At 72.1% G+C, this 223,701-nt stretch carries 228 protein-coding genes, 6 tRNA genes, 1 other RNA gene and 2 pseudogenes (2 of these 237 cut by a window edge); 107 read left to right on the top strand and 130 right to left on the bottom strand.

Going from position 1 to position 223,701, the window contains the following annotated elements; translation table 11 throughout:
* The 3 genes from G7063_RS05850 to G7063_RS05840 all read left to right on the top strand — a co-directional run.
* A protein-coding gene (locus tag G7063_RS05850) for a putative F420-0 ABC transporter substrate-binding protein (RefSeq protein ID WP_240916202.1) crosses the window boundary here: on the top strand, positions 1-797 show its 3' portion. Its footprint begins 52 nt before the window's first position; only the last 797 of its 849 coding nucleotides appear in the window; the start codon falls outside the window, past its left edge; its stop codon occupies positions 795-797.
* A gap of 212 nt (positions 798-1,009) precedes the next feature.
* Entirely contained in the window at positions 1,010-2,092 is a 1,083-nt protein-coding gene (locus G7063_RS05845) for a putative F420-0 ABC transporter permease subunit (protein WP_240916201.1), read from the top strand.
* Positions 2,093-2,325: 233 nt separating this feature from the next.
* Complete coding sequence (locus G7063_RS05840; protein ID WP_166413563.1) at positions 2,326-3,081, top strand: ABC transporter ATP-binding protein; 756 nt, start codon at positions 2,326-2,328, stop codon at positions 3,079-3,081.
* A 297-nt stretch (positions 3,082-3,378) separates the two neighbouring features.
* On the opposite strand, the gene G7063_RS05835 is transcribed toward G7063_RS05840, so the two are convergent.
* Both G7063_RS05835 and G7063_RS05830 read right to left on the bottom strand, forming a co-directional pair.
* Entirely contained in the window at positions 3,379-4,407 is a 1,029-nt protein-coding gene (locus G7063_RS05835; protein ID WP_166413562.1) for a LacI family DNA-binding transcriptional regulator, read from the bottom strand.
* An 11-nt stretch (positions 4,408-4,418) separates the two neighbouring features.
* Positions 4,419-5,603, bottom strand: coding sequence for a glycosyl hydrolase 53 family protein (locus G7063_RS05830; protein ID WP_166413561.1), 1,185 nt, complete (start codon positions 5,601-5,603; stop codon positions 4,419-4,421).
* Between the two features lie 331 nt (positions 5,604-5,934).
* Here G7063_RS05830 and G7063_RS05825 point away from each other — a divergent pair, with 331 nt between their 5' ends.
* Positions 5,935-8,562: a glycosyl hydrolase family 18 protein gene (locus G7063_RS05825; protein ID WP_206188217.1), complete on the top strand. Its 2,628-nt coding sequence runs from the start codon at positions 5,935-5,937 to the stop codon at positions 8,560-8,562.
* Between the two features lie 73 nt (positions 8,563-8,635).
* Here G7063_RS05825 and G7063_RS05820 read toward each other — a convergent pair whose 3' ends face one another.
* The 3 genes from G7063_RS05820 to G7063_RS05810 form a co-directional block, all read right to left on the bottom strand.
* The gene (locus G7063_RS05820; protein WP_166413559.1) at positions 8,636-9,376 is read right to left on the bottom strand and encodes an alpha/beta fold hydrolase; all 741 of its coding nucleotides are present in this window, start codon (positions 9,374-9,376) and stop codon (positions 8,636-8,638) included.
* A gap of 162 nt (positions 9,377-9,538) precedes the next feature.
* A complete protein-coding gene (locus tag G7063_RS05815; RefSeq protein ID WP_166413558.1) occupies positions 9,539-10,297 on the bottom strand; it encodes a coenzyme F420-0:L-glutamate ligase in 759 nt (252 codons plus the stop codon).
* The gene (locus tag G7063_RS05810) at positions 10,294-11,292 is read right to left on the bottom strand and encodes a TIGR03557 family F420-dependent LLM class oxidoreductase (protein WP_166413557.1); all 999 of its coding nucleotides are present in this window, start codon (positions 11,290-11,292) and stop codon (positions 10,294-10,296) included. Before G7063_RS05810 ends, G7063_RS05815 begins: the two co-directional genes overlap by 4 nt.
* Positions 11,293-11,374: 82 nt before the next feature.
* On the opposite strand from G7063_RS05810, the gene valS reads away from it, so the two are divergent.
* The 5 genes from valS to G7063_RS05785 all read left to right on the top strand — a co-directional run bounded on the left by valS (position 11,375) and on the right by G7063_RS05785 (position 18,527).
* Positions 11,375-14,092 carry a valine--tRNA ligase gene (gene valS / locus G7063_RS05805; protein WP_166413556.1) on the top strand — a complete coding sequence of 906 codons (2,718 nt, stop codon included), beginning with the start codon at positions 11,375-11,377 and terminating at the stop codon, positions 14,090-14,092.
* Between the two features lie 2 nt (positions 14,093-14,094).
* On the top strand, positions 14,095-15,897 hold the full coding sequence (locus G7063_RS05800) for a long-chain fatty acid--CoA ligase (protein WP_166413555.1): 1,803 nt from the start codon (positions 14,095-14,097) through the stop codon (positions 15,895-15,897).
* Between the two features lie 214 nt (positions 15,898-16,111).
* Entirely contained in the window at positions 16,112-16,915 is an 804-nt protein-coding gene (locus tag G7063_RS05795) for a transporter substrate-binding domain-containing protein (RefSeq protein WP_166413554.1), read from the top strand.
* An 8-nt stretch (positions 16,916-16,923) separates the two neighbouring features.
* Positions 16,924-17,763: an amino acid ABC transporter permease gene (locus G7063_RS05790; protein ID WP_166413553.1), complete on the top strand. Its 840-nt coding sequence runs from the start codon at positions 16,924-16,926 to the stop codon at positions 17,761-17,763.
* Positions 17,760-18,527, top strand: a complete 768-nt coding sequence (locus G7063_RS05785) for an amino acid ABC transporter ATP-binding protein (protein WP_166413552.1) — start codon at positions 17,760-17,762, stop codon at positions 18,525-18,527. Before G7063_RS05790 ends, G7063_RS05785 begins: the two co-directional genes overlap by 4 nt.
* Positions 18,528-18,716: 189 nt before the next feature.
* On the opposite strand, the gene G7063_RS05780 is transcribed toward G7063_RS05785, so the two are convergent.
* On the bottom strand, positions 18,717-19,838 hold the full coding sequence (locus tag G7063_RS05780; protein ID WP_166413551.1) for a hypothetical protein: 1,122 nt from the start codon (positions 19,836-19,838) through the stop codon (positions 18,717-18,719).
* A 446-nt stretch (positions 19,839-20,284) separates the two neighbouring features.
* Here G7063_RS05780 and G7063_RS05775 point away from each other — a divergent pair, with 446 nt between their 5' ends.
* Entirely contained in the window at positions 20,285-21,367 is a 1,083-nt protein-coding gene (locus G7063_RS05775) for a YeiH family protein (RefSeq protein ID WP_166413550.1), read from the top strand.
* A gap of 14 nt (positions 21,368-21,381) precedes the next feature.
* On the opposite strand, the gene G7063_RS05770 is transcribed toward G7063_RS05775, so the two are convergent.
* The 5 genes from G7063_RS05770 to tig all read right to left on the bottom strand — a co-directional run bounded on the left by G7063_RS05770 (position 21,382) and on the right by tig (position 26,021).
* Positions 21,382-21,756: a chorismate mutase gene (locus G7063_RS05770; RefSeq protein ID WP_166413549.1), complete on the bottom strand. Its 375-nt coding sequence runs from the start codon at positions 21,754-21,756 to the stop codon at positions 21,382-21,384.
* Entirely contained in the window at positions 21,756-23,027 is a 1,272-nt protein-coding gene (clpX, locus tag G7063_RS05765) for an ATP-dependent Clp protease ATP-binding subunit ClpX (protein WP_166413548.1), read from the bottom strand. Before clpX ends, G7063_RS05770 begins: the two co-directional genes overlap by 1 nt.
* Positions 23,028-23,128: 101 nt before the next feature.
* A complete protein-coding gene (locus G7063_RS05760; RefSeq protein ID WP_166413547.1) occupies positions 23,129-23,839 on the bottom strand; it encodes an ATP-dependent Clp protease proteolytic subunit in 711 nt (236 codons plus the stop codon).
* A 44-nt stretch (positions 23,840-23,883) separates the two neighbouring features.
* The gene (locus tag G7063_RS05755; protein ID WP_166413546.1) at positions 23,884-24,504 is read right to left on the bottom strand and encodes an ATP-dependent Clp protease proteolytic subunit; all 621 of its coding nucleotides are present in this window, start codon (positions 24,502-24,504) and stop codon (positions 23,884-23,886) included.
* A 173-nt stretch (positions 24,505-24,677) separates the two neighbouring features.
* A complete protein-coding gene (tig, locus tag G7063_RS05750; RefSeq protein WP_166413545.1) occupies positions 24,678-26,021 on the bottom strand; it encodes a trigger factor in 1,344 nt (447 codons plus the stop codon).
* 204 nt (positions 26,022-26,225) lie between these two features.
* Between tig and G7063_RS05745 the strand changes: the two genes are divergently transcribed.
* From G7063_RS05745 to G7063_RS05735, 3 genes are all read left to right on the top strand, one after another.
* Positions 26,226-27,161: a haloacid dehalogenase-like hydrolase gene (locus G7063_RS05745; protein ID WP_166413544.1), complete on the top strand. Its 936-nt coding sequence runs from the start codon at positions 26,226-26,228 to the stop codon at positions 27,159-27,161.
* Positions 27,162-27,360: 199 nt separating this feature from the next.
* Positions 27,361-28,125, top strand: a complete 765-nt coding sequence (locus G7063_RS05740) for a phosphotransferase (protein WP_166413543.1) — start codon at positions 27,361-27,363, stop codon at positions 28,123-28,125.
* Positions 28,126-28,344: 219 nt separating this feature from the next.
* Positions 28,345-28,980 carry a hypothetical protein gene (locus G7063_RS05735; RefSeq protein WP_166413542.1) on the top strand — a complete coding sequence of 212 codons (636 nt, stop codon included), beginning with the start codon at positions 28,345-28,347 and terminating at the stop codon, positions 28,978-28,980.
* Positions 28,981-28,982: 2 nt separating this feature from the next.
* Here the strand turns inward: G7063_RS05735 and G7063_RS05730 are convergent, their stop codons facing one another.
* Positions 28,983-29,615, bottom strand: a complete 633-nt coding sequence (locus G7063_RS05730; protein ID WP_166413541.1) for a DUF4386 domain-containing protein — start codon at positions 29,613-29,615, stop codon at positions 28,983-28,985.
* 67 nt (positions 29,616-29,682) lie between these two features.
* Here G7063_RS05730 and G7063_RS05725 point away from each other — a divergent pair, with 67 nt between their 5' ends.
* From G7063_RS05725 to G7063_RS05710, 4 genes are all read left to right on the top strand, one after another.
* Positions 29,683-30,384, top strand: a complete 702-nt coding sequence (locus G7063_RS05725; protein ID WP_240916200.1) for a TetR/AcrR family transcriptional regulator — start codon at positions 29,683-29,685, stop codon at positions 30,382-30,384.
* Between the two features lie 488 nt (positions 30,385-30,872).
* A complete protein-coding gene (locus G7063_RS05720) occupies positions 30,873-31,508 on the top strand; it encodes a DUF2510 domain-containing protein (RefSeq protein ID WP_166413540.1) in 636 nt (211 codons plus the stop codon).
* A 448-nt stretch (positions 31,509-31,956) separates the two neighbouring features.
* The gene (locus G7063_RS05715; RefSeq protein ID WP_166413539.1) at positions 31,957-33,129 is read left to right on the top strand and encodes a protein kinase family protein; all 1,173 of its coding nucleotides are present in this window, start codon (positions 31,957-31,959) and stop codon (positions 33,127-33,129) included.
* 816 nt (positions 33,130-33,945) lie between these two features.
* The gene (locus G7063_RS05710; RefSeq protein ID WP_206188215.1) at positions 33,946-35,586 is read left to right on the top strand and encodes a hypothetical protein; all 1,641 of its coding nucleotides are present in this window, start codon (positions 33,946-33,948) and stop codon (positions 35,584-35,586) included.
* Between the two features lie 102 nt (positions 35,587-35,688).
* Here the strand turns inward: G7063_RS05710 and G7063_RS05705 are convergent.
* The 4 genes and pseudogenes from G7063_RS05705 to G7063_RS05690 form a co-directional block, all read right to left on the bottom strand.
* Positions 35,689-35,988: pseudogene (locus G7063_RS05705) on the bottom strand (IS1634 family transposase); the annotation flags it as partial.
* Between the two features lie 15 nt (positions 35,989-36,003).
* Positions 36,004-37,240 (bottom strand): annotated as a pseudogene (locus G7063_RS05700) (IS3 family transposase).
* A 2,120-nt stretch (positions 37,241-39,360) separates the two neighbouring features.
* On the bottom strand, positions 39,361-39,687 hold the full coding sequence (locus G7063_RS05695) for a hypothetical protein (RefSeq protein WP_166413538.1): 327 nt from the start codon (positions 39,685-39,687) through the stop codon (positions 39,361-39,363).
* A gap of 118 nt (positions 39,688-39,805) precedes the next feature.
* On the bottom strand, positions 39,806-40,102 hold the full coding sequence (locus G7063_RS05690) for a hypothetical protein (protein WP_166413537.1): 297 nt from the start codon (positions 40,100-40,102) through the stop codon (positions 39,806-39,808).
* Between the two features lie 170 nt (positions 40,103-40,272).
* Between G7063_RS05690 and G7063_RS05685 the strand changes: the two genes are divergently transcribed.
* Positions 40,273-41,997, top strand: a complete 1,725-nt coding sequence (locus G7063_RS05685; protein WP_166413536.1) for a hypothetical protein — start codon at positions 40,273-40,275, stop codon at positions 41,995-41,997.
* Positions 41,994-43,613: a hypothetical protein gene (locus G7063_RS05680; protein WP_166413535.1), complete on the top strand. Its 1,620-nt coding sequence runs from the start codon at positions 41,994-41,996 to the stop codon at positions 43,611-43,613. The genes G7063_RS05685 and G7063_RS05680 overlap by 4 nt, the downstream gene beginning before the upstream one ends.
* Positions 43,614-43,878: 265 nt before the next feature.
* Here G7063_RS05680 and G7063_RS05675 read toward each other — a convergent pair.
* Positions 43,879-43,952: transfer RNA gene (locus G7063_RS05675), tRNA-Pro, on the bottom strand.
* 115 nt (positions 43,953-44,067) lie between these two features.
* On the opposite strand from G7063_RS05675, the gene G7063_RS05670 reads away from it, so the two are divergent.
* Positions 44,068-44,138, top strand: a tRNA-Gly gene (locus G7063_RS05670).
* 101 nt (positions 44,139-44,239) lie between these two features.
* Here G7063_RS05670 and G7063_RS05665 read toward each other — a convergent pair.
* Positions 44,240-45,409 (bottom strand): tyrosine-type recombinase/integrase, encoded by a 1,170-nt coding sequence (locus G7063_RS05665; protein ID WP_166413534.1) that lies wholly within the window; start codon positions 45,407-45,409, stop codon positions 44,240-44,242.
* A 141-nt stretch (positions 45,410-45,550) separates the two neighbouring features.
* Between G7063_RS05665 and G7063_RS05660 the strand changes: the two genes are divergently transcribed.
* The 6 genes from G7063_RS05660 to G7063_RS05635 all read left to right on the top strand — a co-directional run bounded on the left by G7063_RS05660 (position 45,551) and on the right by G7063_RS05635 (position 49,530).
* Positions 45,551-45,757, top strand: coding sequence for a helix-turn-helix domain-containing protein (locus tag G7063_RS05660; protein ID WP_166413533.1), 207 nt, complete (start codon positions 45,551-45,553; stop codon positions 45,755-45,757).
* A gap of 1,189 nt (positions 45,758-46,946) precedes the next feature.
* Positions 46,947-47,303 carry a hypothetical protein gene (locus G7063_RS05655; protein WP_166413532.1) on the top strand — a complete coding sequence of 119 codons (357 nt, stop codon included), beginning with the start codon at positions 46,947-46,949 and terminating at the stop codon, positions 47,301-47,303.
* Complete coding sequence (locus G7063_RS05650; RefSeq protein WP_166413531.1) at positions 47,300-47,749, top strand: hypothetical protein; 450 nt, start codon at positions 47,300-47,302, stop codon at positions 47,747-47,749. The genes G7063_RS05655 and G7063_RS05650 overlap by 4 nt, the downstream gene beginning before the upstream one ends.
* A complete protein-coding gene (locus tag G7063_RS05645) occupies positions 47,746-48,168 on the top strand; it encodes a hypothetical protein (RefSeq protein ID WP_166413530.1) in 423 nt (140 codons plus the stop codon). The genes G7063_RS05650 and G7063_RS05645 overlap by 4 nt, the downstream gene beginning before the upstream one ends.
* Positions 48,165-48,401: a hypothetical protein gene (locus tag G7063_RS05640; RefSeq protein ID WP_166413529.1), complete on the top strand. Its 237-nt coding sequence runs from the start codon at positions 48,165-48,167 to the stop codon at positions 48,399-48,401. The genes G7063_RS05645 and G7063_RS05640 overlap by 4 nt, the downstream gene beginning before the upstream one ends.
* Before the next feature lie 397 nt (positions 48,402-48,798).
* Positions 48,799-49,530: a DUF6308 family protein gene (locus tag G7063_RS05635; RefSeq protein WP_166413528.1), complete on the top strand. Its 732-nt coding sequence runs from the start codon at positions 48,799-48,801 to the stop codon at positions 49,528-49,530.
* A 3-nt stretch (positions 49,531-49,533) separates the two neighbouring features.
* On the opposite strand, the gene G7063_RS05630 is transcribed toward G7063_RS05635, so the two are convergent.
* Positions 49,534-50,616 (bottom strand): winged helix DNA-binding domain-containing protein, encoded by a 1,083-nt coding sequence (locus G7063_RS05630; RefSeq protein ID WP_166413527.1) that lies wholly within the window; start codon positions 50,614-50,616, stop codon positions 49,534-49,536.
* Between the two features lie 57 nt (positions 50,617-50,673).
* On the opposite strand from G7063_RS05630, the gene G7063_RS05625 reads away from it, so the two are divergent.
* The 4 genes from G7063_RS05625 (at position 50,674) to G7063_RS05610 (ending at position 55,217) form a co-directional block, all read left to right on the top strand.
* Entirely contained in the window at positions 50,674-51,771 is a 1,098-nt protein-coding gene (locus G7063_RS05625; protein ID WP_166413526.1) for an FAD-dependent oxidoreductase, read from the top strand.
* 615 nt (positions 51,772-52,386) lie between these two features.
* Positions 52,387-53,322, top strand: a complete 936-nt coding sequence (gene cysK, locus G7063_RS05620) for a cysteine synthase A (protein ID WP_166413525.1) — start codon at positions 52,387-52,389, stop codon at positions 53,320-53,322.
* Between the two features lie 67 nt (positions 53,323-53,389).
* Entirely contained in the window at positions 53,390-53,995 is a 606-nt protein-coding gene (epsC, locus tag G7063_RS05615; protein WP_240916199.1) for a serine O-acetyltransferase EpsC, read from the top strand.
* Between the two features lie 118 nt (positions 53,996-54,113).
* Positions 54,114-55,217 (top strand): LLM class F420-dependent oxidoreductase, encoded by a 1,104-nt coding sequence (locus G7063_RS05610; protein WP_166413523.1) that lies wholly within the window; start codon positions 54,114-54,116, stop codon positions 55,215-55,217.
* 341 nt (positions 55,218-55,558) lie between these two features.
* Here G7063_RS05610 and G7063_RS05605 read toward each other — a convergent pair whose 3' ends face one another.
* Complete coding sequence (locus G7063_RS05605; RefSeq protein WP_166413522.1) at positions 55,559-55,942, bottom strand: MGMT family protein; 384 nt, start codon at positions 55,940-55,942, stop codon at positions 55,559-55,561.
* A gap of 92 nt (positions 55,943-56,034) precedes the next feature.
* On the opposite strand from G7063_RS05605, the gene G7063_RS05600 reads away from it, so the two are divergent.
* A complete protein-coding gene (locus G7063_RS05600; RefSeq protein ID WP_166413521.1) occupies positions 56,035-57,369 on the top strand; it encodes a GNAT family N-acetyltransferase in 1,335 nt (444 codons plus the stop codon).
* Positions 57,370-57,397: 28 nt separating this feature from the next.
* On the opposite strand, the gene G7063_RS05595 is transcribed toward G7063_RS05600, so the two are convergent.
* Positions 57,398-58,513: an Fpg/Nei family DNA glycosylase gene (locus tag G7063_RS05595; RefSeq protein WP_166413520.1), complete on the bottom strand. Its 1,116-nt coding sequence runs from the start codon at positions 58,511-58,513 to the stop codon at positions 57,398-57,400.
* 17 nt (positions 58,514-58,530) lie between these two features.
* Complete coding sequence (locus G7063_RS05590) at positions 58,531-58,980, bottom strand: ribose-5-phosphate isomerase (RefSeq protein WP_166413519.1); 450 nt, start codon at positions 58,978-58,980, stop codon at positions 58,531-58,533.
* A gap of 162 nt (positions 58,981-59,142) precedes the next feature.
* Between G7063_RS05590 and G7063_RS05585 the strand changes: the two genes are divergently transcribed.
* Positions 59,143-59,853: a hypothetical protein gene (locus G7063_RS05585; RefSeq protein ID WP_166413518.1), complete on the top strand. Its 711-nt coding sequence runs from the start codon at positions 59,143-59,145 to the stop codon at positions 59,851-59,853.
* Here the strand turns inward: G7063_RS05585 and G7063_RS05580 are convergent, their stop codons facing one another.
* The gene (locus G7063_RS05580) at positions 59,854-60,024 is read right to left on the bottom strand and encodes a hypothetical protein (protein ID WP_166413517.1); all 171 of its coding nucleotides are present in this window, start codon (positions 60,022-60,024) and stop codon (positions 59,854-59,856) included.
* Between the two features lie 111 nt (positions 60,025-60,135).
* Here G7063_RS05580 and G7063_RS05575 point away from each other — a divergent pair, with 111 nt between their 5' ends.
* A complete protein-coding gene (locus G7063_RS05575) occupies positions 60,136-62,136 on the top strand; it encodes a M13 family metallopeptidase (protein WP_166413516.1) in 2,001 nt (666 codons plus the stop codon).
* A 145-nt stretch (positions 62,137-62,281) separates the two neighbouring features.
* Here G7063_RS05575 and G7063_RS05570 read toward each other — a convergent pair whose 3' ends face one another.
* Both G7063_RS05570 and G7063_RS05565 read right to left on the bottom strand, forming a co-directional pair.
* Complete coding sequence (locus G7063_RS05570) at positions 62,282-62,863, bottom strand: hypothetical protein (RefSeq protein ID WP_166413515.1); 582 nt, start codon at positions 62,861-62,863, stop codon at positions 62,282-62,284.
* Entirely contained in the window at positions 62,860-63,504 is a 645-nt protein-coding gene (locus G7063_RS05565; protein ID WP_166413514.1) for a DsbA family protein, read from the bottom strand. The genes G7063_RS05570 and G7063_RS05565 overlap by 4 nt, the downstream gene beginning before the upstream one ends.
* Positions 63,505-63,700: 196 nt before the next feature.
* Here G7063_RS05565 and pepN point away from each other — a divergent pair, with 196 nt between their 5' ends.
* Together pepN and G7063_RS05555 are read left to right on the top strand one after the other, a co-directional pair.
* Complete coding sequence (gene pepN / locus G7063_RS05560) at positions 63,701-66,262, top strand: aminopeptidase N (RefSeq protein ID WP_166413513.1); 2,562 nt, start codon at positions 63,701-63,703, stop codon at positions 66,260-66,262.
* Between the two features lie 247 nt (positions 66,263-66,509).
* Positions 66,510-67,115 (top strand): toxin, encoded by a 606-nt coding sequence (locus tag G7063_RS05555; RefSeq protein ID WP_240916198.1) that lies wholly within the window; start codon positions 66,510-66,512, stop codon positions 67,113-67,115.
* Positions 67,116-67,770: 655 nt separating this feature from the next.
* Here the strand turns inward: G7063_RS05555 and malQ are convergent.
* A complete protein-coding gene (malQ, locus tag G7063_RS05550) occupies positions 67,771-69,897 on the bottom strand; it encodes a 4-alpha-glucanotransferase (protein ID WP_166413512.1) in 2,127 nt (708 codons plus the stop codon).
* A 151-nt stretch (positions 69,898-70,048) separates the two neighbouring features.
* Between malQ and G7063_RS05545 the strand changes: the two genes are divergently transcribed.
* A complete protein-coding gene (locus G7063_RS05545) occupies positions 70,049-71,023 on the top strand; it encodes a mechanosensitive ion channel family protein (protein ID WP_166413511.1) in 975 nt (324 codons plus the stop codon).
* Between the two features lie 71 nt (positions 71,024-71,094).
* Here the strand turns inward: G7063_RS05545 and G7063_RS05540 are convergent, their stop codons facing one another.
* The gene (locus tag G7063_RS05540; protein WP_166413510.1) at positions 71,095-71,325 is read right to left on the bottom strand and encodes a glucose PTS transporter subunit EIIB; all 231 of its coding nucleotides are present in this window, start codon (positions 71,323-71,325) and stop codon (positions 71,095-71,097) included.
* A gap of 161 nt (positions 71,326-71,486) precedes the next feature.
* On the opposite strand from G7063_RS05540, the gene G7063_RS05535 reads away from it, so the two are divergent.
* Together G7063_RS05535 and G7063_RS05530 are read left to right on the top strand one after the other, a co-directional pair.
* Positions 71,487-71,870 (top strand): globin, encoded by a 384-nt coding sequence (locus G7063_RS05535; protein ID WP_166413509.1) that lies wholly within the window; start codon positions 71,487-71,489, stop codon positions 71,868-71,870.
* Position 71,871: 1 nt separating this feature from the next.
* Positions 71,872-72,735, top strand: coding sequence for an acyl-CoA thioesterase II (locus G7063_RS05530; RefSeq protein ID WP_166413508.1), 864 nt, complete (start codon positions 71,872-71,874; stop codon positions 72,733-72,735).
* Between the two features lie 10 nt (positions 72,736-72,745).
* Here the strand turns inward: G7063_RS05530 and G7063_RS05525 are convergent, their stop codons facing one another.
* The 9 genes from G7063_RS05525 to G7063_RS05485 form a co-directional block, all read right to left on the bottom strand.
* A complete protein-coding gene (locus G7063_RS05525; RefSeq protein WP_166413507.1) occupies positions 72,746-73,303 on the bottom strand; it encodes a dihydrofolate reductase family protein in 558 nt (185 codons plus the stop codon).
* Positions 73,304-73,393: 90 nt separating this feature from the next.
* A complete protein-coding gene (locus G7063_RS05520; protein WP_166413506.1) occupies positions 73,394-74,392 on the bottom strand; it encodes a DUF4031 domain-containing protein in 999 nt (332 codons plus the stop codon).
* 5 nt (positions 74,393-74,397) lie between these two features.
* The gene (locus G7063_RS05515) at positions 74,398-74,868 is read right to left on the bottom strand and encodes a thioesterase family protein (RefSeq protein ID WP_206188214.1); all 471 of its coding nucleotides are present in this window, start codon (positions 74,866-74,868) and stop codon (positions 74,398-74,400) included.
* A gap of 101 nt (positions 74,869-74,969) precedes the next feature.
* Positions 74,970-76,760: a GTPase gene (locus G7063_RS05510; RefSeq protein WP_166413505.1), complete on the bottom strand. Its 1,791-nt coding sequence runs from the start codon at positions 76,758-76,760 to the stop codon at positions 74,970-74,972.
* Positions 76,761-76,771: 11 nt separating this feature from the next.
* Positions 76,772-78,736: an ABC transporter gene (locus G7063_RS05505; protein WP_166413504.1), complete on the bottom strand. Its 1,965-nt coding sequence runs from the start codon at positions 78,734-78,736 to the stop codon at positions 76,772-76,774.
* Positions 78,737-78,833: 97 nt separating this feature from the next.
* On the bottom strand, positions 78,834-80,510 hold the full coding sequence (ettA, locus tag G7063_RS05500; protein ID WP_166413503.1) for an energy-dependent translational throttle protein EttA: 1,677 nt from the start codon (positions 80,508-80,510) through the stop codon (positions 78,834-78,836).
* A gap of 112 nt (positions 80,511-80,622) precedes the next feature.
* Positions 80,623-81,162 (bottom strand): single-stranded DNA-binding protein, encoded by a 540-nt coding sequence (locus tag G7063_RS05495; RefSeq protein WP_166413502.1) that lies wholly within the window; start codon positions 81,160-81,162, stop codon positions 80,623-80,625.
* Between the two features lie 147 nt (positions 81,163-81,309).
* A complete protein-coding gene (locus tag G7063_RS05490; protein WP_166413501.1) occupies positions 81,310-82,821 on the bottom strand; it encodes a GTP-binding protein in 1,512 nt (503 codons plus the stop codon).
* 117 nt (positions 82,822-82,938) lie between these two features.
* Positions 82,939-84,567 carry a GTPase domain-containing protein gene (locus G7063_RS05485; protein ID WP_166413500.1) on the bottom strand — a complete coding sequence of 543 codons (1,629 nt, stop codon included), beginning with the start codon at positions 84,565-84,567 and terminating at the stop codon, positions 82,939-82,941.
* A gap of 139 nt (positions 84,568-84,706) precedes the next feature.
* Between G7063_RS05485 and G7063_RS05480 the strand changes: the two genes are divergently transcribed.
* The 3 genes from G7063_RS05480 to G7063_RS05470 all read left to right on the top strand — a co-directional run bounded on the left by G7063_RS05480 (position 84,707) and on the right by G7063_RS05470 (position 88,866).
* Entirely contained in the window at positions 84,707-85,777 is a 1,071-nt protein-coding gene (locus G7063_RS05480; protein ID WP_166413499.1) for an NADH:flavin oxidoreductase/NADH oxidase, read from the top strand.
* Between the two features lie 1,083 nt (positions 85,778-86,860).
* Positions 86,861-88,441 carry a HEPN domain-containing protein gene (locus G7063_RS05475; protein WP_166413498.1) on the top strand — a complete coding sequence of 527 codons (1,581 nt, stop codon included), beginning with the start codon at positions 86,861-86,863 and terminating at the stop codon, positions 88,439-88,441.
* An 86-nt stretch (positions 88,442-88,527) separates the two neighbouring features.
* Positions 88,528-88,866, top strand: coding sequence for a hypothetical protein (locus G7063_RS05470; protein WP_370520735.1), 339 nt, complete (start codon positions 88,528-88,530; stop codon positions 88,864-88,866).
* A 121-nt stretch (positions 88,867-88,987) separates the two neighbouring features.
* Here G7063_RS05470 and G7063_RS05465 read toward each other — a convergent pair.
* Together G7063_RS05465 and G7063_RS15240 are read right to left on the bottom strand one after the other, a co-directional pair.
* Positions 88,988-89,060 (bottom strand) — tRNA-Arg (locus G7063_RS05465).
* Entirely contained in the window at positions 89,023-89,616 is a 594-nt protein-coding gene (locus G7063_RS15240) for a phosphatase PAP2 family protein (RefSeq protein WP_255454251.1), read from the bottom strand. The genes G7063_RS05465 and G7063_RS15240 overlap by 38 nt, the downstream gene beginning before the upstream one ends.
* Positions 89,617-89,875: 259 nt before the next feature.
* Here G7063_RS15240 and orn point away from each other — a divergent pair, with 259 nt between their 5' ends.
* The 7 genes from orn (at position 89,876) to G7063_RS05425 (ending at position 96,652) form a co-directional block, all read left to right on the top strand.
* Entirely contained in the window at positions 89,876-90,523 is a 648-nt protein-coding gene (gene orn, locus G7063_RS05455) for an oligoribonuclease (protein ID WP_166413497.1), read from the top strand.
* A gap of 69 nt (positions 90,524-90,592) precedes the next feature.
* Positions 90,593-90,668 (top strand) — tRNA-His (locus tag G7063_RS05450).
* 197 nt (positions 90,669-90,865) lie between these two features.
* Positions 90,866-91,363, top strand: coding sequence for a hypothetical protein (locus G7063_RS05445; protein WP_166413496.1), 498 nt, complete (start codon positions 90,866-90,868; stop codon positions 91,361-91,363).
* A 101-nt stretch (positions 91,364-91,464) separates the two neighbouring features.
* A complete protein-coding gene (locus G7063_RS05440) occupies positions 91,465-91,722 on the top strand; it encodes a hypothetical protein (protein WP_166413495.1) in 258 nt (85 codons plus the stop codon).
* Positions 91,723-91,734: 12 nt separating this feature from the next.
* Positions 91,735-93,222 (top strand): carboxylesterase/lipase family protein, encoded by a 1,488-nt coding sequence (locus G7063_RS05435; protein ID WP_240916197.1) that lies wholly within the window; start codon positions 91,735-91,737, stop codon positions 93,220-93,222.
* Positions 93,223-93,291: 69 nt separating this feature from the next.
* Positions 93,292-95,541 (top strand): glycoside hydrolase family 3 C-terminal domain-containing protein, encoded by a 2,250-nt coding sequence (locus G7063_RS05430; RefSeq protein ID WP_166413493.1) that lies wholly within the window; start codon positions 93,292-93,294, stop codon positions 95,539-95,541.
* Positions 95,542-95,779: 238 nt separating this feature from the next.
* Positions 95,780-96,652, top strand: coding sequence for an aminoglycoside 3'-phosphotransferase (locus G7063_RS05425; RefSeq protein WP_166413492.1), 873 nt, complete (start codon positions 95,780-95,782; stop codon positions 96,650-96,652).
* A gap of 230 nt (positions 96,653-96,882) precedes the next feature.
* On the opposite strand, the gene G7063_RS05420 is transcribed toward G7063_RS05425, so the two are convergent.
* The 5 genes from G7063_RS05420 to G7063_RS05400 form a co-directional block, all read right to left on the bottom strand.
* Positions 96,883-98,184 (bottom strand): TrpB-like pyridoxal phosphate-dependent enzyme, encoded by a 1,302-nt coding sequence (locus tag G7063_RS05420; RefSeq protein ID WP_166413491.1) that lies wholly within the window; start codon positions 98,182-98,184, stop codon positions 96,883-96,885.
* 665 nt (positions 98,185-98,849) lie between these two features.
* On the bottom strand, positions 98,850-99,761 hold the full coding sequence (locus tag G7063_RS05415; protein ID WP_166413490.1) for a RimK family alpha-L-glutamate ligase: 912 nt from the start codon (positions 99,759-99,761) through the stop codon (positions 98,850-98,852).
* 32 nt (positions 99,762-99,793) lie between these two features.
* Complete coding sequence (gene trmB / locus G7063_RS05410; RefSeq protein WP_206188213.1) at positions 99,794-100,678, bottom strand: tRNA (guanosine(46)-N7)-methyltransferase TrmB; 885 nt, start codon at positions 100,676-100,678, stop codon at positions 99,794-99,796.
* A gap of 115 nt (positions 100,679-100,793) precedes the next feature.
* Complete coding sequence (pntB, locus tag G7063_RS05405; protein ID WP_166413489.1) at positions 100,794-102,185, bottom strand: Re/Si-specific NAD(P)(+) transhydrogenase subunit beta; 1,392 nt, start codon at positions 102,183-102,185, stop codon at positions 100,794-100,796.
* Positions 102,186-102,188: 3 nt separating this feature from the next.
* Complete coding sequence (locus G7063_RS05400) at positions 102,189-103,736, bottom strand: Re/Si-specific NAD(P)(+) transhydrogenase subunit alpha (protein WP_166413488.1); 1,548 nt, start codon at positions 103,734-103,736, stop codon at positions 102,189-102,191.
* Between the two features lie 258 nt (positions 103,737-103,994).
* Here G7063_RS05400 and G7063_RS05395 point away from each other — a divergent pair, with 258 nt between their 5' ends.
* The 6 genes from G7063_RS05395 to G7063_RS05370 all read left to right on the top strand — a co-directional run bounded on the left by G7063_RS05395 (position 103,995) and on the right by G7063_RS05370 (position 106,292).
* A complete protein-coding gene (locus G7063_RS05395; protein ID WP_166413487.1) occupies positions 103,995-104,138 on the top strand; it encodes a hypothetical protein in 144 nt (47 codons plus the stop codon).
* Positions 104,139-104,170: 32 nt separating this feature from the next.
* Positions 104,171-104,470 carry a hypothetical protein gene (locus G7063_RS05390; protein ID WP_166413486.1) on the top strand — a complete coding sequence of 100 codons (300 nt, stop codon included), beginning with the start codon at positions 104,171-104,173 and terminating at the stop codon, positions 104,468-104,470.
* Between the two features lie 70 nt (positions 104,471-104,540).
* Positions 104,541-104,693: a hypothetical protein gene (locus tag G7063_RS05385; protein ID WP_166413485.1), complete on the top strand. Its 153-nt coding sequence runs from the start codon at positions 104,541-104,543 to the stop codon at positions 104,691-104,693.
* The gene (locus tag G7063_RS05380; RefSeq protein WP_166413484.1) at positions 104,690-104,962 is read left to right on the top strand and encodes a hypothetical protein; all 273 of its coding nucleotides are present in this window, start codon (positions 104,690-104,692) and stop codon (positions 104,960-104,962) included. The genes G7063_RS05385 and G7063_RS05380 overlap by 4 nt, the downstream gene beginning before the upstream one ends.
* A 101-nt stretch (positions 104,963-105,063) precedes the next feature.
* A complete protein-coding gene (locus tag G7063_RS05375) occupies positions 105,064-105,885 on the top strand; it encodes a tyrosine-type recombinase/integrase (protein ID WP_166413483.1) in 822 nt (273 codons plus the stop codon).
* A gap of 23 nt (positions 105,886-105,908) precedes the next feature.
* Positions 105,909-106,292, top strand: a complete 384-nt coding sequence (locus G7063_RS05370; protein WP_166413482.1) for a hypothetical protein — start codon at positions 105,909-105,911, stop codon at positions 106,290-106,292.
* Positions 106,293-106,359: 67 nt separating this feature from the next.
* Here G7063_RS05370 and G7063_RS05365 read toward each other — a convergent pair whose 3' ends face one another.
* The 42 genes from G7063_RS05365 to G7063_RS05160 all read right to left on the bottom strand — a co-directional run bounded on the left by G7063_RS05365 (position 106,360) and on the right by G7063_RS05160 (position 136,740).
* Complete coding sequence (locus G7063_RS05365; RefSeq protein ID WP_166413481.1) at positions 106,360-106,833, bottom strand: hypothetical protein; 474 nt, start codon at positions 106,831-106,833, stop codon at positions 106,360-106,362.
* Between the two features lie 14 nt (positions 106,834-106,847).
* Complete coding sequence (locus G7063_RS05360; protein ID WP_166413480.1) at positions 106,848-107,693, bottom strand: M15 family metallopeptidase; 846 nt, start codon at positions 107,691-107,693, stop codon at positions 106,848-106,850.
* A 68-nt stretch (positions 107,694-107,761) separates the two neighbouring features.
* Positions 107,762-108,229: a hypothetical protein gene (locus tag G7063_RS05355; protein ID WP_166413479.1), complete on the bottom strand. Its 468-nt coding sequence runs from the start codon at positions 108,227-108,229 to the stop codon at positions 107,762-107,764.
* A 31-nt stretch (positions 108,230-108,260) separates the two neighbouring features.
* Complete coding sequence (locus G7063_RS05350; RefSeq protein WP_166413478.1) at positions 108,261-109,064, bottom strand: hypothetical protein; 804 nt, start codon at positions 109,062-109,064, stop codon at positions 108,261-108,263.
* Complete coding sequence (locus tag G7063_RS05345; RefSeq protein WP_166413477.1) at positions 109,064-110,197, bottom strand: hypothetical protein; 1,134 nt, start codon at positions 110,195-110,197, stop codon at positions 109,064-109,066. Before G7063_RS05345 ends, G7063_RS05350 begins: the two co-directional genes overlap by 1 nt.
* A 103-nt stretch (positions 110,198-110,300) precedes the next feature.
* A complete protein-coding gene (locus tag G7063_RS05340; RefSeq protein ID WP_166413476.1) occupies positions 110,301-111,284 on the bottom strand; it encodes a hypothetical protein in 984 nt (327 codons plus the stop codon).
* A gap of 10 nt (positions 111,285-111,294) precedes the next feature.
* Entirely contained in the window at positions 111,295-112,218 is a 924-nt protein-coding gene (locus G7063_RS05335; RefSeq protein ID WP_166413475.1) for a phage tail domain-containing protein, read from the bottom strand.
* A complete protein-coding gene (locus tag G7063_RS05330; RefSeq protein ID WP_166413474.1) occupies positions 112,215-114,356 on the bottom strand; it encodes a phage tail tape measure protein in 2,142 nt (713 codons plus the stop codon). Before G7063_RS05330 ends, G7063_RS05335 begins: the two co-directional genes overlap by 4 nt.
* A 15-nt stretch (positions 114,357-114,371) precedes the next feature.
* Positions 114,372-114,518, bottom strand: coding sequence for a hypothetical protein (locus G7063_RS05325; protein ID WP_166413473.1), 147 nt, complete (start codon positions 114,516-114,518; stop codon positions 114,372-114,374).
* 14 nt (positions 114,519-114,532) lie between these two features.
* Positions 114,533-114,976 carry a hypothetical protein gene (locus G7063_RS05320; protein WP_166413472.1) on the bottom strand — a complete coding sequence of 148 codons (444 nt, stop codon included), beginning with the start codon at positions 114,974-114,976 and terminating at the stop codon, positions 114,533-114,535.
* A complete protein-coding gene (locus G7063_RS05315) occupies positions 114,973-115,587 on the bottom strand; it encodes a hypothetical protein (protein ID WP_166413471.1) in 615 nt (204 codons plus the stop codon). Before G7063_RS05315 ends, G7063_RS05320 begins: the two co-directional genes overlap by 4 nt.
* 1 nt (position 115,588) lies before the next feature.
* Positions 115,589-116,623, bottom strand: coding sequence for a phage tail tube protein (locus G7063_RS05310; RefSeq protein WP_166413470.1), 1,035 nt, complete (start codon positions 116,621-116,623; stop codon positions 115,589-115,591).
* On the bottom strand, positions 116,620-116,847 hold the full coding sequence (locus G7063_RS05305; RefSeq protein ID WP_166413469.1) for a hypothetical protein: 228 nt from the start codon (positions 116,845-116,847) through the stop codon (positions 116,620-116,622). The genes G7063_RS05310 and G7063_RS05305 overlap by 4 nt, the downstream gene beginning before the upstream one ends.
* 5 nt (positions 116,848-116,852) lie before the next feature.
* On the bottom strand, positions 116,853-117,335 hold the full coding sequence (locus tag G7063_RS05300; protein WP_166413468.1) for a hypothetical protein: 483 nt from the start codon (positions 117,333-117,335) through the stop codon (positions 116,853-116,855).
* On the bottom strand, positions 117,332-117,874 hold the full coding sequence (locus G7063_RS05295) for a hypothetical protein (protein ID WP_166413467.1): 543 nt from the start codon (positions 117,872-117,874) through the stop codon (positions 117,332-117,334). The genes G7063_RS05300 and G7063_RS05295 overlap by 4 nt, the downstream gene beginning before the upstream one ends.
* Positions 117,875-117,876: 2 nt before the next feature.
* A complete protein-coding gene (locus G7063_RS05290; RefSeq protein ID WP_166413466.1) occupies positions 117,877-118,248 on the bottom strand; it encodes a hypothetical protein in 372 nt (123 codons plus the stop codon).
* Positions 118,249-118,325: 77 nt separating this feature from the next.
* Positions 118,326-119,753 (bottom strand): hypothetical protein, encoded by a 1,428-nt coding sequence (locus tag G7063_RS05285; RefSeq protein ID WP_166413465.1) that lies wholly within the window; start codon positions 119,751-119,753, stop codon positions 118,326-118,328.
* Positions 119,754-119,885: 132 nt separating this feature from the next.
* Complete coding sequence (locus G7063_RS05280; RefSeq protein ID WP_166413464.1) at positions 119,886-120,575, bottom strand: HK97 family phage prohead protease; 690 nt, start codon at positions 120,573-120,575, stop codon at positions 119,886-119,888.
* On the bottom strand, positions 120,575-121,750 hold the full coding sequence (locus tag G7063_RS05275) for a phage portal protein (protein ID WP_166413463.1): 1,176 nt from the start codon (positions 121,748-121,750) through the stop codon (positions 120,575-120,577). The genes G7063_RS05280 and G7063_RS05275 overlap by 1 nt, the downstream gene beginning before the upstream one ends.
* Entirely contained in the window at positions 121,747-121,917 is a 171-nt protein-coding gene (locus G7063_RS05270) for a hypothetical protein (RefSeq protein ID WP_166413462.1), read from the bottom strand. The genes G7063_RS05275 and G7063_RS05270 overlap by 4 nt, the downstream gene beginning before the upstream one ends.
* Positions 121,914-123,434 carry a hypothetical protein gene (locus G7063_RS05265; protein WP_166413461.1) on the bottom strand — a complete coding sequence of 507 codons (1,521 nt, stop codon included), beginning with the start codon at positions 123,432-123,434 and terminating at the stop codon, positions 121,914-121,916. The genes G7063_RS05270 and G7063_RS05265 overlap by 4 nt, the downstream gene beginning before the upstream one ends.
* Positions 123,421-123,912 carry a hypothetical protein gene (locus G7063_RS05260; protein WP_166413460.1) on the bottom strand — a complete coding sequence of 164 codons (492 nt, stop codon included), beginning with the start codon at positions 123,910-123,912 and terminating at the stop codon, positions 123,421-123,423. The genes G7063_RS05265 and G7063_RS05260 overlap by 14 nt, the downstream gene beginning before the upstream one ends.
* 154 nt (positions 123,913-124,066) lie before the next feature.
* Positions 124,067-124,426 carry an HNH endonuclease gene (locus G7063_RS05255; RefSeq protein ID WP_166413459.1) on the bottom strand — a complete coding sequence of 120 codons (360 nt, stop codon included), beginning with the start codon at positions 124,424-124,426 and terminating at the stop codon, positions 124,067-124,069.
* 179 nt (positions 124,427-124,605) lie between these two features.
* On the bottom strand, positions 124,606-125,448 hold the full coding sequence (locus G7063_RS05250) for a hypothetical protein (RefSeq protein ID WP_166413458.1): 843 nt from the start codon (positions 125,446-125,448) through the stop codon (positions 124,606-124,608).
* The gene (locus G7063_RS05245; RefSeq protein ID WP_166413457.1) at positions 125,448-126,494 is read right to left on the bottom strand and encodes an HNH endonuclease; all 1,047 of its coding nucleotides are present in this window, start codon (positions 126,492-126,494) and stop codon (positions 125,448-125,450) included. Before G7063_RS05245 ends, G7063_RS05250 begins: the two co-directional genes overlap by 1 nt.
* Complete coding sequence (locus G7063_RS05240; RefSeq protein ID WP_166413456.1) at positions 126,469-127,266, bottom strand: hypothetical protein; 798 nt, start codon at positions 127,264-127,266, stop codon at positions 126,469-126,471. The genes G7063_RS05245 and G7063_RS05240 overlap by 26 nt, the downstream gene beginning before the upstream one ends.
* Entirely contained in the window at positions 127,263-127,805 is a 543-nt protein-coding gene (locus G7063_RS05235) for a hypothetical protein (protein WP_166413455.1), read from the bottom strand. The genes G7063_RS05240 and G7063_RS05235 overlap by 4 nt, the downstream gene beginning before the upstream one ends.
* Positions 127,798-128,274, bottom strand: coding sequence for a hypothetical protein (locus G7063_RS05230; RefSeq protein ID WP_166413454.1), 477 nt, complete (start codon positions 128,272-128,274; stop codon positions 127,798-127,800). Before G7063_RS05230 ends, G7063_RS05235 begins: the two co-directional genes overlap by 8 nt.
* Positions 128,271-128,486: a hypothetical protein gene (locus G7063_RS05225; RefSeq protein ID WP_166413453.1), complete on the bottom strand. Its 216-nt coding sequence runs from the start codon at positions 128,484-128,486 to the stop codon at positions 128,271-128,273. The genes G7063_RS05230 and G7063_RS05225 overlap by 4 nt, the downstream gene beginning before the upstream one ends.
* Positions 128,479-129,369: a hypothetical protein gene (locus G7063_RS05220; protein ID WP_166413452.1), complete on the bottom strand. Its 891-nt coding sequence runs from the start codon at positions 129,367-129,369 to the stop codon at positions 128,479-128,481. Before G7063_RS05220 ends, G7063_RS05225 begins: the two co-directional genes overlap by 8 nt.
* Positions 129,366-129,764 carry a hypothetical protein gene (locus tag G7063_RS05215; protein ID WP_166413451.1) on the bottom strand — a complete coding sequence of 133 codons (399 nt, stop codon included), beginning with the start codon at positions 129,762-129,764 and terminating at the stop codon, positions 129,366-129,368. Before G7063_RS05215 ends, G7063_RS05220 begins: the two co-directional genes overlap by 4 nt.
* A complete protein-coding gene (locus tag G7063_RS05210) occupies positions 129,761-130,057 on the bottom strand; it encodes a hypothetical protein (protein WP_166413450.1) in 297 nt (98 codons plus the stop codon). The genes G7063_RS05215 and G7063_RS05210 overlap by 4 nt, the downstream gene beginning before the upstream one ends.
* Positions 130,057-131,055, bottom strand: a complete 999-nt coding sequence (locus G7063_RS15105; protein ID WP_206188212.1) for a DNA translocase FtsK — start codon at positions 131,053-131,055, stop codon at positions 130,057-130,059. The genes G7063_RS05210 and G7063_RS15105 overlap by 1 nt, the downstream gene beginning before the upstream one ends.
* Positions 131,052-131,264 (bottom strand): hypothetical protein, encoded by a 213-nt coding sequence (locus G7063_RS05200; protein ID WP_166413449.1) that lies wholly within the window; start codon positions 131,262-131,264, stop codon positions 131,052-131,054. Before G7063_RS05200 ends, G7063_RS15105 begins: the two co-directional genes overlap by 4 nt.
* Entirely contained in the window at positions 131,261-131,974 is a 714-nt protein-coding gene (locus tag G7063_RS05195) for a ParB/RepB/Spo0J family partition protein (RefSeq protein ID WP_166413448.1), read from the bottom strand. The genes G7063_RS05200 and G7063_RS05195 overlap by 4 nt, the downstream gene beginning before the upstream one ends.
* Positions 131,974-133,449 (bottom strand): ParB/RepB/Spo0J family partition protein, encoded by a 1,476-nt coding sequence (locus G7063_RS05190; protein ID WP_166413447.1) that lies wholly within the window; start codon positions 133,447-133,449, stop codon positions 131,974-131,976. Before G7063_RS05190 ends, G7063_RS05195 begins: the two co-directional genes overlap by 1 nt.
* Positions 133,446-133,754 carry a hypothetical protein gene (locus tag G7063_RS05185; RefSeq protein WP_166413446.1) on the bottom strand — a complete coding sequence of 103 codons (309 nt, stop codon included), beginning with the start codon at positions 133,752-133,754 and terminating at the stop codon, positions 133,446-133,448. Before G7063_RS05185 ends, G7063_RS05190 begins: the two co-directional genes overlap by 4 nt.
* Positions 133,751-134,095 carry a hypothetical protein gene (locus G7063_RS05180; protein ID WP_166413445.1) on the bottom strand — a complete coding sequence of 115 codons (345 nt, stop codon included), beginning with the start codon at positions 134,093-134,095 and terminating at the stop codon, positions 133,751-133,753. The genes G7063_RS05185 and G7063_RS05180 overlap by 4 nt, the downstream gene beginning before the upstream one ends.
* The gene (locus G7063_RS05175; RefSeq protein WP_166413444.1) at positions 134,092-134,511 is read right to left on the bottom strand and encodes a hypothetical protein; all 420 of its coding nucleotides are present in this window, start codon (positions 134,509-134,511) and stop codon (positions 134,092-134,094) included. The genes G7063_RS05180 and G7063_RS05175 overlap by 4 nt, the downstream gene beginning before the upstream one ends.
* Complete coding sequence (locus G7063_RS05170; protein ID WP_166413443.1) at positions 134,508-135,203, bottom strand: hypothetical protein; 696 nt, start codon at positions 135,201-135,203, stop codon at positions 134,508-134,510. The genes G7063_RS05175 and G7063_RS05170 overlap by 4 nt, the downstream gene beginning before the upstream one ends.
* Positions 135,200-136,522, bottom strand: coding sequence for a hypothetical protein (locus G7063_RS05165; protein ID WP_166413442.1), 1,323 nt, complete (start codon positions 136,520-136,522; stop codon positions 135,200-135,202). The genes G7063_RS05170 and G7063_RS05165 overlap by 4 nt, the downstream gene beginning before the upstream one ends.
* The gene (locus G7063_RS05160) at positions 136,519-136,740 is read right to left on the bottom strand and encodes a helix-turn-helix domain-containing protein (RefSeq protein WP_166413441.1); all 222 of its coding nucleotides are present in this window, start codon (positions 136,738-136,740) and stop codon (positions 136,519-136,521) included. The genes G7063_RS05165 and G7063_RS05160 overlap by 4 nt, the downstream gene beginning before the upstream one ends.
* A gap of 86 nt (positions 136,741-136,826) precedes the next feature.
* Here G7063_RS05160 and G7063_RS15495 point away from each other — a divergent pair, with 86 nt between their 5' ends.
* Positions 136,827-137,171: a helix-turn-helix transcriptional regulator gene (locus G7063_RS15495; RefSeq protein ID WP_166415209.1), complete on the top strand. Its 345-nt coding sequence runs from the start codon at positions 136,827-136,829 to the stop codon at positions 137,169-137,171.
* Here the strand turns inward: G7063_RS15495 and G7063_RS05150 are convergent.
* The 3 genes from G7063_RS05150 to G7063_RS05140 form a co-directional block, all read right to left on the bottom strand.
* A tRNA-Lys gene (locus G7063_RS05150) sits at positions 137,133-137,205 on the bottom strand. The genes G7063_RS15495 and G7063_RS05150 overlap by 39 nt on opposite strands.
* Positions 137,206-137,310: 105 nt before the next feature.
* Positions 137,311-137,625, bottom strand: coding sequence for a hypothetical protein (locus tag G7063_RS05145; protein ID WP_166413440.1), 315 nt, complete (start codon positions 137,623-137,625; stop codon positions 137,311-137,313).
* A 202-nt stretch (positions 137,626-137,827) separates the two neighbouring features.
* Positions 137,828-138,160, bottom strand: coding sequence for a co-chaperone GroES (locus G7063_RS05140; RefSeq protein WP_370520734.1), 333 nt, complete (start codon positions 138,158-138,160; stop codon positions 137,828-137,830).
* A gap of 86 nt (positions 138,161-138,246) precedes the next feature.
* Here G7063_RS05140 and bcp point away from each other — a divergent pair, with 86 nt between their 5' ends.
* Positions 138,247-138,717 (top strand): thioredoxin-dependent thiol peroxidase, encoded by a 471-nt coding sequence (gene bcp, locus G7063_RS05135; protein WP_166413439.1) that lies wholly within the window; start codon positions 138,247-138,249, stop codon positions 138,715-138,717.
* 46 nt (positions 138,718-138,763) lie between these two features.
* Positions 138,764-138,845: transfer RNA gene (locus tag G7063_RS05130), tRNA-Leu, on the top strand.
* 64 nt (positions 138,846-138,909) lie between these two features.
* On the opposite strand, the gene trxA is transcribed toward G7063_RS05130, so the two are convergent.
* Positions 138,910-139,281: a thioredoxin gene (gene trxA / locus G7063_RS05125; protein WP_166413438.1), complete on the bottom strand. Its 372-nt coding sequence runs from the start codon at positions 139,279-139,281 to the stop codon at positions 138,910-138,912.
* Between the two features lie 120 nt (positions 139,282-139,401).
* On the opposite strand from trxA, the gene G7063_RS05120 reads away from it, so the two are divergent.
* Positions 139,402-139,956 (top strand): NUDIX hydrolase family protein, encoded by a 555-nt coding sequence (locus G7063_RS05120; RefSeq protein WP_166413437.1) that lies wholly within the window; start codon positions 139,402-139,404, stop codon positions 139,954-139,956.
* Positions 139,957-140,028: 72 nt separating this feature from the next.
* Here the strand turns inward: G7063_RS05120 and G7063_RS05115 are convergent, their stop codons facing one another.
* The gene (locus tag G7063_RS05115; protein WP_166413436.1) at positions 140,029-141,690 is read right to left on the bottom strand and encodes an ABC-F family ATP-binding cassette domain-containing protein; all 1,662 of its coding nucleotides are present in this window, start codon (positions 141,688-141,690) and stop codon (positions 140,029-140,031) included.
* 69 nt (positions 141,691-141,759) lie between these two features.
* Between G7063_RS05115 and G7063_RS05110 the strand changes: the two genes are divergently transcribed.
* Positions 141,760-142,176: a DUF3054 domain-containing protein gene (locus G7063_RS05110; protein ID WP_240916196.1), complete on the top strand. Its 417-nt coding sequence runs from the start codon at positions 141,760-141,762 to the stop codon at positions 142,174-142,176.
* Positions 142,177-142,262: 86 nt separating this feature from the next.
* Here the strand turns inward: G7063_RS05110 and rdgB are convergent, their stop codons facing one another.
* The 8 genes from rdgB to G7063_RS05070 form a co-directional block, all read right to left on the bottom strand.
* The gene (rdgB, locus tag G7063_RS05105; RefSeq protein ID WP_166413435.1) at positions 142,263-142,892 is read right to left on the bottom strand and encodes an RdgB/HAM1 family non-canonical purine NTP pyrophosphatase; all 630 of its coding nucleotides are present in this window, start codon (positions 142,890-142,892) and stop codon (positions 142,263-142,265) included.
* A gap of 44 nt (positions 142,893-142,936) precedes the next feature.
* Positions 142,937-143,734: an MBL fold metallo-hydrolase gene (locus G7063_RS05100; RefSeq protein ID WP_166413434.1), complete on the bottom strand. Its 798-nt coding sequence runs from the start codon at positions 143,732-143,734 to the stop codon at positions 142,937-142,939.
* A complete protein-coding gene (murI, locus tag G7063_RS05095) occupies positions 143,731-144,555 on the bottom strand; it encodes a glutamate racemase (RefSeq protein WP_166413433.1) in 825 nt (274 codons plus the stop codon). The genes G7063_RS05100 and murI overlap by 4 nt, the downstream gene beginning before the upstream one ends.
* A gap of 163 nt (positions 144,556-144,718) precedes the next feature.
* Complete coding sequence (locus G7063_RS05090) at positions 144,719-144,871, bottom strand: hypothetical protein (RefSeq protein WP_166413432.1); 153 nt, start codon at positions 144,869-144,871, stop codon at positions 144,719-144,721.
* 111 nt (positions 144,872-144,982) lie between these two features.
* Positions 144,983-145,684, bottom strand: a complete 702-nt coding sequence (locus G7063_RS05085; protein ID WP_166413431.1) for a DUF2017 family protein — start codon at positions 145,682-145,684, stop codon at positions 144,983-144,985.
* A complete protein-coding gene (gene clpS, locus G7063_RS05080) occupies positions 145,681-145,959 on the bottom strand; it encodes an ATP-dependent Clp protease adapter ClpS (RefSeq protein ID WP_240916247.1) in 279 nt (92 codons plus the stop codon). Before clpS ends, G7063_RS05085 begins: the two co-directional genes overlap by 4 nt.
* A gap of 103 nt (positions 145,960-146,062) precedes the next feature.
* Positions 146,063-147,817 (bottom strand): DEAD/DEAH box helicase, encoded by a 1,755-nt coding sequence (locus G7063_RS05075; RefSeq protein ID WP_166415205.1) that lies wholly within the window; start codon positions 147,815-147,817, stop codon positions 146,063-146,065.
* Positions 147,818-147,942: 125 nt separating this feature from the next.
* Complete coding sequence (locus G7063_RS05070; RefSeq protein ID WP_166413430.1) at positions 147,943-148,275, bottom strand: DUF3039 domain-containing protein; 333 nt, start codon at positions 148,273-148,275, stop codon at positions 147,943-147,945.
* Between the two features lie 163 nt (positions 148,276-148,438).
* On the opposite strand from G7063_RS05070, the gene G7063_RS05065 reads away from it, so the two are divergent.
* A complete protein-coding gene (locus G7063_RS05065) occupies positions 148,439-148,837 on the top strand; it encodes an RNA-binding S4 domain-containing protein (RefSeq protein ID WP_166413429.1) in 399 nt (132 codons plus the stop codon).
* Positions 148,838-149,472: 635 nt separating this feature from the next.
* Here G7063_RS05065 and G7063_RS05060 read toward each other — a convergent pair.
* Positions 149,473-152,157, bottom strand: a complete 2,685-nt coding sequence (locus G7063_RS05060; RefSeq protein ID WP_166413428.1) for a LuxR family transcriptional regulator — start codon at positions 152,155-152,157, stop codon at positions 149,473-149,475.
* A gap of 226 nt (positions 152,158-152,383) precedes the next feature.
* Here G7063_RS05060 and G7063_RS05055 point away from each other — a divergent pair, with 226 nt between their 5' ends.
* Genes G7063_RS05055 through G7063_RS05000 form a run of 12 tightly spaced genes read left to right on the top strand, consistent with a single transcriptional unit; the run spans position 152,384 to position 164,435 of the window.
* Positions 152,384-153,952 (top strand): phage tail sheath subtilisin-like domain-containing protein, encoded by a 1,569-nt coding sequence (locus G7063_RS05055; protein ID WP_166413427.1) that lies wholly within the window; start codon positions 152,384-152,386, stop codon positions 153,950-153,952.
* 27 nt (positions 153,953-153,979) lie between these two features.
* Positions 153,980-154,459, top strand: coding sequence for a phage tail protein (locus tag G7063_RS05050; RefSeq protein WP_166413426.1), 480 nt, complete (start codon positions 153,980-153,982; stop codon positions 154,457-154,459).
* On the top strand, positions 154,456-154,950 hold the full coding sequence (locus G7063_RS05045; RefSeq protein ID WP_166413425.1) for a hypothetical protein: 495 nt from the start codon (positions 154,456-154,458) through the stop codon (positions 154,948-154,950). The genes G7063_RS05050 and G7063_RS05045 overlap by 4 nt, the downstream gene beginning before the upstream one ends.
* Positions 154,950-155,123, top strand: a complete 174-nt coding sequence (locus G7063_RS05040; RefSeq protein ID WP_166413424.1) for a DUF6760 family protein — start codon at positions 154,950-154,952, stop codon at positions 155,121-155,123. Before G7063_RS05045 ends, G7063_RS05040 begins: the two co-directional genes overlap by 1 nt.
* On the top strand, positions 155,110-155,583 hold the full coding sequence (locus tag G7063_RS05035; protein WP_166413423.1) for a phage tail protein: 474 nt from the start codon (positions 155,110-155,112) through the stop codon (positions 155,581-155,583). Before G7063_RS05040 ends, G7063_RS05035 begins: the two co-directional genes overlap by 14 nt.
* The gene (locus G7063_RS05030) at positions 155,580-158,507 is read left to right on the top strand and encodes a hypothetical protein (protein ID WP_166413422.1); all 2,928 of its coding nucleotides are present in this window, start codon (positions 155,580-155,582) and stop codon (positions 158,505-158,507) included. Before G7063_RS05035 ends, G7063_RS05030 begins: the two co-directional genes overlap by 4 nt.
* A complete protein-coding gene (locus G7063_RS05025) occupies positions 158,507-159,166 on the top strand; it encodes a LysM peptidoglycan-binding domain-containing protein (protein ID WP_166413421.1) in 660 nt (219 codons plus the stop codon). Before G7063_RS05030 ends, G7063_RS05025 begins: the two co-directional genes overlap by 1 nt.
* Positions 159,163-160,935, top strand: a complete 1,773-nt coding sequence (locus G7063_RS05020; RefSeq protein WP_166413420.1) for a phage baseplate assembly protein V — start codon at positions 159,163-159,165, stop codon at positions 160,933-160,935. Before G7063_RS05025 ends, G7063_RS05020 begins: the two co-directional genes overlap by 4 nt.
* A complete protein-coding gene (locus tag G7063_RS05015) occupies positions 160,935-161,351 on the top strand; it encodes a GPW/gp25 family protein (protein WP_166413419.1) in 417 nt (138 codons plus the stop codon). The genes G7063_RS05020 and G7063_RS05015 overlap by 1 nt, the downstream gene beginning before the upstream one ends.
* A complete protein-coding gene (locus G7063_RS05010; protein ID WP_166413418.1) occupies positions 161,351-163,327 on the top strand; it encodes a putative baseplate assembly protein in 1,977 nt (658 codons plus the stop codon). The genes G7063_RS05015 and G7063_RS05010 overlap by 1 nt, the downstream gene beginning before the upstream one ends.
* The gene (locus tag G7063_RS05005; protein WP_166413417.1) at positions 163,324-163,938 is read left to right on the top strand and encodes a phage tail protein; all 615 of its coding nucleotides are present in this window, start codon (positions 163,324-163,326) and stop codon (positions 163,936-163,938) included. Before G7063_RS05010 ends, G7063_RS05005 begins: the two co-directional genes overlap by 4 nt.
* Positions 163,935-164,435, top strand: a complete 501-nt coding sequence (locus G7063_RS05000) for a hypothetical protein (RefSeq protein WP_166413416.1) — start codon at positions 163,935-163,937, stop codon at positions 164,433-164,435. The genes G7063_RS05005 and G7063_RS05000 overlap by 4 nt, the downstream gene beginning before the upstream one ends.
* 138 nt (positions 164,436-164,573) lie before the next feature.
* Here the strand turns inward: G7063_RS05000 and G7063_RS04995 are convergent, their stop codons facing one another.
* The 11 genes from G7063_RS04995 to G7063_RS04945 all read right to left on the bottom strand — a co-directional run bounded on the left by G7063_RS04995 (position 164,574) and on the right by G7063_RS04945 (position 183,881).
* Positions 164,574-170,738, bottom strand: coding sequence for a carboxypeptidase regulatory-like domain-containing protein (locus G7063_RS04995; RefSeq protein WP_166413415.1), 6,165 nt, complete (start codon positions 170,736-170,738; stop codon positions 164,574-164,576).
* Positions 170,735-173,245, bottom strand: a complete 2,511-nt coding sequence (locus G7063_RS04990; RefSeq protein ID WP_166413414.1) for a carboxypeptidase-like regulatory domain-containing protein — start codon at positions 173,243-173,245, stop codon at positions 170,735-170,737. The genes G7063_RS04995 and G7063_RS04990 overlap by 4 nt, the downstream gene beginning before the upstream one ends.
* Positions 173,245-175,443, bottom strand: a complete 2,199-nt coding sequence (locus G7063_RS04985) for a carboxypeptidase-like regulatory domain-containing protein (protein ID WP_166413413.1) — start codon at positions 175,441-175,443, stop codon at positions 173,245-173,247. The genes G7063_RS04990 and G7063_RS04985 overlap by 1 nt, the downstream gene beginning before the upstream one ends.
* A complete protein-coding gene (locus tag G7063_RS04980) occupies positions 175,440-176,042 on the bottom strand; it encodes a DUF4255 domain-containing protein (protein WP_166413412.1) in 603 nt (200 codons plus the stop codon). Before G7063_RS04980 ends, G7063_RS04985 begins: the two co-directional genes overlap by 4 nt.
* Positions 176,043-176,259: 217 nt before the next feature.
* Positions 176,260-176,649, bottom strand: coding sequence for a DUF4280 domain-containing protein (locus G7063_RS04975; protein ID WP_166413411.1), 390 nt, complete (start codon positions 176,647-176,649; stop codon positions 176,260-176,262).
* Positions 176,649-177,113 carry a septum formation family protein gene (locus G7063_RS04970; RefSeq protein ID WP_166413410.1) on the bottom strand — a complete coding sequence of 155 codons (465 nt, stop codon included), beginning with the start codon at positions 177,111-177,113 and terminating at the stop codon, positions 176,649-176,651. Before G7063_RS04970 ends, G7063_RS04975 begins: the two co-directional genes overlap by 1 nt.
* Positions 177,110-177,586, bottom strand: coding sequence for a hypothetical protein (locus G7063_RS04965; RefSeq protein ID WP_166413409.1), 477 nt, complete (start codon positions 177,584-177,586; stop codon positions 177,110-177,112). Before G7063_RS04965 ends, G7063_RS04970 begins: the two co-directional genes overlap by 4 nt.
* Positions 177,583-180,564: a DUF4157 domain-containing protein gene (locus G7063_RS04960; RefSeq protein ID WP_166413408.1), complete on the bottom strand. Its 2,982-nt coding sequence runs from the start codon at positions 180,562-180,564 to the stop codon at positions 177,583-177,585. The genes G7063_RS04965 and G7063_RS04960 overlap by 4 nt, the downstream gene beginning before the upstream one ends.
* Positions 180,565-180,670: 106 nt before the next feature.
* Positions 180,671-182,581: an ATP-binding protein gene (locus tag G7063_RS04955; RefSeq protein WP_166413407.1), complete on the bottom strand. Its 1,911-nt coding sequence runs from the start codon at positions 182,579-182,581 to the stop codon at positions 180,671-180,673.
* Positions 182,578-183,222, bottom strand: a complete 645-nt coding sequence (locus G7063_RS04950) for a CYTH domain-containing protein (RefSeq protein ID WP_166413406.1) — start codon at positions 183,220-183,222, stop codon at positions 182,578-182,580. The genes G7063_RS04955 and G7063_RS04950 overlap by 4 nt, the downstream gene beginning before the upstream one ends.
* A gap of 152 nt (positions 183,223-183,374) precedes the next feature.
* Positions 183,375-183,881: a MarR family winged helix-turn-helix transcriptional regulator gene (locus G7063_RS04945; RefSeq protein ID WP_166413405.1), complete on the bottom strand. Its 507-nt coding sequence runs from the start codon at positions 183,879-183,881 to the stop codon at positions 183,375-183,377.
* Positions 183,882-183,993: 112 nt separating this feature from the next.
* Here G7063_RS04945 and G7063_RS04940 point away from each other — a divergent pair, with 112 nt between their 5' ends.
* The 5 genes from G7063_RS04940 (at position 183,994) to G7063_RS04920 (ending at position 187,618) form a co-directional block, all read left to right on the top strand.
* Entirely contained in the window at positions 183,994-184,566 is a 573-nt protein-coding gene (locus tag G7063_RS04940; protein ID WP_166413404.1) for an NADPH-dependent F420 reductase, read from the top strand.
* Positions 184,567-184,783: 217 nt separating this feature from the next.
* Entirely contained in the window at positions 184,784-185,302 is a 519-nt protein-coding gene (locus G7063_RS04935) for an RNA polymerase sigma factor (RefSeq protein ID WP_166413403.1), read from the top strand.
* The gene (locus G7063_RS04930; protein WP_166413402.1) at positions 185,299-185,907 is read left to right on the top strand and encodes a methylated-DNA--[protein]-cysteine S-methyltransferase; all 609 of its coding nucleotides are present in this window, start codon (positions 185,299-185,301) and stop codon (positions 185,905-185,907) included. The genes G7063_RS04935 and G7063_RS04930 overlap by 4 nt, the downstream gene beginning before the upstream one ends.
* On the top strand, positions 185,904-186,599 hold the full coding sequence (locus tag G7063_RS04925; protein ID WP_166413401.1) for a DNA-3-methyladenine glycosylase I: 696 nt from the start codon (positions 185,904-185,906) through the stop codon (positions 186,597-186,599). Before G7063_RS04930 ends, G7063_RS04925 begins: the two co-directional genes overlap by 4 nt.
* Positions 186,590-187,618 carry a DNA-3-methyladenine glycosylase 2 family protein gene (locus G7063_RS04920; protein ID WP_206188211.1) on the top strand — a complete coding sequence of 343 codons (1,029 nt, stop codon included), beginning with the start codon at positions 186,590-186,592 and terminating at the stop codon, positions 187,616-187,618. The genes G7063_RS04925 and G7063_RS04920 overlap by 10 nt, the downstream gene beginning before the upstream one ends.
* A 191-nt stretch (positions 187,619-187,809) precedes the next feature.
* Here G7063_RS04920 and G7063_RS04915 read toward each other — a convergent pair whose 3' ends face one another.
* The 3 genes from G7063_RS04915 to G7063_RS04905 all read right to left on the bottom strand — a co-directional run bounded on the left by G7063_RS04915 (position 187,810) and on the right by G7063_RS04905 (position 190,387).
* On the bottom strand, positions 187,810-188,238 hold the full coding sequence (locus G7063_RS04915; protein WP_166413400.1) for a VOC family protein: 429 nt from the start codon (positions 188,236-188,238) through the stop codon (positions 187,810-187,812).
* Positions 188,239-188,537: 299 nt separating this feature from the next.
* Positions 188,538-190,193: an FAD-dependent oxidoreductase gene (locus G7063_RS04910; protein ID WP_166413399.1), complete on the bottom strand. Its 1,656-nt coding sequence runs from the start codon at positions 190,191-190,193 to the stop codon at positions 188,538-188,540.
* Positions 190,194-190,207: 14 nt separating this feature from the next.
* Entirely contained in the window at positions 190,208-190,387 is a 180-nt protein-coding gene (locus G7063_RS04905) for a hypothetical protein (protein WP_166413398.1), read from the bottom strand.
* A 110-nt stretch (positions 190,388-190,497) separates the two neighbouring features.
* On the opposite strand from G7063_RS04905, the gene G7063_RS04900 reads away from it, so the two are divergent.
* On the top strand, positions 190,498-190,755 hold the full coding sequence (locus tag G7063_RS04900) for a metal-sensitive transcriptional regulator (RefSeq protein WP_166413397.1): 258 nt from the start codon (positions 190,498-190,500) through the stop codon (positions 190,753-190,755).
* A 13-nt stretch (positions 190,756-190,768) separates the two neighbouring features.
* On the opposite strand, the gene G7063_RS04895 is transcribed toward G7063_RS04900, so the two are convergent.
* Positions 190,769-191,152 carry a DUF1304 domain-containing protein gene (locus G7063_RS04895; protein ID WP_166413396.1) on the bottom strand — a complete coding sequence of 128 codons (384 nt, stop codon included), beginning with the start codon at positions 191,150-191,152 and terminating at the stop codon, positions 190,769-190,771.
* A 145-nt stretch (positions 191,153-191,297) separates the two neighbouring features.
* Between G7063_RS04895 and G7063_RS04890 the strand changes: the two genes are divergently transcribed.
* Positions 191,298-192,248, top strand: a complete 951-nt coding sequence (locus tag G7063_RS04890; RefSeq protein ID WP_166413395.1) for an SPFH domain-containing protein — start codon at positions 191,298-191,300, stop codon at positions 192,246-192,248.
* An 8-nt stretch (positions 192,249-192,256) separates the two neighbouring features.
* Positions 192,257-192,691, top strand: coding sequence for a hypothetical protein (locus G7063_RS15235; RefSeq protein ID WP_240916195.1), 435 nt, complete (start codon positions 192,257-192,259; stop codon positions 192,689-192,691).
* 563 nt (positions 192,692-193,254) lie between these two features.
* Here G7063_RS15235 and ssrA read toward each other — a convergent pair.
* From ssrA to prfB, 6 genes are all read right to left on the bottom strand, one after another.
* Positions 193,255-193,623, bottom strand: a transfer-messenger RNA (tmRNA) gene (gene ssrA, locus G7063_RS04880).
* 118 nt (positions 193,624-193,741) lie between these two features.
* Entirely contained in the window at positions 193,742-194,269 is a 528-nt protein-coding gene (smpB, locus tag G7063_RS04875) for an SsrA-binding protein SmpB (protein ID WP_166413394.1), read from the bottom strand.
* A gap of 154 nt (positions 194,270-194,423) precedes the next feature.
* Positions 194,424-195,812 carry a M23 family metallopeptidase gene (locus tag G7063_RS04870; RefSeq protein ID WP_166413393.1) on the bottom strand — a complete coding sequence of 463 codons (1,389 nt, stop codon included), beginning with the start codon at positions 195,810-195,812 and terminating at the stop codon, positions 194,424-194,426.
* A gap of 2 nt (positions 195,813-195,814) precedes the next feature.
* Complete coding sequence (ftsX, locus tag G7063_RS04865; protein WP_166413392.1) at positions 195,815-196,729, bottom strand: permease-like cell division protein FtsX; 915 nt, start codon at positions 196,727-196,729, stop codon at positions 195,815-195,817.
* 12 nt (positions 196,730-196,741) lie between these two features.
* Positions 196,742-197,431 carry a cell division ATP-binding protein FtsE gene (ftsE, locus tag G7063_RS04860; RefSeq protein ID WP_166413391.1) on the bottom strand — a complete coding sequence of 230 codons (690 nt, stop codon included), beginning with the start codon at positions 197,429-197,431 and terminating at the stop codon, positions 196,742-196,744.
* Between the two features lie 217 nt (positions 197,432-197,648).
* Positions 197,649-198,770 carry a peptide chain release factor 2 gene (gene prfB, locus G7063_RS04855; RefSeq protein ID WP_166413390.1) on the bottom strand — a complete coding sequence of 374 codons (1,122 nt, stop codon included), beginning with the start codon at positions 198,768-198,770 and terminating at the stop codon, positions 197,649-197,651.
* Between the two features lie 162 nt (positions 198,771-198,932).
* Between prfB and G7063_RS04850 the strand changes: the two genes are divergently transcribed.
* The 3 genes from G7063_RS04850 to G7063_RS04840 all read left to right on the top strand — a co-directional run bounded on the left by G7063_RS04850 (position 198,933) and on the right by G7063_RS04840 (position 202,723).
* On the top strand, positions 198,933-201,212 hold the full coding sequence (locus G7063_RS04850; RefSeq protein ID WP_166413389.1) for an LLM class flavin-dependent oxidoreductase: 2,280 nt from the start codon (positions 198,933-198,935) through the stop codon (positions 201,210-201,212).
* 41 nt (positions 201,213-201,253) lie between these two features.
* Positions 201,254-202,069, top strand: coding sequence for an aldo/keto reductase (locus G7063_RS04845; RefSeq protein WP_166413388.1), 816 nt, complete (start codon positions 201,254-201,256; stop codon positions 202,067-202,069).
* A gap of 213 nt (positions 202,070-202,282) precedes the next feature.
* Complete coding sequence (locus tag G7063_RS04840) at positions 202,283-202,723, top strand: hypothetical protein (RefSeq protein ID WP_166413387.1); 441 nt, start codon at positions 202,283-202,285, stop codon at positions 202,721-202,723.
* Positions 202,724-202,745: 22 nt separating this feature from the next.
* On the opposite strand, the gene G7063_RS04835 is transcribed toward G7063_RS04840, so the two are convergent.
* The 9 genes from G7063_RS04835 to G7063_RS04795 all read right to left on the bottom strand — a co-directional run bounded on the left by G7063_RS04835 (position 202,746) and on the right by G7063_RS04795 (position 210,107).
* The gene (locus tag G7063_RS04835; protein ID WP_240916194.1) at positions 202,746-203,897 is read right to left on the bottom strand and encodes an HAD-IA family hydrolase; all 1,152 of its coding nucleotides are present in this window, start codon (positions 203,895-203,897) and stop codon (positions 202,746-202,748) included.
* A 9-nt stretch (positions 203,898-203,906) separates the two neighbouring features.
* On the bottom strand, positions 203,907-205,127 hold the full coding sequence (locus G7063_RS04830) for a DUF1524 domain-containing protein (RefSeq protein WP_240916193.1): 1,221 nt from the start codon (positions 205,125-205,127) through the stop codon (positions 203,907-203,909).
* 263 nt (positions 205,128-205,390) lie between these two features.
* Positions 205,391-205,813, bottom strand: coding sequence for a hypothetical protein (locus G7063_RS04825; protein WP_166413386.1), 423 nt, complete (start codon positions 205,811-205,813; stop codon positions 205,391-205,393).
* 158 nt (positions 205,814-205,971) lie between these two features.
* Positions 205,972-206,403, bottom strand: a complete 432-nt coding sequence (locus G7063_RS04820; RefSeq protein WP_166413385.1) for a pilus assembly protein — start codon at positions 206,401-206,403, stop codon at positions 205,972-205,974.
* Complete coding sequence (locus G7063_RS04815; protein WP_166413384.1) at positions 206,403-206,858, bottom strand: TadE/TadG family type IV pilus assembly protein; 456 nt, start codon at positions 206,856-206,858, stop codon at positions 206,403-206,405. Before G7063_RS04815 ends, G7063_RS04820 begins: the two co-directional genes overlap by 1 nt.
* A gap of 84 nt (positions 206,859-206,942) precedes the next feature.
* Positions 206,943-208,406, bottom strand: coding sequence for a recombinase family protein (locus G7063_RS04810; RefSeq protein ID WP_166413383.1), 1,464 nt, complete (start codon positions 208,404-208,406; stop codon positions 206,943-206,945).
* Entirely contained in the window at positions 208,403-208,855 is a 453-nt protein-coding gene (locus G7063_RS04805; protein ID WP_166413382.1) for an ImmA/IrrE family metallo-endopeptidase, read from the bottom strand. The genes G7063_RS04810 and G7063_RS04805 overlap by 4 nt, the downstream gene beginning before the upstream one ends.
* 302 nt (positions 208,856-209,157) lie before the next feature.
* Entirely contained in the window at positions 209,158-209,544 is a 387-nt protein-coding gene (locus tag G7063_RS04800; protein ID WP_166413381.1) for a DUF2510 domain-containing protein, read from the bottom strand.
* Positions 209,541-210,107, bottom strand: coding sequence for a helix-turn-helix transcriptional regulator (locus G7063_RS04795; protein WP_166413380.1), 567 nt, complete (start codon positions 210,105-210,107; stop codon positions 209,541-209,543). Before G7063_RS04795 ends, G7063_RS04800 begins: the two co-directional genes overlap by 4 nt.
* 141 nt (positions 210,108-210,248) lie before the next feature.
* On the opposite strand from G7063_RS04795, the gene G7063_RS04790 reads away from it, so the two are divergent.
* From G7063_RS04790 to G7063_RS04685, 22 genes are all read left to right on the top strand, one after another.
* Complete coding sequence (locus tag G7063_RS04790; protein WP_166413379.1) at positions 210,249-210,479, top strand: helix-turn-helix domain-containing protein; 231 nt, start codon at positions 210,249-210,251, stop codon at positions 210,477-210,479.
* A 1-nt stretch (position 210,480) separates the two neighbouring features.
* On the top strand, positions 210,481-210,672 hold the full coding sequence (locus tag G7063_RS04785; RefSeq protein WP_166413378.1) for a hypothetical protein: 192 nt from the start codon (positions 210,481-210,483) through the stop codon (positions 210,670-210,672).
* Positions 210,673-210,746: 74 nt separating this feature from the next.
* Positions 210,747-211,007 (top strand): hypothetical protein, encoded by a 261-nt coding sequence (locus tag G7063_RS04780; RefSeq protein WP_166413377.1) that lies wholly within the window; start codon positions 210,747-210,749, stop codon positions 211,005-211,007.
* Complete coding sequence (locus G7063_RS04775) at positions 211,004-211,369, top strand: hypothetical protein (protein WP_166413376.1); 366 nt, start codon at positions 211,004-211,006, stop codon at positions 211,367-211,369. Before G7063_RS04780 ends, G7063_RS04775 begins: the two co-directional genes overlap by 4 nt.
* A complete protein-coding gene (locus tag G7063_RS04770; protein WP_166413375.1) occupies positions 211,366-211,674 on the top strand; it encodes a hypothetical protein in 309 nt (102 codons plus the stop codon). Before G7063_RS04775 ends, G7063_RS04770 begins: the two co-directional genes overlap by 4 nt.
* Entirely contained in the window at positions 211,671-212,072 is a 402-nt protein-coding gene (locus G7063_RS04765) for a hypothetical protein (RefSeq protein ID WP_166413374.1), read from the top strand. Before G7063_RS04770 ends, G7063_RS04765 begins: the two co-directional genes overlap by 4 nt.
* Positions 212,069-212,209 (top strand): hypothetical protein, encoded by a 141-nt coding sequence (locus tag G7063_RS04760; RefSeq protein ID WP_166413373.1) that lies wholly within the window; start codon positions 212,069-212,071, stop codon positions 212,207-212,209. The genes G7063_RS04765 and G7063_RS04760 overlap by 4 nt, the downstream gene beginning before the upstream one ends.
* Positions 212,206-212,580, top strand: coding sequence for a hypothetical protein (locus tag G7063_RS04755; RefSeq protein ID WP_166413372.1), 375 nt, complete (start codon positions 212,206-212,208; stop codon positions 212,578-212,580). The genes G7063_RS04760 and G7063_RS04755 overlap by 4 nt, the downstream gene beginning before the upstream one ends.
* Positions 212,580-213,308 (top strand): helix-turn-helix domain-containing protein, encoded by a 729-nt coding sequence (locus G7063_RS04750; RefSeq protein WP_166413371.1) that lies wholly within the window; start codon positions 212,580-212,582, stop codon positions 213,306-213,308. Before G7063_RS04755 ends, G7063_RS04750 begins: the two co-directional genes overlap by 1 nt.
* Positions 213,309-213,382: 74 nt before the next feature.
* The gene (locus G7063_RS04745) at positions 213,383-213,751 is read left to right on the top strand and encodes a hypothetical protein (RefSeq protein WP_166413370.1); all 369 of its coding nucleotides are present in this window, start codon (positions 213,383-213,385) and stop codon (positions 213,749-213,751) included.
* 1 nt (position 213,752) lies between these two features.
* Positions 213,753-214,013, top strand: coding sequence for a hypothetical protein (locus G7063_RS04740; RefSeq protein WP_166413369.1), 261 nt, complete (start codon positions 213,753-213,755; stop codon positions 214,011-214,013).
* Positions 214,010-214,441, top strand: coding sequence for an HNH endonuclease signature motif containing protein (locus tag G7063_RS04735; protein ID WP_206188209.1), 432 nt, complete (start codon positions 214,010-214,012; stop codon positions 214,439-214,441). Before G7063_RS04740 ends, G7063_RS04735 begins: the two co-directional genes overlap by 4 nt.
* A complete protein-coding gene (locus G7063_RS04730; protein WP_166413368.1) occupies positions 214,438-215,304 on the top strand; it encodes a hypothetical protein in 867 nt (288 codons plus the stop codon). The genes G7063_RS04735 and G7063_RS04730 overlap by 4 nt, the downstream gene beginning before the upstream one ends.
* A 26-nt stretch (positions 215,305-215,330) precedes the next feature.
* On the top strand, positions 215,331-216,074 hold the full coding sequence (locus G7063_RS04725; RefSeq protein WP_166412508.1) for a hypothetical protein: 744 nt from the start codon (positions 215,331-215,333) through the stop codon (positions 216,072-216,074).
* 97 nt (positions 216,075-216,171) lie between these two features.
* Positions 216,172-216,492 (top strand): hypothetical protein, encoded by a 321-nt coding sequence (locus G7063_RS04720; RefSeq protein WP_166413367.1) that lies wholly within the window; start codon positions 216,172-216,174, stop codon positions 216,490-216,492.
* On the top strand, positions 216,482-219,097 hold the full coding sequence (locus tag G7063_RS04715) for a phage/plasmid primase, P4 family (RefSeq protein WP_166413366.1): 2,616 nt from the start codon (positions 216,482-216,484) through the stop codon (positions 219,095-219,097). Before G7063_RS04720 ends, G7063_RS04715 begins: the two co-directional genes overlap by 11 nt.
* Positions 219,098-219,335: 238 nt before the next feature.
* A complete protein-coding gene (locus G7063_RS04710; RefSeq protein ID WP_166413365.1) occupies positions 219,336-219,776 on the top strand; it encodes a hypothetical protein in 441 nt (146 codons plus the stop codon).
* A gap of 14 nt (positions 219,777-219,790) precedes the next feature.
* Complete coding sequence (locus G7063_RS04705; RefSeq protein WP_206188208.1) at positions 219,791-220,321, top strand: hypothetical protein; 531 nt, start codon at positions 219,791-219,793, stop codon at positions 220,319-220,321.
* A gap of 280 nt (positions 220,322-220,601) precedes the next feature.
* Positions 220,602-220,799 carry a hypothetical protein gene (locus tag G7063_RS04700; RefSeq protein WP_166413364.1) on the top strand — a complete coding sequence of 66 codons (198 nt, stop codon included), beginning with the start codon at positions 220,602-220,604 and terminating at the stop codon, positions 220,797-220,799.
* Positions 220,796-221,179 carry a hypothetical protein gene (locus G7063_RS04695; protein WP_166413363.1) on the top strand — a complete coding sequence of 128 codons (384 nt, stop codon included), beginning with the start codon at positions 220,796-220,798 and terminating at the stop codon, positions 221,177-221,179. Before G7063_RS04700 ends, G7063_RS04695 begins: the two co-directional genes overlap by 4 nt.
* A complete protein-coding gene (locus G7063_RS04690) occupies positions 221,172-221,387 on the top strand; it encodes a hypothetical protein (protein ID WP_166413362.1) in 216 nt (71 codons plus the stop codon). The genes G7063_RS04695 and G7063_RS04690 overlap by 8 nt, the downstream gene beginning before the upstream one ends.
* Before the next feature lie 11 nt (positions 221,388-221,398).
* A complete protein-coding gene (locus tag G7063_RS04685) occupies positions 221,399-222,313 on the top strand; it encodes a hypothetical protein (RefSeq protein ID WP_166413361.1) in 915 nt (304 codons plus the stop codon).
* Here G7063_RS04685 and G7063_RS04680 read toward each other — a convergent pair.
* A complete protein-coding gene (locus G7063_RS04680; RefSeq protein WP_166413360.1) occupies positions 222,303-222,803 on the bottom strand; it encodes a hypothetical protein in 501 nt (166 codons plus the stop codon). The two genes, G7063_RS04685 and G7063_RS04680, sit on opposite strands and share 11 nt — an antisense overlap.
* A gap of 105 nt (positions 222,804-222,908) precedes the next feature.
* Between G7063_RS04680 and G7063_RS04675 the strand changes: the two genes are divergently transcribed.
* On the top strand, positions 222,909-223,544 hold the full coding sequence (locus tag G7063_RS04675; protein ID WP_166413359.1) for a hypothetical protein: 636 nt from the start codon (positions 222,909-222,911) through the stop codon (positions 223,542-223,544).
* A gap of 24 nt (positions 223,545-223,568) precedes the next feature.
* Positions 223,569-223,701, top strand: partial view of a hypothetical protein gene (locus tag G7063_RS04670; RefSeq protein ID WP_166413358.1) — the beginning only. It continues 398 nt past the right edge of the window; only the first 133 of its 531 coding nucleotides appear in the window; its start codon is at positions 223,569-223,571; the stop codon falls past the right edge of the window.

Here is a 223,701-nt window from a genome sequence, read left to right as displayed (position 1 = left end):
CCGAGATGCTCCTCGCCCTCGGCGTCGGCGACGCGATCATCGGCACCGCCTACCCGGACGGTCCCGCACCCGAGCCGTGGACGGCCCAGGCGGCCGCGATCCCCGTGCTCGCCGAGAAGGTCCCGAGCCACGAGGTCGTCCTCGAGGCCGAGCCCGACCTCGTGCTCGCGGGCTGGGAGTCGAACTTCTCTGCCGAGGGTGCCGGCGAGCGCGCCGACCTCGAAAAGCTCGGGGTCCGTACGCTCGTCGCTCCCTCAGCCTGCAAGACAGCGCCGTACGCACCGAAGCCGTTGACCTTCGACACGGTGTTCGACGAGATCGAGCTCGTCGGCTCGATCGTCGACCGCTCCCCCGAGGCCGCGACCCTCGTCGCGCAGCAGCGCGCGGCACTCGCCGCGATCACGCCCGACGACCGTGGGCTCACCGCCCTGTGGTTCTCGTCGGGCTCCGACACCCCGTACGTCGGAGGCGGCACCGGGGCGCCGCAGCTCATCATGTCGACCGCCGGACTCACGAACATCGGCGACTCGATCGACGACGCCTGGGGGCCCATGTCCTGGGAGGGCGTCGCGGAGGCCGACCCTGACGTCATCGTCCTCGTCGACTCCCCGTGGAACAGCGCCGAGAAGAAGAAGTCGCTCCTCGCCGACGGCGCCGTGACAAAGGAGTTGCGTGCGGTGCGCAGCGGCTCCTACGTCGTCGTTCCCTTCCCTGCGACCGAGGCCGGGGTCCGCACCGTCGCCGCGGCCGCACAGGTCGCGGCGGACCTCAGCGCGCTGGAGGTCGCACCCCGGTGACGACGGAGAAGCGGGCGACGGTGGAGCACGCGGGAGTCTGGCAGGCGGAAGCCCGCGACGCAGCAGCGCATCCGGCGGAGGCAACGCCTGCTCCGGCGGAGTCGCTGCAGGCTTCGGCTCGCGCATCAGAGCCCCTGCAGGCAGCAGGGCGCCCGGCAGAGTCCCCGCAGACTGAGCCCCGCACGACGGAGTCCCCCACGACCGGAGCCACCGTGGCTCAGCGCGATGTGGCCGGATCGCGGCGCGCGACGGCACCTCCTGCCTCGTCGGCCAGCGGACGCCGGAGTACGCCGCCGACCTCGGTACTCGTCGGCTCGGGTCTCGTCGTCCTCGTTCTCGTCCTGCTCGTCGCGGTCCTCGTCGGTCCAGCCGCCCTCACCCCGGCCGAGGTCTGGGCATCAGTCCGCCACCACCTTCTCGGCGGCGAGCCGACGCTCTCGACCCTGCGCGACGCGATCGTCTGGGAGGGCCGTCTGCCGCGCGCCCTCACTGCCGCCGCAGTGGGCGCGGGGCTCGCCGTGTGCGGCGTCGTCATGCAGGCCCTCACGCGCAACCCGCTCGCCGATCCCTACCTCCTGGGTCTCTCGTCGGGTGCGAGCCTCGGCGCGGTGAGCGTCCTCCTGCTCGGCATCTCGGTGCTGCTTCCGGTCGCAGCCTTCGCGGGCGCGGGGCTTGCACTGGTGGCGTCGCTCGCGCTCGCCGGGACGCTCGGGGCGCTCACCCCGACGCGGACCGTCCTCGCGGGGCTCGCCGTGAGCCAGCTGGCGGCGGCCGCGACGAGCCTCGTCATCTTCTGGTCGGCCGAGGGCGACTCCTACCGCGAGGTCCTCACGTGGCTCATGGGTTCGGTCGCCGGGGCCGGCTGGGGCTCGGTCGCGATCGCGGGCATCGCTCTGCTGGTCCTCGGTGTCCCGCTCGCGGCCGCGGGCAACGTCCTCGACGCGATGACGTTCGGCGACCACGCGGCCTCGGCCCTCGGGATCCCCGTCGAGCGGGTCCGGTGGACCCTGCTCGGCGCGGTCGCTCTGCTCACCGGGGCGCTCGTGTCCGTGTCGGGCGCGATCGGCTTCGTCGGCCTCGTCCTGCCCCACGCGGTACGCGCCGTCGTCGGCTCGCGGCACCGCGCGGTCCTGCCGGTCTCGGCCGTCGCCGGCGCGATCGTCCTCGTGCTCGCCGACACGCTCGCCCGCACCGCGTTCGAGCCGCGCGAGCTGCCGGTCGGCGTCGTCACTGCAGCGCTCGGCGCTCCCGCGTTCGCGTGGCTGCTCCACCGCACGAGGAGATCGCTCGCATGACGACGGAGAGGATTGCGGACGAGCCTCCCGTCGTGGCTACGGGCGACCAGGTCTCGACACCTCGCTTCCACGACGTCGTCACGTCGAACGCAAACGGCAGCGGAAGCGGGAGCGGCAACGGCAACGGAACCGGCAACGGCAGCGGCAACGGAAGCGACAGCTGCAGCACCACGAGACCCGAGCGCGCCACAGACGAAACGCACGACGACGCGGCCGCCCGCTCCTCAGGTCTCGTGACACACCTCCTCTCCTGGTCGGTCGCCGGTCGACGCATCGTCGACGACGTCTCCTTCCGCGCTCCGGCCGGGGCGATCACGGGGCTGCTCGGGCCGAACGGCTCGGGCAAGTCCTCGCTCCTGCGGCTCGTCGCGGGGGTGACGCGGGCGGAGGCCGGGACGACGACGTTCGACGAGGCTGACCTCGCGACGCTTGGTCGGCGCGAGCGTGCTCGCGTCGCGGCCTTCGTCGAGCAGGACGCGAGCGCCGACAGGAGCCTCACCGTCGCCGACGCCGTCGAGCTCGGACGCCTCCCCCACCGCGGCTGGTTCGCGGCGCCCTCCACCGAGGACGAGGCCGCGGTCTCGACCGCCCTCGCGCGCGCCGGTGCGCTGGACCTTGCTGACCGGGATCTCGGCACGCTCTCGGGCGGCGAGCGTCAGCGGGCCCACGTCGCGCGCGCGCTCGCGCAGGAGCCACGGCTCCTGCTGCTCGACGAGCCGACGAACCACCTCGACGTCGCCGCGCAGCGCGAGCTCCTCACGCTTCTCGCGGGCCTCGCCGACGACGGCACGACAGTCCTCACCGCGCTCCACGACCTCACGCTCGCCGCCGCGTGGTGCGACCACGTCGTCGTGCTCGACGGTGGGCGCGTCGTCGCCGAGGGGCCGGTCGAGGAGGTTCTCGTGCCCGACGTCGTCGAGGCGGTGTGGGGCGTGCGGCCCGACGTCCTCACGCACCCGCGCACGGGGCGTCCGCTCCTCGTGCTCTGACGCAGGACTCCGACTGCGCCCCGACGGCCGAGCCGCACGCTCCGGCTGCGGCTGCGGCTCACGCTCCGGCCGCGCCGCACGTTCGACCGCGGCTCACGCTCCGACCGCGGCTCACGCTCCGGCCGCGACTCAAGCTCCGACCGAGCGGGACACGCCGGCCGCGCAGGACGCTTCGACCGAGCCTTGCGCTCCATCCGAACCGGACGCTCCGACCGCGCCACAGGTTCCGACTGAGCCGCACGCTCCGTCCGAGCGGGACCCTCCGACCACGCCGCCGGCTCCGACAGCGCCTCCCTCTCAGGTCGACGCGCGTCGGACGAGCGCCGTCTGGAGCGTCACCGCGGCGGGCTCGGCCCCTTCGACTGTCTCGAGCAGGAGTCGGACCATCTCGGCGCTGATGCGTTCGAAGGGCTGGCGCATGGTCGTGAGCGCGGGGTGGAGCGCGGCTGCGACGCCCGAGTCGTCGAAGCCGCCGACGGCGACGTCGTCGGGCACGGATCGTCCCGCGGCCTGGAGCGCGACGAGCGCGCCGGCGGCCATGAGGTCGCTGGCGATGAAGACGGCGTCGAGGTCGGGGCGTCGCTCGAGGAGCTCTGCCATGGCGAGCCGGCCCGACTCGCGCGAGTAGTCGCCGTGCGCGACGAGCGTCTCGTCGAACGCGTCGCCGACGGCCTCGCGGTAGCCCTCGAGGCGGAGGGTGCCGCCCGGGGTGTCGAGGGGCCCCGTGACCATGGCGACCTTGGAGCGCCCGGTGTCGAGGAGGTGGCGGGTCATGGTGCGCGCGCCGGCGCGGTCGTCAGCCGCGACGTAGCCGACCGCACCCTCGAAGCCGAGGGGCACGCCGCACGCGACGACGGGCACCTGGTTCTTGAGGAGCTCGGCGACCATGGGGTTGTCGCGGTGGGAGGAGATGAGCAGGACGCCGTCGACGTGTCCTGCGGCGACGTACGCGGAGATGCGTTTCCGTTCGGCGGGCGTCGAGGCGAGCATGAGGAGCAGCGGGATCTCGCGGGCCGCGAGCGCCTCGGCGGCTCCGCGCAGGAGCACCGAGAAGTTGGGGTCCTCGAAGAGCAGGTGCTGCGGCTCGGTCAGGAGGAACGCGACCGAGTTCGCTCGGCCCGTGACGAGGGAGCGGGCATGCTGGTTGGCCTGGTAGCCGGTCGTTCGGATGGCCTCCTGCACGGAGGCGAGGGCGTCGGGCGACACCCAGTGGCCTCCGTTGAGCACGCGCGACACCGTGCCGCGGGAGACTCCGGCGGCCGCGGCGACGTCGCGGATCGTCGGTCGCCGGCGGGGCGTGTGGCTGGGACGGGCCTGGTCGCTCATGGTCGCCGAGCCTAGTTCGTCACGGTCGCCGCACGTAGTGCGACGCCTCGGACGGGGTCGGGGACGTGGGACGTCCAGGTGCGCCACGCGCTCTCCTCGCGCCCCGTCTCGTCGACGAGAGCGAGGTTGGACCACTGGACGCCCACCTGGTCGGCGTCGCCCTCCTCGGCGTAGGCCATGCCGGCAGGTGACGCCCACGACGAGCCGTCGACCGGGAGCCAGGCGGGCTCCCAGTAGATGACGCCGCGGCCGTGGTCGCCCGGGGTCGCGGCGACGACGTCGTCGAGGTCGGTGAGGAAGGCGGCCTGCGCGTCGCTCCCCGGCACGCGTCCCGTGCGGGCGATCTCGGCGTCGCGCACCATCGAGCCGTGCCCGGGCGGGGTCGTCGCGGACCGGGCGAAGGCGGTCTCGACGACGAGGAGGTCGAGGTCGTACGCCGTCGCGAGATGGTCGAGGTTGGCCCCGAGGTCGGCGAGCGACCCGTGCCAGAACGGGTAGTAGGAGAGCCCGAGGACGTCGAGGTCGACGCCGCGCGGCAGCATGCGGTCGAGCCACTGCCGGGCGACGACGTCGGAGCCTCCCTGGTCGAGGTGGAGGACGACCTCGGCGTCGGAGTGCTCACGGACGGCGGCGACGCCTGCGCGCAGGAGTCCTGCGAGGCGGTCGTCGGCCGCGGGGTCCGCCGGGCCGTAGGCACGGGCCTGGTCGTCGTAGCGGGTCGTCGCCGCGACGGGCCAGCACGTGCCGTTGGTGATCTCGTTGCCGACCTGGACGCTGGCGAGCCCGATCCCCGCGACTGTGAACGCGTCGAGGGTCGTCCGCGTGTACTCGCCGACGCTCTCCGCGAGCGCGGTCGCGCCGAGCCCGGCCCAGGCCTTGGGCGTGCGCTGCTTGGCGGGGTCGGCCCAGAAGTCGGAGTAGTGGAGGTCGAGCTGGACGGCCATCCCGGCCTCCCGGGCGCGGCGGGCGAGCCGGAGCGTCCTGGCCAGGTCGTTGGTGCCACCGAGGTAGGGGGTGCCGTCGGCGTCGTAGGGGTCGACCCAGAGTCGGAGCCGCACGAGGTTGCTGCCCGCACGGGCGGCGAGCGTCACGAGGTCGCACGGCGCGCCGTCGCGGTCGCGATAGGTGACGCCGAGCGCCTCCATCTCCTCGGTGATGGAGATGTCGACGCCGTGCGTCCACGTGGGTGCCGTCACTTCGGTCCTTCCGTCGCTCCGTCGCGGGGCAGGCGCTCGCGCTCGAGGCACGGGGAGGCATCTCGGGGGAGGACGCCTCCCCGTGCACGTTCCCAGTCTGGCACGGGTCGCGTCGGGTGTCGCCTTCCCCGTGACAGACACGCCGACCGTCCCAGTCGGCCTTCCACGTACGTGGAAAGCACACGCCCCCACCTGCGCAGACGCTGCAGGAGTAGGGATCTACCGCATCCCACGGCGTGTGCCACGTCACTACGGTCAGAGCCACCACGGAGCCGTGGTGCCGGACGCGCGTCACGGGCCAGGCTCCCCGTCCCCCCTGCGAGGCACCCCCATGCACCTCCTGCCAGCCCGCCGCAAGCGCGCCGTCGCCGCGGCCGCGACGGGAGCGCTCGTCGCATCCCTGCTCGCGGTCCCCGCGCTGACGATGTCCGCCTCTGCGGCTCCCGCCACCTGTCTGACGCCGTGGGCGAGCACCACGACGTACACGGGCGGCCAGACCGCCTCGTACGGCGGCACCAACTACCGCGCCAAGTGGTGGACGCTCGGCGAGACGCCCGGTACGAACGCCTGGGGCGCCTGGGAGGCGACCGGTGCGTGCGGCACGACGCCGACCGAGGAGCCCACCGAGGAGCCGACGGACGAGCCCACGGACATCCCGACCGACGAGCCCACGGACGAGCCCACGGACGTCCCGACCGACGAGCCCACGGACGAGCCGACCGACGAGCCGACGACCACGCCCGTCGAGGGTGACGAGGCGTGCCGCCCCGACGGCATGTACCGCACCCCGGGCGTGAAGACCCCGTACTGCGACGTCTACGACACCGATGGCGTCGAGAAGCTCCCCAACGGGCTCGACCGCCGCATCATCGGCTACTTCACAAGCTGGCGCACGGGTCAGAACGGCACGCCGACGTACCTCGCGAACAACATCCCGTGGGACAAGATCTCCCACATCAACTACGCGTTCGCGCACGTCGACAAGAACAACGAGGTCTCCGCGTACGAGGACCGCGCCGGCAACGAGGCGACGGACCGCACCTGGCCCGGCGTCCCCGGGGCCGAGATGGACCCGTCTCTCCCCTACACCGGTCACTTCAACCTTCTCCAGAAGTACAAGAAGGCCAACCCCGGCGTGAAGATCATCCCCGCCGTCGGCGGCTGGACCGAGACGGGCGGCTACCACGACGAAAACGGCAAGCGCGTCGCGACCGGCGGCTTCTACGAGATGACAAAGTCGCAGGCCAACATCGACAAGTTCGCCGACTCGGCGGTGCGTTTCATCCGTGAGTACGGCTTCGACGGCCTCGACATCGACTACGAGTACCCGACGTCGAACAACGCTGCCGGCAACCCCGACGACTTCTGGATCGCCGACAAGAACCGTGGCTCCCTGTTCAAGGGCTACGAGGCGCTCCTCAAGACGCTCCGCGAGAAGCTCGACAAGGCCGCGGCCGAGGACGGCCAGTACTACATGCTCACCGTCGCCGCTCCCTCCTCGGGCTGGCTCCTGCGCGGCATGGAGATGTACCAGGTGACGCAGTACCTCGACTACGTCAACCTCATGTCGTACGACCTCCACGGCGCGTGGAACGAGTACGTCGGCGGCAACAACCCGCTGTTCGACAACGGCAAGGACCCCGAGCTCACCGCGGGCAACATCTACGGCGCGTACAACGGCATCGGCTACCTCAACGGCGACTGGGCGGCGCGCTACTTCCGCTCGGCCGCGCAGGGCGGTCGCATCAACCTCGGCGTCGGCTTCTACACGCGAGGCTGGGACAACGTCCAGGGCGGCAACTACGGTGACGGCGGCCGCGCCCCTGCGCCGTCCGGCTACACGTGCGCTCCCGGAACCTCCGGCAAGTGCGGCCAGGGCGCGACGGGCGTCGCCAACCTGTGGCACGACTCCGACCCCCTGGGCGGCGAGGTTCCTGCCGGCGCCAACCCGATCTGGCACGCGCTCAACCTCGCTGAGGGTCGCGTCGGTGACTACGCAGCCTCCTATGGCGTGACCGGCCAGCTCAAGGGCTCGTTCAGCCACCACTTCGACGACGTGTCGAAGAACGAGTGGTGGTGGAACCCGGAGACGAAGACCTACATCTCGGGCGACACCGTCCAGGCGGTGCAGGCCAAGGCCGACTACGTGAAGAACACCGGTCTCGGCGGCATCATGATATGGGAGTTCGCGGGCGACTACGGCTTCAACAAGGCCAAGGGCCAGTACGAGATGGGCCAGACGATGGTCGACGCGATGCACAAGACGTTCTCGAGCGCCGGCACCTACTCGAAGAGCAAGGCCGAGGCTGACCGGCCGATGCCGAAGAAGGCCATCGACCTCTCGATCAAGTACACCGAGTTCGCGCTCGGCGACAACAACTACCCGATCAGCCCGAAGGTCGTCTTCACCAACAACTCGAAGACGGACATCCCCGCGGGCTCGACGATCTCGTTCCAGTACTCGACGTCCAACCCGGGCGGCATGAGCGACTGGTCCGGCATGAAGACCGTCGTGACGAAGGAGGGGCACACGGGCAACAACGTGGGCGGCCTCAAGGGGAACTACCACACGGCTGAGTTTGCGGTCCCGCTCGGTGGCATCCCTGCCGGCGGCTCCATCACGAACCAGCTGAAGTGGTCGATGCCGACGGCGGCGTTCTCGAACGTCATCGTCACGGTCGGCACCGAGAAGTACGCGACGACGTACGACTACCCGCGTGGCGTCACGGTCGTCGAGCCGACGAGCGGAGCCGGCAACGGCAACGGCGGCGGCGGTGGCACGGGCACGGGCACGGGCACGTGCACCGGCCTCGGCGCGTACTCCGCGACGACGGTCTACACGGGCGGCCAAAAGGTGTCGCACAACGGCAGCATCTTCTCCGCACGCTACTGGACGCAGGGCGCTGCGCCCGACGCCGCGAACCCCTGGGGTGCGTGGCAGCTCGTCGGCGCCTGCTGACGGGTCCGCACGGCAAGGGGGTCCGAGCGCTGCTGCGCTCGGGCCCCCTCGTGGCGCCCGCGGGCTGTCCGGGTCAGTGAGCTCCGAGGAACTCCTCGACGGCCGTGAAGAACTCCTCCGGGCGGTCGCGGCGCACGCAGTGCCCCGCCCCGGGGACGACGACGCGGCTCACCCGCGGGTTGCCGTGGTCCAGCGGCGCCATGGTCGACCCCGGTGGGACGACGAGGAGCGTCGGCACCGCGACGTCGCGCCACAGCGCGGGCCAGTCCCCTCCGGCGCCGATGCCGCGCCCCACGGCGGACCGGTCGACCAGTGGTTTCGAGTCGGCCCACGCATCGATCTCTGCGTGGCTCCACGTGGTCGCGCGTCGCATGCGTGCGACCTCGCCGTCGCGGTCCGCGAGCGAGTCGAGGAACTCGAGCGTCCCCGTGACGAATCCGGAGACGTCGTCGTCGGGTCCGAACGGCGACGACGGGTCCTCGAGCACGAGAGCGCGCACCCGATCAGGCAGTCGGCACGCTGCACGGAGCGCCAGGTTGCCCCCGAGCGAGTGCCCGAGCAGCACGACCGGCTCAGGCTGCTGCGCAAGGAGCTCGATCACGTCGTCGAGCATGACCTCCGACGCGTGCGCGACCTCGTCGGGCGCGAACCGCGGCGATCTGCCGTGCCCGCGGAGGTCGACCCCGACGATGTCCCACGCACCGTGCCAGCGTTCGACGAGGTCGGGCCACGTCGTGCCGTCCTCGGTGAAGCCATGGAGCAGCAGCATGCGCGGCCCCCCGGGGTTGCCGGAGCGATGCGTGAAGAGTTCCATGGGACGACGCTAGCGGCGACCACGGACATCGCCCGTGGGACGCTCGTCCCGCCGTCGAGCTCCGCGCCCCACCGAGCTCAGTGCCCCGTCGGGCTCAGGCCCTCGTCGGGTTCAGCACTCAGTCAGACCCAGCGCTCCGTCAGGCACACAGCTCCGTCGAGCTCAGCGCCCCGCGCGCCCGTCAGCGAGACCGCGCGCGTAGGCCTCGGCCGTCCCCTCGCTGAAGAGGTCGGCCTCGCCGAGGCGCGGCAGGACGCGCGCGCCGGGTCCGTCGTCGTCGGTCGTGAGGTGGCCGAGCCCACGGACGACGGCGACGGGCCGGCCCGTGACCTTGCCCTTGACGAGGTCGGCCGCTGCCGCGATCTCGTCGGCGACGGCGCGGACGGTCATGCCGAGCTCGCGCCCGGCCGAGTCGCGCCGGCCGCGCTCGTCCTCGACGACGTGGAGCCCGGCGGCTCCGATCGCGAGGTCGACGAGGCCGTCGCGCCAGACCCGCCCTGCCGTGTCGGTGACGACGACGCCGACGCGCACGCCGAGCCGCGCACGCAGTCCCGCTCGCAGGCGTCGCGCCGAGTCGTCGGGGTCGACGGGAAGCAGCAGCACCGTGCCCTCGGCGGTGTTCGATGCGTCGACCCCCGCAGCGGCCATGACGAGCCCGAGCCGGTTCTCGACGATGCGCAGGGGCGGCCCGCCTGGTCTGTCACGCGAGGCGACGACGCGCACCGTCTCCGCGGTGATCGCGGCCTCACGGTCGTCGGCGGCGACGATGCGTCCCTCGGACTTCGAGACGATCTTGCTCGCGACGACGACGACGTCGCCGTCGGCGAGGTCCGGGCACGCCGACGCGACGAGCGCGGCGAGGTCGTCGCCGGGGCGGACCTCTCCGAGTCCGTCGGGCGCCGTGACGGTGAACCCGCTCACCGGGTGAGCTTGGGCAGGACGTCGCGCGAGAAGACGTCGATCCACTCCCGCTGGTTGCGGCCGACGTTGTGGAGGTAGATGCGGTCGAAGCCGAGGTCGACGTACTTCTGGATGTTCGCGCGGTGGACGTCGGGGTCGGCGGAGATGACCATGCGGCCCTCGAAGTCCTCGGGGCGCACGAGGCGTGCGATCTGCTCGAACTCGAACGGCGAGCGGATGTCGGCCTTGGGGAACTTCATGCCGCCGTTGGGCCACTCGACCATGGCGTTCGCCATGGCTTCCTCATCCGTCGGCGCCCACGAGAGGTGGATCTGGAGGACCTTGGGCAAGGACTCGGGGTCGCGGCCCGACTCGCGCACGCCGTCGTCGAACTTGCCGAAGAGCATGGAGATCTTCTCGAGGGGCGCCCCGACGGTGATGAGACCGTCGGCGTGGCGCCCGGCGCGCTTCGCGGTGACGGGGCCGGCCGTCGCGACGAGGATCTCCGGTGCGACCTCGGGCATGGTCCACAGGCGCGTCGACTCGAGCTTGAAGAACTGCCCCGAGTGCTTCGTGTCCTTGCCGGCGAGCGAGGCGCTGAAGAGCTTCTTGATGATCTCGATGGCCTCGAACATGCGATTGATGCGCTCGGGGGCCTCGGGCCAGTACTGGCCCGTGATGTGCTCGTTGAGCGCCTCGCCCGAGCCGAGCCCGAGCCAGTGGCGTCCCGGGTACATCGCGGCGAGCGTCGCGCTCGCCTGCGCGACCATCGCGGGGTGCCAGCGGAACGTCGGCGCCGTGACCCCTGGTCCGATGTCGCCCTTGGTCCGCTCGCCGAGCGCCGCGAGGACGTTCCACACGAACGCGCTGTGCCCCTGCTGCGGCACCCACGGCTGGAAGTGGTCCGCGGCCATGACGCCGGAGAAGCCGTGCTCCTCGGCGTAGGCCGACAGCGCCACGACCTCGGTCGGGTGGAACTGCTCGAGCATCGCGGCGTAGCCGATCGTGAGGTCCATGACCCAACCCTAGGCCGGGCCGCCGACATCCGTCGCGGACCGAGGCGCGCACCACGTCGAGCATCTGGGAGAATCGGTGACCATGAGCGCAACCTCACCTCTCGAGCCGACCATCCCCGCCACGACCGCGAACGCCGACGGCGTCTTCACCGCCGTCGTGCGGGAGGTACCGGACAAGGTGAGCCTCGACGGTCTCGAGCAGCGCTTCGACGAGCGCTGGACCGCCGAGGAGACGTACGCGTTCGACCGCACGGCTGAGCGCGCCGACGTCTACTCGATCGACACGCCGCCCCCGACGGTCTCGGGCTCCCTCCACGTGGGCCACGTCTTCTCGTACACGCACACGGACGTCGTCGCGCGTTTCCAGCGCATGCTCGGCAAGCGCGTCTTCTACCCGATGGGCTGGGACGACAACGGCCTGCCCACCGAGCGCCGCGTGCAGAACTACTACGGCGTGCGCTGCGACCCGTCGCTGCCCTACGTCGAGGGCTACGAGCCGCCGCTGCAGGGCGCCGAGGGCAAGAGCGTCAAGGCCGCCGACCAGCAGCCGATCAGCCGCAAGAACTTCGTCGAGCTGTGCGAGCGGCTCACCGCGGAGGACGAGAAGCAGTTCGAGGCGCTGTGGCGCCACCTCGGCCTCTCCGTCGACTGGACGCGCACGTACCAGACGATCGGCTCCGGCGCGCAGGGCGTCGCGCAGACGGCGTTCCTCCGCAACCTCGCCCGCGGCGAGGCGTACACGGCCGAGGCTCCGGGCCTGTGGGACGTGACGTTCCAGACGGCCGTCGCGCAGGCCGAGCTCGAGGCGCGCGACTACCCGGGCCACTTCCACAAGGTGAACTTCCACGCGCCCGACGGCACGGCCGTCCAGATCGAGACGACGCGTCCCGAGCTTCTGCCGGCGTGCGTCGCCCTCATCGCTCACCCCGACGACGAGCGGTACAAGCACCTCTTCGGCACGACGGTCTCGTCGCCGCTGTTCGGCGTCGAGGTTCCCGTCCTCGCGCACACGGCGGCCGAGCCCGACAAGGGCGCCGGCATCGCGATGTGCTGCACCTTCGGCGACCTCACCGACGTCCAGTGGTGGCGCGAGCTCCAGCTGCCGACGCGCTCGGTCCTCAACCGGGACGGTCGGATCACGCGCGAGACCCCCGAGTGGATCTCGTCGGAGGCCGGGCGGGCGATGTTCGAGGAGATGGCCGGCAAGACGACGTTCTCCGCACGCACCGCGGTCGTCGACGCGCTCCGCGCGTCCGGCGACCTCGACGGCGAGCCCGTCGCGACGCAGCGCAAGACGAACTTCTTCGAGAAGGGCGACAAGCCCCTCGAGATCGTCACGAGCCGCCAGTGGTACATCCGCAACGGCGGCCGCGACGCGGACCTCAACGCCGCCCTGCTCGCGCGCGGCTCCGAGCTCGGCTTCCACCCCGACTTCATGCGCGTGCGCTACGAGAACTGGGTCGGCGGCCTCAACGGCGACTGGCTCATCTCGCGCCAGCGCTTCTTCGGCGTGCCGATCCCGGTCTGGTACCCGGTCGACGCCGAGGGCCAGCCCGTGTGGGAGTCGCCGATCGTCCCCGACGAGACCTCGCTGCCGATCGACCCGTCGTCCGACGTCCCGGCCGGCTACACGGCCGAGCAGCGCGGGCAGGCCGGCGGCTTCGTCGGCGACCCCGACATCATGGACACGTGGGCGACGAGCTCGCTCACCCCGCAGATCGCCGGCGGCTGGCTCTCCGACCCCGACCTCTTCGCCCGTGTCTTCCCGATGAACCTGCGCCCGCAGGGCCAGGACATCATCCGCACGTGGCTGTTCTCGACGGTCGTGCGCTCGCACCTCGAGCACGGCTCGCTGCCGTGGTCGGACGCTGCGATCTCGGGCTGGATCCTCGACCCGGACCGCAAGAAGATGTCGAAGTCGAAGGGCAACGTCGTCACGCCGATGGGTCTGCTCGAGGAGCACGGCTCGGACGCGGTCCGCTACTGGGCGGCCTCGGCGCGCCTCGGCACCGACGCTGCCTTCGAGGTCGGCCAGATGAAGATCGGCCGTCGCCTCGCGATCAAGATCCTCAACGCGTCGAAGTTCGCGCTGTCGTTCGCGGGCGAGGGCGAGATCCGTCTCGACCCGGCCGCCGTGACGGTGCCGCTCGACCGCGCGATGCTCGCGGGCCTCGCCGACGTCGTCGACGCGGCGACCGAGGCGCTCGCGGCCTACGACCACACGCGTGCGCTCGAGCTCTCCGAGACGTTCTTCTGGACGTTCTGCGACGACTACCTCGAGCTCGTCAAGGACCGCGCGTACGGCGGCGGCGACGCCGAGGTCTCCGCGGAGACGCTCTCGGCGCGCACCGCGCTCGCGCTCGCGCTCGACACGATGCTCCGCCTCTTCGCGCCGGTCCTGCCGTTCGCGACCGAGGAGGTCTGGTCGTGGTGGCGCGACGGCTCGGTCCACACCGCCCCGTGGCCTGTCGCGGCCCCGCTGCGCGCTGCCGCCGGTCCGGACGCGCGCCTCGCTGAGCTCACGGCGGCGGGCAACGCGCTCGCCGCGCTCCGCAAGATCAAGTCGGAGGCCAAGGTCTCGATGCGCACCCCGATCCTCCTCGCCGAGGTCGCCGTGCCGGCAGCGTCGCTGCCGGCGGTCGAGCAGGCAGCGGGCGACGTCCGCGGCGCCGGCCGCGTCACGGGCGAGCTCGTGCTCGTCGCGGCCGCGGAGGGCCAAGGCTCGGCGGACGTCCAGGGTGGCATCGTCGTCGTGCGTTCCGAGCTCGGGGAGCCCGAGGCCCGGAAGCCGAAGGCCTGACGATGACGCTCCTCGAGTCGGTCTCCCCCGACCTCAACGACGTCGCGCGCGACGCCTCGATCGCCGACCTGCTCGCGAAGCGGGTCGCCGAGTCGGGCGACGGCACGCTCATCGAGGTGAAGTCGCACGTCGCCGGCACGTGGCGTCCTGTCACGGCCCGCGCGTTCAGCGACGAGGTCATGGCGGTCGCCAAGGGCCTCATGGCTCTGGGCCTCGCTCTCGGCGACCGTGTCGCGATCATGTCGCGCACGCGCTACGAGTGGACGTTGCTGGACTTCGCCGCGTGGCAGGCGGGGCTCGTGCCCGTGCCCGTCTACGAGACGAGCTCGGTCGAGCAGGTCCGCTGGATCCTCGGCAACGCCGGCGTCCGCGCCGTCGTCGTCGAGACGGCGGCGCACGCCGCCCTCGTCGAGGAGGCGCGCTCGGAGGCCCCGTCCGTCGAGCACGTCCTCGTGCTCGACGACGACGCGATCGCGACGCTGCGTTCCGGCGGCGCCGACGTCTCCGACGCCGACCTCGCGGCGCGCACGGACGCGCTCGACGGCGACGCGGTGGCGACGATCATCTTCACGTCTGGCACGACGGGCCGCCCCAAGGGCGTCGAGCTCACGCACCGCAACTTCGTCCACCTCGCGCGCAACGGCGTGCGGTCGCTCAGCGAGATCTGCGCGGCGCCGGGATCCCGGACCCTGCTCTTCCTGCCGCTCGCGCACGTCTTCGCGCGGTACATCGAGGTCATGGCCGTGACGTCGGGCTCGGTGCTCGGGCATGCGCCCGACATCAAGAACCTCCTTCCGGACCTCGGCTCGTTCCGCCCGACGTACCTGCTCGCGGTGCCGCGCGTCTTCGAGAAGGTCTACAACTCGGCCGAGCAGAAGGCCGGGGCGGGCGCGAAGCTCAAGATCTTCCGCTGGGCGGCGAAGGTCGCGATCGAGACGTCGCGCGCGTGGGACACCCCGCACGGCCCCTCCCCCGCGCTCAAGGCGCAGCACGCCCTCGCGGGCCGGCTCGTCTACTCGAACCTGCGCTCGGCGCTCGGCGGCCGGTGCACGTACGCGATCTCGGGCGGCGCTCCGCTCGGCGAGCGCCTCACGCACTTCTACCGCGGCATCGGCCTGACGATCCTCGAGGGCTACGGGCTCACCGAGACGACGGCTCCGAGCGCCGTCAACCGTCCGGGTTCTGTCGCTCCGGGGACGGTCGGCCTGCCCTTCGCGGGGACGAGCGTGCGCATCGCCGAGGACGGCGAGGTGCTCCTCCAGGGCGACCACGTCTTCCGCGGGTATCACGACAACCCGGAGGCGACCGCCGAGGCGTTCGTCGACGGCTGGTTCCGCACGGGCGACCTCGGCTCGCTGGACGACGCGGGCCGGCTGCGCATCACGGGTCGCAAGAAGGAGATCATCGTCACCGCGGGCGGCAAGAACGTCGCACCTGCGGTGCTCGAGGACCGGTTCCGCGGGCACCCGCTCGTCAGCCAGTGCGTCGTCGTCGGTGACCAGCGGCCGTTCATCGCGGCGCTCGTCACGCTCGACCCTGAGATGCTGCCGGGCTGGCTCGCGGCGCGCGGACTGCCGTCGATGTCGGTCGCGGACGCCGCCGTGCACCCCGAGGTGCTCGCGGCGCTGCACCGCGCCGCCGAGCGCGCCAACGAGGCCGTCTCGCGCGCCGAGTCGATCCGCAAGATCCGCGTCCTGACGACGGACTTCACCGAGACGAACGGCTATCTCACGCCGTCGCTCAAGGTGAAGCGCGCACTCGTGCTCACGGACTTCGCGGGCGAGGTCGACGCGATCTACGCCTGACGTCGGCTCCTGACGGCCGGTCCTCGCTCGCGCGAGGGCCGGCCGTCGTCCGTCGCTGCGGTGCAACCGGTCGCGCGAACGGCCCGGGGAGCACGCAGACTTGCGGCATACCACCTGTGGATCGGCTCACACAGGACCTAGGGAGTTGTCTCACGAGGTGGGCGCATATGTATGATGTTCAGAGAATAATCATTCAGACTGACGGACGGACCTCATGAACGCCTCGCTCACCCGCATCCTCCCGGTCATTGCGATCGGCGCCCTCGCCCTCGCGGGCTGCTCCTCCGACACGGACGCCCCCGCGGCGACGGGCACGGGGACGGCCGCCTCGGGCGTCTCTCTCGTCAAGGATGGCGTCCTCACCGTCTGCACGAACCCGCCCTTCGCGCCGTTCGAGTTCGAGGAGGGCGGCGCGATCGTCGGCCTCGACATGGACATCACCGGCCAGGTCGCCAAGGACCTCGGCGTCACGCAGACCGTCCTCAACGTCCCGTTCGAGGCCATGGAGTCCGGCGCGGCCCTCGAGTCCGGCCAGTGCGACGTCATCGCCACCGGCCTGTCGATCACCGACGAGCGCAAGGCGAACCTCGAGTTCTCCGCGCCGTACTTCGACGCCGACCTCGGCATCCTCGTGAAGAAGGACTCGGGCATCACCTCCGAGGCCGACCTCGCGGGCAAGCGCATCGGCGTCCAGATCTCGACCGACGCCGAGGTGTGGGTCACCGAGAAGGAGCTCGGCGGCGTCCAGTTCCAGGACCTCGGCCTCCAGGTCCAGTCGCTCAACGCCGACCAGGTCGACGCCGTCATGAACGACTACGCCGTCCTCGGCTCCTACGTCGCCGACGGGTACGAGCTCCTCGCTCCCGTCCCGACGGGCGCGACCTACGGCCTCGCCGTGAAGAAGGGCAACACTGCTCTCCTCGAGAAGGTCAACGGCACCCTCGAGCGCATCAAGGCCGACGGCACGTGGGCCGAGATCTACACCGCGCGCATCGGCGTCGCCCCGAGCGAGGACTGAGCACTCTCATGACCACGCAGACTCCGGCCGCGGCCCGGACCGCCCGGGCCCGGGCCCGGCTGAGTCCGCGCCGACGACGCCTCCTCGTGCGCGTCGTCCAGTACGTCGTGCTCGTGGGAGCGCTCGTCGCTCTCGCGAGCCTCGTGAAGTGGGACTCCGTCCAGGAGAACATCTTCAACGTCGAGGCCGCCAAGGCCCTCCTGCCGAAGATCCCGCGCGCGTTCGGCAACACCCTGCTCTACATGGTGTGCTCGTTCGCCCTCTCGATCGTCCTCGGCACCCTCCTCGCTCTCATGCGCGTCTCCGAGGTGCGCCTCTACCGCATCGTCTCGACGATCTATGTCGAGTTCTTCCGCGGCATCCCGGCGCTGCTCTACGTCATCGCCGTCGGACTCGCGCTCCCCCTCGTGCTGAGCGTCTCGCTCAAGTCGACGCTGCTCAAGGTGACGATCGCGCTCGGCATGGTCTCGGCGGCCTACGTCGCCGAGACGATGCGCGCCGGCCTCCAGGCCGTCCCCAAGGGACAGGTCGAGGCCGCCCGCTCGCTCGGCATGAGCCAGGCACGCACGACGGTCACGGTCGTCGTGCCGCAGGCGTTCCGCATCGTCCTGCCGCCGCTGACCAACGAGATCATCCTCCTCACGAAGGACACCGCGCTCATCTCGTCGCTCGGCCTCATGATCCCCGAGTTCGAGCTCACGAAGATCGGCCAGAACGCTCTCGCCTCAGGCGCAGGCGGCGGCCTCACGCCGCTGTTCGTCGTCGGCGCGTGCTACCTCGTCATCACGATCCCGCTCGGCATCTTCGCGCGAAGGCTCGAGGCCAAGGGTGCAAGGAGCCGCTCATGACTGCCCAGCCCGTCGTGGAGATCCGCGACCTCCACAAGTCTTTCGGCCCGCGCGAGGTCCTCCAGGGCGTCGACCTCACGATCGCCCCCGGCGAGGTCGTGTGCGTCATCGGCCCGTCCGGCTCCGGCAAGTCGACGCTGCTGCGCTGCGTCAACCAGCTCGAGTCCGCGACGTCCGGCCGGATCGACGTGCTCGGCACCGAGATCACCGACCCCGACGTCGACATCGACCTGCTCCGCTCCCAGGTGGGCATGGTCTTCCAGAGCTTCAACCTCTTCGCGCACCTCACGGTGCTCGAGAACTGCACGGTCGCTCAGCGCAAGGTCCTCAAGCGCTCGAAGGACGAGGCCGAGCGGATCGCGCTCGCCAACCTCGAGCGGGTCGGCCTCGGCGACCGCGGCGACGCCCACCCCCACCAGCTCTCGGGCGGCCAGCAACAGCGCGTCGCGATCGCGCGCGCCCTGTCGATGGACCCGCAGCTCATGCTGTTCGACGAGCCGACGTCCGCGCTCGACCCCGAGCTCGTCGGCGACGTCCTCGCCGTCATGCGCGAGCTCGCCGAAGGTGGCATGACGATGATGGTCGTCACGCACGAGATGGCGTTCGCGCGCGACGTCGCCGACCGCGTCGTCTTCATCGACGGCGGCGTCATCGTCGAGCAGGGCGACCCGGCCGACGTCATCGGCAAACCGCAGCACCCGCGCACGCGACTCTTCCTCCAGCGCGTCCTCGACCCGACGCACACGCACGACGCGACGACCTGAGGTCGCACGAGGGCTGCGGCAGCTCTAGCAAGCGACGGCGAGGGCCGGGACACTCACCGTGTCCCGGCCCTCGCCGTCGTCGAGCCAGATGTTGTCGCCGCCGCGCCAGACGGCGCCACCCACCACATGCATTCCTGACGACCACGCGCCGGTCGACGCTACGCCCAGTCGCAGCCCCGTGCCGATGTCTCAGACGTGCGCCGTCGCCCAGGGGCGGCCACGTCCGCCGCCGGTCGCAGCGGGCGGCGGTGGCATCCCGGCGTCCCACCGGAGGATCGCACCGACGCCGTCGGCAAGAGGCGCCGTGCCCGGCTCGACGAAGGACACGCCTGCATCCTGCCCGATGGCCGCGCGCAGCACGGCGATGACGGCGTCCATCTCCCGCAGGTGCGGCTCGCCCTGCGCGACGAGGATGTCGGGCGTGAGGGCCAGCGCAGACCACTCGTCACCGGCCCAGACGAGGGGCCCCTCGCCGATGGTGCGCTGCACGGTCGTCTCGAGGACGAGCTCGGCGACGCGCCCCTCGCGCGAGGCCCGCACGACGGCGTCGAGCCCCGTGAGCGCGCCGCGCCCTCGGGCGAGTCCCTCGGTGAGGCGGGCGACGACGGCGCCGCGCCTGCGGACCCGGTGCGACTCGAGCGCCCCGCGCAGCCGGGCGTCGAACACCTCTTGCGTGGCGACGCCGCGCGCGCCGCCCGGTACCTCGACGACGAGCGACCTGGCGCGGGTCCCGAGCTCCCTCTCGACGAGGCCGACGGCGCGCGTGTCCCCCGTGAGGACGACGATCTCGGGACCGTCGGACGCGACGAGGCGGTCGATGACCGACGCGACCGCCTGGGCGTTGCGCACCCATGCGTCCTGCGTCCGACGGACCACGTGCCCCTCGGAGACCCCACCGGTGCGGGGCTGGTCGATGTCCGTGCGCTCGCCCTCGACGGTCGCCTGCCAGGCGACGTCGCTGCTCCCCCAGCCGCGACGGAGGAGGTCGGCGCCGGCCCTGTCGACCGTGACGACGACGTGGTCGACGGACTCGTCCGAGTAGACGGCCGCGGGCAGGAGGTCGGGCGTCGCCCCACGGGCGACGCGGGAGACGACGGGTGCGGCGACGAGCGGCCGGTCGACGAGGATGCCGTCAGAGTCGGTCGCGACGAGGAGCCGCCCGCCGACGAGCTCGTCACGCACCGGGATCGCTACAGCGTCGTCGAGCATGCCGAGCAGCTCCCCGGGCGTGCCGGCGAGCTCAAGGATGCGGCGCAGAGGACGCCACCGGTCGGCGAACTCGCGCTCGGGACGTCCGCCGGCCCGGGTCACGTCGATATGCACGCTGGTGAAGGGGCCTGGGCGACCGAGGAGTGGACGGATCCAGTCGACGAGCATCTGGGGCCTCGCTTCCCGAGTGGACCAGTCTGAGGAACCGGTCCCGTACGTTCAAGGGTGCGCCACGGCGCCCCACAATGCCAGTCTTGACGTGAGGCGGATCACACTGCACGCGACCCTCGCGAGGCGCTCACAGCGCGGGACACACACGCTCACGTCCTGGAATGCTGCTGAGAGCGGCCCCTGTGGGCGCCGTCCACGTCCCGTCGATTCGTCCGGAACGCCGAGACCATCACAGCCACATCGATCTACCTGCTCGCCTGTCGAGGCGCACAGACGCAGGTCACGCCTTCATCGACCCCTTGATTCACAAGCCCTGTTTGTGACCAGCCCGGCAGGTCACCGTTCCCGTTCGGCCTCCCCGCCCGGAGGATGGAACCATGCTCGGCACACCCACCGCGACCACCGCTCGTCCACGCACCACCCACCTGGACCAGCGCCCATCCCCCACGCCGCGCGTGCGCGAACTCATCCCCGGTCTCGCCCTGTGCGTCGCCGCCGCGGGCGTCGCGCTCGTCACGGGCTCGCTCCTGCCGAACGTCAGCCCCCTCATCGTGGCGATCCTCCTCGGGGCGATCACCGCCAACGTCGTCACGCTCCCGGCATCGTTCACGCCCGGGCTCGCGCTCGCCTCCAGGGGCTTCCTCCGCGTCGGCATCGTGCTCCTCGGCCTCCAGGTCGCCCTCACCGACATCCGTGGCCTCGGCGCCCCCACCCTGCTCGTCGTCGTGCTCATCGTCGCCGGCGGGCTCCTCGGCACCGTCCTCCTCGGCCGGCTGCTGCGCGTCACGCCCCACCTCTCGCTGCTCGTCGCGTGCGGGTTCTCCATCTGCGGGGCCGCAGCCGTCGCGGGTGCCGCCGGCGTCACCGACCCGGACGACGACGCCGAGGAGGCCACCGTCACGGCCGTCGCCCTCGTCGTCATCTTCGGGACGCTCATGATCCCGCTCGTACCCGCGCTCGCCCACCTCCTCGGGCTCGACGCACGCGTCGCAGGCATGTGGGCGGGCGGCTCCATCCACGAGATCGCGCAGGTCGTCGCCGTCGGCGGCGTCCTCGGCAGCGCCGGGCTCACGGCCGCAGTGCTCGTCAAGCTCGCGCGCGTCCTCATGCTCGCCCCCGTCATGGCCGCGCTCAGCGTGCGCGAACGCCGCCGAGGACGCGCAGCCGCCGAGGCGGGCACGCCCGGCACCGCACCGCGCCAGCCGGCCATCGTGCCGCTGTTCGTCGCCGGCTTCCTCGCGATGGTGCTCGTCCGCTCGTTCCTGCCCGTCCCGACGGGCGTGCTCGACGCGGGCAGGATCCTGCAGACGCTGCTCCTCGCCGCAGCGATGTTCGGCCTCGGCTGCGGCGTGCGCGTCCGCACCCTCGTGCAGGTCGGCCCCAGGCCGTTCGCCCTGGCCGGGCTCTCCACGCTGCTCGTCGCGGGCATCGCGCTCGCCGGGGTGCTGCTCGTCGCGTGAGCGCACCCGCTCGCTCAGGAGTAGATGTCGAGCGGCGGGACGTCCCCGTCACCGCGAGCGGCGATCAACGCATGATGGTGCTTGACCTGGGTGACGATGAAGCTGCGGAAGTCCTCCGCGAGAGCAGGGTCGAGCCCGGCGTCCGCGGCGATCTGACCGAGGCGCGCGATCTGCTCGTGCTCCCGCGTGAGGTCCTCGGGCGGGAGCCCGCCTGCGGCCTTGAGCTCGCCGACGCGCCGCGTGCACTTGAACCGCTCCGCGAGGAGGTACATGAGGGCGCCGTCGATGTTGTCGATCGAGTGGCGCAGCCGAAGGATCTCGGCAGGCACCACGGGCGCCGAGGGTACGCCGGGCGCGGCGCCGTCGGCGCCGTCCGTGGTCGCGCTCATCAGGCGGTCTTCTCGCGGCGGCCGCGCTCGCCGTTGAGCACGTAGACGGGCTCGCCCGTGCCGACGACCGCTGGGGTGTCGATGACGACGCGCTCGACGTCCTCACGGCTCGGGATCTCGAACATCACGGGCTGCAGGACCTCCTCGAGGATCGCGCGGAGGCCGCGGGCGCCGGTCTTGCGCTCGAGGGCCTTCTCGGCGACCGCGTGGAGGGCGTCGTCGGTGAACTCGAGCTCGACGCCGTCGAGCTCGAACATCTTCTGGTACTGCTTGACGAGCGCGTTGCGCGGCTCGGTGAGGATCGAGACGAGCGCCTCCGTGTCGAGCCGGTTCGCGGCCGTGACGACGGGGAGACGGCCGATGAACTCGGGGATGAGCCCGAACTTCACGAGGTCCTCGGGGCGCACCTCGGTGAAGAGGTCGCCCGGGTCGCCCGACTCCATGGGCGCGCCGAAGCCGACGCCGCGCTTGCGCGTGCGGTCCGCGATGATCTCCTCAAGACCAGCGAACGCGCCTGCGACGATGAAGAGCACGTTGGCCGTGTCGATCTGGATGAACTCCTGGTGCGGGTGCTTGCGCCCGCCCTGCGGCGGCACCGACGCGACGGTGCCCTCGATGATCTTCAGCAGCGCCTGCTGGACGCCCTCGCCCGAGACGTCACGCGTGATCGAGGCGTTCTCGCCCTTGCGGGCGATCTTGTCGACCTCGTCGATGTAGATGATGCCCGTCTCGGCCTTCTTGACGTCGAAGTCAGCGGCCTGGATGAGCTTGAGGAGGATGTTCTCGACGTCCTCGCCGACGTAGCCGGCCTCCGTGAGCGCGGTCGCGTCGGCGATGGCGAACGGGACGTTGAGGAGCTTGGCGAGCGTCTGGGCGAGGTAGGTCTTGCCCGTGCCTGTGGGGCCGATGAGCAGGATGTTCGACTTGGCGATCTCGACCTGGTCGGAGTCGTCCGCGGTCGGCTTGCCCGTCGCGCCCGCCTGGATGCGCTTGTAGTGGTTGTAGACGGCGACGGCGAGGGAACGCTTGGCGTGGTCCTGCCCGACGACGTACTGGCCGAGGAAGTCGAAGATCGCCGTCGGCTTGGGCAGCTCGACGAGCCCGAGCTCGGCGGCCTCGCCAAGCTCCTCCTCGATGATCTCGTTGCAGAGCTCGATGCACTCGTCGCAGATGTAGACGCTGGGTCCTGCGATGAGCTTCTTGACCTGCTTCTGCGTCTTCCCGCAGAAGGAGCACTTGAGCAGGTCGGCACCGTCTCCGATACGAGCCACGACCACTCCCCTTCCTCTGCCCGTCACGAGCGACGGGTCACCTCACCATGGAACACCACCGGAGCGTCGAAGTCGCGCCCGACGCTCCGGCGGCACCCGGGTCACTGCGCGGGCAGGACCGGGGTCTTGCGGCTCTCCAGGACCTGGTCGACCAGGCCGTACTCGAGCGCCTGCTTGGCCGTGAGGATCTTGTCGCGCTCGATGTCCTTGCGGACCTGGTCGAGCGCCGTGCCCGTGTGGTTCGCGAGCGTCTCCTCAAGCCACTCGCGCATGCGGATGAGCTCGTTCGCGTGGATCTCGATGTCCGACGCCTGGGCGTAGCCGCCACCCTCCATCGCGGGCTGGTGGATGAGCACGCGGGCGTTGGGCAGCGCGAGCCGCTTGCCAGGCTGGCCCGCCGCGAGCAGCACGGCAGCGGCCGAGGCCGCCTGCCCGAGGCACACGGTCTGGATCTGCGGCTTGACGTACTGCATCGTGTCGTACAGCGCCGTCATGGCCGTGAACGAGCCACCGGGCGAGTTGATGTAGAGGACGATGTCGCGGTCCGGGTCCTGGCTCTCGAGGACGAGGAGCTGGGCCATGACGTCGTCGGCGGACGCGTCGTCGACCTGCACGCCGAGGAAGATGATGCGGTCCTCGAACAGCTTCGTGTACGGGTCCTGGCGCTTGAAGCCGTAGGGGGTGCGCTCCTCGAAGTTCGGCAGGACGTAGCGGGCCGACGGGCCCTGCGGCGCGCTGCCACCGAAGACGGCACCGCCATACGGTCCGGCAAGACGCTGCGCGGTCGAGATGTACTGGGACTCGAAGCTCATCGAGCTCTCCTTCAGGTCTGGTGTCCGGTCGGGGCGGGAGGCGCTCAGGCGCCCGTGCCGCCGCCGCCCGGGACGGAGCCGGCGTGGGTGACGACGTGGTCGATGAAGCCGTACTCAAGGGCCTCGGTCGCGGTGAACCAGCGGTCGCGGTCGGCGTCCGAGCTGACCTGCTCGACCGTCTTGCCGGTCTGCTGCGCCGTGAGGTCCGCCAGAACACGCTTCATGTGGAGGATGAGCTCGGCGTTGATGCGGACGTCGGTCGCGGTGCCACCGATGCCACCCGAGGGCTGGTGCATCATGACGCGTGCGTGCGGGGTCGCGAAGCGCTTGCCGGTCGCACCCGAGGAGAGCAGGAACTGCCCCATCGATGCGGCGAGGCCCATCGCGACCGTGGCGACGTCGGGCTGGATGTACTGCATGGTGTCGTAGATCGCCATGCCGGCCGTGATCGAGCCGCCCGGGGAGTTGATGTAGAGGTAGATGTCCTTCTCGGGGTCCTCTGCCGCGAGGAGCATGAGCTGGGCGCAGATCGCGTTGGCGTTCTCGTCGCGCACCTCGGACCCGAGCCAGATGATCCGCTCCTTGAGGAGTCGGTTGTAGATGCTGTCGTTGAGGCCGAGTCCGGCTCCCTCACCGCGTGCTGCCACGGGCGTCTGCTCGATCACGTGGGTCTCCCTCAATGGTCCCGTTGGTGTATCCGTTGTCGACCCTAACGCCCGGGGTCCCTGGTTCCTGCCCGCGGGGACCCCTGTTTCGCTGACGGCGCACGGGCCGGGGAACGACACAGGCCGTACCCCCGCTCGCGGGAGTACGGCCTGTGTCACGTGCTGTGCGGGACTCAGTCCTCGTCGGTGTCCGCGGCGGCGGCCGCAGCGTCCTCGAGGACCTCGGTCGCGGCGTCGTCCTCGGCGGAGCCGATGAACTCGGTGAGGTCGACGACGTTGCCCGAGGCGTCCTTGACCTCGATGCCGCGCAGGGCGACGGCGAGCGACTTGGAGCGAGCGACCTCGGCGACGACCGACGGGATCTGACCGCCCTGGTCGATCTGCTTGATGAACTCGTTCGGGTCCATGCCGTACTGGCGCGCGGACTGCAGGAGGAACTCGAGGAGCTCGGCCTGGCCGACCTTGATCTCGAGGCTCTCGGCGAGCGTGTCGAGGAGGATCTGGTTGCGCAGGGCGACCGTGGCCTCCTCGCGGACCTCCTCGCGGTGCTCGTCGTCCTCGAGACGACCCTCGGACTCGAGGTGGCGGTGGATCTCCGCCTCGACGACGCCCTCGGGAACAGGGATCTCGACGGCGCCGAGGAGGGCCTCGAGGAGGTTGTCGCGGGCCTGGACGGCCTGCTGCGAGACCTTGGCGCGACCGACCTGGACGCGGAGGTCGTCCGTGAGCTCGGCGATCGTGTCGAACTCGGAGGCCATCTGCGCGAAGTCGTCGTCCGCGGCGGGGAGCTCGCGCTCCTTGACCGAGGTGACCTTCACCGTGATGGTCGCGTCCTTGCCGGCGTGCTCGCCGCCCGCGAGGGGGGACGTGAAGATCGCGTCCTCGTCGGCCGACAGGCCGATGAGCGCCTCGTCGAGGCCGTCGAGCATGGTGCCCGAGCCGATCTGGTAGGACGTGCCCGAGACCGTGTCGATCTCCTCGTCCTCGATCTTCGCGGACATGTCGATGACGACGTAGTCCTTGTCCGCGGCAGGGCGGTCGACGCCGACGAGCGAGCCGAAGCGCTCGCGCAGCGCGTCGAGGCGCTCGGCGACGTCCTCGTGGGACACGGCGACGTCGTCGACCGTGATCGTCAGCGAGGAGACGTCGGGGAGCTCGATCTCGGGGCGGACCTCGACCTCGGCCGTGAAGTGGAGCTCACCCTCGGTCTCGGAGGGGTCGGGGACCTGCGTGACCTCGACGGACGGCTGCGCGAGCGGGCGGAGCTTCTGCTCACGCACGGCCTCGCCGTAGAAGCCGGGCAGACCGTCGTTGATCGCGTGCTCGAGGACCGCACCGCGGCCGACACGCTGGTCGATGATGCGCGGCGGCACCTTGCCCTTGCGGAAGCCCGGGATCGTGACCTCCTTGGCGATGTGCTCGTACGCGTGGTCGATGCTCGGCTTGAGCTCGTCGTACGACACCTCCACCGTGAGCTTGACCTTCGTGGGCTCGAGGGTTTCGACAGCGCTCTTCACTTCGATGAACTCCAGCAAGTCGGGGGGCGACCCGGGGTGACCGTGATCGACCAGGTGGTGCCGGCGCAGCCGGCACGGCTGACGGGCGGCCACGCGCCGAGGCGCGCGGGTAACCCTGGAATCCTACTCCACGCGGGGCGGTGGCAGCCGCCCTGTGGACGTGAGGTGCACCGCGCCCCCGGAGGGCGCGCGGTACGGTCGAGCATGGCGACGACGAAGAGGCTGCTCGACGCGACGGCGCGCGAGCTCGCGACCTACACCCGGGCCCAGAAGCTCGCCGCGATCCGCGGCAACGAAGGGCGCACGCTCGCCTCGGAGATGATCGCGACCGCGGCCCCGCTCGTGCACGACGTGAGCAACCCCGAGCTCGCGGCGAGCCAGGGTGCCGACCTGCTCATCCTCAACGTGTTCGACGTCGACGCCCCAGCCGTCATGGGCCTGCCCGACGTCGCTCCCGACGGGGTCGTGCGCGAGGTACGGCGGCTCACGGGACGGCTCGTCGCCGTCAACCTCGAACCCGTCGACCCCGAGGCAGACCTCGGCGCCGCCGCCGACTTCGCCGGTGCGACCGCGCCGGGACGCCTCGCGACGCCCGCCAACGCGCGGCGGGCCGCCGCTCTCGGCGTCGACGCGATCGTCCTCACCGGCAACCCGGGTGCGGGCGTGACGAACGCGGCGCTCGCCCGCGCGACAGCGTCGGTGCGGGAGGCCGTCGGCGAGGACGTCATCCTCGTCGTCGGCAAGATGCACGCGTCCGGGAGCGTCGGCGAGGCAGGCGCGGGGATCGTCGACGACGCGATCATCGCCGAGTTCGTCGCGGCCGGCGCCGACGTCGTCCTGCTCCCAGCCCCCGGAACAGTGCCCGGCTGCCACGAGGCGCAGGTCCGCGACTGGGTCGCGGCCGCGCACCGCGCCGGCGCCCTGACGATGACCGCGGTCGGCACGTCGCAGGAGGGTGCCGACGTCGACACGATCCGCCGGATCGCCCTCATGGCGAAGATGACCGGCACCGACATCCACCACCTCGGCGACTGCGGGTACTACGGCATCACGCTCCCCGAGAACCTCGTCGCGTACTCGATGACGATCCGCGGCCGCCGCCACACCTACCGGCGGATGGCGATGTCGATCGCGCGCTGAGCAGCGAGTCCCGTCGTCGACACCCCCGGCGCGACTCCCACCGGCACCCCCTGGCCCAAACGAGACCCGGACCATCGCGAGCCTCACCCGCGCCTGCGGCCGGGATCGTGGGCCGAGCGGGGTTTCTCGGAGGCGCGTCGACGTGCCAGTCCGTAGGCTCGCGTCGGCAGGACGTACCCCACCGTGGCGAGGAGCGACGATGCACGACGACTCCCCCGGCACCGCCCTGACAGGCGGAAACATGGACCCCGTCGTGCGCGTCGGCGACACCGTGCGACGCGTCACGGGTCCGTGGACCCCGGCCGTCCACGCGCTCCTCGCGGCCTACGAGACCGCAGGGATCGACGAGACGCCGCGAGCGCTCGGCATCGACGTCGCGGGACGCGAGGTCCTCACGTACGTCGCCGGCGACATCCTCACCGAGCTGCCACCCGACGCGCAGTGGTCGCGGTCGGTCCTCGTCGCAGCCGCGGCGCTGCTGCGCCGCCTCCACGACGCGAGCGTCCCGTTCGTCGAGCTCGACCTTCCGTGGCGCACCACGTCGCACGAGCCCGTCGAGGTCATCTGCCACAACGACGCCGCGCCCTACAACCTCGTCGCCCGCGACGGGGCACTCGTCGGGATCATCGACGTCGACATGGCCTCCCCCGGCTCGCGCCTCTGGGACCTCGCGTACCTCGCCTACCGGATCGTGCCGTACGTCGAGGACGCTCACGGCTACGAGCCCGGGCGCGACGGCGCACGGTCCGCACGCCTGGCCGAGCTTGTCGAGGCGTACGGGATCCCCGTCCCGCACGACGAGGTGCTGCGTGTCGCCGTCCTACGGCTCGACGAGCTCGCAGAGTTCACGGACCATCGCGCCGCCGAGACGGGGCGAGCCGACCTCGTCGCGCATGCCGCGATGTACCGGCGGGACGCGGTACGGCTGCGGGACTTGGTGGGCCGGAGCACGTCCGACGGATGAGGCCACGCGCGCCCCGGGCCGAAGATCAGTCCGCGGTGACGGCGAGAACCTGAGCGACGAGCGTCCCGGGCGAGCCCGCAAGGTCGACACCCTCGGGTCCTCACACGGGTCAGCCCGGTGGTTGGTGAGAGTCGTTGCCTTGTTGCCCTGTTGTCCTGGCTCGTGGGCGTCGATACGGTGGCCTCGACACAAGGGGCGTCACGGACCTCAGGGGACTCCATGAGCAGAACTCACCTTCTCCGGCGAACGTCGACGGTGCTCGTCGCGATGTCGGTCGCCGCGTTCGGAGCGGCAGCCCTCGCCGACGGAGCGCTGTCCGGCGCGGCGAGCTCAGCGTTCGTCGAGGACGCGCAGTCGTTCGCCCGGACCAGCGGCGAGGACCGGGACGACGTCGTCGCACGTGCGCTCGTCCAGGCCGCGCAGGAACCGTACCTGGAGAGCTTCCTCGAGGCATACGCCTCGAGGTACGCGTCCTCGGAGATGACCGGCGACGGCCGGCTCGTCATCCAGGTGACCGGCGCTGTCGAGCCCGGGATGCAGGACCTCGTCGCCAGCAGGGACGACATCGAGCTCGAGGGTGGCGCGATGTACACCGCGGACGAGTCCGCAGCACTGGCGTTCGAGGTGTTCACGGCGATCACCGAGGCCGACGGATCGATCAAGGTCCTGCTCGGCCACGTCGAACCGTCGAACGGGGTGCTCGAGCTCCTGGTATCCGCAGGCAGCGATCCCGCACACGTACGCACCGTCGCGGAAGCCGTGCTGCGAGAGGTGGCCGGGCCTCGCGCGGCCACGACGGTCGTCAAGGTGATCGTCGGCCTGCCGGGTGACGGCATCACCTACGAGCACGCGTGACGTCACGGCAGTCTGACGCTCGCCCCCGCGCGGGCGTGTGAGCGGAGACCGCGGGCGATGAGATAGATCGCCAGCCAGATCTCGAAGGCGAACACCGGGAGCGCAGCCGCACCTGCCACGGCTCCGTTGAGAGGGATGACGCCCCACAGCTGTGAGAGGTTGCTCGCGAGCACGAGGCTCCCTCCCGCAAGACCGAGCACGGCGAGCGCACGCGGCACGGAGCGCGAGTCCCAGAGAAGCCAACCCAGCACGATGGTGTTGACGCTGATCACCAGTCCCTGCCCGAGCAGGAACGACGCCGTGTGCATCGACTTCGCCAGCTCCCAGGACGGCCCCGCGGCCGCGTGGACCCACATCGTGGCGAGCATCGGCAACGCACCTGCGACGATGACCGCCGCCTCCACGCCGCGCAGGGCGGCGAACGTCGCGGCGCGCACCTGACCGGACGTTCGCAGCAGGTGCCAGAGCAGCACTCCCGTTCCGACGCAGCCGAGCGCGAGGGCGAGCTCGAGCGTGACGCCCGCGGGAACGCGACCCGCGCCGTACGCGACGACCGCGGCGACGGAGGTGACGTGCGTGACGAGGTAGAGGATGCCTGCGGCCCGTGCGTGCTGCCGCGGCGCGTAGTGAGACACGGTCCGGTCCTCCGACTGGTATACAGCGTATGCTTGCATTCGCTCACCGTAGATATACGGTGTATACGTGTCAACCCCTCCAGCACCCTCCCCCCGCCCCCGGCTCGACCGCGACCGCGTCGTCGACACGGCGATCAACCTCGCGGACGAGCAAGGGCTGACCGCGGCCAGTATGCGCGGCGTCGCCGAGCGGCTGAACGTCACACCGATGGCGCTGTACAAGCACGTCGCCAGCCACTCCGAGCTCGTCGACCACATGCTCGATCGCGTCATCGACACCTTCCCGGACGCCCGCTCCGGCGAGGACTGGGTGCAGACGACACGGGCGCGGATCCTCGCCGCAAGAACGGCCTTCGCCGCACACCCCTGGGCCCGCGAAGCGATCGAGACCCGCACGCTGGCGACGCCACGAACACTGCACCACATGGACTCGCTCATGGCCGGGATGTTCGAGGGCGGTCTTTCCGCCGACCTCGTGCACCACACGATGCACGCCCTCTCCACACGCATGTGGGGCTTCACCCGAGACGTGCTTCCGACGCCCCAGGCGCCCGCGGACCCCGAGGAACGAGCCCTGGCCATGACAGCCTTCGCCGCCTCCTACCCCGCGATCGTGCAGATGGCCACGACCTCCGACCACGCAGGAGAGGCGTGCGACGACGACGCCGAGTTCAGCTTCGCCCTCGACCTCATCCTCGTCGGCGCCCAAAGGCTCCACGAACGCGGCTGGACACGCGCGACACCGGTGCAGCGCGGGCTCACGGACTGAGCGCGCCGCGGGCAGCCGGTCGCTGGTCCCTTCAGGAAGAACGACGGCGGACCTACGGTTTCGCAGGTCCGCCGTTGCGGATGTCCTGAGACATCACAGGGGTGGGGTGGTGACAGAACTATCTGACCTGCAGCGTTGCGGGGCCTCACGACTGGGTCTCACACCGATTCGGCGAAACGCTCACACCTCAGCGCTCGGGGCTGAGTACGCAGGTACCGTCGCTGCAGGTCAGAAGCCCGTTCAGCACGTCGTTGCCGACCGGCTTCACGAGGCTGCGAGAAGAGCAGGCGGGGCGAGCTGCGCATCGTCGCGATGCTGCTCAAGCACCGCCTTCAACGCGGCCGGTGGCATCGGGGCGCGCCGGCTTCGTCGCGCTCACGGCTATCGAAGACCTGAGGCCTTCAGCAGGCTCTCATGTCGGGCGTCCGACGTGCCGATGTTCGCTCAGAACACAGGGGCGCTTCACGCTACGACTCTTAGGGGGTCTCATGACCAACGGCAGCCTTCCGCCGGGGTGGTACGAGGACGAACAAGGCGCCTCGCGCTACTGGGACGGCACCATGTGGCTGAGGCCTGCTGCGCCTTCTGGCGCGCCCGAAGGCCCGCCACAGAAGGCTCCCAGAGGACGGCGATGGCTTCCGCTGTTCGTCGGGCTTGGCGTGGTCCTTGCTGCGTTCGGCACCGGCGGCTACTTCGTGGCCGCCGACAGGGCTGACCGCGAGGCACAAGCGGCTGCGAGCGCCGAGGCGCTCGATCGTGCCGAGCGCGAGGCTGAGGCTACTCGGCTGGCTGCAGCAGAGGAGGCCGCGGCGAAGCAGTGCGAGGAGTCCGCGCGCGCCGAAGCCGAACGTCTTGAGCTGGAGAACCGTCGCGAGTATGTCGACCAGTTGGAGGAGCACGTGCTCAAGACTGCTAAAGAGCGCCACAAGGACGGCCTCTACTCGGAACGAGTGCTGAGCGCTTCGTGCATGCCCGTGACCGGGTCCGCCATCGAAGCCCTCGACGAGACGTCCACGTCGTTCAGTTGCCTGGCGGTCACACGCGAGAACAAGGACGGCACCCACTCTGGGTACGAGATCGAGGGGCTCATCAACTGGAACACCGGCGAGATGACTTGGGGCTAACTCGCCCGCGACAGCACCTCGCTCGAATCGCCTTCAGCCTGATAGGCGGCTCGCTCCTCCCGAGACGATCATCCCCTCGGCTCCGATGTCCGGCAGGGCGGGGCAGTTCCTCCATCGCGTCCTCGCGGGCACCCTCGCTGCGCTAACCCACCAGTCACCGATACGCGCCGCAGCCCGTTCCCCGCCTCACCACCCACGGTCTCCGCTATCTCGCTGTCTGCCGCAGCGAGGCCCTGCTGAGCGTGTCCAACGCGATGGACCACGCGCGCCCGTCGATCACGCTTGACCACGGCGGACATCTCTCTCGCAAGAGCCTCGCGCCACTCACGACGAACATCGAAGAGGTCGAGTCGCCGGCCAGCTAAGGGCCCGCGCCGACCGGTAATCTTGCGGTATGGGCATGGACTCCAGAGACGACCGGCACTGCGGCGAGAGCCGGGTCTGACACGTGGCCACGCCAAACGAGATGAGGATTGCGGACCTAAGAGCCAAGTACGAGGAGCAGTCCAGCTCCGCCGCATTCGATCGGCTATACACGGACGAGGTCGAGTTCGGCCACATGTTCAGCGCGCTCCACGAGCAGCTGAACGAGCACTTCGAGGCGATCAACGGCAGGGCCCACACCACCCATCACTACTGGGCTGACAACAGCAGGACGCTCCTCGCACTGATCAAGGACATCAAAGACGACCTCTACAGCCTCAAGCGCGCAGGCATCGACGTCACACTCGACCAGCGCTACCAGGACGGGATCGAACGCTGCCAGCCGTGGCTCTCGTATGGGGGCGGGAGCACTGTCCCCGAGGACTTCACCGAGATCGAGATCATCAAGTACGAGCCGGCGTTCATGAGATCGTCTGCGACCGTCCTCCTCGCGAACCAGCGCGAGAGGGTCGACCTGAAGATGGTCGGCTCCGGCTCCTTCGCCAACGTCCACTCGTATATCGACCCCGAATACGGCATCCGGTTCGCGGTGAAGCGCGCGAAGAGCGGCATCGCAGAGCGCGACCTCGAGCGATTCAAGCGCGAGTTCGACATCATGAAGCGACTGAGCTTCCCGTACATCGTCGAGGTCTACCGCTACAACGAGGGTCGCGACGAGTACCGGATGGAGTTCTGCGACGACACCCTCCGAGCCTACATCCGCAAGCGCAATGCCACATTGAAGTTCTCCACGCGCAAACGCATCGCCCTGCAGTTCCTCTACGGCTTGAACTACATCCACGGCGAGAGGGTCCTGCACCGTGACGTCAGTCTGCAGAACGTGCTCGTGAAGACATACTCGAGCGGGGCCGTCATCGTGAAGCTCTCGGACTTCGGGCTGTCCAAAGAAGCCGACTCGGACTTCACTCTGACCAAGACCGAGCTCAAGGGCACGATCCGCGACCCGCAGCTCGAGAGCCTCAAGGAGTACAGCACCGTCAACGAGATCTATGCGATCGGGTGGGTGCTGCACTACATCTTCACCGGGAAGGAGTCGCTCTCGCACGGCACCGACCCGGTCGCCAACATCGTGAAGCGGTGCACCGACCGGGACCCTGCCAGCAGATATCAGACGGTCCTGGAACTCATCGCCGATGTCGAGACGCTCGCGCCCGGCCCGACGGATGCACCCGCGTAGAGCGGCACACCAATCGGTCCGCAGCGCCGGTGTGCCCCTGACGCACCCCGACCTGTCTCGAAGTCCACGCTGACCAGAAACGGTTCGTCCTCCCTGCCTACTTTGCAGCCACTTCGCCGATGCGGCGAGTGGGAGACAGGCGCCGTACGGACTCCTCCCGAGAGGATCATCGCCTCAACTTCAGGCGTCCAGAAGGCGGGGCAGGCTGCTTGCACCACGACAGTCGCTGGCTCGACGGTCCGCGACCGACCGCACTGCCGCTCCCCCGTCCTGGACAACTCTCTGGCCTTCCGGCAGCGCAGACGGGACTGCTGCACGAACGGCGGCCCGATGAACCCCGAAGACTCGTGCCAGCTTCTTCATCGAGACTCCCGGCCGGCACCCATCGCAAATGGCCCGCTGGACCTCAACAGGAAGTTCCTACGGCGTGCGGACGTTGGCTACGGTTGGCGCTCGATCCAGTCGTTCCGATCCTGCTCGCTCGACCAGATCCCGAAGTTGACAGGTTGCCTCCGTTGTTTTCGAGTAAGCCCCCAGGGCGCCCACCAACATGAATGGTGGCATCGTTCTCATTTAGACAACCGACAGATGCGAAGACGCCCCGATAGGCATCACTTCGCGTGCCCGGCTGGGTTTCCATTGCACGCCGTCCGCGCTATTCACGCGCCTCGCTACCTTTATTTCGGAGTTCGAGTCGCTTCAGAAGGCCATATCGGTACCCACATTTGGCGACGTTTGCACCAGGGGCGTTCATGTGCCGTTGACACAGTGCTCGTACTTGACACGCCCGAAGCCCCTGTCATAATCATGAGCACTATGGAGATCAAGCTGGGTCACGACGAAGCCGCCGACGCACTCCGGCAAGCCGACGAACGCATGGCGAGCCAGACCAACGGGAGCGGTCCGTGGACCGTGATCTACGACAGCTGGCATGACTCCGGCGATCGGAGCGGCGGACGCTTTGCCGCGTTTTCCGCGCCGAGCTATCACGATCGTGCGATGCAGAGTGCTGGATGGGACATGTCCGTCGGCGGTGGCTTCCCGGGATTCTCGCAGCATCACGAAGGCGGCGAGTGGGTCAGCACGTACCACCGCAACGTCGACGGTCCAGATCTCGAACCGCTCGTCCTCGTTCAGGAGATGCATGGCGCTGCCCCTGATGCCTACCTGATCTCTGAAGAGTTCCGGCTCCTCATGCATCTATGGGAAGACAAGGCCACGGGGAACTACTACAGCATCGGCGACGATGGATCCAAGGAGCTTGCCATCGAGTTCGCCGGACGCCAGATTCGTGTTCGGACACCGCTCTTGCGTCGATACCAGGCCGCCCGCCAGCTCGACCTACTGCTCTTCTCGGACACTCACGTGGCTGTAGACACAGATGAGAAGCCGGAAGCCTTCGCGAATCTGAACGAAGAGGACCACGTCGAAAAGGACTCGGTCATCTTCATAGGAGTGGGTGGTACTGGCCTTGGGCGTAACCAGATCCACTCTCGACTGCTTGCCAAAAGAGTCCTTCCACCGCCTCCGCAGGAGCAGTGCGGAATCTGGCCGTGGGAACGCGAGGATGAAGCGTATCCCGCATTCGTAATCGACGAGGACGAGAACGGGCGTCCAGTGAAGTTCACCTGCGAGGAGGACAAGCTCGCAAACTACTTCGGAAAGAACCCTGAAGCTCCGCACTATCTGACGCCCGTCTTCTTCAAGCCAGAGGTGCTCAAGCGCTACTACGACGACCCAACCCTCTATTCGGTAAGTGACGGCAGACTCAGCTGTGGGCATCTCTGGGGTGTCCAGATCGATAACGGAAACCCCGCGGCTGTCATGGTGTTCCTTGGTGATATCGGTCGGGACATTCCGAGCAGCCATCGCGACCACTGGCGTGCATACAACATCCCGCCTGTCTCGAAGATGAGCAAGTCTGCGTTTCGACGCTCTTTCCTTGCCCAGTTTGCCGAGACGGAGAACCCCGAACACCTCTTCAAGAACGCGTATCTTGCCATCCAGCGCGCGTGGACCGAGAACTGGGGATGGGGCCTTTACCGCGAGGCTGAAGGAGGCGACGCCGAATTGATCTCGCGCGTTCGAATCCCTCTCAACGACACTGATACCGAGTTCGAAGCACAGTTGCTCAGCCTCGCGAAGCTCCTCGTCGACCTGCTGAACGAGCCTGCGATCGCCGCAGGCCTCCCGTCAATCAAGGACGAAAAAGGCATCTCCAAACTCAAGCGCTTCCTCGAAGCTCACGGCTACGCGCACATCGATCGCGACATCGGATTGCTACGTCGTATTCAAAGCCTCCGGTCGCGCATAGCCGCGCACACGTCTGGTTCGAGCGGGCAGGCCTTCCTGGCTAAAGAGCTCGATGGCTTAAGCAAGCCCGACTTCATCGAAAAGCTAATGCGCGAAGCCACTCAGATGTTCGCCGACGTATCGGAACTGGATCCTGATGAGTAGCTCAGATTCACAGTCGAACGGCGAAGCTGCTGGCGATACACTCAGCCTCAAGAATCTCAGTAAAGAAGGTTACGACCTTATGACCTGAGTTGGGTCAGCGGCTTAGTGCCCTGACGACGGCATCCTGATCGCGTCGAAGAGAGCCTCTTTGTCAGCCGGGAGCGCTGGGGCGACGTCGGTGACGGCGCCGCCGGCCTCGATGGTCACCGAGCGTAAGGGCCGTAGATCGCGCAGAACCTTGGGGATCGATAGGCCCGTGCGGTCCTGGATCGCGCGGGAGACTGCCAGCGCAGTGAACACGATGGTCAGGTGAGCCTCGATGGCTTCACGGGTGCGCACGAAGAACGGACGAGCCCGCAGGTCCGTCTTGGACATCCGGAAGGACGCCTCCACGTGCCATAGTGAACCGCCCCGGGTTTAGTGGAGGCTCGGTTCTCTGGTCGCCACGAGCGTAGTGACCAGCTGCTGCCGGCAGGAATCGGCCTCACGCTCAGCCGGCGGGACATCGCCGAGCTCGGTGTGAAGACGTCGATTGCCCGACCAGTCGACCCACTCCAAGGTGGCGATCTCCACGTCGTCCAAGGTTCGCCATGGACCCCGCCGGCGGATGACCTCGGTCTTGTAGAGCCCGATCGTCGACTCCGCCAGAGCATTGTCATACGCGTCTCCGACCGTCCCGATCGAGGCCCGCATCCCCAAGGCCGCCAGGCGCTCGGTCAGCGCCAGCGAGACGTACTGAGACCCGGCATCGGTGTGATGGATCACGCCGCTCAGATCCGAGACTCCAGCACGCCCGCGGGCCCAGACGGCCATCTCCAAGGTGTCGGTGACAAGGTCCGCGCGCATGCTCGTATCGGCCCTCCAGCCCACGATCATCCGCGAGAACACATCGATGATGAACGCCACGTAGACGAACCCCGCCCACGTGCGCACGTAAGTGAAGTCCGCCACCCACAGCTCGTTCGGCGCCGACGCGCTAAAGGCCCGGTTGACCAGGTCCCCGGCCCGGCAGCCGTCCTTGGCCGGGATCGTGGTGCGCTTGACCCCGCCACGCACCACGCCCCGCAGGTCTTGGTCGCGCATGAGCCGCTCGACCGTGCACCGCGCCACCGGATGCCCCAGACGATTCACGTGCTTCCACATCTTCCGCGCCCCGTAGACGCCGTAGTTCGCCGCATGCTCGACCGCGATGACCTCGCTGAGCTCCGCGTCGGCCACAGCCCGCGCCGAAGGCAGGCGTGCCTTAGCGGCGTAGTAGGTGCTCGGGGCGACCTGCAGCTCACGGCAGATCGTCACAACCGGCAAAGTCTGACCTGTGCTTGTCGATGTACTCGACGATCACCGATGCGGGCGGCCCGGCTCCGCCGCGAAGAAAGCCGACGCCGACCGCAAGATCGCGTTCGCGCGGCGCAGCTCACGGTTCTCCCGCTCGAGCTCGGCCAACCGCGCGGCATCGGCGGTCGTGGCCCGGGCGGGTGCCGGCGTCGATCTCGGCCCGCTGAACCCAGCCGCGCAACGTCTCGGAAATGACCCCGAGCCGCTCACCGATACGCCAGCACGCGCCAGCCGCCGAGCCTGGGTCCTTCTTCGCCTCGAGCACGAGCCGGATCGCACGCTCGCGAAACTCCTCGGGGTACTTCCTGGGTGCTGCCATGACTCTCATCCGACGTTGGTTGAGAGCCTCTACAAAACCCGGGGCGGTTCACTATGCTTGGCCAATGATCAGGCCACCGGAGATGCGGTTCCCTCCGGCTATCTGGGTGCCCGTACGTGGCCGTGCGCAGGTGATCCTCCCGTACAACCCAACGAACACGCGGGCGAACCCACTCTGGCTGCGGGACGTTTTGGGCGCCCGCATCCAGATCCGACACGTCGGCGACGGAGTCTGGGAGATCGTCCGGGGTCACGCTGACACACTACTGGCCGCTTGCATCGAACGTTTCGGGCTGGGCGCCACCACCGTGATCACCGATGCCGCCCAACAGCAGAAGTGCGGGCCACGGTGCCAGGACGGCAACCCGAGAAACGCCCTCCACTGTCAGTGCCAGTGCGGCGGGGCGAACCACGGCGGGGTCGGCGGTTGGACGATGCGGGGAGAGTTCGCGATTCAGACTGACGTCACCCGTCGTGTCTTCCTCGTGTAACCTGACCTGATCGGCCTACTCGAGCGGCCTTGACACGAGCGACTTGTCATCGTCCCGTCTCATGGACGACTCGAGGCCACGAGGCACTCGACGACTTCCACGTCCTCGCGCACTTTGGCCCACTCCCGCAAGCAAGCCGAGTCCGCGGTCGCCTCGAAGCCCTCTCGATGGCGGTAGCAGTGGAGTCCGCGGGGCTCCTCGCCGACGAGGATCAATCCCTCTCACTCCCGGCCGAAGAACCATGTGCAGAGTGACCTGTTGGCCGGAGTTTTGCACCACCCCCGACTTGCACGCCGAGATCCAATGGCAGGCCGCCTCACTGCCGCGACCGATCCCGGCGCCTTGACAGGGCCAACTGACCAACGACAGCACCGAGCTTCGGGGTCTCACGCTGCCCCTGCGATTGCCGCTCCGGGAGAAGCCAACTCTCGCCCCCATCTCGCCGTGGCGCGGCGCGACGACCGCGAACCGCGCCCCGGGAGTTGGCTTCCAGTGCACCGATTTCCTCCACACGATGAGTCCGATGCATCGGTACGATGGTCGATACGATGCGATTGACTGGCTCCAGGAAGCCAGTCTCAGGTACGCGAGATCAGGGAAACATGTACAGCATTCATTCGAACGACGACGACAATGCCAGCTTTGAGCAAGCCCCCTGGACCGGCGGCGGAAGCTCCTCGAGTCCTGGCTGCTTTACATACATTGCAGCATTCGCGACCATAGGCATTATTTTCGGCATGCTCAACTCCTGCGGAGGTAGTGAAGGCAAGACGACCACCTCGACCGTGGTTCGTTCCACATCTCAGCCCGCGCCGCCTGCACGTCCCGGGATAGCAGTCTCTCGCGATCAACTATTCAGCAGCGATGTCGTTGATCTACTGAACAGGTTTGATGCAGCCGGCACCGCCGAACAGGTCCAACTGTGCAAGGGCGTTCGATCGGCACTGAACGGAATATCTGACGCGGAGATCACACAGCGCTCTTCCGCCATGTCTTCCTACGACTTCTCAACACTCAATTCTCTTACCGAGGATTGCCTTCGGCTACTTTCATAGAAATCGCCTCAGATCCAGGCGCACGTTTCCGGGGAGCCACGTGCCGAACTGGGACGAGAACTCAATGAGCAGGCGAGTCCGCGGCAAGCGCAGCACTCGTCGCTGCGCGGCTTAGCCATCGATTCCACGACGAGATCTCCACTAAGGTCAACTTCGCACGAGCGCACGCACACTGAACCTCAGTGGACATTCGTGCGGGACGCGTGTAGGCCATAAAGAAGTCTGACGGTTGGCGGCGACCAGCCGCTTGCACGGTCCGCAATTGGCGGGCAACCCCGCTTTGCGCCTTTGCAGCAGATCTATTCAGGAACGCGTCCACTATTTCTCGGACCATCGGCCACTACTTGGGTCACACCGTCGGCAGCATTATCGAGAGTCAGTTCGAAGGTGGAGTTTCCAGTCCGTTGTCACGCCCAACGTGTTGCGACCCTACGCGATGGGTGCGCAAGGAGTCAGGCAGGGCGATCGATCACCATCCGCGCGATTCCTAACGTCCCGACCGCAAATCCCGGTCGTACGATTCAACTTCCGCTACGCGTAGTCATCCATGACTGTCGCCGTGCAGCACTACGCGATCAAACCCTCAGGGACGGATTTTCGATCGCCCGCATTAACGGCGTCGTCGCCAGCCACTCCTCCGGGTCCAGGTCCGCGATGCTCACCCCGGTGAGCTCCATCGCGAGCAGCTCTCCGGCCGTGGTGCCGTCGGCGAAGCCCGCGAGCAGGTCTCCCATCGCCCACATGTGCAGCAGCATCGCCTTGCCACGCAGCATCTCCGCGACAGCCTGCAGGTGCTCGCCCGTCATCGCCGACAGCTCGAGCACCTGCGCCTCGCGCGTCACCCAGAACCGTCCTTGGCCCAGGACTCGCACGTCGAGCCGGCCCGGCTCGACCTCCCACATCCAGACAGGTACTTCCGCATCACATGACGTCATGCACCCCATCGTGCCCCTGCACCTCCCCTGGGCAGTGCGGACGGGGTGGGTCGGGACCTGACAGTCCCGACCCACCCCGGGGGTACTACTTCTGCGCCAACGCGCAGTATCCGCATCCAGGCATCTGCGCCTCCGGGCCGCCGTGGATCCGTCGCACATCAGCGATGATCCACTCCGAGACCCACCTCTCGCTCAGGTGCGGCCAGCCCTCCATGAGCGTCAGCTCCAACGTCGCCATCTCCTGGAGGAGACGACCCGAGGCAAAGCCGTGCGACATCCTGTCGGCCCACTGCGCACCGACAGCGGCACGCTTGGTCAAGAGCTCAGAACGACGACGAGCCTGAAGACGCTTGCCCCGACGGGGCATGGTCGTGGTGGACATGTGGTCCTCCTCGATTGGACACCCCTGCGACGGTGCGCCACAGGTGGTGCGGAGCGTCGCAACGCTCACTCCCTCACCGTCGCGGCGCCCCACCCGCACCCAAACCCGCACCGCGAACACCGCGCCGTCGCGGCATTGCCCGCCGGATCGTCCTCGCGACCGTCCCGGCCATGAACGCCAATCCACAGGTCCTCGCCGTCCTCGAGCACTACACCCCCACCGTGCTCGGCACCCACGCCTGGGCCCTGGCCCGCGCGGCCGTGCTCGACCTCGCCGCCCGCACCGAACCGTCCGATCCCCGGCGTGCTCGCGGCATGGCATGGGCCCTGTGCACGTTCCTCGCCGGCCCCTACGGCTGGGACCAGCAGGCCACCCCCGACCTGGCCCGGCTCCTGACGCCCACCGCGATCAACGTCCTGCTCGAACGTCACGCCGCACGCGGCGGCCGCTCCACCGGCCACCTCGCCGCCCGCCTGGACGCCGCCGGACGCACCGCCCGCGGCCTCGAGATCCCTACGCGCCGTCGCACCCGCCCCGCAGCGCGTGTGCGCACCTACACCCAGGACGCCAGCGTCCTGGTCCTCGCCGACGCCCTGGCCCAGGCAGGCCGTCCCGTCACCGCCTCCACGCTCACGGCACTGGCCGCCACGCTGCGCCAGGGCACTGCACGGGGACGCACAGCGCGCACCCTCGAGCTCACCTACACCGCCCGCATCCTGCAGGCGACCGATGAGCGAAGCACGGAGGCGGTCCAAGCCACACCCACCCCGAAGACTCCCCAGACCCCCAAGGCACTCTCCAAGCGTGCCCAGCTCGCCCTGGAGCGTGCCGAGCGCGCAGCCTCGCGTCGGGCCGCCTCCGGCCCCGTCCTGGCTCCCGAGCCCGACCCCGCTTCCCTGCCCGAGGACGTCGCCGCGGCCCTGCGCGACTACTTCCCTCGCGGCATGGCAGGCCGGCAGTGGGCCGAGCTGCGTCCCCTCACGCTGCGGCTGGTCACCGGGTCCGCCCCGACGACCGTCAACATCGCCCGTGCCCGCGCAACCGCGGCCGTGCAGTTCCTGGCCTGGGCCACCCGCCAGCCCACACGCCCCGACCCCGCCGCGCAGCTCTCGGCCACCGAGATCCTCGCCCCCGACCTCGTCGAGGCGTACATCAGTCACCGGCGCACCACCCACGCCCCCCACTCGGCCGCGTCCCTGGCCTCCACCCGCTCCGCGCTGCGCCGCATGGTCGGGGCTCTGGACGCCACCCCGCTGAGCATCCCGAGCACCTACACCCCTCTGCGCGGCCCCTACAGCCCCGAGGAGTGCATGTGGCTGACCGAGCTCGTCCAGGTCCAGCCGTCCACCGCCAGGTGCCGCGTCGGCGCACTCACCGTCGGTCTCGCCCTGGGTGCGGGCCTGGCCACGCGCGACCTGCGCTACGTGCGCGCCATCGACATCGTCGAGCACGACACCGACACGCTCTTCCCCTACCTCACTGTCACCGTCCCCGCCGGGCCGGCCCCGCGCACCGTCATCATCCGCGACACCTACGCGCCTCTCGTGCGCACCGGTCTCGCCCTGCACACCGGCGCCCCGGACGCCCTTCTCATCGGGCACCTCGAAGGCCGCCGCAACGTCACCACCCTGCGACTGACCACAGCATCCCGCACCGAGATCAAGCTCGACGTCGCCCGCATGCGCACCACGTGGCTGTTCGCGATGATCCACGTCGCCATCCCCCTGCCCCGCCTGCTCGCCGACGCCGGACTCACCACGGCCGCCACCCTCGCCGACCTCCTGCCCCACGCAACCCTCGCCCCCGCGCACGTCACCACCAGCCGCACCGCACCCGACGCACCCCACGCGTCCGCCACCACGGCCACTGCCGGCGGGAAGCAGGTGACCCGATGAGCGTCCGCACCCTGGAGACGGAGTTCGACCGCGCCCTGAACGTCGTGCGAACCTCCGGCATCGCCCACAAGATCGAGGCCGAGCTCGCCAGCCCCCGCGGAGGACGACCCCGCCCGCTGCGCGTGGAGACCCTTCTGGCCGCCACCGTCGTCGCCGCCAGCTCACGCTTCCGCGACGCCACGCACACCACGATCCACCGCATCCTCACCGAGGAGCTCTGCGGCTCGCGACTGCGCCGCGACGGACTCCTGTGGACCAAGAACGGCACCGAGCACCGCCTCACCATCCGCCAGTTCCGCTACCTGTTCAACGCGATCGTCAACGCCCTGGACTACTCCCCGCACAAGCGCCCCGACCTCACCGAGGACGAGCGCATCGCCCGCTACGAGTCCACGACCGCATGGCTCAACGCCCTCATCGGCGCATCCACACCCGCATGGCTTCCCGCGGCCACGACCTACGCGATCGACGCCTCCGCGGTCCCCACCTGGAGCCGTCCCGGCAGCGTGAAGACCCGCCCCGAGCCCGGGGAGGACTACCTCGCCGACGGCTCCGCCTGGACCCGTCAGCGCACCTTCGCCGCCGACCCCGACGCCCGCCACGGTCACCGCACCCGGACCACCGACTCAGCCTCGGAGATGTTCTTCGGCTACCACCTCAACGCCGTCACCACGAGCTACACCCCCGGCAGCATCTACCAGCCCCTCAAGACCTTCGCCGGCTTCAACCTCGTGCCCGCAGCCACGCCCCTGACCGACCCCACACTGGAGCTGCTCGACGACGTCGTCCTTCCCACGGCACCCAACCCGACGATCCTCACCGACCGCGGGTACAGCAACTGGCGCCAGGAGATCTGGGCCGACGAGCTCCACGCACGCGGCATCCAGCAGTACACCGACATGCTCAAGGACGACCTCAAGCCCCGCATCGACGCGGACACCGGCGTCATCATGTTCGCCGGCTGGCCCTACGTCCCCTGGACGCCGAAGGAGCTCTTCACGCTCAAGCGCCCCACCCGCTACAAGATCGCACCCCTGGCACCCAAGGCCTCCGCACGAGCCAAGCGTCGCCACGAGGCAGCCATCCGCAACCTCGCCGAGTTCCACGCCCAGATCGCCGAGCTCGGACGCTTCGCCCTGACTCCCAACGGCCGCCGCAAGGCCAACGGAGACCAGCGGTTCTTCCGCCCCGGCGCCGACCGCCACCTCGCCACCCCCGCACAGCGCAACCTCAAGATCTACGACGCAGTCACCCTCACCCTGCGCTCCGACGTCATCTCCAAGCACCACCAGCCCCACCGCTGGGGCACCCCCGACTGGATCGAGAACTACTCCCGACGCTCCTCGGTCGAAGGAGCCTTCGGCGGCCTCAAGGCCCGCTCCGGGCAAGGCATGACACGCGGCTGGACCCGCGTCATGGGCATCACCGCCACTGCCCTCATGACCGCCGCAGCGATCGTGCAGTACAACATCCAGGCCATCCGCTCCTGGGCCACGAAGAACGCCATCGACGACGGCGCCCTCTACGACGCCGAACCCGGCACCGACATCGAGCGACTCCGGCTCAACGCCGTCGCGAGCTCCCCTCAGCGACCCGGCGCACCACCAGCCAACTGAGCCCGCGCGGCCCGCCGCGCACCGAACTCCACAGCCCCACCCACACAGCCCGCAGGCCCCGAGCCTGACGGGCCACCGGCGATTCTCCGCACGCCCCCGAACCACCCCGAGCGAGCGTCACTGTTCGCCGCTGGCAGCCCGAACACTGAGCCGCGCCGACCGACCGGCGCCGGAAACGGACAGAACCCCTCACCCAGAGCCCCGCAGGGCCCTCGACGAGAGGTTCTGTCACTACGACCGGTGAAGTTGTGTCACCAGTCCGGGGTCGGGGTGACAGGATTTGAACCTGCGACCTTCCGGTCCCAAACCGGACGCGCTACCAACCTGCGCCACACCCCGCGGCCGCACAGAGCGCGGTCCGTCGAGAAGCATAGACGCTCGAAGCGCCCTCGGGTGCGGGAGCACGCCCGCCGCCTGCTAATGTATCCGTCGGTCCTGCCTCTGGTGAGACCTCGCGGATGTAGCTCAATGGTAGAGCCTCAGTCTTCCAAACTGATTACGCGGGTTCGATTCCCGTCATCCGCTCCGAACGTTTCCGCAGGTCAGAGCCTCGCGGAGCGCCCCGCACGCACCCCAGCGCCCCACTCGGGACCCTCCGCGTGCCAGATCCGTGCCATAGCGTGCCACTAGAGCACCCCCGCGAGCGCCGCGTCGAGCCCTGCCGCAGCCACCTTGCCGCTCGTCTGAACTGCGTGCTGGTAGCCCAACGCTGCGCGCATCGTCGTGTGCCCGCCACGACGCATGATGTCCTTGGTCGCCATGCCGGGAATGCCAGCGACGACCGTCAGGCCCGTGTGGCGCGCATCGTGCAAATGGTACTCGGGGTGCCCTGCGAGATCCCGGGCCTTGGCCCATGCACGCTGCACAGCCGCCCGACGGAGCGGTTCACCCGTCCACGTATACGTGCCGCCCGCAGCGGGACGAGCCCCCCAGAAGAGCGGAGCGCCGGGAAGCGCAGTGGGGCCCGACGCGAGGTGCTCACGCAGGACGCTCACAACCGAGGCGGGCAGATCCACGGACCTCCACGCGCGCGTCTTGGTCGGGCTCGGCTCAGCGCCGTCCGCGACGATCTGCCGTTCGATCCGCAGCGTGCCCGCGTCGAGGTCGAGGTCCCCGCGCCGCAGCGCGACGAGTTCGCCAAGCCGCAGGTGCGCACCGATCATCGTCACGACGGGAGCCCGCAGGTGCTCCGGGAGGTGCGCGACGATCTCGCCGAAGACCTCAACGCTCATGAGAGGCCTCTCGTCGCTCCTCGCGGTCCCAGCGCCAACGATCTGGCAAGGGTTCTTGGCGATCAGCCCGTCCGCCTCGGCGGTCCGCAGCGATGCCTTGAGCAGCGCGTACGCCTGCCTCACCTGCGCTTCCCCCTTACCGGCCTTGCCCGCCGCCTTGAGCGCCTCGGTGTGCCAGCGCCGGACCGCCGCAGGCGTGATCTTCCCGACCTCCACAGCGCCGATGCTGGGGTCGATGCGCAGGCGCGCAACGTCTCGGTACATCTTCGCCGTGCGGGGTGCCAGCGAGCCGCGAGAGCCCCCGTTCTCGATCCACTGCCCGATCCACTCGTGCAACGGAATGCGCGCGCCTCGCGGGTCGATCCACGCGCCACGCGCACGCTGAGCGCGGACGTCCGCGAGGTGCGTCTCAGCCTCGCCGCGCGTCTCGAACGTCGTCGGCGCGTTCATCGGCTGACCGGCCTCGTCGGGATAGCGCGCCTGCCAGCGCCCCGAGGCGAGGCGGCGGACGGAGCCAAACGACGCGCGACCGGCGCGCCGCTTGCGGGGGGTGGGTGCGGTCATGGGGTCCTCCTCGGTTGTGCCACTAAGACTGATCATACCCAGCGTGTCTAGAGCGTTCTACGCCCGAGAGGCCCCGGCGCGAAGTCGAGGCCACGCGAGGCCGGTCACTGTGAGATCGGTCCGCTGGGGCGTACCACTGCCATGAACACGACACCCCAGCCCCGCCGCCCGCTCGTCGACACCTCCGCCGCAGCCGAGATCCTCGGTGTCTCGCCCCGCACCGTCCGCCGCCTCGCCGCTGAGCGGCGCATCCCCGCCGTCCACGTCGGGAGGGCCGTGCGCTTCGAGGTCGACGACCTCGCGGCATTCGTCGACGCAAACAAGATTCCTGCCACAACGGCATTCTGACCACAAGATTCATGAAATGAGAAAGCCCCCGACTATCGGGGGCTCTCTCACATTCATGCCGATGGTATGGGTAGCGCCGTTGTTTGCCGACCCCGGCGCTACCGGGAGACTGCAATGCCCATCTTAGACTTCGCGCCCTCTGCGCCACAGCCCTATCTACTGTCACTAGATACAGAAACAATCCCCCCTCGGGGGCTCGATGCGTTCCTCCGCGACGTCACAACGCTTGCCAAGATCCGCGAGTGCGGCCGGTACGGCCGACGGCGCTGCACGCATCTCCTCTGCACACGATGCGGCCCCAGACGCCAGCGCGCCGACGCCTCACACGCCCGCTCCGTCGTCGCTGAGGCGGGGACCGCCCTCCTTTGGACCGCCACGGTCGACACCCCTCCCGGAGCGCCTCTGGCAAGCGTCTGGGACGACCTTGACGCCGCATGGGGAGCGCTGACGCGCCGGGGCTGGCTGGCTGGCCGCGTCGACGGTCACATGCGGCTGACGGGGATCGCTCTGAGCACCGCAGGGTGGCACCCTCACCTGCACACGATCCTTGTCAGATCTAGATATACGCCTCGCGCTGAGGCCGTCGACCTCGCACGGGAGATCACCTCACGGTGGCTCGGATCGACCTCACGCCTCGGCATCCTCGCCCACCCCTCCGCACAGCACGTCAGCACCCCCGAGACACCCCGCCAGAGGGCCGCAGCGGCCACCTACGCAGCCTCACAGGCGTGGGGACACCCCGGAGGTATCGCAGGCACCCCCGAGGCCGTCCTCAGAGCCGCAGCGTCCGGGGACGCAGACGCCCTTGACCTCTGGCACGAGATCGAGAGCGCTTCGCACAATCGGAGACTTCGCGCGGTCGGAGGAATATTCCGACCTAGCGAAACCGGGACCTAATAGTTCTCGCCAAGATCTCCGGCACGTCTTCGCCTCTCCGGCCGATAGTAAGTGCGAGACCGATTCGGCCTCGCGGAGGAGGAATCTCGAAATGGCTAGACTCTGCACCACCTGCGCGCATCCGCAGCGGCGGGATATCGACGCCCGCGTCCTCGCGGGCGAGCGAAAAGAAGATCTTGCCGCCGCATTCGGGATCTCGCGCAGCGCGATCTTCCGCCACGCCTCGCGATGCGTTCGCGCAGACCTCCTCCGCGACATCCGAGCCTCGGAGGAGGTCGGGACCTCAGACGTCGTGGGAGCCCTCGTAGACGCTCTCGCCGACGTGCGGGCAGCCCGAGCAGCCGCCCTCCTCGGAGGACGCCCCTCGGACGTCCTCGCCGCAGCACGGACGACCGTGACCGTCGTGGGAGCACTCGCGGACCGCCTCGGGATCGACGATGCCGAGATCGCCCGCAGCCTCGCGGATGCCGAGGCCCTCGCCCGCGCCGTCGCGGACGCGGTCCGCCAGCACCCCGAGATCGCAGCGCCGCTCTCCGCCGCTCTGCGCGCCCGCGAACAGCCCGACGCAGCCGACGCCCTCGCGCGGCTCGCAGCCGCCCACACACCCCCTCAGACGCCCGCACACGCCCTCTCGGAGGTTCTCGCATGACCGACGCCCCGCACACCCGCCCGCAGCCCGGGGACGAGATCCACGGGGTCCGCTCCGGCCTCACGCTCTCGACAAGCACCGAGCCCATCGGCGGACCCCCGCCGATCACGCTCCGTCGCGGGCAGACGCTCACGCTCACGGAGCCCATGATCGCCGCGAGCATCGACCGCCTCGGCGGCTCGTGGCTCGATCTCATCGACGACGAGCCCGCGCAGATCGCCCGCTGGGGCCAGCGCATGTTCGCGCGCGGTCCGGCCCCCGAGGGGCTCACGTCGTGGGAGCCGGGGACCCCCGAGCACACCGAGGCCCGCGAGCGCGCCCGCCGCGAGGCGTGGGCACTGCCCGAGTCCCGGCGCTGGGACGCCCTGCGCCGCGTCGAGACGGACTACGGCCCTCCGCAGGCCACGAACTCGATCACGGCTCGCTACCCGGGAGGTCGGGCGTGACCGTCCATGAGCACCTCCACGCCGACTTGCCGGTCAACAACCTGCCAGCGACGACGTACAGGCACCGTCAGAACCTGTTCATGACTCTCGTCGGCATGATCGTCGAGAGCCGGGGCATCCGGGTCAAGGTCCGCGAGGAGCGCCGCCGCATCTCCGACGACGAGCGCTCACGCTTGCAGATGTCCCACATCCTCACGGACCGATGGGCACTCATGACCACGACGAGTTGGGGCAGGCGCGATTGGCAGGGGTGGCTCCTCCGCGCAGACGTCGCCGCTGAGGTCGACGACCGCCCGCACAGCGCCGTCGTCTGGGCACGTCCGGGCCACGCAGCGCGGGACAGTTTCGTCGTGCTGAGCCTCGGCGCGTTTCTCGATCTCGCCGCAATCGAGGCTGAGCACCTCGGGGACGACTCGTGACCACGCTCGTCCGCCCGAGGATCTCGGGGCCGCAGCGCGTCGACGTCGGCGCGGGCTCGTGGGGCGTCCCCGCGACCGCCGACACCGTCACGCGCGAGGGTGCGACCTACGTCCGCTGTGCGGATGGGACGGTCCACGTTCTCGTCTTCCGGGGCCAGCGCGTCCGTGAGGTTCTCCTCGCGCCGGGGCTCTCCGCAGGGGTTCAGCGCCGGGCGTTCCCGATGCCCGACTAGCCGACCGCGCGGGGACGGACCGTCCTCCGCGACCCCGCGCGGTCACAGCCGCTCCAAGCGCCTTGTTCGGGGGTGCGCACGGAGCGTCGAGAGCCCCCCTCCGTCTCCTCCGGTGGGGGGCTCTCGTGTGCCACGTTCGTGCCAGATCCGTGCCAGAAGAGGGGGCAACTTATGGCACGACGTGGCCGCTTGAGTTCGCTACGTTTCATGTTTTTGCAGATCAGAAGCCGTTTCCGCAGGTCGCTTTTCGCCTCGGAGCATTCTTCCAAACTGATTACGCGGGTTCGATTCCCGTCATCCGCTCCACCGGGAACGTGCGAGCGGCGGTCGCAGAACCTCACGCCCCCTGCGCTCCCGCCTCCCTGGGTTCATCGTCAACGATGCGAGGAGTCTCATGATGAGCACGTCCACCGCACCGCTCAGGCTTCCCCGGGTGCTCTATCCCGACAACACGGATGTCGCGCGCGCCCTGCTCTCCCACTACCTCACGACGTTCACGGGCCGCGGCTTCGAGTCTGTGGGCCACCCGTGGAACGACCCCGCCCACGCCAACAAGGTGACCACCGCGGACATCGTCGCGCTCTCTTGTCTGGCAGTTCCCGTCGGTGGCGACGCCGTCATGCGACTCCTGGTCGAGGACGCCGGCAGAGTCTCGGCCCTGCTCGCCGACGCTCCTCCGCCCGAGACGAACCTGTGGGAGGTCGACGAGAAGGCCATCCTCGATCCGGAGGAGGCGCTCCAGTCCCTCTGGCAGCTGCTCCGCGACATCCCCGGGATGGGCCCGACGAGCGCGAGCAAGCTCATGGCCCGAAAGCGACCACGACTTGTCCCGATCTACGACAGCGTCGTGGCACAGGCCCTGGGCATGCGCAGCGCGCGCGGCCATTGGGAGATGATGCACACGCTGCTCCTTTCCGAGATCGACGGAGAGACCGTTCACGAGCACCTGTCAAGACTTTCCGAGGGCGTGGCCGGAGCAGAACTGGTCACACCATTGCGCGCCTTCGACATCGTCACGTGGTACGCGCACAGCTCCGCGCCCGGTCAGGTCAAGCGACGTCAGGAAGCGTTCGAGCAGGCTGGCCTCGACGACCCCGTGGCTGCCGAACGCGCGATCACCGCCGGATAGGCGTCACCCAGCGCGAAAGCGCTCAACGTGTCGCGCCTGCACCCTCACCCCGCGCTCCACGGCAGCCGTGAGCGGCCTGCTCAGCGGCTCTGCAGAGACCGACCCGTCGCGTCCCGCGGTCCACGTCGCGACGGCGCGTCCGTCGGCGACGACGACAGGTTTGAAGACGCCGTTGCCACCCGGCACGATGAGCGTCTCGTGCGCGGTGGTGAGGGTCGCGGTGCGGTCGGCGTAGCCGAGGACAAGCTCATCGAACCCGGGCAGGAGCAGCACTCCCGTCGCGCGCGGGGCGGCGTCGAGGGCGTCGGGCACGACCCACGCGGGACCGGACGGGATCTCGACGGACGTGACCACCCCGGCGTCGGCGAGGTCCGCGAGCGCGGGCCTCAGGTCGCCGAGCGGCAGCCCGCACCAGCGGGCGACATCGGCGGGCGTCGCCGGCCCGTGCCCGCGGACGTAGCGTTCGACGAGCGTCCGCACCGCGGTGGCTCGCGGAGTGACGACGAGGTCGGGCACGAGCTCGTCGAGCAGGACGAAGAGATGCTCGGTGCCGTCGAACGGTCCGAGTGCGAGGACTCCCTGGACGGCCAGATCGACGATGAGGTGGTACCCGCGGCCTGCGGCGACGCCCTGCCCGGCGTCCACGAACGCAGCGAGCAGCGTGGCACGCGACGCCCCGCCGCCGTGCATCAGCGACACGGCGGCTGTGCGCGCTGCCTCGAGGTCACGGTCGGCGATGCCGAGCTGCTCGCGCCGTCGCGCCGCCGCCCGACGCATACGCTCCCCCGTGAGCGACAGCAGCCACGGCAGGTCGTCGGCCGCCAGCGCGTGGAGCGTCCCACGCAGCGGCCACAACCACACGAGGTCGCCGCGCGTGAACGCCTCCCGCACCTGCGTGACCGTTGCGCCGGCGCGCAGCCCGAGCGCCCACAGCACCTGCCCGAGGTCCTGTCCCTGGACGGCGAGCAGCCCCGAGGCGGCAGCCACGACATCGTCTGCGCCGGCACCCGTCGCGAACCGTCCGTCGAGCCCGAGCGAGGCGACGCGCACGCGCCGGACGTCGCGCGCGGTGAGCTTGTGTCCCATCGACCCATCGTGGCAGCCGTCACGGAATCCCGCCCGCACCGGGGGCGTTGACCGGGCATGACGACCCTCGACGAGCGCAGCCGTGCCGCGGCGACGGACCACGGCGTCCACGACGTCGTCGTCGTGGGAGCCGGTCAGGCCGGGCTCTCGGCGTCCTACCACCTGCAGCGCCTCGGCACGGAGCACGTCGTGCTCGACGCGAACCCCGGGCCGGGCGGCGCGTGGCGCCACCGCTGGCCGTCGCTGACGTTCGGCGGCGCGCACGGCATCGCAGACCTGCCCGGCCTCCCCCTCGGCACGCCCGACCCGACCGAGCCCGCGAGCGCCGTCGTCGAGCGCTACTACGGCACGTACGAGCAGCGCTTCGACCTGCCCGTCGTGCGGCCCGTCCGCGTCACCGCCGTGTCCTCCGACGACGGACCGGACGGACCGCTCACCGTGACGACCGACGCCGGCTCCTGGCGCGCCCGCACGCTCGTGAGCGCGACCGGCACGTGGGACCGCCCGCACTGGCCGTACGTCGCCGGCCGCGAGACGTTCGGCGGCCGGCAGATGCACACGCGCGACTTCTGGACGGTCGAGGACATGCGTGACCAGGACGTCGTCGTCGTGGGCGGCGGCACGTCGGCCGTGCAGCTGCTGCTCGGGCTCGAGGGCGTCGCCCGCACGACGACGTGGGCGACGCGTCGGGCGCCCGGCTGGACGCCCGAGCCGTTCGACCCCGCGTGGGGCCTCGACGTCGAGCGTCGCGTGCGCGAGCGCACGCTCGCCGGGCTGCCGACGCTCTCGGTCGTCGCCGCGACCGGCCTCCCCCTCACCGACACCTACCGGCGCGGCATCGAGCGCGGCACGCTCGTCTCGCGAGGCATGTTCACGCGCATGGTTCCGGACGGCGTCGTGTTCGCCGACGACGACGGCACCGAGCACGTCGTCCGCGCCGACACCGTCGTGTGGGCGACAGGCTTCCGCCACGCGATCGACCATCTTGCGCCGCTGCGGCTGCGCGAGCCTGGCGGCGGCATCCGCACCGACGGCACCGTCGTCGACAAGGACCCGCGCGTGCTGCTCGTCGGCTACGGCGCGTCCGCGTCGACGCTCGGCGCGACGAGAGCCGGACGACGCGCGGCGCTCGCCGCGCACCGACGCGTCGCATGAGGGACCGCCGAACGCGGCGTCGAGGATCCTGGCCGTCGACTTCACGGCCTTGACGAACGAGGCGGCAGCGATGATGCCGACCAGAAGCCCGTGCCTGCGAACACCGTCACCCACCACATCCACCCGTTGCCTGTGCGCGCATCGGACACAAAGCCGGTTGCGCACGCCGACCCCACAGACCGCACCTTCCGGGCGCGGTGCGCGTCGGCCCGCGGGCGCACAACTCACGACACCCGGGCGCGAGTCACATTGCCGCACGTCGCGGGCGAGGGCTAGCATCAACCTTGGCGTGCCGGACGGCCGCCACCACCGCGCTGCCCTTCGGCGGCGCCGATGCCTGGGAGGTCGACGTGCTGCACATCGCCACCGCCTCCCTCGCATGCCGCACCGTCGCGGCCGACGCCTTCACGCGTCCCTGCTGTCCCTGTCTGTAGAGCGCTGGCCTGCGCCGTCGTGCCCCGACGGCCTGCTCGCCCGGCATCGACGCACAGCCTCGATGAGCCAGCGCTCGCCCCGCACCCGGTGACGCGCACGCGTCCCCGCACAGCACGCCCCCGGGCCACCGTCCGGGAACAGACCTTGCGCGACATCCGCGCACGACACGAAGAGGAAACCATGGCTCGCATCTACGACGACGTCACCGCTCTCGTCGGCAACACCCCGCTCGTCAAGCTCAACCGCCTCGCGGAGGGCGTCGGCGCGACCGTCGTCGCCAAGCTCGAGTTCTACAACCCCGCGAACTCCGTCAAGGACCGCATCGGCGTCGCGATCATCGACGCGGCCGAGGCGTCGGGCGACCTCGCCCCGGGTGGCACGATCGTCGAGGCGACGTCGGGCAACACCGGCATCGCCCTCGCGATGGTCGGCGCGGCCCGCGGCTACGACGTCGTCCTCACCATGCCCGAGACCATGTCGAAGGAGCGCCGCGCGCTCCTGCGCGCGTTCGGTGCCGAGCTCATCCTCACGCCGGGCTCCGAGGGAATGCGCGGCGCGGTCGACAAGGCCAACGAGATCGCCGCGTCGCGTCCGGGCGCGGTCCTCGCGCGCCAGTTCGCGAACGCCGCGAACCCCGAGGTCCACCGCCGCACGACGGCCGAGGAGATCTGGGCCGACACCGACGGCGCGGTCGACATCGTCGTCGCGGGCATCGGCACGGGCGGCACCATCACGGGCGTCGGCCAGGTGCTCAAGGAGCGCAAGCCCGAGGTCCAGATCATCGCGGTCGAGCCCGAGGAGTCCCCGATCCTCAACGGCGGCCAGCCCGGCCCGCACAAGATCCAGGGCCTCGGCGCGAACTTCGTCCCCGAGATCCTCGACACGACCGTCTACGACGAGGTGTTCGACGTCAACGCCGACCAGGCGATCGCGACCGCACGCCGCGCCGCGACCGACGACGGCCTCCTCGTCGGCATCTCCTCGGGCGCCGCGATCTATGCCGCGCTCGAGATCGGCAAGCGTCCCGAGAACGCCGGCAAGCTCATCGTCGTCGTCGTCCCGTCGTTCGGTGAGCGCTACCTCTCGACCGTGCTCTACGCGGACCTCGTCGACTGACACCACGCCCCGGCGGCGCGCGCGAGCGCGCCGCCGGGGACCGCACCACCCCTCCGGAAGGAGAACCGTGGCCCTGCCACGCCGCGCCTGGTCCATCCTCAGGGAGGACCTCCAGGCAGCCCGCGACCGTGACCCCGCCGCCCGCACGCGGCTCGAGGTCGCGCTCGCGTACCCGGGCCTGCACGCCCTGTGGGTCCACCGCGTGAGCCACCGCATGTGGCGCAACCCGCTGCTGCGGCTGCCCGCACGCCTCATCTCGCAGATCTCGCGCTCGATCACGGGCGTCGAGATCCACCCGGGCGCTCAGCTCGGTCGGCGCGTGTTCATCGACCACGGCATGGGCATCGTCATCGGACAGACGGCCGTCGTCGGCGACGACGTGCTGCTCTTCCACAACGTCACGCTCGGCGGGCGCACGATGACGCACGGCAAGCGGCACCCGACACTCGGCGACCGCGTCGTCGTGGGTGCGGGCGCGAAGATCCTCGGTCCGGTGTGGATCGGGGACGACGCGCAGATCGGTGCGAACGCCGTCGTCGTCAAGGACGTGCCCGCGGGCGCGGTGGCGGTCGGGGTGCCGGCGAAGATCAGGCTGGCGACGCCCGCCGAGGTCGCGGAGCGGCAGCGACGCTCGGTCGAGGACCCCTCGCTGCTCATCGAGTACATGATCTGAGCAGTCCCTCCTGCGCCACGCCGGACCGTGAGCGTGGCGCGCACGCGGGATACCTGAGACCCTGGGTTCCGGACATCTCCGGGCGACGGCGCCCGGACCGCGCCCTGGGGAGGCCCTCGTGCGTCTCGGCATGCAGCTCGGCTACTGGCCCTCGTCACCACCCGCAGGCGCCGCCGACGCGGTCCGCGCGGCCGACGCCGCCGGCCTCGACTCCGTCTGGACCGCCGAGGCCTACGGCTCCGACGCCCTCACGCCGCTCGCCTGGTGGGGCGCCGCCACGCAGCGCGTCCGGCTCGGCACCGCGATCGCCCAGATGTACGCGCGCACGCCCGCCGCGACCGCCATGGCCGCTCTCACGCTCGACCACCTCTCCGGCGGCCGCTTCGTCCTCGGCCTCGGCGCGTCCGGCCCGCAGGTCGTCGAGGGCTGGTACGGGCAGCCGTACCGGCGCCCGCTCGCACGCACGCGCGAGTACGTACAGATCGTGCGCGACGTCCTGCGGCGCGAGGCACCCGTGACGGCCGACGGCGACTTCTTCCGCCTCCCCCTGCCCGCGCCCGCCGCCCCGCTCGGGCCCGACGCCCCACGCGCCGACCGCGACGCCGAGCCCACCGGCCTCGGCAAGGCCCTGCGCTCGACCGTCCGCCCGCTGCGCGCCGACCTGCCCATCCACCTCGCCGCCGAAGGCCCGCGCAACGTCGCCCTCGCGGGCGAGATCGCCGACGGCTGGCTCCCCGCCTTCTACGCGCCACGGCTCGACGCGTCGCTCAGGGAACCGCTGGATGACGGCCTCGCACGCCGCTCGGGCGCGTTGCGGCCGCGCGAGGAGTTCGAGGTGTGCGCGTCCGTGCCCGTCGTCGTGCGCGGCTCCGTCGCCGAGGCGGCCGACGTCGTCCGGCCCCACCTCGCCCTCTACGTCGGCGGCATGGGCGCACGCGGCGCCAACTTCCACCTCGAGGCCGTCGCCCGGCTCGGCTACCGCGAGGTGTGCGAGGAGATCCAGTCGCTCTACTTCGCCGGACGCGTCGACGAGGCCGCCGCCGCGGTGCCGCTCGAGCTGATCCAGGACGTCGCGCTCGTCGGCACGATCGACGACGTCGCCGCGCGCGTGCGCGACTGGGAGGCGACCGCCGTGACGACGATGCTGCTCCAGGGCGACCCGGCGACGTGGCGGACGCTGCTCGCACCTGGCTCGCCCGTGCTCGCGGCAGCGCGGGGCTGAGCGCGCGAAGAGCCCCAGAGACACCTCTGGCGCCCGTCCCCGTGGGGACGGGCGCCAGAGCGCTCGTGCGTCGCATCACGGTGCCCGGACCGGCGATTGTCATCGTCCCGGTCGTTGAACCGTCCCGAGCTGTTCGGGACCGTCACCGTGCTGCCCTCGGACCGTGGGCTGTTCCGGGCCATCCGACCCGGGCAACCACACGCCGATGCGTCCTGGCTCCACCGTGCGACGCTGACGGTGGGGCTGACGCCCAGCGCGGCAAGCGCACTGCGTCCGGCCCGTGAGGGTGGCGCGCGTGCTGCTCGTCGCTGTCACACGTCTTAACGGCGTGACTCGCAGAACTATTCCAAGTTCGACCCTGTGTCGTCCATCTCTTTTCCGTCGGCATTTCTCGGGAGGTCGCCGAGCGCGGCCGCGAGGGCCGCGACATCGGCGCGCGCGCGCCGCAGGTCGACCCTTCCGCCGGGGTGCATCGGGCAGCCCTCGGCGCGCAGCTCGTCGAGCGCGGCAGTCCGGTGGTGGGCAGGCGGCTCGCCCGCCGCGTTGACGACGCGCCACCACGGCACCGCTCCCCCGGCCTCCCGCAGCGCGGCACCGACCTGGCGCGGACCACCACGTCCGAGCACGCCGCCGACGACGATCGCGACGTCGCCGTACGTCGTCACGCGCCCGGGCGGGACGAGCTCGACGACGTCGAGCACCGACTCGACATACTCCGTGTCCACGGCGCGAGAGTACCGCCGCCGCCCGCGGACGCGCAGGTCACGCACGCCCAAAACCCCTCGCCCTCGGCGGACACGAGTGACACGCTGGGTGCATGAGCATCCCGCACGGTTACCGCACCCAGCAGCTCGACGAGTCCTTCCGCGAGGCCGCGTTCACGCTCGACACGTGGGCGTTCCCGTCGGGCACGTCGCCCGAGGACTGGGCCGAGATCGAGTTCCCCATGGACTGGTCGCGGTTCGTCGGCGTCGTCGAGGACGGGCCCGACCCGGACGCCGTTCCCATCGACGGGGCCGCCCCCGCACGCTCCGACCTCGTCGCGATGTACGGCTCGTACGCGTTCGACCGCTTCCCCGTGCCCGGCGCCGAGACGGCCGTCGGCGGGCTCACGTGGGTCGGCGTCCACCCCCAGCACCGTCGGCGCGGGATCCTGCGCGGGATGATCACCGACCACCTCGACGCGTGCGCCGAGCGCGGCGAGAACGTCTCCGCCCTCTTCGCGGCCGAGGCCGGGATCTACGGCCGCTTCGGCTACGGGCTCGCGTCCCACGACGTGCGGCTCAACATCCCCCGCGGCGCGACGCTGCGCGACGTACCCGGCGCAGGAACGCACACCGTGCGCATCGAGGTCGCCGACGCCGACCGGCACGGCGAGCTCGTCGAGTCCGTCCACCGCGAGGCAGGGCGGCGCCCCCTCGGCGTCGACGGACCCCACGGAGCGCTCCTCAACCGACCCGGCTGGGTCGGGCGCGACGACCCGGCGCTCGCCCGACGCATGCTCCTCGACCCGCCCGCGTGGCGCGACGGCAAGGAGGCCCGGCGCATCGTCATCGTCGAGCGCGACGGCGAGCCGCGCGGCTTCGCGACCTTCCGCCGCTCGAGCGAGTGGACCGACGACGGCCCGCGCGGCACCGTGCACCTCGGCGAGGTCGCGACGCTCGACGCCGCCGCCGCGCACGACCTGTGGGCCGTCCTGCTCGACCTCGACCTCATGGCCAAGGTCTCGACGTTCCTCCTGCCGCCCGACGACGCGATCCTCGGGCTGCTCCTCGACCCGCGCTCCGCCGGCACGAAGCGCGTCGACAACGTGTGGGTGCGGATCGTCGACGTCGCCGGCGCCCTCGCCGCGCGTCGCTACCAGGCTGACGTCGACGTCGTCCTCCACGTGACCGACGAACTGCGGCCAGCGAGCACGGGCTCCTACCGGGTGCGCGCGACCGCGTTCGCCGAGCCCGAGGCGACGCGCACGCACGACGACGCCGACCTCGGACTCGACGTCGCCGCGCTCGGCGCCGCCTACCTCGGCGGTCAGACGCTCGCGGCGCTCGGCCTCGCCGGGCGCGTCACCGAGCTGCGGCCCGGGGCGCTCGCGCTCGCGTCGGGCGCGTTCGGGTGGCCCGTCGCGCCGTCGAGCTCGTTCGTGTTCTGACACCGCCGGCGGCTGCGCACGTCGGGCGTCAGCGCTGGCAGGCGGGGCACCAGAAGAGCGTGCGGCCCGCTGCGTCGCGCACGAGGATCGTCGCGCCGCACACCCGGCACGCGAGGCCGTCGCGGTGGTAGACGTAGAACGACTCCTCGCGGGAGACGACGTCCGGGTCGCCGTCGGTGTTCTGGCGCACGCGCCGCGGGTCCATGCGGCCCTTCTCGTGGCCGAGGCCGCGGTGCTCGGGGCGCGTCGTGACGATGCGGCCCGTCGCGACGCCGTCGCGCATGAGGACGACGAGGTCGTCCCAGATCTCCCGCAGCGTCTCGGCCGGCACCACGTTGCCCGGCGTCTGCGGGTCGAGGCCGGCGCGGAAGAGCGCCTCGGCCCGGAAGATGTTGCCGACGCCCGCGACGACGTCCTGCGCCATGAGCTGCAGGCCGACGGCCGTGCGCGAGCGCCGTACGCGGGCGACGAACCGCTCCGGGTCGGCGTCGGCGCGGATCGGGTCCGGCCCGAGGCGCGCGAGCACGTCGTGCCGCTCGGTATCGGTGATGACCTCGCAGGCCGACGGGCCGGTGAGGTCGGCCACGGCGTGCTCGCCGACGATCCGCACGCGCACCTGCCCGCGGGGCTCGGGCAGGACCCACCCCTCCCGCGAGCTAGTCCCCGCGGCGCGACCTAGTCGCTCTGCGGCACTATCTCGCGACGAGAGGACTAGGTCGGCGGACGGGGGTTCGTCGGCGGACCGGGGGCCGTCGGCGGGCGCGGCGGTGGCAGGCGGGGCGGCGGGCGGCGCCGCCGTCAGCGCATGCTCCTGCTCGCCGATGCGGCGGCGCGGGGCACCGATCGCGTGGGCGACCGTCGTCGAGCCGTCACCTGCGAACGTCCACGAGCCGTAGAGGCCCAGGTGGACGCGCAGCCAGGCGAGATCGGCGTCGGACGTCGTCGTGCCGGGCGTCGTCGCGCCGGGGCCGAAGCCCAGGAACATGTGCTTGCCCCAGGCCTCTGCACGCACGAGCGTGCCGCCGTCGAGCAGCGCCGCCCCCGCCGCGAAGCGGCCCTGCGGGCTGCTCAGCCGCAGCGGCTCGCCTGCGAAGAGCGCGTCGAAGGTCCGCGCGAGGCGGTGGACGGTGTGGCCCTCGGGCACGGCTCAGGCGGCGTGCGTCAGCGCGCGGACTCGTACGCCGCGAGCTGGTCGATGCGACGCTGGTGACGCTCGACGCCCGAGAACGGCTCCGCGAGGAAGGCCTCGACGAACGTCGTCGCCTCCTCGATCGTGTGCTGGCGCTCGCCGATCGCGATGACGTTCGCATCGTTGTGCTGCCGTCCGAGCTTCGCGGTCTCGACGCTCCACGCGAGCGCGGCGCGCACGCCGTCGACCTTGTTCGCGGCGATCTGCTCGCCGTTGCCCGAGCCGCCGATGACGATGCCGAGCGAGCCCGGCTCCGCGACGACGGCCTCGCCCGCGGCGATGCAGAAGGCGGGGTAGTCGTCCTCGGCGTCGTACTCGAACGCACCGTGGTCGACGACGTCGTGACCCTGGGCGGCGAGGTGCGTGAGGAGGTGGGACTTCAGAGCGAAGCCCGCGTGGTCGGAGGCGAGGTGGACGCGCATGGGTCCATCCTGCCGCATCGGCGCGCCCGTCGAGGGGCAGTCCGCCAGGACCGGCGACCCGTCTTCGGACAAAGTTGTCCGATCGTGACATGGCAGGCATGGACCGTCGCCTCGTCGGGCTGCTTGGCTGGTCACGCTCGCCGCCCCGCCGAAGGAGTCACCGTGGACCTCTCCCGCCCCTTGCCCGTCGCTCTGCTCGCGGTGCTCGCCGTCGTCACGGTCGCCGTCCTCGTCGTCGTCGCTCTCGTCGCCCGTCAGCTCACGCGGCGGACCAGGATCGCCGTCGGCGGGACCGCCGCTGTCCTCGCCCTCGGCATCCTCGGCACAGGCTGGTACGCGTGGTCGACAAGTTCGCACCACGACACGATCGACGTCAACGCGCTCGGTCCCGGCTCAGGTCTCACCCTGAACCTCAAGCACGATCGCCTCAGCAAGAGTGGTGACGAGTACGACTTCGCTCTGCTGCGCGGCACCGACGCGGACGACGTCCACGACGCGCTCGTCGCGACAGGCACGCCCGTCGATCCCGTCCCCGGAGGCTGGACGCTCGTCAAGGGGGGCCTGCGCTACTCGGTCGTCATGCGCGACGACGGAACGTGGCACGCCGAGAACAAGACGCTCACCGTCGCCCACGGCAACGACCTCACCTCGATCGCCTTCCCGACGACCGCCGACCTCTACCGCGCCGACGTCGGAACTCCCGTCCGACTGCCCGTTCCTGCAGCCGGCGTCCGCGCCGAGCTCGAGCTGCTCGGCGCGGACGCGGACGGCCCCGACACGCTCGTCGTCCCGACCAACGACGGTCGCACCGCCCGCCTCACCTTCGAGGGCGACCTCATGACGGTCGAGGTCGTCGGGGCGCCCAGGAACTGATCAGCGGACCGTGCCGCGGGACGTCGTGTCGCCGGCACGGACCGCCGCCGCAAGATCGTCGGGAAGGTGCTCGACGGCGACGCAGCAGGGGCAGCACCACCCGAGCGCTCGACGCCACGCGGGAACCGTGCGCACGCGCTCCGCAAGCGCGTCGAGCTCACGATCGGGCACGATGCCCCTCCGTCCGTGCGGGTCGCAGGCCGTCGGCAGCGGGTGTCCCCGACGAGGCCTTTGCTCGTGCCCGTCAGCGAGGATGTCGGTGGCCCGGCATAGGGTGGGCGCATGACGACCGACAACACCGCTGCGCTGCGCTCCGGGATCGACGCGTCGACGTTCGACGCCGACGTCCGACCGCAGGACGACCTCTTCCGCCACGTCAACGGCCGCTGGCTCACGACGTACGAGATCCCCGCCGACCGCGCCCGTGACGGCGCGTTCCGCGAGCTCCACGACCGCGCCGAGGAGCAGGTTCGCGACATCATCCTCGAGGCCGGCGAGCAGGCCGGCGCCGAGGGCGTCGACGCGACGACCGCGAAGATCGGCGCGCTCTACGCGTCGTTCATGGACACCGAGCGCATCGCCGCGCTCGGCACCGCTCCCCTCGCCGCCGACCTCACGCTCCTCGACACGACGGACAAGGTCGCGCTCGCGCGCGGCCTCGGCGAGCTTCAGCGCACCGGCGCCGCCGGCGCGCTCGGCCTCTACGTCGACAACGACGCGCTCGACCCCGAGTCGTACGTCGTCTACCTCTACCAGGCGGGCCTCGGCCTGCCCGACGAGGCCTACTATCGCGAGGAGCAGCACGCCGAGGCGCTCGCCGCGTACGGCCCGCACGTCGCACGCATGCTCACGCTCGGCGGGATCGTCCCCGCCGCGGAGGCCGACGCCGCCGCCGCGCGCGTCGTCGCGCTCGAGACCGCGCTCGCCACCCACCACTGGGACGTCGTCCGCGACCGCGACGCCGAGCTCACGTACAACCCCCTGACGTTCGCGGCGCTCGCCGCGTCCGCGCCGGGCCTCGACTGGGACGCGTGGGCCGCCGGCCTCGGCGCCCCCGCGGGCTCGCTCGACAACGTCGTCATGCGCGAGCCGTCGTTCGCGACCGGGCTCGCCGCCCTCTGGGAGCAGACCGACGTCGCCGACCTGCGCCTGTGGCTCGCCGCCCAGGTCGTCTCGTCCCGCGCCGCCTACCTCACCGACGAGATCGTCGAGGCGAACTTCGACTTCTACGGCCGCACCCTCACGGGCGCCGAGGAGATCCGCGAGCGCTGGAAGCGCGGCGTCTCGATCGTCGAAGGCGCTCTCGGCGAGGCCGTCGGCCAGGTGTACGTCGAGCGGCACTTCCCCGCCGCGCACAAGGAGCACATGGACCGCCTCGTCGGCCACCTCGTCGAGGCCTACCGCGAGTCCATCACCGGTCTCGAGTGGATGGGCGAGGAGACGAAGGTCAAGGCGCTCGCCAAGCTCGACGCCTTCACGCCGAAGATCGGCTACCCCGTCCGGTGGCGCGACTACGCCTCGCTCGAGATCGACGCCGCCGACCTCGTCGGCAACGTCCGCCGCGCGAGCGTCTTCGAGACCGACCGCGAGCTCAGCAAGATCGGCAAGCCCCTCGACCGCGACGAGTGGTTCATGACCCCGCAGACGGTCAACGCCTACTACAACCCCGGCATGAATGAGATCGTGTTCCCCGCCGCGATCCTCCAGCCGCCGTTCTTCGACCCCGAGGCCGAGGACGCCGTGAACTTCGGCGGCATCGGCGGCGTCATCGGCCACGAGATCGGCCACGGCTTCGACGACCAGGGTTCCAAGTACGACGGTTCCGGCCGCCTCGAGGACTGGTGGACCGAGGAGGACCGCAGCAAGTTCGAGGAGCGTACCAAGGCCCTCATCGCCCAGTACGACGCGTTCTCCCCCGCGCAGCTCGGCGACGAGCACACGGTCAACGGCGCCCTGACGATCGGCGAGAACATCGGTGACCTCGGTGGTCTCTCGATCGCTCTCAAGGCCTACCGCATCGCGCTCGGCGGCGACCTCGCGTCCGCCCCCGAGATCGACGGCCTCACCGGCCTGCAGCGCGTGTTCCTCGGCTGGGGCCAGGTGTGGCGCACCAAGGCGCGCGACGCCGAGGCCATCCGCCTGCTCGCGATCGACCCGCACTCGCCGGCCGAGTTCCGCTGCAACGGCATCGTCAGCAACGTCGACGAGTTCTACGAGGCGTTCGACGTCACCGAGGGCGACGCCCTGCACCTCGCCCCCGAGGCGCGCGTGCGCATCTGGTGACACGTCACCCGTGACACGCCCGGTGCCGTAGCGCCGGGAACGCGTCGGGCCCCGCACCCGGAGAGGTGCGGGGCCCGACGCATACCCGCTGCAGAGCTTTCAGTCCGGATCGCCGCGAGCAGGACGCGTCCCGTCGCGGAGCGCGTCAGACGACGCGACCGCCCGCACGCGCGAGCGAGAACCCGCTGCCCGTGACGTCGTCGACGCACGCCATGCCCGACTCCTCGGACGTGCACGTGAACCCGAACGCGCTCGACCGCTGCCCGTAGCCGAGCACGTTGACGTCCGAACCGCCCTTCTTCGGAAGGTCCTTCTTCGGCACGCACGGCACGTCGACCTTGCCCGACGCGTCGACCACGTACACGTAGCCGACCGAACCGTCGCAGCCGTCGACGGGCGCCGGCTTCTGCGCGAGCGACGCGATGCCGCACCGAGCGCCCGCAGCCGTGATGTCGCAGACGATGTTGCCCGAAGGCGTCGCGAAGCGCTGGTCTGTGCCTCCCGGACGGTCGACCGACGTCGTGGGCGCGGAGCTCGTCGTCACGCCCGGCGCGGGCGTCGTCGATGACGCGCCCGGTGCCCGGTCAGGATCGTTGCCACCGCCCAGCAGGATGATCGCAGCGATGACGACGCCGAGGACGAGCACGACGTCGACGACGATGAACGCGATGATTCCGGGCCCGAGCGGTCGCTTCGCCGGAGGACCCACAGGGACGGGGATCGTCATGCGTCCGCCCCCTGGGCCTCCTCCGGCCTCAGCACCGGGCCGGACGTGCGTGTGCGCTTGAGCTCGTAGAAGCCCGGCACCTGCGTCATGAGGACGAGCCCGTCCCACAGGCGCAGCGCATCCTCGCCACGCGGAGCCGGTGTGACGACCGGGCCGAAGTAGCCGACGCCGCCGATCGCGACGACGGGCGTCCCGACCTCGTCGCCCACGAGGTCCAGCGCGCTCTGGTGGGAGGCGCGCAGGGCGTCGTCGACGTCGGTCGTGTCCCAGACGTCGAGCAGGTCCGCGTCGAGCCCCGCGTCGGCGAGCGCCGTCGCGACGACCGCGCGGCGGTCCTTGTCACCGTCGACGTGGAACTTCGTGCCGATCGCCGTGTAGAGCGGGCCGAGGACGTCGTCGCCGTGCCGCAGCGCGGCCGCGACGAGCACCCGGACCGGGCCCCACGAGGCGTCGAGCATCTCGCGGTACTCCGCAGGGAGGTCACGGCCCTCGTTGAGGACGGAGAGGCTCATGACGTGCCAGCGGATCGTGATGCCGCGCAGCTCCCGCACCTCGGTGAGCCAGCGCGAGGTCATCCAGGCCCACGGGCAGGCAGGGTCGAACCACATGTCAGCGACGGTCGTCGCGTTGTCGTCGTGCATGCCCCCACCCTAGTTGCGGGAGACTCCCGTGGCCCGGGGAGTGCGCCCTGCGCGGACACGTCGCCCGACGTCAACGGCTACGCCCGTATTGCGCTGCCTCGATGTCGGACGCTCGTGAAAGGATCGACGACGGGCGTCGAGAGCGCCCGGCATCGACGCCCCGACCGGGCGCCACCGCACTACCGAGGAGCAGCACGTGCCCGGACAGAACCTCACCCGCGCCGAGGCGATCGAGCGCGCGAGCGTCGTGCAGACGCAGTCGTACGACATCACGCTCGACCTCACGACCGGTCCGACGACCTTCGCGTCGACGTCGACCGTCCGCTTCACCGCGACGCCCGGCGCGTCGACCTTCATCGACCTCGTCGCGCCGACCGTCCGCACGGTCACGCTCAACGGTCGTGAGCTCGACCCGGCCGTCGTCTTCGCCGACTCGCGCATCGCGCTCGACGGCCTCGAGGCCGACAACGAGCTCACCGTCGTCGCCGACGGCGCCTACACGAACACGGGCGAGGGCCTCCACCGCTTCGTCGACCCAGTCGACGGCGAGGTCTACCTCTACACGCAGTTCGAGGTCCCCGACTCCCGCCGCGTCTTCGCGGTCTTCGAGCAGCCCGACCTCAAGGCGACGTTCGCGTTCACCGTCACCGCCCCCGAGGCCTGGCAGGTCGTCTCGAACGAGCCGACGCCCGAGCCGACCGTCGCCGGCGGCAGCGCGACCTACGCCTTCCCCGCGACGCCCCGCATCTCGTCGTACATCACCGCGCTCGTCGCCGGCCCGTACGCCGTCATGCGCTCCGAGCTCACGAGTGCCGACGGCCGCACCATTCCTCTCGGCGTCTTCTGCCGCGCCTCTCTCGCCGAGCACATGGACGCCGACTACGTCTTCGACACGACGCGCGCCGGCTTCGAGTTCTTCGAGAAGTCCTTCGAGCAGCCCTACCCCTTCACCAAGTACGACCAGCTCTTCGTGCCCGAGTACAACATGGGCGCCATGGAGAACGCGGGCTGCGTGACCTTCACCGAGTCCTACGTCTTCCGCTCCAAGGTCACCGACGCCATCAAGGAACGTCGCGTCGTCACCATCCTCCACGAGCTCGCCCACATGTGGTTCGGCGACCTCGTGACGATGCGCTGGTGGAACGACCTGTGGCTCAACGAGTCCTTCGCAGAGTGGGCCTCGACGCTCGCGACCGCCGAGGCCACCGAGTGGAAGGGCGCCTGGACGACGTTCGCCGCGATGGAGAAGTCGTGGGCCTACCGCCAGGACCAGCTGCCCTCGACGCACCCGATCGTCGCGGAGATCCGCGACCTCGAGGACGTCCAGGTGAACTTCGACGGCATCACGTACGCCAAGGGCGGCTCGGTGCTCAAGCAGCTCGCCGCGTGGGTCGGCCTCGAGGCGTTCCTCAAGGGTGTCGCCGAGTACTTCCGCAAGCACGCGTGGGGCAACACCGAGCTCAGCGACCTCCTCGTCGAGCTCGAGGCCGCCTCCGGCCGCGACCTCAAGAGCTGGTCGACGCTGTGGCTCGAGACCGCAGGCGTCAACACGCTCCGCCCCGAGATCACGGTCGACGACGCCGGCGTCGTCACGGGCTTCGCGATCCTCCAGTCCGCGCCCGCCGACTACCCGACGATCCGCCCGCACCGCCTCGCCGTCGGCTACTACACGCTCACCGACGACGGCCTCGTGCGCACGCACCGCCTCGAGCTCGACGTCGACGGCGAGCGCACCGAGGTGCCCGAGCTCGTCGGCACGACGCGCCCCGACCTCGTCCTCCTCAACGACGACGACCTCGCGTACGCGAAGATCCGGCTCGACGACGCCTCGCGCGCCGCGGCCATCGAGAACCTCGCGCTCATCTCCGACCCGCTCGCCCGCTCGCTCGTGTGGGGCTCCATCTGGGACGCGACGCGCGACGGCGAGGTGCCCGCGAGCGACTTCGTGCGCCTCGTCCTCAACAACATCGCCGCCGAGACCGAGTCGACGACGATCCGCACGACGCTCAACCAGCTCCTCCTCGCGGCGTCGTCGTACGTCGCTCCCGAGCGGAGCGAGGCGACCCTCGTCGCCGTCGGCGACGGCCTGCTCGCCATGGCGCGCACTGCCGAGGCAGGCTCCGACGCGCAGTTCCAGTTCGTGAAGTTCCTCGCGCAGGTCGCCCGCACGGACGCCCAGCTCGACGCCGTCGCCGCTCTGCGCGACGGCTCCGAGACGCTCGAGGGCCTGACGATCGACACCGACCTGCGCTGGGAGCTGCTCATCGCGCTCGTCGCCGGCGGTCGCGCGACGGCCGCGCAGATCGATGCGGCGCTCGTCGACGACGACACCGCGTCGGGCCGCCAGCAGGCCGCGCACGCCCGTGCCGCCCTGCCGACCGTCGAGGCCAAGGCTGCGGCCTGGGCGTCGATCGTCGACGACGCCGACAAGCCCAACGCGATCATCCGTGCGACGGCTCTCGGCTTCAACCACGTCCTCGACGCCTCGATCCTCGAGTCGTTCATCGCGACGTACCACGACGCGCTCTTCCCGATCTGGGAGTCGCGGACGTACCACATGAGCGAGGAGCTCATCGAGGGTCTCTACCCGGCGCCCCTCGCGAACGAGGCGCTGCGCGCCGCGACGCAGACGTGGCTCGACGCGCACGCCGAGGGCTCCTCGAAGGTCGCACCGCCCGCGCTGCGTCGTTTCGTCGTCGAGGGCCTTGCGGGCATCGAGCGTGCCCTCACCGCCCAGGCGGTCGACGCCCAGGCCTGACGGTCCCCGTCGCCGGAGCGGCCCCGCACCCCACCGGGTGCGGGGCCGCTCCCGTCTCCCCCGTCCCCTCGCACTGTGTTCTCCCCCGTTCCCGACGGATTGACGCGTTCCGCCCGTCGAATGGTCGCGGCGCGTCAATCCGTCGGGAGCATGCGCGTCGGGCAGTCGGGCCGTCGAGCAGTCGGGCCGTTGGGCCGCCGGGGCCGTGGGGCCGTCGGGCACGCCATGGCGTGGGAGGATTCTGCGCGTGGACGACGACACCGGCGGGACGTGCAGCGACCTGCGTCGCACTCCGACGCCGAGGCGCATCCGGATCCTCGGGACGTCGGGGTCCGGCAAGACGACTCTCGCACGGGCCGTCGCCGCTCGGACGGGCCTCGTCCGGATCGAGCTCGACGAGGTTTTCTGGGACGTCGACTGGCAGCAGAAGGATGCCGAGGCCGGCCGCTCCCTGCTCCGTTCACGGCTCGCGGCGGCCGAGTCCGGGCCGGGCTGGGTCGTCGACGGCAGCTGGCAGTCGAAGGTCCTCGACCTCCTCGACGGCGCCGAGACGATCGTCTGCCTCGACCTGCCCCGACGGACCGTCACTCGACGCGTCGTCACGCGGACGCTCGCGCGCGGACTCACCCGCCGCCCGCTGTGGCACGGCAACCGCGAGTCGCTCACCAACCTCGTGAGGCGTCGGCCCGAGGACAACATCGTCCTGTGGTCGTGGCAGACCTGGGCGGGGAACCGTCGTCGGTGGGACGAGCTCGAGGCCGCGGGCGCCCCCGTCGTCCGGCTCCGCTCCCCACGCGAGGTCCGCACCTGGCTCGCATCGCTCCCCCGTGCTCTCGAGGTCCCCACGGATTGACGCATTCCTCCCGCCGAACGGTCGGAGAGCGTCAATACGTCAGTTCGGTGCACTCGTCCCCCGACGGATTGACTGAGCACCACCATCGAATGGTCGGAGTGCGTCAATCCGTCAGGAGGTGAGGGCCGCTCGCGTGGGTCCGATAGCCGATCGGACCACTTCATCCGTCCAGATCCGCTATCGAGGACTGCACCCAGGACCACCCCCAGCGCTCGATAGCCGATCCGTGCACCTCACGTGTCGGGATCCGCTATCGAGGAGCGCGCCCCTGAGCTCGGTGACCGATCCAGGCACGTGAGGTGGCTCGGTAGCCGATCCGTGCACCTCACGTGACGGGATCCGCTATCGAGGAGCGCGCCCCTGAGCTCGATGACCGATCCAGGCACGCGTGGTGGCTCGATAGTCGATCGGTGCACCTCACGTGGCTCGATCGGCTATCGAATCACTCGGGCAGCACCCCCAAATGGCTCGATCGGCTATCGAGCCACTTGGGGGGTGCGGCCTGGGGTACAGATTGATGGAATCCACCCGTTGAACGGTCTGAGGGCGTCGATCCGTCGGGCGAGGAGGGTGGCGCGAGGACGGTAGCGCACGGAGTGCAGGACGGCCCGCCTCCTCGGGAGGAGACGGGCCGTCGGACAGCGCTGCGATGGGGTCAGCGCTGGTTCATCGCCGCCGCGAGCGACCGCAGGCGGGGGTTCGTCACGAGGTCGTCGAGCAGGACGGTCACACCGTTGGGGTCGCCCAGCGGGATCTTCCAGTTGGGGTACTCCTGGTCCGTGCCCGGCTGGTTCTGCGCCCGACGCTCACCGACCGCGTCCGCGAGCGACACCCCGAGGATCTTCGACGGCGTGAGCTTGATGAGACGGTGCAGCGCCTCGACGAGCTCACGCTCCGACGGGTCGTCGCCGAGCAGACCGCGCGCAGCGAGCAGACGCACCATGTCGTCACGCTCGGCGCGCGCCTCGTTGCGCACCTCCTGGACCGGAGCCTGGAGCAGACCGAGGCTCTCGCGAAGCTCGACGTGCTCACCGGCGAGGTAGCCAGCCGTGGGCGGAAGGTCGTGCGTCGTCACGGACGTGAGGCTCATCGCGCGGTAGTGCTCGGGCGCGAGCGGACGACCGTCGTGGTCCTTCTCGAACCAGAGGATCGACGTGCCGAGGATGCCGCGCTCCGTGAGGTAGTCGCGCACCCAGCCCTCGAAGGTGCCGAGGTCCTCGCCGATGACGACGGCGCCCGCACGCTGCGCCTCGAGGCACAGGATGCCGATGATCGCGTCGTGGTCGTAACGGACGTACGCGCCCTCCTTGGCGCCCGAGCCCGCCGGGATCCACCACAGGCGGAAGAGCCCGATGACGTGGTCGATGCGGATCGCGCCCGCATGACGCAGGACCGTGCGGAGCATCTCGCGGTACGGCTGGTAGCCGACGCGCGCGAGGCCCTTGGGGTGCCACGGGGGCTGCGACCAGTCCTGGCCCTGCTGGTTGTACATGTCCGGCGGGGCACCGACCGACGCGGCCGTCGCGAGCGCGTGGCGAAGCGACCAGGCGTCGGAGCCCTCGGGGTGCACGCCGACCGCGAGGTCGTGCATGATGCCGAGCGACATGCCGCCCGCCTTCGCGGCGGCCTGCGCGGCCGCGAGCTGGGAGTCGGCGACCCACTGGAGCCACACGAAGAAGTCGACGCGGTCGGCTAGCTCGATGCGCAGCTCCGCGACCTCGGGGCTCGCGTGGTCCCACAGCTCGTCGGGCCACGCGCCCGTCGGGTGAAGCTCCTTGATCGCGCACCACAGCGCGAAGTCCTCGAGTCCCTTGCCCTCGCGGTCGCGGAAGTCCGCGAGCTGCGCCTCGCGGATCGCGGTGCGCGGCGCGGAGAAGATCACCTCGAGCGCGGAGCGCTTGTGCGTCCACGCGGCGTCGCGGTCGATGGGGCCGGAGGACGCGTTGAGCGTCTGCGCCTCCTCGGCGGCCCACTCGACGAGCGAGCGGTCGGCGGCGGTGAGGTAGGCGGCCTCCTCGACGGCCTCGGGCCGCACGTAGAGGGGGTTGACGAAGCGACGCGTCACCGGCAGGTACGGGGACGGTGTCATAGGGGCGGACGGCTCCCCCGCGTGCACGGGGTTGATGAGCATGAAGTTCGCGCCGAGGTCACGGCCCGCGAACCACGACGTCTCGGCGAGGTCGGCGAAGTCACCGACGCCCCACGAGCGCGAGGACCGCACCGAGTACATCTGCGACATGAGACCCCACACGCGACCGTGCTCGAGGTCGTTCGGCAGGTGGAGGCGCTGCGGCGTGACGATGAGGGTCGCGACGTGCTCGCCGTCGTCCGCACGCGAGCGCAGCGTGTGCCAGCCGAGCGGGAGGTCGCTGGGGATCTCGAAGGACGCGCGGCCGACCATGCGGCCGTCTACGCGGCGGGGCGCGTCCCAGTTGTCGACCTGGCGGGCCTCGCGGCGACCGCCGCCGGCCTCGGGGTCGACGTCGATCCACACCGACACGGAGGTGCCGTCGGGGACGTGGACGGGGATCGTCACGGCCTGACCCTCGCGGGCGACGACCGTCGGCGGCAGCGGCTCGCGCCACGCGTCGTCCTCGACGTGCAGAAGCGCGAGCTCGACGCGCGTCGGCGTCGACGCGTCGATGCCGAGCGCACCGAGCACCTTGACGAGCGTCTCGGCGGCGACGTGCCGCTCCGTGCCGTCGAAGGCCCAGTACTCGGTCCCGACGCCGCACGCGCTCGCAAGGCGAAGGAGAGACTCTGATCGTTCAGCGTTGTCCACGGGTCAATCCTTGCAGAGGTTCGGACGCGCGAGGCGACCAGACGGCCCATTCCGCCTGGAAAGTTTCTGCAATCTTACGGCGTCGGTGATCCTCCGCGCGACCACCTGCACGCGGACGCACCGATGAACCCGTCACAACTAGGCTGGGCCCATGCTCGACCACCTCCCGCGCGCCACCACGAACCCCACCCCCTCACCGACAGGCACCTCCGTCGGCGACGAGATCGGCGACGCGCTCACGAAGGCCCCCGGCGAGCGCTCCGGATGGGTCGACTGGCTCGTCGGCGCGCCGCTGCGCATCGTCGTCATCATCGTCATCGGCATCGTCCTGCTCGTCGTCCTGCGCCGCATCATCGCGTCGTTCACCGAACGCATCGCGCGCGAGCCCCGCACCGACCTCGGCGGCGCGCTCCTGCGCGTCACCAACGCGCTCGAGGACGAACGACGCGCCGGACGCGCCCGCACGCTCGGCTCCGTGCTCCGCTCGACGATCTCGATCGTCATCGGCTCGATCGTCGTCATGATGGTCCTCAACGAGCTCGGCGTGAACCTCGCCCCGCTCCTCGCCTCCGCCGGCGTCGCCGGCGTCGCCCTCGGCTTCGGCGCCCAGAGCCTCGTCAAGGACTTCCTCTCGGGCATCTTCATGCTCGCCGAGGACCAGTACGGCGTCGGCGACACCGTGAGCTTCGTCGACGTCACCGGCACGGTCGAGGAGGTCGCGCTGCGCGTCACGAAGGTTCGCGACCTCGACGGCACGCTCTGGTACCTGCGCAACGGCGAGATCCTGCGCACCGGCAACCTCTCCCAGGGCTGGGTCCGCGCCATGGCCGACTTCCGCGTCCCCTACGACGTCGACACGAACCACGTCCGCTCCCTGCTCACGCAGGCCGCCGAGGAGACCGCGGCCGACGACGACATCAGCCCCGTGCTCCTCGCCCCGCCCGAGGTCTTCGTCGTCGAGCTCACCGACGACCACCTGCTCTACCGCCTCCAGGCACGCACCAACCTGTCCGACCGCGCCGCCGTCGTCCGCGCGCTGCGCACCCGCGGGCTCGAGGCGCTCACGAGCGGCGGCATCAAGCTCGTCACCGCCAACCGGCTCGTCGTCCAGCCTCCGCGCACCTGACCGGCGACCTCACGCACGACGCCCACGGACCCTGAGGTCCGTGGGCGTCGTGCGTACGTGGAGGTTTGCGCTCAGCGCAGCGTCTCGAGCTCGTCCGCGAGGTCGTCGGCCTCGGGCCCGACGATGACCTGGATGATGCGACCCGAACGGACGACGCCGAAAGCACCCGTCTCCTTGAGCTTCGCCTCGTCGACGAGCGACGGGTCCGTCACCTCGACGCGCAGACGCGTGATGCACGGCTCGAGGTCGACGACGTTCGACCCGCCGCCGAGCGCAGTGAGGATCTTCTCCGCCTTGCTCATGGTGATGTTCTCCTGATCGCTGGGTGGGTGCGGACGTCGTCGTCCGGTGCCCCAGCCTAACGCGCGCACAGGCACGCGGACCCCCTGACCACAGCCCGGACGTGGGCGGCACCACGCCACAGCGCCCCCTCCGCGAGCGCCCTCCGTGGGAGGATCGGACGGTGACCGAGCAGACCTTCTACGACGCCGTCGGCGGGCACGACACCTTTCAGGGGATCGTCGACCGCTTCTACGCGGGCGTCGTCGCCGACGACGTCCTCGCCCCCATGTACCCGCCCGAGGACCTCCCCGGCGCGAACCGCCGCATGGTGACGTTCCTCGAGCAGTACTGGGGCGGACCCACGACCTACTCGGAGGAGCGCGGCCACCCGCGCCTGCGCATGCGCCACCAGCCCTTCAAGGTCAACCCGCTCGCACGCGACCGCTGGATCCAGCACATGGTCGCGGCCGTCAAGGACGCCCGGCTCTCCCCCCTGCACGAGTCCCAGCTGCTCGACTACCTCGAGCGTGCCGCCCACTCGATGCTCAACACCTTCGAGGACTGACATGACCGACGCCGCTCCCTTCACCGCGCTGCGCGACGTCCTCGCGCTCGAGCAGATCGACGAGAACACGTTCGCCGGGCAGAGCCTGCCTCAGCTCAACGGGCGCGTCTATGGCGGGCAGGTGCTCGCGCAGGCGCTGCTCGCCGCCGGCGCGACGAACCCCGCAGGCCGCCAGCCCCACTCGCTCCACGGCTACTTCCTGCGTCCCGGGGCGCTCGACGTCCCCATCCGCTTCGAGGTCGAGCGGCTGCGTGACGGCCGCTCCTTCTCCGCCCGACGCGTCCACGCGATCCAGGGCGACACGGCGATCCTCTCGATGATCACCTCCGCGCAGGAGGACCAGCCGGGCATCGACCAGCAGCAGCCCATGCCCGCGGCGCCCGACCCCGAGACGCTCGAGTCGGCCGTCGCGAAGCTCTCGACGATCGAGCACCCCGTGGCGCGCTTCTGGACGAGCACCGCCGCGTTCGACGTCCGCCACGTCGGCACGTCCCTCTACCTCGGCCCCGACCGTGACGGCGACGACCGCCAGATGGTGTGGCTGCGCGCCCGCGGGACGCTCGGCGACGACCAGCTCATGCACCGCGCCATGATGATCTACGCGTGCGACCAGCTCATGCTCGAGCCCGTCATGCGCCGCGCCGACCTCGACTGGGGCACGCGCGGCCTGTCGATCGCGAGCCTCGACCACGCCATGTGGTGGCACCGCGACGCGCGCGCCGACGAGTGGCTGCTCTACGTACAGTCCTCTCCGTCCGCGCAGGGCGGCCGCGGCCTCGGCTCGGCACGCGTCTTCGCGCAGGACGGGACGCTCGTCGCGTCGATCGCGCAGGAGGGCATGGTCCGCGTACCGGACGCGGACTGACCCCTGCGGCTCAGGCCGGCCGGAACGTGTGGGCCACGGCGCCCGACGCGAACGGCTGCCGGTCGACCTGCTCGAGGCGGACGAGCTCGTCCAGCCCCGCGAGCAGCGTCGGGCCGTGACCTGCGACGACGGGGTGCAGGACGAACACGTACTCGTCGATGAGCCCCGCGTTCGCGAGCGCGAGCGGAAGTCTCACACCTCCGACGGACAGGTCGCCGCCCGGCCCCTCCTTGAGCCGTCGCACCGACTCGATCAGATCGCCCCGCAGCAGCTCTGCGTTCCAGTCGACCGACCCCAGCGTGCTCGACACGACAAGCTTGGGCTTCGCGTCGATCGACTCCGCGAACGGGACCTCCCACGCGCTCATCCAGTCCGGCCACACCCCGTCGGTCGGACGACGCCACGCCTCCTCCATCATCTGGTAGGTGACGCGGCCGAAGAGCAGCACGTCGGCCCGCTCGGTGTCCGCGGTCCAGAACTGCATGAGCTCGGCGTCCGGCGCGACGCCCGCCTCGTGGTGGACGCAGCCGTCGAGCGTGACGTTGATCGAGTAGCGCAGGGTTCGCACCGGTCGCTCCTTCCAGGCGCGGCCCGGGCCCGGGCCGCTCTCCGTGCCATTGTCGGCACGGATGCCTCGTCGCGGCGACCGTTCGTTCCCCTAGGCGGCGCCTCCGGGCGCCTCGAGCACGGCGAGCTCCGCCGCGAGGTTCGCGCGGGCGCGCGCCTCCCACCGGTCGCGGCCGAACGGCGTCGCGAAGAGACGCGGCGCGGCCAGCAGGCCGCGCAGCACCTCCCCGCGCCCGACGCGCCACGCGGCGTCGTCGACATGGGCGTACTCAGCGCGGACCTGCCGTACGTACTTCTCGTACTCGGCAGGCGCCCCGGCGAGGACGGCTAGGTCTGCGTCGCTCACGAGGGCGCCGGCCAGGTCGTCCGGCGCGGGGTCGTGATGGGTCGTGAGGAGGACGAGGCGGGCGACCTCGTCGACGTCGTCCCGGGTGAGCACGGCGGGCACGCGGGACGGGTCGCCGACGGGCAGCGCCGTCGCGTCGTCGTCGCGACGGGTCACCACGGAACCGTCGGGCACGCGCCCCGGCGTGCCGACGTACGGCGCGAGCAGGTCGCGCGCGAGCGCGGCCGAACGCTCCTCGTCGCGCACCGCCTCGCCGTCGTGGACGGCGTCGTGGAACCACAGCGCGAGCAGGACCGTCTGCGGCACCGGGCCCTGACCCTCCGCCGCGACCTGCACCGACCGCAGGCAGTCCGCGAGGTGCGCCGTGCCGTGATACGTCCGGTGAGGCTCCGACCAGCGGCGCAGCAGCTCCTCGCCGACGGCGTCAGCGCCCGGCAGCAGCGTCGCCCAGCGCTCCGCGAGATCTGCGCGGCGCGCGCGAGCACGGTCACGGCCCGTGACCCGCAGTCCCGACGCCGCGAGGCGCACGACCATCTCCCGCGCCGACACCGGCTCGGCGCCGAGCGCAACGAGCTCCGCGTGACGCTCGGCCGGGACGTCGTAGTGGTCGAGGTCGAACGCCCGCCGCGGCACGCCCGCGCGCTCCGCGAACGCGTGCAGCTCGTCGAGCGAGGCGTCCGAGACGAGGTGCGCCCACGTCGTGCCGTGCGCGGCCCAGCTGGGAGCATCGACAAGGACGGCCATGGTGGTCAGCGCGCCCGGCGACGCATCGCGACGGGCTCGTCGAGGAACGGCTCCCACGCGGCACGCTCGTCGGCGTCGATGCGGCGCGGGCTGCCCGACGCGGCGTCGACGAGCACCATCGTCGTGATCGCGCGCGCGTAGACAGTGCTGCTCGCGTCGGTCACCTCGTAGTGGATCTCGAGGCTCGCGCCACCGAGGCGCCCGAGCCACAGCCGCACCGTCACCGGCTGCCGCTGGTACGTGAGCGGCGCGAGGTACTCGATCTCCTGGTGCGCGACGAGCGTCGCCGTGCTCGCTCCGGGGCTCGCATCGAGGATCGCGGTCGGGCGGCTCACGACACCGTCGGTCTCGGGGTGGCGCCAGAACGCCTCGATGCGGGCCTCCTCGAGGAGCCGCAGCATCTCGACGTTGTTGACGTGGGCGTAGGCGTCCATGTCGGACCAGCGAAGCTGGACCGGGATCTCGATCGTCGTCACACCGCCGAGGATACGCGCCCCCTCCCGACGGATTGACGGGTTCCGACCATCGAACGGTCGGGAAGCGTCTATCCGTCGGGACGAGGGGCGTCCCTCCGTCGTTACGGGGTTGCCGCCGTCGTCGCCAGGTCGCGGGTGCGCGACAGCGCGTCCAGGCGTGCCCCGAGCGGCGCGAGGACCGTCGAGCGCGCGACCGTCGCGACCGCCTCGTCGAGGCGCCTGCGCGCCCGGCGCGCCCTGCGCGCAGCCGTCGCGCGACCGCAGAGGCTCGCGACGAGCGCGAGCAGCAGCCCCAGCACGACGCCACCGACGACGAGCACCGCCGGCCATGCGAACCGCACCTGCCCCGACGGCCCGTCGAGCACGAGTTCGGGCAGCGGGAGCGTCACCCCGAGGTACGCGAGGCCGCGCACACCAAGGACCCATGCCAGCCCGACGACGACGACCCCGAGCAGAAGCATCTGGACGACGCCGAGAGCCCGCGCCCACCGCGGCGCCCGATCGACGCCGAGGCGCGCGCCGACGACCGCGGTGTCGAGCGCGTCGGCGAGCCGTGCCCCGTCGACACGGTCGGATGCGGCCGGGCGCCACGCGTCAGGCAGGGCGTCGAGCGCTCCCGCGACGTGCTCTCGCACGGCGAGCGCGGCACGCGCCCGCACCGCGTCGCTCGGACGCGGGAGCGAGGACCGCACGGTCTCGACGGTCGGGTCCGCGACCTCGCTCCGCGCGCGGCGGCCCCGCGCGTCCGGCCGACGTTCCGCGCCGGGTCCCGACGCACGCTCGAGCGTGCGGCCCGCACCGAGGCCGAGCCGACCGAGCGGGTCCGCGCGGAAGCCTGCGAGCCAACGCGTCACGGGCCAGCCGGCCGTGAGGTGGATCTGACGGCGCGTCGACGCGCCCACCGCGTCGACGACCGTGCCCGCGCCCGCGGCCCCGGCGAGCGCGGCGACGAGCGCGTCCTCCGACGGCGCCGCTGCCCTCGCCGCACGGTCGGTCCCGCCCGACGCCTCGAGCAGCAGCGTCGCCGCGCGCCGTACGTCGACGACGAGCCGCGCCGCGTCGCGCTCCCTGCGCCGCGCGGCCTCGGCGAGCACGGTGCGCAGCTCGGGAAGCCCGGCACCCGTCGTCGCCGACGTCGCAAGGACGTGCGCGCCCGCGAGCCCGTCGTCGTCGACACGTCGTCGCAGGTCGGCGAGCACGCGGGCGACGTCTGCGGCTGCGAGCCGGTCGGCGTGGTTGAGGACGACGACCGCCACTCCCCCGTACGCCGCGAGCGGCCGCAGGTAGTCGTCGTGCAGGGCCGCGTCCGCGTACTTCTGCGGGTCCGTCACCCACACCATGACGTCCGCACGCTCGAGCAGGCGGTCGGCGCGCACGCGGTGCGCGACCTCGACCGAGTCGTGGTCCGGCAGGTCGAGCAGCACGATGCCCGCCGGCAACGGCGAGCTCTCAGGCAGGTGGGTGCGCTCGCGCACGTCGAGCCAGTCAAGCAGCGTCGTCGGGTCGGAGCCGTCAGCGCTCGCCGCGACGGGCTGCGACGTGGTCGGACGCAGCAGACCGGGCCGCGCGACCTCCGCACCCGCGAGGGCGTTGAGGAGGCTCGACTTGCCCGAGCCCGTCGACCCGGCGAGCGCGACCACCGTGCGGTCCGCGCCGAGGCCGAGGCGTTCGCGGACACGAGCGACGACGACGGGGACCTCGGTGAGGCCGGCCCGCGTGCCTGCAGGCGACGCGCTCGGCGTCGTGCCCGTCGGCGTGCTCGGGGTCGTGCTCGTCGACGTGATCGGGGTTGGACGCGTCGTCGGGCGCGTCGTCCCGTCGCCTCCGTCGAGCCAGGGCTCGGCCGTCGTCCACGCGTCCTCGAGCGCGTCGAGCCGCCCGGCGAGGGTCACGCCGCGCGCCCTCATGCGCGACCTCGGCGCCACCACGGGCGCTTGAGCGGCTCGTCCTCGACGGCGTCCGGCGACGCCTCGGGCATCGTCGGGGGCTCGGGGACGGGCGGGAGCGGGCGGGTGCTCCGCTCGACCGCAGCAGCCTCGCGGACTCGGTGCGCTGCGGCGTCGAGCCGCCCGGCGCCCGGCGTAGTGGGAGGCGTACCGGCCGGGCGCCCGGCGGATGCGTCGTGCTGCGGCAGGCCCGCGGCGTCGTGCTGCGGCACGCCCGCGCCATCGTGCAGGGGCTCGCCGACAGCGTCGCGCCCCCGGGTTCCGAGGGCCTCGTGCAGCCGCGCACGGAACCGCGCCGCGTCGGCGTCGGCGACCGCGGTGACGCGCTCGACGAGCCGCGTCCGCGCCGTCACGGCGAGCCTGCGGACGGCGTCGTCGCCGAACACGGCCTCGAGGAGCCGCTGCGCGACGAGCGCGGTGCCGCCCGCGATGCCGACCTCCGCGCCGGTGAGGCCACCGGTCGACGCGAAGACGACGACCATGAGCGCGAGCCCGAGCCCATTGACGCCGAACGACAGCGCCCGCGCCGTCCCTCGCTTCGACGAGCCGGTCGTGCGGACGAGCTCGAGCACGTCGTCCTGCCAGCCGCGGACCGCCGCGGCGGCGTCCTCGCGCAGCGCGGGACCGCCGCGGACGAGGCCGTCCGTGAGCGCGCGACCGGCCGGGTCGGCGCGCCACGCGTCCGAGGCTCGCTCGGCCGCGGCGTGCACGGCGTCGACGATGACGGCCTCGAGGTCGTGCCCGACGGCCCGCACCGCCGCGGGGGCGTCGGCCCGGCGTCCTCGGACGAACGCGCCCAGCCGGTCCCGCACCCGCCCGACGCCCTGCTCGATGCGACGCACGAGGTCGCCCGTGCCGACGAGGTCCTGCCAGCGCGCGAGGACCTCGCCGCGCAGCATCGTGCCGTCCGCGGTCACCGCCGCGACGTCGTCGAGGGCCCGGCCGTACGCGTGCGCGACGGCCTCTTCGAGGCGTGCTGCGGCGTCCGCCTGCTCCGCAGCAGCCGCGGCGAGCTCGTCGAGCACGTGGACGACGTCGTCGACAGCCCCGTCGAAGGTCTCCCGCACGACGCGCTCCCGGGCGGCCGCGGTGCCGACGTCCGCGAACCACCCGCGCAGGTCGACGAGGGCGCCCTCGCCGAGGAGGCCCTCGACGAGCGGCGACTCCGGCACCTCGATGACGGGCGTGCCCGCGAGCCCGTGCTCGGCGAGCATCGACCTCAGGTGCTCCGCGACCGCGCCGGCTCCCGCACCCTCGACGCGGTCGAGGACGAGCGCGAGGCGAGTCCTCCTGCGCGCGGCGGAGTCGAGCAGCGCCCACGGCACCGCGTCCGCGTACCGCGCCGCGGTCGTCACGAAGAGCCACAGGTCTGCGGCGCCGAGCAGCTGGGCCGCGAGGTCGCGGTTCGCGGCGACGACCGAGTCGACGTCCGGCGCGTCGAGAAGCGCGATCCCTGGCCCGACGGCCTCCGTCGGGACGAGGCGCAGCGTCCGGTGCACAGCCTCCGCCGGCACCGGCTCGTCGGCGCGCGCCCGCACGAGGTGCGGCAGCACGCGGTCCGCGCCGAACCACGCGGCGTCGTCGGGGTGATGGACGAGGACCGGCGCGAGCGTCGTCGGGCGCAGCACCCCGGCCGCGCTCACGGGCGCGCCGACGACCGAGCTGACGAGCGTCGACTTGCCCGCCCCCGTCGAACCGCCGACGACGACGAGCACGGGGGCGCCCTCGGCGCGCGAACGCGGCAGCAGGTGGTCGTCGAGCCGCGCGAGCGTCGCGCGGCGCAGCGCTTCGGACGTCTCGCGGCCCGGGGTCGCGAGCGGCAGTGCGAGCGCCCCGACCGCGTCGCGGGCGGCCTCGAGCGCGACCGTGAGCGCGACCCGATCGGGCCGCGGGCCTGCGCTGCCTCGAGCGTCGTCGTCCATGTCCCCATCATGGCGGACGCACCGACCGACCGTCGGGACGCGGGGACGCCGGAGGCCCGCCTGCACGGTTGTGCAGGCGCGCCTCCGGGGCGCGAGGTCAGTCGCGCGTGAGCTTGCGGTACGTCACGCGGTGCGGGCGTGCCGCGTCGGCGCCGAGGCGCTCGACCTTGTTCTTCTCGTAGGACTCGAAGTTGCCCTCGAACCAGTACCAGTTCGCGGGGTCCTCCTCCGTGCCCTCGTAGGCGAGGATGTGCGTCGCGACCCGGTCGAGGAACCAACGGTCGTGCGAGACGACGACCGCGCAGCCCGGGAACTCGAGCAGGGCGTTCTCGAGCGAGCCGAGGGTCTCGACGTCGAGGTCGTTCGTCGGCTCGTCGAGCAGCAGGAGGTTGCCACCCTGCTTGAGCGTGAGCGCGAGGTTGAGGCGGTTGCGCTCACCGCCCGAGAGGACACCGGCCGGCTTCTGCTGGTCCGGGCCCTTGAAGCCGAAGGACGCGACGTACGCGCGCGACGGGATCTCGACGTTGCCGACCTTGATGAAGTCGAGCCCGTCCGAGACGACCTCGAACAGCGTCTTCTTGGGGTCGATGCCGCCACGCGACTGGTCGACGTACGACACCGAGACGGTCTCGCCGATCTTAAGGTCGCCCGCGTCGAGCGGCTCGAGGCCGACGATCGTCTTGAAGAGCGTCGTCTTGCCGACGCCGTTCGGGCCGATGACGCCGACGATGCCGTTGCGCGGCAGCGTGAACGACAGGCCGTCGATGAGCGTGCGGCCGTCGAAGCCCTTGTTGAGGTCCTTCGCCTCGAGGACGATCGAGCCGAGACGCGGGCCCGGGGGGATCTGGATCTCCTCGAAGTCGAGCTTGCGGGTGCGGTCAGCCTCGGCAGCCATCTCCTCGTAGCGGTCGAGACGTGCCTTCGACTTGGCCTGACGACCCTTGGCGTTCGAGCGGACCCACTCGAGCTCCTCCTTGAGCCGCTTGGCGAGCTTCGCGTCCTTCTTGCCCTGGATCGCGAGGCGCTCCTGCTTCTTCTCGAGGTACGTCGAGTAGTTGCCCTCGTACGGGTAGAGGCGGCCGCGGTCGACCTCGCAGATCCACTCCGCGACGTGGTCGAGGAAGTAGCGGTCGTGCGTGACTGCGAGCACTGCGCCCGGGTAGGACGCGAGGTGCTGCTCGAGCCAGAGCACCGACTCGGCGTCGAGGTGGTTGGTGGGCTCGTCGAGAAGCAGCAGGTCAGGCTTCTCGAGGAGGAGCTTGCACAGCGCGACGCGGCGGCGCTCACCGCCCGAGAGGACCGTGACGTCGGCGTCGGCCGGCGGGCAGCGCAGGGCGTCCATCGCCTGCTCGAGCTGGGAGTCGAGGTCCCATGCGTCGGCGGCGTCGATGGCCTCCTGGAGCTTGCCCATCTCGTCCATGAGCTCGTCGGAGTAGTCGGTCGCCATGAGCTCGGCGATCTCGTTGAAGCGGTCGATCTTGCCCTTGATCTCGGCGACGGCCTCCTGGACGTTGCCGAGGACCGTCTTCTCCTCGTTGAGCGGGGGCTCCTGCAGGAGGATGCCGACCGTGTAGCCGGGCGAGAGGCGCGCCTCTCCGTTCGACGGCTGGTCGAGGCCGGCCATGATCTTGAGGATCGTCGACTTTCCGGCACCGTTGGGGCCGACGACGCCGATCTTCGCCCCGGGGAGGAAGTTCAGCGAGACGTCGTCGAGGATCACCTTGTCGCCGTGCGCCTTGCGCGCCTTGTACATGGAGTAGATGAACTCAGCCACGGGTTCTTGGACCGCCTTGGGGTAGTGGGCCGGACGAGCGGCGCCGCGTCGGCGCGCGGGCGGCAGGAGCCGCCGTCGCACGCCGACGGGCGACGCACAGACAGACCCAAGACTACGCGGTCAGCAGCGCCGCAGGGTCATCGACCAGCTCGGAGCCGTCGGCAGCGTCCTCGGCCATGTCTTCGGCCACGGTGGCGGGGCCGTGCTCGAAGGGGTCCGGGGCGCTCGGGTCGACCTCCTCGAAGCCGCTGGCCTGCGGGCCGTCGGCGGGTGCTGCCTCCGACGGTCGTGCCTCCCGCAGGACGCGCATGTACGTCGCGGTGCCGCGCGTGAGGTCGTGACCGATCGTCGCGCCGCGCAGCGCGAGCTCGGCACGCGGGCTGCCGTCGGGCGCGTCCCAGCGGTCGAGGACGAGGCGGCCCGTGACGACGACGGGGTCGCCGCTGTGGAGCGACTTCGCGACAGACTCGGCCGCGTCGTCCCAGAACGTCACGGAGTACCAGGTGGTCTCGCCGTCCGTCCACGCGCCGTTCTCGTCGCGGTACCGGTGCGTCGTCGCGACGCGCACCGTGGTGCGGCGTCGGTCGTTCGTCGTGAGGGTGAGGGCGGGGTTGTTGCCGACCCAGCCCGTGATCGTGACAGGTGCGCTCATGCGTCCTCCCGGGAACAGGGGCGGTCGGATGCCGCCCGGGAGTCACACGGTGCACGGGTCGTCGAGCGCCCGCACCCGTCGTCGGAGGATCCGTGGAAGGACCGGCCCGGAATGCTGCCTGTGGTCAGCCCGGCGTCCGGGAGCGGGCTAGGCAGTCTCCGCGACGCGCGCGTGCCGCGCGCGCTCGCGCGACACGGCAGCGAGCGCGAGCGTCCGCGCCTCGGCGTGCTCGCCGAGCACGACGTCCGCCGGCTCCTCGAAGAGCTCGTGGACGACGCGCCCGAGCCCGTCGCGCACCGAGGACGCGAAGGCCTCCGAACGCGCCCGCGCCTGCGCGCGCCGGGCACCGCGCCACGCGAGGAGCGCGGCGAGCCCGAGCACGGCGCCCAACGCGCCGACACCCAGGAGGAGAAGCCGCACGTCGTCGGTCGCGGCATCCATGAGCTGGAGCACGAGCCACGCGACGAGACCCGCGAGGCCCACCACGAGGCCGACCCCGGCGGTCGCCCGCCACGCGCGCACGGCACGCGACGGCCCGGCCGGCAGTCGCACAGCGCGCACGGCCGCGGTGACGCGCGCCGCGACGTCGTCGTCCCCGGGCGTCGCCGCGACGAGGGAGTCACGCCACGCGGGGCCAAGATGAGCACCCGCCACCGTGAGCCAGGCCTCGCGCAGCGGCGTGACGGACGCCGCCGTGAGGGCACCGTCGGCACCCGCACGCGTGCCGTCGTCGAGCGTGTGCGCGGCCGTCGTCGTGCGCTCGGGGAGACCGACGAGGTCCGCGAGCGCGTCGACCGTGGCCGCGACCCCCGGGGCCGAACGCCGCGCGACCTCCGCGGGCAGGACCTCCGTGAGCTGCTCCGCGGCGCGCGAGAGCTCGGTCGCGACGCGCAGCGCGGCACGCGAGCGCTGGGCGACGATCGTCGCGAGCCGCGCCCGGATCTCGGGGACGCCGTCGCCCGTCACGGCGGACGCACCGAGGACCTCGACCTCGCCGAGGCCGTCGACCGTGAGGAGGTTCTGGACGTCCGCGAGGATCTCGTCGCGCTGGCTCTCGGGGACCGTGTCGAGCTGGTTGAGGACGACGAGCATCGAACCCTCGACGCCCGCCATGCCCTGGAGGTAGCCGGCGTGGAGCGCGTGATCGGCATACTTCTGCGGGTCGACGACCCACACGACGAGGTCGGCCATGGGCACGACCCGGTCGACGGTCTCGCGGTGCACGGTCGCGACCGAGTCGTGGTCCGGGAGGTCGAGGAGCACGAGACCCTTGAGCTGCGTCTCCTGATCTCCGTCGAGCGAGGAGAAGCGGTTGATGCGGCGCTCGCGGTCGACGCCCACCCAGTCGAGCAGCGCGTCGGCTCGCTCGGACCACGCGCACGCGGTCATGAGGGACGTCGTGGGGCGGCGCACGCCGACGTCCGCGAACGTCATGCGGGAGATCGCGTTGAAGAGCGACGACTTGCCCGAGCCGGTCCCGCCGACGAGAGCGACGACGGTGTGCTCGACGCCGAGGTCGAGACGGCCCTCCGCGGTCGTCAGGGCGTCGGACGCTGCCGTCCGCACCGGTGCGGAAACCCGCTCCCCCGCGACCTCGAGCGCGGCGCGCAGGTCTGTGACACGTCCACGCAGCTCGGTCTCGTCCGCTCGTGCTCCCATGCGTCCTCCCTCGTCAGCGCTAGGTCCATCCTGCCTCACGGACGGGCGCCGAGGCGTGCGGCGGGCGGCACGGCGCGCGGGCCCGCCCCGACTCTCACCCCTGCTCAGGGCGGGTGGTCAGCGTGCGCGGACCTGCCGGCGGAGCTCGGCGAGGCGCAGCCTCAGGCCAGTGACGGCCTCGGGCGCGAGCGCAGGACGGTCTAGCCGCTCGGTGTACGGTCCGGCCTCGCCCTCCACGATGTGGCGGCCGGTTGCGACGAGCTCGGTGCGTGCTGCGTCGACGAGGTCACCCGCGGCAGCCCCCGCGACGCCTGCGAGGACGCGTTCGGCGCTCGCGACACCGACGGCCGCGGCCGTCGCGACGGCGACGAGGCCGTCCCGCGTGAGCCCACGATCGCCCGCCTGGAGCGCAGCGGCCGGGAGCGCGGCGACGGCGTCCGCGACGGAGCTCAGCCACGCGCTCACCTCGGCGCGCACGGTCGTGTCGCGCCACGCGGCGAGGGCGCCGTCAGCGCCGACGGCCTCGTGGAGCGCGGCGCCGCCGGGCAGCTTGTCGTCGAGCTCGCCGAGGCGCTCGCCGATGGTCTCCGAGCTCGTCCGCGCGGCTGCGAGAACCTGGGTGACGAGGGTCTCGCGGATACGCGTCGTCACCGCGCCGAGCAGCTCGGCGCGACGCGCGAGCGCGGCCTTGCGGGGCCGTCGGAACGGCCCGGCGACAGGGCGCAGGATGCCGGGCTCGGCGTCGACGGCCGCGAGCCACGCGGCCTCGACCGCACCCGTCGACAGCGTGCCGTCGACGGTCGCCTCGGCAAGGTCTCCGAGGCCCGACGGCACCGCGTCCGCAACCGCGGCGCGCAGCGCGTCGGCGTCGTCGGCCTGGGCCTCGACCTCCGCGACGAGCGTCGCCGTCTGCTCGACGAGCGCGTCGAGCGCGCCGCGCAGCGTGCGCAGGATGACGGTGCGCGCCTGGTCGGCGCCCGCGACCCGACGCAGCCAGCGCGAGACGGGCTCGACCGACGCGGCAGGCAGGAGACCTTCGTGAGCGCCCTCGTCCGGCACGACGAACAGCGCCGACGACGCGAGCCCGTGCTCGCGCAGCCGCGCGACGAGATCCGTGCGGACCTCCGCAAGCTTCGCGTCCGAGACGCGGTTGAGGACCATCGCGACCGACGCCCCGCGCTCCTTGGCGTCAGCGAGGACCTGCCACGGCAGCGCGTCGCCGTAGCGCGCGGCCGTCGTGACGAAGAGACCGAGGTCCGCGGCCGCGAGCAGGCGCGCCGCGGTCTCGCGGTTCGAGGACATGAGCGAGTCGAGGTCCGGAGCGTCGAGCAGCGCGATGCCACGCGGCACGCCCGCGTGCTCGACGCGCACGGCCTCGCCGAGATCGAGCCGCTCGGCGAGCTCCGCGTCGTCCGGGTGCGTGACGAGGACGGGCTCGCGCGTCGTGGGGCGCAGGACGGACGCCTTGGAGACCTCCTCGCCGAGGAGGGAGTTGACGATCGTCGACTTGCCCGCGCCCGTCGACCCCGCGACGACGACGACCGCCGGCCGCGAGAGCTCACGCAGACGCGGCAGCAGGTGGTCGTCGAGCCGCTCGAGGACCGTGCGACGCACGGGCCTGGCCGCACGCGTGCCGGGCGTGTCGAGGACGAACGCGATCTCCGCGACCTCGCGCCGCAGGCCGACGACGACGTCGAGCAGCGTCGCGTCGGGCGCGTGCTCGGGCGTCGTCTCGTCACGGGTCACCCGGTGATTATCCCGTGCAGGGTGAAGTGCGGCCAAACGCGCGCGCCGGAGCGCGCACACGAACCAGCCGGTCACGAGACGGGTTGATCGCCGATCCGGTCCGAGGAAGAGTGGAACGCCCGTGCCGCCAAGGAGTCCCATGAGCCTGCTGCTGTCACCTCTCACCCTGCGTTCGACGACGTTCCGCAACCGCCTGTGGGTCTCTCCCATGTGCCAGTACTCGGCGACCGACGGGCTGCCCGACGACTGGCACCTCGTGCACCTCGCCCAGTTCGCGTCGGGCGGCGCAGGTCTTGTCCTCGCCGAGGCGACCGCGGTGTCGGCCGAGGGCCGCATCTCGCCGCGCGACACGGGCCTGTGGAACGACGCGCAGCGCGACGCCTGGGCGCGGATCGTCGCCGTCGTCCACGCGCGCGGCGCGCACGCTGGCATCCAACTCGCGCACGCGGGACGCAAGGCGTCGACGTGGTGGCCGTGGGCGTCGGCCTCCGGCTCGGTGCCGGCGGACGACGGCGGCTGGCCGACCGTCGCACCCTCCGCGCTCGCGTTCGACGGCTACGACGCGCCGGCCACGCTCACGGCCGACGGCGTCGAGCAGGTCGTCGTCGACTTCCGTGCCGCCGCCAGGCGGGCCCTCGACGCGGGCTTCGACGTCCTCGAGATCCACGGCGCGCACGGCTACCTGCTCCACCAGTTCCTCTCCCCGCTGAGCAACGAGCGCACCGACACGTGGGGCGGAAGCCTCGAGAACCGCGCGCGGCTCCTCCTCGACGTCGTGCGCGCCGTGCGCGACGAGGCCGGACCCGACGTGCCCCTGCTCCTGCGCGTCTCGGCGACCGACTGGGCGCCCGGCGGCCTCGACGTCGACAACGTCGCCACCGTCGCCGGGTGGGCGCGCGAGGCGGGCGTCGACCTCGTCGACGTGTCCTCGGGCGGGCTCGTCGCCCACCAGCAGATCACCGTCGGCCCCGGCTACCAGGTGCCGTTCGCGGCCCGCGTGCGCGAGGTCGCCGACGTACCCACCGCGGCCGTCGGGCTCCTCACGACGCCCGCGCAAGCCGAGGACGTGCTCGCCTCCGGGGCCGCCGACGCCGTGCTCGTCGGGCGCGAGTTCCTCCGCGACCCCCACCTCGGGCTGCGGGCCGAGCGCGAGCTCGGCCACGAGCAGCGCGAGCTGTGGCCCCCGCAGTACGCGCGGGCGCGGCGGTAGGCGGGCGGGAGCGTCGCGTCGGCCCCGGAAGCGTTGAGCCGGGCATGCCGATCTCAGCGGGTCGCGGCCGGAAGCCTTCCCTCCAGCGCACCGCGACCTCGTCAGTTCCGTCGAACTTCCCGTGCATCTGAGAGGTCTGCGCGAGTACAAGGGTGCAGATGGGGGCACTCCTGCCCCACAGCGTTCGCGCCACAAAGTTGCCCGTGAGCCCGCAACGCAGGAACACCGATTGCCGCGGGTCGTCCTAGACGAGCGGCACCCGCATGCCGTTCCCCGCACCTCCGCCTTCGTCCGTAGGCATCGGCAGGGGTCAGCAAGGTCCGGCCAGGAAGTTCACCACACTGCGGATGACTGGTGAGCGACGGATCGGCGGTAGGCACGAAGTGGTCGTCGCGGCAGACGAGCAACTCACGACTGCGAGACGCTGACCATCTCGGGGTTCCGCCGACGACGGAGACCGGTAGCCTCCACCGAACTGCGGAAACACGTAGCACAACTTCGTGAAGGAAGAGCGAGCCCTAACTCGGCCCTGAAGACCGTGACTTCTCGCCTGCCACGCCGCGCCAACAACCGTCGTGAATGCCGCCGCGAATCGCCGGGTGCCGATTGCCGCGGCTGCTTGGCGCCCGCAGCCGGGGAGACTCCGTCCTTTCCGAACATCGCCAAGGTTTACGTCTCGGTGGCGCCATATGCACAGGGCGTCACTCTTGCGCATCTCGGCGAGAGGTTCAGGCACTACCGCTGAACGGCGGGCCCGACCCGGTCCGCCAATCGAATCCGCTACGACAGCGAAGACTAGCGCCCGAGGACGCTCTCGAGTCGGTGCGCCTCTACGAGGGCGGACTGAAACTCGCAGTGGTCGGATTGCAACTCGCAGTGAGCCCGCATTCGGCGCGAAGCGTGGCCGCAGCAGAGAATGTTGAGTTGCCCCGTCGCAGCCCCCAGCGTGAGGCCCTCCTCGCCACGACACCTGCCTAGGTAGAGGTCGAACTGCAGTCGTGCTGCGGCGATCACCCTAGTTGCTCGACGACCCATCCGGCGTGTGACTATGCGGCGAGGGTGCAACCCAGCCATACTTGCTTTATGGCTTTCGAGATGACTCAGCCGAGGGACGAATACTGGAGTCGAGCAGTCGACTTCCTTGGAGAGACCGCACTTGCGTTCATCCTCGACCTAGTGCCCGGAACCGGCCCGACGAGCAACGACCAGCTACGCTGGGATGTCGTTGAGCAACTTGGCAGCGCTCCGGCCGACGAGCGTTTCCTGCAACCTGAGCAGAAACTCTCGCTTCGAGCCCATCTTCTTACTCGCGTGTCACCTGACAGTGGTCTCACTCTCCTGGAGGAGGTCCGCCGGCTCATTAGTGGCCGGACTCCAGAGCAAACAGGCGATGTGCTCGTAGACGCATTCGTCCGCCTTGCGTTCAACGGGATCGCTATCGAACATCTGGACGGAGCCGCACAGGACCGATTCTTGGTCTCAGCATCGTTTCAGGATCCTGCCCTCTACGGACCGGCCGCCGAGGCGTTCCTGCGGGATCCATCACTAAACTCCCTCTTTCCCAAACAGGACGATGAAGTCGATTCGCGTGGCCAACGAGTTGCCATCGGATTGCTGACTTGGCTTACCGCTGACGGGGGAACGACTGATCTGCGCATCGCGGTGGGATCCATTGTCGCGCAGACATTGGCTCGAATGCGATTCGACAAGAGGCTCGACGAAGAGTCGCTTGTCGAGTACGTGCGTCAGACACTCGATGATCTGCGGAGCGCAGCGCATGGCCGGAAGGTCACTGTGACCATCCTGTCGGGCTTGGTCGGAGTACAGGTTGACGAGCCCGTTGATCGGGGCACCTGGGGGCTGGCACCAGCCACCGATCTAGCCATCGAAACCTGGCCAGGTGCAGACCACCGCGCGCCCAAGAGTGTGTTCTGGGTTAAGTCGACCCAGCAATTAATCGGTCGCCTGCGAAACGACGCATCCGAGACAGAAATCAATGCGGCATTCAGCAAGCTGCATGAACTCGCCAGCGTTCATACAGCCACCCTTCGCCGAGATGTCATGCGCCTGCAATTCTGCATCGCCGCATGGGCAGCCGAGCGCGACCAGATCGTCGATGTGACCGCTACATGGCATTGGTCACTATTTCCCATGGCCCGCACTCCAGCCCCATTCGTCACCACACCCCACGCCGGCCTTCCCGATGCTCAACTGGGCAAGGCCGATCTGGACGAGATCGCCGCGACGATGGATGAGATCGGCGATGTCACCGACCGTCTGGACGTGGCCCTTACCCGGATTATCCGAGCATCCTCGGAGCGACGCGATCCCGCGGACGCGCTCATCGATGCGGTCGTGGCGTGGGAGAACATGCTCGGCTCCAAAACCGAGACGACATTCAAGGTGTGCGCTGCGCTCGCATGGCTTCTCGAGCCGGATGACCAGATGCGAAGAGTTGCGTCGTTTGGCCGCGCCAAGAAGTTGTACGCCGCAAGGAGCGACCTCGTTCACGGGTCCTCTAGTTCGATCCCAGACGACTTGCACGAGCTCAGTCGGGAGGCGCTCGTAATGGCTATCCGCGCGTATCGGCGCATCCATGCCTTTCCAGAATTGAAAGACATTAAAGCGAGCACTCGCTCTGAACACCTGCTTCTGCAGCGCTGAACCGACCTTCGGCGCGGTGAACGATCACCTCGAAGCTCAGTCAATGCAAGCATGTTGATCCCAGCGCATGCGTCGTCTTCGCGCTGTTGGCGACCGCACCCTTACGGGCACGCGAGGCGGGCGTCGACCTCGTCGACGTGTCCTCAGGCGGGCTCGTCGCCCACCAGCAGATCACCGTCGGCCCCGGCTACCAGGTGCCGTTCGCGGCACGCGTGCGCGAGGTCGCCGGCGTACCCACCGCGGCCGTCGGGCTCCTCACGACGCCCGCGCAGGCCGAGGACGTGCTCGCCTCCAGGGCCGCCGACGCCGTGCTCGTCGGGCGCGAGTTCCTCCGCGACCCCCACCTCGGGCTCCGCGCCGAGCGCGAGCTCGGCCACGAGCAGCGCGAGCTGTGGCCCGCGCAGTACGCGCGGGCGCGGCGGTGAGCGGGTGGCTGTGACACGTCGGCCGCGGACGCGCGACTCACGACCGCGACATTCTGACGATCTCGGGGTTCCGTCGCCGACGGAACCTGGCAGATTCCACGGAACCTGCGGAAACTCGGAGCGCCCCCGACAGGACTCGAACCTGCAACCTACGGATTAGAAGGCCGTTGCTCTATCCATTGAGCTACGGAGGCCCCCCGATCCTACCGGGCCCGGGCCTGCGACCGCGCGTCGGTCGCGCAGGACGGGCAGGGTGACGTCGAGGAGCACGACGACGCCGAGGACGCCGACCGCAAGCGACGCGCCCGCGAGGACGTCCGTCGTGAAGTGGTAGCCGAGGTAGAGGCGTGAGCCGCCGACGAGCGCGACGAGCAGCACCGACACGATGACCCACCCGACGAGGGCGCGCGCTCCCCCGCGCCGCGACCACACGAGGTAGCCGAGCACCAGGACGAGCGTCGCCGCGCCGATCGTGTGCCCCGACGGGAACGAGAAGGACGTCTCGACGCCCGGAACCGTCATCGCGGTCTCGTCGGGCCGGGGTCGCGCGACGAGCATCTTGACGAGGCTCGACACCCCGACGGCGAGCAGCATCGCCCCGATGAGCAGCACGGGATCGCGCCAGCGGCGCGTTCGCCACCACCACAGCGCGCAGCCGACGGCCACGAGGATCGGCAGGAGCGTCGGCCCGAACGCGTTGGTCACGCCCGTGAGCAGCGTCGTCAGCCAGGCGGTGCGGTGCGTGACCATCCAGTCGAGCACCGGATGGTCGACCGTCGTGAGGTCGTCGTTCTCGAGCACCCCGTCGAGCAGACCGGCGAACGCGAGCGCGCCGAGCGTGAGCAGGACGAGCCCGACAGCCACGCCGCCGAAAGTCGAGAACGACGCGGACGCGGGCCCGCGCGGCGGGGCCGGCTCGGCCGGACGTGACGTGGTCGACATGACCCGACGCTAGCGCCGGGACGCGCGTCACACACAGGCTGGCGCGGCCCGACGTACCCTGGGAGGCGTGTCACGCGCCCTCAACAACGACCGCATCGTCTGGATCGACTGCGAGATGACCGGCCTCGACCTGGGCGCAGATGCGCTCGTCGAGGTCGCCGCAGTCGTCACCGACTCCGAGCTCAACGTCCTCGGCGACGGCGTCGACGTCGTCATCCGTCCCGAGGCCGCCGCGCTCGAGCAGATGAACGACTTCGTCCGCTCGATGCACACGACGTCCGGGCTGCTCGACGAGCTCGACGCCGGGACAACGATGGCGGAGGCCGAGGAGATCGTCCTCGCCTACATCCGCGAGCACGCCCCCGAGGCCGGCCGCGTGCCGCTCGCCGGCAACTCCGTCTCCACCGACCGCGCGTTCCTCGACCGCGACATGCCGACGCTCGCGGCGCACCTGCACTACCGGACCATCGACGTCTCCTCGATCAAGGAGCTCGCCCGACGCTGGTACCCGCGCGTGTACTTCCGCTCCCCCGAGAAGAACGGCGGGCACCGCGCTCTCGCCGACATCCTCGAGTCGATCGACGAGCTCCGCTACTACCGCGAGGCGCTCTTCGTCCCGCAGCCCGGACCCGACTCCGACGTCGCGAAGGCGATCGCGGCACGCATCACGGAGACGTCCGTCACGCGGCGCCCCGACGTGGTCACGGAGCACTGAGAAAGACTGTATGCTTCTTGTCGGCCCGATGAGCCTTGGTTCGTCGGTCCTGCTGCGTGTGCAGCGATGGTGGGTATAGCTCAGCTGGTAGAGCACCTGGTTGTGGTCCAGGGGGTCGCGGGTTCAAGTCCCGTTACTCACCCCATCGAACGAAGGCCGTGACCTGCGGAGACGCGGGTCACGGCCTTCGTCGCGTTGCCACGTACTACAGCGCGCGTTACCGGTGAACGGCGCCCCGGGCCGGGTCGAGCCCGACAGTTCGACCATTCTTCTTGCCCCCAGGTCGCCCGCCGTGCTTGGCTCCCGTCGTCCGAGGCATGCACGTCGAAGGGGGCCGCGCCCATGTTCAAGGTCGTCGCCGCAGCGCTGCTGGCCGCCGCCGCGTGGGCACGTGCACGCCAGGCCGCCCGCCGAACCCTCCGCGAGCCCGACGCCCCCGACGCGGACGAGCCGCTCCTCTCTCTCGGACCGCCACCCGAGAACTCCGACGACCCGCGCGACAACCCGCCGCTGACGATCACCCCGCAGGAGCTCGCCGACGCTCTTCGTGCGCGCTTCGCCGACCTGCTCCCCGGTCAGGAGCTCCGCATGCGCTCCGTGGAGCCCGACGGCGACGCGGTGCGCGTCCTCCTCGACGGGCACGTCGGGGACGGGGGCGGACTCTACGGCGCGATCGTCACGATCCCGCGCAGCACGGAGGATCCCCGTTGGGCGGAGTGGCAAGGGTTCGGCCGCGACGAGTGGATCGAGCACGCGTGCTTCTGGCTCGTCGTCGAGGCCTACGACACGCGCCACTACGTCGGCGCACGCGACGGAATCGTCTGGCTCGACCTCGACTGAGCCCCACCTCGACGGAGTGACGCCTTCCGACCGTTGAACGGTCGGAAGGCGTCACTCCGTCGAGGAGGAGAAGGAGGAGGACCCGTCGAGGAGGGTCAGGCGTGGCTCAGGACGCGGAGGAACTCGGCGACAAGGTCGGCCGCCGCAAGCCGTCCATCACCCTCGCGTCCTTTGTCATGCTCTTCGGGTCCGCGATGCCGCTTCTCATGCCGAACATGACTGGCATGATCGCCATGAGCCCCGGCATCGCCGCCGTCAGCCTCAGCTCGCTCGGCAGCTTCCCGGTCCTCTTCGTCTTCGCCATCATCTTCGTCATGCTTGCAGCAGTGGCCGTCGAGCCGATCCGAGGCGTCAAGTAGGCAGGAATGAACATGCAGACCAGTACCGGAACCGAGCACGTCGAGGTCACGACCCGCGCCGGTCGCGTGCGCGGCACATGGGTGCCGACGACGGGAGCGGGCCGTCACACCCGGTCCGCCGCGTTCCGCGGCATCCCGTTCGCCGAGGCCCCCGTCGGCCCGCTGCGCTTCGCGGCGCCCGCGCCCAAGGCGCCGTGGGACGGCGTGCTCGACGCCCTCGAGTTCGGCGCGACCGCCCAGCGCGGCGACCCCGGGGTCACGCTCATCCCCGAGCCCAGCGTCGCCGGCGACAGCACGCTCAACGTCAACGTCCACACCCCGACGCCGCAGACGCCGGCCGACGGCACCGGCCTGCCCGTCCTCGTCTACATCCACGGCGGCGGCTTCTTCGCGGGCTCCCCCGCGAGCCCCTGGTACGAGGGACACAACTTCAACCGCGACGACGTCGTCACCGTCACCATCTCCTACCGCCTCGGCTTCGACGGCTTCGGCTGGATCGACGGCGCCCCCTCCAACCGGGGCGTCCGCGACTGGCTGCTCGCCCTCGAGTGGGTCCAGGAGAACATCGCGGCGTTCGGCGGCGACCCGGGCCGCGTGACGATCGCCGGCCAGTCCGCCGGCGGCGGCGCCGTGCTCACCCTGCTCGGCATGGAGAAGGCGCAGCACCTCTTCCACGGTGTCTACTGCATCTCCGGCGCGCTCGCCGACGTCGCGGCCGCACGCTCGGAGGCCTTCGGCCGCGAGCTCGGCGCGAGGGCCGGCGTCGAGCCGACCGTCGCAGGGTTCTCCTCGCTCACCGAGGAGCGCATCCTCGCGCTGCAGAAGGAAGCGACGAAGCTCGACCCGTCGTCCATCGGCACCATCATCGAGGAGGGCCTGCCCCTCGGCCCCGTCGTCGACGGCGACCTGCTCCCCCGCCCGACTCGCGAGTCCCTGCGCGCGGGCATCGGCGCCGACAAGCCGCTCGTCCTCGGCACGACCGACGACGAGTTCACCATGGCGATGGCCGAAGCCGCGAAGACGCTGCGCTGGGTTCCCACGGGCGTGCTGCTCGGCAAGCTCGGCGTCGCCAAGGACCGTCGGGCCGCGTACCTCAAGGCGAACGCCGATGTCGTCGCGCTCGGCAAGGCTCGCCTCGCGGGACGCGTCCTCACCGACCGCATGTTCCGTGCGTCGGTCCTCCAGGTCTCCGCCGACCGCGGCGACGCCCCCACGTGGCTCTACCGCTTCCGCTGGCCCTCCGGCACGTTCGGCTTCGCCGAGCACTGCCTCGACGTGCCTTTCTTCTTCGACTGCCTCGACGGCCCCGCGATGGAGCCGCTCGCCGGCCCCCACCCGCCGCAGGCCCTCGCCGACGAGCTCCACGCGGCAGCCGTCGCGTTCATCACCGACGGCCACCCCGGCTGGCCGCAGGCAGGCGCCCGAGGCATCGCCCGCGTCTGGGACGTCCCGTCCACGACCGTCTCCGGCGCCTATGACGCGGTCAAGGCACTCCTATGAGCGCCGCCCAGGGCCACGCACCCGTCACCACCCCCGACCTCGCCCGCACCGACGGCTAAGGAGCACCACATGACTGACCGAACCGCAGACCTCGCGGCGATGACCACGGCGGAGAAGGCCTCGCTCACCAGCGGCGCCGACTTCTGGACCACGAAGGCCGTCGCCACCGCCGACGTCCCCTCGATCATGCTCACCGACGGACCCCACGGCCTGCGCAAGCAGTCGGGCGACAGCGACCACCTCGGTCTCAACGACTCCGTGCCCGCGACGTGCTTCCCTCCCGCCGCCGCCCTCGCCTCGACCTTCGACCCCGCGCTCGCCGAGCGTGTCGGCGCCGCGATCGGCGTCGAGGCCGCGATCGAGAACGTCGGGGTCGTCCTCGGCCCGGGCACCAACCTCAAGCGCTCGCCCCTGTGCGGCCGCAACTTCGAGTACATGTCGGAGGACCCGATCCTCTCGGGCGCGATGGGCGCGGGACTCGTCACGGGTATCCAGTCCCAGGGCGTCGGCTCGTCGCTCAAGCACTTCGCGGCGAACAACCAGGAGGACGACCGCATGCGCGTGTCGGCCGACATCGACCCGCGTCCGCTGCGCGAGCTCTACCTGCGCGGCTTCGAGCGCGTCGTCAAGGCCGCCCAGCCGTGGACCGTTATGTGCTCGTACAACAAGATCAACGGCGTCTACGCGTCGCAGGACCACTGGCTGCTCACCGAGGTGCTCCGTGACGATTGGGGCTTCGAGGGCCTCGTCGTCTCCGACTGGGGCGCCGTCGCGGACCGCGTCGCCGCCCTCACCGCAGGCCTCGACCTCGAGATGCCCGCCGGCGACGGCCGCACCGACGCCCAGATCGTCGCCGCGATCGCCGAGGGCCAGCTCGAGGAGTCCGTGCTCGACACGGCCGCGAGCCGCGTCGTCGACCTCGTCCGCAAGACGCAGGCGCGCCCCGCCGTCGAGGGTCCGCTCGACGGCGACGCGCACCACGCCCTCGCCCGCGAGGCCGCAGGCCGATCGATCGTCCTGCTGAAGAACGACGGCGGCATCCTGCCGCTCGCCCCGGACGCGTCCGTCGCGGTCGTCGGCGAGTTCGCACGCACGCCCCGCTTCCAGGGCGGCGGGTCGTCGCACATCAACCCGACGCGCCTCGACTCCGCGCTCGACGCACTCGGCGCCGTCGACGGGCTCACCGTCGGCTTCGCGCCTGGCTTCGCGTTCGACGGGTCCGACGCCGACGCGCTGCGCGCCGAGGCCGTCCGGCTCGCCGGTGCGCACGACGTCGTCGTCGTGTTCCTCGGGCTGCCTGACACCGAGGAGTCCGAGGGCTTCGACCGCACGCACATCGACCTGCCGACCGTGCAGCTCGAGCTCCTCGACGCGCTGCTTGAGGCCAACCCGAACGTCGTCGTCGTGCTCTCCAACGGCGCCGTCGTCGCCCTGCCCTTCGCCGACCGCGTCCCCGCGGTCGTCGAGACCTGGCTGCTCGGCCAGGCCGGCGGCACCGCGACGGTCGACGTCCTCACGGGCGCCGTCAACCCGTCCGGACGCCTCGCCGAGACGATCCCCCACCGCCTCGAGGACACCCCCGCGTTCGGCTCGTTCCCCGGGTCGTTCGGTCACGTCCGCTACGGCGAGGGCATGTTCGTCGGCTACCGCTGGTACGACCAGCGCCGCATGGACGTGACGTTCCCGTTCGGCCACGGCCTGTCGTACACGACGTTCGCGTACGGCTCGCCGACGGTCACCGTCGCACCGTCCGGCGACCTCACCGTCACCGTCCCCGTGACGAACACGGGCGACCGCGACGGCCGCGAGGTCGTCCAGGTGTACGTCGCGCCGCTCACGTCGGCCGTCGAGCGTGCCCCGCGCGAGCTCAAGGCGTTCGCGAACGTCGAGATCGCCGCGGGCGCGTCGCAGGACGTCACCGTGACCGTCCCGCGCGAGGACCTCGCGTACTGGGACATCCGCGTCGACCGCTGGGTCGTCGAGGGCGGCACCTACCGCGTCGACGTCGCCGCGTCGAGCCGCGACGTGCGCGGCAGCGCGACCGTGGAGGTGAGCGGTGACGAGGTCTCGATGCCGCTCACGCACTCGTCGTCGGTCGGCGAGCTCGTCGCGCACCCCGTCGTCGGTCCCATGGTCCTCGCGCACCTCTCGGGCATGCAGGAGATGGCCGAGGGTGCGGCCGAGGCCGGTCTCATGGCGGACGACGGCATGATGAAGCTCATGGCGTCCTTCCCGATCGGTCGCCTCGCCGGCTTCCCGGGCATGGGCGTCACGCACGAGCAGGTCGACGCGCTCATCGAGGCGGCCAACGCAGGCTGACCCGCCCGGCTCCACCGCCTACCCGCGGATCTGTGCCCTACCCGCAAGTTCAGACGTGCGGGTAGGGCACAGCCATGCGGGTAGGCGGGCGGGCGGGTGGTTGCCCGCCATGACGGCCACGGGGCAGGCGGCGTACGCCGGGTGCCGAGCGACGGCGTCGGCGGCGTGACCTCCTCGCCTCGCGCAGTCATGCCTCGACGGCCTCCGCCCCTGCCGTCGTCCATGGCAGGATCGCGGGATGTCGTCGATCCTCGATACGCAGGTCCCGTCGGGCCCCGTGCCCGTGCCGCCGCAGGTCGCGCGCTACGTCCGTCCCGGCGACGACGTGCGGGCGGTGTGGCTCAACGGGGTCGGCGGGGTGACGTTCCGGGTCGCGGGCGGCTCCGACGTGCGCTTCGTCAAGTGGCACCCGGGCCCCGCGCCCGCGGTGGGCACGCTCATGCCCGACGGTCGCACGGGGCCTCCCGGCGACGGGGCTCTCGCTGTCGAGGCGGAGCGGCTCGCGTGGGCGCGCGAGCACGGGGCGAGCGTGCCCGAGGTGCTCGACGTGGGCGCGGACGACGACGGCTCCTGGCTCGTCACAGCAGGCTTGCCGGGGCTGGCAGCGGTCGTCGAGCCGTGGCTGTCGCAGCCCGTCGTCGCAGCGCGCGCCCTCGGCGCCGGTCTGCGCGCGCTCCACGACGCCCTGCCCGTCGAGGACTGCCCATGGACGTGGGGCACGGACGCCCGGCTCGCGCGGGCCCGGGCCCGAGGTGCGACGTCGGGCCCCGACGGCTGGACGCCCGAGCACCTCCACCCCGACCACCACGGGATCTCCCACGCGGAGCTGCTCGCACGGCTCGCCGACGTGCCCGACGTCGACCGCCTCGTCGTCGCCCACGGCGACGCGTGCGCGCCCAACACGCTGCTCGCCGAGGACGGCTCGTACCTCGCGACGATCGACCTCGACTCGCTCGGCGTCGCGGACCGCTGGGCGGACCTCGCGATCGCAGGCTGGAGCACGACGTGGAACTACGGCCGCGACCTCACGGCCGAGGTCTGCGACGCGTACGGCGTCAGGCCCGACGAGGAGCGGCTGGCGTACTACCGCCTCCTCTGGGACCTCGGCTGACCGGGGCGTCGTCGGGCGCCGCATGTTGCCGTCGCGAACCGGCCGACCTGCGAGCTAGCGTCCTCCCGGCGTGCTAGTCGTCCTCCCGCGAGATAGTCCCCACGACGCGAGATAGTCGCTCTGCCGTCCTAGGTCGCGACAGGAGGACTAGCTCGCGGCTTCGGACCGGGCACCACAGACGCAGCGAGGGGCCGCGCGGCGTGCCGCGCGGCCCCTCGCCGTCAGCGATCTCAGACGTAGCTGGCGTACGCCGGGAGGTCGAGGACGCCGTTGCCCGACAGGCCGATGACGATGACCTCGTCGGTCGTCGCCGCCCGCGCGTGCGCGATCGCCCCGGCGACGCCGTGCGTCGATTCGGGCGCCGGGATGATGCCCTCCGTCCGCGCGAAGAGCAGGCCCGCAGCGAACGCGTCGTCCTGCTCGATCGCGATCGCCTCCATGAGACCGAGGTTCACCGCGTGCGAGACCATCGGGCTCATGCCGTGGTAGCGCAGGCCGCCCGCGTGGATCGCCGGCGGCACGAAGTCCTTGCCGAGCGTGTGCATCTTCAGCAGCGGCGTGAGACCCGCGACGTCACCGAAGTCGTAGCGGTACTCGCCCTGCGTGAGCGACGGGCAGGCCGCCGGCTCGCACGCGACGAGGCGCGTCGTCGTACCCTCGCGCAGGTTCTTGCCGAGGAACGGGAACGTGAGACCCGCAAGGTTCGAGCCGCCGCCCGCGCAGCCGAAGACGATGTCGACGCGGTCCTCGACCTGCGCGATCTGCTCGAGCGCCTCCTGCCCGATGACGGACTGGTGGAGCATGACGTGGTTGAGGACCGAGCCGAGCGCGTAGTGCGCCCCCGGGTCCTTCACCGCGGCCTCGACGGCCTCGGAGATCGCCATGCCGAGCGAGCCCGTCGTGTCGGGCGTCTCCGCGAGGATCGCGCGGCCGGCGTCCGTGAGGTCGGAGGGCGACGGGTGGCAGACGGACCCGTAGACCTCCATCTGCGCACGTCGGTACGGCTTGGAGTCGTACGAGGCCCGCACCTGCCACACCTCGCACGTGAGGCCGAGCAGCGACGCGGCGAACGACAGCGAGGCGCCCCACTGGCCCGCGCCCGTCTCCGTGGTGAGGCGCGTGACGCCCTCGAGCGCGTTGTAGTACGCCTGCGGGACGGCCGTGTTCGGCTTGTGCGAGCCGACCGGCGAGACGCCCTCGTACTTGTAGTAGATCCGGGCCGGCGTGCCGAGCTCCTTCTCGAGCGCGCGCGCCCGGATGAGCGGCGACGGGCGCCACAGCGCGTAGATCTCGCGGACCTTCTGCGGGATCTCGACGTAGCGCTCGGTCGTCACCTCCTGCTCGATGAGCGCCATGGGGAACAGCGGCGCGAGGTCGGGCGGGGTGAGGGGCTCGCGCGTGCCCGGGTGCAGGTGCGGGGGCACCGGCTCGGGGAGGTCCGCAGCAAGGTTGTACCAGTGCGTCGGGACGCTCGACGGGACGACGGTACCGAGCGGCTCGAGCCGCGAGCTTGTGGTGGGCTGCGTGGTCATGGTTCTCCTTCGACGTCGACCTTGGACGCAGGGTAGCCCGAACGTGACGCGCGTCACGACGAAACTGCCCGAATCCGCAACCCGTCTCACCAGCAAAGACGCGAGCCTCCGCCGAGGTCAAGGCTCCGCGGCCCGCCGCGGGCCGACGCCCTCCCCACCACGTGCCCCACGCCCCACGCTCCGCGCCCCGATGGCTCGATGGCTCGATGGCTCGATAGCCGATCCGACCACTTCATCGGTACGGATCGGCTATCGAGCCATGGGGGCGGTGAGCCACCGACGGTCCAGCGCGTCGCAGGACGGCGGCGACGCGTCGATAGCGGATCAGCACACGTCACACGTACGGATCGGCTATCGCGCATTGGGTACGCGACGAGGAACGTTGTCGATAGCGGATCGGCACACTTCAAATGCACCGATCGGCTATCAGCACTCCGCGGCGGGCGGTCTGCCGCTCAGCGCCACCGCACGACGAAGCCTGCTCACCGATAGCGGATCAGCACACGTCACACGTACGGATCGGCTATCGCGCGTTGGGCACGCGACGAGAAACGTCGTCGATAGCGGATCGGCACACCTCAAGTGCACCGATCGGCTATCGGAACACTGCGGAGTGGGCTTCGGCGCTCCGGTGGGGGCTTGTCTGGTGGAGTGGGCGCGACCGCTCAGGCGAGGCGGGCGAGGATCGCCTGTGCGAGCCCGTCGGCCGCACCCTCGCGGAAGGCGAGGAAGAGCGTCGGCTCGACGACCTCGAGCTCGAGGACGAGGGGCGCGCCGTCGTCACCCTCGACGAGGTCGACGCGCGCGTAGAGCAGCCCCTCGCCCGGGTGCGACTCCTCGAGCCTGGCCTGCGCGAACGCGACCGCGCGGTCGGCAAGCTCGCGCTCGGCCGCCGACACCTCGCGCAGCGACATCGACTCCTGCTTGTAGAGGCCCGCAGCGCCGCGGAACTGGCCCTGGAGCATCGCGCCCTTGCGCACCGCGTGCGAGAACGCCCCGTCGATGTAGACGAGCGCCGCCTCCCCCGCCGTGTCGACGCTCGTGAGGTAGCGCTGGATCATCACCTCGCGGCCGTCCTTGAGCAGCTGGACGGTCCGCCGGATCGCGGTGCCACGGCTCGTCGCCTCGCCCGCCTGGTAGCGGCCCGTGTCACGCGCGCCGCGCGAGACCGTCGGCTTGATGACGAAGTCGCCGTGCGCAGGCATACGCGTGTGGACGGCACGCGACGAGAGCTTCTGCTCGGGCGTCAGCCAGATCGTCGGGATGGTCGGCATGCCGGCCGCGTCGAGCTCGCGCAGATAGGCCTTGTCGGTGTTCCACGCGAGGATCGCGGCGCGGTTGAGAAGGTTGGGCACGGTGCGCGCCCACGCGAGGAACGCGTCGCGCTGCTGCGACCAGTCCCACACGGACCGCACGACGACGAGGTCGAACGCGGACCAGTCGACCTCCGCGTCGTCCCACACCGCCGGCACGGCCTCCACACCGAGCTTCCGAAGAGCCCGCAGGAGGTGCTGGTCGTCCTCGGCCAGGTCGGGGTGGAAGTTGCAGGTTGCCAGGGCGATGCGCGTCGTCGTCACCCGACCAAGTTTAGCCGTCGAAGGCAGACCGCTCAGACCCGCACGTAGGCGAGGTCCGTCACGCTCCGCCCTGCGCGAAGCCCCTTGGCCTCGAAGGTCGTGAGGACGCGGCCGTCGAAGCGTTCGACGACGCCGTCGGACCCGTCGACGAGCGGCACGAGGTCAGTCCGCCCGCGCAGCACCTCGCGCACGTGGTCGGCGTACGGCTCCCAGTCGGTCGCGAGCCGCCACACTCCGCCGGGCCGCAGCACGCGCGCGACCTCGCCCGCGAACGACGGCTGCACGAGCCGGCGCTTGTGATGGCGCGTCTTGTGCCACGGGTCGGGGAAGAACACCCACACCTCGTCGACGGACGCGGGGGCGAGCGCGGTCGCGAAGAGCTCGGGCGCGTTGACCTGCGCGAGGCGCAGGTTCGTCACGCCCTCGCGGTCACCCGCGAGGACCGCCTGCGCGATCCCGGGCAGGTAGACCTCGAGCGCGAGGACGTCGCGCGTGGGATCCGCCGCCGCAGCGGCCACCGCGTTCTCGCCCATCCCCGACCCGACCTCGACGACGAGCGGGGCCCTCCGCCCGAAGACCGCCGGCACGTCGAGACGGCACGCCGGGTCGACCGACGTGCGGGCAACATCTCGCGGGACGTCGAGGATGACGCGCGCGCCAGAGCGCTCGAGCGCCTTCGCCTGACCGTCCGTCAGACGTCCGGACCGGCGGACGAACGACACCGGATGGGCACGGAACGTCCCGTGCTGCGTCGTGGCACGCTCCGCGTCGGCGGCCGCGGTGCCGTCGTCGACCTCAGGACCGTCGGCCGGCGCGTCGGCTGCGGCGTCGTCGTCAGCGGTGTCGGTCGCGCTGGCCAGGGGACCGTCGAGAACGTCGGGAACGAGGGCGTCGGGAACGTCGGGCGTCGTGCTCATGGTGCCTCCCAGCCTAGGCGAGGCCGCGCACGCCCCGGACCCCGCACGTCCCGGACGCGCGCGAGCGCGCCGCCCCCGGAGGGGCGACGCGCTCGCGACAGGCGGCTTCCAGCGCTCAGAGCGCCTTGACGATGTCCTCGACGCGCTCCTTGGCGTCGCCGAAGAGCATCGTCGTGTTGTCTTTGAAAAAGAGCGGATTCTGGACACCCGCGTAGCCGACGGCCATCGAGCGCTTGAAGACGACGACCTTCTCCGCGTTCCACACCTGGAGCACCGGCATGCCCGCGATGGGCGAGCCCGGGTCGTCCTCCGCGGCCGGGTTGACCGTGTCGTTCGCCCCGATGACGAGGACGACGTCCGTGCGCGGCAGCTTCTCGTTGACCTCCTCGAGCTCCTCGACGATGTCGTACGGAACCTTCGCCTCGGCGAGCAGCACGTTCATGTGGCCCGGCAGGCGCCCCGCGACGGGGTGCACGCCGAAGCGGACGTCGACGCCCTTCGCCCGCAGCTTCGAGGTGAGCTCGGCGACCGGGTACTGCGCCTTGGCGACCGCCATGCCGTAGCCAGGCGTGATGAGCACGCTCTTGGCGCCCTTGAGGAGCTGTGCGACGTCGTCGGCGCTCGTCTCGTGGTGCTCGCCCTCGACGACGGCGCCCTGGGGGGTGCCGCCCTCGGTCGCGCCGAAGCCGCCGAGGATCACCGAGATGAACGACCGGTTCATGGCCTTGCACATGATGTACGAGAGGATCGCACCGGAGGAGCCGACGAGCGCACCGGTGATGATGAGCAGGTCGTTGCCGAGCATGAAGCCCGCGGCGGCCGCAGCCCAGCCCGAGTACGAGTTGAGCATCGAGACGACGACGGGCATGTCGCCGCCGCCGATCGCGACGACGAGGTGCCAGCCGACCGCGAGCGCGATGACCGTCATGATCGCGAGCGGCCAGATCGACGGCGCCGCGATGAACCAGCCCATGAGGCCGAGCGAGACGAGGATCGCGCCGAGGTTGAGCAGGTTGCGGCCCGGCAGCGTGAGCGGCGAGGACTTCATGCGCGCCGAGAGCTTGCCGAACGCGACGAGCGAACCGGTGAGCGTGATCGCACCGATGAACACGCCGAGGAACACCTCGACGAGGTGCACGGCGCCGCCGTGGGAGTCGGTGAGGAAGGAGTTGAAGCCGACGAGGACGGCTGCAAGACCGACGAACGAGTGCAGCAGCGCGATCATCTCAGGCATCTGCGTCATCTCGACCTTGCGGGCCTGCCACGTGCCGACGAGCGCACCGACGCCGAGCGCGAGCGCGATGAGCGCGGCCGTGACGGCCGCGTTCCGCTCGGACTCGATGAGCGCGAGCGTCACGGTCGCGACGAGCGCGAGCGCCATGCCGACCTTGCCCGCGAGGTTGCCCCCGCGCGCCGTCTCCTGCTTGGAGAGGCCCGCGAGCGAGAGGACGAAGAGGATGCCGGCGACGAGGTAGACGCCATAGACGAGCTGGGTGAGAGTCTCCACGGCTCAGGCCTCCTTCTGGAACATGGCGAGCATGCGGCTCGCGACCGAGAACCCGCCGAAGATGTTGATCGAGGCGAACGTCGCGGCGACGACCGCGAGGATCGTCACGACGAGGTTGTCCGAGCCGATCTGCAGCAGCGAGCCGACGAGGATGATGCCGCTGATGGCGTTCGTCTGCGCCATGAGCGGGGTGTGCAGCGAGTGCGTGACGCCCGTGACGACGTAGAAGCCGACGACGACGGCGAGCGCGAACACCGTGAGGTGCGAGGCGAACGTCGCGGTCGAGAACGCGACGGCCGCGACGACGAGCGCCGCGGTGATCGCGCCGCCGACGAGCGCGCCGTTGCCCTTCTTCTTCGGTGCTGCCACGGGGGCCGGCGCTGCCGGAGCGGCCTCGACCGGCGCCGCAGGTGCCGGTGCGGGAGCCGCAGACACCTGGACGGGCGGCGGCGGCCAGAGGATCTCCCCCGCCTGCGTCACCGTGATGCCGCGCTGGACGACGTCGGCGAGGTCGAGGACGAGCTCGCCGTCCTTGCCGGGCGTCAGCAGCTTCATGAGGTTGACGATGTTCGTGCCGTAGAGCTGCGACGTGTGCTTGGGCATGCGGCCCGGCAGGTCCGTGTAACCGATGATCGTCACACCGTTGTCGGTGACGATCTTCTCCCCCGGGACCGTGAGCTCGCAGTTGCCGCCGCCCGACGCAGCAAGGTCGACGACGACCGAGCCGGGCTTCATCGCGGCGACCATCTCCGCCGTGATCGTGATGGGCGCCTTGCCGCGGATGAGGGCCGTCGAGACGACGACGTCGGCCGCGGCGGACTCCGCCGCGTACACGGCCGCGGTCGCGGCCTCCTGGTCCGCCGTGAGCTCCTTGGCGTAGCCGTCGGCGCTCTCCTGCGACTCGGCCGCGACGCGCACGAACGTCGCACCCATCGACTCGATCTGCTCCGCGACGTCCGCGCGCACGTCGTACGCCCGCACCTCCGCGCCGAGCGACCCGGCAGCGCCGAGCGCCGCAAGACCCGCGACACCCGCACCGATGACGAAGACGCGGGCCGGCGGCGTCGAACCCGCCGCGGTGACCTGACCACCGAACATGCCGGCGTAGGACTCCGCGGCCTCGATGATGCCGCGGTAGCCCGAGACGTTCGACATCGTCGAGAGGACGTCGAGCGCCTGCGCGCGCGAGATGCGCGGCACCGACATGAGGTTGAGTGCCGTGAGGCCGCGCGCACGGAGCGCCTCGACGAGCTCAGGGGTGTCGTCGGGGGCGAGGCGCGCGACGAGCGTCGCACCCTCGGACAGCCGCTCGACGTCACCGTCGCCGGGGCCGTCGACCGTGATGACGACGTCGGCGCCCCAGGCGGCGGCCGTGTCGACGACGGTCGCGCCCGCGGCCGTGTAGAGGGCGTCGGGGATGCTCGCACCGTTGCCGGCGCCCTCCTCGACGACGACCTCGTAGCCCAGGTCGACGAGCTTGCCGACGGTCTGCGGCGTCGCCGCGACCAGCCTCTGCTCGGGTGCGGACTCCTTGGGGACTCCGATACGCACGTAATACTCCGCTCGATGGGTCCGCGCCCGACGCGGCCCCACGGGCCGGTGCCGGACCGCGGACGGTGACGACGAACGCGTCCACCTCGTCCACGCTGGTCAGCAGGACGGGAAGGACCCTGGCCGCTCCCCCCGGTCGGAGGCTTGCGACACCCCCATGGATATCAGCGGAACGGCCGTGCATATCGGGACCTCGGACCCCTCGCCGCAGGATTCCGCGCCTGCGCGACCGCAGACAGAACAGGTGAGTCCCGAGGGGTGGACGCGAGGGTCGCGGGGCGGCCGTGCCGGGTCGACGAGCGGCCGGCGCCGCGCTCAGTTCGCGCCGAGCCGCAGGCGCTCGCCCAGGCCGTCGAGGAGGCAGCGCGGATCGTCCGCAAGACCGCGGCGCAGGATGCCTGACGCTCGGCGCCTCCGGCCGCTACGCTTCGCACATGCCACGAATCGCTAATCCCGAACCTGTCAGCGCGGCGGCACTCATCGTGTGGTCGATCGTCCTCTCCCCCCTCGGCGGGGGGCTCGTGCTGGCAGCGATGAAGGCCGAGGCGGCACGAGGGGAGTACAGCGAGCCACCCATGGCGCTGTGGATGCTCGGCATCACCGCCGGCATCGCCGGCACCGTGACCCTCTGCATGGGCGTCTACCGGCTCGTCCGCAAGATCGAAGGTGCAGCGCGAGCGATCACGGAGCGCACGCACGAGCGCCCGACGACGCCCCAGCCTCGGCGATCCTGAGCGGAGGCCGTCGGCCCGCACCGCCTCCCTCGTCCAGCGACACCCAGGGGAAAAGGCGAGGCCCGGAACCGTGGTTCCGGGCCTCGTGCGGTGCGCCATCAGGGACTCGAACCCCGAACCCGCTGATTATGAGCCGGAGGGCGAGGACGCGGAGGTCATCGAGCTCACCGCGCACCGCCGCGCGACGCGCGACACCGAGGGCGACCTGGAAGAGGCCGCGTGAGCACCGTGGACGAGCGCCTCGCATGCCGCCCCCTCACGGTACGCGGAGTCCGCCAGATCCTCACCCGCGCCCACGTCGACCAGAGCGCGCTCACGCTCGAGGCCGTCGAGACCGAGTCGCTCATCCCCGGCCGCGAAGGCATCATCCGCGGCGTGCGGATCTCGGGACCGCGCGAGGCCAGACGCGCGACGACCGCTCCGCTGATGAACGCCGGCCTCACGTGCGGCCCGCACCCCGAGGCGACCACCTGGACCCGGATGCACTACTGATGGGCGGCGCTGCCCACAGCGACGTCGCACACCTCGACGTCCACAGATCGGCCGGGGGTCCCACCCGCGCCGGGGGCGAGGTCGTGTACCTCTCAGGAGGTATGACCTGGACTCCCCACATCGCCCGCTGGACCCTTTCGATGCGCGCCGCCGGCCTCAGTGCCGAGACGATCAAGTTGCGCGTCTACCACCTCGAGCGCGCGGCCCGCGAGGTCGCCGTGCCGATCGCCGAGGTCACCGACCAGGACCTTGAGGCGTGGCTCGGCTCGCAAGACTGGGGTCGCGCGACGCTGCGCAGCTTCCGGTCGAGCCTAAGGCGGTTCTTCGCCTGGGCCCAGCGCGCCGGCATCATCGCCGTCGACCCGGCGCACGAGCTGCCCGCTCCGCGCCCCGTCCTGCCGCGCCCTCATCCGACGCCCGAGATCATCTGGCGCGAGGCCCTCGCCCGCGCCGACGACGACGAGCGGCTCATGATCCGCCTCGCCGCCGAGGTCGGCCTAAGACGCGGTGAGGTCGCCCGCGTCCACGAGCGCGACGTCGTCGAGGACCTCGTCGGCCACTCCCTCATCGTGCACGGCAAGGGCGACAAGGAGAGGATCGTCCCGCTCTCCGACTCGCTCGCCTGCGCCGTACTGCGCCACATCCGCGAGCGCGGCCGAGGCGGGTCGAGGTGGCTGCTCCCGGGGCAGGTCGACGGGCACATGTCGGCGCGGTGGGTCGGGAAGCGCGTGTCGCGGCTGCTGCCGGAGGGATGGTCGATGCACTCGCTGCGGCATCGCTTCGGGACGGCGGCCTACGCGGTCGATGGTGACCTGCTCGCGGTGCAGCAGCTGCTCGGGCACGCGTCACCAGCGACGACCCAGGTCTACGTGCAGGTGCCGGACACGGCGCGGCGGCGTCTCGTCGAGGCCGTCGCCGCCTGATCGGGATCCGCTACCGTGCTGGGATGAGTAGATTCCGTGCACTTGCCCTGGTCCCTGCGCTCGCCCTCGCGGTGGGTCTCGTCGGCTGCTCGAGCGAGCCCGACCCGGCGCCACCCGCGGCCGCGACGACGACGTCGGCCGAGGTCGACCGCACCGCCGACGTGAAGAGGGCAGCGGGCGACGCCGTGACACGCGCCGTCGAGAGCGAGCCGGGCCGCTTCGAGGTCGAGACGACGATCGTCGACCCGCGGGGCGGGGAGGGCAGTGACGAGGCTAAGGCCGCGCTCGCGATCTGCGCGGCCGTCGTCGACCTCGGCGCCACCTACGTCCGAGTGCTCGAGAAGGACGGGACGACGTTCGTCATCTACGCGCCCGCCCAGTACGGCGAGGAGTGCGCCGAGTCCTGAGCCCCGACGCGACGAAGCGCCCCCACCCTCATCGAGGGTGGGGGCGCTTCGTGTGCGCGGGGGCGCGTCAGTCGATGACGACCTCGTCGACGTCGTCGTCCGGGTCGGGAGCGTCCTCGGGCCGGATGGGCGCGAGTGCCTCGACCTCGCGCACGTCGACGATGAGCGCGGCCTCGCCGCTCGTCAGGGTCGTGACGACGTGCGCGCCGTCGGGCGTCTGTCCGAGCTCGACGGGCTGGGTGTAGCCGGGCGTGCGCGCAGAGCCGAGCGCGAGGCGAACGAGCCCGTCAGGCACGAGCTGCTCGACGCGCCGCCACAGCCAGTACCAGAGCGCCAGGACGAGCACGACGACGAACGTCACCACGAGCTCGGAGCGCAGGAGGGCCGCGAGCGCGGTGCCGACGTCGCCGGGCAGGTGGGGGCTGATGATGCGCAGGAGGGTGGTGACGAGTGCGGCCCAGAGGCCGGGGACGGCGGTGCGCAGGAGGGCGACGGCGCGGTCGGAGAGCGCGGTGCGCTCGTCGAGGTCGGTGGTGGTCATCGTGTCGGGTCCTCTCAGGCGGGGCGGGTGTCGGTGACGACGTCGAGGTCGACGAGGGTGACGCCGGCGGTCGTCGCGAAGAGCTGCAGGCGCAGCCGGCGCTCGCGCTTGCCGGCGATGAGGGCGAGGACGCCCTTGGCGGCGACCTGGCCGAAGCTGTCGCCGCCGGTGCCGATGATCTCGGTGAGCGGGAGTCGGTGGATGATCCTGGAGCTCTTGCCGGCGGCGTCGGTCTCGACGACAACGAAGCGGGCCTGGACCTCGGCGCCGCGAGCGAGGCCGTGCAGGCGCAGGGAGGCGAGGGCGTCGAAGTGGCCGGCATCCGTCGATGCGGAGGTGTTGCCGGCGTCGTCGATCGGCGCGGTCCTCCACTGCCCCTTGGGCAGGGTTACGTTCCTCGTGCGGTGCTTCGTGGTGCGGATCATGTCGTCCTCGTCTCGGGTCGGCAGGGGGGTGTGCTCGAAGTGCCAGGGCTCGTAGGTGTCCGCGCGCTTGGCCCAGGCAGGGTTGTGCCAGCCGAAGCGGGCGCCGTGCTGGTGGAACCACGCGCGGGCGGGCTCGGGGATGTCGAGGGCGGTGCCGCGCTCGTGCAGGGACGTGCCCGGTACCGCGACCGTGCCCTCGGCCGAGATGCGCACGTAGCGCACTCCCCGCCACACGCGCACGTCGCCGTAGGGTCCGACGTCGCGCTTGCTCGCCGCGGGCCGGTAGCGCGCGAGGAACGTCGCGATCTGCTCAGCCGGGTCGCGGGTCGCGGAAGTGATGCCCGGCGGCGCGCCGAGCTCGAGCGCGCGGAGGTAGTCGGACGCGGGCGCGGGCGCGAGTCGCCGATCGCGTGCGACCTCGACGAGTGCGGTCATGGGTGCCTCCTCGGACACGACGACGACCCCGGCCGCAGGGCGCGCGGCGGGGGTCGAGGGTGGGTGGGTCAGTGGCGGGGGGTGCGCAGCGGGCAAGTGTCGACGTGGCTCGCGAGCGCGGCGGTGATGAGTTCTGGGACTCGACGCTCGAAGTGGGCGGAGAGTTCCGCCAGCGCGCGCTTGCGCTCTGCGACGGCGTCCGCGAGGGCGCGGGCGTGTCGTGACTGGTAGCGGTCGAGGGTGTCGTCCGTTGCGTCGTCGGCGTCGCGCAGGTCGGAGGTCTGGCGCTCGAGGCGCTTCATGCGGCGCTCGAGTCCACGTTGCGCCTCGGCGACGGCGAGAACCTGGTCGTGCGTCTGCCGGGAGAGGTCGAGCTGCGCGTCCTGCTGCACGCGCAGGTTGGGGAACTCGGCCTCGGCGTGGCCGTTCGTCGTCTGCTGGTCGATGCGGCGGACCTTGACGTACAGGGGCAGGCCAACGGTGATGAGCGCGACGAGCGTGACCCCCGCCTGCTTGATGAGCTCGAGCCAGATCATGCGCGGTGGTCCTTCCGCTGGGGCTGCGGGGTCATCGGAGAAAGATTGCGATCGCGTCGATGTTCGCTCGGTTCATGGACTGGGCTGCCCACGTGGTTCCGGAGGAGTTGTACCCCCAGGCGTCGATCGAGATGGTGCCGCCCGAGAGTCCCGTGAGCAGGCGCGTGGCGTGCGCCGTGCAGTTTCCCCACTTGCCGGGCTCTGCCTGTGCGATCGAGGTGTTCGGGGTGACGGTGCCGATGCGCGCGCCGAGATAGAAGTTCTGGGTGTTGGTCATCGGATTGATGGCGCCGCCGGTTGCTATCGCCATGACCAGTGCCTGTGAGTAGTTGGCGGGTACCGGGAGCAGGAGGTTGTGCAGGGACCCGGCAGCGCTGGGGATGGCGATGTTGGCGATGCCGCTGCCGCCTCGGCCGAACGTTGCGGGGCTCGTGAGCGCGTCGTTTCCGATGATTCCGGAGGGCAAGGCGAGGGTGCCGGTGACCTCGAGGTTGCCGCCGATCGTCGTGTCTCCTGAGAAGTCGGCCGAGCCCGTCACGCCGAGGCTCCCGCCGACCTCCGTGTCACCCGTGAACATCGCCGAGCCCGTCACGCCGAGGCTCCCGCCGATCTCCGTGTCACCGGTGAATACAGCCGAGCCCGAGACGAGGAGGTTCCCTCCCACCTCGAGCTGCCCCGGGGCGACGCCGAGGCCCGCCTGCCGGAGCGGAGACCCCTTGACGACCTCGGCGACGATCCCCTCGAGGCGGCGCAGTCGGTCGATGAGCGCGTCTACGCCGTTCGTCGACGAGGCCGGGTACTGCTGCGCCGACGGAGGCGCCCACGAGCTGCTCATCAGACCCTCGCTTCCATCATCGGCGCGTGCGTGTGCTGGACCGGGCCGTCGATACCGCCCGAGACCTCGAGGATCCGCGTCCGGTAGAACCCCTCGGGGAGCAGCGCGGCCAGATACGGGTGATCGTCAGGCAGCCAGACCCGTGCCCAATCGCCCGGGCGGTACTCCCCCAGCAGCGGGGCCACGTCCGCGAGCGCGGTGAACGCCCACGTCATCCACGGGCGCGCGGTGCGGGCGAGGAGCGCGGTCGCGTGGGCGGCGAGCGTCGAGAGCTGCTCGACGGAGGAGAAGGCGCCCTCTGCCTCGAGCAGCGGGTAGCCGACGTCGGTGCGCGAGAGGTCGTCCTGCATGGCCATGAGGAGCGCGGTCTCCTGGCCGGAGCCGGTCGCCCAGGCGCGCATGGCGAGGGTCTGGGCGTCGCGGCCTACGGAGAGCTGTGTGACGCCCGAACGGACGGCGCGCGCGTCCCACACCCAGTCGTCGCCGGCCTGGTGGAGCAGCGGGTCGGACGTCGTGCCGGCGCGCATGACCCACTCGACCGAGAGCCCGTCAGCGGTGAGGCGCGGCTCGAACGCAATGTCCGGCCCGCCGCTGACGGCGCGGAGCTGCTCGATGCGGTCGCGGACCCATGCGAGCTCGTAGCCGTAGTAGGTGCGCGTCGCGGATCCTGCCTCGTCGGGCGGCAGGACGAGCGGGAGCGCGCCGCCGACGTGCGCCATGGACATCTGGACGAGGCGCTTGGCGATCGTCGCGAGCGACGCCGTGTACGTGTAGGACTGCTCCTGCGGTACGTCGCCGGGGAGCAGCGCCTGGATGACCTTGCGGTGGTCGAAGATCGACTCGAGGCCGGCGGCGCGCACGGTGAGGGTGCGCTTGGCGGCGTCGTAGGCGTGGGACCAGATCGGCCCGGCCTCGAGCACGCGACCGCCGACGACGGCGGCGAGGTAGCAGCGCGTCGGGTCGAGGGCCTGGACCAGGCCGATCCGCGAGCGCACGTCGGCGGCGCCGAGCGGGATCGTCGCCTCGATGTCGCCGGGCGCGTTGTGGCGCATCTGCCACGAGGTGCCAGAGACGGGAACCTCGGTGAGGATCCGCCCTGTGCGGAGCTCGCCGCAGAGGATCGTGACGGTCATCGAGATCCCTTCTCGCATACATCGGGGCCGTCCTCCTGCTGGGACGACAGTCGGTGATGGGGCACCGCGATCTACCTCGACGGCATCGCCTACACCGTGTGAGTCAGGTGGCGGGGACGTAAGTGACGCCGTCGATCGAGACGTAGTTCCCGGCCGTGAAGCTCATCGGGGCGTTGAGATTGCGCAGGGTGCAGTCGCCGTTCAGCGCGACGACGAGTTCGAGGTCCCCGACCTGCGAGGTCACACGCTGGATCTGCTGCGCGGACGGCGGGTGCGGCGTCTTCCCGAGCGCTACGCCGGTCACGCCCGCGGCGAGGGTGTAGGACTGACCGGTCGGGATCGTCGCGACGCCACGCAGCGCGACCAGCGGCCCGGTGTGCGCCGAGCGCAGCGACCCGATGCCGAACGCGGGCGAGGACCCGGTCAGCGGCTCCTCGCCGTACCCGACAGTCCGCCGCCAACGGCCAGACAGGCGGACATAGACACCATTCTCGGTCGTCGCCCAGGCGGTGAGACCGTCCGGTGCGGAGGGGTACAGAACGTCGAGCGAGGCCACTGTTGGCGCCGTGACCTGGCTGCCACGCAGCCCCGATCGAGTCGCCGTAGAGGCAATTGAGACCGACGCGTGCGACGTCGAGGTTGCCCCCGCCGCGACCGTAACCCGCGCGAGCTCGAACACTCCCGTGGGCAGCGTCGGCGCGACGGGCGAGGCGGCCGCGGTGCCCTCCGTGACACCGAGGGCGATCTCGCTCGTCGGGTCTCCCGCGTCGACGTCGGAGTGCTTGACCCACACCAGGTCGATGCGCGATCCGGATGCCGGGGCCGGGGACGTCGTCACGGTCGCCGCGGCGTCGTTGCCGGCGAGCACCGCGCCGTCGGCGGCTGACCGCGAGAGGACGACGTACCCGGCCGAGACCGAGTACGCCCACGAGCCCGTGCCCGAGACCGCCAGCCCCGAGAGGACGCCTGCACGCGCGCCGACCGCGCCCGCGGGCAGGAACAGGCCTGCGAGCGACTTGCGTGCCTCGACAGGGCTCGTGCCGCGCGTCGCGTCCTTGCGGACGAACAGGCCTCGGAAGAACGTCATGGGTGGCTCCTCACCAGTAGGTCGGGGCGAACGCCGCCGTCAGGGTCGCTGGGGTGCTCGCGCCGATCGGCGCGAAGTAGATCTCGATCGACTTCCCCGCGGGCACGGAGAACCACTCGCGTCGCACGAGCTGCCCGCCACGGTCGGCGACGTCATCGAGCGTCGCCGTGCCGCTGGCAGGGTTGATCTCGACGTGCGACCCTGCGGGCACCGCGCCCACGTAGCGGATCGTGCGCCCTGTGTCGACGCAGATGATCTCGAAGCCGCCTGCCGGGGTCGGACCCTCGATGCGGAACTGCGGCCAGGCCGGCGCCGTACCCGGGTTCGTCAGCGTCATGCGTCCGGTGACAGACGGTGCCCCGAAGTCGAGGTAGCCGACGTCCTCACCCGCTCCGTCCGAGAACAGGTCGAACTCGAGCCCGCCCGCGAGCGCGGCGAAGGTCGTGGTCGCGGTGCTCGCGGGGCCGTACAGGAACGGGTCGGGCGCCGTGAGCTGAACATCGACGAGCACGACGCCCGCCTCGTAGCGGTCGTCGACCGCCACGCGTCGACGGCGCACCTTGACGTCGGCGCGACGCATGCCAAGCATCGGCAGGTGGTACCAGAACGGGACCGTCTCGGCCGTCTCCGAGGGCGCGAGCGCCACCTCGAGGTCCGCGAGCGCGGAGGCAAGGCTGACGCCGAGGTCGGGCTCGTCGGCGGCCTCGAGCGTGAAGGCGATCGTGCGGGGCTGGGCGTAGTCGATCATCGAGAACGCGCCGTGGCCGGCGGGCCGGTCGATGTCGGCATCTCTGAGCCCAGAGGTCTCGTCGAAGCCGTCGAGCTTGCCCTCCCACTCGTAGGCCGTCCCCGGCCCGAGGACGACGCCGCGGATCTGCGCCTGCCACGGGTCGAGCGCCGGGGTCTCGACGGCGGCGAGCAGTCGAGTCGTCATCGGCGGCCAACCTTCCAGAGCAGCTCGTCCGCGAGCGCGGATGCGCTGGCGTCCCCTGCGTAGTAGTTCTCGATGACGAGCGCCGCGCGACCGTTGCTGGACGCGGGAGCGTTGAGCATCGCGTCGAGCTTGGACAGCGGGAGGACCGCCTCAGGCTCGGATCCCTCACCGACGACGGCGAGCGTGGCTGACGTGACCACGCCGCCCGAAGCGAGCAGCGGGATCTTCGGGATGGACCAGCCCTTGCCGCCGACGCCTGGGACCCAGTCGGGGACCTGGAAGCTGATCTTGCCGACGGAGCCGTTCCACCAGCCGGCGACGGCGTTGAACGCGCCCTTGAACGGTGCGCCGATCGCGGACTGGACGGTGCTGAGCGCCGAGGTGAACCGGCCGGGGATCTTCTTGAAGAAGCCGATGATCGAGTCCCAGTTGCTCGTGATGATGCCGATGGGCGTCCACTTGAAGATCCCCTTGATGAGGTTCCACGCGCCGTTGAGGACGGTTCTGACCGCGTTGCCGCCGCGGGAGAACGCGCCCTTGATGCCGTCCCAGTGGCCGATGATGAGGCCCACGGGCGTCCACTTGAAGATCCCCTTGATGAGGTTCCATGCGCCGGAGAGGATGTTCCGGACGCCGGTGGAGCCCGTCGAGAAGATCCCCTTGAGCGTCGACCATGTGGTGTTCCACATCGGCATGACGGTGCCCTTCCACCAGTCGGTGACCGAGGAGATCGCGGTCTTGATGCCGGACCACGCTGCGTCGATGACCTTCTTGCCGGTCTCGGTCTGGGTGAAGAACCACACGAGGGCGCCCACGAGCGCGCCGATCGCGACGACGACGATGCCAATCGGGTTCGCGGTGAGGGCTGCGTTCCACAGCCATTGCGCGGCAGTGGCCGCGCCGGAGGCGACCTTGGCCGCGCCTGTGGCGACGTTCGAGGCGACAGTCGAGATCGTCGCCTTCGTCTGAGCGAGAGAGAAGTTCTGCAGGGCGACGATGCCGAGGCCGACCGTCGTGGCGAGCTGCATGGCCTGGCCGCCGAAGGCGGTCGTCGCTGCGACGACGGTGCCCATCGGACCGGGGAGTCCGATGAGGTCCTGCTTCCACCCCTCGAAGCCACGGCGCATCTCCTCGACGCGCGACTTCGGGTTGCCCGAGAGCGTCGAGGCCATCTTCTCCGCGGCGCCAGCGGTGTCTCCGAGCCCCTCCTCCGCACCCTCGAGGGCCTCGAGGAACGCGGGGATGTTGTCGACGCCGATGTCCTCGATGGGGGTGCCGAAGAGCGCGATCGCCGTGGCTGCCTGGTCGGAGGGGTCCTCCATCGCGAGCAGGCCCTTGACGATGTCGTCGAACGTCTTGCGTGCGGTCTTGCCGCCCGCGAGGAGGTTGTTCTCCGCGTCCTGCCAGAAGTCGTCACCGAGCGCGCTAGCGAGTGCCATGCGCGAGGACTTGGAGCCGTCGGTCGCCCGGATCGTGAATTCCTTGATCGAGTCGCCGGTCTTGTCGAGCGCGACGGAGCTGATGCCAGCGGTCTTCGCGAGCAGCCCGAGCGCCTCGTCCCCAGAGAGACCGAGGTTCTTGAAGTTCGTCGAGTACTCCGTCATCGCGTCGATCGCCTCACCGCGCATCGAGGTGGGGATCTTCTGCAGCGACGCGGTGATGAGGTCGAACGCTCCGGTGGCGTCGTTGGCAAGGCCGTTCTTGATGAGGATGCCCGCGGCCGTCGTCGACTCGGCGACGTCGACGCCCATCGCGTCTGCGAGCGCCATCGCCTTCCCGGTCACCGCCTCGATGTCGGCGCTCGACGCGGTGCGCATGCCCTTGATGTTGCCGATTACGGACTCAACGCCGGCCGCGGCGTCTTCCATGGACTCGCCCCACGCGTCGCGGTACACGCCCGACGCTGCCTCACCCCAGGCCTTGGACTCCTCGACCGTCGCCCCGAGAGATGCGGAGAGCTTGTCCGTGATCGACTCCGCGTCGATGTTGGCCTGGATCGCCTCACCGATCTCCTTGCCGGCGAACGCGGCCGCGGCAGCCGCGGCGGCCTTGCCAGCGTTGGCCTTGAAGGTGTTCCACGCCTTGGAGGAGTTGTCCTCGCCGATGATGTTGACGACGAAGTCCTTGACGTTGGCCACGGGTGCTCCTTCGGGTCAGCGTGCGCGACGACGTCGCGGGGAGTGGGTGTTCGTGCGCGTGCCGCGCTCGGACGTGCGGCGCTCGGCGCGCACCTGGTCGACGGTGAGCGCGATCGCGAACCACGTCTTCATGTCGAGGTCGAGGACCGCTTGCGGCGTCATGCCGCGAAAGACCGTCAGGACGTCGAGGATCCGTCGATCGACCTGCTCGTCGACCCATCGCTCGGAGCGGCATAGGGCGAGGACGCGGGGGTCGACGGTCGAGCCTCGTGCGCGGCGTCGGCGTCGACGGGCAGGGAAGCCGTCGACGCTGCCGTAGGGCCCGCCTCGTCGTCCTGAGCCACCTCGCCGCGGACGCCCGGGTCGCCCGGCTCGGGAATCACGGTGGGCATCGTGCGATCGAGGATCTCGTCGAACGTGAGGAACATCCCGCGGTTGCGCTCCGAGAGGTACTCGACAACCTTCGTGAGGTACGCCTGGTTCTTGGGGTCCTCCCCCATCGCGTAGAACTCGTCGATGCCCTTGCCCGTCTCGGTCTGCAGCGCGATGACGTCGCGCCCACGGGCCGTGTTGAGGTTGACGGCACGGAACTCAGTGCCGTCGTCGAGTCGGAGCTTCATCCGTTGGACTCCTTGGTCATCTCGGTGATCGCGGCCGCGAGCGCGGCGTCGATCTTCTTCATGGCTGCGTCGCGCCCGGTGATCGCGGGGCCCCAGAAGTAGGGCTGGCCGAGCTGGTCGACGTAGGTGCCCGTGGAGAACACCTGGTGGCGGAAGCGTCGGGACTGCCAGGCCTGGACGGGTGCGGATCCTGAGGCGCTGCGGGTCGTGCGGACGGCGACGCCCTGGCGTGTCTTTCCGGTCACGACGCGGGTCTTGAGCCCCGCGGCGATCGCCTTGCGCATGCCGCGCTTGCGGTCGCGTGCGGTGCGCTGACGCTCCTCGTAGACGTTGACGGTGCGCCGGTAGGGTGCGCGGCCGTTCTTGGGGACGACGATGCGGGTCTTGGTGCCGGTGACGGCGACCGATCCGGGCAGCGGGCCGGAGAGGATCTTGGTCTGCTCGGCGATGATGTCGGCGCCGACCTGGCGCAGTTCCTTGCGCAGCTCACGGGCGAGCTTCGGGGAGAACGCCTTGGCGGCGTCGAGCACCTCACGCAGGTTGCCCGTGTCGAGCTCGAAGTCGAGCGAGGCCGCGGCGGACGCGGCCTCGCTCGACGCCTTCTTGGCCACGTCAGAGCGCGGTGTCGAGGGACCGGTAGACGGCGTAGACGGGCTCGGGGTCGGAACCCTGCAGGCCGGTCCAGTCGTGCGAGACGGTGATGACGTCACCGCCGTTGCCGGTGGGCAGGTCGCCGTCGAGGTAGATCGTCGGGACGGAGATCTGCAGGAGCGGGTACTCCCCCGTCGCGATCTCTGCCGGGCCCTGGAACTCGAGGATCATCGAGAGCTCGGCCTGGTCTCGGTACGCGTCGACGAAGTCACGGCCCGTGTACTCGACCTCGAAGGATCCCGAGACCGCGTCGTCGCGGCCGCCCCCGTAGGCGGCGGGCCGCGAGCGCCGGCCGCCGTTGCCGAGGTTCCATCCGTTGTCGTCGAGGCCGTTGTCGAGGGCGACGGATGCGGAGCGGACGGTGGCGAGCGCGGTGCCGGCGGAGGCGGGCGCCGTCGCGGTGGGCGCGGTGAACGCCGTGCCGCCGACGTAGATGCCGCCGGCGACGAACGTGAAGAGGTCGAACTCGTCGGGGTAGGACGGCGCGGCGTAGGTCTCCTCGAGCGTGAGCTCACGTGCGACCCAGCCGGAGGTCAGCGTGACGATCGCGTCGGCAGCTGCCTCGAGCGAGAGCGAGCCACACTGCGCGCCGAGGTAGGTGTAGGCGTCGGTGGTCATCGAGCCCAGGCGCGGGATGCCCTGCTGCACGGTGTAGGACGGGCCGAAGTCGTGCTTGGAGAGGGTGTGCACCTGCTGGTAGACGCCCGAGCCGACGGACGTCTCGGTGCTCGTCGAGGTGCCGAAGAACGCCTCGAGGATGTAGCCGAGCCCGCGGGTCGTGGCGTCGAGCGTGATCTCGCCCTCGCTGACGCGCTTGACGATCGCGCGGCGGCTCGCGCGCGCCACGCGCTTGCCCGGGCGCATGCCCGTGCCCTGGGCCGTCTCGACGGCCTCCTTGAGGGTTGCGTCTGCCTCGAGGAAGCGCGTCGGAACGGCGTAGGTGCCGTAGGTCGTCTCCTTGGCGAGACCGACCGTGTAGTCGCTCTGGATGCTCACCGTGCTGCTCCGTCCTGGGTGTCAGCGCCGCCGGCGCCGGTCGTGTCGGTCTGTGCCCCGTCGGCGGCCTCGTGCGCGGCGGAGACGGGCTTCCAGTCGGCCTGCCCCTTGAGGTGACGGGCCTGGGCTCGGGTGAGCTCGATGACCTCGCCGGGTGCGACGACGCGGCCGAGGAGCGGCAGGTCGAGCGCCCCCAGCGGGGAGACGTTGATGAACTTCGGCATGGCTCCTACCTCGTGACGATGATCTGGGCGGCGTAGGTGACGGCGATCTCGCAGACGCGCCCCTGGCCTGCGTCCTCCTCGGTCGTCGCGCCGTCGGAGGCGACGTCGTCGGAGAGGACCCAGAGGACGGCGCCGTCGAGCGTCGGGTCCTCGCGGAGGTGCTCGTCAATCGCGGCGAGGATCGCGTAGGCGCGGTCGTGCACGACCTGCTCGTCGTCGGTCACCCGGAACGAGAGGACGGAGAGGTCCTGGTAGACGGTCATCTGCCGGCGCCGGTTCGGGGAGACGGTGCCGTCGCCCGGGGTCGTGCGCGTCGAGGTAACCGCGACGATGTCCCACAGGTGCGGCGGCGGCCAGACGAAGCCGAACGCGACCTCGACGCCGTCCGGGTCGGCCGCGAGCGCGGAGATCACCGCAGCGTGCACGGCCGTCTTGACGGCCGCGGTTGCGGCTCCGATCGACGGGTACATGCCGACACCGGTGGTCATGCGAACGCCCCCGTCAGCGCGTAGGGACGGATCATCTCCGAGACCCGGCGCGGCAGCGCGAACCCCTGCTGGACGTCGACGTCGGGGTTGTCCCCGCCGGTGATGCGGACGTTGCCGGGCAGCTTCGGGGAGACGGCCTCCTGGCGGGCGAGGAACGCTCCGAGCGCGCGGCCCGCAAGCTTGACCTCCCACGGCGCAGAGTCGGCGTCACGGGCCGTGGCCGTGATGACGACCGTGCCCCGGACGTCGTCGAGGTAGACGACGTCGTGCGCCGTCTCGACGGTGATCGGCGAGCCGTCGACCGTCACGGAGTCGACAGACGCGACGGGCCACGGCAGGACGACCGCGCGCGTCGACTCGCGGACGGTCACCGTGTGGGTGAGCACCTGCCCGGACCAGGGCCCGACGCGCTGCTCGATCATCGAGACGGCCGCGAGCGCGATCGACGGAAGGTCGATGTCAGGGTGCGTGGTGTCGGCCCAGCGGGTCGCGGCGCGAATGTCGGCCTCGGTCGTCGGCCAGCCGAGGGTGGTTGCCATGGTCAGCCCTGGGCGTCGGCGGCAGCGGCCGAGGCACGGCCGCTGCGGCGTGTGCGAGCCGGGGTGGGCTCGTCGGACGGCGCGGTCTCGTCCGTCGAGCCAAGGGGCTCGTCGTCGGCCTCGTCGTCGGTCCTGCCGGCGGTCTCGGTGCCGTCGCCCTCGTCGTCGGCCCCGCCGGCGGTCTCGGTGCCGTCGCCCTCGTCGTCGACGTCGAAGCCGTGGGCGCGGAGCGAGGCGCGCACGTCGTCGGCGCGGTCGTCGAGACCACGGCGCACGTAGCCGCGCAGCTCGGTCTCGAGCGCCTGGCGCAGCTCGGCGCGGTCCTGGGAAGCGGTGGCGCGGTCCTGTGCGGCGCCGCGGTGCGCGGTGGCCATGTCGGGCTCCTTCGTGCTGAGAGGTGGGGTGGGCGTCGGCCCGCACCTGCAAGCGCGGGTGCGGGCCGACGGGTAGGTCAGAAGGTCGGTGCGACGAGACCCGTGCCCGAGATCTTCTGGTGGACTGCCTTGGGCGTGCCCTGCGCGTCGACGACGCGGTTGAAGCACGCCGCGAAGTAGCCGTAGAGGACCAGGTCGATCCCGAGCTTCTTCGCCTGCGGCTGCTCGGCGCGGATGAAGAACGGCGCCGAGGGGTCCTCCCAGAGGTGCGCCTCGTGCTCGGCGACGACGACGACCACGTCCTCGTCGGTGCCGGTGCCGAGGTTGGCCGGGAGGTTGTTGTCCGTCACGACGCGGCCGCCGTTGGGGAGCAGACCGCGGGTGCCGGCCGGGTAGGCCGCGCCGTCGGTCGTGGCGAACGCCGGGCCGAAAGCGGAGTTCTGGACGAACGGCTTCTGGTCGGTGACCTCGCCGTTGAGCCACGCCCAGCGGCGACCACGCATGAGCGTGAAGAGGTCGTCCTCGTCGAGGTCCTGCAGGACGTCCTCGATGTTCGCGCTACCGCCGAGGATCTTGCGGTAGAGCTCAGCCGCCGTCGGCGCCGCGCTCGTGAAGGTGAGCGTGTTCGCGACCGCGAGCAGACCCCACGTCGGCGCGTTGATGAGGCGCGCGTCGAGGGCCGTGTCGTAGGACTTGAGGAGGTCCGCGAACACGATGTCCTCGGTCCCGAGCCCACGCTCGACGGCCTGGCGGGAGATCGTCTGCGAGCCCGCGTTGGTGCGGACGCTGACGGAGATGAGCTCGTCGTCGTAGTCCGTCTCGCTCACCGGGTCGAGCTCGGCGGCCTGCTCGGCCGCCGACGTGAGCGCCGTCTGCCGCGGGATGTAGACCGTCATGCCGGTGGCCGGCAGGTCGTGGTGACGGCACGAGTCGGCGAACTTGCGGCCCGGGCGCCCCTTCGGCGCGTAGAGGTCGATGAGGTACTGCGGCACGATCGTGCCCGGCGAGCCGGCCGCGGTGACCGCACGCGAGACGACCTCGCCGCGGTCGGCGCGCTCCTCGACCATGTGGCGCGAGAGACGCTCACCGGCGTCCCGGACGCCCATGTGGTCGAGGGCGACGTCGCGGAGGAACGCCAGGCCCTTTGGGTCCGACTCTCGCGAGTACGTGCGCGACTCCGCCACGCTGGCGTGCGCGCCGTCGCGCTCGGTCTCCTGGCCGCGAGCGCTGGGGGCGCCGATGGGCGTGACGCGCTGGGCGAGGCGGGCGAGTGCGTCGTCGGACGCCTTCTCCTCCTCGAGCGCGCGGAGCTCGGAGTCGAGGCCGCGGAGCTCGGAGTCGAGGGACTCCTTCTCGCTGCGCAGGTGCGTGACGCGGTCGGCGTCGGCGGCCGTGGGTTCGGCCTTCTCGCGCAGCGTGCCGAGCTCGATCGACGCGGCGTTGCGCGCGGTGATACGGGCGTTGATCTTCTCGCGCATCTGCGCGATGAGCTTCTCGAGGTCCATGACCTCACTCCTCTCGATGGTGCCCTCGCGGGCTGTGTGTGCGGGGCGCCGGTCGACGGGTCTCGGTCGGCCGTCCCAGGCCGTGGCGCGGGACGGGCTCGAGCGGAGCGTGCGAGCAGCAGTGGGCTCGGCTCAGCGGAGCGCGAGCAGCCGCTCGTCCTCGGACACGAGGCCGAGGTCGAGGCGGCGGGTCTGGGTGCGCGCGGTGCGCACGGATCCGGAGGTGTGCGGGTTCGCGCCGTAGCCGACGATCGCGACGTCACCGCGGTGGATGTCGTACTGCTCGATGCGGTACTCGGTGTAGTCCGGGGACCACTGGCCGCGCTCGATGCGGAACATGAAACTCATCTCGTCGATGAGCTCGGCGCGGATCTTCGGTGCGATGTACGCGACGTCGTGGTCGCGGGCGGCGAGCGTCGGCGCGTCGACGAGGAGGCCCGTCTCGTCCTCGGAGAGGGTGAGCGTGCCGTTCGTCGTGCGGGCGATGCGGCGCAGCGACTGGTGCTGCAGGACGAGCGGCACGTCGAGGTCGGTGCGGGCGAGCGAGAGCGCGCCTGCGCCGGCGGAGACGATCTCGGTGTAGGGCCCGTAGAAGTCCCACATCTCGTAGCCGCGCTCGTAGACCGAGGCGTACCCGGTGAAGTGCAGCGCGCTCTCGTCGGTGTCGTCGACGGCCCGCAGGGTCATGCGCACGCCGCTGACGCGCGCGGCCGCGCGGGCCGTGGGGTCCTGGGCGTTGCGTCGCTCACGGGGCCTGTCACCGCGCTGGGCGACGCCGGCGCCGCGAGCCGCCGCGGCCTGCTCGAGGATCTCGGGGTCCATCACTTCTCTCCCGTCGGTGCGGTCTGGGGGGTCGTCGTCGTGCGGCTGCCGAAGAGGCGGTCGAACTCGGAGTACTGCGCCTCGTCGAACGGTTCGAGGTCCTCGAGCACGCGCAGCTCGGACGGCGCGCGCAGACGCGCGTCGATCTGGACCTTGAAGAGCTCGGCGCGCGACTTGGCGTCCATCGCGAGGACGGCGTCGCGGTTGAGCTTCGCGAACCGCGGGGCGGGCAGGATGCGCGTGGAGATCGCGTCCTCGCGGCGCTTGACCGCGCCGCCGAGGTTCATGACGAGGAGCTGGAGGTTGCGCTGGGTGATGTTCGCGTAGGTCACCGACCCGGTGCTCGACTGCACGTCGACCATGTCCGCCGGCACGCCGAAGAACCGCGTGAGCGCGACGTCGGTGTACTCCATCTGCTGGATGAAGCCGGACTCCGAGGCCTTCGCCGCGAGCGCGGAGTACTCCCAGTCCTTGCCCGAGACGAACACCTCGCCGTTGGCGACGGACGCCTGGAACTGCTCCTTGATCGCTGTGGCCTTCGCGGCGTTCGGGATCTCCATCGCGGTGTTCTTGAGGTGCGCGCTGGGGACGGCGCCGTTGGCGAACCAGTCGGTCGCGAAGGTCTGGGCGCCGCTCGCGCCGAGGATCGAGAGGGCTGCGTGCGCGATCGGGGAGAGCCCGAGGGGGAAGCCGCCGACGGTGTACTGCCGCTCGTGCCAGACGTGCCGCGTCTCGGTCTTCTCCCCCGCGATGCGGTAGGACACGATGCGGCCGTCCTTGATGCGGGCCGAGACGTCCTCGGCCGCTACGAGGTCGATCTGCGCGGGCTTGCCGAGCGCGTCGACTGCGCGCACGATGCCGAACGCGTTGCCGTGCGTGTCGAGGTCCATCTGCGAGGAGCCGAGCCACTCGGAGATCGTCATCGGCTGACCGTCCGCCCAGGCCGAGGGGACGGTGAGGATCGGCGGTGTGGGGACCTTGACGTTGATCGGCCCGGCCTTGCGGTAGACGTCGACGGGCATGAGCGAGACCAGGTCGGCGCGCAGGCGGCACGCTGCCCACACGACGGACTGCTGGCGGGCCTCGGTCGAGCGCACGGCGCGTCCGCGAGCGCGGGCGCGCGTGCCGATGCCGACGAGCTCGGTCGACGTCGAGGCGCGGCGGAACAGGCTCATCGGCGTCCCTTCCGGCGGCGAGGCTTGTCGATGACCCACGACAGGGCGAGGATCCCGGTGCCCGCGGCGCCGAGCGCGAGGGCGAGGCTGACGGGGGCAAGAGCGACCGCGATCGCTGCGACGATGAGCAGCGACCCAGCGAGGTCGAGCAGCGTCGTGAGTGTCACGGGGTCTCCTTGGCTGCGCCGATGACGGACGCGGCTGGGTCGTAGTCGGCCGGCGCTCGGGTGAGGAGGCCGTGGCGGGCGAGGGTGACGGCGTACAGGGCGGTGATGTCGTCGAGCGAGCGGGTCCGTCCGAAGCGGCGGGAGTCGCCCGAGGGGATCCAGCGGGCGGCCTTGACGGACTCGTAGATCTCGGGGTCGCCGCCGTGGCGGAGGTCGCCGGTCACGACGTCGTCGTAGATCCCACCGCACGCGACGTTGACCTCTCGGGTCGAGGCGAGCACGACGGTGAACCCCGCCTTCGTGAGCGCGGTCTCGTGCGTCGCTGCGGGCCCTGCGCCATCGATGACGACGAGGGTGCCCCCGAGGTCGGAGCGCAGGCGCTCGAGCACGGGGACGACCCATGCCGTGCCGTGATCGCGACGAGCGACCTCGACCCACGCGGCGGCCTCGGGCGAGCGCCCTGCCAGGCCGACGGACGACATGCTGCGGTCGGGCGAGGTGTCGACGGCGTAGACCGGCGCGCCGATCCAGTCGGGGGCGTCCGGGTCGTCGACCTTGCACGCGTCGAGCGAGGCCTCGGGGATCACCCAGGTCTCGCGAGAGGTGTCCTTCCACCAGCCGAGGTAGGGCCGGTAGAACTCCCACGGGTCGGCGTCGGCGGCCTCGAGCGCCGCGGCGAGCTTCTCCTCGGTCGTGAGCCAGCCAAGGCCGGGGTGGCAGCGCCACCAGGACTCGGGGTCGGTCGGGTCGGCGTCGCGCGGGAGCGCGTACTCGACGAACATCGTCCGCGAGCGCGTCGGGCCGAGGGGACCGTGCTGGGCGACGAGCGAGCCGAAGCGTGCGACCTCGGCCTTGCGCTTGCCTGCGAGGTAGGTCGACGTTGTGTCGCCGGCGGCCGATGCGATGAGCAGCTGTGACCCGGCGACGGTCTGCATCGCTGGTCGCATCGCCTGCTCGATCGCGGCGTCACGGTGGGCGAACGCCTCGTCGATCCCGCCCTTGTGCAGGGTCGGGCCGTGTCCCGACGTCGACTTGACGGCGCCGGTCTCCCAGCGGGAGCCGTTGCGGAAGCGGATGTGCTCGGCGCCGGTCTTGGCCCACCAGCCCGGCGTGCCGCGCCGCTTGGACCCGATGCGGTCATCGAGGAAGAGCCCGAGCGCGGAGTCGCGGATCGGCTCGTAGAAGTCGTGCTCGAGGCGGAGGAGGCCGTCCTGGCGGGTCTGCGCGGTGTACCGGATGAGCGCGCGCTTGCGGTACAGCGCGGTCTCAGTGAGGTCGGCGCGGACGAACGTTGTCTTGCCCGTCTGGCGCAGGCCGAGCAGCACGAGCGTGTCGTACCAGTACTCCCCCGTCGTCGGGTCGATCTCGCCCCACACGTCGCCGAGGTCTCGCTGCCACGGGATGAAGGGTGTGCCGAGCGCGCGGGCGACGCCGGCCTTGCGACGGCCGGTCGTCTCGCGGGTCGGGTGCCGAGGCGTGTGGAAGAGCGGGACGGCCTCGGGCCTAGTCCGAGTCACCGGCCATGTCCCGGAGCAGCTTCTCGGCGTCGTCCGCGATCGAGCCGCTCGAGGAGCCGAGGCTCACGCCGCGCAGCAGCTTGAGCTGCTCGACGAGGCGGAGCTCGATCGGGGAGATGAGGTCGAGCCGGTCGATCTTCGGCGCCTGGTCGAGGAGACGCGCGTTGAGCCGGGCGACGGCCGAGAGCGTGCGCTTCCACGGGGGCTCGCCCGTGAGCCCCTTGAGGTCGCGGCGCAGCGCGCGCTCGATGCGACCCGGGTCCGCGGACATGTCGAACGCCGGCACAGGTGCGAGCGGGTCGAGGTCGCGAGCCGTCTCCTCGACGACGTCCCGCTCGTCCGCGAGCGCGGCGGTCTCGCGGCGGCGGCGGTCGCGCCACGTGCGCATGTACTCGCGCTTGGCTCGGCGGCAGGTCTCGCACTTGCAGCCGCGGCGGTAGCCGGAGAGGCCGTGATTCGTGATGTCGAGCGTCGTCACCGCGGGGCTCCTTCCGGTCACCGTCTGTAGGGCGCCACCTGGGGCGATTCGGTAGGGAGAGAAAAATGGAGATGCGCGGGTCTCCGCGCAGTCGGTTTTCCAAAAATCGACGGTGACCTGGGGAAACGCTGATGCTCGGGTGGTCGTGTGCGTGTCAGTCGTCGTCGAGGATGCTCGACGAGCGTCGCCGTCGTGGCTGCGCGCTGAGCGCGGCGGTGCGGACGCGGGAGCCGCGGGACCGCTCGGCCTGCGTGCGGGCCTGGGCGCGGCGCGCGTTGGACTTGCGGACGTTGCACGTGAGGTGTGCGGGCACGAGGTTGGCAGGGTCCTCGGGGTCGCCGCCCTCCCACATCTCGACGACGTGGTCGAGGCTGGGGCCGAGCGGGTGCCGGGGTCGCAGCCCGAAGAGGATCTCGCGGGTCGGTGCGTAGCAGACCGCGACCTCGCAGTAGGACCCGGGCGGGCAGAGCTGGGCGACGAGCATGCGCCAGGCGTGGCCGGATCTGCCGCGCATCGTGCACCTCCTGGGTGCGGGCGCGGACGGCCCGTCCTCCGTCCGCGCCCGGTCCCCTGCCCGGGGTATGTGCCACCACAGCACGAAGGCCCGGGTCCCTTGCGGGGCCGGGCCTTGGAGCCACTACGACTCACTGAACCCGAAGGTACTCCTCACCAGGGGTTCAAGCAAGTTTCCGGTTACGCGCTGGCCGGGCGGGCACGGGCCTCACGGCGAGCGGCGTCGGCGTTGACGATGTCGAGGACGTCGCCCACGCGGTACGTGCGACGGGCCGGTCGGGTGCTCGTCATGCCGGCTGGCGTGAGCCGCCCGCGCTGGACCCAGTTGTCGATCTGCTTCGGGGTGACCTCGACGCCGAGGCCGTCGATCGCGCGGGCGAGCTGCGTCGCTGGCAGGTCGAGGTGCTCGGCCCGGCCGAGGAGCGCGGCGCGTCGGGCGCGCACGTCGTGCTCGGCACCGCACGCACATCGTGCGACGTCCTGGCCGCGGGCGGCGTAGACCGTCGCGTCGCACGTGCGTCCGTCCTCGAGCGACTGGCGGCAGCGACCGAGGGGCACGCGGTCGGCGGGACGGTCGCACGAACGGTCGGCGTCGTCGAGGGCTGCCGAGAGCTGCGCGACGAGGGTGGGCCCGTCGTGCCGAGCACGCAGTGTGGGCACCGCCTGGGCGAGGTAGCGGGCGAGCCCGACGTCGGTGGGGACCGGGCCGAGGCGGCCGGTGGCGGCGGCGAGCGTCGTGGCGATCGCGAGCAGGGCCGAGCGCAGGGTGCGGGCTGCGGAGCCGGCGCGGTCGTTGAACGGTACGGGCGCCTCCTCGCTCGAGGTCGCGCCGAGCGAGCGGACCGAGAAGCGCTGGGCCTTGAGCCATGCGTCCTCGAGCGCGGCGAGGGTCAGCGGGACGTACAGCAGCCGGATCGCGAGGGCGTTGGCGCAGTCGCCGCACACGGTCATGCCGGGCGGGCAGGTCTTGTCGCACGCGACGACGCCGTACCGGGAGCGGATCGGGACAGGGCAGGTGGACATCAGAGGGTCTCCTCGGTCGAGCGGCGACGGCCTCGGGAGCCGCGGCGGGTGCGGCGAGGTGCAGGGGTCGAGGCGGCGGCCTCGTAGGGTGCGGCAGCGCAGGTGCGGCACGGGCGGGGGTGGCCGTGGTCGGGGCACGTGGCCTGGGCGATGAGGTCCGGGTCCGGGGGTGGGCCGTGGTGGCCCTGCCAGACCGAGGGACCGAAGCGAGCCGGGACGGGGACCACGGGCGCGGCGCCCGCTACCCCAGGACTACCCAACCCTGACCCCACCAGAACCCCACCAGCGCCCGCGCGCGGCCGCGCCCGCGTGGGGGACACCTCGGAACTTGATCCGGTCTTGATCGCAACTTGATCGTTGACTTGATCCGAGGCGCCCTGGCCTGCGGGAACGTCCGCGCGCTGGGGCGGTGGCTTCAAGGTCATGCCCGCCTGTTCGGGCGTGCGCTGACCCTTCGTGCGGTTGCAGTCGGGGCATGCGACGACGATGTTCGTCGGGCCGATCGCCTTGGTCGGGTCGACGTGATCGAGCTGTCCAACGGCGTCGCCTCGACGCTTGCCGCCGTGCGAGCCGCGCGCGGGCTTCTCGACGCGCATCGAGCAGTAACGGCAGCGGGCGACGCCGTGAGCGTCGGTGTCACGGGCCCATACGGCCTCGACGATCTCGGGGCGGCGGAGCTCCTTCTGCTTGTCCTTCTGGATGCGCTCGGACGCGCCGGGGGCGTAGCCGAACTGCTTCCAGTCGTGGAACACCCACGACGCCGCGGGGGTGTCCGGGCACTTCTCGCAGCCGTGCTTCGGCGCGTGCCACAGGCCGTGCTTGACCAGGAGCTTCGCGGCGGCACGGGCCAGCGCAGCGTCCCCGCCCATGAGGCGGGTCGCGCGCTTGGCGGTCGTGGCGCCGTCGGTCCCCTGCTTGCGTGACGACGCCCCGGCCAGGACCCAGAGCATGATCGCGGGGGCAGCCCTGGCGGCGCTCTCGTCCTCGATCATGCGCTCGATCTTGTGGTTCGTGGGGAAGTCATCGTCGACCTGGAAGAAGGCCATCTCGTGGGGTCTCCTGTGGTGCTGGGAGGCGGATCAGGACTGAGCGGTCAGGGGGCGTCGGACGCCCACGTTGCGTCGGACGCGGGCGGCGCGGCGCTTGTCGCGCCGGCGTGCGCGCGAGTGCGATCGTGCGGTCATTGGTGGTCACCTCCCCTCGGGGGTCGCAGCACGGGTGGGAGCGGTAGGTCGGATCGGCGAGGTACACGCCGCCGTCCATCGGCTCCCGGCAGACAGGGCACCTGGGTGCCTCGGCCCAGCGACGCGCAGGCGCGTCCGGGCTCCGCGGGCACGACGCCAGGTGCTGCCTGTAGAGCGGCGCATCCTCCGGCGGGGTCTCGTGACCGGCGATCATGTGCGCGACGACGATGCCGCCGCGCTCCTCGAGCCGTGTGCGCCCCGCGGGGTGCGGGTGCGGGTCGAGGTAGAAGGTGCGCTCACCGCTGGCGGAGCGCACGGGCATGACGACGTACCCACACCGTGCCGCGCAGTCCGAGCCGCGAGTGCGCGAGGCGGTCTCCCGCTCGCGCGCGTCGAGCAGCTCGAGCGCAGCGATCCACGTCTCGGCCGACGCGGAGCGCGTCATGCCGGCACGACGGCGCACGGCCAGGCGACGGTCGCGGTCCGCGACGGTCGGCCAGACCGGGTCGTCCTCGACGCGCACGATACGCAGCTCGTAGGGCCGGTAGCCGAGCGCGACCGCGGCGTCCGCGAGCGCGGAGGCCTTGGCGAGGCGGTTGCGCTCGGCGTAGCGGGTGTGGGCGTAGTCGGTCATCGTGCGGCGGCGGCCTTGCGTAGGTACTGCGCGATGATCTCGCCCTCCCACTCGTCGCCGTCGACCGACTCGGGCAGGAGCGCAGCGGTCTCGTGCAGCCACTCATCGCGCTCCGTCGCCTCAGCCCGCAGCCGTGCGACCTCGGCGAGGGCGTCGTCGCGCTCCTTGCGCAGGCCCTCGACGGACCGGATCGTGAGGGACGCCTCCCGCTGGTGCTGACGGGCGACGGCGAGTTCGGCGCGAGCTTCGGCACGCTCGGCTTCGGCGGTGTCGGCCCGCTTCCGATGCGCCTCCCGGGCGGCACACGCCTGCTCGTAGGCCCAGGTCGTCGCGCGCCAGTCGCCGATGCCGAAGACCTCGGCGGTGTCGAGGGCGTCGAGCAGACGCGACATCTGCGCCGCCACGTGGGCGAGCAGCGTCAGCGTGCCGTGCTCGGTCACGAGCGGCCGGGTGGGGTCGTCCGCTGCCATCGCCGCGTCGAGCGCGGCGACCGTCGCGCGCAGGGTGGTGCGCTCGTCAGGGGTGATCGGGTCAGCCACGGTCGGCTCCCTCGATCATCAGGGGCGCGACCCGGCCCGACTCGTAGGCGGTCGCGACAGCCGGCAGCACGTCCTCGGCGACCGTCCGCCCGGAGGGCAGCACCGTGTGCGGCAGGAACTCGGTCTCGAACGTGACGATGCCGCTCGCTACGCCCTCGAGCTTCGCCTTGACCATGAGGGCGAGCGCACGCCACCGCTGGCGAACCGCCTGCTCGTAGGCGGTCTCGGCCGCCGACGCCGTCCGCTCCCCGCGGGAGTGATGCGTGAACTCGCGGTCGTCGCGGTCCGGCAGAGGCAGCACGAAGCGGATCTGGCGACCGCCCATGACGAACGCGATCGCGGCTCGGCCGGACTCCCAGCCGTAGGAGAACGCCTCCGCGCCGTAGCGGGTGAGGGTGCGCTCGATCTCGGCTCGGGACCGGTCCGAGGGGACCTCGGTGGACTGCGCGTAGCGCTGCTGGGTGCTCATCGCGTGCTCTCCGTTCTGGCCCGGCGGTAGCCGCGGGACGTCGCCAGGGCGACGCCGGGCGCGGGCGTGCGGTCGGTGTAGGCGATCGCGCGACGGCCGGCGTCGGGGTTGAGGTCGTACTCGAGGCGCGCGAGGTAGTCGGCGCGGTGATCGCCCGTGGGGTCGGCGACGGGATGGCGCGTGCCGCCGTGGCGCGGGAGGTCGTCAGCCACGGTTGGCCCTCGGGGTGATCGCGTCGAGCGCGCGACGGACCGCACGATCACGGATGCGGACGGCCTCGTCGTCGACCTCTCCGGCACCGCGACCGGGGCCGGTCCACCCGTCCAGGCCCGCCCCGTTGCCGTCGTCCCACACGCGCCCGAGGACCGCGGTGAGGTCGACGTCCTCGCGGGTCGCGGGCGGGGGCGACCCCAAGCCGGCGACGAGCCCGCAGAGGCGGTAGACGGCCAGGTGGGCACCCGAGTGATCCTCGTACCGGTCGAAGCCCGCCGGGTCGCACACAGGGCACGGGACGCCCTTGGGGCGGTGGTCGTCGTCGGCGTCGCAGAGCGTCGGGGACGCAGGCTCGGGGCCCTCCTCCCAGGTGAGCGCTGTCGAGCACACGGTGTCCGGGTAGGTCGCACCGAAGGCACTCCATCCGACGAACATCCCAGGGCACTCGACGCTCGCGGATGGGGCCGCACCCAGGAACGGGAACGCGGCACTCACGTCGCGGAGAGCATCGCGGAACGTCTCCGCGCTCGGCCCCCGGTCGGCTGTGTCACTCGTGCGGTCGATCAGTGCCCACGCCGCACCATCCAGCGCAGCGCCACGGATCGCGGCGACGTCGCTCTCGTCGACGTCCCACTCGCCCAGCGCCTCGACGGCGGCGTCGGACACCACAGGGACCAGGGCGCTGGGGTCGTGCAGGACGAGCGCGGGGAGGTCGGTGTCGGAGTAGAGCGTCTGCGGGCCGAAGTACCCGGCGATGAGCCACCGGGGCTCGACGGGACGGCCCGCGCGCGCCTCGGCGACGGAACCGCGCGCCGTTCGCACGATGCTCCCCATGGGCAGCGCGTCGAGCTCGGCGGTGTTCGCGATCGTTCGGGCGGTCACGGCGTCGGCCGGATCGCGACCTGGACCGCGGGTCGGCCAATGACGGGCGAGGTCCAGCCGCACACCGCGCACCACGGGGGTCGGCCGTCGCGGTGCTGCACGGGATTATGCCCGTCGTGCTCCCACGGCTCGGTGGGCGGCGTGGGTTCGCCGACGGGAGGCTCTGCGTCGACGTAGGCCTGGTACATCGCCTCGAGGACCTCGGTCGGGGTCATGTCGACGATGTACCGGCCGTCGTAGGCGGTGGTGACGACCTGCGAGTGTCCCGGGTAGCTGGGCGAGTCGGGGTCCATGGGGTCCGCAGTCCGGTCGGAGACGACGACGATCTGGTCGACGCGGATCGAGGCTGTGCAGCCGTCGGTGAGCGGCAGTGCGATGAACGCGGGCGTGGTCACGGGGTCTCCTTGGTGGGTGCGGTGGGGGTGATGCCGTCGGCGATGTCGAGGCGCGAGAGATCGGGTGGGTCGGCGCCCGTGAGGGCGCGGGCGACGTACAGGGCGCGGGCCGGGGCGACGGCCTCGTCGACGGCCTGCATGGCGTGCATGAGCTCGTAGTCGTCGAGGGCGTCGGCGATCTCCGCGGCGAGACGCCACGTCGCGGTGCGGCGCCGCTCGTAGGTGCCGAGCAGGTAGCCGATGACGAAGAGAGCCGCGGCGACGAGCGCGAGGGTGACGTGCTCGACGGTCATCAGCGGGCCTCGCGGATCTCGCGGGCCACGTCGGCCGCGGCGTGCGCCGGGCGCAGCACGCTGCGCGCCTTGGTGCCGTCGGCTGCGTCGACGATGCCGAGCGCCCCGAGCTCGTCCATGAGCCGCAGCGCCTTGGTGAGCGGGATGCCGCCGAGCTTGCGGCGCAGCATCGAGACGGACCCGAACTGCGAGGCGACGACGACCTCGGCAGCGTGCGCGAGCTGCTCGACGCGGTCGCGCTCCATGCGGGCCGCGCGCGCCTCGTCGCTCTCACGGTCGGCGCCGCCGTACAGGGGCGCGACGACGCCGGACTCACGGTGCTCGAGGTCCGCCGGCAGCGGCAGACGGTCGTCCCACGCGCGGGCGTGGTTCGCGGCCTCGATCTGCGCGTCCTCGGAGGTGCGCGTCATCGCGATGCGGCCGAGGAACGCCTCCCCGATGCGGACCGTCAGCGCAGCGCCGGTCGAGATCGGCTCGCAGATCATCGGTTCGCCGTACACCGACGAGGCAACCTCGAAGCGGTGCAACAGGGCGGGCGAGATCCACCACTCCCCCGTGAGCGTGTGCCCCTGGCGCAGCGAGCCCGAGAAGAGCCGACGGACGTCGGGGAAGAGGTCGTCCTGCCCGGAAGTCGCGCGCTGCAGCGTCAGGGACTCCCCCGGGATGAGGCCGGCGACGTCGGTGAACGTCACCTCCTTCGCGGTCGCCTCGATGCGGATGAGCACCTCGTCGTCGGGCGCAGGGAACACGGCGAGGACCTTGTCGATGTCGTCCTTGCCGAGGTCCCAGGGCTCGGCGTCGGCGCCCTCGTAGTCGACGACGGACACGAGGGCGAGCGCGATCGTGTAGCGGTCGGTCGCGGTGAGCTCGACGTTCTGAGCGAACGGCGTGAACCTCACGCGGGCGAGGCGCGGCTCAGCCTTCGCGGTCGGGATGTGTGGTTTGACGGCGCGCAGCGCTGCGCGCAGGTCTGCCAGGTCGACGACGAGGGTGGTCACGGGTAGAGCTCCGTTCGGACGGCTCGGGCGAGGATGTGGAGGTTGGCGCGCTGCTCGGGGGTGGCGCCGCGGATGAGGTGGGCGGCGACGTCGGCGTGGATGAGGGCGTCGAGCGCCTCGGGGCGTGCACGGCGCGCTGCGCGGCACACGGCGGCCGCGACGCGCATCCGGTAGGCGGCGCGCCCCTCGTCGCTCACAGGGGTGCTCACGGCTCGTCTGCGGGCACGTCGGCGGCCGCGGTGACCTTGGCTCGCTCGTCGTCACGGATCGCCTGCTCCCAGCACGGCCCGCACGCGGGCCCGACGACGCGGCGGGCGCCGGCGTGTGTGCACGCGAGTCGCGGCGCGAGCGCGTGCGTCTTGGTAAACCAGGCGGCGCGGGCGGCCGAGCGCACGCGGGCCTCGCCGCGGCCGGTCGCGGCGATCTGACGGGCCATGTCGACGCCGTCCCTCGTCGTGACCTCGCGGCGAGCGACCTGGGCGCGCACGGCGGCGGGCAGCTCGAGCAGGGAGAGCCGCTCGGAGACCGTCGACGTCGAGTAGCCGGTGAGCCGCGCGATGTCCGCGGGTGTGCGACCACGCCGCGTGAGGCGGGCGAACGCTTCGGCCTGCTCGACGGGGTTGAGGCCCTTGTGCAGCGCGGCCGCGATCATGTGCGACGTCTGCTGCTCATCGGTCGTGTCCGTCGAGGCGATGCACGGCACGGCCTCGAGGCCCGCGGCCTTCGCTGCCGCGAGGCGCCGGTGACCGTCGAGCAGCAGGAACGGGCGACCGCTGCGCTGGGGGACGATGACGAGCGGCTGCTGGATCCCGCGAGCGCGGATCGAGGCGGCGAGTTCGGTGAGGTCGCCGAGGTCGCGGCGGACGTTGCGGGGGTTGGGCTGGATGCGGTCGATGGGGACGCGCGGGATAGCAGCCATCAGTCGGCGGCCTTGGCGGCGGCGGCGCCGTCGACGACGTCCTGCTCGTGCGGGGCCAGGGCGTAGCCCCACTCGGCGAGGTGGGTGAGGTACGTCGCGTAGCGGGTCGAGCCGCGCTTGTTCTTCTTCGAGGCGGCGTGGCGCCAGTAGTCCTTGGGCATCTGCGCCTCGCTCGCCGCGCATCCAAGGGCGAGGAGCCGGTTGGCGGCCTTCGCCGGGGAGTCCGACCACGTCTTGCCGTAGAGCTCGCGGGCGAGCGTCCACTCGAGGTTGGACCCGTAGGAGGCCTCGAGGAAGGCGAGCGTCGCCGCGACGGCGTTCTTCGGCATCTTGTCGCTGGTGAGGAACTCGCCCAGCCAACGGCGACGCACGACCTGGGCTGCCTCCGCCGCCTTGTTGGTCTCGACGAGGTGCTTGCGCTCGGCCTTCTGCTCGTCGGTCATCGGGCCCGACGTCGCACCCGATCCCTGGGTGGCGTGCCGCGCGTAGTGACCGGACGTCTTCCAGGTCAGGCAGTAGTGCTCCTCGCGCACGGTGGCGTCGGGGGCGCCGTACCAGAGGACGTCGATGATCACGGCGCGGCCGGCGCACGACTCGTGCTCGGCCGGGGTGATCTGCCTGCCGCCCGCGGTCGCGGAGAGGCCGGTGAGGTACTTGGCGGGGTCGGTGGCCTGCCATGTTGAGGGGCGCTCGTCGAGGATCGTCATGCCGGGGTCGGACGCGAGGATCTCATCGACGCGCTGCTGGCGCATCGCTGCCCGCCCGCGGTCATGGCGGGCACGCTCGACGGCGTGGTCGAAGGCGTCGTCCGCGATGCCCTCGACGAGGTCGGCGTAAACCTCGGGGTCGTCGGCGAACTCCGCGACGGCCGCGGCGCGCACGAGGTCGACCTCGGGGGCGGCGTCGACGACGCGGCGCGCGGCCGGGTCGAGGGCGGCGACGTCGCGGCGACGGGAGATCCACGAGCGGGGGCGGCCGAGCGTCGTGGCGAGGTCGGCCTCGGAGACGCCGAGGTCGAGGGAGCCCTGCACGAGCGCCGCCTCCTCCGACTCCGTGAAGTCCGCGCGCTCGAGGTTGCCGGCGAGCACCTCGGCGACGGCCGTCGCGTCGTCGACGTCGACGACGCGCACGGGGACCATGAGCATGCCGAGCATCTGCGCCGCGGCGAGGCGACGGGCGCCGGAGAGTACCTCGAACGCCTCGGGGATGAGCGGGTGGGCGCGGACGAGGAGCGGCTCGCGGATCTCGCCCTGCGCGCGGATGAGCTCGGCCAGGCCCTCGAAGCCGGCGTCGTGGCGGTGGGCCGGGTTGAGGGGGTGCAGGTGCAAGTGCTCGACGAGCACCTGCTGCGCGCCAGCGGAGGGCGCGTTGGCGATCGCGTCGACGGCGCTCGTCGTGCTCGAGGCGGCGGGCAGCTCGATCGTCGCGCGGGCACGGCCGCGCTTGGGCGCGGCGGTGGTCTCGGTGGTGGTCACAGCGGGCTCCTGGTGCGGTAGGGGCAGGTCACGTAGTGGTGCAGGGCAGGGGTCTCGCTCGGCCCGGGCGTCTCCCCCGGGCTGAGCGGGCGGCACGTCGTGCCGCCGAGGGAGACCGCGTGCGACGGCGCGATGCCAGCGGACTCGTCGAAGGTCGCGTTGAGCGGGATGCGCTTGCGGGGCTGGCCGGCGCGCAGGTGCAGCGGGATCGAGAGCACGAAGACGACCTCCGCGCCGCACCCGGGGTGCTGCGAACCGTCGGCGTCGACGTGGTGCTCGCACACCGACACGGGCGGGCGGCTCACGTCACACCCGTGCGCACGTAGACCCGCACGTAGGCGCCGTGCGCCGAGCGGCCCGTCGAGCGCTCGAGGGCGGGTGCGACCCGACCCGACGCGCTCGTTACCTGCCCGGCGACGAGCAGGCCCGACGACGGCGTCGCGGCGCCGTAGAAGAGCCCGCCGCGAGCGCGAGGCGGGACGCCGAGCTCGTCGAGCGTGGTGCGGAGCGCGTTGACCGAGACCTCCGCGCCGGCGGGCAGTGCGCGGATGACGTCGAGGAACGCTGCGCGCTGGGCGTCGGTGGCTGCGTGCGCGGAGCGGGTCTGGCCCGCGACCTTCTCGGCCAGACCGACGGCGGCGTTCATACTGCCCCCTCGACGGCGTCGAGCACCTCAGGTACGTCCTGCTCCCACACCGCGACGATCACGCCGTGCATGCCGGCGGCGTGGCGGCCGGTGTGGTTGGCGATGCGCGTGCAGGTGTAGTGCAGGCGGGTCGTGATCGTGTCGAGGTTCCAGCGGTCGGCGCAGACGCTCGGCCAGAGGCCGCACGTGTGGTCGACGACGACCGGCTGGTAGCCGACGTCGAGGTGCCACGAGCGCGGCACGGGCGGACGCTCGACGTCGGCGAGCGCCCTGCGGAGCCCGTCGAGCACCTGGTGCTCCTCGACGCCGGAGTCGAGCAGGGTGCCGAGCTCGTCGAGGACGCGGCGGGAGTCGGCCAGCACCTGGCGGATCACGTCCTGGTGCGCCGTGTCGTCGACGGCGGTGACGGGACTCATCGCGCACCGCCCGTCGCGACGCGACGCGCCTGCAGAAGGACCGCACCCGAGGCGAGCACGAGCAGGGCCGCGGTGATCGTCCCGCCCGACAGCGGCGGGGAGGCGAGCGCGACGACGACGGCCGCGCCCGCGAGCAGGACGGCGAGGGCCAGGGCGCGCGTCATCGGGCGAGTCCCGCCGCGCGGTGTCGTGCTCGGGCGCGCAGAGGCGGGAACCCGAGCTCGTGCCTGGCGCGGTTCGTGCGCTCGGCGTGCACGGCGCTCGAGTACGGCGAGGGTCCGGCGTACTGCGGCACGGGGACGGGTGCGAGGCGCACGTGGCGCGGCTGGGCGCTGCGCGACGGCAGGGAGGTCGTCATCGTCGGTCTCCTGGGGCGTGGCGGGGGCAGGGGCGGTGCGCGCGGCGGGCACGCGGGCGGGCTCGTCGGTGAGCGGGGTGCCGTCGCACGGGTCGAGCGGGACGGCGACGAGCACGGCCTGGTCGCCGGAGGCGATGACCTGCTCACCGCCGAGGTGGAGCAGGTAGACGGAGAGGTCGGGGGCGCCGACGGGGGCGTGCAGCACACCGAGGACCTGCGTGATGTCGGAGAGACCACCCGCATGCGCGCGGCCGTCGCGCTCGATGAGGATCCGGACGCCGATGTGCTCGACGGTGAGGTCGGCGACGGTGAGTCGCTCGAGCCCGGCGCTCACCGCGCACCGTCCGCGAGCGCGGCGACGTCGAGGACGTCAGTGGTCGCGCCCCAGTTGAGGTCGACGTCGATGCCGACGACCGTGGCGAGGCCGACGGAGACGGTCTCGGCGAGGACGCGCTCGGTTGTGAGGAGCGCGTCGAGCTGGGCGCGGACGTTGGCAAGGTGCCGGGTGGCGGCGCGCAGCGTGGTGAGGTCGGTGACCGGGGCGGCGCCGTGGACGGACGTCGCCCCGGTGGTGTCGGCGGGCGCGGGCGCGGGCGGCACAGCGCGCCCGCCGACGGTGGGCAGCACCGTGTCAGCGGCACTCCCGTCCCCTACGGTGTCGGTATCGCGCTGAGGCGGTTCCGACGCCTCGGCACGCTGCGCGGTAGCACCCGCGACAGCCGACCCCGAAGGGGAAGAACTATGACGGAGCTCGACTACCCGCTGGCTGTCAGCCATGAGGTCGCCGTCCTCGCGCTCGAGCGCGCCCAGCGCGCCGGACGCGAGGTGATGCTCGTCGTCGGCGCGGCCGATGACCCGGCGGGGACTCTCCTCGTCGGCAACGGCGCTCTCGGTGGGCTGACCGTCGCTCGGCGCACAGTGCGGGCGACGACGCCCGAGCACGACGAGGTCGCCCGCGACTGGGCGTCGGCTTCCCCCGAGCGGGACTTGCTGCTCGTCGTGGCCGTTGACGGCGGCCTGGTCCTCGACGTGGGCGACGTCTCCATAGGCGAGTGAGTCGTGTGCTGCGGGGAGCGGCGCATGCTTGCGGTCCATCCCCAGCGACTGGCAGTGCTTGCACATGAGCATCACGCCGTAGGCACTGGCGCGCACTCTGCCCTCGTGCGGCGCGTCGACTAGGCGGTCGCAGTAGCGGCAGCGACCGCCGTCGCGGCGAGAAGCCTCGGCGACGAGCTGCGGGTCTCGCTCGGCACGGCGACGCGAGGCCGCCTCGCGGCGGATACAGGTGGGGCAGCCGTTGCACGTCGTGAGGGCGGGGTCTGCGTAGGTGACCTTGGCCGGGGCGGCGATCGCAGCGGCCGCCCCGGCCTCGGGTGCCGGGTCCGCGTCAGGGTCCGCGGGGTCCGGCGTGGCCGACGTCGCGTGGGGACTCGCGATCTCGGCCGGGTCCTCCGTCATGGCTTCGGAGGACGTCTGGTGCTCGAGCCCGTCGATGGGGAACCACGTCGTCACGTGGTCGAAGGCCACACGGGCGAGGGTCGGGCGGTCGGCGTCGAGGCCGATCACCTGGCCGAGGGTGCCGCGCCACGGGAGCCCCACGATCGTGGCCGTGACCCGGACGAAGTCGCCGACGGTGAGCGGGCGGGCGGTCATCGGGCACCGCCGGCGGTGTCCGCGAGCGCGGGGTCCGGGGTGACGAGTGCCAGGATGTCGGACCGGCGGTAGCGTCGGTGGTTGGTGGGTGTGCGGACGGCGGAGACGCGGCCGGCGGCGGTCCAGCGCTTGAGCGTGTCGACCGAGATGCCGATCAGCGCTGCGGCGTCGGACACTCGGATGAGGTCGTCGTCATGCGAAGCAGGCTTCGTTTGCATGGGGCAAAGCGAAGCACGCTTCGTTTGAAGATGTCAACGTGGAGTTACGAGGCTGTAGTTTTTTGCTGGGCCTTGCCCTCGTTTGCATGGGGTGGCATCATGAATCCATGAGCACATCGACCCACCTCGCGCCGGGCCTCGTCCCGTTCTGGACGTTCGGCGATCGCCTCCGCAAGGCGCGCCTGACCGCCGGCTATGACCAGCGTGAGTTCGCGGAGCGCATCGGCGCGACCCCGAGCCGCATCGCACACTGGGAGACCGACAGGTCGCTCCCGCGCAACCAGGTCGCCGTCGCACGGCGCATCGAGCTGCTGACGGGGATCCCCGCGACGTGGATCCTGGGCCTGGACGCAGAGCGCCCCCGCCCGGATGGACCGGACGGGGGCGAAGAGTGCGCCATCAGGGACTCGAACCCCGAACCCGCTGATTAAGAGTCAGCTGCTCTGCCAATTGAGCTAATGGCGCATGTTCCTGCGGTTTCCCGCGGCAACGAGATGAAACACTAGCACCCGATCAGCCCGTGCACGAAATCGAGATGGACCTGCGCCGACGTGACGCCGGACACGTGCGTCAGAGGCCCTTCTCCTCGCGCGAGATGCGCTGGCTGTCGGGCCCGAAGGGGCTGAGGAGGTCGGCGACGAGTGCGAGCGGCATGCGCTCCGCCAGGAGGTCCTCGAGCGCCGGCAACCCCTCGAGGATCTCGCGCGAGCGCGCGTCGAGCTCGTCGTCCGTCGGCTCGTCGGGCGTGCCGACGGGAGCGTCGACCACCGGGGCCTCCTGCGGAAAGGTGACGCGGCCCTGCTGCTCCGGGGCGGCGGCGCGGCCGTGGCGCGTGCGGGTGCGGCCCGTCCGCCTGTCCTGTGCGGATGCTCGTCCGGTCGCCATCGTCGCCTCCTCCGGCTCGTCATCGGGCCGTCAGCCTGCCTGCGCCCTCGTCCAGTCGAACATCGTCCGACGAACCCCACAACAGCAGGGGAGGTGAGGTTGCGGGTGAGTGACGCGTGCCCTCCGAGGGAGCGTCGGGTGGGGAATGTGAAGCCCCAAGGTCAGAGGCCTACGACTGTTCCGACCGGTGAGAGTTCAGCGCTCAGAGGTACATCCCCGTCGGCCCGTGGTCCTCCACGGACTGGGACACCGCATGGACGTCGCGCTCGCGCAGCAGCACGAAGAACTCCCCGCCTAGCTCGACCTCGGGCTTCTCCTCCGGGTCGTAGAGCACCCGATCTCCGACCGCGACCTGACGCACGTGCTCCCCCGCCGCGACGACGTTCCCCCACGACAGCCGCTTGGGGCCGACAGCGGTCAGCGGGATGACGAGGCCCGCAGCCGTGCGCGACTCCGCGCCGTCCTTCTCGGGACGCACGAGGACACGGTCGTGCAGCATACGGATGGGCAGGGGCGCGGACGTGGTGGTGCTCACGCCCACACGGTACCTGCGGTCGCTGCCCGTGCAGCACGCGCCGACTAGGCTCGCGGAGACACCACGCCACCTCACCTGGGAGAACCGTGCCCGTCCTCACCCCCGGCCAGACCGCGCCCGACTTCACGCTGCCCGCCGCCGACGGCACGTCCGTCACGCTCTCGGAGCTGCGCGGCCGCAAGGTCATCGTCTACTTCTACGCGGAGGCCGGGACGCTCGGCTGCACTCGACAGGCGTGCGACTTCCGCGACTCCATGGCGTCGTTCGAGAGCGCCGGCTACCGGGTCCTCGGCATCTCCCCCGACACCGTCGAGAAGCTCGCGCGCTTCACCGAGAAGGAGAGCCTCGGCTTCACGCTCCTCGCCGACCCCGAGCACGAGGTCATGGCGCCGTGGGGCGCGTGGGGTCTCAAGCAGCTCTACGGCCGCGAGGTGACGGGCACGATCCGCGGCACCGTCGTCCTCGACGAGGAGGGCGTCGTCACGCACTCCCTCACGAACATCAAGGCGACCGGTCACGTCGGCCGCCTCCGCAAGATCCTCGGGCTCGACGCCTGAGCCAGGCACACCCTGGAGCGGCGCGCCCGTAGGATGGGCGCGCCACGCGCGAGTGGCGGAACTGGCAGACGCGCAGGATTTAGGTTCCTGTGCCCTCGGGCGTGCGGGTTCGACCCCCGTCTCGCGCACGGACGACGAGAGCCCCGGACCGTACGGTCCGGGGCTCTCGTCACGCTGGTGGGGCGAGGAGGCTCAGGCCTCCTTCGTCTCCTGCTCGGCGATCTGCTTGCGCACGTCGTCCATGTCGAGGCCCTTGACGGCGTCGACGACCTGCTGAAGCTGACGGCCCTGGAGCGCGCCGGGCTGGTTGAAGACCAGGATGCCCTCACGGAACGCCATGAGCGTCGGGATCGACTGGATACCCGCGGCAGCGGCGAGGCCCTGCTCGGCCTCCGTGTCGATCTTCGCGTGGACGATCTCCGGGTTGGCGTCCGAGGACTTCTCGAACGTCGGGCCGAACTGGCGGCACGGGCCGCACCACTCGGCCCAGAAGTCGAGCAGCACGATGTCGTTGCTCTTGATGGTCTCCTCGAAGGTGGCCTCGGTCAGTGCCACGGTCGCCATGGTGATCCTCTCGTCAGGCATCAGTTGATCTCGGGGGTTCTGACCGTCCAACAGGGTCAGGTCGTCCCGTATTCCCGGCGCGTCTCGCACCGGTCCCGTCCGGCAGGGTAGAACAGGACGGTGACCGAGACCTTCGAGTTCCCGCCTGACGACCCGCGCCCCTCCGGGTGGCTCGACGCCGACGCGATCGCGCGCGTCCGCTCGGCCGTGCCGATCCTCTACGTCGATGCCGTGCCCGTGCGGGTCGACGACTCGGGCGACGTCGTCGCCGTCGGCCTCCTGCTGCGGGTGACGCCCGAGGGCGTCATGACGCGCGCGCTCGTCTCGGGACGCGTGATGTACCACGAGCGGGTGCGGGACGCGCTCGTGCGTCACATCGAGAAGGACCTCGGCCCCGTCGCGCTGCCGATCATCCCGGCAGCGCCGCAGCCGTTCACCGTGGCGGAGTACTTCCCGACGCCCGGCGTCACGCCTTACTACGACGCGCGCCAGCACGCCGTGTCGCTCGCGTACGTCGTGCCCGTGACCGGCGACTGCTCACCGCAGCACGACGCGATCGACCTCGCCTGGATCACGCCCGAGGAGGCCGTGAGCGAGGCCGTGCAGGTCGAGATGCACGGCGGCTCGGGCTTCCTGCTGCGCCAGGCGATGGCGCACGTGGGCCGCGCGGTCTGACGCCCGCTTCCCGACGGATCGACGCGTTCCCCCCATCGAACGGGAGCAATGCGTCTCTCCGTCGTGGGTGGGCTACAGCGCGAGCGTCGGCCAGTCCGCGAGGTCCTCGCGCATACGACGGTCGTGCGTCGCGACGACGACGGCCGCCGGCGTCGTCCGCAGCGCCTGCGTGAGCTCGTCGACGAGGTCGATCGAGAGATGGTTCGTCGGCTCGTCGAGCAGCAGCACGTGCGGCGCCGCGACGAGCGCGCACGCGAGGTCGAAGCGCCGCCGCTGCCCGAGCGAGAGCTCACGCAGCGGACGGTCGAGGTCCTCCTCGCTCAGCAGGCCGAGGAACGCGACCGGCACGACGAGCTCGGGGTCGAGCGCGCCGGCCGAGAGCAGCCGCAGCGCGACCCTTCCTGCGACGTCGAAGCCCGTCGCCCCGTGCGCCGCGTCCTCGAGGACGTCCGCGAGGTCGACCCCCGTCTGCACGCCGAGCCCCTCCTGCCCGACGACACCGATCCGCACACCCTCGTGCACCGTACGCACGCCGCGCTCGAGCGGCAGCGTGCCCGCGAGCGTGCGCAGCAGCGTCGACTTGCCCGTGCCGTTCGCCCCCGTGACGAGCAGCCTCCCCGACGCGGGCAGCGCGATGCGCGTTCCGGGCAGGTCGAGCCGCCCCGGGACGTGCGGGGAGCGCAGCGAGACGAGCTCCGCGCCCGCGGCCGCGTGCCACGCCGGGTCGAGAGCGGGCAGCGTCGGGAACCTCAGCTCGACGGGCGGGACGGGCACCTCGACGGCCTCCGCCTCGAGCTTCTGCACGAGCCTGTCCGCGGCCTTGACGTGGATGCGCGCCCTCGTGGCACGGCGGTTCTTCTGCGAGCCCTTGAGCGGCCGCCACTCGTCGGACAACCCCTCGTACGACGTGTCGAGCCGCGCGAGCAGCACCTCGCGCTTCTTCTGCTCGGCGTTGTAGCGCTGGCGCCAGCGGTGCAGCGCCTGGTTCTTGGCGAAGCGGAACGAGAGGTAGCCGGGCTGCCCGTAGAACACGGGCCGGCCCTCCATCGACGGGTCGAGGTCGCAGATGCCGGTCGCGACGTCGTCGAGCAGCCGGCGGTCGTGCGTGACGAGCACGACGACGCCCTGCCACGCGAACACCTCGCGCGTGAGGTGCTCGAGCGCGGCGTCGTCGAGGTGGTTCGTCGGCTCGTCGAGCAGCAGGACGTCGGCGCGCGCCGCGAGGCGGCAGCCGAGCCGCACCCGGTGCCTCTCCCCGACCGACATGTGCGCGAGCTCGCGCCCCAGGTCCGTGCACGCACCGATGCGGTCGAGCTGCTCGAGGACGCGCCGCTCCGCGTCCCACGCCGCGAGCCGCTCGGAGCGTTCGAGCAGCGCCGTGAGCTCGCCGAGCGACCCGGTCGCGTGGTCGAAGGCCTCGGTCGCCGCGGCGATCTCCGCCGCGAGCGCCGTGACCTCCGCGAGGGCGTCGGCCACCTCGTCGCCCACGGTCCGACCGGGGACGACGGGCATGTCCTGCTCCACGAGGTCGACGACACCGTGACGGCGCACCTGCCCTGCCGACGGCGTGAGCTCGCCCGCGAGAAGGCGCAGCATCGTCGACTTGCCCGAGCCGTTCTCGCCGACGATCGCGACGCGCGAGCCCGCCGCGGCACGCAGCGTGACCTTCTCGAGCACGGGGCGCCCGGGGTAGCCGAACGCGACCGCCTCGGCGACGACGTGGACCGTGGGCATGCCCCGGGGTCTCCTTCTGGCTGGTGGGATCGTGGCGCGCCCCAGCCTACGTGTCGCTACCGTGGGCCCATGACCGGACCCGCAGCCCCCGTCTCGCCCGAGGCCCGCGCACGCGCGCGCCTCACCGTGGGCTCGATCATGTCGTTCGACGTCGACGTCGTCGCAGTCCTCGTCTTTGCGACGGTCGGCCGCAGCACGCACGAGCACGGGCTCGACGTCGTCGGGATCCTCGGCACCGCGTGGCCGTTCCTCGTCGGCACGGTCCTCGGCTGGATCGTCTCGCGGGCGTGGAGGCGACCCTTCGCGCCGTGGTCGACCGGCCTCGTCGTGTGGGCGTTCACCTGGGGCCTCGGCATGGCGCTGCGTGCCGGCACGGGCGGCGGGACAGCGCCCGCGTTCATGCTCGTCGCGCTCGGGTTCCTCGGCCTGACGCTCGTCGGCTGGCGCGCCGTCGCGACGCTCGTCATGAGCCGTCGCGCGGCCTGAGACCTCCCCCGCACGCGATCGCTCGGACGCGCAGCGGCCGAGCCCCGCAGCTGCCCCGGCGTGCGCAGGGCCCAGGCCCGCGCAGGTCAGGCGCTCAGCGCCCGCGCGACGTGCGGGACGAGCGCGCGGAACGCCTCACCGCGGTGCGAGATGGCGTTCTTCTCCGCAGGGCTGAGCTCCGCCGTCGAGCGGTCCGAGCCCGTCGGCAGGAGGATCGGGTCGTAGCCGAAGCCGCCCGTCCCCCGGCGCGCCGTGAGCAGCGTGCCGCGCAGGTAGCCGTGCTCGACGTGCTCGACGCCGTCGGGGGTGACGATCGCCGCCGCGCACACGAACTGCGCGCCACGGTGCTCGGGCGCGATGTCGCCCAGCTGCGCGAGCAGCAGGTCGAGGTTCGCCGCGTCGTCCCCGTGCCGGCCCGCCCAGCGGGCCGAGAAGATGCCCGGCGCACCGCCGAGCACGTCGACCGCGAGGCCCGAGTCGTCAGCGACAGCGACCAGACCCGTCGCCTGCGCGAGCGCACGCGCCTTGAGCAGCGCGTTCTCGGCGAACGTCAGACCGTCCTCGACCGGCTCCGGCACACCGAGGCCCGCCGCCGAGACGACGTCGTCCGCCACGAGCCCGGGCACGCCCGAGCCGTCCGCGGGGACGAGGATCGCACGCAGCTCACCGAGCTTGTGCGTGTTGTGCGTCGCGAGGACGAGACGGGCCGAGGCCATGGGGGCTCCTTGGTGTGGGTCGGGACAGGAGGGGCAGCGCCCTGTCAGACGGTGTGCACAGCGAGAGGCCGCGCAAGGTCGAGAGGACCCTCGTACGTCGTCCGCGCCTCCGCGAGGACGACGGCGGGCTCGGTCCACGGCTGCAGGTGCGTGAGGACGACGGAGCGCGCGCCCGCGCGCGTCGCGACACGACCCGCGCGCACGCCCGTGAGGTGGATGCCGCGCGGCTCGTCACGCCCCTCGACGAACGCAGCCTCGACGAGCAGGAGGTCAGCGTCACGCGCAGCCTCGACGATCCCGTCGCACTCGTCGGTGTCGCCCGAATACACGAACGTCACCTCGCGCGAGGGGTCCGCCTCCGAGGGGCCCGTGACGCGCAGCGCGTAGGCCTCGACAGGGTGCTCGACGCGGAACGCCTCGACACGCATGGGACCCACGTGCCAGGGCGCGCCGTCCCAGCCGGAGAACGCCATGCAGTCGAGGTTCTCACCCTCGTCGAGACCGAACGTCACCGCGACCTTCGACCCCGCCCCCTCCGGTCCCCGCACCTCGAGCGGCCGCTCGCACGGCCGCGACGCCGTGCCGACCGTCGGGTGGTACCGCAGGTACACGTAGAGGCCGCACAGGTCCGCGAAGTGGTCCGGGTGCATGTGCGTGACGCCGACCGCGTCGATCGTCGTCGGGTCGACGAGCGTCTGCAGCGGCCCGAACGCGCCCGAGCCGCAGTCGAGCAGCAGGCGCCACGTGCGCCCGTCCGTGTCGTCGGCCTCGAGCAGGTAGCTCGACGCGGCCGACTCCGGGCCCGCCATCGAGCCCGTGCAGCCCACGATCGTCAGCCTCACCGGGTCACCTCCGCGGACGGGACCTCGTCGACGCGCGCGACCTCCGGGCCGAGGAAGCGGCGGGCGAGGCGGTGGAAGACCTCCGGGTCACCGGTCGTGCGGAAGAGGTGCTCAGGCGCGTCGGCGTCCGCGGAGCGCTCCAGCCCGTGCGCGACGAGCGTCCGGTAGACGTCCTTCGCCGTCTCCTCGGCGCTCGAGACGAGCGTGACGTCCTCGCCCATGACGTAGCTGATCGGGCCCGTGAGCAGCGGGTAGTGCGTGCAGCCGAGCACGAGCGTGTCGACGCCCGCCTCCCGGAGCGGCTCGAGATAGCCCCGAGCGACCTCGAGGACCTCGGGACCCGACGTACGTCCGTCCTCGACGAGCGAGACGAACTCCGGGCACGCCTGCGACGTCACATGGATGCCCGCCGCCACGCCCAGCGCGTCCTCGTACGCCCGCGAGTCGACCGTCGCCCGTGTGCCGATGACCCCGATGCGACCCGAGCGCGTCGCCGCGAGCGCGCGGCGTGCCGCCGGATAGATGACCTCGACGACCGGCAGCCCGAGCCGCACCGTGTACCGCTCGCGCGCGTCACGCAGGACGGCCGCCGACGCGCTGTTGCACGCGATGACGAGCATCTTCACGCCGTCCTCGACGAGACGGTCCATGACGTCGAGCGCGAGCGCACGGACCTGGGCGATCGGCCGCGGCCCGTACGGGCTGTGCGCGGTGTCGCCGATATAGCTCAGCGACTCGTTCGGCAGCTGGTCGATGATCGACCGGGCGACCGTGAGGCCGCCGACTCCCGAGTCGAAGATCCCGATGGGCGCGTCATTCACGCGACCCAGGCTAGCCGGGGACACCGACACTGGCCGCAGGGCACGTCACGGTGAGCGCAATGTCACAGACGTCCGGCCCCGGACGTGCGTGGAGCGCGACACCCCTCGGGGTGCCGCGCTCCACGGGCGGGCGGTCGCCGTCCGTGACGGACGGCGACCGGCGCTACACCTTGCGGCCGCGCCCGACGAGGCTGAGGACGAGGCTCACGATGAGGACGACGACGCCGATCCAGATGAGGAACTTTCCGATCTCGGTCGCGACTCCCAGGATGACGAGCACGACACCGACGAGCAGGATGATGAGCCAGCTAGGCATGGAACACTCCTCTCAGTTGGACCCCTGGGCGGGGTCTTCCTGATCTCTACCCTGCCCGCGAATCACGCGGTCCGCACGCCGAGGAGCAGCAAGAACACCCAGGCGAGCGCCTCAGATCGCCGGCCCCGCGCCGCGCAGGCGCGCGAGCATGAGGTCGAGGAGCGACTCCTGCAGGTACCCCGCGAGGAGGAACACCGAGCCGAGCAGCTCGGTCCGCGGCTCGAGCTCCGCCTCCCCGCGCCACGCCTGCTCGACCGCCGTCGCCAGCCGGTCCGAGTCGACGTCCGTGACGATCCCCAGACGCTCCGCGAGGACGAGCCGCACGTCCGTGAGCGCACCCGCGAACGACTGCGTGTCGGACGGCTCGAGCGCGATCTCCCGCGAGCCGAGGTCGTCGTCGTCAAGGATCGCGTCGACGGCAGCGTCGTCCTCGTCGTCGACGAGGTCGAGCAGCGGCTCGTCCGCACCCACGAGTGCCTCGCACAGTGCCGTGAGCCGCCCGACCTTCGACAGCGCGAGGTCCGTCTGCGTGAGCCGCCGGAACTCCTCGCCCACCGCCGCGTCCGTCGGCGCCGCGTTCGGCAGCAGCCTGCGGACCGCAGGGTCCGTCGGAGCCTCGACCCGGGAGTCGTCGAGCCCCAGGAGCGACGCCGGCAGGCCGTCGTCGGCCACCGCCGCCGCGATCTCCTCGAGCCCGTCGATCTCCTGCTCGAGAAGCTCGACGACCTGCTCCGCGACCTGCGCGATCGCGAAGCGCTCGTCGCGCGTGAGCCGCGCGACGAACCGACCGTCCGACTCCTCGAAGGGCCTCACGACTCCCCCGCCTTCTGCATGGTGGCCCACAGCCCGAACTCGTGCATCGCCTGCACGTCACGCTCCATGTGCTCGCGGCCCCCGCTCGAGACGACCGTGCGCCCCTCGTGGTGCACGCGCAGCATGAGCTCCTCCGCCTTGGCCGGCGGATAGCCGAAGTACGACTCGAAGACGTACGCGACGTACGTCATGAGGTTGACCGGGTCGTTCCACACGAGCGTCACCCACGCGTCCTCCGTGCGCGCGAGCACGTCCGTGGCCCCCGCGCCCTCGATCTCGGCACCGGGGTCCGTCGAGACACGCACCGGAGGCAGGTCGAGGATCACGGCTCCAGCCTACGTCGGGGCCCCGACATCCGAGCAGGTCGCCCGGTGCGCCTCACTTCCGCCCGACGAACCAGCCGCGCACCATCGCGACACGCTGCTCGAGCTGCTCGACCGTCGCCTGCGGCACGTCCGGCCCGCCGCAGCGTCGGCGCAGCTCCGTGTGGATCGTGCCGTGCGGCTTGCCCGAGCGCCGTGCCCAGCCCGCAACGAGCTGGCTCAGCTCCTTGCGGAGGTCTGCCGCCCGCCGGTGGTCGAACTCCTCCGTGTCGATCTCCTGGCGCCCGCGCGCCACCTGGCCCGCCTGGCGCTGCCGCAGGAGCGTCGTCACCTGCTCCGCGTCGAGGAGCCCCGGCAGGCCCAGGAAGTCGAGCTCCTCGTCCGAGCCGACGTCCGCGCCCAGGCCGAACTCGCCGCCGTCGAAGAGCACCTTGTCGAACGACGCCTGAGCCTCGAGCGCCTCGAACGAGCCGAGCAGGTCGTCCGAGCCCTTCTCCTCACGGTTCGCCGCAGCGAGCAGGTCGGCCTCAGGGTCCTGCCCCTCCGCCTCGTTGCGCGGGCGGTCCAGCGCATGGTCGCGCTCCGCCTCCATCGCGTGCGCGAGCTCGAGCAGCTGCGGCACCGACGGCAGGAACACCGACGCCGTCTCGCCCCGGCGCCGCGCACGCACGAATCGGCCGATCGCCTGCGCGAAGAACAGCGGGGTCGACGCGCTCGTCGCGTACACACCCACCGCGAGCCGCGGGACGTCGACGCCCTCCGAGACCATGCGCACCGCGACGAGCCACCGCGAGTCGCCCTTCGCGAACTCCTCGATGTTCTTGCCCGCGCCGTCGTCGTCCGAGAGGACGACCGTCGGCGAGTGACCCGTGATCCGCGCGATGTGACCCGCGTAGGCGCGCGCGTCCGTCTGGTCCGTCGCGATGACCATCGCCCCCGCGTCCGGGACCGTGCGGCGCACCTCGGTGAGGCGCGTGTCCGCCGCAGCGATGACCGACTGGATCCACTCGCCGTTCGGGTCGAGGGCCGTCCGCCACGCCTGCGAGACCATGTCCTTGGTCATGGGCTCGCCGAGGCGCGCCGCGACCTCGTCGCCCGCCTTCGTGCGCCAGCGGACCTGGCCCGAGTACGACATGAAGATCACGGGCCGCACGACATGGTCGCGCAGCGCCTCGCCGTAGCCGTAGGTGTAGTCCGCCGACGAGCGCCGGATGCCGTCGCGGTCACGCTCGTACCGCACGAACGGGATCGGCGACGTGTCCGAGCGGAACGGCGTGCCCGTGAGCAGCAGGCGTCGCGTCGCATCCTCGAACGCCTCACGCAGCGCGTCGCCCCAGCTCAGTGCGTCGCCGCCGTGGTGCACCTCGTCGAGGATGACGAGCGTGCGCGCCGACTCCGTGCGCGCCCGGTGCAGCGCAGGGTTCGCAGCAACCTGCGCATACGTGAGCGCGACGCCGTCGTACTGCGAGCCCGCGCGACCCTGTGCGTTGCGGAAGTTCGGGTCGATCTTCACGCCGACGCGCGCCGCCGCGTCCGCCCACTGGTGCTTGAGGTGCTCGGTCGGCGCGACGATCGCGATGCGACGCACCGTGCCGGCCTCGAGCAGCTCCGTCGCCAGACGCAGCGCGAACGTCGTCTTGCCCGCGCCCGGCGTCGCGACCGCGAGGAAGTCCCTCGGCTGCGTCGCCCGATAGCGGTCGAGCGCCTCCGCCTGCCACGCACGGAGCTTCGTCGCCGTACCCCACGGGGCACGCTGCGGGAACGCCGGAGCAAGCTGCTCCGCCGCGACCGCCGACGCGTGCACCGGCATGGACTGCACGGCCTGACGAGGAGCGGCTCCACCGACCTGCATGCGGGCACGCGCCCGCGCCGCGGCACGCTCGACCCGTTCGGTGAGCGCGGAGGTGAAGAGGTCAGGCTGCTCTGCGGCCGGCGTCACCGGCCGCCGTCGCCCTGGCCGCCGTCGGAGTCGCCGTCCTGCGGGTCACGCAGGCCGTCGTAGATCTCCTTGCAGACGGGGCAGACGGGGAACTTCTGCGGGTCCCGACCCGGGACCCAGACCTTGCCGCACAGCGCGATGACGGGACGGCCCGTCATGGCCGACTGCATGATCTTCTCCTTGCGCACGTAGTGCGCGAAGCGCTCGTGGTCGCCGGGCTCGGCCTCCTGGGCCTGCTCCGTGCGCTCGAGGACGCTCGTCGCCGAGCCGCCGGGACCGCGGGGATCCGAGGGATCGTCCGGGTGGGTCGGGAACATCGGCTCGCTCATGAGCCCGAGTCTACGACGCCCCTCCGACATCCCCCGGGCCCGTCCGCGAGATAGGGGCCCGCACGCGAGATAGTGGGCTACCGACCCCTATCTCGACGCGGAGCCCCTATCTCGCGAGATGCTCTCCGGCCCGGTTCGGCGGACAGGTCGATAGGCTGCGGGGATGGTCGAGGGTGGGAGGGTCCGGGTCGACGTCTGGGCGTGGTCCGCGCGCATCTACCGGACACGCTCCGCCGCAGCCGCCGCATGCCGCGCCGGGCACGTCCGCGTCGCCGGGGAGCGCGCCAAGCCGTCGACGACGGTCCGCGTCGGCGACGAGATCAGGGCCCGGACCGACGCTGGCGAGCGCGTCGTCGTCGTCCGCGAGCTCCTCACCAAGCGCGTCGGGGCCCCGCTCGCGGCCGAGGCCTACGAGGACCGCACGCCTCCCCCGCCGCCGCGCCTCGCGGCCGCAGCGCCCGTCGCGCTCCGCGAGCGCGGCTCGGGCCGCCCGACGAAGCGCGAGCGCCGCGCGCTCGACGCCCTCCGCGGCCGCGACGTCCCCCACCCGGACGACGACTAGCGTCGGTCTCTCTCCGGACGGTCGCCCCCTCCCCCGACGGCGTGCCGGCGCCAACCTGTCTCACCACGGGTCGGCTCGTTCCAACCACAGAACTGCCAAAACCGACCATTTGGTCGAGAGGTCGAGCTGCTGATCACCGAACCTCACCCCGGCGGTGTCCCGATAGCCGATCCATGCACGTGCGATGTACCGATCCGCTATCGACGGGAACGCTCCCCCGCGCACGCGACGCTCGATGCCCCGGACGGAGCTAGGCGGACCGACCCGCTGGCGGCCCCCGCCCGATGCTCGATAGCCGATCCGTGCACGTGAGATGTACCGATCCGCTATCGACGAGGGCACTCCCCGCGCAGGCTGCGCTCGATAGCCAATCCATGCATGTGAGATGTACGGATCCACTATCGACGGGAACGCTCCCCGCGCACGCTGCGCTCAACAAAGGATCGGGACCTGTGAGGTGGTCGGATCGGCTATCGGAACACTGCGGGGCGGGACGAAGTGGGACGGGTACGAGGCAGGAGGGGACGGGACGGGGACGAGGCAGGAGGGGACGAGGCGGGGGGACGCGACCGGGACGAGGCAGGAGGGGACGATGCGGGACGGGGCGTGGGATCAGGGGGTGGGACGGGACCGGGTCAGGGGGTCGGGTCGAGGTGGAGGGCTGCTGCCAGCTCTCGGCGGGAACGCACCCCCGCCTTCGCGAAGATGCGCGACAGGTGCGAGTCCACCGTCCGTACCGACAACGTGAGGCGCTCCGCGATCTCCTTCGAGCTCAGCCCCGCCGCCGCGAGCGCCGCGATCTGCGACTCCCGCCGCGTCAGCTGCACCGCCGGCGCCGCCGTCGGCACGAAGAGCCCCGCCGCCGCCATGTCACGCACGGCCGACAGCGCGAGCGCGTCGTCACCCGCGAGCACAGCCTCGAGGTGCGCCGCGACCGCCGCGGCACGCGGCCCGTCAAGCAAAGGCGCGATCGCGAGCGCACGTTCCCCGAGCGCCTCGACCTCCTCGCCCGGCAGGAGCGTCCCGCCCGCAGGGTGCGCCGTGACGACGGCCCGGTGCAGAGCCTCGAACTCGACGCGGACGAGCCCCGCCCCCCGGCACGTCTCCGCGAGCGCGAGCGCCTCCGGGACGAGCGCCCGGTCCCGCAGCCACGCGAGCGCGTCGAGCCGCAGCAGCCCCATGTACCCGCCGAGCGTCCGCACGCCCGACCACGACACGGTCCTGGCACGCTCGAGCAGCTCGCGCGCCTCGACGACCTCGCCCGAGGCCGCCGCAGCGATCGCGCCGAGCGCGTACGTCACCGCGAGCCGTCCCTGGACGTCGCCGTGCTCGTAGCGGCGCGACGCCGCGGCGAGCCTCGCCCTCGCGACCGGCCAGTCGCCCGCCTGCATGGCTGTGATCCCGTGGAGCAGGTTGAGCGCGACGACGTCGACGTTGAACGGCAGGTCCGTCGCACCGAGCAGCTTCTCGACGTCGCCGGCCGACATGACGTAGCCGAGCAGGCCCGACGCGACGAAGCCCGCGGTCGCAAGGTTCGACACCGCCCAGGACGCAGAGTCCGCGTGCGCCGTCGCCACACCCATGAAGCGTTCGACGAGACCGAGCGCCCCGTGCCCGCCGGGCATCTGCGCGGCGCCCGCGACGAGCGAGGGCACGAGCGGGAGCACCGCGTGCGGGCGCCGGGCCGTCGCCGCGAAGAGCTCCTCCGCGGCCGCCATGGGCTCTGCGTGCCGTCCTGCCGCCGCGAGGCACGTGAGCCTGCAGATCTCCTCGTCCTGCCACCACGTCGCAGGCGCGTCCGGCCAGCGCACGCCGACCTCGTCGCGCAGCAGCGCAAGGACCTCGAGCGCGCCGTCGGCGTCGTCCTCCGCGAACTGCCGCACCTCCGCTTCGAGATGGCCGAGCAGGCTGAAGAGCTCAGGCCCCTCGGCGACCGTGAGATCGAGCCTCGCCACGAGGTCGCGCGCCGTGACGAGGTCACGACGCGCCGCGTCGGGCCGCGACAGGAAACGATGGGCAGACGCGCGCGTCGCGAGCAGACGCACCACGTCCGCGCCGCGGGCGCCCGGCAGCGCGAGGCCGACGAGCCGCACGACGAGCTCGCACCGGTGCTCACGGAGCGCGGCCGTCGTGGCCTCGAGGATGCGTGGCATCGGCTGCGCGTCCCCGACCTCGAGCGCGTCCGTCACCATCCGCACGAGCGCCTCGTCCGACGCCGCGACACCACCCGTGAGCTCCTCCCAGCGCGCGACGGCCTCACGCCGCACACGCGCGGGGACAGACCCGCGCAGGGCCTCCGCGACGAGCGGGTGCGCTCTCACACAGGCAGGAACCGTCACCGGACCGTCCGAGCGCACCGGGACGACCTCGAGCAGCCGGTCCGCGACGAGCGCGACGTACGCCCCGGACACGTCGAGCGCGTCGACGACCGACGGCAGCGCGCCGCCGAGCGCGACGACCTGCTCGAGCAGCAGACGCTCGGCCGCCGACAGCCCGACGAGCTCGTGCTGGACGAGATCGAGCACGCGCGGGTCGAGCAGCGCCCACCGGTCCCACACCCACGTCGAGCCCACCGCGAGCAGGGCGCGCGACTCGACCGCGACGCGGGTGAGCTCGCGCACGAACAGCGGGTTGCCACCCGTCCTGTTCCACAGCACGATCGCGACGTCCGCCGCGACGTCGCCACCGAGCGTCTCGGCGACGTACCGCTCCGTCTCCGCAGGCGTGAAGCGCGCGACGTCGATGCGCTCCGCGACGCCGTCCTTCCACAGCTGCACCCACGGCGCGCGGCGCGCGACCCCCGGGCGCAGCGTCGCGACGAGGCCGATCTCGCCCGTCCGCGCGAGCCCGACCAGCACGTGGCGCGACATCGCGTCGAGGTGGTGCGCGTCCTCGACCCGCACGACGAGGCGACGTCCCTGCGCACGAGCGCGCAGCACCGCGTACGCCATCGCGGTGCGCATCGGGTCCTCCATGTCGGCGGGAGCCGCGAGGAGCTCCGGCAGGACGACGGAGAGCGCCGCGAGCGCGGATCCGTCGTCAGGGTCCGCAGACACCATGAGCCACTCGAGGTCCGGCTCGCTCTCCGAGAGCAGCCGCTGCGCGGCGTCGACGACGTACGTCTTGCCGACGCCCACCTCGCCGAAGACGAGGGCGCATCGGCCCGAGCCGATCGCGCGCGCGACGGTCTCGACCTCCGCGGAGCGAGAGACCGTCGAGCTGTGCGAGCCGCCGTGGCGCGCGGGGACCACGGCGCGGCGCAGCGCCGCCGCGTGCCTGTCGTGCCGGTCGACGGCCATGCGGCCGCGCGAACCCTCCATCGTCGTCTCCCGACCTCACCCCGACGGCCCGGACATACCCCCACGAGCGCGGACACGGGCCCTAAGACCCGCGCGCGAGCCATGAACTACCGGGACACTACACCGCCCGGGTGAAAGTTCCGTAGCAACTACCGATGTTGTCCGCAACCGCTGCGGCCTACGTTCGCTGTCGTCCACCAGCCCGGTGCGCCCTGCCGGCCACCGTCGTCGACGCAGAGGAAGAACCGTGCCCACCTACACCGCACCCGGCGTTTACGTCGAGGAAGTCCCCTCGAGCCAGAAGGTGCTCGCCTCGGCCCCCACCGCCGTCGCCGCCTTCGTCGGTTTCACCGCCCGCGCCCCGCACGACGACCCGAGCGACCCCCAGGGCCTCGCTCCGCGCCTCGTGACGAGCTGGACGCAGTTCGAGAACCTCTACGGAGGCTTCGTCGAGGGCGCAGTCCTGCCCCTGTCCGTCCACGGCTTCTTCCTCAACGGGGGCACCGCGGCGTACATCGTGCGCGTCCCGCACGTCGAGCCCGCCGGCGAGTCCTCGCGTCTCGCGCTGCCCGCCACGGACCGCTCGCTCGGCCTGCCCGTCGCCGTGACCTCGGTCGAGCCCGACGCCGACCTCACCGTCACCGTGACGACCGACGAGGCGCCCGAGGACCTCGAGGGTCCCGCGCCCTTCACCCTGCGCATCGTCGAGAACGGCGTCGAGGTCGAGTCGTTCGGCGACCTCACGCTCGGCGGCCCGCGCGACGCCGCGACGGTCGTCAACGCGACGTCGACGAAGGTGAAGATCGAGATCCTCCTCGAGGAGGACACCGACCTCTCCGCCCAGCTCGAGGTCCTGCGCCCCGGCGCGTACACGCTCGCGAAGGCCGACCCGATCCCCGTGGCCGTCACCGGCCGCCGCTTCGCCGGCTCCGAGACGGCCCGCTCGGGCATCAACGGACTCTCGATCGCCGAGGACGTGACCATCGTCGTCGTCCCCGACCTCGTCACCGCCGCGTCCCGCGCCGACGGCACCGTCGACCTCGACCTGTGGAAGGCAGTGCAGACGTCCCTCGTCGCACACTGCGAGAACCACCCCAACCGCATGGCTCTCCTCGACCCGCCGCCCGGCCTCACGCCGCAGCAGGTCAAGGAGTGGCGCTCCGAGGTCGCCCAGTACGACTCGGCGTTCGCCGCCATGTACTACCCGTGGATCACGGTCGAGAACCCCACGGGCGGTGCCGGCGCGACGACCGTGTCGATCCCGGCCTCGGGCCACGTCGCAGGCCTCTGGGCCCGCACCGACGACACGCGCGGCGTGTGGAAGGCCCCGGCCAACGACACGCTCCGCGGCGTCCTCGACGTCGAGCGTGCCATCACGCAGACCGAGCAGGGCTTCCTCAACCCCATCGGCATCAACGCGATCCGCCCGTTCGGCACGCGCGGCATCCGCGTGTGGGGCGCCCGCACGCTCGCCTCGGACACCGACTGGCAGTACGTCAACGTCCGTCGCCTCTTCAACATGATCGAGTCGACGATCCTCGAGGGCACCCAGTGGGCCGTCTTCGAGCCCAACGACGTCAAGCTCTGGGAGGGCGTCAACCGCACTCTCTCGGGCTACCTCCACGGACTGTGGAAGGCGGGCGCCCTCTTCGGCTCCTCGCCCCAGCAGGCGTACTTCGTCAAGTGCGACGAGACGACGAACACCCCCGAGTCGATCGACGCGGGCAAGCTCGTCGTCGAGGTCGGCATCGCCCCGGTGAAGCCCGCCGAGTTCGTCGTCTTCCGCATCAGCCAGAACAAGAACTCGGCCGCCTGAGCGCGGACCTGACCCAAGGAGACCACCGTGGTTGACGGACTGTTCAACAACGACCCGATCATCGCCCAGAACTTCTTCCTCGAGATCGACGGCGAGGTCATCACCGCCCTCATCTCCGTCTCGGGCCTCGACATCGAGGTCGCCGTCGCGAGCGTCACCCAGTCCGGCGCAGGCGGTGCCGCCGAGCAGGTCAAGGGCCTCGGCGGCCGCGTCCAGACGGCCGACCTCGCGCTCACGCGCGTCGCCCCGCTCGACTCCCCGAGCGACAAGATGTGGAAGTGGTTCAACGAGATCCGTGGCGCGGGCCTCAAGGCCACCGACCGCACGGGCCTGCGCAAGAACGGCTCGATCGTGCTCTACGACTCGGCCCGCAACGAGGTCGCGCGCTTCAACTTCTTCAACTCGTGGCCCTCGAAGATCTCGACGGACCAGCTCTCGGTCGACTCCAACGAGGTCGTCAAGGAGTCCATCACCCTCGTCATCGAGCGCCTCGAGCGGGTCAAGTGAGCCTGCAGACCCGCTACGCGTTCACCCTCCCCCGCGGGTACGTCGACCGTCACGGCGACGTGCACCGCGAGGGCGTCATGCGCCTCGCGACAGCGCGCGACGAGCTCGAGCCGCTCCGCGACCCGACGGTCGACGGGCCGGACGACCCCCGTCTCACGGTGGTCATCCTCGCCCGTGTCGTCGAGCGCCTCGGGGCGCTCGAGATGGTGACGAGCCACGAGATCGAGAACCTGTTCGCCGCGGACCTGGCGTTCCTCCAGGACTTCTACGGGGTCATCAACTTCGGCTCGCAGGCCGAGTACGAGGCCCTCGTCGCGGCGCAGGCCGAGGCTCCCGCCCCCGTGACGGCACCCTCGGGTGCCGTCACGGCGGCGGCCGCCGTCCCCGAGGCCGTCGAGGACGAGACCGAGGACGAGGCGCCCGCGCCCGTCCCTGCGCTCGCCTCGGCGCGCACCCGGGCCTCGATCGAGGAGATCCGGGACGGGGCCTGATGCTCCGCTACCCGACCGACGCCCTGTGGCAGGAGATCGCCTACCTCTCCTACCACCTGCACTGGCCCCTGGACCAGGTGCTCGACCTCGAGCACCTGGACCGGGTCCGTCTCATCCGTGCCGTCTCGGCACTCAACGACCGCGCCTGGGAGGCCGCACGTGAGCAGCTCTGAGCAGCGCGCGCTCGGCGGCGACGCGTCGACCGCCGGCTGGTTCCTCTTCGAAGTCGACGGCGTGCCCATCGGCACGTTCCGCAAGCTCTCGGGGCTCTCCGTGCGGCTCGGCACGCACCGGTACGTCGAGGGCGGCCAGAACGACTTCGTCCACACGTTCCCCGGCGTCCTCGAGTGGCCCAACCTCGTCTTCGAGCGCGGGCTCGTCGAGTCCGACGCGCTGTTCTCGTGGGTGCGCGCGAGCGCAGGCGAGGGCCTGGCCGCGAACGGCGGCAAGCTCGTGCGGTCGACGGGCGCCGTGACGGCGCTCGACTACACCGGTGAGCGGCTGCGCGCGTGGGACGTCGACGGCGTGTTCGCCGTCGCGTGGGACGGCCCGACCTTCGACGTCGAGTCGAACGCGACGCTCGTCGAGCGGCTCGAGGTCTCCCACGAGGGCTTCCGGGCGAAGACGTCATGAGCATCCCCACCCTCCCGCCCGGGCCCACCGCGCCCGACCAGCCGCAGGGCCCCGCGCACCTGCGGCCCGCAGGTGCGCTCACGCGCTTCCGCGCGGGTCGCCTCGGGCTCACCGCGGCGGGCTCGGCCGCGTTCGCGCGCGGCCTCGCCCGCACGCCCGCGGTGCGGCGCCCGGCGCCGCTCACGACGGCTCTGCGCGAGACCACCGAGGTCGGCGCCCCGCCCGCGGCACGCTCGGTGCGCGCCCCCCGCTGGTGGTCGCCGGCGCCCGACGCCCCGGCCGACGACGACGCGCAGCGTCCGTCACGCACGCCGGTCGCCGCGCCGCCGCGCGGACTTGCCCGGGCCGCGTCGCGCATCGACCGGGACTCCTGGACGCCTGGCCGCCTCGGCGTGAGCGCGACGCCCAAGGCGGTTCCCATGCGCCTGCCCGCCGAGGTCGCGGCCGCCGGCTCCATGGTGACGTCCCTCGACTCGCGGCGCCGCAGCGTCGCACCCTCCCGGGGGCCCGCCCCCCGGCCCACCGGGTCCGGACCCACGGACGGCGCCGCGGGGTCGCGCCGTGCCGCCGGACCCGCTGCCACCCAGACCCCGCCCGGTGCTCCCGCACCGCGAGCTGCGGGCGCGCCCGCGCTCCCCGCGGTCCGACGCCGCACCGCTCCGCCACGCCTCGCCCGACGGCGAGCCGCTGCGTCGCGCACGGCCGCGGCGGCTCGGGCCACGCTCGCCGGCTCCGCCATGCTGCCCGGCTCGTCCGCGGCGACGCGTCCGACGACCGGCGTCGCGGCGTCCGGCGTCGCGGCGTCGAACGTCGCGGCGTCGAGCCCGACGGCGGACCGGTCGTCGACGCGCGACAGTTCCGCACGGCACACCGAGATGGTGCCCGACGCGCCCGCACCCGCCGCGTCCGTGCACGAGCTGCCCACCTCGCCCGAGGTGCGACGAGCCTCCGCCGAGCGCCACCCGGGCACGTGGTCCGCGTCGCTCCCCCGTGCCGCAAGCTCACGCTCGCTGCTCGGCCACGCCCCCGAGGCCTCGGCCGTCACTCGTTCGGCGCCCGCGCTGCGCCGATCGACGGCGTCGGGCCAGCGCGCCGTCGCCGGCGCACGCACCGGCGCGCTGACGCTCCGCCCGACAGCCCTCGTCCGCCCGGCACAGGCCGACGCCGGTCACGTCCCGGCCGCCCACCCGGGGTCGCGCGGGGCCGTCGCCGATGTGCGCCGCGCGACGGCGTCACCAGCGCCCGCAGCCAGCCCGCACGTCTCGTCGGCTGGCCCGGGCACCTCCGGCACGACGACTGCCGCACCCTCGACGACGCACCCGTCCACCACCGGCCGCCCGACGACCGGCACCGATGCGACCCCGGCCTCCGCGGGCGGGACGAGCACCGCCAGCACGTCCGGCGCCGGCCCCACCTCGCGGGGGCCTTCGCCGACGACCGACGCGGCCACTCCCGCACCGACCGCGGGCCTGACCGCCGGGCCGCAAGCCGCCACGTCGCACGTCACCCCGTCGCACCTCACCATGTCGCACGTCCCGTTGCGGCGCGCGCTCGCCGTGCCCGGGAGCCTCGCCGCGCAGAGCGCGTCGGCCCGCGCGCGCGTCGGTGCGCCAGACGGGCGGACGTCCACCGGCACGTCCGCCGCACGCGCGGCCGACCCGACCGACGGGACAGCCGCGCCCACGCTCACCGGCCCCGCCCGGGACGGCGACCACGCCGTCGCCCGCGTGGTCCGACCGGTGCCCGGGATGCTCGCGCGCCGGGCAGACGTCCGCGGCGCAGGCGTCGCCGCTGCGCAGCCGGGCAAGGTCACCGCAGTGCGCCGTCAGGTCGCCGTCACGCGCCGGGACGACGCGGCCGCACGGTCCGCCGCGACCCTCGCTCTCACCGGCGGAACCACGTCCGCGACGCCCGGCGCGCCGTCGTCCCGCGGCGTCGTGACTGCTCGTGCGGCAGGTGCCGCGTCGTCGGTCAGCACCACCGGCGCCGCACCCGGCGGGCTCGACGTCGCGTCGGCGGTGCTGCCGTCGTCGGCGGGCGGCGCCACAGGTCTCGGGTCGCCCTCCGGCGTTCCGGCGGGAAGCGTGCGCGCTCCGGGGATCCCGCTCAGCACGGCAGCGGCCCGCTCCGAGGCGGTCGGGCACGCGACGCGGTCCGTGTCGTCGTCGGGAAGCACGTCGGCAGCACGATCGTCGGCCGTCCTCACCTCCCCCGCGTCCGACGTGCGTCTCGGCGCAGGTGCGCGCGCCGTGCGGCGCGCGACCGGACCGACGACACCTCTCGCCGTCGGCGGCTCACCCGCGCACGACGGCGCGACGCGCGCAGCGGCGTCGACGCACCCGTGGCGCCACGCACCCGCGGTCCGCCGCACGCCGTCCGGCCCCGGCCGCACGGCGGGGACCGACCCCGCCCACCACAGCGGCACGAGCCTCGCCGGACGCGCGACGCCGCCCGTCGCGGGTCGCCCCGCGCAGCGCGGCCCGGCTGCCCCCGCGACCGCGAGCGCCTGGCGATCGTCCCTCACGGACGCGGCCACCGTGCCGCTGCGCCGCTCGGTCCTGCCGCCGCGCGCGCCCGCGCGCGTCGCGGCCCCGGTTCCCGGCGCGCCGGCCGTGCCTGCCGTCGCCCGCCTCGGCGCGTCCCACGACGACACCGCGGCCGGCCTCTCGATCCTGCGGCGCGCCCTCGCGCGCGCCGACTCCGCCCTCTCCCCGAGCAGCGAGGAGCCCACGATGAGCACCCTCCCGACGACCGGGGCCGCCCGCGCGAGCGCGGGCGAGCTCCACCTCGACGAGCGACTCCTCGCGCGGCTCGCCGACGCGCTCGAGGACGACCTCACCGACCGCGTCGCGCGGCGCGTCGAGCGTCGGCTGCTCGAGGAGTCCGCGCTGCGTACGACCGGCCTCACCCCTGGAGCGTTCTGATGGCTGCACCCGAGAAGGCGTTCCTCGAGCTCGAGGGCGGCGAGCGCATCCCGTGCCTGTACAACCCGGCCGAGCTGCGGCTCACGCGCTCGAACTCGTGGGACGCGACGCCACGTCCGGGCCGGCCGACGCCGCGCCTGCGCTTCGGCGGCGCGCGCCCCGGTGTCCTCGAGGTGTCGCTGTTCTTCGACACGACGGCGACCGGCCGCTCGGTCGCCGAGCACACCGGGCGTGTGGTCGAGGCGATGGACATCGACCCGACGCTTCCCGGCTCGGACGAGCGTGCGGGCGACGTGCGGCCGCCGCTCGTGACCTTCCACTGGGGCGAGGTGCACTCGTTCCGCTCCGTCATCGCGGACCTCGCGCTCGCCTACACGTACTTCTCGCCGACGGGCACGCCGCTGCGCGCGACCCTCGACCTCGTCCTGCAGCAGTTCGAGCCCGAGCACGCGTTCGGCCCGCAGAACCCGACGTCGGGCACGCCGCAGCCGCACCGGGTCCACCGCGTGCAGTCGGGCGAGACGCTCGACCGCATCGCGGCCCGCTACTATGGCGACGCGACCCGCTGGCGGCCGCTCGCGGCCGCGAACGCCGTGACCGACCCGCTGCGGCTCGTGCCGGGCACGTTGCTCGCCGTGCCCGGGATCGAGGACCTGTGACGTCCGCAGCGGCAGGCGTCTCGCTCGTTCCGCGCATCACTCTCGACGGCGGCCCGCTGCCGACGTCGCTCACGGGCACGCTCGTCGCGCTGCGCGTCGTGCGGCCCCTGCGGACGACGGCATGGGCGCGGCTCGAGCTCGCGGTCGACGACTCCGCGCACGTCCTCGACCCCACGCGCGGGATCGGAGCCGTCAAGGTCGGGCAGAAGGTCACCGTCGGCGGACGTCCGAGCGACCGGCCCGTCGTCGCGACGGTCTTCGAGGGCACAGTCACCCGCATCGAGTCGGTCCGCGGCGAGCGCGGCGGCACCCGCCTCGTCGTCACGGCGCAGGACGCCACGGCGCTGCTCGCGTCCGAGACCGCGCAGACGTTCGTCGACGAGGGGCTCGCGTCGATCCTCGGCAAGATCGTGCAGTCGGCCGGCCTCCGCGTCGACGCGACAGGGCTGCCGCCCGCGAAGGTCCACTACATGCTCCAGGCGGGCTCCGCCCTGCGCTTCGTCGACGACGTCGCGCAGCGCACCGGGAGCGACTGGATGCTCGACGGCACGACCCTGCGACTGTGGCCGGCGAGCACGCCACGGCCCGGCGCGGAGCACGTCACGCTCCGCGCCGACGAGGTCGCGACGTGCGAGGTCTCCCAGGAGTCTGGCGGCCCGACGCGCGCCGTCGTCACGTCGTGGGACCCCGAGGCCGGCGCGGCCGTCACGGGCGAGCACGAGCGCAAGGCCGTCGACGGGATCGCGGTGAGCGAGCGCGTCGTCCTCGACTCCACGTCCTTCCCGCTCGACGCGGACGAGGCGACCCGGATCGCCCGGGCCCGCCTGGCCGGGTCCGGTCCCGTGGCGGCACGCGCGCTCGTGCGCCGTCTCGTGCCGCTCGCGCCCGGGTCGCGCCTCACGCTCCAGCACACGTGGTGGCCCGACGACGCCGAGTACGTGCGGGAGGTGACGACGACGTGGGACCGCGCAGGCTGGTCGACCGAGGTCGTCACGGGCTCGCGCGCACGGACGACGCTCGCCGACCTCGGCGGCCGGGCAGGTGACCGCGGTGCGGCCGCGTACACGCACGACGGCGTCGTCGTCGGCATCGTCACCGCGCTCGGCGCGCAGAACGACGCGCGCGGCGCGGGCCGCGTCAAGGTCGAGTTCCCGTTCCTCGGCCGGACGATCACGTCCGACTGGGCGCGCGTCGCGTCCGCGGGCGGGGGCGAGGGCCGCGGCCTGCTCGTCGTGCCCGAGGTCGGCGACGAGGTGCTCGTCGCGTTCGAGGGCTCCGACGTGCGCCGACCCGTCGTCGTCACGGGCCTGCACTCCGAGCGCCGCAAGGCGCCCGGGACGTACCCCGTCGAGGGATCGACCGTGAGCCGTCGCGCGTTCACGTCACGCCGGGGCAACCTCCTCGAGCTCGTCGACGGCGACAGCGCCGCCAAGGACCACGTGCTGCTCGCGCTGCCCGGAGGCGAGACCCGCCTGCGACTCGGCGGCGACGCGGTCGACCTCACAGTGCCGAAGGGCAGGCCCGTGAAGATCCAGGCGGGCGCGACGCGCATCGTCGTCGGCGACGACGGCTCCGTCACCGTCGAGGGCACGGAGATCACGGTCCGCGCGCAGCAGAGGCTCGCGCTCGAGGCCGCCGAGATCAGCGTGAGGGCCAAGGGCAAGCTCGCGCTCGAAGGTGCTGACGTGTCGGTCAAGGGGCAGGCGAAGGCCGCGCTCGAAGCGGGCGGCGTCACCCAGGTCAAGGGAGGCATGGTGCAGATCAACTGATGGAGAACGCATCCTCCGCCGCGTCCTTCGTAGGACGCGGCTTCACGTGGCCGTTGCGCGTCGACGCGTCGGGCTCGATCGCGCTCACGGACGGCTCGGGCGACCTCGACGACGCGATCCGCGTCGTCCTGCTCACGGCGCCCGGCGAGCGCCTCATGCGACCGCAGTTCGGCTGCCGCATCTGGGACCTGCTCTTCGAGCCCGTCACCGCGAACCTCCTCGGGCTCGTCGACCGCGCGGTGCGCGACGCGCTCGCACAGTGGGAGCCGCGCATCGAGGTCCTCGACGTCACGCCCCGCCAGGACGACGACAACCCCGGGCTCGTCCTCATCGACCTCACCTACCGGGTCAAGGCGACCAACGACCGCCGCAACCTCGTCCACCCCTTCTACGTCATCCCGCACGAGGAATCCTGATGCCGCCGATCATCCCGCCGAACCTCGACGACCGGTCCTTCCAGGACATCGTCGACGAGACGAAGCGGCTCATCCCCCGCCACACCCCCGAGTGGACGAACCACAACGTCTCCGACCCGGGCGTCGCGCTCGTCGAGCTCTTCGCGTGGATGAGCGAGATGGTGCTCTTCCGCGTCAACCAGGTGCCCGAGCGCATGTACGCGCACTTCCTCGGGCTCGTCGGCATCGAGCCGTTCGGGCCGTCGGCGGCGAGCGCCGACCTCACGTTCTGGTTCTCGGCGCCCGCGCGCGCCGAGGTCGTCGTGCCCGCAGGGGTCGAGGTCGCGACGTCGCCCGCCGCGTCGGGCTCCGCGTCCGACGACGTCGTCTTCACGACGGTGCGCGAGGCCGTCGCGCGGCCCGCGTCGCTGCGCGCCGTGATGACGTCCGCGGCAGGCTCGGACCAGCTCGTCGACGGCTGGGCCGACCTCGCCTACCGGGGCACGAGCCTCGCGGTGTTCCCGTCGCCGGAGATCACGCTCGACGACGCGACGTACCTGGGCTTCACCGGTTCGCTCGCGGACCACGCGCTCGAGCTCACGGTCGCGGCCGACGTCCTCGGCATCGGCATCGACCCGACCGACCCGCCGCTCGTGTGGGAGGCGTGGGACGGCGAGGCGTGGGTGCGGCTCACGGTGCACGAGGACACGACGGGCGGGCTCAACCGTGACGGCCGCGTCGTCCTCCTGCTGCCGGGCTCGCACCCGCCGCTCACGCTCGGAGGCACGGGCGCGCACTGGGTGCGCGTGCGACTCGTGCGCGCTGCGCCCGGCCGGCCGACGTACCGCACGTCGCCGCGGCTCACGTCGCTCGACGTCGGCGTCGTCGGCGTCACCGTCCCCGCCGAGCACGTCACGGGGCGCCCGGGCGAGGTGCTCGGACGCTCGACGGGCACGGCCGGGCAGGTCTTCCGCGTCGCCCACACGCCTGTTCTCGCGCGCCGCCCGAGCGAGGAGATCCTCGTCGTCACGACGAGCGACGCCGAGCCGTGGACCGAGGTCGCCGACTTCGCTGCCTCCGGCCCCACCGACCGCCACGTCGTGTGGGACTCCGCGACGGGCGAGGTCCGCTTCGGCCCGTCCGTCCGCCACCCTGACGGTCGCGTACGCCAGCACGGTGCGATCCCCGCCGACGGCGCCCAGGTGCGCGTGAGCCCCTACCGCTCGGGCGGCGGGGCGCGCGGCAACGTCGGGCCCGGGACGCTCGTCACGCCCCGCACGACGCTGCCGATGGTCGCGTCCGTCGCCAACACGACGGCCGCGTCCGGAGGCGTCGACCCCGAGACCGTCGAGGAGGCGAAGGTCCGCGGGCCGCTCACGCTGCGCACGGGCCGCCGAGCCGTGACGGCCGGCGACTACGAACGCCTCGCGCTCGCCGCGTCGCCCGCGGTCGCGCGCGCACGCTGCCTGCCCCTCGGCGACGCCGTGGCGGGCAGGGCGGGCGCGGTGCGCGTGCTGCTCGTGCCCGCAGCGGCCCCGCGCGGCGCCGCGGAGGACCGCGACATCGACGACCTCGCCCTCTCCCCCGAGCTGCGGGCCCGGGTCGGCGCGGAGCTCGACGCGTGCCGGCTCGTCGGCGTGGGCCTCGAGGTCGGGGCGCCCTTCTACCAGGGGGCGAGCGCCGCCGTGCTCGTGCGCGCCCTGCCGGGGCGGCCCGCGGCCGTCGTGCGCCAGCGCGTCCTCGAGGCCATCCACCGGTTCGTCGACCCCCTCCACGGAGGCACCGACGGCGCGGGCTGGCCGTTCGGCGAGGACCTCACGTCCGCCGCGCTCGCGCACGTCGTCGACGAGGTCGACGGCGTCGAGCGCGTCGAGGAGGTCACGCTCTTCGACTACGACCTGCGTGGCCGACGCCGCCTGGGCGACAGCCAGGACGCGCTCACCCTCACGCCCGGGGCCCTGTTCGTCTCGGCCGCGCACCGCGTGGTCGTGCGATGAGCCGCCGGCCCGGGTGGCTCGTCGACCAGCTGCCGCCCGCGATGGTCGACGAGGACTTCTTCCGACGCTTCGTGACGATCTTCGAGGAGCAGGCCGACACGCTGCAGGCGCACGGCGACAACCTCGACGTCCTCGCCGACACCCGACTCACGCCCGCGGAGATGCTGCCGTGGCTCGCGTCGTGGATCGGGGTGCGGGCGCTCGACGGCGGGGCGGGGGTGACGTCAGGCAGTGACGCACCGTCCGACGGCGCCGGTGACGGGGGCAGCCCCGAGGTGCCAGGTGAGGCGAGGCAGCGTGCCCTGCTCGAGGCGTGGGCGGCGACGCTCATGTCGCGCGGCACGCCGGGCGCGCTGCGCACCGTGCTCACGGCCCTGTGCGGGCCGGGCGTCGTCGTCCGCGAGGGCGGCGGCGTGTTCGCCGAGGGTGCGTGCCCCGCCGACACGGCCTGGCTCGAGGTCGAGCTGCCGTCGACCGGCGGTCTCGACCCGCGCTCGCTGCTCGGCCTCGTGCTCGACGAGATTCCTGCCCACGTCCGCGCCACTGTGCGCGTCGCACGCGACCAGATCTACCCCGCCGTCACGGCGGACCTCCTGGAAGGTGTCCGATGATCCGCGAGTCACGCCACGCCGATCCGCACGTGACGGCGGGCTCGGTGCCCGACCTCACGCTCGGCACCGTCACCGTCGCGTGCCCCGGCTGCGGCACGCCCGCGAGCGTCCAGCCCGGCGAGCGCCGCGCCGTCGACTTCTGCCGCCAGTGCGACGAGCCCCTCTTCTGGGCCGGCGGCGCCGTTCCGCGCCGCGAGTCCGTGCTGACCGACGACGCCCGCCGACGCCTGCCCGGCACCGGCGGCCACGGCCGCACGACGGGCGTGCCGTGCCCCGCGTGCGCCGAGCTCAACACGACGCTCGCCTCGGTGTGCGCGCGGTGCGGGTCGTCGATGACGCCGCCCGAGCCCGCCGCGCCGGCCCCCGTCGCGGTGCCCGTGCCCGTCGTCGTCGTGCCCGAGCCCGTGCCGGAGCCCGAGAAGGTGTCGTGGTGGCCGATCCTCGTCGCGCTCACGGTCGTGGGCGCGGTGTGCCTGGGCATCGGCCTCTGGCTCTGACCCCCTGTCCCGACTCGTAGCGCTTCTGCACACTCCCGGGTGTGCAAAGGCGCTACGAGTCGCACACGACAGCTCGACCCGTAGGTCTCCAGCACCGTTCGATGGTGCTGGAGACCTACGAGTCGTTTGGGGAATCTGTCAGGGCCCGACCGGGTTGGGGTCCGGGTCCGGGGGGAGCGCCGCGACCGTGCCGAGGGCAGCGCTCTGCCAGGACGTCCACGTCTCCCACCCCGCGTTCACCGGGAGCGACGACGCCGTGAGCCTCACCGTGAACTCGGTCGCCGGCGTCGCCGCGACCGTGCACGTCGCCGATCCCCCGGCAGCGATCGTCACGCTCGCCGTCTCGGCGCCGCCGCCCACGGCGCACGTCGCGTTCGTCAGCGCGACGGCGGCTCCGCGCGTCGAGGACACGGTGAACGTCGCTCCCCGCACCCAGCCCCCGGTCGGGGCGGGTGCCGAGAGCGTCCCGGCCGTGGCGGTCGCGGTGACGGTCGCCCCGGGGGCGAGCGACGTCCGGTTCGCCCATCGGGCGGTGCTGGACGACGTGTAGGCGACCTCGACCTGCCAGGTCCCCGGGGCGAGCCCCGGCGTCGCGCGGTCAACCGTCACGGTCGCGGTGCCGTTGTTCGCCGCGAGCGTCGCGGCGGGCAGAGGCACGCGCGTCGCGCCTGAGACGAGCGTGACGAGGACCGTGCCCCTGGGGCTCGGGTTGTTCTTCGGTGCGGCGACGGTCACGGTGAGCGTCGATGTCGGGGCGTCGAGCGAAACGGTGGCGTTCGTCGCAGTGACGCTCACCTGCTGCTGCTCGGGCTCCAGCGTCCCGTGGAGGACGACGTCTCCCGTGCCGGTAGCAGGGGTCCCGACGACCCGCCACGGCATCGCCGCGGGCACCGTTGCCGTGAGTGTGTACCCGCCCGCGTCGGCGAGCAGCCACAGCTCCTCGTGCCCCGCGCCGGGGACGACGGTGAGGGTCGCTCCCGTGAACCCGCCCGGCTCGGCGCCTGACGCCGGCGCGACCGTCACGGGGACTGTCGTCCCGCCCTCGGCGGCGAACTCCGCGGACGCGTCGACGAGCGCACGCACGCGGACCTCGTCGACCGAGATCGCGACGTCGTCGCCGCCGGTCCCGAGGACAGTGTGCGTGATCGTCCACAGGTGCCCCGTCGGCCCCGAGACGACCATGAGCCACTCGCCCGGCGGCACCTGGGCGAACGTCGTCCCGTACGTGTCCCCGCCGAGCCGCGTCACGGGCTGCGCCCCGAGCGGCAGTCGCTCGTCGGACGAGCCGCCGCCAGCGGGACGCATCTCCACGACCGCGCCCGTGAGGTCGCCGCCGCGTACCGACGTGAGCACGAGCGTCACCTGCCGCGGCGTCGTCGAGAGGACGACGTCGACCGACACCGTCTGTCCACCCGTGACCGACACGCTGCGCGTCGCGGGTGCGTATCCCGGCGCGGCGACCTCGACCGTGTACGAGCCGGCGTCGATGCTGTCGAGCACGTAGACGCCCGCGCCGTCGTTCTCGCCGGGCTGGGTGGCGACCGTCGTCGCCCCCGCGAGGAGCGACACGGTCGCGTCGCTCACCGCGACGGGTGCGCTCCCGCCGGCCTGACCCTGCACGTTGACGCGCACAGTGTTCTTGCGTCCTGTCACCGGCACGAGGATGGTCGGCTGCGTGCCACCGACCACGGGGACGATCTGCACGGTGAGGCTCGTGCCGCCGTCCGTCGTCACGAGGAGGTTCATGGGCAGCGGGTGAACGTCCTTGAAGACCCGTAGCCCGTCGGGGCACGTGCCCGTCCCGGTCGGCACGCACGTCGGCGGCAGCACGGCTGAGCTCACGGGGCGGACGTTCACCCGGCCGAGATCGATGCCGAGGCCGTCGACGTCGACGAGCTCGATCGTCACGTCGACCTTCGCGAGGACCAGCACAAGGTTCTGATCGGCCGCCACCGCCCCCGGGTTGGCGCCGACTGAGGCGGGGCGCGACGCGTCGACGTACCCAGCGAGCTTTGCCTGCACGGTCCAGGGGCCGGCCGCAAGACCCTCGACGTCCGCGCTGCCCGTGATCTCGTACGTGCCGCCGGGGCCGGTGCGCGTCCGGAAGATCGTGCTGCCCCTCGACGCGACGACCTCGACGCCCTCGGCCGCGCGTTCGGTCCCGGCCTCGTCGAGCGTCACCTTCCCGCTGATCGTCCCCATCCGGGTGACCTCGACGGCGACGGCACCGGCGAGGGTCGCGCCCGCGACCACGACGACCTCGGCGCCTGTGACGAAGCGGTATCCGGCGGCCTTCACTGCCACGTCGTAGGTCCCGGGGGCGACCGTGCCGAACGACACCGCCGCCGTCCCGTCGGCCGTACGGGTGGTCGTCACGCCGCCGAGCGTGAGCGTCATCGTCGCACCGGGCACGTCGGCCCCGTCGGCCGCGTCGACGACGCGCACGGCGAGCACGCCGTGCTTCGCGAGCCCGACGACGAGCCGCGGCACCGCACCCGAGCCGACGACCGGCACGTTGTACGTGACGCGTGCCGACGTGAAGCCCGGCAGGCTCGCCTCGACGACGTAGCGTCCCGGCCGCACGAGACCGCCCGTGCCCGTGGCGGGCGCGCCGAGAGCGGTGTCGCCCCACACGAGGGGGACGGAGCCCGAGGGGTCTGCCACAGCGCCGTCTCGCACCTGAGGCGCGTGCACGGACGTGCCCGCCGGGAACGACGTCACCGTGTACGTGACGTTCTCGGCGAGGTTGACGAGGTCGGCGCCGGTCGCCCCCGTGAAGGCAACGACGCCGTCGAAGTCTCGCGCGACGGGGTCGAGCGTGAGCGTCACGGTGCCGTTCGTGTCCACGGTCGTGCCGGTGAGCCGTGCGCCCTCGTAGACGGTGTCCCCGTCGACGACGACGTCGAACTTCGACGAGACGAGGACGAGCCGTTCGAGCGGCGAGCCGGCCGGGTCGGTGCCGACGTCGAAGGTCCCGTCGGCCTGCGTCGTCCCTGTCGCGGAGCCGCGCACCGCTGTGACGCCGTCGTAGCCGACGATGCCCGTGACGGTGACCGTGCGGCCGCCGAGGCCGGTCGGCAGGGAGCCGTCGAGGAAGGTCACGACCCGCCCGGAGAAGCGGGTCGCGCTCGACGCGACGACGACGGGACGCGCGGCCTCCTGGTTGAGCGCGACCTCGACGCCCGTCGCTCGCGCGGACGCGCCCGTGTCGGGCGCGACGACCTCGACCGTGTAGGTGCCGGCCGCAAGATGGGTGAGGAGGGCGGCACCGCTCGGGCCGGCGGTGACCGTCGTGCCGCGTCGACCGTCGGTCGCGACGGGGGTGACGAGCGCGCCGGGCAGCGGGTCGAGGCCCGAGCCGCCGACGTCGACGAGCGCCGTCACGGCGACGCGTCCGAGCCGCTCGAGGGTCGCGTCGAAGCGTGCGACCTGGCCTGCGACGAGCGTGAGCTCGGTCGCTGCGACCGGGTAGAGGTACTCGGGGTCGCCGGGCAGGACGGTGACGGTGTACCCGCCCGCGCGCAGCCGCTCGACCTGGTAGGCGCCGTTCGTGCCGGTGCCCGCGCAGCGGTGCGGCGCGGCGACGGTGCACGTCGGGGTGCCGTCGCTCGCCGCACCGACGGTGCAGGTGGTGCCGTCGGGCAGCGGCGTGCCCGTCGGGGACACGACGACGCACGTGCCGGCGGGCACGGACCCGACGCGGGCCTGCACGGTGCCGACGACGGACGGCGACGGGTAGAGCGCGACGTTCGTCGCGGTAACCGTGCGTCCCATGGGCACCTCGACGCGCACCGTTCCGGGCTCGTACCCGGGCGCTGAGAGGGTCACGGTGTAGAGGCCGGGCGCCAGGCCGGGCTCGTCGGCCGCGGGGATCGTGTACTCGAGGTCGGGGGCGGTGGTCACGCGCACCGTGCGGGGGGTGCCGTCGGGGTTCGTCGTCGTGATGGTCGCGGTGACGAGGCACTCCTCGGCGACGGTGGCCGAGCACGTGATCTGGCCGTTCGTCCGCGCGTCGACCGCGCGGCCGCGCACGCGCGCGTCCGTGGTCACGCCCCCGGCGTCGGACTCGGCGAGCGTGAGGCGCACGCTCGCCGTCCCTCCCGGGCCGACCTCGACCTCGGTGCGTGCGGTCGCGCGCCCGAAGGACTCGGCGGTGACGACGTACGTGCCGGGCTCCATGCCGCCGACGCGGAACGCGCCGGTGCCCTCGGTCGACGACATCGTCCGGTAGGTGTTCTCGGAGCCGGTGAGCGTGAGCCCGACGCCGCCGAGGCCCGAGCCGTCGGGCGCGACGACCGTCCCCTGGACGGCGGCGCCCGACGCGGGCAGGCGCACGTCGCGCGTCGTCGCACGGCCCGTGCGCAGCTTCGCGCGGAGCGTCACGGACGTGTGACCTGGCGCGGAGACCTCGAGCGTGTACTCCCCCGGCACCGGCAGGCCGTCGACGACGTACGTGCCGGGGCGGCCTGCGGTCGCGGTCGTCACGGTGCGTTCGACGCCCTCGCCGCGCACGACGACGGTCGCGCCGCCGACGGGTCCGAGGGCGCCGAGGCCGTCGGGCCCCGTGACGCTCCCGGCGAGCGAGCCTTCGCCGTGGACGAGGCTCATGCTCGCGGTCGCGGCGCCCGACGCACCGAGCGTCACGAGGCGCGACGCCGTGCCGAGGCCGTCCGCGGTCACGGTGACGAGGAACGTCGACGGCGTCGAGAGACCGTCGACCTCCCACGCGCCGACGTCGCCGCGCGTGCGGGTCGACGTCGTGACGGTCGACGTGCCGTCGGTGATCGTCACTGTCGCGCCGCCCACGGCACCGCCGGGACCGCGCACGGTGCCCGAGAGGCGGCCGGCACCCGCGTGGAGCTCGGCGTCGAGGCCGGCCGCGGCCTCGACGCCTGTGACGACGCGGCGGACGGTCTGGTAGCCGGGCTTCGACATCTCGACGAGGTACGTCGCGGTGGGCACGAGGCCCGCGACGGCCCACGTGCCGTCGTCGAGCGTGCGCGTCGAGCGCTCGCGCGCGAGCGAGGTGGTCTCGGGGACGAGCGCGCCCGCGGGCGTGCGGGTCACGGCACGCGAGTCGGTCGTGCCGGTCGCGCGGGCTGCGGTCGCTCGGACTGCGGTCGCGCGGGCGACGTCGGCGGCGCGGACGCCGGGCAGGGCCGTGGCGAGGACGCGGGCCACGGCCGCGAACGACGACGCTGACGTGCCGGGGGCGCTTGGTCCGCCGTCCGCCGTCGCCGTCGTCCCATCGTCGTCCTGCGTCTGGCCGGCGACGACCCCGGAGGCCGTCGTCGTGGTGCCGTCGTCCTCCGCCGGACCTCCGGTCGCGCCCTGGTAGGGCGTGAGCCGCACCGTGACGCCGCCGGGAGCGTCGGACGTCACGAGGCCCGCGGCACGCACGGTGCCCGCGAGCTCGGACGGCGTCTCCCCGGGGTCGTCGGACCCCGTGCCGGGGTCTTCGTCGGGTGCCTGCGGATCGCCCGGCGTCCCTGGGGTGCCGGGCACCGCGGTCGCGACGGGCGTCGGCGACGTCCGCTCCCCGACCGCGTCGCGGATGCGCGGCACGGCGACGACGAGCCCGCCGAGCCACAGCGCGACGACGAGGACGAGCGCGAGCGCCCGCGTCATCGACGCCGTGACGAACGGCATGGCGGTGACGCCGCCGCGGAACGTCGCGGGCGCCTGCGACCCGTGCGCGAAGATCTCGTAGCCGCGCCGGTCGCGGTGCCCCACCCAGGACGGGCGCAGGATGCGGGCGCGTGCCGTGACGCGCGTCGTCGAGCGCGCCGGGACGCGCACGTGCCGCGGCACGTCGACGTGCAGGCCGCGGTCGGACCGCGTCGCGAGCTCGAGCTCGACGGGGTCCTCGCCCGTGTTCGACAGGACGACGGCCACGCGGCGCGAGAGCCGCGCACGCGCCTCGGCGGGCTCGACCGCGAGGACGACGCGGCTCGGTGCGTCGACCGTCACGGTCGCGGGCGCGACCGTCTGCTGCGGGGTCGCGCGGACGCCCGCCGGCGCCGTCTCGACAACGACGGCGCACGCGTACTCCCCGGCCATCGCGCCCGCGGGCGCCACGACGACGAGCTCGACGGTGCCCGTCGCGTCGGGCTTGAGCCCCGCGAGGACACCGGGCGCGGGCGACCAGCCGTCGTCGAGCCCGCGCACGTGGACGGTGACGTCGAGCGGGACGTCGGCCGTCGAGCGCACGTGGACCGCGAGCGTCGCGGGACGCCCTGCGGGCGCGTGCGCGTCGCCTGCGACGAGGACCGTGCAGGACGTGCCGGGGACGACGGTGCTCACGGTGCCTCCACGGTGACGGCGACCTTCGCCGCCTGCGACTGGGTGACGGTGACGACCTTCGAGGCCCCGAGCACGGAGCCCTGGCCCGAGAGGATCTCGACGACGTAGGACGCCGGTGCGTCGACGTCCTCGAAGGTGAACGCGCCCGCGCCGTCGGTCGTCGTCGTCGCGGTGGGCGATGCGCCCGTGCCGTACGCGGCGGCCGTCCACAGGCGCACCGTGACGCCCGCGAGCGGTGTCCCGCCCTGGGTCACGGTGCCCGCGAGCGATGCGGGGGCGACGAGCACGGGGTCGAACGTCGAGGCGGTGCCGGCGCCGACCGTCACGGTCGTCGAGACGGGGCGCGTGCCGCGCCGCTCGAAGGTCACGGACCAGGTGCCGGGCTCGAGGTTCTCGACGACGTAGCGGCCGAGGTCCGCCTGCGTCGTCGCGGTGCGCACGCGCAGGGTCGTCGCCCCTGAGGTGAGCGTCACCGTGACGCCGCCGACGCGCGTCGCCGTTCCGGTGAGGTCCTTCTGCTGCACGACGCCCGTGAGGGTGCCGCGCGCGCCACGCATGGGCGTCGTCACGCGTCGCGTCGCCGTTCCGCCGACGCGCACGGCGCCCGTCGCGTCGAGGCTCACGGAGACGACCTGCGTGCCGAGGTCGGCGCGCGTGAGCGTCACCGTGTACGTCGAGGGCACGGGCAGGCCCGCGACGCGCCACGCTCCCACGGGCTCGGTCGTCGTCACGGTCTGCCGGGTCACGGCGCCGTCGGTCACCGTGACGAGCACGCCGCCCGCGTTCGAGCCCGCGGGCACGGTGACGAGGCCGTCGATGCTGCCCGACGCGAGGCCGAGCGAGACCGCGACGCCCTCGAGCTGCTGCCCACGCGCGAGGTCGAGCGCGAGCGTCTCGGGCGCGAGGCCCGGCGCGGAGACCTGCACGGTGAACGTCGCCGGCGTCGGCAGGTCGCGCAGCGTGAACGTACCCGCGTCCTCCCCCTCGGTCTGCGTGAGGGTCCGCACGACGGTCGAGCCCCACGTCGCGACGACGGTCGCGCCCGCGACGGGCCCGTCGGCCGACGAGACGACGCCCGTGATCGTGCCGTCGCCCGTGCGCAGGTCGATCTCGACGCCCTCGCGGTCCTCGCCCGCACCGACGTCGAGCCGGTGGACCTGCGCGGAGAAGCCTTCCTTCGTGACGACGAGGTCGTACACGCCCGGCGAGGGCACCGACGTGAGGAGGAATGTGCCGTCCGCGCCCGCGACCGACGTCCTCAGCACCGCGCCGTCGCCGGCCCCGGGTGCCTGCGCGACGGGGCCGCCGTCGGCCGCGAGGACGTCGAGCGGCACCTGGAGCTCGACGCGCGCCCCCGCGACGTCCTCGCCCTCGACGGTTCCCGCGATCGTCGCGGGCGTGCCGCCGAGCATGACGGTGAGGCCGTCGACGGTCTGGCCGCCGCGCACCGCGACCGGCTCCGCGTCCGCGTCGGACAGCGCCGCCGGGTACCAGACCTCGGCGTAGCCCGCGCCGCGCAGCCGCACCTTGTAGTCGCCCGCAGCGAGGCCACCCACCCGGAAGGCGCCGGCCGCGTCGGACGCGGTCGACGCGACGACGACGGTCGCGTCGTCCGCCGCCGTGACGTCGACCGACACTCCTGCGACGGCAGCACCGTCGGGCTGCAGGACCGTTCCGGCGACCGTCCCCGCCCCCGCCGCGGTCACCGCGCGGTCGCGCGAGCGCGCAACCTCGAGCGCGAGGTCGCGGTCCGCCTGCGAGCGCGCGAGAACCGAGCCGAGCCCCACCGAGACGACGACCGCGAAGACCGTGACCGCGGCGAGCAGGCCGAGCATCGACATGAGACCGCGCGAGAAGCGCGGCCGCTGGACGAACGCGCCGATCGCGAGCGGGCGCGAGCCGGGCTCGGGCGCCATCGCCGCGAGGTCGTCGCTCGCGTGCACCTCGACCTGCCGCACGACGGGCGTGCCGAACCAGGGGCGCTTGGCGCGCAGCTCGACACGCCCCGCGAGGTGCTCGCCGGGTGCGAGGTCGAAGCTGCCCGGGTCGGCGAGGAACGCCGTCGCAGCCTCGGGGTCGACGCCGTGGAGGCGTCCCGTGAGCCGCGTGTTGCCCTCGTTGGCGACCTCGACCGAGAGGACGCCACGGCGCCCGGCCGTGACTGTCGTCGGGTCGAGCCGCACGCGCAGGCCGGGCGTCGCGGGCACGTGGACGGTGAGGTCGCAGATCTCGACGTCGTCGCCCGTCGTCGTCGCCCGCACCTGCACCGCGAGCCGCCGCGCTCCCGCCGCGACCCCCACGGGCAGCGTGAGCGCGACGCGCACGGTGCCGGTCGTGCCCGGGAAGAGCCGCGGCTCCCCGTCGATCTCGACCCAGCGCGGGTCGACGCCGAGGACGCGCACCTCGTACGCGGCGATGACGTCGCTCGTGTTCGTCACGACGACCGCGAGGTGCGCGGGCGAGCCGGGCACGGCGTCGAGGACGGGCGGGGAGAGCTCTGCGCGCATCAGCTGGTCCGGAGGTTGCTTCGGGCGGTGCCGCCCGCGGTGACGCGGGCGAGACCGGTGGCGGTGCGACCGTCGGCCGCGGTCGCCGTGACGGTGTAGGTGCCGGGTGCTAGACCCGGGAAGACGTAGGCGCCGGTGTCGGTCGTCACGGCCTCGCGCTCGGTAAGGCCGTCGGTGAGGACGACGCGCGCGCCCGCGAGCGGCGTGCCGCCGGGGTCCTTGACCGTGCCGCGGACGTCGCCGGTCGCGGCGCCGAGGCGCACCTCGAGGCCCGTGACGAGGCCCGTCGCATCGAGGTCGACGGGCACGGACGCCGCCGCGAGGCCGGCGGCCGTCACGGCGAGCGTGTACGCGCCCGGCGTAGCGAGGCCGCTCACGGTGAACGCTCCGACGTCGCCCGACGTGAGGGTCGTGACGGTGAGCGGCGTGGCGCCCCCGGCGACGACGACGGTCGCACCGCCGACGCCCTTGCCGTCGGGTCCCAGCACGCGGCCCGTGACGGACCCGGCGCCGTCGACGAGCTCGACGGCGACGTCGCCGCGCACCTCGCCGGCGGCGAGGTCGACGACGACGCTCGCCGAGCCGAAGCCCTCGCGCGTGAACGTCAGGAGGTACGTGCCGGGCGTCGGAAGGCCCGGCAGGACGAAGCGGCCCACCTGGCCGAGCGTCGGTGTGCCGACGGTGACGTCGCGGCCGCCGACTGACGTCGTCACGGTGACGGCGCCGAGGGGGCGACCGCCGGCCGTCACGGTGCCCGAGACCTGCCCGGGCGTCGTGCCGAGGCGCAGGTCCGCGACGAAGCGCGACTGGCCGCCCGCGACCTTCTCGCGCGTCGTCGCCGGCTGGTAGCCCTCGGCGGCCGCGGTGATCTCGTACGTGCCCGGGGCGGGCAGGTCTGCGACGCTCCATGCTCCGTCGGCGCCGACCTCGACCGTGCGCGCGGGCACGTCGTCGGACCACGCCGCGCGGACGGTCACCGTGACGTCGACGGCTGCGCCGTCCGCGATCGCGCCCGTGTCGACGCGGCCGTGAAGGGTCGCGGGGTCCCCGACGACCGTGACGTCGACGTCGCTCGTCGCGTCGCGGCTGGTCGCGCGGACGGGGGTCCACGGCTCGTCTCCCGTCGCGTACCAGGTTGTCTCGTAGCCGTCCGCCCCGACCTTGAGCAGGTACTCGCCGGGGAAGAGTCCGCCGATCGCGTACGTGCCGTCGTCCTGCGTCGCGGACGACGCGATCGTCACGAGGCCCTCGGGCGCGCGCCGCACGGCCTCGACCGTGAGTCGCCCGACGCCCTCCCCGGAGATCTCTGACGTCACGCGGCCCGTGAGCGTCCCGCCGACCCCCGCGGGCACCTGCCCCTCCTTGGGCAGCGCCCCCTCGGGGGCCGCACCGGGCGTCCCGTCCCCGCCGGACGCTGCACCGTCGACCGCGGTCGCCGCGAAGTACGACGCGGGCGCGACGCGCGTCACGGGGTCCGCGCCGAGCGCTCCCCGGATGCCGAGGAGCAGGACGACGGCCCACAGCGTGATGATGAGCGCGAGCGTGAGGATGGTGAGCAGGCCGCGCGACAGCACGGGCCGACGCCGCAGGACGAGGTCGATCTCGTCCGTGAGGTCGCCCGCGGTCGCCTCGAGCCGCACCGCAAGGTCCTGGTCGGACCCGGTCCACGCAAGAGGCGCGCGCACGCGCACGCGGGTCGTCCGTGTGCCACCCGCGGGCACGGACAGCGTCGACGGCGTCGGCTCGCAGCGCAGCGTCCGCTCCGTGTCCCTCGCTCGCAGCGCGACGTCGACGGCGACGTTGCCCGTCGCGAGGACCTCGACGTCGAACGTCGCCTCGCGTCGCGCCCGCACGCGCGAGGGCGCGGCGCGCAGCGCGAGCCCCGCCGCCTCGGGCACGACGACCTCGAGGTCGTGCTGCGCGACGGGCGCGCCGCTCGCCGACTGCACGAGGACCGTGACGAGGTGCGAGCCCGCGGGGAAGCTGCCGGGCAGGTCGAGCGCGAGCACGAGGTCCGCCGACGCCTCGGGGAACAGCCCGACGGCGTCCGACGTGCACGTCACCGTGTCCTCGGGCAGGCCGACGACACGGGCGGAGAACGAGTCGATGACGCCGGTCGTGTTGACGACCGTGAGCGGGATGCGCGCGGTCCCCTCGGCGGAGACGTCGACGCGGGTGAGCGGGCTCAGCACCCTCATCGGCCGGAGCCTCCGACGCTGCCTGCGCCGGCGGTGCCCGTGCGTGGCAGCACGCTCGTCGCGGCCTCCACGCCCGTGACCTGCGGCGGCGCGAGCTCCCAGTCGTGGACGTCCGCGACGACGGTGACGACGATGCCGAACGACGCCTTGACCTGGCTGCCGAGCGTGCCCCACAGGTCGCGCGGCCGGTGCGCGTCGTCCGTGCGGACCGCGACCTGCACCGACGACGTGAGCGTGTCGGGCACGGCCCACGCCGGCAGGGCCTGGGATCCGAGCAGGCGCGTGAGCGCCTCGCCGAGCAGCTGGTGCTCGTCGCGCACGGAGCCGGCCCACGCAGAGACGAGGTAGGAGAGCTCGACGAGCGGCTGGGGCGGTCGGCGCTCGAGGCGTCCGTCCGGTCCGGGCCGCTGCTGCGCGGGACGCGGCGGCTGCGGGCTGCGCGCCACCTGGTGGAGGAAGAGGTTGACCGTGAGGCGGTTGACCTGCGCCGACCACGTCGACGTCGGGGTGTCGAACGAGATGTCGCCCTCGTGGTCGGCGAGCGGGAGCGTGCGGCGCAGGAGCGCCTCGAGGGCGCGGTCGACGTCGGGGACGAGCACGGTCCCTCCTCCCGAGGTCGTGTCCCGCCGAGGCGGGCTTGTGGTGCGTGCGGTTACGCGAGCCTGCCGCGGCGGGTGCCACGGCAGTGCCGGGTGCGGGCACGACGTCGCGCCGCGCCGCGCGGACCGGATGATCGACGGTAGGACCGAGGTCCCAGGACGGTCATCGGTAATCGCTACGGAACACGCACGCAGCGCCCGGCACCTTCCCGACGGATCAGCCCGTGAGGGTCGTCGTCGTGCCCGGCACGACGACCTGGACGACGCCGCCGAACGCGCACTGGCACGTCGACCCCTGGACGAGAGCGGGCCGCCCTCCCACGAGCACGGACGTCGAGCCGCCGACCCAGGGCGTCGTCGCGGGCACGCACGGCATGGGCGTGAGGACGCCGAGCGCGGCCGCGGTCGCCGCGGCGACGGTCGGGTTGGCGAGCGACGTGCACATGCCGAACGGCGGCACGTTGACGACGGGTGCCGCGTCCGTCATCACCGCGGCTGGCCGTCCCTCGACGAGGACGCGTGCGGTCGGCAGGACGTTGAGCGTCGACGGCGCGGCGCCGAACGAGCACATGAGCATCGCGGTCGCCGCGACCTGCGGGCGGCCCACTACGCGGCCGAGCCCTTGACGGAGGCCGTGAGCTTCTCCCCGGTCGTCGTCACGAGGCACAGCACCTCGCGGTCGCCCTCGCCCCAGCCGCGCGCGTTGGGCTGCAGGTAGGTGAAGAAGAGGTCGGAGTCGCGGTAGTCGACGCCGACGTAGCCCTCGAACGCGGCGGCGCACACGCCGTCGGAGAATGACTTGAGCCACGCGTCGCCCGGGAACGTGTCGATCGCGGCGCCCGCCTCGTCGACGACGGGCACGGTGGCGTACGCCTCCTGCTCGTGAGGCTCGGTGCACGCGACGCGTACGACGGTCTCGACCTCGGCCGTGACCTCCGCGGGCGCGCGCAGGCAGTCGCCCACGGCGACGTCCGTGACGTTCGGGGCGGCGTCACCGTCCGACGTGCACGCAGCGAGGGTGAGGGTGAGTGCGAGGACGGACCCGCCGACGAGTGGCGCCGGGCACCTCATGCGTCGAGCACCCGCGCGGCCGCCTCCGGCTCCTCGCGTCCGTCGACGACGGCCTTGAGGGGCTCCGCGACCTGCGACCACGTCGTCCGGACCTCGTCGGCGGCCGTGGCGAGGAGCGCCCCGAGGTCCTCGGGGAGCAGCTCGAGGATCGCGCCCCCGGGCGCGCCGAGCGACACGGCGGCGCGCACCGAGAGGAGGCCGCGGTCGACATCGAGCTCGACCGTGCTCGCGGCGAGGCGCGAGTTCATCCGGGTCGCGGCGAGCGCGACCCGGTCGCGGGCGTCGTCCGGCACGAGATCCTCGGCGACGGCGTAGAACGTCACGCCGGGTCGGCGCTGCGTGATGACGCCGACGACGTCGCCGACGGTGAGCGTCTCGGGCCCCCAGTCGATGTCGTGCTCGACGCCGACGGCCGCGAGCGCGGCGTGGACGCGGTGCGCGAGGTCGCTCGCGAGCTGGGGCTGGTCGGTCACGACTGTCCTCCGGTGGTCGCGGCGTTCTTGGCCTGCTCGGCCAGGTAGAGGAGCACCGCCTCGCGCACGGTAGCAGGGTTGCTCGGGTCGTTGAGCGCGGCGCGGAGCTCGCCGTCGGTCGAGCTCTTGAGGACGTCGAGGACCTGCTGGGGCGTCGCCCCGGCGGGGATCTCCACGGGGCCGACGCGCCCGGGGCGGTGCTCCTCGAAGCGCTGTCCAGTCCGTTCCATCCGCCGCTCGTGGGTGTCGCTGCGGGCGAACATCTGGCCGAAGCGCCACAGGATGCCACGGTCCTTGCCCGCGGGGCCGCCCTGGGCGGCGGCGTCGGCGTCCATCGTGTTCTTCTGCTGCGCCATGCGTCCGGTGTCGCGGAACCGCTCGAGGACAGAGGACCCGGCGCCGGTGACGGTCTTCGCGTAGCGCGCGAAGATGTGCGACGGGTCGGCGTCCTCGTCGAGCTCGCCGAGCACCGCCTCCCGCACGCGCAGCAGCGTGTCGTCGCCCGAGGGTGCGTCGTCGCCCGACGTCGAGACGCCGCGGAGCATCGCGGCGTCGACGGGAGCGCCGTCGACCTCGTAGCCGGAGAGGAAGGAGAGGGCGATCGCGTCGCCGCCCGCAGCGCGCACGATGATGCCGTCGACGGCCGTCGCGGGGCTGCGCTGGAGGAGCTTCTCCGCGGACCCCTCGAGCCGCCCGGTCTCCTCGCGGATCGCGCTGCGCTCGAGCCCCCGCAGGATCTCGTTGGCGATGGTGTGCCCGACGTCGTGGAGCGCGTCGATGACGGACATGCCGGCGCCGACGGCCGACGGGATGCCGAAACCGCCCGCGGTCGCGACGGTCGCGATGGCGACGCCGAGGTCGCCGACGGCCTTGCCCGCGCTCCACGAGGCCTTCTCGAGGTTGATCGTCGTCGACTGCGCGACGCGCAGGAGCGGCCTCACCATGACGTCGGCGCCCTGGGCGTTCTTGCCGCGCAGGTAGGCCTGGGTGAGGTTCTCCTTCGTCGAGTTGAAGGTGCGCGACGCGGTGACGACGTCGGTGACCGCCGAGACGACGCCGAAGACCGTCGTGACGATGTTGAGGCCCGGGACGACCTTGGCGACGTTGTCGCCGACCTTGTCGGCGACGCCCGCGGCGAACTTCGCGGTGCTCGTCGCGGTCGCGCTCAGCGCACCGAGCGCGTCGGCCCCGGCCTTGACGCCCGTGAGCATCTCGGCGGAGCTCACCCCGTCGGTGTGCATCTTCTTCGCGGACTCGACGAGCCGCTTGAGGTTGACGACGGCGTTCTTGAGCCCGGAGACGATCGAGAGCGCGTCGCCGAAGACCTCGGTCGCGGCCTCCTGCTTCGAGGGGTCCTCCTGGGCGTCGTCCCACTGCTTGTCCGTCGCGAGGTTGTCCTTCTTGCGCTTCTGGACCTCCCCGATCTTCTCGACGAAGTCGGCGGTCCCGAGCGGCGCGAGGCCCTGGGCGCGTTCGCCCTTGGACTTCGAGGAGTCGGTGAGCGCGCTGAGCCCGGCGGCTGTCTCGAGGGCGCCGGCCGCGGTGTCGACGGTCGAGTCGACGTTGTCCGTGGTGACGAGCCGTTCGCGGGGGGCGCCGGGTGTCTCCCGCTCGGCGCGGACGATCGCGCGTCGGCGCATCTCGAGGTCGAGGGTCGAGCCGGCGGTCGGGCGCTTCTTGCGCAGCTTCTCGACGGCGAGCGCCCACTCCTGCTCGGTGAGGCTCGCGGCACGCTCGCGCACGTCCACCGGACCGGCCGCAGCACCCGTGGGTGCGGGCGGGACGGCGAGGCGCCCCGACGCCTGCGCCGCGGCCTGCGCGGCGACCGACGCACCCTGAGCACGCTGCGCCGCACGCGCCTCGGCGACCGCGGCGGCCGCGGCCCGCTCGTAGACCGCCTCGACGTCGTGGTCGAGGAGACCCCCGGCGTCGTCGGACGCTCCGGCCGACGCCGATGCGTGGGCGCGCGCCTTGCGGATGAGGGCCATAAGTCGCTCGGACTCGGACTTGCGAGCCGGTGCCCACTGCTCGAGATGCTCGTGCGTGCCGCCCGGCAGCCAGGTCGCGGTGTACGCGGCGTCGGCGGCCGCGGCGGGGTTCATGCCGCGCTGCGCCATGCCTGCGGCGAGGTCCGCCTCGGAGGCGAGCGCCTCGGCGAACTCCGCGTTGATGTCGGAGACGCTCTGCTGCGCGGTCTCCAGGTCGACCGGGTTCGACCCCGTGCCGTAGATGCGGTCCCTGTCGGCGGCGCGCGCTGCGGTGTTCGTCTCCCGCTCCTGCTTGAGGTGCGCGTCCTCGGTCTTCTTCGCGGCCCTCGCGTCCTTGAGGTCCTGCTTCTCCTGCACCTTCGCAGGGTCGGTGGGGCCGAAGACCGCGGCCTTGAGCCGGGAGAAGAGGCGCCGGACGCCCGTGCCGGTCTCCTGCACGACGTGCGCGATCTCGTGCGCGAGCACGCGCGTGCCCTCGGTCGTCGAGGTGTCGACGTCCCCGAGGAACACGTCGTTGCCCGTGGTGAACGCGGTCGCCGACATCCCTCGGGCGAGCGAGCGCGCCCCAGCGTCCGAGTGGACACGCACGTGGCCGAGGCTCGTGCCGAACGCGCCCTCGAGCTCGCGCCGCACGGGCGCGTCGAGCGCGCGGCCGCTGCCGCGACGGGCCTCGATGCGGGCGCTCGCCGCGGGGTCGAGGTCGCCGCCCGCGAAGCCGACGGTCGCGCCTGCGACGGGCGCCGCCGAACGACGCAGGTGGCCGCAGCCCGCGGAGTGCGCGTGCGGGCCGTCGTCGTCCACGGCGTCGCGCGAGCCGGCGAGGCGGCGCAGCACGGTGTCGGCGAGGGCGTCGGCGCGCGCCTCGGCCTGGTCGTCGGCCGCACCGACGCTCAAGGGAGCCGGCGCGGCGGGGGCGGAGTGCTCAGGTGCCGCGACGGCGGGCGCGTCCGGTGTCGCGGACGCGCGCTCGTGGTCGTGCGTGACGGTCATAGCCCCTCCCCGGGCACGGCGTTCGTCGGACAGGACCATGGTCCTGCCCGGCGCCCGCGGGGGCGTCGGTAGTCGCTACGCAACTTCGCCGCGGCGGTCGGCGGCGTCAGAACCCGGGGCTGCGCCGTCCGAGCTTGGCGAGCTCGCGGCCCGCGGCGACGGTGAGGTGCCGCATGCCGACCTCGTCCCCGGTGGCGACCGCGTCGTGCGTCGCGGCGAGCACGACGTTGCGGATGTCGCCGCCCGCGACCTCGAGGCGCGCGGCGAGAATGCCGACGTCGACGGGGTCGTCGGGGTCGGTCGTCGGCAGCTGCGCGAGGTGGTGCTGCCACAGCCGCACGCGCGTCGCCTCGTCGGGGTCCGGGAAGTGGACCATGAACTGCAGGCGTCGGGCGAAGGCCGGGTCGAGGTTGCCGCGGAGGTTCGTCGCAAGCACCGTGATGCCGTCGAACACCTCCATCCGCTGCAGGAGGTAGGCGACCTCCTGGTTGGCGTAGCGGTCTCGCGAGTCGCCGACGGAGGAGCGCTTGCCGAAGAGCGCGTCGGCCTCGTCGACGAAGAGCACGCAGTTGAGCTGCTCGGCCTCGGCGAAGATCTTCTCGAGGTTCTTTTCGGTCTCGCCGACGTACTTGTCGACGATCGCGGAGAGGTCGACCTGGAAGAGCTCCATGCCGAGGGAGTCGGCGACGACGTGCGCCGCGAGCGTCTTGCCGGTGCCGGGGCTGCCCGAGAAGAGGGCTGCGACCCCGGTGCCCTTGCCGCCCTTGCCGTGGATGTCGCCGAGCGCGGCGACGTCGTCGCGGTGCCGTCCCCAGGCGACGAGGCGTTCGATCTCGGCGCGGGCGTGCTCGGGCAGGACGAGGTCGTCGAGCGTGGCGCCGCTGCCGCGTCCGGTGCCGCCGCGGCCGAGCATGCGCACGGCGCGGCCGAGCGCAGCGTCGTCAGGGTCGGCGCCGGGTGCGTCCGCGCGGGCGCGAGCGGCGGCGCGCGCGACGTCTTGCGGTGCGAGGCGGAGGGTGGTGACGGTGGGCCCGGGCGTCGCGCCGTCGAGGTGACGACGCCACAGCACGGTGCGTTCGGGGGTCGTCATGACAGGTGCGACGACGGTCGTGGGCAGCCACGTGGCCCACCGGGCGTCCCAGCGGCGCGCGCCGACGGCGACGACGGGGACGGGTGAGGCGAGGAGCGCGGGCACGGACGCGGCGGCGGCCTCGGCCCCGACGAGGACGAGAACCTGCCCGGCGAGGAGGGCCTCGAGCAGGAGCGCGTCGACGACGTCTCCGGTCCCGGCGACGTCGCCGGGGCGCAGGTGGACGTCGGCGTGGCCGAGGTCGGCGACGAGGCAGCCGAGCCCGAGCGCGGTGCACGCGGCCGCGGCGAGCGCGGCGCCCGTGGCGCCGGGCCCGGACTCGACCCAGACGAGCGGGTCGTCGCGCTCGAGCGCGGAGATGACGTCGCCGACGCCGTCGACCGCGACGGCGACGGGCTCCTCGAGGAGGTCGAGCACGAGGCGGGCGGGCGTGTCGTCGCCGCGGAGGTGGTCGGCGACCCGTTCGGGGACGACGACGCGTCGGGCGGGCAGCGGGTGGTCGCCCGGCGGCGTGAGGAGCCCGGTGGCGCGCAGGGGTGCGGAGGCTGAGAGCCGGCCGAGCGCGGTGGGCTCGGTCGCGGGCGCCCCGGCGATCTCGAGCGCGGTCGACGTCGTGGGGCGGGCGGGCTCGCCGTCGCCCGCGAGGAGCCCGGTGAGGTGGAGGCCGAGCGGGTGGAGCTCGGGCAGGAGCGCGGCGGCGAGCACGCGGGCGGAGACGGGGTCGAGGCCCACCCGGTGGGCGAGGCGGAGCAGCCGGGTCTCGGCGACGTGGGCGAGCGGCGATCCGGCGAGGTCGGCACGCACGACGTCGCACACGGTGCGGGCGGTTCCGCCGTGGTCCCATCCGACGGCCTCGCGGCGTGCGACGGCCTCGTCGATCCGGCCGAGGACGTCGCGCAGCGGCGTGCCGAGGTCGATCGTGCTCACGCGAGCGGGCTCGCGAGCGTGTTCGTGCCGAAGCCGGCCGCGAAGCGAGGCCCGTCCTGCGCGAGCTCGGCCGCGAAGCGGTGCTGCCACGTGGGGAACGGGGCGTGCGCGAGGGTCTCGTTGGCGAAGCGGCGATCGCCGGTGACCTCGGTGACGCAGAACGCGGGGATCGTGAGGTCGGTGACGGGGGCGCCGCGCTCGCACTCGGCGATGACGAGGCCGCGGTTGCGGCCCGCGAAGACGTCGACGACCCAGCCGTCGGTGCCGAGCCAGGCGGAGTAGCGGTTCTTGACGATGCGGGCGCCGCCGCGGCGCATCATCTCGACGCCGACGTGGACGTCGATCTCGCGCTCGGCCTCGTAGCGGGTGCCGCCGGCCTCGGGCCCCTTGACGGTGAGGGCGCAGAAGTCGAAGCGGTCGGCGTAGGTGTCGAGGACGTCGACGGCGTCGAGGTCGGCCGTCGGGTCGAGGACGATGCCGTCGGCCTGGACGCGCAGGCGCATCGCGTAGCCGTCGACCGCGAGGAAGTAGGACTGGACGATGAGCGTCGGCGTGGGGTCGTCGCGGACGTCGTCGGGCAGCGTGCGCACGAAGAAGCGTCGCTCGAACTCGAAGTCGCCGTAGCCGGTCTCGCTGGTCATCGCGGGGTCCTGGGGTCGGGGGCGGTGGGGTTTCCGGCCCGAACGTAGCACCGCGAGCCCCGGATCCGTGGGATCCGGCCACGCTTCCGGACGGATTGACGCCTTCCGACCATCGAATGGTCGGAAGGCGTCGATCCGTCGGGGAAGGTCTGTCAGCCCTCGTACGGGAGGGAGCGGCGGCCCTCGGGGTCGATGCGCTCGAGGATCGTGTCGCTCAGGCGGTGGAGGTCGGCGACGTCCTGGGGCGTGAGCGCCGCGAAGACGGAATCGCGGACCTGGGCGGCGTGGCCGGGGGCTGCGGCGACGACGGTCTGCCAGCCGTCGTCGGTGAGCGTGGCGTTCATGGCGCGGCGGTCCTCGGGGCACTCGGCGCGGGCGACGAGGCCGCGCTTCTCGAGGCGCGTGACGACGTGCGAGAGGCGCGGGAGGGTCGAGTTGGTGCGCGCGGCGAGGCCGGTCATGCGCAGCGTGCGGCCGGGTGCCTCGGAGAGGATCGCGAGCGTGTAGTACTCGAAGTGGCTGAGGCCGGAGTCGCGCTGGAGCTGGGAGTCGAGGATGCCGGGCAGGAGCTCGACGACGCCGATGAACCGGACCCAGGCGCGCAGCTCGTCGTCGCGGAGCCAGACGGGCTGGTCGGGGGTGCGCTCGTGGGTCGTCATGGGAAACAGCCTACCGCATAGGTTGACGCTTCAACCAATGCGGCGTAGGTTGTTGGTTGTCGCTTAAACCAATCTCCGACGGGCTCCCCGCCGGACGGCCCAGGAGGACCTCATGACCACCTTCAGCATCATCGGCACCGGCAACATGGCCCAGGCGATCGGCGGTGTCCTCGCCCGCGGCGGCGCGGCCGTCCAGACCGTCGCCCACGCGGAGACCCCCACACTTACGGGCGACGTCGTCATCCTCGCGGTCCCCTACCCCGCGCTCGCCGACATCGCCACCCGCTTCGGCGCGCAGCTCGACGGCAAGATCGTCGTCGACCTCACGAACCCTCTCGACTTCTCGACGTTCGACGCGCTCGTCGTCCCCGCGGGCTCGTCGGCCGCCGCCGAGCTCGCCGCGCTCCTCCCGGGCGCCACCGTCCTCAAGGCGTTCAACACGACGTTCGCCGCAACCCTCGCGTCCGGCACCGTCGGCGGCTCCCCCACGACGGTCCTCGTCGCGGGCGACGACGCCGCGGCAAAGGCCACGCTCGTCGCGGCCGTCGAGGCCGGCGGCCTCGCCGCGCTCGACGCCGGCTCGCTCGCCCGCGCCCACGAGCTCGAGGCGATCGGCTTCCTTCAGCTCACCCTCGCGGTCTCCGAGAAGATCTCCTGGACGGCCGGCTTCAACCTCAGCCGCTGACCCAGGCCGCTGCGGCGCAGGACCCCCTGCCTGCCCACAGCCCGACGGCTTCCCCTGGCCGTCCACACGAGGACCCTGTCGCGCTCCGCGGCGGGGTCCTCGTGGCGTAGCGTCAGCGGCGACCCATCCGACCGGCAGGAGGACGCGTGAGAGCCGACCCGCACCTCATCGACATCCGCGACCTCACGTTCCAGGCGCCCCGCGCGACTACGTCGTGATGAACACCGCCGACGCGGCCCTGCCGCCCTTCTCCGAGCTGGTCGAACGCCACGGCGCCACCGTCTGGCGCGTGTGCCGCGCCGTCGTCGGCCCGCACGCGGCCGACGACGCCTGGTCCGAGACCTTCCTCGCCGCGCTGCGCGCCTACCCGACGCTCCCGCCGACGACCAACCTCGAGGCCTGGCTCGTCACGGTCGCCCACCGCCGCGCTGTCGACGTGGTCCGCCGCGAGCACCGCACCGTGCCCGCCGGGACCGACCCGAGCGACCTCGCACCGCCCACACCCGCCCGCACCGCCCCCGACCCGGCCGCCCGCGCGGCCGACACCGAGGTCTGGACGCGCGTCGCAGCGCTCCCCGAGCGCCAGCGCCTCGCCCTCGCCTACCACCACCTCGGCGGCCTCACCTTCGTCGAGGTCGCCACGCTCGTCGGCGGCACCCCGGACGCGGTGCGCCGCGCCGCCGCCGACGGCCTCGCCACGCTCCGCCGCACCTACGGCTCCGAGGAGATCGCATGACCACGACCGCTCTCCCCCCGGCCCTCGCCGAGGGCCCCTCGTCCGCACGCCTCGGCGCACTCACGGACGCGCTCGCCGCGAGCGCCGCGGCCGACGACCTCCTCGACGTCGCCGTCCGCACCGTCGCGAGCCCCGTCGGCGACCTCCTGCTCGCCGCGACACCCGTCGGCCTCGTCCGTGTCGCGTTCACCGCCGAGGACCACGACGCGGTGCTCGACGACCTCGCCCGCCGCGTCTCCCCGCGCGTCCTGCGCGCTCCCACGCGGCTCGACGCGGTCGCCCGCGAGCTCGACGAGTACTTCGAAGGCCGTCGCGAACGCTTCGACGTCACGCTCGACCGTCGCCTCTCGGCGGGCTTCCGGCTCGCGGTCCTCACACACCTCACCGATGTGCCCTTCGGTCGCACCGAGTCGTACGCCGAGGTCGCCGCGGCGCTCGACAACCCCAAGGCCGTGCGGGCCGTCGGCTCCGCGTGCGCGACCAACCCGATCCCCGTCGTCGTGCCCTGCCACCGCGTGCTGCGCTCGGACGGCTCGCTCGGCGGGTACCTCGGCGGTCTCGACGCGAAGACGACGCTGCTGCGGCTCGAGGGGGCGGTCGCATGAGCCCGCTTCCGACGACCCCGGGTGCGGGCGCGCCCACCCCCGCCGCCGATGCCGCTGCCGCTGCCGCTGCCGACGATGCCGCCACGGCCGACGCCCCCGCGCGCCCCGACCTCGTCGTCGGCGACGACGGCCTCGCCCGGCCTCGCTGGGCCGCGGCCGACGCGCTGCTGCGCGACTACTACGACACCGAGTGGGGCATGCCCGTGCGCGACGAGCACGGGCTGTTCGAGCGGCTGAGCCTCGAGGCCTTCCAGTCGGGCCTCTCGTGGGCGACCGTCCTGCGCAAGCGCCCGGCGTTCCGCGAGGTGTTCGCGGGCTTCGACCCCGAAGCAGTCGCCCGCTTCGACGACGCCGACACAGCCCGGCTGCTCGACGACGCCCGCATCATCCGCAACCGCGCCAAGGTCCTCGCGACCGTGCAGAACGCGCGCGCGACGCTCGAGCTGCGCGCCGACGGCGGCCTCGCGGAGCTCGTGTGGTCCTACCGTCCCGACGCGACGCCGGCACCGCGATCGTTCGCGGAGGTCCCGTCGACCTCGCCCGAGTCGCGCGCGCTCGCGAAGGACCTCAAGAAGCGTGGCTTCACGTTCGTCGGCCCGACGACGGTCTTCGCGCTCATGGAGGCCGTCGGCGTCGTCGACACGCACCTCGTCGGCTCGCACCGGCGCGGGACCTCGGGGGTGTGGGCCTGAGCGGGGCCGCGGAGGCGGCCGGGGCGGCGGCCGGGGCGCCAACCGGGGTCTCGGGCGGTCTCGAGGACGCCTGGCTCACCGCTCCCCCAGCCCTCGTCCTGCCCGTGCGCGGGCCGTGGCAGCCGCTCGTCACGCTGCGCTCGCTCGCGGCGCACGACGTCCCCGGCTCGACGACGACAGACCTCGCGACGGCGACGCACGTCCGGCTGCTGCCCGGGGAAGGCTGCGCGGTCCCGTCGGACGCGCAGGCACCTGTCACGTCGCGAGCCGCAGCGCCTGCGCCTGCGCTTGCGCCTGCGCTTGCAGCTGCGGCCGCGGCTGCAGCTGCGGCTGCACCCCGAGTCGTCGCGATGACGCTCCGCGCGAGCACCGTCGAGGTCCGCACGCCGGGCGACCCGGGGCCGGGCCTCGCCGCAACGGTGACGCGCTGGTTCCGGCTCGACGACGACACGCGTCCTGCCGAGGCGCGCCTCGCCGCCGACCCGCTGCTCGCACCACTCGTCGCTGCTCGTCCCGGGCTGCGCCCTCTCGGCCACCCGGAGCCGTTCGAGGCCGCGGTGACGGCCGTGCTCGGCCAGCAGGTGTCGCTCGCGGCGGCGCGCACGTTCGCGGGGCGGCTCGTCGACGCGTTCGGTTCACCGGGACCAGCCGGGCTTCGCGCATTCCCCGACGCGGGCACGCTCGCCTCCGTCCCTGTCGACGAGCTCCGGGCCGCCCTCGGCGTCACGGGCGCGCGGGCGCGGACGCTCGCGGGGCTCGCGCTCGCTGTCGCCGGAGGCCTCGACCTCCGCGCCGCGGGTCGGGAGGAGCTGCTCGCGCTGCCGGGCGTCGGGCCGTGGACCGCGGACGTCCTCGCGCTGCGCCTCGGCGCGGACGACGTCGTGTGCGCGGGCGACCTCGTCCTGCGGCGCACGCTCGACCTGCCGGACACCCGAGCCGTCGAGCGTCGGGCAGAAGCCTGGACCCCCTACCGCTCGACCGCGCTCTGGCACCTGTGGGCGGCAGCGGTCTACGCGTGAAGGACAGCGGGCGTCGTCCCCTGTCCTTCCCGACACGGGCGAGCTCGCCGGTCACCGCCGGACCGGAGTTCGACTCTCCGCACCCAACGGCACCGGCCCGGCTGACGTCCCGGGCCGACGCGACGGTGCCGAGGATGCACCCCGGGGCCGCGGTCTCGTGCCGTGCAGCCCCGGGGGCGCCAGTCGCCGGTTCAGTCCGACATCTGCCCGGACCCGGTGATGTTGACCATCCATCGTGCGCCGAACCTGTCGGTCACCTGCCCGTACCAGTCGCCCCAGGGCGCCTGCTCGAGCGGCAGCGTCACGGTCCCGCCGTCGGCGAGGCCGTCCCACCAGGAGCGCAGGGTCTCCTCGTCGTCGCCCGTGAGTGCGGTCGTCACGTCGGAGCCGACGGTGAGGTCCATCGACGTCGGGGTGTCCGACGCCATGAGTGTGAGCCCGCCCGCGATCCCGTCGATCTGGCCGTGCATGATCCACTCGGCCTCCTCGGGAGAGGCGTGCCCGGGCATCTCGCCGAAGGGCATGAGGGTGAGCGTCCCGCCGAAGACGCGGACGTAGTGCTCGAGCGCCTCGCGGGCCGTGCCGCGGAACGAGAGGTAGGGGTTGAGCGTGAGGGTCATCGTGGGCCTCCGGTCGTCGTCGACGTACCGTCCTAGCCTGCGCTCATGCGCGCGGGCGTGCCACCCCGTCAGCACCCACGGCCGGGTGACGTTGCGGCCCTGGGCAGGGCCACGGTGCGGCCCCGCGACCGTCTATGGCCGCGGCCCCGCGCCCCGGATGGGCGACGACATGCCAGGAGCCTCGCTGCCGTGGCAGCGAGGCTCCTGGGCACCGCGCGCCAGGGGAAGCGCGCTGTGCGTGACCGGCGCCGCAGGGGAACGGCGCGGTCGGTCTGGGGAGGTGCGGTCGGGCGGGTCGGTCAGACCGCCGCGGCGACGGTCCGCGAGGCAGTGGACCAGGTGCGGTAGCCGCCGTCGAGGTTGACGGCCGGGTGCCCGAGCTGCGTGAGCAGTCGCGCGGCGGTGTGCCCGCGCTGCCCGACGGCGCAGTGGACGACGATCGCGCGGCCGGCGAGCTCGCCGTGGCGGGCGCGGAGGTCGTCGACGGGGATGTTGAGCGCGCCCGGGATGGACCCGGCCGCGTGCTCCTCCGCGGTGCGGACGTCGACGAGGACGGCGCCGCCCGCGAGGGCGTCGTCGAGCTCGTGCCACTGCAGCGAGCGTGTCGTGCCGGTCGCGAGGTTCTCCGCGACCATGCCGAGCATGTTGACGGGGTCCTTGGCGGAGCCGAACTGCGGCGCGTACGCGAGCTCGAGATCGGCGAGGTCGGAGGCGGTGAGGCTGCCGCGCATCGCGGTCGCGATGACGTCGATGCGCTTGTCGACGCCGGCCTCGCCGACGCCCTGCGCGCCGAGGATCGCGTCGGTCGCGGGGTCGACGACGAGCTTGAGCGCCATCGGGCTCGCGCCCGGGTAGTAGCCGGCGTGGTCGGCGGGGTGCGTGTGGACGACGCGCACGTCGCGGCCGGCGGCGCGGGCGCGCTTCTCGGACCAGCCGGTGCTTGCGGCGGTGAGGCCGAAGACGCCGACGATCGCGGTGCCGAGGACGGGCAGGGCCGTAACCTCGCGACCGACGATCGCGTCGGCGACGAGCCTGCCGTGGCGGTTGGCCGTCTGAGCGAGCGGGACGAACGTGTCGGCGTCGTCGATCGCGTCGCGCTTGAGGGCGACGTCCCCGACGGCGTAGACGTGCGGGTCGCTCGTGCGCTGGGCGTCGTCGACGAGGACGGCGCCGCGGGCGCCGGTCTCGAGGCCGGCCTCGCGGGCGAGGCACGACTCGGGGGTGACGCCGACGGCCATGACGAGCAGGGCGGCAGGGATGCGGGAGCCGTCGGCGAGGACGAGATCGTCACCCTCGACCGCGGTCGCGGCCGAGCCGGTGCGGACGGTGACGCCGTGGGCCTCGAGGCGGTCCTGCACGAGGCGTGCCATCTCCGCGTCGAGCGGCGGCAGCACCTGGTCGGCGAGCTCGACGAGCGTGACGTCGAGGCCGCGGTGCTCGAGGTTCTCGGCGAGCTCGAGGCCGATGAAGCCGGCGCCGACGATTGCGGCGGTCCGTGGCGCGTCGCCGGCCGCGAGTGCGGCGACGATGCGGTCGACGTCGGCGACGTCACGCAGGACGTGGGCGCGCTCGGCTCCCGGCAGGCCGGGGCGCACGGGGGCGGCTCCGGTCGCGAGCACGAGCTCGTCGTACGCGATGTCCTCGGTGCCGAGGGCGGTGCGGACGGAGACGGTGCGGGCGGCGCGGTCGATGCTCACGACCTCGTGGCCGGTGCGGACGTCGAGGTCGAAGCGCGCGCGGAGGCTCTCGGGCGTCTGGAGGAGGAGCGCTGAGCGCTCCTCGATGACGCCGCCGACGTGGTAGGGCAGGCCGCAGTTCGCGAACGAGACGTGCTCGCCACGCTCGAGGACGACGATCTCGCGCTGCTCGTCGAGGCGGCGCAGGCGCGTCGCTGCGGACATGCCCCCGGCGACGCCGCCGACGATGACGGTGCGGGGACGACGGTTCTCGGTCATCGCGGCCTCCCTGCTCAGCGGCCGAAGAGCCGCGAGAAGAAGTTGCCCTCACCGGCGGGTGCGGCGGTGGCTGCGTTGCGGTCGCACGTGCACCACTGGCCGGCGGGGACCGAGGCCTTGACGCTGTCGACGTGCTGGCCGCAGCCGGCCCAGGTGGTCTTTCCGCAGGTCTCGCAGGCGACGGGACGGCACATGGTGAGGCTCCTCGAGTTCGTGGGGTGGATACCCCCACGGGCATCCGACACGACGACGATACACACCCCCGGGGGTATCCGCAAAACACCCCGGGGGGTATGCTCGTCGCATGCAGCTTCCCGAGGAGACCACCCAGTCCGCCGTCCGCCGCCTCAAGCGCGCGCAGGGCCAGCTCGGCGGCATCATCCGCATGCTCGAGGAAGGTCGCGACTGCGAGGACGTCATGGTCCAGGTCGCCGCCGCCGCCAAGGCGATCGACCGCGCCGGCTTCGCGATCATCGCGGGCGGCATGCGCGAGTGCCTCGTCGCAGACGACGGCACCGAGGGCACCGAGCGCCTCGAGAAGCTCTTCCTCTCCCTCGCCTGAGGGCCGCCGCCCCTCAGACGATCAGCGCGACCACGATCGCGACGACCGCGAGACCGGGCAGGGAGCCCTGCGCGAGCGCCGCGGCGCGTCGCCCCGGTCCGGACAGGCCGAGGACGAGTGCCGCCGCGAGCATCGGACCGACGCCGGCGAGGACGAGAGCCGTGCCGACAGCACGCTCCCCCGCCGCGACGACGACGACGCCGACGAGCGCCACGAGCGCGAGGAAGAGGTTGTAGAAGCCCTGGTTGTACGCGAGCTCGCGCGTCGCCGCCGCCTCCTCGACGCTCGTCCCGAAGACCCTGCGGGCCGACGTCGTCCACGCGAAGGACTCGAGCCAGAAGATGTAGACGTGCAGCAGCGCCGCGAGCACTGCGAGCACGAGTCCGACGACGAGCATCGAGCCTCCTTCTCCACGGGCCACTGCGGCCCTCGCCACGACCGACGACCGGCCCGGCACCTCACGATAGACGCCCCCTGGCGCGCGTGACCCAAAAAGTGATATCACTTTGCTAGCGGTTCACCCACAAGAGAAGGGCACCACCATGAACGACACCGACGAGTCCGTCGGCGGCACCCCCAGCACCGTCCCTGTCGGCCACGACGGCGTCCGCGTCGACATCGACGAGCGCACCGTCACCATGACCAACGGCTGGGCGGCCCTCGGGACGGCCATCCTCCTGCTCGTCCTCGCCGTCGGGTCGTTCGTCGCGATCGAGTTCGTCGAGGCCACGGGCCTCATCGCCCTCTTCGCGGTGCTCGGCTCGCTCCTCACGGTCTTCTCGGTCCTCGTCTTCAGCGCGCTCGCGATCGTCAACCCCGGGCAGACGAAGGTCGTGCAGTTCTTCGGCCGCTACATCGGCACCGTCCGTCGCACAGGCCTCGTCTTCACGCCGCTGCTCTCGACCCGCAAGACCGTCTCGGTGCGCGTGCGCAACTTCGAGACGAGCGAGCTCAAGGTCAACGACGCCGACGGCAACCCCGTGAACATCGGGGCGATCGTCGTCTGGCAGGTTGCCGACACCGCACGCGCGACCTTCGCGGTCGAGGACTTCGTCGACTTCGTCGAGGTCCAGGCCGAGGCGGCGCTCCGCCACGTCGCCACGTCGCACCCCTACGACAACGCCGACGCGGGCGAGGCCACGCTGCGCGGCTCGACCGACCAGGTCTCCGCCGAGCTCGCGCACGAGGTCGCCGAGCGTGTCGCCCTCGCCGGGGTCGAGATCGTCGAGGCCCGCATCTCCCACCTCGCCTACGCGCCCGAGATCGCCCAGGCGATGCTCCAGCGCCAGCAGGCGGGCGCCATCATCGCGGCCCGCGAGAAGATCGTCGAGGGCGCCGTCGGCATGGTCGAGACCGCGCTCGAGCGCCTCGAGAGGGACGCCGTCGTCACGCTCGACGACGAGCGTCGTGCGGCGATGGTCTCCAACCTCCTCGTCGTCCTCTGCGGCGACTCTCGCGCGACGCCCATCGTCAACACGGGCACGCTCCACTGACGACGCCCATGCCCAGCACCCCGACGCCGCCGCAGGACCCGGACGCCCCCAGCGCCCCGGGCACTGCGGCGACGCCGCGCCCAGGACCGTCAGACCTGGGCGCGTCGGGCGTGGACGCGCCAGGCGCGCACGCGTCGGGTGCAGACGCGTCGGCTGCAAACACGTCGGGTGCGAACGCGTCGGGTGCGAACGCGTCGGGTGCGAACGCGTCGGGTGCCGCAGCGCCCGACACCACCGCACCCAAGCCTCGTGCGGTGCGCAAGCAGGTTCTGCTGCGCCTGGATCCCGCGGTGCACGACGCCGTCGCACGCTGGGCCGACGACGACCTCCGCTCGGTCAACGCGCAGATCGAGGTCATCCTCCGCGAGGCGCTCAAGCGCGCGGGCCGAGCCCCGCGCGACGCGGCCCCGATCCCCCGCCGAGGCCGTCCCCCATCACAGTGATCCCCAGCTCCGCGGTCCCTCACCCCGTGGCCCCCACCTCGCGGCCCGGTAGCCGATCGATGCACCACAAGGGTCCGACACGCCGATCGACGCGCACGACCCATCGCACCTAGTGGTCCGATAGCCGATCCGTGCGCCTACCGCCGACGAGCCTGCTATCGACGCGCCGCGTTCGACCACCGCGCTCGCTCGATAGCCGATCCGTCCACCTCCCCCGACCGCCAGCCTCGCTCGATAGGCGATCCGTACGCCTCACGTGCAACGATCTGCTATCGACGAACCTCGTCCCTCGAGCTCCTTCGTTCGATAGCCGATCCATGCGCGTCGCGCGCACGGATGGGCTATCGAGCCACTTCACCTCCCGACGATTGGCGCCCCGCCCTCTTCGGGCGAGGGGAAGCCGGCCATCAGTCGCGAGAGGGGTCCCGGTACGACAGCACAACAGCATCAGTCGCGGAAGGGGTCGGGTACGACAGCACGACGGCTCAAGTGCCCGACAGCTCGACTCAGCAACAGCACGACGAAGGGCCCCTCGCCGTCGGCGAGGGGCCCTTCGTTCACAAGGGTGGAGGTGCGGGGAATCGAACCCCGGTCCGGTGACGCGTATCCAGATCTTCTCCGGGCGCAGTCTGCTAGTGGATTTTCTCGGCCCCAGCCCTCGAGCAGACGCTCAGCTGACAGGCCCAGTCGCCTAAGAGTCCCCGCGTCGTCAGCGACGAACGACGCGAGCAGTGGCTTCCTGGATGACGCCAGGACCCGGGACGGAAGCTAGCCCGGACTGACGGACTTCGAGGCTCGCTCAGGCGGCGAGGGCGAAGTCGGTGCGCTTGGAATCGGCACCTATAGGTTTGCAGACATCGTTTACGAGATAAGTCTGCATCCTCGGCCCGCTTCTTCTCGAAGCACGACCACCGTCGAAACCGATCACCCCCTGTGAAGTTGTCAAGCAACGCCCGCGGGCGCCACCCCGAGGGGCGAGCCTGACGAACGAGTCCCACTGTAGTCGATGAACACCGCGGAGCCCCACGGTATTTCGACCGGCCACGACCGTCAGTCGTGGTCGCGGCGCCGCATCGCGCGGTGCGCCTCGAGGTTGTCCTGACGCTCACGGAGCGTCTGGCGCTTGTCGTACTCCTTCTTGCCGCGCGCGAGCGCGATCTCGACCTTGGCGCGGCCGTCGAGGAAGTAGATCTGCAGGGGCACGATCGACATGCCCTTCGCCTGGACGTCGTTCTGCAGGCGGACGATCTCGTTCTTGTGGAGCAGCAGCTTGCGCTTGCGTCGCGGCGCGTGGTTGGTCCACGTGCCCTGCGCGTACTCCGAGATGTGCGCGTGCTCGAGCCACGCCTCGCCACGGTCGACGTGGATGAACGCGTCGACGAGCGACGCGCGGCCGGCACGCAGCGCCTTGACCTCGGTGCCCGTGAGGACGAGGCCGGCCTCGTAGACGTCCTCGATCGTGTAGTCGTGGCGCGCCTTCTTGTTGCTCGCGACGAGCTGCTTGACGGGCACACGGCCTGCGTCGGGCCGCTTCTGCTTGGAGCCGTCGGGGATCTGGAACACCTTGCCCTTGGCCATCACCCCTCCTCTCCGTCGTCGTGCGCCTCCCGGCGCACGCGTGCCCCGTGGGTGACGGGGACCCCCTCACGATACCGGTGGGACGCGCACGCGGACGAACGCATTACGCTCCCGCGCCGCTCCCCGTCACCGCGCGGGGCCGCACCCGCGCGCGTCAGAGCATCGACATCGGGTCGACGGTCTGCCCGTCGACGTAGACCTCGAAGTGCAGGTGGCACGCCGTGCTCGTGCCGGTGTTCCCGGAGTAGCCGACGAGCTGACCCTTGGAGACCTTCTGACCGGTCGAGACAGCGAAGCGCGAGAAGTGGTTGTAGCTCGACATGAGGTTCTTCCCGCCGACCTCGCCATGGTTGACGAGCACCTGGTTGCCGAACCCGCCGCGGCTCTGCGCCCACACGACGGTGCCGCCGGCAGCGGCGTAGATGGGGGTGCCGCAGTAGGCGCGGAAGTCGGTGCCGGCGTGGAGACGCACGTAGCCGAGGACCGGATGGAGCCGGTAGCCATAGTTCGACGTGATGTACGGGACCTTCGTCGGGTAGGAGAGGAATCCCTTGCCGGCCGGCGGCTTCGGGTCGGACGACGGGTTGCTCGGGTTGCTCGGGGTGCTCGGCTTCCCGTTCTCCTTGTCCTGCTCGGCCTTCTTCTTCGCTTCCTCCTCGGCCTTCTTCCGCGCCGCCGCCTCGGCCTTGCGGATGCGGTCCTTCTCCTTCTTGGTGAGGCCGATGATGTCCTGGATGTCGCTCGCGAGGTCGGACGACGCCTGCTCGGCCGCGGCCTTCGCGTCGAGCTGCGCCTGCTTGCGCTTCTCGATGATCGCGAGGTCGGCCTTCTCCTTGGCCAGGAGGTCCGCGACGGCGTTGCGCTTGCTGACGGCGGTCGTGCGAGCGGTCTCGGCGACGACGACGGCCGCGTCGGCCTCCGTCTTGAGGTCGGCGATCGTGTCGCGCACGGCGGCGAGACGCACCTGGGAGTTCTTCGTCGTGGCCTCGGACTCCTGGAGGTCCGTGAGGGTGTTCGTCTGGACGCGGAGCGCGGCCTGCGACAGCGCGTAGCGGTTGACGAAGTCGCTCGCGGACTCGGCTCCGACGACGAGGCTCATCGAGTCGGGCGTGCCCTCGCCGCGGTAGGCACGGCGTGCGAGCTCGGCGATCGAGGAGCGCGTCGTGGCGTTGAGCTCAGCCTGCTCGTCGAGCAGGTCGATGATCGCTGCTTCCTCGCGCTTCGCGTCAGCGAGCCGGTCGGCGAGCTTCTTCGCGGTGCCCTCGGCGGCGGTGAGCTCGGCCTCGGCGACGTCGAGCGCCGCCTTGGCGACGTCGAGCTGTCCGCGGACCTTCGTGAGGCGCACGTAGGCGGCGGCCATCGCGTCGTCGGTGTCCTCGAGGTCGTGCTCGAGCGACTCGATCTTCTCGTCGGAGTCGGCCTTGCGCTTCTCCGCCGCCGCCTGCCGCTTCTCGAGGTCGGAGAGCGTGTCGGCGCCGGCGGGCGTCGCGACGACGCCGACGAGGGCGGCGGACAGGAGGACGGCGAGGATTCGGCGCAGCATGTTCACACCTTCATGTACCGGCGGAGGGTGACGACCGACGCGACGAGCGCGAGGACGACGGCGACGGCGAGCAGGAGCGGGGCGACGAGCAGGACGTCGGGCAGCCCGACGAGCGGCACCCATTGGATCTGTCCGGCGAGCCAGTCGGTGATGATGTACTTCACGCCGAGCCACAGGCCACCGCCGGCGAGCAGCGCGCCGAGTCCCGCCGCGATCGCGCCCTCGAGCATGAACGGCAGCTGGATGAAGAGGTTCGAGGCGCCGACGAGCCGCATGATGCCGGTCTCGCGGGAGCGTGAGAGCGCGGAGAGCCGGATCGTCACGGTGATGAGGAGCGTCGCGGCGACGAGCATGAGCACGGCGAGCCCGACGGTCATGATCGACGCACGGTTGAGGACGAGGAACAGCTCGTCGAAGATCTTGCGCTGGTCCTCGACGGACTCGACGCCGGGACGTCCCTGGAGGACGTCGGAGACGACCTCGTAGCGCTCGGGGTCATTGAGCTTGACGCGGAACGACGCCTGCATGTGCTCGACGCCGATGGCCTGCGCCCAGTCCTGGTCCTTGAAGTACTCCTGGAAGGCCTTGAAGGCCTCCTCCTTGGACTCGAAGAACACCTCCTGGACCTCGGAGGCGAGCTCGGGCGAGGCGAGCAGGCCGCGGATCGCGTCGATCTGCTCGGGTGTCGCCTCACCGTCGGCGCACTGGACCTTCGGGGAGCCGGTCGGGCACAGGAAGACCGAGACCTCGACCTTGCCGTACCAGTCGTCCTTGAGCTTGCTCACCTGGATCTGCAGGAGGCCGGCGGCACCGACGAAGGTGAGGGAGATGAACGTCACGAGGATGACGGCCACGGTCATCGAGAGGTTCCGGCGCAGGCCGATGCCGATCTCGGACAGGATGAACTGGAGTCGCACGTCTGTCCCCTCTCAGCGCTGCGAGCCGTAGACGCCGCGGCGCTGGTCGCGCACGAGCTCGCCCGTGGCGAGCTCGAGGACGCGCTTGCGCATCTGGTCGACGATCTCGTCGTCGTGCGTCGCCATGACGACGGTCGTGCCGGTGCGGTTGATGCGGTCGAGCAGGCGCATGATCCCCAGGGAGGTCGTCGGGTCGAGGTTGCCGGTGGGCTCGTCGCACAGGAGGATCGGCGGCCGGTTGACGAACGCGCGGGCGATCGCGACGCGCTGCTGCTCACCGCCGGAGAGCTCGTGCGGGCGCCGCTTCTCCTTGCCGTCGAGGCCGACCATCTCGAGGACGTCGGGCACGACGGTCATGATGTGGTGCTTGGGCTTGCCGATGACCTGGAGCGCGAAGGCGACGTTCTCGAACACCGTCTTGTTGGGCAGGAGGCGGAAGTCCTGGAAGACGGCGCCGATCTGTCGACGCAGCGCGGGGACCTTCCAGCTCGAGAGCGTCGAGAGGTCCTTGCCGGCGACGGTGACGACACCGGACGTGGGCCGTTCCTCGCGCAGGACGAGCCGGAGGAACGTCGACTTGCCGGAGCCGGAGGCTCCGACGACGAACACGAACTCGCCGCGCTCGATCTCGAGGGACACCGAGTCGAGCGCGGGCCTCGCGCCGCGCGCGTAGACCTTGCTGACGTTGTCGAGTCTGATCACGGGGGTGGCACGTTCCGTTCGGTCGGGTGTGGCGGTCGGCCGCGCCCGGGCACGACGGGGTCGTGCGGCAGCGAGGCCTTCTCGAGACTAGGCACGCGCCGACGTCGAACCGCGCGGGACACGCCGCGCGCGGCGTCCAGGGACCTTTCAGTCTCCAGGGAGCGCGACGGCCGCGTTCCCGTGCGCGGGAACGCGGCCGTGGCGGGCGTGCGGGGCGTCAGCCCTGCTCGGCCTCGAGCTGGAGGTTGCGGCGCCAGCGGATGCCGGCCGACATGAAGTCGTCGATGTCGCCGTCGAAGACTGCGGCGGTGTTGCCGACCTCGTGGTTGGTGCGGAGGTCCTTGACCATCTGGTACGGCTGCAGGACGTACGAGCGCATCTGGTCGCCCCAGGACGCCTTGATGTCTCCCGCGAGCTCCTTCTTCTTCGCCTTCTCCTCGGCCTGGCGCTCGAGGAGGAGACGGGACTGCAGGACGCGGAGAGCCGCGGCGCGGTTCTGGATCTGGGACTTCTCGTTCTGCATCGAGACGACGATGCCGGTCGGGATGTGCGTCATGCGGACGGCGGAGTCCGTCGTGTTGACGGACTGACCACCGGGGCCCGACGAGCGGAAGACGTCGACCTTGATCTCGGACTCGGGGATCTCGACCGAGTCGGTCTGCTCGATGAGCGGCACGACCTCGACGGCCGCGAACGACGTCTGGCGGCGGCCCTGGTTGTCGAACGGTGAGATGCGCACGAGGCGGTGCGTGCCGGCCTCGACGGAGAGATGGCCGAACGCGTAGGGGGCCTTGACCTCGAAGGTCGCGGACTTCAGGCCCGCCTCCTCCGCGTAGGACGTGTCGAGGACGGCCGTCGCGTAGCCGTGGCGCTCGGCCCAGCGCAGGTACATGCGCAGGAGCATCTCGGCGAAGTCCGCGGCGTCGACACCGCCGGCGCCCGCGCGGATCGTGATGACCGCCTCGCGCTCGTCGTACTCGCCCGCGAGGAGCGTGCGGATCTCGAGCTGGTCGATGTCCTTGCGGATCGCGGCAAGCTCGGCCTCGGCCTCGGCGAGGGTCTCGGCGTCGTCGCCCTCCTCGGCCATCTCGACGAGGACCTCGAGGTCGTCGATGCGCGAGCCCATGCCGGCGACGCGGTCGAGCTCGGACTGCGCCTGCGAGAGGGCCTGCGTGACCTTCTGCGCGGCCACCGGGTCGTCCCAGAGGTCGGGGGCAGCCGCCTGCTCCGTGAGGTCCGCGATCTTCACGCGGAGCGCTGCCGGGTCGCTCACGGCGGCGATCGTCTCGAGGGTCGTCCTCAGCGCGCTGATCTCAGCAGAAAAATCGATGGTGGCCACGATCCCCAAGGGTACGCGACGTGCGCCCGCCCGCCGCGCGCCCGATCCCCCGCAGACGTGCCAGGTGTCACGTCGGTCCCGCCGCGGGAATGCCCGTGACGGGAGGAGCATTGGGAGAGAGGGACGCGGCGCACGGCCGCGACGGCGACGGAAGGACGCGACGTGCACTACGGACACCGGCTCGAGACGGGGGTGTTCGTCACCCCGGTGGCGCGCCCGGCCCAGAACCCCGTCGCGATCGCGAAGCTCGCCGAGGACCTCGGCTTCGACCTGGCGACGTACCAGGACCACCCGTACCAGCCGTCGTTCCTCGACGCGTGGACGCTCATGTCGTACGTCGCCGCGCAGACCGAGAAGATCCGCGTCATGGGCAACGTGCACAACGTGCCGCTGCGTCAGCCGGCAGTCCTCGCGCGCTCCGCCGCGAGCCTCGACCTGCTCTCGGGCGGCCGCGTCGACCTCGGCCTCGGCGCGGGCGCTTTCTGGGACGCGATGGTCGCGATGGGCGCCGAGCGCCTCACGCCTGGCCAGGGCGTCACGGCCCTCGAGGAGGCCATCGACATCATCCGCGGCATCTGGGACGAGCACGAGCGCTCGCCGCTGCGCGTCGCCGGTGAGTTCCACCGTGTCGACGGCGCCAAGCGCGGCCCCGCCCCGTCGCGGGAGATCCCCATCGTCCTCGGCGCGCTCAAGCCGCGCATGCTGCGACTCATCGGACGCAAGGCCGACGGCTGGGTGCCGTCGCAGGGCTACCTCGCGCAGATGGACGGCGGCAACGGTCTCACGGCGTTCGCCGACGGCAACGCGGTCATCGACGCCGCTGCCGAGGCCGCGGGCCGCGACCCGCGCGAGATCCGCCGCATGATCAATCTCAACGGCCGCTTCTCCCCCGTCCGCACAGGCTTCCTCTCGGGCCCCTCCGAATCATGGGTCGAAGACCTGCTGCCGCTCGTCGTCGAGCACGGCGCGAGCACCCTCATCCTCGCCAGCGACGACCCTGCGCAGCTGCAGCAGTTCGCGCAGGAGGTCGTGCCGGCGCTCCGCGACGCGATCGACGCCGAGGTCGAGGGCGGCTGGGCGGGCGTGCGTGTTCGCCCGCGCAAGGCTCTGGACCTGCGCCACGAGGGCGTCGACTACGACGGCGTCCCCCTCTCGCTCGTCGAGCACGCCGTCGAGCCGGGCGACCGCGACTACGTCCGCGCCCGCGGCGGCTACATGCGCGGCGGCTCGCCGGGCATCGTCCTGCGCCCGGGCTCGACGTCCGAGGTCGTCGAGGCCCTCGCGTTCGCGCGTCGTCAGCCGCACCTGCCGCTCGGCGTCCGCTCGGGCGGACACGGGATCTCGGGTCGTTCGACGAACGCGGGCGGCATCGTCCTCGACCTCGGCAAGATGCGGAAGGTCGAGGTCGTCGACGAGGAGTCGCGGCTCGTCCGCGTCCAGCCGGGCGCCCGCTGGATGGACGTCGCACGCGAGATCGGGCCGCGCGGCTGGGCGATCAGCTCGGGCGACTTCGGCGGCGTGGGCGTCGGCGGTCTCGCGACCGCGGGCGGCATCGGCTTCCTCGGCCGTGAGCACGGCCTGACGATCGACCACGTGCGCGAGGTCGAGATGGTGCTCGCCGACGGCTCCGTCGTCGTCGCGAACGACGAGCAGAACACCGAGCTCTTCTGGGGCGTGCGCGGCGCCGGCGCCAACCTCGGCATCGTCACCTCGTTCCTCCTCGAGGCGCCCGAGGTCGGGGAGGTCGGCTGGGGCGTCCTCACGCAGGACGCCGAGGACACCGCCGACTACCTCACGCGGTGGGGCGCGTACGTGCAGGACGCGCCGCGCGACACGACGAGCTTCCTCCTCATGGGTCGTCCGCGCCCGGGTCAGCCGCGCGTCGTGCAGACGATGACGATGGTCGACGCGTCCGACGCCGACACGATCGTCGAGCGGCTCCAGCCGATCGCGGCGATCTCGCCGCTCTACGGCCAGGACGTGCGCCTCACGACGTACACGCAGGTGCTGTCGAACGCCCCCGAGGAGGGCCACGTCTCCGACGGCGAGCCGCACGGCCGCTCGGGCCTGCTCGAGCGCATGACGCCCGAGTTCGCGGCGGCCGCGGCCGAGATGCTCGAGTCGGGCGAGGTCTTCTTCTTCCAGATCCGCGCGACGGGCGGCGCGGCGTCCGACGTCGCCCCGGAGGCCACCGCGTACGCGCACCGTTCGGCGTCGTTCGCCGTCTCGGCGATGGGCGTCGACGGCCGACGCCTCGACCGCGTGTGGGCGCCGCTGCGCACGCACTTCGTCGGGCTCTACTCGAGCTTCGAGACCGACGAGTCCCCCGCCCGCGTGCGTGAGGCGTTCCCGACGGCAACCCTTGACCGGCTCAAGGCCCTCAAGGCCGAGATCGACCCCGAGGACGTCTTCAACGCGAACTTCGACGTGACGAAGGCCTGAGACACTCCCACCCATCACCTGCTCTCGACGAGGAGACCCCTATGAGCACGTTCACCACGACGACGACGTTCACCAACGGCGTCGCGATCCCCACGCTCGGCTTCGGCACGTGGCAGATCCCCGACGGCACCGAGACGTATGACGCCGTCGCCGAGGCCCTGCGCGTCGGCTACCGCCACATCGACACGGCGCGCGCCTACGGCAACGAGGCGTCCGTCGCCCGCGCCATCGCCGACTCCGGCCTCGCAAGCGAGGACGTCTTCGTCACGACGAAGATCCCCGCGCAGCTCAAGACGTACGACGAGGCGGTCGAGAGCATCCGCCTCTCGCTCGACAAGCTCGGCCGGATCGACCTGCTGCTCATCCACGCTCCGTGGCCGTGGGACGCGATCGGCACCGACCACACGGCGGGCAACGCCGAGGTGTGGCGGGCCATGGAGGAGGCGTACGCGCGCGGCGAGCTCCGCTCGATCGGCGTCTCGAACTTCGAGGTCCAGCACCTCACGGCGCTCCTCGAGACCGCGACCGTCGTCCCGCACGCCAACCAGATCCGGTACTTCCCCGGGCACGCGCAGGCGGAGACCTCGGCGTTCTGCGCCGAGCGCGGGATCGTCGTCGAGGCCTACTCGCCGCTCGCGACGGGCGCCCTGCTCGGCAGCAGCGAGCTCGCGGCCGTCGCCGAGCGCTACGGCCGCACGGTCGCACAGCTCTCGATCCGGTACGTCCTTCAGAAGGGGGTCGTCGCGCTGCCCAAGACGACGACGCCCTCGCGCATGGTCGAGAACGCCGACGTCGACTTCGAGATCTCGGCCGAGGACATGGCGTACCTCGACGGCCTCGCGGACCCGACGGCCTGACGTTCCTGCACGCCCGGCGGCCCGTCACGCGCACGCGTGGCGGGTCGCTCGGCTTCGGGCCGCTCGACTGCGGGCCGCCAGTGCGGGCCTCCAGTGCGGCGGGCCGCATGCGTGCAGGTCGGCGGCGCGGCGGTCCGCTCGCGTGACGATCGTCTCGTGCACCTCGCTCCGCCGCGGTCGGGTCGGCCCGACGCGGGCGTCTAGGCTCGTGGTGTGGCGACCTTCTCCTCCGTGACCCGACAGCACATCCTCCAGGCGATCGCCGAGTACGACGATCGTGGTGCCGAGAACTTCCTCGGCGTCTACGGGTTCGGACCGTCCCGGGACTACACGCTCACCTACGACGGCAAGACGTACGACTCCAAGGCGATCCTCGGCGTGGCGCACCGCTACGCGACCGGACGCGCTGCCACCTCCGAGGAGTTCAGCGGCGGGAAGGTCGGCGCCGCCGCGATCCTCCGCAAGCGCGGCTTCGACGTGACCGAGCCGGAGAGCGCTCCGCGCGCCGGCCGAGCGGCCGCTCCCCGCAAGGCCGCGGCGCCGCGCGCGGCCGCCGCGCCGCGCAAGCCGGTGGTCCCCGAGCGCGAGGCGCCCATCTGCCCGACGTGCTTCATGACCCTGCCCGCGACCGGGGTGTGCGACAGCTGCGGGTAGGTCGCGCTGCTCGTCGTCGGGCCTAGACCCCCGTCGCTGGGCACTCCCACAGCTCGAGAACCACGTCCGTGTCCGGGCCGACGGCGGTCGCGATCTCGTCGCGCAGCGTGACCGCCGTCGCGGCGTGACGCTGTGCACGGACGGGGTCGTCCCAGCCTGCGTCGGGGTCGAAGTGCGTCGCGAAGTCTCGTGCCCACGCGCGGACGCGCGCCTCGAGGCCCGGGTGGAGGCGCGGCTTGCTCTGAGGCATCGGTCCCTCGGCGCCCCACAGGGGCCACGGCGTGCCGTACTCGTTCATGAGGCGGACGACTGGGCGGCCGCCCGTGGCCTCTGCTGCGGGGTGCGTCGGGTCCGGCAGCTGCATCGTCCCGCCGCTCAGCGGGGCGGACACCCAGGTGCCGGTCGGCATCCCGCCGGTCTGCACCTCTTCACGTGCCGCCTGCGCGTCGGGCTCCGACGCGCCGTCTGCGTCGTTGCCACGCGCCCGGACGACCGCCGCCTCGAGGCCCGCCATCGCGACCTCGACGACGATCTCGTCGCCGTCGCGCTCCACCGTGACGTCGGTGAGGTCGACCGCGCGGGGCAGGCCCTCGGTCGTCGGCGACTCGTGCGTGCCGACGACGAGCACGCGCGCGCCCGCCGTGAGCCCCGCGACGATGCCGGCGTCGGCGTCCTCGAGGACGAGGCACTGCTCGATCGGCACGCCGAGCAGCTCGGCGCCCCGCAGGTACGGCTGGGGGTGCGGCTTGCCGTGCGTGACGTCGTCCGACGTCACGGTGAAGACGGGGACCTCGACCCCGCTCACGCCCATGCGCGCGTGCGCGAGGTCGCGCGGAGCGCTCGTCACGAGCGCGACCGGGACGCCGAGCTCGGCGAGGCGCGCCATGAACACGGCCGCTCCTGGCACCTCGACGACGCCATCGTGCCGATCGGACTCCCCCGCGAGGATCTCATCAGCGAAGCGCGTGCGCTCGGCCTGCGGCACGTCGGGGAGGAAGTGGTCGACGGTCGCGTGCGTGAGGCGACCGTGGCAGAACTCGAGCACGGCAGCGATGTCGAGGTCGTGCTCGGCGCTGAACTCCGTCCATGCGCGCACGACGGCAGCGGTCGAGTCGACGAGGGTGCCGTCCATGTCGCACAGGACGGCCGTGGCACGGACGGCGGTGTCGGTCATGGGTCGAGCCTACGGTCGTTCGCAGGTGATCCCGTCGCCGTCACCGTCGCGGTAGAAGTAGTACTCGGGGTCGCGGTCACGGTAGTACGGGCCGGCGCCGTGGCGGATGGCCTCCTTGCACGTCCCGTAGTCGGGATCAAGGTCGTCCTTCGCGGACGGCTTCTGCGTGGGCTTGCCAGCGGGCTTGTCGGCAGGCTTCTCGGTCGGCTTGTCGCCGAGGACGACGACGCGGACGACGGAGTCGTCCGTCGGCAGCGGCTCGTTCGCGCACGACCCGAGGACGCGCTCCATCGCAGCCTTCTCCGCGGCCGTCACCCATAGGCCGTACGCGTGCTTGACCGCGATCTGGCGGGCGACGTACTGGCAGCGGAACTGCTTGCTTGGCGGCAGCCACGTCGCGGCGTCGCCGTCGCTCTTCAGCTGGTTGAGGGGACCGTCGACGGCAAGGAGGTTGAGCGGGTCGTTGCCGAACTGCGCGAGCGTGTCCTGGGACCAGCGCTGCGCGCCCTTCTGCCACGCGTCCGAGAGCGCGACGACGTGGTCGATCTGCACGTCGTTCGACGTCGCTGTGCCGCGCGTGAAGTCGATGCGGAGCGCAGAGTACGGGTCGGCGAGCACGCCGGACTCGACGACGCAGCCGTGGGTGCCGGGCTTGAGCGTGACGTCCGTGAGGTCGCGCCGCAGGATGTCGTTGCGGGTGTCGCAGCCGTTGCGGTCGAGATCGACCGCACGGTAGCGGAACGCGTCGCGGTCGTAGCCGGTCTTCGGAGCGCGGCCCTTGACCTTGAGCTCGCCGAGCGCGGCGGCCGCCGTCGTCGTCGAGGTGCCGCCGGTCGTGGGGTCGTCGCTGGGCTCGTCCATAGGGACGTCGGTGCCGACCGACCCGTCGGGGCTCTCGGCGTCGGGCGTCGCATCGTCGGGAGCGGCACCGCCCGAGCCTTCGGCGTCGGGTGTCGCGGAGCCGCCGGGGACCGTGCCTCCAGGGTCCATGTCCGCGCCGCCCGCGCCCGTGCTGAGGCTCGTCGCGACGTCGTCCGGCACGCGCCCGCCCGCCTCGCCGTCAGACGTCGACCCGCCCGACGTCGGCGTGGTGGCGGTGCCCGAGGCTGGCAGGTCCTCCGGCGGCACCTCGAGCGCCGCGCAACCTCCGAGCAGCACGAGGCTCAGCCCTGCGGCGGAGAGTCGCGCCGCACGCAGGCGTCCGCGGCCACCCTCATCCCTGCTCCCCATGCTGGGAGGCTACCCGAGCGGCGGCGAGCCTCCTGTGGGCCGAGGTCCCAGCGCGCCGCGCTGGCCCACCAGAGCCCGACGTCGGGTCGCGACGACGGGTCGCGGCGCCAGGTTGCGACGGCAGGTTGCGCTGCCGGGTCGCGACGACAGGTCGCAACGCCGGGTCGCGACGACAGGTCGCAACGCCGGGTCGCGGCGTCGGACCGCGGTGCCACGGCGCGATGCCAGAGCACGACGTCGCGGCGCGACATCACGGCGCGGTGTCAGGGTAGGCCCGTCTGCCGCGCGCGGCCGGTCCCCGTGACGATGACACCCTCACCGCCGAGCACATCCGCGAACGTCCCGACGAGCCAGGGATGCGCGGTCGTGCGCAGGATGACGGTGACGCTCGTCCCGTCCGTCGTCACATCGACGACCTCCATCGCACCCTCACCGTCCCACCGCGCGCCGAGGTACTCGTCGACCGACTCCCTGGCGCCCAGCTCCGTGACGACCGGCCCCTCGGCCCCCGGCTCGTGGATCGCTACGTAGACGTCGTCAGCCCCGACGTCTGCCGCGGCGAACGCTGCGGCGTTGTCGGCGACGGACACGAGCCGCTTGCGCTCGAGCAGCAGTCCCGACACCGCAGCGAGCGTCACCGCGATCGCGATCGCGAGGACAGCGGCCCCGATGACGAGGACGAGCACCTGACCGCTGTCGTCCCCGGCGCCCGGAAGCCACGACGGTCGTCGGTGCCGCGAGCACAGCGCCGTTCCGGCAGCGTGCGGGACGGAACCACCTGTTCCCGAGCGGCCGGGACGGGACCGGACCCGCCCGCCGTCTTCGACCACGGGACGCAACCCTGTCACGGCTCTTCCCGAAGGGTCTCGACGACACCACGGTGGTCCGCCGCGACAGTGAATGTCAGCCCGTCGAGCCCGAGCACGTCAGAGCCCGGCAGGACGACCTCGGCCGCGACCCGGACCGCGATCTGGGTGCCCGGGGTGAGGCACGGCGTCGCCGAGCACGTGACGTCGACCGTCGCGACCTGCGGCGAGAGCCCGTGGTCGTCGAGAGCGAGCGCCGCGACCGCGTCGGCCCGGCCCGCCGCCGTGCGGTCGTCGTCCGCGATGACGTACGCACGCACGACGTCGCGGGCCGCCCCCTCGGTCGCGAAGGCGGCCGCCTGGACGTCCGAGATCGCGACGACGAGATAGATGACCGGAAGCAGGAGCAGGACGACGGCCGCGACGAGCTCGACGGCCGCGCCGCCCTCGTCTCCGCTGACCGGGGGCATCACGATGGCTCCTGCAGGGCGTGCCCCTGAACCTGGAGCGTCCCCGTCGGGCCGATCAGCGCGACGATCGGCAGGGGCGCGGAGACACGCACCTCGACGAGCGTCACACCGTCCCGGACGATCGTGCTCGCGACGACGTCCTGCGCATACGAGACCGAGAGGTTCGTGGTCAAGAGCTCCTTCGCGCGCTGGCTCGCGTCGTCGAGCGTCATGCCCGAGCGCGCCCCGAGCCGCGCGCCCTCCGAGGCTGCGTCGATCGCGATCGTCCGGACGTGCAGCGCGAGCGCGAGCTGGACGACCGAGAGCAGCAGGAGCACGACGAAGGCCCCGGCGATGACGAACTCCGCGACGGCGGAACCCGCGTCGTCGGCGTATCCACAGGCGGCACGTGTGGTGTCGCGGGCAGCGTCGTCGGCACCTGTGGCGTCGGTGCCCGTCGCCTCAGCGGCGGACACTCGTGACGGCCTCGCGGAACACCTGAGGAAGCACTGTCTCCGCCGCCGCCCACACCGCGAGCACGACTCCTGCCGACATGATCGTCACTCGTGCGAGCGTTCGCCCTCCCACACCGGCACCACACTGATCTCCGCACGCGGCCGCCCAGGCTTCACGAGCACGTACGCGATCAGCTGCTTGAGCGCCCCGCGCCGCAACTCCACCGACAGCGTCTCCCAGTCCGCGAGCAGCGACGCCGCCACCTGCGGGGCCGGGGCCCTCCGCCCAGCGACCTGCGCCGCCAGCAGCCGCCCCGACAGGCCCGCGACCTTCTCCTCGAGCTCGCCCCGCACCACGAGGTACGCGTCCTCCGGGATCACCCCCGACAGGTGCGCGCGCGTGGCCCGCAGCAGCTCCTCGCGTGCCGCGGTGATCTCCCGCTCGAGGAACCGCGCCTGGTCGCGCGACCGCTGCGCGTGCGCGACGTCCTCGCTCGCGGCGCTCGTCGCGTCGTCAACCTCGGCGGCGACGTCGCGCAGCCAGTCCAGGACGTGCGCCTCGAGGAAGTGCATCATCACGTACCCGCCCGCGTGCACGCCGTCGGCGTTCTTCTTGCAGCGCATCTTCGCCGCCCGCGCGTGTCCGTGCAGGCCCGCCGTCATCCGTGCCCCGCACGCGCAGCGCACGAGCCCGGACAGCAGGTACTGCGATCGCTCCCCGGACCGTTCCACGCGCCGCTCCTGCCGGGAGACCTGGTACGCCTCCCACGTCGCCTCGTCGATGATCGGCTCGTGGATGCCGCGACGCAGCTCGTCGCCGACCGTGAAGTATCCGGCGCCGAAGCCGCGGTCGAGGACGCGGCGCAGCGTGCGTTCCGACCAGGCGCCCGTCGACCCGGGCGGCGTGTACCCCGGCACCGTCTCGTACCCGGACGCGTTGAGCCAGCGCACGAGGGAGTACACCGACTCCCCGCCGACGTACCGCTGGTACAGGTCGGCGAGCACGGGCCCCGTCACTGGGTCGGGCCGGTGGACCTTGCCGGCGGGGTCGTAGGTGTATCCGAAGCGGGGGCGGCCGTTGGCGGGGCGGCCGGTGGAGACGCGGCGGGCGTGGACCTCGCGCCAGACGTCGCCGATGCGCTCGGACTCGAAGGCGGCGAGCTCGGTCATGACGCCGCGCGCGAAGCGGCCCGCCGAGGTGGTGACGTCGATCGGTTCGGTCGCGGACTCGATGCGTCCGCCGGCGACCTCGGCGCGGTCGGCGGCGACCGCCCAGTCCCGCCGCGACCGCGAGAGCCTGGACCACTTCCACAGGACGATGACCTCGGCGCGCGACTCCTCGATCATCGACATGACGCGCTGCACCGCCGGGCGCGCCCACGTGCGCCCGGAGATTCCTGCGTCGGCCTCGACCGCGACGACGTCGTAGCCGCGCTGCTCGCAGTACTCGCGGCCGGCGTGCTCCTGGAGCTCGAGGCTGATGGACTCCTCGCGCGCGATGGACTGGCGCAGGTAGAGGACGGCGCGCGGCGGGGTGTCCGTGAGCGCGCGCGGGCGGGGTCGGATCATGCGATCACCCGCAGGAGCGACGGCGTCGTGGGCGGTGTCCAGGCGTCGATGATGTAGCGGGCGACGCCGAGCTCGCGCGCGAGCGCGCCGGGGTGCGGGCCGACGAGGGCCTCGGCGGCCGAGTACGCGTGCGGGGTGATGAGCAGGCGGGCGGCGTAGCGGTTGGCGCGGCGCTCCTGCATGTCGTGGGTGCGCGGGTCGTCGACGGCGACGTCGGCGTAGTGCGCGTGTCCGAGCTCGTGGGCGAGCGTGGACCGCTGGAGCACCGTGCTCATCCGGCTGTTGAGGACGATGAGTCGGTGTGCGTGGCGGTACTCGCCTCGGCGTCGGCCGAGCGGCCTGGAGGCGACGTTGACTCCGAGGTGTCGCGCGTGGTCGAGCAGATCGTCCAAGGGCCCTGACCCTCTCTTCCCTGTCGGTGCGGTGGTGATGGGTCGAGCATGCCTCATGGGTGTGACAACGCGTGACGGATGCGTCACGCACCTGTCACGCATCCGTCACGCGGTCCGACTCGACGAGCCTGCGCGGGTGGCGCGGACGGTCGGTGACGGATCGCACCTGTCACGTGTCACGCCCTGATCGTGACGCGTCGCGGATGCATTTCTGCAGGTGTGACAGGTGTGACGCGTCTTCTCAGTTGGGCGCTGTGACAGGTGACAGGTTCTCTCTAGTTGCACGCGTCACGCGGGCGCACGTACACAGGCGTGAGCCGCTCAACATCGGAACACGTGTCACCTGTCACCGGAGGTCTCTACTGGCCGCGCAGGTAGGTCGCGTTGACCTGCTCGGCGATCCGGTACACGCCGAACAGGACGTTGATCGTCGCGACCGTGCCAGCGATCCCGGCGAAGACGAACCAGCCCGCTGCGTCGCGGGCGCCGTCGTATCCCTGCGCCGAGGTGATCGCCCCGATGACGGCGCAGATGCAGGCCGTGAACGCGAAGGCGATGCCGACGCCGACCGGCACCCCGCCGCCCCGGAGCGGGCGCGGGCTCGCGTCGCGGGTCTCGCCAGTCCAGCGGGTGCCGTCGTAGAAGCGCTCCGTGCCAGGCGCTGACGGATCGGGGTGCCATCCACGCTCGGTGGGGCGCGGCGCGTTCGTGGCGGTGAGGTCCACCTCGGGGTGCTGGGCGCTCACGGTTCGATCTCCCTGTCTTCGTCTTCGGTCTCGTGGTCGTGGCCGCGGGCGTCGTCGGCGACCAGGTCGAAGTCGTCGCGATCGGGCGCCCGGTTGAGCTCGGGATCGAAGCCGCCGACTGGCTCGCGATGATCGCGCTCAGCCGTTCGTGCAAACCGTCGCGCGATCTCGGCAAGAAGTTCGGCGTCACTAGCCTCCTGCACCGACACGGGCAGTTGGTACATCGCAACCTTGCGCCTGCCGACCTGCTCGGTGACGTAGGCGGGGCGCACGGAGGTGGGCGCGCTGCCGGCAAGTACCGCAGAGACGCTGCCCTCGACCCAGCCGAGGGCCTGTTCGAGTTTCGCGATCGTGGTCGTGCTGTAGGACTCGCGTCGCCCGTTCTCGATCTCGCCGACGATGCGCGCCGAGACGCCCATCTTGTCGGCAAGCGCCTTGGAAGTGTCGAGGCCCGTGCGTGCGCGCGCATGGACAACTTCGCGCCCTAGTCGGGCCCAGTCTCTTTCGCTCACAGGTCCAGCGTGGTGGATCGAGGGAAGAAACACCAGCCGATCGAGCGGCATGAACCCGCACGTCGATGCGGAAAACCAGGCATGAAACTACTTTCCTGTGGTTCCCACGCGACCTGCGGAAACGCATCTGTTCGCCTCCGTTCCTGCCGCCCCGCTTGACATGTTCCCGCTTGTTCCTGCACGATGTGGAACATGCAGAACACCGAACCGGAACGAAAGCGCACCGGAGCCACCCTGCGGGCCCTGCGTGAGGCCTACGGCATCCGCCAGGGCGCGTTCGCCACCGCCCTCGAGATCTCGCACTCGTACCTCGCGAACATCGAGGCCGGCCGCAAGCCGCTCACCCCCGAGCTCGCACGCAAGGCCGCCGACGCCCTCGGCGTCCCGCTCGCCGCACTCGTCCTCGAGCTGGAGACGGTCTGACGTGGCTGCCACGACGCGCACCGCGGCGATCACCGCCGCCGGCACCTCCATCGCCCAGGCCTACGCCCTGCGCGACTCCCTCCCCGTCGAGGAAGCCGCGCGGATCGCGTACACGCCGACCGGTCCCACGCTCGCCGAGCTCGAGGACCGTATCCGCGCCCAGCGCGCCACCCAGACCGCCGACGCGGCCTGACCCCAGACACGACGAAGCCCGGCCCCACGACCAAGCAGAACCGGGCTTCACCGACTTACGAGAGGCATCCTCCCATGAGCACCCGACGCAACCCCTACGAGCCGCCGCTCCTCGCGCTCGTCCCGGCCGGGCCCCGCCACCACGCCGGACCCCACACCCGCGAGCAGCGCACCGCCGAGCTCGTCGCCCGCGCCCGCGCCAACGGCCGCCACGTCGACCCGCTGCGCGGCCGCCACCACCACGTCGGCGCTGGCCTGCGGGTCCGCGCGCTCATCCACGAGCGCGCCACCCACGTCCAGTCGGTCCGTGCGATCACGGGCGGTGAGCCCGCATGACGCGCCACGACATGGCGATCGCGCTCGACGTCGAGCGCCACGACGCCGCCCTCGAAGCCGCGAACCGCAAGGTGACCGTGCGCGTGACGTTCGACGTGCTCGCTGGCGAGCGCGGCCACGTCCTCGACGTCGAGATGACCCACGAGGACGCGACGTGCCTGGACGACCTCGACCAGTTCGACGCGCAGCACCTCGCCGAGCAGATCGGCACGCACGCGCTCGACGTCGTGCCCGGTGCGGTCGACGTCGACGTGCACGTCGCCGAGACGCGCATCGCCGGATGGGTCCGCGTCAAGGGCGCCACCGGCGACATCGTCGCGCTCGCCTCGCTCGTCATCGCGTGGGCAGGAGCGGACCGATGAACCCGTGGATCGTCGTCGCGATCGCGACCGCCGCGCTCGTCGCCGGCTACGGCCTCGGCGTCGTCGAGCGCGCCACCGACGCCCGCGCGCTCGCGGGCCTGACGTTCGACGCGCTCGACGACGCCGACCTCGCCATGGGCATCCAGACCGACCTTGCCGTCCAGGCCGCCCGCACCGCGCACGTCGTGCACGCCGTCACCGGAGTCGTCATCGACGTCGACAAGCTCGTCTTCCCTGACGGCGGAACGTTTGCCGACCTCGCGGCTGCCGAGCGCGACGACGCGGACGAGGAGGTGGCGGCATGAGCGCGACGTTCAAGATCGGCGACCGCGTCCGCACCCGCCCCGGCATGGCCTTCCACCGGCAGGGCGTCGTCGTCGAGGTCCAGGCGCACGACCGCTACCCGCGCATCATCATCGAAGCCGCCCCCGACACCCCCGACACCCCCGTCGGGTCCGTGCGCGCCGCGTACTGGGCGGGCGAGCTCGAGCACGTCGACCCCCAGCCCGACACCGCACCGTCCGCGATCCCCATCGGGCGGCCCGTCATCCGCCTCGAGCGCGGAGCCCACGGCGCCCCTCACCGCGTCGTGTGCACCCACTGCCCGTGGACGTACTCCTCCGACGCGCTCGTCGTCGTCCGCGAGCACGCCAACTATCACCGCGGCCAGCACCGCGCCGGCCTGATCGAGGGGACGCGATGAGCGACGTCGACCCGATCATCGCGTGGGCGTCCGATGGCGACCGCCACACCCTCGACGTCACGCTCGTCGATCTGCTCGGCGAGGTGCCGCGCGAAGCCGTCATGGTCCACCCCGACGGGACGGTGAGCCTCGCATGAGAGCGACCCGCACGGGCCTGGACATGACGCAGCTCGCCCCGTCCGTCGACGCCGCGATCGTCCTGTACGGCGTCGACCTCGCCACGCAGCGTGCCGCAGCCCGCACCGTCGCCGCGGGCGCGCGCGACGTCGCTGACGCCCGCCACCTCATCGCCGTCCTCGGCATCCCCCAGGAGGCCCTCATGCCCGAGAACCCCGCCATCGCCCGCCCGCTCGTCACCGTCTCCAACGCGACCAGCACGCGCCGCATCGCCCGCTGCGGGCACTGCGCCTGGGAGTACGCCAACACGGTCAAGAGCGACGTTGAGTACCAGGCGCGCATGCACCGCGGGCAGCACCGCACAGGCTCGATCCCCGGGAGGGCCGCCTGATGACCTTCGACCAGACCGCCTACCGCAAGCGCTGGCAGTACGACCGCGACCGCGGCGTCATCCGCACCGTCCCCGCAGGGCCGGTCAAGACCCACATCGTGGGTCTGCTCGACGCCGGCCTCACCTACGGCGCGATCGCCGACCTGTCCGGCGTCGAGCTCTCCACCATCCACCGCATCCGCAAGTCCCACCGCACCAGCGTGCGCATCGCCCGCGCCGTGCTCGCAGTGCGCGCCGACCAGGTGCACACCCGGCCGAGCCACACCGGATTCGTGCCGAACGTCGGCGCACGCCGCCGCATCAGCGCACTCCTCGCCCTCGGCTGGACGCACATCCACATCAGCGAGGCCGCGGGCCTCCCGCCCCGTCGCAGCGGCGCCATCATGCACCAGCGCGGCACGTGGATCGCCCGAGACACCCACGACCGCATCATCACCGCGTACGACGCACTGTCCATGCGGCCGGGCCCGTCTGCGATCACCCGCAGGCGCGCCGCCGAGGCCAGGTACGCGCCGCCCCTCGCGTGGGACGACGACCGTCTCGACGACCCCACCGCGACGCCCGAGCACGGCTGGAACGCCACCCCGAACCAGCAGTTCACGACCAACGAGCGACGCGCGCAGGTCCGCTACCTCACCGAGCGCGGACACACCGCCGCCGAGATCGCCGAGCGCCTCGGCGTCACGACTCGCACCGTCGTGCGCGCCCGCGCCCGCACCGCCGCCTGACCGTGGCCGGCGCGTCCACCGCCGACCACACACCACCCCGCACCATCCACGACACGCCCACCCAGGAGCACACCGTGAACGACACCACCGCCACCCCCGCCCCGCTCACCGCCGACGACCTCATCGACATCGAGCAGCTCGCCGCCGAGCTCGCCAAGCGCCAGGACGCCATCGCCGCCGACGTCGACCGCATCGCCGAGATCAAGGCAATCCTCGCCACCCGCCTCCCCATCGGCTCGCTCGCCGTCGGCGACTACAAGGTCATCGTCAAGGCCGGCGCCCGCCGCCTGTCCACCAGCCGCCTGACCGCCGCGTTCCCCGTCGAGTCCTACCCGGCCCTGTACAAGGCCGCGCTCGACACGGCCGCCGTCAAGGAGCAGTTCGCGCCCGCCGCGCTCGCCGAGTACCAGGACCAGGGCAAGCCCACCGTCGAGGTCCGCTGACATGTCCGGCCTCGCGATCACCGCGTCCGTCAAGGGCGCCCGCACGCCGCCCACGATCCCCGACGACGTGCCGTTCGTCGTCATCGTCGGCGAGCACGACCAGGACCCCGAGCACCCCGCCCTCCGCTTCGACATCCACACCAACGCCGTCGGCGACGACGCCCACGAGACCGTCGACGCCCTCGCCGGGATGCTCCACGCCCTCTCCCACGCCATGACCGACGGTGCCCGCCTCGACCTGTCCACGGAGGTGACCCCGTGAGCTCGTGCACCGTCACCGACTGCACCCAGGACACCAGCAAGGGTGCTCACGGTCTCTGCGGCATGCACTACATGCGGCGCAAGCGCAGCGGCACGACCGGCAGTGCTGGCTACACGCGCCGCCCCGGCCGCACGGTCGCCGAGCGCGTCTACCCGCGTCTCATCACGAACCCCGAGACCGGCTGCTGGGAGTGGACCGGCGCCCTGCGCAACGGGTACGGCGCCGTCGGCATCGGCAAGTCCGTCCACTACGTCCACCGCTGGGTGTACGTCCAGCACGTCGGCCCGATCCCCACCGACTACGTGATCGACCACCTCTGCTGCAACCGCCGCTGCGCGAACCCGGAGCACCTCGAGGCCGTCACCGACGAGACCAACAAGGCCCGCGGAGGACACGCCCACGGAACCAGGAAGGAGACCGCACGATGACGCTCCACGTCCCCGACCAGCACGACCCCACGTCGTTCGACTACAGCGAGCTGCCCCCGTGGATCCAGCCGTTCGAAGGGGGCGACCCCAAGCAGTCGCTCCGCGACGTGCGCTCCATCATCGAGAACGCGATCGTCAACCACCCGCGCTCCTTGCAGAAGCGCATCGGCCCGTCCGAGATCGGCAACCCCTGCGACCACTGCCTCGCCGCCAAGCTCGCAGGCTGGCAGGAGACCGAGCGCGGCATCCCTTGGCTCACCACCATCGGCACCGCCGTCCATGCGTGGTGCGAGGACGTCTTCAACCTCCACGAGTCCGACCGCAACGCCCTGCACACCACCGGACGTCGGTGGCTGTCCGAGCAGAAGGTCATGGTCGGACACATCGGCGCAACGGAGGTGTGGGGCTCGACCGACCTCGTCGACGTCGTCACCGGCACCGTCATCGACTTCAAGGTCGTCGGGGCCAGCACCCTGCGCACCGCGAAGGCCGGCCCCTCGGCCGTGTACCGCGTGCAGGCCGACCTGTACGCCAAGGGCTGGAACGACTCCGGGCACCGCATCGAGCACGTCGCGATCGCCTACCTGCCCAGGAACGCCCAGTCCCTCGACGACGCGATCTGGTGGTCCGCGCCGCACGACCGCGGCCGCGCCGAGCGCGCCCTGGAGCGCGCCAACCAGCTGCACACGAACATCCTCGCGCTCGCCTCGATCTCCGTCGGTGCGCGTGACGCGTGGATCACGAGCCTGCCGCGCGCGCCCCGCTGCTGGGACTGCGCGCGCTACTCCGATGGGATCGGCATGACCGCTCCCGGCCACCGCGACCCGGTCGACTCCCTCGCCGGGCTCATCCCCGCCGCCTGACGGCACACCCAGGAAGAAGAACGAAGATGACGAACCAGCCCAGCGCCAATGACGTCCTCATGGGAGGCGGCGGCGTCCCCTCCGCCAAGTTCCCCAACCCCGGCGACACGATCAGCGGCCGCATCCTCGCCCCGCCGTCGGTCTACCAGGAGCGGGACTACGACCCGAACAACCCCGGCGGCGGCGCCCTCAAGACCTACCCGTCCGGCGACCCGATCATGTCGATCTACGTCGACCTCGCCACCGACCTGCGCGACCCCACCATCGACGGCGACGACGGCACCCGCCGCCTCTTCATCGAGGGCCGCTATCTCAAGGGCGACGTGCGCGACGCCGTGCGCAACGCCGGTGCGGCCGGCCTCGAGCCCGGCGGCGTGATCACGGTGTCGTTCACGCACCGCGAGGACCCGCAGGACAAGCGGTCGCGGAAGTACTGGCAGGCCGCGTACCAGTCCGCCGGGAACGCGGCGCTCATGGCGGGCGCGCCCGTCCAGGCACCCGCGCCGGTGCAGCAGACGGTCGCGGCACAGGTCATGCAGGCCGCGGCTCCCGCGCCCGTCCAGCAGGCCCCCGCCCCAGTGCAGCAGCCCGCGCCCGTCGCGGCTCCGATCGCCGTACCGCAGGCCCCCGCGCCCGCCGCCGCCCCGGCCGCAGCGCCCGACGCTGGCACGCTCGCCCGCCAGCTCATCGCTGTCGGCCTCGACGACACCTCCATCGCCGCCGCCACCGGCCTCACCCCCGACGTCATCGGCATCATCCGCGCCGCCTGACCGCGACGCGCCCCACGCCACAGCCGGTGTGCAGCCCGTCCGAGCCGGGCCGCGGGGACCACGCACCACCCATGCACGAGCACCACTGGAGGACCAGATGAGCACGACCCGCACTCGCGCCGAAGGCGCCCTCGTCCGAGACCTCCCACCCAGCGACCGCAGCGCGATGCTCGCCCCGCGCGGCTCGACCCCCGTGCTCGGCACAACCGTCTCGCTCTGGCGCGTCGAAGGGCGCTGGAGCGTCTGGTCGGCCGGTCCGGAGGCTGGCACGTGGTGGCTGCGCGCACTAGACGCCGCCGCGCAGGACGTCGCTCGTGAGGCCGCCGCGCGGCCCGATTCGGGCTACCCGGCCATCGTCCGCAGCCAGTCCGGTTGCATCGCCGTGAAGTCGAAGGAGATCCGCTCCGGTGGCCGCTGACATTCTCGAGGCCGCCCTCGACCTCCTTGCCCACGGCTACTCCGTCATCCCCATCCGCAACGACGGCACCAAGGCCCCCGCCCTGTCCTCGTGGAAGCAGTACACGACCCAGCGCCCCGACGAGCCCGCCGTGCGCCGCTGGTTCACCGACACCGACTACGACCTCGGGGTCGTCCAGGGGGCCGTCTCTGGCAACGCCGAGCTCACCGAGATCGAAGGGCGCGCGGCCCACCGCCTGCCCGACCTCAAGGCCCTCGCCGACGGCACCGGCCTCGGCGACCTCTGGACCAAGGTCACCACCGGCTGGGCCGAAATGAGCCCGTCGGGCGGCTTCCACTTCCACTACCGCATCGACGGCGAAGTGCCCGGCAACCTCAAGCTCGCCCGCGACCACGACCGCCTCGTCCTGGCCGAGACCCGCGGCGAAGGCGGTCAGGTCGTCGTCGCCCCCTCCCGCCACCACGCCTCCGGCCGCCCCTGGCAGCGCCTCGTCGGCGGACCTGCCACCGCACCCCTGCTCACCCTCGCCGAGCGCCAGGCCTTCCACGACCTCCTGCGCACCCTCGACACCCAGCCCGACCGCGCACCCGCCACGAGCGCGCCCGTCGCGCCGCACGACCCCACCCAGGGCATCACCCCCGGCGATGACTACGAAAACAAGACCGACTGGACCGACATCCTCACCCCCCACGGCTGGACGCACGTCACCACCCGCGGCCGCACACGCTACTGGCTGCGCCCTGGCAAGCCCCTCGGCTCCGGCTTCTCCGCCACCACCGGCCACGCCGACGACCGCGACAGGCTCTACGTCTTCACCTCGAGCACGGATTTCGCGCAGGAGACCCCGTACACCAAGCTCGGCGCCCTCGCCGTCCTCGAGCACGGCGGCGACCACTCCGCCGCCGCCAAGGCCCTCCACTCTGCAGGCTTCGGCGAACGACGCGAGCGCCTGCGCCCCATCCCCGACGAGGTCGCCGAATCCCTCGACGGCCTCATCCCACCCACGAACGGAGACACCTCATGGACGCCCACACCTGCGGCATCGTCATCTGCATCTGCACGAGCGGCGACAACCCCCGCCGCCACACCCTCTGCACCTGCGGACACCCCCAGTGCCAGCACGCCGAAGACCGCACCGGCCCCCACGCCTGCGGCACCCGCACCTGCGACTGCGCGCAGTTCCACGCACGCTGAGCCGCTCGCCTACACCGACACTGACGACGGCAACGCCCTCCTCCTTGTCGACACCCACGGCCACCACATCCGCTACGTCCCCCAGCGCGGACAGTGGCTCACCTGGACCGGCTCCCGCTGGCGCTGGGACGAAGCCGGCCACGTCAACGAACTCGCCCGCACCGTCGCCCGCAACCTCCCCGACGACGACAAGCCCGCCGAGAAGCACCGCCGCTACAGCCTCTCCCGCCGCGGCATCGAAGCCATGGTCGCCCTCGCCCGCACCGACCACCGCACCGCCACCCACCTCGCAGCCCTCGACGCCCGCCCCTACGAGCTCAACACCCCAGGCGGCGTCATCAACCTCCGCGCCGCCACCCTCACCGCCCCCGACCCCGCCGCCCTCCACACCCGCACCACCACCGTCACCCCCGACCTGGACGCACCCCACCCCCTCTGGGACAAGTTCCTCGCCGACACCTTCGCCGGAGACCCCGACCTCACCACCTACATCCAGAGGCTCCTCGGCGTCTCCCTTGTCGGTGTCGTCCTCGAACAGCTCCTCCCGTTCGCCCACGGCTCCGGAGCCAACGGCAAGACCACCCTCGCCGGAGTCATCCAGCGCATCGTCGGCGTCGGCGACGACGGCTACTCCATCAGCGCACCCGCCGAGATGCTCCTCGCCACCGCCCAGCAAGGCCACCCCACCGAGATCGCCCGCCTCGCCGGCGCACGCCTCGTCATCACCTCCGAGCTCGAGGACGGACAGCGGTTCGCCGAAGCCAAGATCAAGATGCTCACCGGCAAGGACACCATCTCCGGCCGGTTCATGCGGCAGGACTGGTTCTCGTTCACGCCCACCCACACCCTCTGGCTCCTCGCCAACCACCAGCCCCACGTCCGCGCCGGCGGCCCCGCCTTCTGGCGCCGCGTCCGCATGCTGCCCTTCGAGCACACCGTCCCGCCCGAGGCCCGCATCGCCGACCTCGAGGACCGGCTCGTCGACGAAGAAGGCCCCGCCATCCTCGGCTGGCTCATCCAGGGGGCGGCCGACTACTTCGCCCACGGCCTGGCCGAACCCGCCGCCGTCCGCGTCGCCACCGACGCCTACGCCGCCGACCAGGACACCGTCGCCCGCTTCGTCGAAGAGATGTGCGAGACCGGCGACCCCAACGCCCAGCACCTCCACGTCAAGGTCGCCACCCTCCGGGCCGCCTACGAGACCTGGTGCCGAGTCGAGGGCGAAGAGCCGGTCACCGCCAAGACGTTCGCCCAGCAGCTCCGCGCACGCTTCGGCGTCCTGTCCGCCCGCACCCGCGCCACCCGGTTCTACGACGGCATCCGACTGCGTGACACGTCATCCGAGGACGTGTCACGCGACGACGCTGACGGCCGCGACGAGGTCGCCTCAACCCTGGCGGACGGGTGGTGACCGCCGTGGTGACAGGTCGCACCTGTCACGTGTCACACCCCGAACGTGACACATGCAGGCAGCGTTTCCGCAGGTGTGACACGTGTGACGCGACTTCTGAACTGACGCCTGTGACGGGTGACAGGTTCTCTCCAGTTGCACGCGTCACGCGCGCGCGCACACACCCGTGTGAGCCGACCAAACCCGGAACACGCGTCACCCGTCACACCCCCTCCGCAGACGACGTCGGCAGCCCCCGATGACCACCCTCTTCGACCACCCCGCCACCTCATCCGAGCCCGCCTGGATGCGCGCCTACACCACCCGCACCGGAGCACCCCCACACCTCGGCACCGGCAAAGCCCGACCCCACCGATGCCCCACCTGCGGTCGCTGGACCCTCCAAGGCCTCGACGCCCACGTCATGGCCTTCCTCGCCACCACCGACCCCAACCCCCTCACACCGCAAGCCGAAGGCGCCGCCATCATCCTCGGCCGCCCCACCTACACCCTCCACGGCGCCCCCGGCCGCTACGAGCTCTGGCACCGCACACCCCACAGCGCCCGACGCCTCACACCCGCCCACCCCGAACGCCACATCGTCCTCGCCGCCCACGCCTGCACCGGCCCCCTCACCACCCACACCCTCACCATCACCCGCACCCGCGCGGCCGCCAGCGGCGACCAGCCGCCCTACTGACCAGGAGCACACCCATGGCACGCACCCGCCCCAAGGACATCGGCACCGCCGCCGAAACCGCCGTCGTCCGCGCCGCCCGCACCCGCGGCTTCCCCCTCGCCGACCGCCTCGCCCTCACCGGACGACTCGACCGCGGCGACGTCGGCCTTTGCCCCGGGCTCGTCGTCGAGGTCAAGGGCGGCGCCGCCGCCAAGACCGCCAGCGACAACCTCATCGCCACCTGGCTCGATGAAACCGAACGCGGACGTGTCAACGCCGGTGCCGCCCACGCCTTCCTCGTCACCCAGCGCGCCGGCGTCGGCCTCACCAACGCACACCGCTGGTGGGCCTGGTGGCGCCTCGGCGACCTCGGCTACCCGCTCGGCCTGCCGGCCGTCACCGCCCGCATCCCCATCCGCATGACCCTCGCCGACGCCCTCCACCTCCTCCGCACCCGCGGATGGGGAACACCCCTCGAGACGGACACGGACACGGACACGGACACGGACACGGACAGCGTCGCGGACGTCCGGGACGAGTCGCGCGCGCAGGAGGTGGCCCGGTGAGCGCGCGCAAGCCGCTCGCGGCTGACTGCACGGGTGACGACTCGTGCCCCTCGGGCGGGCACATGGTGTGGCGCGGTGGTGGGCACGTGCGTCGGCGGTGGGCGCACGTCGATCTCACGCCGGGGCAGCGCTTGACGCTCGCAGAGCGCCGCGCCGCCGTCCCCGTCCACGACCACGACCCGGTCCACCAGGGCTGCCGCGCGTGCGGCGCTCTCCCGGGTGACGGGGTGCCGTGTGATCCGCCTGTGCAGACCGTCCCGCACCCGAAGGAGAGCAAGCGATGAAGACGATGCCGCGCTGCGAGCGCTGCGACCGCAAGCACTCCCTCTACAGGGGGACATACGCCGTCGGCCTGTTCTCGTTGCTCGTCCCGCTGTACCGCGCCGACTACGACGGTTCGCCCCGCCGTGCGACCCGAGCCGAAGCGAACGCCGACATGTGCGACCACTACGCCACCCTCCCGAAGGAGCCGTCATGACCCGTCCGTCGCTTGCTGACATCACCCAGCGCGCCGAGGACGCCACCGAAGGACCGTGGGAGGCCGACGGCCGCACGGTCAACCAGTGCGTCGGGCAGTGGGCTGAGGTCGTCTCGACCGAGGTCTCGTGCGGGTCGTACTGCTACGGCGGCACCGGGCGTGGCGTCGAGAGCGCGTCGGACGCGGAGTTCATCGCGCACGCCCGCACCGACGTCCCGGCCCTGTCCGCCGCGATCCGCGACGTGCTCGCCCTGCACTCACCCGTCTACAGGCCTTTCCCACCGATCTGCGACCGCTGTCGTCAGGCGTTCCCCTGCGACACCTACACCGCGATCACCGCGCACATCGACACCACCCCGAAGGAGAACGACCGTGACTGACGACCTTCTTGGACCCGAGTGGCACGCCAAGGTGCGACAGGACTACGAGACTGCCGACGCGCTAGAGACCGTGGACCACGTGTGGCTCAACGGCTTCCGGTGCATCCGGCCGACCGACGAGTTCGCGGCCGAGGTCGGCCGGATGGTCATCAACAAGATCATGCAGACCCGCGACCGCAGCGTCGCCCTGACGTTCAACGCATCATGAGGAGGCCCACGATGACTGACCCGATCACCCCTGACGAGCGCGCCACCATGCGCGAGTGCGCAGAGCGGCTGTACTCCTACGGCGGCGAGGAACAGGTGCTCGCCGAGGGCACCATCCGCCTGCTCGACGCCCTCGTCACCGCCGAGGACGCGCGCGAGGGCGCGATCCGCGCGCTCGACGAGCACCGCTGCGACGAGCAGGCCGAGCGCGGCTACTCCCGGGCGATGCGAGCCGAGGCCGAGGTCGAGCGGCTGCGGCAGTCCCTGGACAAGGCGTCCGCCGACGAAGAGACTCTGGACGACTTCGTGAGCTCGGCGGTCCGGTGGCAGCGCCGCGCGCTGAGCGCCGAGGCTCGGGCCGAGCGGCTCAGCGAGAAGGTCGCAGGGCTGAGCAAGAGTCTGTCCGACGAACTGCGCACCACCGCCCCGAGCGAGCAGGGCCAGGACACCGTGGCCGCGCTCGTCCTCGCGCATGCAGTGGACTGGACCGCGCCCGGCGACCAGATCCGCTGCCGGTGTGGCATCGCCGATGAGTCTACGGTCGGGCACGCTGTCCACGTCGCCGAGCAGGTCGCCGCCGTCGTGCGGCAGCACGCGCCCGTCCGACCCGACCGGGAGACGCTGTCGGCGGCCCTGAACGGCCTGACCCGCGAGCAGTGGGACGAGCGATGGGAAGCGCCCGAGCGAGCATTCCTCCGCGACCGCGTGTCCGAGAAGGTCGACGCCGTGCTCGCCGAGTGGCCGGGTGAGTCCCGCGCCCAGGTGCAGGCCGAGGCGCTCCGAGCGTTCGCCGACACACGGGGAGTGAACGTGGGCGACGAGGACGACGAGTGGTGGCGCGGCTACCGGCAAGCACAGCGAGAGTGCCTGCACGACGCATCCGCCCGCGCCGACCGTCTCGCCGCCGAGGGAGGCCCTACTCCGTGACCGCGTCCTCAACCGAACGAGCATCCCGCTTCGCCGCCGACCGCCGCGAAGCCCAAGCGCGAACCGTGCCGACGTCACGGAGCACGCTCATGATCGCGAGCGCCACAAGGCCAACCGTCGATACGGAGAGCAGCCCAACAGCCACCACAGCGCCAGCCGAGAACAACACGGACCCCCACACGGTGTCCGTCGGAACAGCCGGCAGGGCCGTGAACGCGGCGACCGACAACGCGAACATGGCGAACAGGACCCACGGAGCGCGCTCGACCGTCTTGTCCCGCGCACGCTCGTCCAGCATCTTGTCCGCTGCGCGCGCCACCTCGTCCCTAAGCCGCCGCGCTGCCGCCCCCTCCGGCATCGCCGCCAGCAGCTCCAGGTCCCGCCTGAGCCGAGCCTGCCGCCGTCCGTCCGCCGTGACCCTCGGGTCGAAGCTCGTCCAGAACGCCAGAGCTGCCACGACCGTGCCGATCACGCTTGCCCACGCTTCCATGCCATCTCCCTGTCGACGGCGCCGGCCCGGATAGCCGTCGCACCGCGCGCACCATCCCACGCACCACCGACATTCCGCACCACCCGCACCGCCTGGAGGACCCCGATGCCCACCCGCCACACCGACATCGACATCGCACCCCTGCGCACCGCCGCCACCCAGCTCACCACCCTCCTCCCGCGCCTCCAGGCCCTCATTCCCGAGCAGCCCACCACCCTCGAAACCGACCACGGCTCCCACCGCAAGCACGTCGCCGCACCCATCCCCTGGAACACCCCCGCCGCGATGCTCGCCCTCGACATCCACGCCGCCGCACGCCGCCACGAAACCGCCCTCACCATCCGCCTCTTCCACAAGGCCACGTACCGCGGCGGCGACGACGCCACCACCCTCGACATCATCAAGCGCCTCCCCGAACTCGTCGCCCACGCCCTCATCCACCTCACCGACCCCGGCGACCTCGACGGCGCCGCCGACATCGCCCGCGAACTCGAGTCCTGGCCCCGCCACATCCGCGCCCTCCTCGACGAACCGCTCCCCGGCGAGCAGCGCTGGACCCGCGCACCCGGCGACCTGCGCTGCCCGTACTGCGACAAGAACCTCGAGCTCGAGCCCGGCTGGATCGACCACCCCGAGGCCGCGGACGTCATCTGCCGGCGCTGCGAGGACGCGTACGGGCGGATGCTGCGGTGGGAGCCGACGACGTGGATCGCCGTCCTGAACCAGGCCGACGCGGGGTGAGGTCGGGCCGCTACGCTGCGGAGCATGGACGGATGGGCCCCCGGATGGGAAGCCATCGGCGCGATCGGCTCAGCGTTTGCCGCCGGTGTCGCGCTTTGGCTTGCGACGCGCGAGCGAGCGGATCGCAAGCAAGCGGAGTTCGACCGCGAGCGAGCGC

Origin of the sequence: Sanguibacter sp. HDW7 (assembly GCF_011300875.1) — a bacterium.
GTDB lineage: Bacteria > Actinomycetota > Actinomycetes > Actinomycetales > Cellulomonadaceae > Flavimobilis.
This window is presented reverse-complemented; position numbering and strand designations above follow the sequence as displayed.

What these genes read in the sequence shown, in the direction of transcription:
- G7063_RS05835 (WP_166413562.1), bottom strand. Translation starts at nt 4,407, where the DNA reads ATGAGCGACCAGGCCCGTCCCAGCCACACGCCCCGCCGGCGACCGACG.
- G7063_RS05825 (WP_206188217.1), top strand. Translation starts at nt 5,935, where the DNA reads ATGCACCTCCTGCCAGCCCGCCGCAAGCGCGCCGTCGCCGCGGCCGCG.
- G7063_RS05820 (WP_166413559.1), bottom strand. Translation starts at nt 9,376, where the DNA reads ATGGAACTCTTCACGCATCGCTCCGGCAACCCCGGGGGGCCGCGCATG.
- G7063_RS05810 (WP_166413557.1), bottom strand. Translation starts at nt 11,292, where the DNA reads ATGGACCTCACGATCGGCTACGCCGCGATGCTCGAGCAGTTCCACCCG.
- valS (WP_166413556.1), top strand. Translation starts at nt 11,375, where the DNA reads ATGAGCGCAACCTCACCTCTCGAGCCGACCATCCCCGCCACGACCGCG.
- G7063_RS05800 (WP_166413555.1), top strand. Translation starts at nt 14,095, where the DNA reads ATGACGCTCCTCGAGTCGGTCTCCCCCGACCTCAACGACGTCGCGCGC.
- G7063_RS05795 (WP_166413554.1), top strand. Translation starts at nt 16,112, where the DNA reads ATGAACGCCTCGCTCACCCGCATCCTCCCGGTCATTGCGATCGGCGCC.
- G7063_RS05790 (WP_166413553.1), top strand. Translation starts at nt 16,924, where the DNA reads ATGACCACGCAGACTCCGGCCGCGGCCCGGACCGCCCGGGCCCGGGCC.
- G7063_RS05785 (WP_166413552.1), top strand. Translation starts at nt 17,760, where the DNA reads ATGACTGCCCAGCCCGTCGTGGAGATCCGCGACCTCCACAAGTCTTTC.
- G7063_RS05775 (WP_166413550.1), top strand. Translation starts at nt 20,285, where the DNA reads ATGCTCGGCACACCCACCGCGACCACCGCTCGTCCACGCACCACCCAC.
- G7063_RS05770 (WP_166413549.1), bottom strand. Translation starts at nt 21,756, where the DNA reads ATGAGCGCGACCACGGACGGCGCCGACGGCGCCGCGCCCGGCGTACCC.
- G7063_RS05760 (WP_166413547.1), bottom strand. Translation starts at nt 23,839, where the DNA reads ATGAGCTTCGAGTCCCAGTACATCTCGACCGCGCAGCGTCTTGCCGGA.
- G7063_RS05745 (WP_166413544.1), top strand. Translation starts at nt 26,226, where the DNA reads ATGGCGACGACGAAGAGGCTGCTCGACGCGACGGCGCGCGAGCTCGCG.
- G7063_RS05740 (WP_166413543.1), top strand. Translation starts at nt 27,361, where the DNA reads ATGCACGACGACTCCCCCGGCACCGCCCTGACAGGCGGAAACATGGAC.
- G7063_RS05735 (WP_166413542.1), top strand. Translation starts at nt 28,345, where the DNA reads ATGAGCAGAACTCACCTTCTCCGGCGAACGTCGACGGTGCTCGTCGCG.
- G7063_RS05720 (WP_166413540.1), top strand. Translation starts at nt 30,873, where the DNA reads ATGACCAACGGCAGCCTTCCGCCGGGGTGGTACGAGGACGAACAAGGC.
- G7063_RS05710 (WP_206188215.1), top strand. Translation starts at nt 33,946, where the DNA reads ATGGAGATCAAGCTGGGTCACGACGAAGCCGCCGACGCACTCCGGCAA.
- G7063_RS05695 (WP_166413538.1), bottom strand. Translation starts at nt 39,687, where the DNA reads ATGTGGGAGGTCGAGCCGGGCCGGCTCGACGTGCGAGTCCTGGGCCAA.
- G7063_RS05690 (WP_166413537.1), bottom strand. Translation starts at nt 40,102, where the DNA reads ATGTCCACCACGACCATGCCCCGTCGGGGCAAGCGTCTTCAGGCTCGT.
- G7063_RS05685 (WP_166413536.1), top strand. Translation starts at nt 40,273, where the DNA reads ATGAACGCCAATCCACAGGTCCTCGCCGTCCTCGAGCACTACACCCCC.
- G7063_RS05680 (WP_166413535.1), top strand. Translation starts at nt 41,994, where the DNA reads ATGAGCGTCCGCACCCTGGAGACGGAGTTCGACCGCGCCCTGAACGTC.
- G7063_RS05665 (WP_166413534.1), bottom strand. Translation starts at nt 45,409, where the DNA reads ATGACCGCACCCACCCCCCGCAAGCGGCGCGCCGGTCGCGCGTCGTTT.
- G7063_RS05660 (WP_166413533.1), top strand. Translation starts at nt 45,551, where the DNA reads ATGAACACGACACCCCAGCCCCGCCGCCCGCTCGTCGACACCTCCGCC.
- G7063_RS05650 (WP_166413531.1), top strand. Translation starts at nt 47,300, where the DNA reads ATGACCGACGCCCCGCACACCCGCCCGCAGCCCGGGGACGAGATCCAC.
- G7063_RS05635 (WP_166413528.1), top strand. Translation starts at nt 48,799, where the DNA reads ATGAGCACGTCCACCGCACCGCTCAGGCTTCCCCGGGTGCTCTATCCC.
- G7063_RS05630 (WP_166413527.1), bottom strand. Translation starts at nt 50,616, where the DNA reads ATGGGACACAAGCTCACCGCGCGCGACGTCCGGCGCGTGCGCGTCGCC.
- G7063_RS05625 (WP_166413526.1), top strand. Translation starts at nt 50,674, where the DNA reads ATGACGACCCTCGACGAGCGCAGCCGTGCCGCGGCGACGGACCACGGC.
- cysK (WP_166413525.1), top strand. Translation starts at nt 52,387, where the DNA reads ATGGCTCGCATCTACGACGACGTCACCGCTCTCGTCGGCAACACCCCG.
- G7063_RS05600 (WP_166413521.1), top strand. Translation starts at nt 56,035, where the DNA reads ATGAGCATCCCGCACGGTTACCGCACCCAGCAGCTCGACGAGTCCTTC.
- G7063_RS05590 (WP_166413519.1), bottom strand. Translation starts at nt 58,980, where the DNA reads ATGCGCGTCCACCTCGCCTCCGACCACGCGGGCTTCGCTCTGAAGTCC.
- G7063_RS05575 (WP_166413516.1), top strand. Translation starts at nt 60,136, where the DNA reads ATGACGACCGACAACACCGCTGCGCTGCGCTCCGGGATCGACGCGTCG.
- G7063_RS05570 (WP_166413515.1), bottom strand. Translation starts at nt 62,863, where the DNA reads ATGACGATCCCCGTCCCTGTGGGTCCTCCGGCGAAGCGACCGCTCGGG.
- G7063_RS05565 (WP_166413514.1), bottom strand. Translation starts at nt 63,504, where the DNA reads ATGCACGACGACAACGCGACGACCGTCGCTGACATGTGGTTCGACCCT.
- G7063_RS05545 (WP_166413511.1), top strand. Translation starts at nt 70,049, where the DNA reads ATGCTCGACCACCTCCCGCGCGCCACCACGAACCCCACCCCCTCACCG.
- G7063_RS05540 (WP_166413510.1), bottom strand. Translation starts at nt 71,325, where the DNA reads ATGAGCAAGGCGGAGAAGATCCTCACTGCGCTCGGCGGCGGGTCGAAC.
- G7063_RS05530 (WP_166413508.1), top strand. Translation starts at nt 71,872, where the DNA reads ATGACCGACGCCGCTCCCTTCACCGCGCTGCGCGACGTCCTCGCGCTC.
- G7063_RS05520 (WP_166413506.1), bottom strand. Translation starts at nt 74,392, where the DNA reads ATGGCCGTCCTTGTCGATGCTCCCAGCTGGGCCGCGCACGGCACGACG.
- G7063_RS05505 (WP_166413504.1), bottom strand. Translation starts at nt 78,736, where the DNA reads ATGGACGACGACGCTCGAGGCAGCGCAGGCCCGCGGCCCGATCGGGTC.
- G7063_RS05495 (WP_166413502.1), bottom strand. Translation starts at nt 81,162, where the DNA reads ATGAGCGCACCTGTCACGATCACGGGCTGGGTCGGCAACAACCCCGCC.
- G7063_RS05490 (WP_166413501.1), bottom strand. Translation starts at nt 82,821, where the DNA reads ATGGGAGCACGAGCGGACGAGACCGAGCTGCGTGGACGTGTCACAGAC.
- G7063_RS05480 (WP_166413499.1), top strand. Translation starts at nt 84,707, where the DNA reads ATGAGCCTGCTGCTGTCACCTCTCACCCTGCGTTCGACGACGTTCCGC.
- G7063_RS05475 (WP_166413498.1), top strand. Translation starts at nt 86,861, where the DNA reads ATGGCTTTCGAGATGACTCAGCCGAGGGACGAATACTGGAGTCGAGCA.
- G7063_RS15240 (WP_255454251.1), bottom strand. Translation starts at nt 89,616, where the DNA reads ATGGTCACGCACCGCACCGCCTGGCTGACGACGCTGCTCACGGGCGTG.
- G7063_RS05445 (WP_166413496.1), top strand. Translation starts at nt 90,866, where the DNA reads ATGTTCAAGGTCGTCGCCGCAGCGCTGCTGGCCGCCGCCGCGTGGGCA.
- G7063_RS05435 (WP_240916197.1), top strand. Translation starts at nt 91,735, where the DNA reads ATGCAGACCAGTACCGGAACCGAGCACGTCGAGGTCACGACCCGCGCC.
- G7063_RS05430 (WP_166413493.1), top strand. Translation starts at nt 93,292, where the DNA reads ATGACTGACCGAACCGCAGACCTCGCGGCGATGACCACGGCGGAGAAG.
- G7063_RS05425 (WP_166413492.1), top strand. Translation starts at nt 95,780, where the DNA reads ATGTCGTCGATCCTCGATACGCAGGTCCCGTCGGGCCCCGTGCCCGTG.
- G7063_RS05420 (WP_166413491.1), bottom strand. Translation starts at nt 98,184, where the DNA reads ATGACCACGCAGCCCACCACAAGCTCGCGGCTCGAGCCGCTCGGTACC.
- trmB (WP_206188213.1), bottom strand. Translation starts at nt 100,678, where the DNA reads ATGAGCACGACGCCCGACGTTCCCGACGCCCTCGTTCCCGACGTTCTC.
- G7063_RS05390 (WP_166413486.1), top strand. Translation starts at nt 104,171, where the DNA reads ATGCCACGAATCGCTAATCCCGAACCTGTCAGCGCGGCGGCACTCATC.
- G7063_RS05375 (WP_166413483.1), top strand. Translation starts at nt 105,064, where the DNA reads ATGACCTGGACTCCCCACATCGCCCGCTGGACCCTTTCGATGCGCGCC.
- G7063_RS05370 (WP_166413482.1), top strand. Translation starts at nt 105,909, where the DNA reads ATGAGTAGATTCCGTGCACTTGCCCTGGTCCCTGCGCTCGCCCTCGCG.
- G7063_RS05365 (WP_166413481.1), bottom strand. Translation starts at nt 106,833, where the DNA reads ATGACCACCACCGACCTCGACGAGCGCACCGCGCTCTCCGACCGCGCC.
- G7063_RS05360 (WP_166413480.1), bottom strand. Translation starts at nt 107,693, where the DNA reads ATGACCGCACTCGTCGAGGTCGCACGCGATCGGCGACTCGCGCCCGCG.
- G7063_RS05355 (WP_166413479.1), bottom strand. Translation starts at nt 108,229, where the DNA reads ATGATCTGGCTCGAGCTCATCAAGCAGGCGGGGGTCACGCTCGTCGCG.
- G7063_RS05350 (WP_166413478.1), bottom strand. Translation starts at nt 109,064, where the DNA reads ATGAGCAGCTCGTGGGCGCCTCCGTCGGCGCAGCAGTACCCGGCCTCG.
- G7063_RS05345 (WP_166413477.1), bottom strand. Translation starts at nt 110,197, where the DNA reads ATGACCGTCACGATCCTCTGCGGCGAGCTCCGCACAGGGCGGATCCTC.
- G7063_RS05340 (WP_166413476.1), bottom strand. Translation starts at nt 111,284, where the DNA reads ATGACGTTCTTCCGAGGCCTGTTCGTCCGCAAGGACGCGACGCGCGGC.
- G7063_RS05335 (WP_166413475.1), bottom strand. Translation starts at nt 112,218, where the DNA reads ATGACGACTCGACTGCTCGCCGCCGTCGAGACCCCGGCGCTCGACCCG.
- G7063_RS05325 (WP_166413473.1), bottom strand. Translation starts at nt 114,518, where the DNA reads ATGACGCCGCAAGCGGTCCTCGACCTCGACATGAAGACGTGGTTCGCG.
- G7063_RS05320 (WP_166413472.1), bottom strand. Translation starts at nt 114,976, where the DNA reads ATGAAGCTCCGACTCGACGACGGCACTGAGTTCCGTGCCGTCAACCTC.
- G7063_RS05305 (WP_166413469.1), bottom strand. Translation starts at nt 116,847, where the DNA reads ATGCCGAAGTTCATCAACGTCTCCCCGCTGGGGGCGCTCGACCTGCCG.
- G7063_RS05300 (WP_166413468.1), bottom strand. Translation starts at nt 117,335, where the DNA reads ATGACCACCGGTGTCGGCATGTACCCGTCGATCGGAGCCGCAACCGCG.
- G7063_RS05295 (WP_166413467.1), bottom strand. Translation starts at nt 117,874, where the DNA reads ATGGCAACCACCCTCGGCTGGCCGACGACCGAGGCCGACATTCGCGCC.
- G7063_RS05290 (WP_166413466.1), bottom strand. Translation starts at nt 118,248, where the DNA reads ATGGCCACCGCGCACCGCGGCGCCGCACAGGACCGCGCCACCGCTTCC.
- G7063_RS05285 (WP_166413465.1), bottom strand. Translation starts at nt 119,753, where the DNA reads ATGGACCTCGAGAAGCTCATCGCGCAGATGCGCGAGAAGATCAACGCC.
- G7063_RS05280 (WP_166413464.1), bottom strand. Translation starts at nt 120,575, where the DNA reads ATGGACCCCGAGATCCTCGAGCAGGCCGCGGCGGCTCGCGGCGCCGGC.
- G7063_RS05275 (WP_166413463.1), bottom strand. Translation starts at nt 121,750, where the DNA reads ATGAGCCTGTTCCGCCGCGCCTCGACGTCGACCGAGCTCGTCGGCATC.
- G7063_RS05255 (WP_166413459.1), bottom strand. Translation starts at nt 124,426, where the DNA reads ATGCGCGGCAGATCCGGCCACGCCTGGCGCATGCTCGTCGCCCAGCTC.
- G7063_RS05250 (WP_166413458.1), bottom strand. Translation starts at nt 125,448, where the DNA reads ATGTCCACCTGCCCTGTCCCGATCCGCTCCCGGTACGGCGTCGTCGCG.
- G7063_RS05245 (WP_166413457.1), bottom strand. Translation starts at nt 126,494, where the DNA reads ATGGCCTTCTTCCAGGTCGACGATGACTTCCCCACGAACCACAAGATC.
- G7063_RS05240 (WP_166413456.1), bottom strand. Translation starts at nt 127,266, where the DNA reads ATGACCGACTACGCCCACACCCGCTACGCCGAGCGCAACCGCCTCGCC.
- G7063_RS05230 (WP_166413454.1), bottom strand. Translation starts at nt 128,274, where the DNA reads ATGAGCACCCAGCAGCGCTACGCGCAGTCCACCGAGGTCCCCTCGGAC.
- G7063_RS05210 (WP_166413450.1), bottom strand. Translation starts at nt 130,057, where the DNA reads ATGACCGTCGAGCACGTCACCCTCGCGCTCGTCGCCGCGGCTCTCTTC.
- G7063_RS05195 (WP_166413448.1), bottom strand. Translation starts at nt 131,974, where the DNA reads ATGGCTGCTATCCCGCGCGTCCCCATCGACCGCATCCAGCCCAACCCC.
- G7063_RS05180 (WP_166413445.1), bottom strand. Translation starts at nt 134,095, where the DNA reads ATGAACGCCGCCGTCGGTCTGGCCGAGAAGGTCGCGGGCCAGACCCGC.
- G7063_RS05175 (WP_166413444.1), bottom strand. Translation starts at nt 134,511, where the DNA reads ATGAGTCCCGTCACCGCCGTCGACGACACGGCGCACCAGGACGTGATC.
- G7063_RS05165 (WP_166413442.1), bottom strand. Translation starts at nt 136,522, where the DNA reads ATGACCGCCCGCCCGCTCACCGTCGGCGACTTCGTCCGGGTCACGGCC.
- G7063_RS05160 (WP_166413441.1), bottom strand. Translation starts at nt 136,740, where the DNA reads ATGCAAACGAAGCCTGCTTCGCATGACGACGACCTCATCCGAGTGTCC.
- G7063_RS15495 (WP_166415209.1), top strand. Translation starts at nt 136,827, where the DNA reads ATGGGGTGGCATCATGAATCCATGAGCACATCGACCCACCTCGCGCCG.
- G7063_RS05145 (WP_166413440.1), bottom strand. Translation starts at nt 137,625, where the DNA reads ATGGCGACCGGACGAGCATCCGCACAGGACAGGCGGACGGGCCGCACC.
- trxA (WP_166413438.1), bottom strand. Translation starts at nt 139,281, where the DNA reads ATGGCGACCGTGGCACTGACCGAGGCCACCTTCGAGGAGACCATCAAG.
- G7063_RS05115 (WP_166413436.1), bottom strand. Translation starts at nt 141,690, where the DNA reads ATGCCCACGGTCCACGTCGTCGCCGAGGCGGTCGCGTTCGGCTACCCC.
- G7063_RS05110 (WP_240916196.1), top strand. Translation starts at nt 141,760, where the DNA reads ATGACCGGACCCGCAGCCCCCGTCTCGCCCGAGGCCCGCGCACGCGCG.
- rdgB (WP_166413435.1), bottom strand. Translation starts at nt 142,892, where the DNA reads ATGGCCTCGGCCCGTCTCGTCCTCGCGACGCACAACACGCACAAGCTC.
- G7063_RS05090 (WP_166413432.1), bottom strand. Translation starts at nt 144,871, where the DNA reads ATGCCTAGCTGGCTCATCATCCTGCTCGTCGGTGTCGTGCTCGTCATC.
- G7063_RS05075 (WP_166415205.1), bottom strand. Translation starts at nt 147,817, where the DNA reads ATGCCGGTGCACGCGTCGGCGGTCGCGGCGGAGCAGCTTGCTCCGGCG.
- G7063_RS05070 (WP_166413430.1), bottom strand. Translation starts at nt 148,275, where the DNA reads ATGAGCGAGCCGATGTTCCCGACCCACCCGGACGATCCCTCGGATCCC.
- G7063_RS05065 (WP_166413429.1), top strand. Translation starts at nt 148,439, where the DNA reads ATGGTCGAGGGTGGGAGGGTCCGGGTCGACGTCTGGGCGTGGTCCGCG.
- G7063_RS05060 (WP_166413428.1), bottom strand. Translation starts at nt 152,157, where the DNA reads ATGGAGGGTTCGCGCGGCCGCATGGCCGTCGACCGGCACGACAGGCAC.
- G7063_RS05040 (WP_166413424.1), top strand. Translation starts at nt 154,950, where the DNA reads ATGCTCCGCTACCCGACCGACGCCCTGTGGCAGGAGATCGCCTACCTC.
- G7063_RS05030 (WP_166413422.1), top strand. Translation starts at nt 155,580, where the DNA reads ATGAGCATCCCCACCCTCCCGCCCGGGCCCACCGCGCCCGACCAGCCG.
- G7063_RS05025 (WP_166413421.1), top strand. Translation starts at nt 158,507, where the DNA reads ATGGCTGCACCCGAGAAGGCGTTCCTCGAGCTCGAGGGCGGCGAGCGC.
- G7063_RS05015 (WP_166413419.1), top strand. Translation starts at nt 160,935, where the DNA reads ATGGAGAACGCATCCTCCGCCGCGTCCTTCGTAGGACGCGGCTTCACG.
- G7063_RS05010 (WP_166413418.1), top strand. Translation starts at nt 161,351, where the DNA reads ATGCCGCCGATCATCCCGCCGAACCTCGACGACCGGTCCTTCCAGGAC.
- G7063_RS05005 (WP_166413417.1), top strand. Translation starts at nt 163,324, where the DNA reads ATGAGCCGCCGGCCCGGGTGGCTCGTCGACCAGCTGCCGCCCGCGATG.
- G7063_RS05000 (WP_166413416.1), top strand. Translation starts at nt 163,935, where the DNA reads ATGATCCGCGAGTCACGCCACGCCGATCCGCACGTGACGGCGGGCTCG.
- G7063_RS04990 (WP_166413414.1), bottom strand. Translation starts at nt 173,245, where the DNA reads ATGCGCGCAGAGCTCTCCCCGCCCGTCCTCGACGCCGTGCCCGGCTCG.
- G7063_RS04985 (WP_166413413.1), bottom strand. Translation starts at nt 175,443, where the DNA reads ATGAGGGTGCTGAGCCCGCTCACCCGCGTCGACGTCTCCGCCGAGGGG.
- G7063_RS04970 (WP_166413410.1), bottom strand. Translation starts at nt 177,113, where the DNA reads ATGAGGTGCCCGGCGCCACTCGTCGGCGGGTCCGTCCTCGCACTCACC.
- G7063_RS04960 (WP_166413408.1), bottom strand. Translation starts at nt 180,564, where the DNA reads ATGACCGTCACGCACGACCACGAGCGCGCGTCCGCGACACCGGACGCG.
- G7063_RS04950 (WP_166413406.1), bottom strand. Translation starts at nt 183,222, where the DNA reads ATGACCAGCGAGACCGGCTACGGCGACTTCGAGTTCGAGCGACGCTTC.
- G7063_RS04945 (WP_166413405.1), bottom strand. Translation starts at nt 183,881, where the DNA reads ATGACGACCCACGAGCGCACCCCCGACCAGCCCGTCTGGCTCCGCGAC.
- G7063_RS04940 (WP_166413404.1), top strand. Translation starts at nt 183,994, where the DNA reads ATGACCACCTTCAGCATCATCGGCACCGGCAACATGGCCCAGGCGATC.
- G7063_RS04935 (WP_166413403.1), top strand. Translation starts at nt 184,784, where the DNA reads ATGAACACCGCCGACGCGGCCCTGCCGCCCTTCTCCGAGCTGGTCGAA.
- G7063_RS04930 (WP_166413402.1), top strand. Translation starts at nt 185,299, where the DNA reads ATGACCACGACCGCTCTCCCCCCGGCCCTCGCCGAGGGCCCCTCGTCC.
- G7063_RS04925 (WP_166413401.1), top strand. Translation starts at nt 185,904, where the DNA reads ATGAGCCCGCTTCCGACGACCCCGGGTGCGGGCGCGCCCACCCCCGCC.
- G7063_RS04915 (WP_166413400.1), bottom strand. Translation starts at nt 188,238, where the DNA reads ATGACCCTCACGCTCAACCCCTACCTCTCGTTCCGCGGCACGGCCCGC.
- G7063_RS04910 (WP_166413399.1), bottom strand. Translation starts at nt 190,193, where the DNA reads ATGACCGAGAACCGTCGTCCCCGCACCGTCATCGTCGGCGGCGTCGCC.
- G7063_RS04905 (WP_166413398.1), bottom strand. Translation starts at nt 190,387, where the DNA reads ATGTGCCGTCCCGTCGCCTGCGAGACCTGCGGAAAGACCACCTGGGCC.
- G7063_RS04900 (WP_166413397.1), top strand. Translation starts at nt 190,498, where the DNA reads ATGCAGCTTCCCGAGGAGACCACCCAGTCCGCCGTCCGCCGCCTCAAG.
- G7063_RS04895 (WP_166413396.1), bottom strand. Translation starts at nt 191,152, where the DNA reads ATGCTCGTCGTCGGACTCGTGCTCGCAGTGCTCGCGGCGCTGCTGCAC.
- G7063_RS04890 (WP_166413395.1), top strand. Translation starts at nt 191,298, where the DNA reads ATGAACGACACCGACGAGTCCGTCGGCGGCACCCCCAGCACCGTCCCT.
- G7063_RS15235 (WP_240916195.1), top strand. Translation starts at nt 192,257, where the DNA reads ATGCCCAGCACCCCGACGCCGCCGCAGGACCCGGACGCCCCCAGCGCC.
- smpB (WP_166413394.1), bottom strand. Translation starts at nt 194,269, where the DNA reads ATGGCCAAGGGCAAGGTGTTCCAGATCCCCGACGGCTCCAAGCAGAAG.
- G7063_RS04870 (WP_166413393.1), bottom strand. Translation starts at nt 195,812, where the DNA reads ATGCTGCGCCGAATCCTCGCCGTCCTCCTGTCCGCCGCCCTCGTCGGC.
- G7063_RS04845 (WP_166413388.1), top strand. Translation starts at nt 201,254, where the DNA reads ATGAGCACGTTCACCACGACGACGACGTTCACCAACGGCGTCGCGATC.
- G7063_RS04835 (WP_240916194.1), bottom strand. Translation starts at nt 203,897, where the DNA reads ATGACCGACACCGCCGTCCGTGCCACGGCCGTCCTGTGCGACATGGAC.
- G7063_RS04830 (WP_240916193.1), bottom strand. Translation starts at nt 205,127, where the DNA reads ATGGGGAGCAGGGATGAGGGTGGCCGCGGACGCCTGCGTGCGGCGCGA.
- G7063_RS04820 (WP_166413385.1), bottom strand. Translation starts at nt 206,403, where the DNA reads ATGCCCCCGGTCAGCGGAGACGAGGGCGGCGCGGCCGTCGAGCTCGTC.
- G7063_RS04810 (WP_166413383.1), bottom strand. Translation starts at nt 208,406, where the DNA reads ATGATCCGACCCCGCCCGCGCGCGCTCACGGACACCCCGCCGCGCGCC.
- G7063_RS04805 (WP_166413382.1), bottom strand. Translation starts at nt 208,855, where the DNA reads ATGAGGCATGCTCGACCCATCACCACCGCACCGACAGGGAAGAGAGGG.
- G7063_RS04795 (WP_166413380.1), bottom strand. Translation starts at nt 210,107, where the DNA reads ATGCCGCTCGATCGGCTGGTGTTTCTTCCCTCGATCCACCACGCTGGA.
- G7063_RS04790 (WP_166413379.1), top strand. Translation starts at nt 210,249, where the DNA reads ATGCAGAACACCGAACCGGAACGAAAGCGCACCGGAGCCACCCTGCGG.
- G7063_RS04780 (WP_166413377.1), top strand. Translation starts at nt 210,747, where the DNA reads ATGAGCACCCGACGCAACCCCTACGAGCCGCCGCTCCTCGCGCTCGTC.
- G7063_RS04775 (WP_166413376.1), top strand. Translation starts at nt 211,004, where the DNA reads ATGACGCGCCACGACATGGCGATCGCGCTCGACGTCGAGCGCCACGAC.
- G7063_RS04770 (WP_166413375.1), top strand. Translation starts at nt 211,366, where the DNA reads ATGAACCCGTGGATCGTCGTCGCGATCGCGACCGCCGCGCTCGTCGCC.
- G7063_RS04765 (WP_166413374.1), top strand. Translation starts at nt 211,671, where the DNA reads ATGAGCGCGACGTTCAAGATCGGCGACCGCGTCCGCACCCGCCCCGGC.
- G7063_RS04760 (WP_166413373.1), top strand. Translation starts at nt 212,069, where the DNA reads ATGAGCGACGTCGACCCGATCATCGCGTGGGCGTCCGATGGCGACCGC.
- G7063_RS04755 (WP_166413372.1), top strand. Translation starts at nt 212,206, where the DNA reads ATGAGAGCGACCCGCACGGGCCTGGACATGACGCAGCTCGCCCCGTCC.
- G7063_RS04750 (WP_166413371.1), top strand. Translation starts at nt 212,580, where the DNA reads ATGACCTTCGACCAGACCGCCTACCGCAAGCGCTGGCAGTACGACCGC.
- G7063_RS04740 (WP_166413369.1), top strand. Translation starts at nt 213,753, where the DNA reads ATGTCCGGCCTCGCGATCACCGCGTCCGTCAAGGGCGCCCGCACGCCG.
- G7063_RS04730 (WP_166413368.1), top strand. Translation starts at nt 214,438, where the DNA reads ATGACGCTCCACGTCCCCGACCAGCACGACCCCACGTCGTTCGACTAC.
- G7063_RS04725 (WP_166412508.1), top strand. Translation starts at nt 215,331, where the DNA reads ATGACGAACCAGCCCAGCGCCAATGACGTCCTCATGGGAGGCGGCGGC.
- G7063_RS04720 (WP_166413367.1), top strand. Translation starts at nt 216,172, where the DNA reads ATGAGCACGACCCGCACTCGCGCCGAAGGCGCCCTCGTCCGAGACCTC.
- G7063_RS04710 (WP_166413365.1), top strand. Translation starts at nt 219,336, where the DNA reads ATGACCACCCTCTTCGACCACCCCGCCACCTCATCCGAGCCCGCCTGG.
- G7063_RS04705 (WP_206188208.1), top strand. Translation starts at nt 219,791, where the DNA reads ATGGCACGCACCCGCCCCAAGGACATCGGCACCGCCGCCGAAACCGCC.
- G7063_RS04700 (WP_166413364.1), top strand. Translation starts at nt 220,602, where the DNA reads ATGAAGACGATGCCGCGCTGCGAGCGCTGCGACCGCAAGCACTCCCTC.
- G7063_RS04695 (WP_166413363.1), top strand. Translation starts at nt 220,796, where the DNA reads ATGACCCGTCCGTCGCTTGCTGACATCACCCAGCGCGCCGAGGACGCC.
- G7063_RS04685 (WP_166413361.1), top strand. Translation starts at nt 221,399, where the DNA reads ATGACTGACCCGATCACCCCTGACGAGCGCGCCACCATGCGCGAGTGC.
- G7063_RS04680 (WP_166413360.1), bottom strand. Translation starts at nt 222,803, where the DNA reads ATGGAAGCGTGGGCAAGCGTGATCGGCACGGTCGTGGCAGCTCTGGCG.
- G7063_RS04675 (WP_166413359.1), top strand. Translation starts at nt 222,909, where the DNA reads ATGCCCACCCGCCACACCGACATCGACATCGCACCCCTGCGCACCGCC.